We start from the raw sequence: 230,686 nt of genomic DNA on the forward strand, positions 1-230,686 counted from the left end.
GCAATACCTTCTTCATTAGTTGTTTTAGATACAACTTTGTTTCCTTGGTCATCAAATAAAGCTATAGCTGCACCACTAATTGGCTCACGTGTCTTATCATCTAAAACCGTTGCTGTAATAAGCACATCACATAATGGTTGTAATTTTTTAAAGGTATATATATCGTCACTTCCTTTTCCGCCTTCTCTATTAGAAGATACAAATCCTTCGCCTGCTTCTTCATCAATAATAAAAGCAAAATCGTCTGCATTACTGTTAATAGGAATACCTACATTTCTAATTGGTGCTAGTTTACCATCTACTTCTTTAGTGTAAAAAACATCTAAACCACCTAATCCTAAATGACCATTAGATGAGAAGTATAGTGTGTTTGTACTGCTTATGTAAGGAAACATTTCTTGACCTTCGGTATTTACTTTCTGACCTAAGTTTACAGCTTCACCTATTGTGCCATCGGCTTTAATTTCTGCTTTATAGATATCAAAATCGCCATAACCTCCTGGCATATTAGAGGCAAAATAAATAGTTTTACCATCAGCACTTACGGTTGGGTTTTTTACAGAATAATTTTCACTGTTTACAGATAAACTCTCAACAGTATCCCAATCGTCGCCTAGTTTAGTGGCTTTAAATAAGTAAAGCTGACTAAAACGTGTACTACTTAAAGAATCTTTTTGATAGTCTTTTTCAAAATAACTTTCTCTAGAGAAATACATTGTTTTACCATCTGGTGAAAATGATACAAGACCTTCGTGAAATCTAGTATTTACTTTATTGTTGGCTAATACAGCTTCTTGGTAGGTACCATCAGAGTTTTTATTAATTGTATAGATATCTAAAAACGGCTGATCATTCCAACCATAAGTTTTACGACTATCGTTACGTCCAGAGGTGATGTATAATTGATCGCCTTGCAATGTTCCTCCAAAATCTGATTGTGTGGAGTTAAAATCTGCATTCTGCACATTAAACTTTTTACCTTGTTCTAAAATTTTAGGAAGGTAATTAGGGTTTTTTAAATATGCCGTAGCTCTATCGTCTGCTGGTCTCATTGACGCAAACTTGTCCATTTGCACGTTAGAGGCTTCATATTTTCCATTTGCTTTAAGCATTTGAGCATACTTATAAACCATTTCTGGTTGGTCTGAAGTTTCTAGTGCTTTAGCATAATAGCGCTCTGCAGATTCAGTATCAAAAATATTGTAATAACTCTCTGCAAGTTGTCCATAAACATAAGCATCTGCTTTACCATTTTCTACAAGTTTATTATAGCTTTCTGCAGCTTTTACAAATTCGAATCTCGCAAAATATTTATCTGCTTTTTTTGTATCGCTATTTTGAGCAGTTAAGCATAAGCTACTCATCAACGTAATTAGTAATAATGTTTTAAAGTTTTTCATAATTGTTTAGCTTAACTGATTAAAAGTATCTTGGTGAACGAGAAACACGTTTTGGAAAATTAAGGTCAAATAATAAAAAGACCTCATGTGATGCTGGTGCATATTCTTTAATATCCGAAGAAATAAAGTCGTAAGCATAACCCACTCTTAAAGATGGTGTTAAAGCAAAATTAACTAAACCTGAGAATGAATCATCTAATCTATAAGAAGCTCCAATTTCAAACTTTTTATAGAATCTAGCATTAAGGTTAACATCAAAAGAGGTTGGCGCATCAAATGCTGATTTTACCATAAAAGAAGGCTTTAATTCTGTGTTCTCTGACAAATCAAATACATAACCACCCGTAAAGAAATAGTGTTGTGTTTCTGAACCTATCTTAAGACCACTATCATCTAAGTGAACTGAAGATAATAAGTTAGGTACAGATAATGACACGTAATACTTGTCTGTATAATAGAAGAAACCTGCTCCAATATTTGGGGTTACCTCATTTATATCTTGACTTAAAAAAGGGTCTGTAGGATCTACTACATCAATACCTGCTAAACCAATATCGTGAAACGTAGCACCTGCTTTAACACCGAACGCTAATCTATGCTCTCCACCTAATTGTAAGGTATACGATACATCTACATAGGTATTGGTTTCTTTAACGGGCCCTATTTGATCCGCAATAACAGATAAACCTAAACCTAGGTTATTACCTATTGGTGCATGACCAAAGAAAGTTCCTGTTTCTGGCCCACCATCTATTTTTGACCATTGGTTTCTGTATAATAATCCAAAAGAAAGATTTTCTTTTGATCCAGCGTAAGCAGGATTTATCACGTTCATATTATACATATACTGCGTGTACTGAGGGTCTTGTTGCCCATGCATTTGAAATGCTAAAAGCAAAAACGCTATAATTGAGAGTTTTTTCATTATAATTTAAGTTGATTCTGTTAGTTGATTATCTGTTAATATATACCCAAGCACTTTTTGATTTAGCACCACCTTCATAAATAACGGTATAGAAATAAGTACCTACTGGTAATTCTTTACCATCATTAGTCTGACCATGCCATTCGTCTACATAATTGTTTTTAGAGTACACAAGTGTTCCGTTTCTGTTGAATATCTCAAGTTTTGTAACATTGAAACTTGATAAGTCAAACGTGTCATTCTGACCTGGTGATACTCCTGGTGAAATACCTTGTGGGAATTCACATGATTCTAGCTGAATAACTTCAATTTCACTATAACCAATACAACCCGTGTCATTAAACATTACTTCTATTTCATAAAAACCTTGATCGAACACAGAAAGAGTTAATGAATTTTCTCCAGCAATTATACCTCCATCTCTATACCATGTTATTGAAACCTCAGATAAACTATAGTTTTCAGGAATAGCTTCTAAATCTAATGATGCATTTGGACAGAATTCATAATCTACATCATCAGAAAAACTAGTAACTGGCTCACTTCCTATAATTAAATTAAAACTATTTGTTACAAAGCAACCTTCATAGTCAACAGACTCAACTCTAACATAAACAGTACCTGCAGCCCCATCGTAAATATCTGATAAAGCATTTGTTGCCGCTATAGCATCTGCTTCTGATAAATAATATGTTACAATAAATTGAGAAGAATCTTGTCCGTTTAAAATTTCTAAACTATGACTTGAAAAATCAAAATTAGCAATACCGTCACCATCATCATCACAGCCAATTAAATCGACACTTTCTGCTATATGACTTGGCTCTGAAATTGTTATAAAAAACGAAGTAGTGTCATAACAACCAGTATTGTTACTTTCTATTCTAGCATAAATAATTTGAGGGCTAGATACATTTGCATAAGGAGAAGTTAAAGGATTTAAACCATCTATTGCATCTTGCTCATTTAAATGATAAGTGACTGTATAATCCGTTGCACTTTGACTTCCTAAAATATCATCATCATTTTCTGTAAGGTCAAAGAATGCTTGGTTTGTAGCAGAACATTCCATTAAATCACTAGGCGTATTTGCAACAGGAGTATCTAAAAACTCAACAGTAATTTCATCACTAATAATACATTGGCTAGAAAAAATAACTTGTGCAGTATATACAGCTGGTTCAGTCACTGTAATAATAGAGCTTGTTTCACCTGAAATCAATAGACCATCCTTATACCATACATGTTCTAAATTTGGAGCTTGAGTATCTAAAACAACAGGTTCATTTAAACAAACTGCTGTACCTGCATTAATGGTAACATCATCACCCAATGTTAGTTGTCCTAAATCGAAACTTCCTGCCTTTAAAAATACTCCTGAGTCATATGCAGTATCAGATGCATCAGCAATAACAAGCTTTATGTGATAAGATTCCCCTATGTTTACTGCAGACTGAGCTGTAAAAACAGCAGTTCTTCCATCAAATGAGATTGGAGGCATATCATCACCTGTATACCCACCAAAATACTGATTATTAATAGCTGCACAACTCGTATTCTCTTCATGAATATTTGTTACTAATATAGGCGTTGTTGTACCAGGCAAAACAGCTAAATTCGTTGTTACTCCATTAGAATCGGTTAGTAAAAATGCAAAAGCATCAGAATATGTACATTCAAATGAACCTCCATTATATTCTTCTGACGCCATTAAAAAGTCAAAACTTATATTTTGTGCTAGAGGAACAAAATCGAATTCTATTATTGATGCATTATTTGATTGCACTCCTACTTCTGCATCTAATTCAGCATCACCTGGCCATGCACTACCTCCATCACTTAAAAGCACAGTGTTTGGTCCACCAGCAATACTTGCATCTCCAGATGTAAGCAATAAACCTTCATCAAAAGGGAATCCAGGGCCGTCAATTGAAAAATATCCAATTCCATTATCACTACCGTAATTTGTACCAGTTGAATAAGTAATATTAGATATTTGTGCACATTCACCTCCAATTAATACATCTGTAACAAGTTCTTCTATTGTATAAGTTGTTTGATCCACAACAACATTGTGACCACCAGCTCTTATACATAAATCAAAAGTAGTATCTTGTGCATTATTAAATTGAGAAAATATTCTTAAATAATAGGTTTCTCCAATAGTTAAGTTACTTGCAACACTTTCTTCTTCTGTTGTACAATACAATTCCGTTAAAGCTCCACAAGTACCTGAATATACAGCATGATTTAAAACTTCTGTACTACCTTCAATATTTAATAAAGAAATAATTTGATTTTCACTAATGGCTGTGAATTGATACCAAACATCGTCCGTTGGCGAACCAGTGCAAGATCCCGTAGGCACTCCTGATGGTGTGGCTGACAATATAGTACCTGATACAGAGGTTAATATATTACATGTACCATCTTCATTTACATCTACTACAACAGCGCCTTCACAATCATCATTATCTGGAGGGCAGGTAACTAAATCAAATATTGAACTATTAATTATACAATCATTATCCTGTTCGTTCATTACATAAACCACTGTAGAAGTTCCAAAAGGGAAAGGTCCCATTTGGTACACACCAGTTTGAGTTACTTGAATAGTATTAGTATCATAATCTGTAGAAACCTCTAATGAAGTAGCGTCTCCTAAACTAGTAATATCTACATCAATAAAAAATTGATTATTATCACAGTCAGTAACAGCATAATAATTTGCTTCAGCAAGCGTACAATTTAATTGTAGAATATTCACTGTAAAATCTAAAGTAACTCCAGCGGTACCATTATAACATGGGTCTGGAATTGCCTGACCCGTATTTGCCGTACCCATACGCATTCTATGTTGACCTGGTGTAGCAGTATTTGGCAGAGTAAAGGATGCATCTAAAAAATGAGGGTTAGAACCTCCTGGAGACTCTCCTTGATAAACTAATTCCGTATCATCAAACGCTAAATCATCATTATAATCAATCCAAATATTAGTGTCATAAGTACTAGTATGTCCAAATTCTATTTGAACATTTGTATTTAAATTCTGGTAAACATTAACAACGGTAGCTGTATGGTTTTCATACGTTACGTCACCGAAACTAGGAAAGTCAAATACACCAATAGTAACATTATTTACCCCATCAAAATTATTTGTAGTTGGTTCTGAAACACAATATCCTGTATAAAATGTGTATGGTCCTAAAAAAATACTTTCATCACCTACACCACAAATAGATTGAATATAAAAATCGTAATATGTATCTGGAGTTAAATTATCTATTTGGTAAGGGTTAGTAGTTATTGCAGGAACATATGTCCCTGTACCTTGTGTAAATCCAGAAACATCATATTCAATATTCCAAGATGTTACGGAAACATCGTCTGTCCAGCTCACAACTGTAGATGTTGTGCTTAAATTAACAGAAGTTACATCTGAAGGCACAAAACAAGAAGGTGCTTCATCAAAAGTAACATCATCAATAGCAATATCATCATAAAAATCACCTGTAACTACTTCCGAAAAAATAAATCTGGCCTGAACATCACCTGTTATGGTTAGTCCACTCATATCAATCACCTTTAATTCCCAACCATTCGTGTTTGAATCATATGTTTCCATAGGAATCCAAGATGCACCATCCCAAATTTCCACATTTAAAACGCTATTAGCATTACCTTCATTATCACTGATTTCATAAAACGACAAAGCTGGTTCTAAAAGAGTAGACACATCTACTAAAGGCGATGTTAAAGTCCTAACACCTTCATCACCAGAAGCGTCACAATATGCAAAATAGTTATTTGATGCAGTTGTTCCCGTAATTACACCTACATCTCCAATATGACTACCTGAAGCATCATTATCAAAAAACCAATCTTCATTACCATCCATGGTCCAACATAATGGAATAACGCCATTATTTTCAAACGGTTCTGTATATGGCGCTGTAAATGTTGTACACTCTGTGGTAAACGCAAACGGCCCAGCCCATCCACTCAACTCTGTTCCGCAATTTGCCTGTACATAGTATTCGTAATCTGTTGCAGGAGAGAGACCAGAAGCTATAAATGGGTTAGAGACATCAGTATCCGTCGGCACACCTGTCGGTGTAGTGCCTGCAATAACAATTTCAACATTCCAAAGCGAAACGCTTCCAACTTGTGACCAACTTAATTCTGCACCAGTTGCTGTGGTATTAACAGCACTTAATTGAGTTGGAATAAAACAAGAAGGTGCTTCATCAAACGTAACATCATCAATAGCAATATCATCGTAAAAATCAGTTGTTGTTGTTTCTGAAAAAAGAAAACGTGCCTGTACATCACCAGTAATTGTTAAAGAACTTAAATCTATGACCTTTAATTCCCAACCAACAGTGTTAGAATTATATGTCCCTAAGAGATTCCATGCTGCACCATCCCAAACTTCTACTTCCAAAGTACTATTAGAATTACCTTCATTATGACTAATCTCATAAAACGAAAGTGCTGGCGCAATTAAACCAGATACATCCACTAGAGGACTTGTTAAAGTTCTCACCCCTTCATCTCCACTAGAATCACACCATGCAAAATAATTATTTGTTACCGTATTTCCATCCATTATTCCATCGTTACCAATATGATTAAACCCAGGATCGTCATCAAAATACCATTCTTCATTTCCTGCCATAGACCAACATAGCGGTATAACGCCTCCATTTTCAAAGCCTTCAGTGTATGGTGCTACAAATGTTGTACATTCTGTTGAGAAAGATATTGGCCCAACAAATACACTTTGATCACTACCACAATCTGCTTGAATATATACATCGTAAGTAGTTGACGAGGTTAAGCCCGTTATTGAATATGGACTACTAACGCCAACATGATTAGGAGTACCAGTTGGAGTAACACCTGTTTCAACGACTTCTAGATTTGCAATTGTAGCAGTACCATTGTCTGTCCAAGTAATTGTAGCTCCGGTAGCCGTGGTTACAGAAACTGTTAAATCAGATGGTTCTGGACACAATACTTCGTATACGTTTATATTATCAAAACCGAATCCTTCATCGACTATTGAACCGTCCGAACCAAATGCAACTCTAAGAATAACATTAGCTTGGCCTGCTAAACTAGCTAAACTATTTGATGCCATAACCCAAGCATTTGTACCTGCTGTACCTGTGCCAGACCAACCTTCTTGTTGACCTCCAGGGCTTCCATTAATTGAGTTATCTGTATACCAGTTATTTGGGTCTCCCATGGCTCCTACATTAACCCAAGTAGTTCCATTATCTATTGAAGACTGAAGAACGGCTCCATCCCAACTAAATTCGGCATCGTACCAAATACTCATTTGAATAGCAGGTGCACTTAATGCTGAAAAATCGAACACCGGACTTGTTACCCATGAGTTTTCATTAGTATTGTAAGTACCAGTAAGGTTAGTTACCCAGGCATTTGCTCCAGAGGCTGCACTATTAATAATAGCTCCAGCAGGCGTACCTAGTGCCCATGTGCCATTAGTTGTATTATCTGCTACCCAACCACCATCACCAGACTCAAAGTCTTCCGTGTATGGAAATGTACTAATTTGTGCTTCGAGATTTGTTAAGCTAACAAATGAAAGCATGATTAAAAATAGTGTAATCTTTTTCATTATTAATCGGTTTGTTAAGAATTATATATACCCTTATAACCAATTGATTATGAGGGACTGTGCTATTATTTGGTAAAATTGTGATGTAATTTGCACTGTTTCTCGTTGGTTAGACGTATAAAACAATGCGAAGCCTAATATATAAAAAATGGTAATTAACACTACCTTAACAATATTATAATAGACTAAATGCTGTTATAATCGTTAAATGGTTTTGTAAGATTTTTAAGATATCTTATATATCCAATTTAAACCGGGAATTAATCATAAAACCCTCCTTGAATTTTTAAATCTGCATAGAAGATGATTTTTATTCTCTAGTTTGTATTATTATGCGAAATTTTCTGCCCGAAACATTTTCTTTACGACAATAGAGAATCCAAGAAACTTGTTTAAAAAAATCAGATGAATCAAATGCCACTAAAATCTGAAATGTACATAGACCATACGATTTAAAAAAGTTAAAACGTTTACTTTCGTTTTCGATTAGAAGTAAATTATAGTTGTTGGCATTACCTGTACCATAATATTAATTATAATAGTAGAAGTTATATTAAAATTCATTTTATTTAAAACTAAACTACAATTGAATCAAAGGTTTTCAAAAAATAAAAAAAATAACTTTAATATGCACCTTTACTTTTAAAGGCAAGACCAATGTTTTAAAGGATATCTACAATTAAAACTTAGTTAAAAGACAACTGACTTCAAAATGATATTTCATATTTTTGCAATTAAAAAGATGCCACATACTAGAATATCAATTATTCCTACCTCAAATGAAACTATATTAAAATTTGAAGCAGATAGATTTTTAACTAACCATAATAGTTTTGAATTCAACAATATAGACGATGCTAAGCACTCTCCTTTAGCTCAGCAATTATTTTATTTACCCTTTGTAAAAAAGGTATATATAGCTTCTAACTTTGTGGCTATTGAACGCTACAACATTGTTAAATGGAAAGATGTACAAAACGAAGTAGCAGCTCAAATAGAAGATTATTTATCTAATGATGGTGTTGTAATTACTGAAGAAGCCATTAAACCTAAAGCCGCTGTAACAGTTTATGCAGAAAGCACACCAAATCCTGGTGTATTAAAATTTGTTTGTAATAAAGTATTAGTCCCTAACATATTTGAATTTAAATCTATTGAAGAAGCTAAGCCCTCTCCCTTAGCAACTGCCCTTTTTAAATTTCCATTTATTAAAAATGTATATATGGAAAAGAATTTTATCTCTATTACAAAATTTGACGTTGTAGAATGGGAAGATATTACTATTCAGTTAAGAGAATTTTTAAAATCTTATATTGAAGATAGAAAAACAATTTTGAACGACAATGCACCTCAACAACTTAATAAAACAGAGGAAGCCGTAGAGCAAAAATTTGAAGCTTTAGATGATGTTTCAAAAAATATTGTCAACATACTTGAGGAATATATAAAACCAGCTGTAGAAAGTGATGGCGGAAACATTGAATTTAAATCTTATGATGCTAATACAAAAAAAGTAGAAGTTTTACTACAAGGTGCTTGCAGTGGTTGTCCTTCATCTACATTTACATTAAAAAATGGTATTGAAAGTATGTTGAAAGAAATGTTGAATGATAATTCTATTACGGTGAATGCAATAAACGGTTAATAATTCCTTATTTTTAAGGGATTAATTTTTAAAAAATTTACTATGAATTACAATAAAGAATCTGAATTAAAAAGCCATATAAAATCAAACAAATTAAGTTTAAAAAAAGAAGAAGACTTAATAAATATATTCGAATATCTTTCAACTCTAATGGAATAAAAAAGAAAATTAGTTAGCTATACGTTCATTAAATAATAGTTCATAAGTTTATGATACTATTTCTTAACAATAAAGTGACATCCTATAAATTTTAGTGTCTTAATTTTAGTAATCTTTAAAATTTATTAAAATGGCAGTATTAAAAGTAATTGAAGTATTATCTAACTCAGATAAAAGTTGGGAAGACGCAACTAAAAAAGCAGTAAAAGAAGCAGCAAAAACGGTTAAAAACATTAAATCTGTTTATGTACAAGATCAAAGCGCAATTGTAAACGGAAATGATGTTACGGAATTTAGAGTTGCTCTAAAACTAACTTTCGAAGTAAAATAACAAACAAACTATAACTCGGACTAATTTTTTAGCCGAGTTTTTTTAATCACAAAAACTAACAAAAACCAAAATGGAAACACAAAAATGGATTGACAAAGGCATTGACTTTATTGTTGAGTTTGGCCCAAAAGTTATAGGAGCGATTCTTATATGGATTATTGGAAACTGGATTATAAAAATCCTTCTTAAAGGTGCTAAAAAAGCACTAAATGCTGGCAATTATGACGAAAGTTTAAAGAAATTTTTATTAAATCTTGTTAACTGGATTTTAAAAGTTGTTTTAATTATTGTTGTTTTAGGAACTGTTGGCGTAGAAACAACATCTTTTGCTGCAATTATTGCTGCAGCAGGTTTGGCTATTGGTTTAGCATTACAAGGATCATTAGGTAATTTTGCTGGTGGTGTTCTAATTATGATTTTTAAGCCATTTAAAATTGGAGATTTAATTGAAGCTCAAGGGGAATTAGGTGTTGTAAAAGAAATTGAAATCTTTACAACAAAACTTAACACGCCTACTAATAAAGAAGTTATTATACCAAACGGAGCATTGTCTAATGGCAATATTGTTAACTATTCTACAGAAGGAAAATTAAGAGTAGACCTTACATTTGGAGTTAGCTATGATGCAGACATTAAACAAACAAAAGAAGTTTTAATGAACGTATTAACCTCTAACCCTAAAGTTTTACAAGACCCTGCACCTTCAGTAAATGTTTCTGAATTAGCGGATAGCTCTGTAAATTTTGCTGTAAGACCATGGTCTTCTGTCGCAAATTACTGGGACGTATATTTTGAAACTCATGAACAAGTAAAAATAGCTTTAGATGCAGCTGGTATAGAAATACCTTACCCACACTCTGTTGAAATCCATAAAGATTAATAGACTATTTTTTCTTTTTTAAAGCAACAAAATCTTTTAAATAATAAGGTTCAAAATAAGCGACATCTTCGGTGTCGCTTTTTTTGTACTTCAATTCTGCTAATAAAGACATCTCATTTGCAGATGGTAATTTACCCTCAATAAAAACGGCGTTATGGTGATTAATTAAGGTTTCTGTTTTACTCACACCATTGCCAATAAAGTAAACTTTATTTGTTTCAAGCAAATCAGCATAACTATCTTCAGATAAAATTTCAGCTTTAATGTCTCTATGTAATTCTAAATTTGAATTATAAATAGCAGAATACACTTCTAGCCGTCTAGCATCTAACATAGGGATAATTAGTCCGTCTGTATGCTTTACTTGATGCGCTAAACTCTCTAAGGTAGAAATACTAATTAAAGGTTTATTTAACGCAAAACACAAGCCTTTTGCAGAAGACACACCTATTCTTAAACCAGTATAAGAACCTGGCCCTTTGCTTACAGCAATAGCATCTATTTCTGATGGTTTAATATTTGAAATTTTAAAAACCTCATCAATAAAAAGATGCAACGTTTCAGCATGAGAGTACTCTAAACTATTATCTTCTTTTAAAACTAAAGTCTCTCCATCTTTAGACAGAGAGACCGAACAATTTGTTGTTGCTGTTTCTATATTTAGCACTAATGCCATTTGCTAGTTATTTGTAAGTAGTTCTTATTTTTTAATAGAACTTTTTAATGCTTTATTAATCTTCTTCACCTGAAGTATCTTCAGATTTTTTATTTGTAATTTCTAAAAGGTCACCAGGCTTTAATTTTTTCGAAACCATATTATATGGTCCTGTTATGATTTTATCATCTTTATCTAAGCCCGAAATTATTTCAATGTTAGTATCATCTTGTATTCCTGTCTCAACAACTTTTAATTTTGCTTTCCCATTTTCGTTTACAAATACACATTCAAATTTTTCTTCCTCTTTATTAGCATCTTCTTCATCAATTTCTACAGTTTTACCATAAGTTTTTTTAACCGATGTTGTATCAGACTTAATAACAATTGCACTAATAGGCACAGATATTGCATCCTTTTGTTTTTTAGTTATAATATCTACTGTTGCAGTCATTCCTGGTCTAAAAGGCGAATAGTGCTCTGGTTTTCCCTCTGTTAAGTCTTTATAAGATTCTTCAATAATTCTAACCTTCACTTTAAAGTTTGTAACTTGGTCTGCTGTTAGATTACCTTCTGCTGAGTTGGCAATTTCGGTTACAATTCCTTTAAATTCTTTTTTTAAATAAGCATCTACCTCAACAATTGTAGAGTCTCCAATATTTACTTTTACAATATCGTTTTCATTAACATCAACTTCAACTTCCATGTTATTTAAGTTTGCTACTCTCAAAATTTCAGTACCGGCCATTTGTTGCGTTCCTACAACACGTTCTCCTAACTCCACACTTAAAAGAGAAATAGTACCACTCATTGGTGCATAAATAGTTGTTCTATTTAAATTATCCTTGGCCTCATTTACAGTAGCTGCAGCACTTTGTACATTATAATACGCTGAGTTTTTACCTGCAACTGCAGTTTCATAAGTAGCTACAGAGCGGTCCCAATCTGCTTTAGATATCACGCCTTTATCAAAAAGCGTCTTATTTCTATCATAGTCTGCTTTAGACTGTTTTAAAGTGGCTTCAGCTTGCTCTAATCCTGCTCTTACATTCTGATAAGACGCTTGAGAACGGTTCACTGCTGATTGAATTAAATCTGGATTAACACGCACCAATAAATCACCTTTTTTAACTTCTTGACCTTCTTTAAAAGGTAACTCTAGAATTTCACCAGAAACTTCTGATGAAATTTTAACCTCAACTTCTGGCTGAATCTTTCCTGTTGCAGAAACGGTTTGTACAATATCTCTAATTGAAACTTCCTTTTCTGTTACGGCTTTAAAATCGCCCTTTTTACCAAACCATTCTAGTTTTGATCCTACGACTAATAGAATTAATCCTAATACAACAATGGCTATTATAATTTTTATTGTTTTGCTCATAACTCAATTATTTTTATTCAGAAACTGGCATGCCAAAATAGAATTCTAAAACTTTAAGTTTAAATATATAGTCGTATTTTGTTCTTACAACTTCACTTTGCGAAGCCTCTAAACTATTTTTAGATTGATTAAAATCAAATGAATTTAACAAGCCTACATTATAACGTTCTTGTGAATAATTAAAAGCTTCTTCTCTTGCTATTAAAGTTTTTTGAGCAGCTTCATAAGCTTTTAAAGCACCTTTGGCGTCATTGAATGCTTGATATACATTAGTTTCCAAATCTAATTCCGTTTGCTCTAATTGAAATTTAGTCCGTTCTAAATTTACTTTATTTCTTTTTACATTATTACTTACAGAGAAACCATTAAAAATAGGAATACTTAAACTTAAAAAGAAATTATGACTCTTGTTATCCGATATTTGAGTTTCAAAATTAGGCGTATCAAATAATTGAGACGTAAAATAATTAGTACTAAAACTATAAGACCCTGTCAATGTTGGTTGCAAACTTGCTTTTGCAATTTTTAAATCGTACTCTGCTATTTCTGTATTGTTTTGAGCTATTTTTATATCATAACGTGCTTCCTTTGCTTTTTCAAAAACAGTTTGAGGTGTTTCGTTTAATATGTTAGTAGGAGGAACATCGTAATCAAAATCCGCTATATCAAAATTTTCATAATCTTTCAGTAATAACAATTGGGCCAAACTAATTTTAGATAATAATATGGCATTTTCTGCATTAACCACCAGTTGTTCTTGTGACGCTAATGTAGCTTGTATTTCATATAAGTCGCCTCTTGGCAACGAGCCAGCTTCAACAAGTTCGGCTGTTCGTTCAATATCTTGTTTTGTAACTTCTTTTTGTGCTAATGTTACCTTTAGTTGTTCTTTATTAAATAATATTTGTACAAAAGCATTGGCGACATTTAACGAAATATTATCTTTCATATTATCTAATTGATACTGACTTGATAATATTTGAAGATTTGAACGTCTTAACTCATTTACATTACTTAAGCCTCCATATATATCTATTGATGAGCTCACACCTCCATTAATATTTCTTGTTGTAGAATTAATAGCATTAAAAGTTACAGGGTCTTGGTTTAGACCTATACTCCAAGAAAGACCTGAAGACGCATTTAATGTTGGTAAAAAATTACCTATTGCATCTTTTTTAGTTAATTCTGAAGTTTGTATATCTAACTCGCTCTGTTTAACTGAAATGTTATTTTCTAGAGCATATTCTACACATTCTTTTAATGTCCATTTTTTATTTTGAGCTTGTGCTAATACTCCACAAAGTAGTAAAACGATGATGATTGATTTTTTCATGATGCTTATTTGTCTATGCAAAACTTAAAGTGTTACAGAAATTATAAATTTTATTCTTGTGCATATTTTGGCACGCCTTGTACTTGGTTCCAAATTTTTATTTTATCCTCTTTAGAAATGCCACTTTTTACTTCTACAAAAATACCATCACTAATCCCTAATTCTACATCTTTTCTTTCGAATTTTTGATCGCCTACTTCAATTTCTACATAAGGTTTTTGGGTATCTTTATCATATTGAACAAGGGCTTCCTTTATAGCTAAAACCTTCTCTGCTTTTTCTAAAATAATTGAAGCGTTAGCACTTAAACCTGCTCTTATAAAAGTTGAATCTATATTTTTTAAAGATCCCTTAATTTCAAATTGAATAGCTCCATTTTCGGCCACACCTTTTGGTGCAATATAATCTAAAACAGCATCAAACTTCTTGTCTTCTATAGCACCTACAGTAATTTCTAATGGAAGGCCTTCTTTTATTTTACCTACTTCGCTTTCATCTACTTTTCCTTCAAAAATCATTTGTTTAACATCTGCTAAAGATGCTATGGATGTCCCTTCATTAAAATTGTTGGCTTCAATAACTTGGTTACCAGCTTTAACTGGTACATCTAAAACCATACCTGAGACGGTTGCTCTTACCTGTGTTTGTGCAATATTACCTAATCCAGAGGTTGTTCCTGTTTTAATAATATCGTAATTCTGATTGGCAGAGTTTACATTTATTTTGGCTTGCTCTACACTTTGCTTTGTTTGTAAGTATGTGTTTTTTACTCCTTCAAAATCGTTTGCAGAAATCACACCTTTATCAAACAACGCTTTTTGTCTATCATAGTTTGCTTGTTGTGTTTGCAAATTAATCTTTGCGGTTTGCAAAGCCGTTTGATTGGTTGCTATACTGTTTTTAGCACTTGTTAAAGAAGATACATTTGGAATAACTCTAATCTGTGCAATTAAATCACCAGATTTTACATATTCACCAGCTTCAATGAAGATCTCTTCTATTACACCTGAAATATTTGGCTTAATTAAAACTTCTTCTTTAGGCACAATACTTCCTGTTGCAACGGTTTTAACTACGATAGTTTCCTCTGTTGGATTTTCAGATAGATACTTTATTGGATCCTCTTGTCCTTTAGTCCAAAAGAAATATAAAGAGCCTAAAAATCCTACGACTATTATGGCTAAAATGATGATGGTTTTTAATCTTTTCATTATTTAAAGACTGTTTTGGTTGATAAATTATATAATTGTTATTCTATTCTTAGCGCATCTACTGGTTTCATTTTTGTGGCACTATTTGCAGGAATTAATCCGGCTAGTAAACCTGAAACTACTAATATTATTAATGCTGTAAACACCACTTGTATGCTTACGCTTGGATTTGCAAAATTTTGTACAGGACCAACACTATCTAAAATGGTATTCATAATCCAAATAACTAGTGCGGCAAATGAAATACCAACCATACCAGATAGAATGGTTAACACAAGACTTTCTTGTAAAATCTGAGATTTAATAGACCAAGGACTTGCACCTAAAGCTCGCCTCACACCAATTTCTTTAGTACGCTCCTTCACTACAATTAACATAATATTACTAATACCAATAATTCCAGACATTAACACTAATGCTCCTACAAAATAACCTACAAAGGTTAAAATTGAAAATAATCCACTCACACGTTCAAACTGTTCTGATAAATCAAAATGACCAATAGCACGATCATCTTCAGGATGTACTTTATGTCTCGATTTCATTAATTCGAAAATCTGTGGTTTTAGTGATGTTATAGAGACATCATCTACAGCTGTTATTGCCATCCACCCAACATTTTCGCCTCTATTAAAAGCTTGGCTAAACGTTGTAAATGGCATGTAAATAGTATTAGCATCTTGCTCACCATCACCTTGGCTATTGCTCATTTTAAAAGTGCCAACTACTAAAACATTTACACCATTAATTTTAATGTACGTACCTAAGATATCTTCGTCTTTATCATAAAGGCTTTTTACAACACCTGTACCAACTACACAAACTTTTCGTTTAGCATCTATATCAGAGTAACTTATAAAACGTCCTTGAAGTATATCTAATGGCTGTTGTTTTATATATTCTGGGTAATCTCCATAAATCTCAAAAGCACCAGTTTTTGTTCCTCTTACCACATTATTAGCACCATTATAACCGCCTAATTGATTTCTTGGTGATATGTATTTTAAATTTGGAATTTGAGATTTTATAGCAGCAACGTCATCTACCTTATAATTAAAATAACGTCCCTTTGGTAAGCCTTTGTATGGTTTAGATGTACCTTGAGTCCACATAAACATAGAGTTGGTAGCAAAATCACCAAAATCTGCAGTTACACCATTTTTAAGTCCATTTGTTAATGCTAGTAATAAAACTAAAATGGCAATTCCCCAAAACACACCAAATGCTGTTAACAAAGTTCTAAACTTGTTAGCGTTTAATGCTTCAAGTATTTCATCCCAACGGTCTCTACTAAACATACTATTCGTCTCTTAATGCGTCAATTGGTTTAATCATTGCAGCTCTATATGCTGGCACAAAACCGGCTAAAGCACCTGCAAAGACTAATAAAAACACTGTGGTTAATGCAATATTAAAATCTACTTGCGGATATTTTATAAAATCATTTTGAATGTAAGGACCTGCCAATTCTAAAAGCCCTAAGCCAAAAATTAAACCAAATAAACCTGCAAACATGGTTACAAAAACAGATTCTTGTAAAATCATTCCAACAATAGACATTGGTAGTGCACCTAAGGCTTTTCTTATACCAATTTCTTTAGTTCGCTCCTTTACTATGATAAGCATAATATTACCAACACCTACAATTCCTGCTATTATGGTTCCTATACCTACAAACCAAAATACAGCTCTAATGGTAGCAATTAATGAGTATATTTGTTCTGCTTCTTCTAATGTATTATATACTCTTACTGCACTAACATCATCTGGCGCAACCACATGCATTTCTTTTAGATGCTGCTCAATACCTTCTGAAATGGCATTAGATTGAATTACGGCTTCATCAAAATTATCAGCCATTTTTACAGTAAAAGCCATATTTCTAATATTCTCTCCCGCATTAAATATTTTTTGAGCGGTTGAAACAGGAATATAAACTTGTCCTTCTTCACGATCACCACCTGGATCAAAAAATACACCTATGACTTTAAAATTCATACCATAAACCTGAAGATTTTTATTTATTGGGTCTTCATCTTTAAAAAGGTCTGTTTTTAACTTGTTACCAATTACCGCAACTTTCTTACTTCTCTCAACATCTGAATGGTTTATAAAACGCCCTGAACCAATGTCTGCATTTTCAATAAATTGGTTATCTGGTAGTGTACCGCGAACTCTGTAATTGCCTGTTTCATTTTTGTAAGTGACATTTGCGCCCCAAATAGGATAATCTTTGGTTCGATACTCTAAAAAGTCATCATACTTATTTACAACACCATCAAAACTTGAATTTTTAAGTTGAATATAACGTCCTGGATTTAGGCCTTTATACTCTTTGGTTGTTACACCAGTCCATATAGCAATTCTGTTAGTAGCATCGCTTTCAAATTGAGATTTTACGCCGTTTTCAATCCCTTTGCTGAATCCGAGTAGAATAACTAATATGAAAATACCTGAAGCTACAGAGAGTCCTGTTAAAAACGTTCGTAATTTATTTTTACTTAACGTTTCAAATATCTCTTGCCAACGTTCTAAATCAAACATGTAGTGATGCTCTTACTTGTTGAACAGGACTATCATCTATAATTAATCCGTCCTTAAGATTAACTATGCGTTTGGTCATGTGAGCAATATCATCCTCGTGCGTAACCACTAAGATTGTTTTGCCCTCATCATTAATGCCTTGTATTAGTTCCATTACTTCGTACGAAGTTTTTGTATCTAAAGCACCTGTAGGCTCATCTGCTAACAATACTTTTGGATCACTAGCTAATGCTCTTGCTATGGCAACACGTTGTTTTTGACCACCAGAAAGTTCACTTGGTAAATGATGAGACCATTGTGCCAACCCAACTTTTTCTAGGTAATGCATTGCTTTTTCTGTGCGCTCTTTTCGTTTAACACCTTTATAGTATAAAGGCATAGATACATTATCTAATGCGCTTTTATAATTAATAAGATTAAAGGATTGAAATATGAAACCTAAAAAATCGTTTCTATATTTAGCTGCTATTTTTTCATTAAGATTTTTAATTGGTACATTATCTAGAATGTATTTGCCAGAATCGGCTTCATCCAACATACCTAAAATATTTAATAAAGTAGATTTACCAGAGCCAGAAGAACCCATTATAGATACTAACTCTCCTTCTTTTACATTAAAATTAATTCCTTTTAGTACATGGAGCGAATTGGTGCCCATGTGATAAGACTTGTGCAAATCTTTTATCTGAATCATAGAAGTTTAGTTGATTGATTGATGCCAAATTTTCATCTGGTCTATTGCAAGTTTAAGGAAAACCGATTGTTTTTTTGCCAACAATTTGTTAATACCTATAATAATTGCTTACAACTAAGACTATTAAAAAGAGAAATTGTTACAGTTTTTGATTTATTTCTTCAGACTTATTTGGCTTATTAAATTTTACATAGATAATATAACCCAGTGCAGCAACCAAAATATACGGAATAGCCATTAAAAACATAATGCCATCATTAATCCCTTCTGCTGCCGATTGGTTTTCGCCACTTTCTAAAACAGCTCTACACATAGCACATTGCGCATTGACGTGCATAGACACAACTAAAACAAATAGTAAAAAAAGTAGCTTTCGTTTCATAATTATATATAATATGGAGATATCATTAAATAAACAATAACACCTGTTACAGCCACATATAACCACATTGGAAAGGTTATTTTTGCTATTTTTTTATGACGCTCTATATTATTAGTAATTGCTTTTACATACGTTATTAAAACGAATGGAATAATAACAACTGATAATACAATGTGCGTAAACAAAATAAAATAGTAGATATATTTAATGGCACCTTCACCTCCAAATTTTGTAGTGTCACTCGTCATATGATAAGCAACATATAATACTAAAAAAAGAACAGAAAGTCCAATTGCTAATTTCATTAAGCCTTCATGCAACTTTATATTTCTATTTTTAATTGCCAATAAGGCTAAGATTAAAATTACAGCTGTTAAACCATTAGTGGTAGCATAGATTGGTGGTAAAGATGTTAATGGTTCTACGTCAAAACCTAAACTTCGAAGATTGACACCAAATAAAGCAGCCACCGCAATAGGAATTACAACAGATAAGACTACAATCCACTTATTATATTTCTTTTCTTTTTCTATATTAACTGAACTCATAATTACTCCTTTAATAATTTAGCAATGTCTTCTTTTAAAATTGATATTTCTTGAGGAATTCCATCTTCATCTACACCAGTAGCTTCGGGAATTAAACCGTTATAAAATATCATTGGATTTCCAAAATTATCTTGTCTAGATCTAATGTAACCTTCTTTATCAATTAAGGCAAAGTTACCAGAATGTTCAAAACCGCCTTCTACTGTATCATCTTTAGCCGTATAAAGATTGAAACCTTGATTGGCTAATTTATAAATGGCGGCTTCATCTCCTGTCATAAAATGCCAATTAGGATTTGTGATCTCATATTTTTGGGCATATGCTTTTAATACTTCTGGTGTATCAATTTCTGGCGTAATAGTAAAGGAAGCAACCCCGAAATCTTTAAAGTCTTTGAATTCTTCCTGAACTTCCACCAGGTTTCTATTCATAATAGGACAAATTGTTGGACAGGTTGTAAAAAAGAATTCAACCACGTAAACTTTGCCCAAATAGTCTTCATTGGTAATTAGTTTTCCATCTTGGTTAGTAAAACTAAATGCTGGCACTTTTTTAGGTACTCCATTAATTTCTAAATAGGATAAATCACTTTTTTTGCCTTTATCTGCTTTATCTTCTACAGGAGAATTAGAAACAGTTTTACTTCTACTCTCTTCTCTAGTTATATCGTCTTTACTTACTCTATCAATTATTTTAGGAACAAACAAGATTCCAAAAATAAGTATGATAAACGCAATACCGACATAATAATAATTAGATTTTTTACTCATTGTTTTGTTTTATTTCTTTCTCTCTTCTTGAGTTTGAGTTATCAAATTTACCTTTTCTTTTCTGACGGTATTCCGTAAATAATATTCTTACATCATCGCTCATCATATTCTTAATTTCAGCAACTTCAATGGTATTATAAGAATATACACTAAATGTAGGTTTATTTAATTCTATTTCTCGTTCTGAACGTCCGTCTATTCTACCACGTTGATTTAAATCTTTATCAATAATGAATACATTTGTAGATGATAAATCTGTAGTTAAATCTTTTTTTGATTTTAAAGAATTATAAAGCATTTTAATTTCGCCTTCTGTACCGAATGCATAATGCCAAAATTTTAAATCTTCGTAAGTATTAATTTCTTTTTTAAGTTCTTTTACTTCTTGTTCTGTACCTTCTGGCACCACAATAACAATTTGAAAATTTTTAAATCCTTTAAACTTATCGTAAACTAACTCTTTAAGGTTTGATGCAGCAACGGATTGCTTTAATGGCGAATGGCCCAAAAAACCAAGCACCGTAATTTGGTTTTTTAACTGAATACTATCTAAGTTTTCTGAGGTAAAGTTTTCAATGTCAAGGACGTTCTTGTTTACGATATTTAAAGGCTCGTAATTATGTGTTGCAGGATATAGCATTAACAAAAAGGCCACAGGTAAAAAGAACAAAATCCCAAGAATTATATTACGTTTAACTTTGTTTGTTTTCATGTTATATATGCTAAAAATCTAATTATTACGGTCAATTTTTTCCGAATAATATAGCATTGCAAAAATAAAAAAGGTGGTTTAGAAAAACCACCTTTAAATTGTATTTAACACTACTAAAAAGTGTGATAAATATATTATATACTTTTAAAAATCTCTTTTGATTAACGCATCTTCAGCATTATAAACACCAAACACATAACCTCCTTCTTGTAATAAGATAAAAATTATGTAACAGATTAAGAAAACACCTGTCCAAACTATCATTTTTCTAAAACTACCAGTTTCATCTCTTAGGTGCATAAAATCCCAAGCAATGTAGTAAGCCTTTACAATAGTTAATACAATGAAGATTAAATTTAAAGGTTTCATGTAAACAAAAGGTGACAAAATAATATTGCCTATTGTTGCAAAGAAACCACCTTCAAAAGGGGAAATCCAAGTATGCATAAATATTTCTGGCTTATAGATACCTAAAACTACTTCTATCGCAGTTACAATAGAAAGGAATATTAATACACCCCAAATTTTACTTTTATTAGATTTAAACTTAACTAAACCTCTAAATATTTCTAATTTATGCTCGTGTGCCATAATTTTATATAAATTTCATTTGTACCTAGTACTAATTAACTAGTACATATGTTATTCGCTATTAAATTGTTTTATTAAGCGATTAAAAAATTATACTTATTCTATTAAACTAAATAGAAGAATGTGAATACAAATACCCAAACTAAATCTACAAAGTGCCAGTATAATCCAACTTTTTCAACCATTTCATAACTCCCTCTTCTTTCGTAAGTTCCTAAAATCACATTAAAAAATATGATAATATTAAGAACAACCCCTGAAAATACGTGGAATCCATGAAAACCTGTTATAAAGAAAAAGAAATCCGCAAACAATGTAGTACCATATTCATTTACATGAAGATTTGCACCTTTAACTACCAGCTTCCCGTTCTCTTTAATTTGTTTTAAAGACTCTTCTCTAGACAAAACGGTTTTGTGTCCCTCATCATCTAACATTTGGTTACGCACCAAAATATCTTCATTAGCAGCTAAACCCGCATATATTTCACTTACCGTATATGGAGGCAAAGTACCTTCATCTACAAACCACAGTCCATTTTTACGTTCGTGATCTACACGCTCTCCTGCCTGAACTATTGCTATATCATCAATTGAAACACGTTTAAACTTAGTAACACCATCTTCGGTTACATTTTTACCAAACTGTAAAATGTTTCCACCATTAGTTTGCACTGCTCCATAATCTCCTTGAATAAAAGTTGCCCATTCCCATGCTTGTGAGCCCACAAATATTGCACCTCCTATAATAGTTAAAAACATATAGATGGTTACTTTAGCTTTATTCATGTTGTGACCTGCATCAACAGCTAATACCATTGTTACAGAAGACATAATAAGAATAAAGGTCATAAAGGCCACGTATATCATTGGCAATTCTTGCCCGTGTAAAAACGGAACGTGTGTAAACACTTCGTCTGCAATTGGCCATTCATTGATAAACTTAAACCTCGAAAAACCATATGCCGCCAAGAAACCTGAAAACGTTAATGCATCAGATACAATGAAGAACCACATCATCATTTTTCCGTAACTTGCATTTAGTGGCTTATTACCACCTCCCCAAGTTTTTTCTTCTGTATCAGTAGCTACTGTAGAATTCATAGAATTTATTTAAATTTTAAAGATTGGACAAAAATAATCAAATTATATATTTAAAAAAATATAAAAACAAAAAGAGCACAAGCCAAAGCATATCTACGAAATGCCAGAAATTTGCTGCTAGTTCAAAACCCAACATATTGTTGGCATTATACTTTTGTTTAAAATGATTATAAATTACGACAATTAAACATATTAGGCCAGCAATAACGTGCGCTATATGCAATACAGCGATAACATATATGTAAGACATTGTAATATTACTAGTAGGGCCAGCAAAGTGATAACCTGAAGCTATAATTTCTCCAAAACCAACAAATTGATTATAAACAAACCCAACTCCCAAAATCAAGGTTGCTAACAACCAGATAGTTACCATCTTTCTGTTATTTTGTTTTAGGGCATTCTTTCCTAGTATAAAAGTAAAACTACTTAACAAAATAAGCACTAAACTTATTAAAAATGCTGGTGGTAATTGGTAATCTACCAACCAATCTTCATTTAGTCGTTGTTTACTACTGACTATAAATGCACTTATTAAACCAGCAAAGGACATAATTAAAGAGCCAATGCCAAACCATAGCATCATCTTTTTAGACCTTGCTGTTTTCTCTTGATCTGTTCCTTGTGTTAAATCCATCTATTTAATCTCTTATAATTCTTATTGAACTTTTTTAAAAAATTTAATCCTTGATTTATGGTTACGTAATCTACCATTAAACTTTATCACAACACTAGTTTCAAATATTTATCTGCTACATATATAATTTGCAACAATGTAATGTAAAACACGCTAGACAACATAAGTTGTTTTGCAGCTTTTATTGATCTTAACTTAAATAATCTTAACGCATAATTCAGCATAACTAAACCTAATAGAAATACTAGTACAGCACCTACAATAGATAATTTTAAATCACCTGTAAAACCAAATACTGGTAATATAGATACAATAATAGTCCAAACACTATACATTATAATTTGTACTGCGGTCCCTTTATCTGGTTCTCCTGTAGGTAACATATAGAAACCTCCTTTTTTATAATCTTCATGCAAAAACCAACCGATAGACCAAAAATGAGGGAATTGCCAAAAAAATTGAATTGCAAACAACATACCTGGTTCAATACCAAAACTGTCTCTTGCAGCAACCCAACCTAACATAAATGGAATTGCGCCAGGCAACGCACCAACAAATACAGATAAGGAAGTTTTAGTTTTTAAAGGGGTATAGACACTGGTATATAAAAATATTGAAATTGCGCCATACATAGCTGTTTTAGGGTTAATAACGTATAAAGTAATTAATCCTAAAATTGTAAATGACGTGGCAATAATAAATGCAGTATTCACGCTCATTCTACCTGCAGGAATTGGCCTATTCTTAGTTCTTTCCATTAACGCATCTAAATCGCGCTCAATGATTTGATTGTATGCATTAGATGCACCAACCATAAAATAACCACCAATTGCCAATAAAAATAAAGCTGTAAAACTAATTGTTTCTGCTCCAAGAAAATAACCAGCTAAAGACGAAAACACAACACTTAAAGACAATCCCATTTTGGTGATTTCCTTAAAATCTGTTACAACAGAAGCTGTTGATACCGATGATTTTGTGCTACTCAAACTGTATAAATTTTATTCCTTTTAAAACGCGTGCAAAGATAGTTTGAAAATTGATTCTAACCAACGTAATGCCTTAGTTTTAATTAATGAGTAGGTTTTACTGTAAGTTTTAGTATTTTTATAGGACCAAAGAAGCCTAAATCATCACCATGACAATTAGAAATTACATTACAATTCTTTTAATATTTATTTCATCTACAATTATCTCCCAAAATAGATTTGATTCTGTTGAAATTAAATCTATAAAATTAACTGAACACACGTATATGCTTGAAGGCGCCGGAGGAAATATTGGAATTTCCATTGGAGAAGACGGCGTTTTTGTAATAGATGATCAGTTTGCTCCACTATCTGATAAAATATTGGCAAGCATAAAAAAACTAAGTGATAAACCCATCAAATTTTTAGTAAATACGCATTTTCATGGTGATCATACTGGCGGAAATGAGAACCTTGCAAAAGCAGGAGCTACATTAATTGCACATGATAATGTAAGAAAACGTTTAACAGAAGTGCAAAAAGATGGTAGCAATAAACCAAAAGAAGCACTACCAGTAATAACCTTTAATGATAAATTAAACATTTATATCAATGGAGAAAGTGTAGCTATTTTTCACACTGAAAATGCACATACAGATGGTGATGCTATATTGTATTTTACCGAAAGCAATGTTTTACACACAGGAGATACGTATTTCAATAATCGCTATCCTTATATTGATTTAAATTCTGGAGGAAGTGTAGATGGTTATATTTCTGCAGTAAAACGTAGCTTAATGGTAATTAATGATGAAACAAAAATTATTCCTGGTCACGGTAAATTATCTAACAAACAAGAGTACAAAACATTTTTAACAATGCTAGAAAGTTTAAAATCTTCTATTCTAAAGGCAATTGATGAAGGTAAAACAGAAGACGATGTAAAAAACGACACTAGCATAACTAAAACTTATGATGATTTAGATTATGGAACAGGATTTATAAATAGTGAAAAAATAAGATTAACGTTTTACAGAAGTTTAAAAACAAAACAAAACGACTCTGAAGATTAAATATCGTTATACCAATTAAACAAATCGGTTCTTACCCCAAAACTAAACCAAACTGAACCATTACGAACCGTAGTTTCGTTAACCGTATCTGGGTTATAATCTCTGTAAATAATATTTGTAAATATTTTAAGGTTTGTGGTTGGATTTAACAGATAACCGGCTTGCAATTCTGCCATAAAACTATTGGTCTTATTTCCTTGTGCTATTTCAATGCCAGTATCGGCATTTCTATCATTATAATCTCTATAAATATCGCCACCATAAGAAAAATTATCTTCATCTGTATTATAATCTAAACCACGTTGACCAATTATCATCTTTGCATCACCAAACCATCTCTGGTAGTTATAACGACCAATTAATACAAACTCTCTAAAATTGGCTCCCCAAAGGTGTGCCATTGGCTGGTTAAAATGTCCGTAATTTAAAATTTGAGTGTTATGTGAATACGTATAAGGTCTCACCTGATTATATTCTGCTTGAAGTAATAAATTATTCACTTTAAATGCATTAAAATATTTTAGACCTAATTGATACCCAAATTTGTTTTTCCAACTTTTTTCTTGAGCTTTAATATCACTTAATGAAAATTCATCTAAAACAAATTGACCGTAAAGATTCACTTTATTATTCCATTTATATTTAGAGGTTAAACCCAATATGGCATTGCCAGCACCTTGACCGGTTTGAAACTCAATAGCTCTAAAAAAAATAATTGGATTTAAATAATTAACATCAAACCCTCTCCCATTGGTATCTGCCCACATAACAGATTCAAACAAACCAATGTTTAAACGTTTATTAACGTTCCAACTTAAATAATGATTTGCCATATATTTAGTTAAAAAAGCATCATCAACCACTACTTCTGGCCTAACGTCTTTTAGCCACATCCAAGTACTTGTATATTTAATTTTCCAAAACGTAGCATTAAGTTTTAAAAATGGATAAGGGCTCGCCACGTCACTTTGCAATAAAGAACGGTAACCATCGCCTATAAAGTTTTTACCATGACCAAACTGAATATTTAAAAAATCAGCCGGTGTGTAAGACATATACGCTTCGGCAACAGGGTAATCATAAGCATCATCCTTAAAACGTTTTGCTATACCACGACCAGGAATAATTGCAGGATCTGGCCCAAAGGCTTTTAAACTTTCTGCATATTGATTAAAATATTGTGCAAAACGTCCTTGACTTTCGTAAACAGAAGCTGTTAAATTAAATCGTTTACCTAAACCTGCTTGTATATTAATACCTCTTGTATTATTCCATGTTGAATTAAACTCAGCATCAGTATCTGTGTCTTTCCCTATTTGAAGGTCTAAAATTGGATCCACCGTAAACCAATAATCTTTACCTTGCACTTCTACCAAATGCTCGTTATATAATTTTTTACCAAACCAAGAATTGGTATTTTTTGCTAAACTTTCTTTTTCTGCTTTAATATTATAATAGCGAGCAACATCACTATACACAAAAGGTTTAGCACCTGTATGGCTATTAGTACCAATAGCATTCATTTCTTGATCGAAACGCGCGTAATACGAATGTGTAAAAGGAATATTTAATTGGCTAGAATATTCTAGTTTTTCATAAGGCTTTAACTCTTTTTCAATTTGATCAAACTCATTAGACAAGGTTGCATTTAAAGTTTCATTTTCAGTTAACGCAACGTTGTTTACAGATTTAACTTCCATTTTTTTAGGCGCTACTAATGGAATCGTTAAAGTGATACTATATTGAGTAAAGGTAGGATTACCGTTATAGGTTGCAGGTGTAATTTTAGGCAGTAAATTAAATACACGTTCGCTTTCAGTTTTTAATTCGTCATAAATAGCATCAACGTAGATAACTTTAAAATTACCTTCCTTATTAACTTCAAACAATAATTGTACATCACCTTTATAAGAATCGTCTTCTACTATTTGAGGTACTTTAAAATTCTCATATATAAATGTATTTAACGTAAAATTGAAACAAGATTTTAATTGATCTACAGCTACAGAATCACAGGCTTTAAACACTGGAGGTTTTTCATAAGATGAAAATGATTGTGTATAACCTAAAGTGGTTGTTAATAGAATAACCAGCAACAAAATGCGCTTCATAAAAAAGAAAATTTTAAAGTGCGAAAGATACTCAATTTTTTTAGTATACTTAACTCGGAAACGGTCATAAAAAAACCGCTATTATAAGAATAACGGTTATAAACTATTAAGAATTTAAAGTAATTTAGTTTCTAATTTCAAACACAATTGGGAGTGTATAAATTACACCTACAGGAATATTGCGCTGTAAACCTGGTGCCATTTTAGGAATTTTATTAATTACTCTATTTGCCTCTTTTTCTAGAGCTGAATGTGGTCCTTTAATTTTAATATCTGTAATGGTTCCATTTTTATCAATTGTAAATTGCGTATGGATTCTTTGTCTTCCCGAAAGACCATATTTATAACCTATATCAGTATTAAATTTATTATTTATTAGTTTAGTAATTCTTTCAGACATACATTTTTTTCGTTTATTATTGGTTTTATACTTCTCGCAACCAGGATATACAGGTACTTTCTCAATTGCTACAAAAGGTATATCATCCAATTCTGTTGGCTCATCTATAACATTTATTTCTCCAACTTTCACAGGATCTGAAGAAACAACTGGGTCTGTTTCTGTTTTAATAATGGTTTTTATCACAGGTTGATCATCTTCTACAACTTTAACGACATCTGTAATTTTAACACTTGGCGTAGACTCAGAAGCTTTTGGTTTAATAACCTCCTCTACAAAAGGCGGCACATAATCTATGATGACGGGATCTACCTTAGCGGTATCATCTTCAATTAAAACAAATTTTTTCTCTTGAAATTGCATTTCAAAAAGAGCATAAGTACCCAATAAACAAAGTATCAACCCTATTTGAAAATAAAGGGTTGAGTTTTTTTGTAAATTTGCATCGTGCTTTTGTGATTTCTTTACTTCAGTAGTGCTCTGACCAGCAAAACCGAAGTCTTTTTTAGAATTTTTCATAATACTATTATTTAAATGTTAATATTATGTCAAAGTCACAATAAGCATACCAAAACGAAAATCCCGTCCAATTAATTTTGAACGGGATTTTTATATGGTATATAAAAAGTCTATGCTTAGTCTTGTACTTGAAATACAATTGGAATAGAGAATGGCATTACTACCGCTTTACCTCTTTGCTTTCCTGGTTTCATTTTAGGTAACTGACTAATAACTCGTTTAGCCTCTTTTTCTAATCCAGGGTGAGGACCACGAGCAACGATACTTGAAATGTTTCCTGATTTGTCTACTTTAAACTGTACAAAGATTCTCTTTTTTCCTGGAGGTAATCCTAAGTCACTAGCTAAATCTGTATTAAACTTTTTTCCGATGAATTTGTTCACCTTTTCATTCATACAAGCTTTTTTTGCAGCGTTACCTTTCTTTTTTTCACAACCCGGAAAAACAGCCACATTTTCAATTACGTTAAATGGTACTTCTACCTCTTCTTCAACCTCAACTACTTCTACTTCTTCAATTTCAACAATTTCTGTTTCCATTTCAGTTTCTGTAGATTCAATCACAGTTTCTTCAACCTCTACTTCATCTTCAACAACTTCTATAACTTCTGGAGCTGCAGGTGGTGGCGGTGGTGGCGGTGGTGGTGTTGCAATTTGCTCTGTGACTGGTGCTTCTTCTATTAATTCATCATCTAAATTAAGCGAATCAACCACGATATCACTCTTATCATATGTTTTATAATTTATCGCCATATAAGTAATGCCTAACATTAAAAGTAGACCAACAGCAAAATACAATGAACTGTTACGACTGACGTCCGATTTCGGATTTTTTTTAAGTTCCATAGAGTTTTAGTTTATTATAACAGTGCTAATTTAAATAAATAATAGTAAAAAAAGCAATGCTTTATGTTATTTTAATTTATACACATTTATTTGTACAGCAATTAACGTACCAAACATTGCCCCTAAACCATTTGCTATTAAATCGTAAGTATCATATGTTCTATTAGGATTAACAAGATATTGAAGTAACTCTAAAATAAATCCTAGAAATGCTGACAAAAAAAATACAACAAATGGTATATATCTAGTTTTAAACGGCTTATATGTACTAGTCCATAAAAATGCTAAACCTGTATATGCGACTATGTGATAAATTTTATCATCAAATGAAGACCCTAAACTAGGCACAGCTTTAAGGGTTATTAAACTCGCAATAATTAATGTCAACGTGTATAGTATTGACGCAGGTAATAGTATTTTTTTAACCACTAATTAGTGCTTTATAATCTTCTGAAGATAATAAACCATCTATTTGAGAAGCATCAGAGAATTTTAACTTAATCATCCAACCATCACCATAAGGGTCTGTATTTACTTTTTCTGGTTCATCTTCTAACCCTTCGTTAAATTCTGTTATTTCACCAGATAATGGTAAAAATAAATCTGAAACTGTTTTTACTGCTTCAACAGTACCAAATACTTCTTCAATATCTAAAGTTTCATCTAAGGTATCTACTTCTACATATACTATATCGCCTAATTCACTTTGTGCAAAATCTGTAATACCTATGGTAGCAACATCGCCTTCAATTTTAACCCACTCATGGTCTTTGGTGTACTTTAATTCTGATGGTATATTCATTTTTATTCTATTATATTAGTAATACAACAAATGTAATTTTTTAAAACTTTCAATTCAAGTTTAATTACCAAAATTATAGCGTAATGTAATTCCGGTTCTTAAAGATGTTTGAGGGTAAGATGTTGATATAGCAAAATCTGAGAATGTGTAATCAAAATAGAAAATACCAGTAAGGTTTTTACTAAAGGCATAATCTGCTGTATATTTTAATCCCCAAATTGTTTGACCTGCTGTTATTTGATTATTCTCTATATCTAAATATCTAATAATTGTTTTATTGTCTCTAACTGAAATATCTGCCTGCATATTTAAATCGCTTACAATTATCTGCTTTGGTCCTGCAAGTTGTGATCGTATTCTTAAGTCTTTAAATCTATAACCTAATCCTAGTGTATATTCTTTACCTTGAATTTCTGTCATTAAATTATTATCAAAACTTAAAGATAAAGTTCTATCGGTTTTAATTTCTGCTAATACTTTTATAGAATTTTTCATTTCAAAATCTAAACGCATTAACGGACTAAATTGCTCTTCTAAGTTTATGTTACTATATAGTGTTTCGCTTTTATAATTACCAGAAGCATCTAAAGCATCATCTGGCTGATCAACGTAAGCTTCATTGCCATCTCCCGCTGTATAATCTAAATTAGTAATAAATTGATTTACTGTATAACTAGACCTGTAACCATGCTGAATAGAGAAACGTCTAAAGGTTTTTTTAAACCAAGGAATATTCATTAAACCAGTATATTTTAACGTCCAGTTAGGAATTGGTATATCTCTAAATGCACCTGTACTTACCTTATCTGGATCGGTGCCTTGGTAGGCGGATAAAAATGCAGGCAATAATACACGTTGGCTTGTTTTACCAAAACCTTCTGGGTAACCTTCTGCATCTACGTTATATGGCGTATCTCCATAAAATTCTCTCGCCAAACGATTTGCTATAACTAGCCTGTTAGCTCTAAAATCATCAAAGGTTTTTGATTGATTTTCGTCACTAGCATTAAATGCTGTTTTTAATAAAACTGTTGAAATATTAAAGTTTCCGTATGAATTGGTAATTAACTCTTCGTACGTATCACTTAAGCCGTCTAAATCTTCATCAATGGCTTGGAAACTTTCAGATAAATTTTCAGCAAATGTTCTGTTACCTGTAAGATCAATTTTTAAATTCCTCATCGGTTCTAAATTCGCAGAAAACACTAATGATGTATTTTTTACTTCTGTATATTGCTCATTTAGACTAGGAAAAATAGATAACCAACCATTTCTAGCTGCCAAATCTCTAATATCTTGCTGACTACCAAACGTATAACCAATAGTTGGTTTTAAAGTCCCAACAAAACCTGGCGATTCTAAATATCCAGGTAAATATGTTCCGTTATTTTCGGTATAGCCAAGTTGAATACGTTTTACCATAGTCACAATATCTACAAAAGTATTATATGCTTTTTTACCTGCGCTAAGTTTGTTAGCATCTTTATCTTCGCCTTCTTTTTTTGTAGCAACAGTTCTGCTTCTAGAACTAACTTCTCTTGTACGTCCTCTACTATTTCGTTTTTTACCTTTTCTTACCAAACCAATGGTTTTATATAAGGTTTCCATATTAAATGTAGAGTTAATATTATGGGTGTTAGAGTTCTGAATGGAGTGCCCAAGATTATATGTTACACCATCAACTTCTAAATCTTCATATAAATCTGAACCTTTTTGCCATTGAAAAGAACCATTATAAGAATATGTTGTTCTTAAAAAACTTAAAGCAGGAATTTTATATAATGGTAGTTCATAATTAACCTGCAATGATTGAGTTTGGTAATTTGGGTCTCCAAAATCAAAAAAACCATCCCATACATCTAACTCCGGATCTTGGCTACCAGAAAGATTATTATCTATAAAATAATTACGTACAATATTTGTATTAGATGCCGAAAAGTTAATACTTAATGCATCTGTAAGATTATAATTTAGTGCATATTGAAAATCGAAAGTGTAATTTCTGCTAAATAATTCCTCTAAACCAATATCATCACTAGATAATTCTACTTCCCTAAATTTTCGTTTACTAAATTGTCTATTAATGTCTGTGTTAATACTAAAACTAGATGGTAATAGATTTAAATTAAAATCTTTTAAAATCTTCCAATTCTTACCGGTGAATAAAGAATCATTCTTTTTAAAAGGTTCAATTTTTAAAGGCTCAAAAGTATAGTTATAATTTGCACCTGCCCTTACCGTTTGATCTAAAGACCTTTCTATTTCAAAATCGCGTTGTTCTACTTTATTATAAGAATAATTAAGCGTAAGATTTTCTATATCGTAAAAATGCTTTTTAGCTTCACCTGTCTTTAGTTTTCTTACACCAATAAAATTTATACTTTTCCGTTTTGTATATTCTTCGGATTGGCTTGCAATTAAATCTTCTTCTTCTTCGGTTTCTGCTGCATCAATACGAGATTCTAAGGTAAGATCATCGTAATATGCATCGTATTTTGGTGTTACTAACTCTTCACTTTGGGAATAATTAAAAGGTAACTGAACACCCCATTTTTTTGGTAGTAATTGACCTAATTGAATGTTTGTTGTTACATCATAAGACTGAACGTCTTCTAAACTACGTTCGCTTGGACCTTCTTCAATACCGCCAAAACCAATAGTACTTTTAGAACCTGTGGCGCTAATATCTGCAAAATCTGCAATATTAGTGTCCATGCTTAAAACCGCAGCCCAACCACCTTCATTTTCTAATCCAGACATCCTAAGTTCATTAAACCAAACCTCTCCACAAGCCGTGTCGTTATTTATTGAGGTACCAGAGTTTTTAACACCTACCATTAAAACTCTTATATCTCCATAACTAGGATTTCCTTTTATTGAAATACGTTGTTGTTTAATACCGCCAGATATAACATCTAAAAAGTCAACATTACCATTTGCTAAGGGTTCTTCATTTAATTCACCATCAACAATATTATAATATGTAGGTTCTTCATCTCCCAAAGTACCTGCAGCAATACCGAGGGATTTAATGGTTTGTAAATACTCTAAAGGCAATGTAATTTCATTTTCCTCAGGCCACATTTGTTCTTCGGCAGAACCTGTTGCGTCGTCTGTTGTTAAAAGCGGAATTTCTATTTGGTAATAATTGTCTGTAAAATCATTACCCATTCTTATGAAACCAACTAATTCGCCAGAATCTAAACTAGAGCCTTCTTGAGCCTCAGCATGTAAAAACATACGCAAATTGTTGTATTGGCGCATATCTAAATTAATATTTTTATAAACCCCTTTTAAGTCCGTTGGCTCTAAATCACAAACATTAACTACTAATGATTGTTCATTTTCTCTAACAATGGTATTATTATTATTTAACTCTTCTCGCTCAATACCTGGAGGCGATTCATAATCTCCATCATTTTCTTCAATACCAACCGTACTTACATTAAACTCTGCATTTGGACTATCATTGGTAGTGTCGTTATCTAAGTCAGCGGTATAACGAATCCAATCACTTCTTACTAAGTCTAAGCTTGCAAAACGAAGTACTGTGTTTTCATTAAATTCTTTAAGATATAACCTTGCAAAACGCATTGATCTAATATCTGAAATACCACCTATTGCATCTGTAGGTTCATCTATTGGAATTCTAAATTGGTACCAAGTAATATCATCTCTTACTTCTCCATTAGGAAGGGTTACCTCAACATTTTCTTTTCTGTCGTAAATTAATGGATTGGTGGGATCGTTAAGTTGAGCTGGTGTAATTTCAATTTCATACTCATAGTAACTATCAATAGTATTCATTGTATTATCTCTATTGATATCTTCTACATCTGGCTGTGTTGTAGAACCTCTATTTGTATCTGTAAATACATCTGGCGAATTGCCTTCTGTACCATTATACTTTTTATAACGTTCTAAAATATTTCCGTCTGTATTTAAATAATACTCATAATTATCGTTTGCAGGATCTTCTCCAAACTGAACTCCAAATTCTGCAATTTCTTCTGCATCATCATAACCATCATATCCAACATCTTGGTTGTCTCTTTGATCACCTGTTGTATCAAACGTATATATTAATGATTGATTTTCTGGCACTACACCACCAAATACAGTTGGTGTTAATAATGAAATATCACCATCTTCTGGTAGGCCATTTTCATATTGTTTTTTACCATCGCGCAATACATCTTCAGAAATATTACCAAGGTTAATTAATAATTTTCCACCTTGGTTGGTTGGACTATCTAAAAATGGATCTTGAATCCAAAATTCTATATACTCTACGTTGGCTTGCTCAAAATCAGTAGATGTTAATTGCCTAGTAATCCCAGCCCAACGCTGGTCTGGTGAAACAGTCCCTTGTAATTCTTCTGGATCAAAATTATAAGGACCACGTTCTCCAGGATAGTATGCTAAATCTAACGTATTAATTACAGTAGTTTGTCCTTGTACAATATCCGTTTCTGGGAAAATTTCTTCAATAAAAATACGTCTTGTATTTAAATCAGAAATATCATCATCATCAATTTCACTTGGTGCTAGGCTACCATAAAAAATAGGATCAATAGTATACCAGTTTAATAAACCTCTACCATAACCGTTATCTATACCCTTATTATCACTACCATTTATTGTTGAAGGTAAATCTACAGGTCTACTAGATAAATACCAAGACAAAGGACTTAATAAATCTATAGAACCTTGGGTTCCTTCAAAATCATCTATATAAGCTGTAGCTTCATCATTAAAATCTGTTCCGTTTGGAGCACCTGGTAACAAATATGCAAATTCTCCTCTAACAGATAAGTTAGAAGGTACATCTGTATCTATATTTGGAAGTTTGTTTGCAAGTCTTGTTAAGAATGGTACTTCTGTAGAATAATTACCGTTAAATCCAAAAATGGTGTTATTTATTGACTCTGATCCGTAATTAGCCTTTTGCGTAACTGGGCGTTCACTTAAATTTAATAACGTAGCACCTAAAACAAAATTCTCATTGAATTGATGCTCTACATTTATACCTGCAAATCGCTTAGTTTGCTGACCAAAAACAGAATTATTTTCTACAGAAACCTCAATTGGTGTATCTGATGCTTTTAAAGCTTCATCTAAAATTTCTACTTGGCCTAATTGGTAGTTTACTGTATAATCTATACCCTCTACTAAAACACGACCACCTGCACTAACCGTAACGGAACCTCTTGGCACATTAAACGCACCTAAGGAAATGGCACCATCACTTCCACTACTGGTATACGTACCTTTTATTTCAAACTTATTTTTATCGGATTCGTCTAAGGCATCGGTTTTTGTAGATTTATATAATCTATCGTAAACGTATTTTTTTTGGTTTTCATTATAGCCTACTTCGGTGTCAGTGATATCCTCATAATCTGCCTCATTATCATTATCATTACCATCATCATCTAAAACATCAAATAGATAACGACCAAACGGTTCTACTTTGGTAAAAATAATTTTTCCATTCTGGGCTAAAATGGTTGTCCCTTCTTCAAAATCAAAAAAGCCATCACCTCCTTCTTGGGGATCGCCATTTGAGTTTAATTTATCTAAATGAAACAAGCGTATTAATGGTGTTTCATTAATTACCGTATCATCGCCAGGAACATTTGGCGTATTACTATCAAAAAGTGGGAATTCTGTACCTTCAACCGGTGTAATATAATTAAGGGAAGAAGACTCTGTGTAGAAAATATTTAGTTTAAAATCATCCTCACTAATACTATAAGCACCAGTATCGTAAATATTTTTCATCATTAAATCCCAAATCGGTTCTTCAACAGATGTTACAGCGCTTTTTAACATTTTAAGAATTAAACTCTGGCTATTAACCACCTCTGTTCCTGTAGAGGAATCTACTGATGTTGCATCTACACCGTCATTAGCAAATTCACCAACTTGATAAACTACGCCTCCAACTGTATATTGAAAAGCAACACCTAAAACTTCGTCATTTAATAAGCGTTGACTTAAGGAAATGTAACCTAAATCTGAATTTAAAACGTAATCTTGATTTTCTGTTAATTTTCTCGCAGATTCTAACTTACCATAATCAAAACCTTCATCCATACTAACAGATATTCCTTCTTCAACAGTACTAACATCTCTTACTAAACTGGTTAAAATGGAACCTGCTCCACCAATATTTGTAGGATCTAAATCATTGTTTTCATTATCTGGACGTGCGTTAGGATTATTTATAAAACCAGCAGGAAGAGGATCGTCTAACCCAATATTATCAGCTTCGGACTCACCTAAATCTTGAAACGCAACGACATTTCTAACATTTTCAGTTTGATTAATTCTATTGGTTACCCAAACCTCTATTCTTGTTATTTCTAGACCATCATTGTTTATAAAAGGATAATTTAATAATGCATCGTTATAATTATCTCTAAAATAATGCGCTAAGAAAAAGTGTCTGTTCTCATCATAATCTCTCGCAAAAAACTCAAACTCTTCTACAGTTCCTCCTCCTTGTGCGGTTACTGATTTAGACTCGGATTGTTGCTCAGAAAAAACGGCTGTTACTCTAGTTTTACCAAATTGTAGTTCCGTCTTTACACCAAATAAACTTTGTGCACCAGTTATAAGTGAACTATTGAGAGGCATACTTACATTACCAACTTCAATTTTTCTAATAATATCATCTTCTGTTGGTGTGTATTCTAATTTTACAACTTGTTGAAAATCGAAAGTCGCTTCGGTATCATAATTAGCTGTGACTTGAAGTCTTGTACCTACTTTTCCTAGTAAACTTAAACTTATTCTTTGGTCAAAATCAAAAGTAAAATTTGTTCTGTTTTGTGGTGAAAGTGTTGGGTTATCTTGTTTTGAAAACAAAACACCTAAATCTACTTCTACCGAACCTTGAGGAATAATATTTATGGTATTACCACCAAAAATACTTTCAAACAAACCAGAATTAACATAAAACTCTGGTAATAAATTTTTCTGATCTTCTTCTGAGCCCTCTTTTTGTCCGGCCTTGGCATCAGCCATTTTCTTATAATAAGCTTTAAGCTTTTCTTCTAATACTAATTTTTGAAATTCTTCTGCTGTTAATATTAATGGATAATTAATATTAAAATTTCCTATTTTTTCAGTGTAAATGTAACGGTCTAAAATCGGATCATACGTATATTTTGAAACTATACTATTTGGATTTGGCATGTTTAACTTACCAAATGAAAATGTTGTAATTGTGCTATCTTGTTCGGTTTCTTGCTCTGTTTGTTGAGCCATTATTGAATTACTTATTAGCATAAGAAATGCTAATACAAAATAAAACCTATAGGATAAAGCGCGATTATAGTTAGTTGTATTCAATTGCATTATAAGTTTTTTAGAGCTTCTTTTATAATTTGCTCCACTTGGGCGTCTGGTTGGGCTTGTAAAATTTTATCGACTACTTTTTCGGATTGTTTTTTATTAAATCCTAAAACATCTAAAGCTGATAACGCTTCATCTTTGTTAGTATTGTTTGGTGTAAGAGAAAGTTCGTCTAATCCATAAACTTTTAACACTTTATCCTTTAAATCAATAATAACGCGCTGTGCTGTTTTTAGACCAATTCCTTTAACGCTTTGTATTAAAGAAACATCTCCTCCTGCAATTCCTTCCTTTACTTGATCTGGTGTTAACGAAGACAACATAGTACGCGCTGTATTTGCACCAATACCACTAACAGATACTAATAAAACAAATATTTCCCGTTCCATTTTAGATGAAAATCCATAGAGACTTTGAGAATCTTCTCTAACCTGAAGGTAGGTATAAAGTTTTACATGTTCTTTATCCGGAATTTGAGAAAATGTATGAAAAGAAATATTAATAAAATACCCAACACCATTGCAATCTATAACAACGTCTGTTGGATTTTTTTCTACTAGTTTACCTTCAATATGTGTAATCATCTATAACGGAAGTTAAAAACCCAAAAGTAATAAAATTATTTTCATTAAAACATCACCCAAATCCTAATAAAATCAGTGATTAATGTTGCTTTCTATCGCGCTCTTGAGCATCAATTACAGAAATCGCTGCCATGTTTACAATTTCATCTACACTTGCACCTAACTGTAAAATGTGTACAGGTTTTCGCATTCCCATCATAATAGGACCTATAGATTCTGTATTGTTTAATTCTTTTAATAATTTATAGGTAATATTTGCGGCATCTAAATTTGGAAACACTAAAGTATTTACCTTTTTACCAGCTAATTTTGAAAACGGGAAAATATCTTGAAGTAATTTTGAATTTAAAGCGAAATCGGTTTGTAATTCGCCATCCACAATCATTTCTGGATAAGCCTTGTGTAAATAAGATACGGCCTCTTTTACTTTTTCTGCTCTAGGATTGTCTGAAGACCCAAAATTAGAATACGAAATCATTGCTGTAACAGGTTCAATTCCAAACATTTTTGTAACTCTAGCTGTCATCCTAGCAATCTTAGCCAAATCTTTAGCGTTGGGATCAATATTTATGGAAGTATCACTTAAAAACATTGGACCACGTTGTGTCATCATTACGTTTGTTGTTGCCACCCTTGCAACACCATCTGCCATACCAATTAATTCTAACATTGGCTTAACTACTGAAGGATAATTACGAGAATACCCTGTAATTAATGCATCTGCATCGCCTTCGTTAACCATCATAGCAGCGTAATAATTACGCTCTCTCATTTTCTTTTGTGCAGAATAAACAGTTACGCCTTGTCTTTTACGTTTTTCCCAATAAGCTTTTGCATAGTCATTTTTACGATCAGTTTCTTCATCTGACTTAGGGTCTATAATTTGAACATCAGCATCAAACTCAATTTCTTCCATTAACTTAACAATCGCATCTTTTCTACCTAACAAAATTGGTATAGCTACACCTTCATCATGTGTAATTTGTGCTGCTTTTAACACATCTAATTGATCTGCTTCTGCAAACACCACTCTTTTAGGGTTTGTTTTTGCTCTACTGATAAGCATTCTTACCAATTTATTATCAGAACCTAAACGCTCTAACAACGAATTTTTATAACGGTCCCAATCTTCAATAGACTCTTGTGCTACTCCACTTTCCATAGCGGCTTTTGCAACTGCTGGTGGAACTTCGGCTATTAATCTAGGATCAAAAGGTTTAGGAATAATATAATCTTTACCAAATGTTAAACGTGTTTCTGCATAAGCAATATTTACTTGTTCTGGCACAGGTTCTTTTGCTAAATTAGACAACGCTTTAACAGCTGCCATCTTCATTTCTTCATTTATTTTTGTGGCTCTTACATCGAGTGCTCCTCTAAAAATAAATGGAAATCCAAGAACATTATTAACTTGGTTAGGATGATCACTACGGCCAGTTGCCATTATAATATCTTCTCTTGTATCTATGGCTAACTGATAATTTATCTCAGGCACCGGATTTGCCATTGCAAATACAACCGGATTAGCAGACATTGATTTTAGCATCTCTGGTGTAACAATATCTGGTTGAGACAAACCTATAAACACGTCAGCATTTTCCATGGCTTCGCTTAACGTATCTATTTTACGATGTGTAGCAAATTCTGCTTTTTGAGAGGTAAGGTTATCTCTATCTTTTCTTATAACTCCTTTACTATCGAGCATTACAATATTCTCACGGCTAGCTCCACATGCTTGGTATAATCTTGTACAAGAAATGGCTGCTGCACCAGCACCACTCACTACTATTTTTACATCTTCAATCTTCTTTTCTGCAATCTCTAAAGCATTTATTAATGCTGCTGCTGATATTATTGCAGTACCATGTTGATCATCGTGCATTACAGGAATGTCTAATTCCTCCTTTAATCTGCGTTCTATTTCAAATGCTTCAGGTGCTTTTATATCCTCAAGGTTAATTCCACCGAATGTTGGTGCAATATTTTTTACAGTTTCTATAAAAGTATCTACATCTTCTGTGTCTACTTCAATATCAAAAACATCAATATCTGCAAAGATTTTAAAAAGTAAACCTTTACCTTCCATTACTGGTTTTGAGGCTTCAGGTCCAATATTTCCTAATCCTAAAACAGCTGTTCCGTTAGAGATTACAGCAACTAAATTTCCCTTAGCTGTGTATTTATAAACATTGTTAACGTCTTTTTCAATTTCTAAACAAGGCTCTGCTACACCAGGTGAATAGGCTAAGGATAAATCGCGCTGCGATGCATACTTTTTTGTAGGTACAACTTTTATCTTTCCTGGTGTTGGTTTGGCGTGATATACTAAGGCTTCTAGGCGTTTGCTTTGTTTGCTCATAATCAAATTTAAATAAGCAATAAAGGTACAAAATTAAGCTTTTAAATTAATCTTTCAGATAGTTAATATTACGTTTCAAGCCAGAAAATTTAGTTCGTTTCACCGCAGATTTCTGAAACACTTTTTTAAACGTATCTTCTGTTATTTCCTCCCATTCCTTTTTGGTCATATCTAATATCTCAGGATGTGGATTAAATAAGGGTTCGTTATGAGGTTTAGAAAATTTATTCCAAGGGCAAACGTCTTGGCAAATATCGCAGCCAAACATCCAATCATTAAATTTGCCTTTAAATTCTGTTGGAATATTTTCTTTTAGTTCTATGGTAAAGTACGAAATGCATTTGCTACCATCTACCACGTATGGTTCTGTAATGGCTTCTGTTGGGCAAGCATCTAAACAAGCCGTACATGTTCCGCAATGATCCGTAACTGGTGTGTCATAGTCTAGTTCTAAATCAATAATTAATTCGGCAATAAAATAGAATGAGCCTACTTGTTGTGTTAATAGGTTAGAGTGTTTACCTATCCAACCCAAACCAGATTTTGCAGCCCAAGCTTTATCTAAAACAGGTGCAGAATCTACAAATGCGCGTCCTCCAACTTCTCCTATTTCATCTTGAATGAAATATAACAACGATTTTAGCTTATGTTTTATAACATGATGATAATCGTTGCCGTATGCGTATTTAGACAACTTGTAAGAGTCCTTTGTTTGAAATTCTGAAGGATAATAATTTAATAATAATGACACCACAGATTTTGAACCTTCTACTAATAAAGTTGGATCTAAACGTTTATCAAAATGATTTTCCATGTAGCGCATTTCGCCATTCATGTTATTATTTAACCAGCGTTCTAGTCTTGGTGCTTCTTCCTCTAAAAAACCAGCTTTACTGATGCCACAAGATAAAAATCCGAGACGCTTGGCTTCGGATTTAATTAATTCAGTGTATTTAGCTGTATTATTATGCATTATATGCGCTCTTCAAACTTTAAAAAAGCGTTTTTTGGTTTTAGTGTAATTAAAGGTGTTATTTCTATAGCTTCAAAATCTGGGATAATTTTATAGTTATGCACTAATTCAGAAATAGCAATTATCATCTCAAACATGGCAAAATTGTTTCCGATGCATTTTCTTGGTCCTGCTCCAAATGGAAAATATTGTGATGAAAACTTTCGACTACCTTCGCTAAATCGTTCTGGTAAAAATGTGTTTGGTTGTTCCCATAGTTTTGGATTACGATGCATTTCGTAAACTGAAAATAATAAATTTGATCCAGCTTCAAATTCCATATCATTAAATGAATCTCGTTCTTTATTTACGCGATCTATAAAGTAAGCTGGTGGATACAATCGCATAGCTTCTTCTATAACTTGCTGGCAAATTTTTGACTTTGTCACCAAATCCATTAGGTCATTAGACTCTTCTTCCAATTTTTTACGCTCGTTATAAATTTTGTCTTGCCATTTTGGATGCAATGCTAATAATTGTGTTGTAAACGTTAATGCATTAGAGGTAGTTTCGTGACCTGCAGCAAATAGAATTAAGATTTCGTCTACGAGTTGTTCTTCTGCCATAGAAGAACCATCGTCGTACTTTGCATCTAAAAGCATATCTAACAAATCGTGCTCTTTTGTTTTAGAAATACGCCTGTTGTTTACAATGTGTTTTAAAATTTGTCTGGCTTGATCAGTTAAATCGGTATGTTTTTTAATTTCTCCACTAAAATTAAACCACCAACCTAAATATGGTTGACGCAATTCCTTAACCAACATTTTTTGTGTTTCCTCTGTTATGTTTTGAAGATCTGAAATATCTTGCTTATCAACAGCGATACTAAATAAAGATTTTACAACCGTTTGAAATGCTAAATCATTTAGGATTGGAAAAATGTCTATTACAACATTAGGTGTAATTCTTTTATATTCCGTTTTAATAGCATTTTCTATATTATTTAATAGATTTACTACTTGTTTTTTATGGAATGCCGGTTGAATTAGTTTTCGTTGTTTTTTCCAATGTTCACCTTCAGAGGTTAATAATCCTTTACCAACATACTTGACTAAATCTTCAGTTTGAATTTTAGATTTTGTATAGTTCTTCTGGTTTTTTTGAAGTACATATTCTGCCAAAGATGCATCACGAACAAAAATCACACTGTTTTTTAATCCAATTTTTAATCTGAACACATCACCTTTTTCTTCAAAGTTTTGATTATGAAACGGCAAAGGATTCTTCAATATATCTAAAGAATGCTTTAAGAATTTACGTAATGAAACCGATGGTATATTTTGTTCTTTATTCAAATTGAGGCTTTATTTTAAAACAAACCTCCTTGCGTTGGTCCTTTTATTTTACCTAAATGTTTGTAGGCTTGTTCTGTTACTTCACGCCCACGAGGTGTTCGCATTATAAAACCTTGTTGTATGAGAAATGGCTCGTAAACTTCTTCTACCGTTTCTGTACTTTCACTTACGGCTGTAGCAATTGTGCTAATACCAACAGGTCCTCCTTTAAATTTTTCAATGATTGTGGTTAAAATTTTGTTATCCATTTCATCTAAACCGTAGGCATCTACATTAAGCGCTTTTAATGCAAATTTGGCAATTTTAATATCTATTTTGCCATTACCTTTTATTTGCGCAAAATCTCTAACACGTCTTAATAAAGCATTCGCTATACGAGGTGTTCCTCTACTTCTACCAGCGATTTCTATGGCAGCCTCCATAGTAATTGGCATGTTTAAAATTGAAGCACTACGCTGTACAATAGTAGTTAATAATTCTGTTTTATAATACTGTAAACGACTACTAATACCAAAACGCGCACGCATTGGTGCTGTAAGTAAGCCAGACCTTGTGGTAGCACCAACTAAGGTAAATGGATTTAAATTAATTTGAACAGTTCTAGCATTTGGGCCAGACTCTATCATTATATCAATTTTATAATCTTCCATTGCAGAATACAAATACTCTTCTACGATTGGACTTAACCGATGAATTTCATCAATAAATAAAACATCACGCTCTTCTAAGTTTGTAAGTAATCCTGCTAAGTCACCTGGTTTGTCTAAAACAGGTCCTGAAGTTACTTTAATACCAACGTCCAATTCATTAGCTAAAATATGTGCTAACGTAGTTTTACCTAAACCAGGAGGTCCATGAAATAACGTATGATCTAACGCTTCATCCCTAAGATTTGCAGCTTTTACAAAAACCAGTAAGTTTTCTAATACTTGATCCTGACCTGTAAAGTCTTCAAACGATAAAGGTCTTAATTTCTTTTCAACATCCCATTCTTCTGGAGTTAAATTGTCGCTATTTGGGTTAAGGTTTTCGTTCATATTGAGTTCCGTTGAAAATAGGAATCTAATTAAGTTATATAAAAAAGTTCTGAATAAAGTTCAGCATTACTAAGCAGTCAAAACAAATATAATGAAAAAGCCTTTCTGAAAACAGAAAGGCTTTGATATTGTTTATCTCTATTTAAGAGTCTTATAATAAGAATTTAATGTTGTAATTCTTCTTCACCTTCTTTTAAAGGAACATTTTGAGGAACAAAATCAACATCATGACCTGGTTTGCTGTAATCATAAGACCAACGATATACTTGAGGTATAGCTCCTGGCCAGTTTCCATGAATAGCTTCAACAGGTGTAGTCCATTCTAAGGTTGTTGATTTCCAAGGATTCTGTTCTGCTTTCTTACCATAGAACATACTTGCAAAGAAATTATACAAGTATATAATTTGTGCAATACCACCAATGATAGCAAAAATTGTAATTACAACGTTAGCATTTGTTAAATCATCAAATAAAGGGAAATTTGAATTTGTATAATAACGTCTAGGTAAACCTGCCATTCCAATAAAATGCATTGGGAAGAAAACACCATAAGCACAAACAGCGGTTATCCAGAAATGTAAATAACCTAAATTCTTATTCATCATACGTCCATACATCTTTGGGTACCAATGATAAATACCAGCAAACATTCCGTATAGTGCAGAAATACCCATTACTAAGTGAAAGTGCGCAATTACAAAATATGTATCGTGAACATTAATATCTAATGCAGAATCTCCTAAAATTATACCTGTTAAACCACCAGTAATAAATGTTGATACAAAACCAATAGAAAATAACATGGCAGGATTCATCTGAAGATTACCTTTCCAAATGGTAGTAATCCAGTTGAAAGCTTTTACAGCAGAAGGTATAGCAATAAGTAATGTTGTAAATGTAAATACAGAACCTAAGAAAGGATTCATACCAGAAATAAACATATGGTGACCCCAAACAATAGTTGATAAGAAAGCAATTGCTAAAATAGAAGCAATCATGGCTCTATAACCAAAAATTGGTTTACGTGAGTTAGATGCCATAATTTCTGACACTAATCCCATTGCTGGTAAAATTACAATGTAAACTTCTGGGTGACCTAAGAACCAAAATAAATGCTCAAACAAAACAGGAGAACCACCTTGGTAATGTAATACTTCACCTTGTATAAATATATCTGATAAGAAGAATGAAGTTCCAAAACTTCTATCCATTATTAACAAAAGTGCCGCAGATAATAACACAGGGAAAGAAACTACACCAATAATGGCTGTTACAAATAATGCCCAAATTGTCAACGGCAATCTTGTCATAGACATACCTTTTGTACGTAAGTTAATTACAGTTACAATATAGTTTAAAGACCCTATTAAAGACTGCGCAATAAATATCGCCATTGATACCAACCATAAAGTCATACCTAAACCAGATCCACCAGATGCTGTTGGTAGTGCACTTAGAGGAGGATATATTGTCCAACCTGCTGCTGCTGGACCTGCTTCAACAAATAATGAGAATAACATAATCATACAAGACGCAAAAAATATCCAGAATGATAACATGTTTAAGAAACCTGATGCCATATCTCTTGCACCAATTTGTAATGGAATTAATAAATTACTAAAAGTACCACTCAATCCAGCGGTAAGAACAAAAAATACCATAATGGTACCATGTATTGTTACTAATGCTAAATATATATCTGCATCCATAACACCATCTGGTGCCCATTTTCCTAATAAGGCTTCAAATAATACATTAGGTTCTTCTGGCCAAGCAATTTGCATACGGAACATTATAGACATTAAAATCCCTATAATTCCCATAAATGTACCTGTGATTAAGTATTGTTTAGCAATCATTTTATGATCTAAACTAAATATATACTTAGTGATAAATGTTTCTTTATGGTGATGTACGTCGTGATCTTCTTCGTGACCGTGTGTATCTATAGTTGCTGACATAATCTAAATTATCTTTTTCTTAAAAAAAATTATTAATTTAATGAATTTGGAAAAGTTTTCTGCTCTTTCATCCAAGCATCAAATTCCTCTTGAGTTTCTACAATAATCTTCATCTGCATATTGTAGTGCGATTTACCACATATTTTATTACATAGTAACAAATAATCAAATTCGTATACTAACTCTTGTCCTGCCTCTTCAATTTCATCTTTTCTCTCTAATCTCAATTCATTAATATTCTTCACCTTTTCAACCATATCTTCGTTCTGACGCATATCTTCAGTGGTTACAGTCGGTGTAAAACTAAATTGTGTTACCATACCAGGAACACAATTCATTTGAGCTCTAAAATGAGGCATGTATGCAGAATGTAAAACATCTTGAGAACGCATTTTAAATACAACCGGTTTATCTACTGGTAAGTGTAATTCTGTTACAATAACATCGTCTACCGCATTAGGATCAGATTCATCAACACCTAAAATATTAGCACGATCAATATCAATTAATCTAACATTAGCTTTACCTAATACATTATCTGCACCACTGTAACGTGCTTTCCAACTAAATTGCTGAGCATATAATTCAATTACCATAGGATCTTCATCCTCATCAATTGTCATTATATCATTCCATGTAAATAAACCATATATAATTAAACCTGCTAAAACTATTACAGGTATTACAGTCCAAATAAATTCTAAAGTTGTGTTGTCTGCATAAAATAAAGCTTTCTTACCTTTTTCTCCACGGTACTTATAAGCAAAGAAATGCAAAACAAATTGGGTTGAAATTTGTACTATAAAAATTATTACCATTGAGATAACCATAAGATTATCTACTTCTACACCATGTTCTGATGCAGCATTAGACATTAATGGTAGATCTCCTAAATACCAAAAACTAAGTATTGTTATTAAATAAATAAAGATTAAAAATCCTATCATTAAATAACCATTGATTTTATTATCCTCATCATCAGCAATCTGAGAATTAGATGTGCCAACTTGAGCTAAGTCAAAAATCTTTACCATTTGCCATAAGGCAACAGCAACAAAGAGTACAATTATAATTGTTAATAAAGCAGTCATTATCGTTTCTGTTCTTTTTTTATATTAGTAATGGAAATGTTTACTTTCTTCAATAAACGGACTTCTTTTTGCCAATAATGGATATTTCCCTAAAGCCGTAAAGACTACGTATAAAAATATACCAGCAAAAAATAATATGGCTCCTATTTCAGGAATACCTATAAACCATCTATCTCCAACAGTTGCAGGCATAATCATATTAAAAATATCTAAATAATGACCACATAGTATCACAACTCCTGCCATTATAACAAACCAATTTACACGTTTAAAATCACTATTCATTAATAGTAAGAGCGGGAATATAAAATTCATACCAATCATACCAAAGAAAGGCAATTTATAATCTTCAATACGTGTTACAAAATAAGTTACTTCTTCTGGAATATCAGAATACCAAATTAACATAAATTGAGAGAACCATAAATAGGTCCAGAATACACTAAAACCAAACATAAATTTAGCTAAATCATGAATATGACTATCATTTACATGCTCTAACAATCCTTTAGATTTTAAATATATAGCAATCATAGCAATTACTGTAACTCCACAAACTAACATACCTGCTAATAAGTACCATCCAAATAAGGTACTAAACCAGTGTGGGTCTACACTCATTATCCAGTCCCAAGACATCATTGATTCAGTGTATATAAAGAATACTAAAAATGCAGCTGCAATTCTAAAGTTCTTTTTAAAATAACGGTTATCATCTGCATTATCTTGAGCGACTGAAAATTTCCTAGAAAAATGACGATATAATGACCAACCAGCTACGAAAATAATACCTCTAATAAAAAAACCAGTCTTATTTAACCAGCCAGATTTACCAGCAACTAAAGTATCATATTTATCACTATCTACATCTGTAATACCATCAGTTAACCAAACGAATAAATGACTATCTGCCGCGAAAGCAATTGCTAAAACTATTAAACCACCTGGTAAAACATAAGATGTTATACCTTCCATTACTCTAAATAATACAGGAGACCAACCAGCTTGCGCTGCGTACTGTACAGCGTAAAACGCTAATACACCTAAAGAAATCATAAAGAAAAAGAAAGCAGCAATATATAATGCCGAATATGGTCTATTATGTATTTGGTGTAATACATGCTCTTCATGACTCATGCCATGATCTTGTTCAGCATGTGAAGCACCATGAGCATCTCCACCATGATGATCTTCTACATGTAAAGCATCAGAGTTGTGAGAATCACTAGCATATGCATCACCATGGTGATCTTCGTTTGCTAAAAATTCAGTAATATTATCTTCAGTGACACTACTAGCATCAATAAAGCCGTAACTAATACCTAATAGTCCTAAAACTATTAAAACAATAGCACCAATTTTTAAACGATTTGAAATTTTATATTCCATTTATATAATCTTTATCTAAATCTTATTTTTCTAAATCTGCCTTAAGCTTCTCTACATACGCCACCACTTGCCAACGTTCGGTCTCATTCAATTGGTTAGCATAAGAACCCATTGTATTTTTACCATAGTAAAGCGTGTGGTAAATACTACCAGTTGTAATTGCACGTCCTACATCAGCATAACTTGGTACACCTAATATTTTTTCGCGTTGTACTAATTTACCCTTTCCATCACCTTTATTTCCATGACAAATACCACAATAAATATTATATAATGGTCCACCTACTTCATAATCTACCTGAGTAGAGTCTAAAGGATTCTTTAAATTAGCTTTTGCAAAAGCATAACCTTCATTTGTGTTTTCAATTTCGAAAGGCATAAAATCACCTCTTGGTATTGATCCTTCTGCAGGCAATTGCGCCTCTACACCATTACCAAATGCATCAGATTCTTGGTAAGTTTCATAACCTATCGACTCATACATATTAGGCATGTATTGATAGTTTCTACTAGACGTCTTTTGGCAAGAGACTAAACTAACTAATACAATTATAACTGTGCTAAACTTTGCTACTGTCTTCATATTAATGTGCATCTTCATTATTATCAACAATATTTATCTCAACTGCGCCTGTTTCTTTTAACAAGTTCGTTAATGATTCTTCATTATTATGAACCGCGATTTCCATTAAAAAATGATCATCAGTAGTTCTTGGATCTGGATTTTCGGCTTTTTTAAATGGCCACATTCTACTTCTCATGTAAAATGTTATAACCATTAAGTGCGCAGCAAAAAATACTGTAAGCTCAAACATAATAGGTACGAATGAAGGTAAATTTTCTAAATAACTAAAACTTGGCTTGCCTCCAATATCTTGTGGCCAATCTTTAATCATTATAAAATTCATCATTACAGTTGCAACAGTAATACCAATACAACCATAAATAAAAGCTGTAATTGCTAAACGTGTTGGCGCTAATCCCATTGCCTTATCTAGTCCGTGAACCGGAAAAGGTGTATATATCTCTTCAATGTGAAATCTCTCTGCCTTTACCTTTTTAACGGCTGACATTAGTATATCATCATCTGTATAAATAGCATGAATTACTTTCGAAGCTTCCATAGACTATATTAGTTGTTTAATAAGTTTTTAGCTTGTCCAGACCAATCATCACGTTCTGCTCTTCCTGGGAAAGAACCGGTAATTGAATCTAACAAATCATATTCTTTTTTCGTCATTTTACTAACCTGAAGGAATGTATAAATCCCTATGCTGTTAAGAACTTCTTCCATTTTAGGACCAATTCCATTAACAATTTTTAAATCATCAGCTGTTTGTGTTGCCGGATCAAATTTGCCAATACCTTCAAATAAGCTATTTAACTTTTCTTCATCATTGCTTGGAAGAGCTTTCGGTTTATCGGCAATAATTGCCGTTGATTTAAATTCTACTGGTTTAGATGTTCTAACATCAGCACCTGTGCCAGCTAAACTATCACCTCGTTCTCTTATGTTTTTGTAACGTTCTCCTGAAGATTTTAAAATTGTTTTAACTTCCGCTTGTGCTATTACTGGGAAAGTACGAGAGTACAATAAAAATAATACAAAGAAGAAACCAATAGTTCCAATAAAAATCCCAATATCTACAAATGTAGGCGAGAACATAGACCAAGATGATGGTAAATAATCTCTATGTAATGAAGTTACAATAATTACGAAACGCTCAAACCACATACCAATGTTTACCACAATTGATATAAAAAACGAAAACATAATACTTGTTCTTAATTTCTTAAACCACATAAACTGCGGAGAGAATACATTACAAGACATCATTGCCCAATATGCCCACCAGTAAGGACCAGTTGCTCTATTTAAGAATGCATACTGCTCGAATTCTACACCAGAATACCATGCAATAAACAACTCTGTTATATATGCTACACCAACAATAGAACCCGTAATCATAATTACAATATTCATTAATTCTATGTGTTGTACTGTAATATAATCTTCAAGGTTACATACTTTTCTCATAATAATAAGAAGCGTATTTACCATTGCAAACCCTGAGAATACTGCACCTGCCACGAAGTAAGGTGGAAAAATCGTTGTGTGCCAACCAGGAATAACTGATGTAGCAAAATCAAAAGATACAATAGTGTGTACAGAAAGTACTAAAGGTGTTGCTAAACCAGCAAGTACTAAAGATACTTCTTCAAAACGTTGCCAATCTTTTGCTCTACCAGACCAACCAAAACTTACTAAAGCGTAAATTTTCTTTTGAAATGGCCTAACTGCTCTATCTCTTAACATTGCAAAATCAGGTAATAAACCAGTCCACCAGAATACTAATGATACCGATAAATAGGTTGAAATTGCAAATACATCCCAAAGTAAAGGTGAATTAAAATTTACCCATAATGAACCAAATTGGTTTGGAATTGGTAAAACCCAATACGCCAACCAAGGACGACCCATGTGAATAATAGGAAACAATCCAGCTTGTACTACTGAGAAAATTGTCATTGCTTCTGCAGAACGGTTAATTGCCATTCTCCATTTTTGACGGAAAAGTAATAGTACCGCAGATATTAATGTTCCGGCATGACCAATACCAACCCACCAAACGAAGTTAGTAATATCCCAAGCCCAATTTACAGTCTTATTAAGACCCCAAACTCCAATACCAGTAGATACTGTATAAATAATACAACCTATTCCCCAAAGGAATGCTACTAAAGCAATACTGAAAACAATCCACCATGCTTTGTTGGCTTTGCCTTCTACTGGTCTTGCTACATCAATTGTAACATCGTGATACGATTTTTCTCCAGTTACTAAAGGTCTTCTAATAGGTGCTTCGTAATGAGACGCCATAATTATATACTTGTTTCTTAGATTTATTTTATGCTTTTGATGTTGTGTTTCTCACTTTTGTTTGATAAATCACATTAGGTTTTGTCCCTATGTGTTCTAACAAGTGATACATACGATCATCTTCTTTTAATGCTGTAATCTTACTGTTTTTATCATTGACATCTCCAAAAATCATTGCGCCATTTCCACATGCTGCAGAACAAGCTGTTTGGAATTCACCATCTTTAACAGGGCGTCCTTCACGTTTAGCATCAAGAATAGTTTTTTGTGTTTTTTGAATACACATAGAACACTTCTCCATTACACCTCGAGAACGAACAGTAACATCTGGGTTTAATACCATACGCCCTAAATCGTCATTCATATAATAGTCAAACTCGTCATTCTTATTATATAAGAACCAGTTAAAACGACGTACTTTATAAGGACAGTTGTTTGCACAATATCTAGTACCTACACAACGGTTATAAGCCATATGGTTCTGACCTTGACGACCATGCGCTGTTGCAGCAACAGGACAAACAGTTTCACAAGGTGCGTGATTACAGTGCTGACACATTACAGGTTGAAACGCTACTTGTGGATTATCAGCAGGACTTTCCATCTCACCAAAACCTCCTAAAGAACCATTTTCTCCAAATAAACCGTTTAAACCATCTTTCTTAGCATCATCTGCTTCAAAAGTATCTTGATGAGAATAGTAACGGTCAATACGCAACCAGTGCATATCTCTACTACGTCTCATTTCTGATTTACCTACAACTGGTACATTGTTTTCTGCGTGACATGCAATTACACATGCTCCACAACCTGTACACGCATTTAAGTCAATTGATAAGTTAAAATGGTGACCAACTGATCGGTCAAACTCATCCCACAAATCAACATCTGGATCCGTAACTTTTGTTTCAATATGATTTAAAGAAACTACAGGAACTTTGTTCCAACCATGTCTCTTATCTTCTCTATCGTACGTATTAAAAATTTCTAAAGTTGTTTCTTTAATGATATCACCACGACCCATTAAAGTATTATGCAGTTGTACACAAGCAAACTCATGCTCGCCTGTAGCTTTTTCTATTGAAACGCTTTGTACCGCATTAAAATTCTGATATAATGGGTAAGCATTAACACCAGTTTTCATTTCATCTTTTAAAGCCTTAGAAGTTCTTCCATAACCAAAAGACATTCCTACAGAACCTTTAGCTTGTCCTGGCTGAATAATAACTGGAACTGTAATCGCTTCTGCTCCATTTACTGAAACTTTAGCATAGCTACCATTTAAACCACCATTGGCAACATTCCAATTTTTTAATTCTAATTTATCAGCATCAGCTTGAGAAATCGTTAAATAGTTATCCCAAGTAGTTCTTGTAATTGGATCAGGAAATTCTTGTAACCAAGGATTATTAGCTTGTTGACCATCACCCATTCCTGTTTTAGTATAAAGTGACAACTCCATACCTTGAGAAGGTTTAGTTTTAGCTAAAGCTCTTGCCGCAGCTCCTCCTGATAAAACCGAACCTATAGTTGAATTAGCGCTTGTATTATTTAGTGTTGTAGACGTAGATGTTGTAACATATTCATCTTTGTCTTCATCTTTAATTCCAACACCTACTGCAACATCATGAATAACACCTCCTAAAAATGTTCTATCTTTTTTATCTTTTAATTTAGTTTCAGTGGTTACTACTGTTGAAGTAGAATGAGAAGAGCCATTTCGGCTAGACACAGAAGGTGTTACAAACACACCATCTTGAACCGCCTTATTAAATGAAGCACCATTTAATATATCATTATTCCAAACTGTTTTTAAATAATCTCTGTAAGAACCAGAAATACCAGCCCATGTCATTAAAACTTCTTGAAACTGTTTTGTGTCAAACAAAGGACGAATTGTAGGCTGCATCATTGAATAATGACCAGTTTTTAATTCAAAATCTCCCCAAGACTCAAGATAATGAGGTGCAGCAGCAATATACTGACAATCTGTAGACGTTTCATCTTGCTTCATTGAAAAAGCAATAGATAATTCCGTTTTAGCTAATCCTTCTTTAAAATCTGAAGCATTCGGAAGTGTGTAAACAGGGTTAACACCATTCATTATTATTGCTCCTACTTTACCGGCTTTCATGTCAGCTACTAATTTAGAAACAGCCTTGTCATTTCCTTGTCTAGTATTTATAGTTGTACTAGGGTCAAAAGCAGAACTTTTAAGGTAACTATTTATATCTAATACTACTGTTTGAGCGTTAACATCTTGTACACCCGTAACTACTACAGCATTTCTTCCAGCTAAACTTATTTCTTTAGCTGCAGATTTTACAGCAACATTTAATCTTTCTGAAAGCTTTACACCTCCTGCAGAATTGCCTGTTATTTCACTATATAATTTAGCTAATACTAATTTCTGTTCACTTGGTGTTAAAGGAATACGCTTATCAGCATTAGCGCCCGTTAATGACATATTAGATTCAAACTGAATATGTCTAGACATTTTTCCATGGTCTGGAATTCGCTTTGTAGCATAACCAGACTCAAATCCTCCACCTTGCCAATCTCCTAAGAAATCCGCACCAATAGAAACTATTGTTTTAGCTTTAGAGAAATCATAATTAGCCATTCCTCGCTTACCATATTTAGCTTGGTAAGCATCTAAAGTTGCCGATTCAGAAACTGCATCATAAGAAATATGTGTTACATTTCCGTATTTAGCCTTGAATTCTGAAATTAATTTATTCGTCGAAGGACTAGGCATTGATTGCGTCAATAACACAATTGATTTACCATTTAACCCTTTTAGTGCTGACGTTGTTTCAGACATAAAAGCTTTCCAAGAAATTTTTGAGTCACCTTTCATTGGTGCCTTAATCCTTAAGCTGTCATACAACCCTAAAACTGAAGCATTAACCCTTGCATTAGCCATGCCATTGGTGGCTGCATCAGTATTATTTTCAATTTTAATAGGCCTACCTTCTCTTGTCTTTACTAAAACACTTGCAAAATCAAAACCGTTAGCAATTGTTGTTGCATAATAATTAGCAACACCTGGAATAATTTCGGTTGGCTGAACAACATAAGGTATAGACTTAATCACGGGTCCTTCACAAGCCGCTAATGAAGCTGCTGCTGTACTAAAACCAACGTATTTTAAGAAATCACGACGCGAAGTAGATGAGGATTCTAAAGATTCCTTATCACCCAAAAACTCATCTGTTGGAATTTCTTCCACAAACTCATTTTGTTGTAGCGCCTCAACAATAGAACTATTTTCGTTTAGCTCTTCAACACTTTTCCAGTATTTCTTGTTTGATGACATAGTGTTTATTTATGATTTTTACGACTAACGATAACGTTCTTAAATCTAGTTAAAAACTCAAATTATTTGACTTATCGCAATTCTTTAAATTTACTCTAATTTATTAATAATGACACTTTCCACATTCTAAACCACCCATCTGCGCAGCTGTTAACTGCTCAACACCATATTTTTTAGATAGTTCTTCATGAATTTTAGTGTAATACTCGTTATCCTTAACCTTAACATTAGTTTCTCTGTGACAGTTAATACACCATCCCATTGTTAAAGGCGCATGTTGGTACATAATTTCCATTTCTTCAACTGGACCATGACATGTCTGACACTCTATACCTCCAACAGTAACGTGTTGTGAGTGGTTAAAATAAGCAAAGTCTGGCAAGTTGTGAATACGAATCCATTTTACAGGCTGAGAATCTCCAGTATATGCCGTACCATCCCAACCAACAGCATCGTATAATTTCTGAATTTCATTGTTATAATTAACTCCAAACTCTTCACCTTCAGCTAAAGTTTCTGGTGCCACTTCTGAAATTGATTTATGACAATTCATACACACATTTAAAGAAGGAATACCTGAAGTTTTACTAACTCTTGCAGAAGAGTGACAATATTTACAATCTATTCCGTTGTCACCTGCATGAATTCTGTGTGAATAATGTATAGGCTGCACTGGCTCGTAACCTTGATCTACACCTACTTGCATTAAATATCCATAAACAAAATAACCACTAGATAGTAAAAATAAGATTGCAGTAACCAATACCAAAAATTGGTTTTGAACGAAAGCTTTCCATAATGGTGTTCTTTTGTTTTCCGAAACAACCTCTATCCCTTTAGCTTCCGCAAAACGATTTAATGTACGATTCACTAAGACTAATGCCATAGCTAACAAAGCAAACAATAATGCTAAAGCCCCAAGAATTAAGTTGTTCGAGATACCACTTTGCTCGCCAGCAACTTCACCTCCAGTTTTTTCAACCACAACTGGAGCTGGTGCAGGAGCAGCAGTATATGCTAAAATATCTGAAATATCAGTATCACTTAACTGCGGAAAAGCCGTCATAGCAACTCCGTTATATTCGTTATATACTTTATTTGCATACGCATCACCAGATTTAATAAGCGCAGAACTATTTCTAATCCAAGCCGCCAACCACTCTCTATCTAAGCCTTGTTCATCTGCCAATCTTGACTCTACATTTCGTAGAGCAGGACCTGTCATTGGCTTATCTAACTTGTGACATGCAGCACAATTAGAATTAAAAAGAGATTTCCCATTAACTGGATCACCTTCTTGAGCTATAAGAGAAGTTGAAAACGTAAGTAAAAGCACAATGCAAAGACTATATATCTTTGAGGTTAAACCACAGTAAATCACCTGTTTCATATTATAAGTTGGATTATCTTCTAAACTTTGGTACGATTTTTTCATTAAAAATGTAAAAAAAGATCTTTGTAAAAACTCAGGCAAAAGTAACATTTAAAGTGGATTTTCGAAATCTTAGAGAACTGTTAATATATAATTTATACCAATTCTAAATAAAGAATATTTAAAATTTTAAGCATGCAATATCGTTAAAAAACCACCGACATATTGAAGGGCAATAGATTACTTTAATATTTTACTTAAATTTTTATACTCTTTTAAATGAATACCATAAATTTGTAACTAAATAATATCATATGAATATTAAGAAAAAAATTGTATGGAGTGCTTTATTAAGCTTCACTTTAACACTAGTTTTAAACGCTCAACAAGGCAAAGTTGTTGTAACACAAAATAGTGATATAGATACGTTATTAAAATATAAAAAGGACTTAAAAACGTCTAAAACTTACACTATACAAGTTTACAATAGTACCGATCCTGATAAAGCTAAACGTGAAAAGGAAAACTTTCTCAATATTTATAATGATTGGGACGTTGAAATCGTATGGAACACCCCAAATTACAAAGTATGGGTTGGCAACTTTGCAACGAGATTAGAAGCTGATCGCGCTTGGGCTAAAATCAGAAAAAAATATATGAATGCCAATGTTATACAGCCAAGATTGGACGATTAATACAGCATACATCTAACCCCATTAGATTAGATTCTAAAGATAAAAAACCGACAATTAATAATTGTCGGTTTTTTTATTGCTAATTGAAATAATTACTATTTATTACTTCAACTTTTTCTTCACTTCTACTTCTTGGAATGCTTCAATTACATCACCAATTGCAATATCATTGTAACCTTTAATTTTCATACCACAATCGTATCCTTTAGCTACTTCTTTTACATCATCCTTAAATCGTTTTAACGCTTCAAGTGAACCTGTATGAATAACTACACCATCTCTAATAATGCGAATTCCTGAACTTCTAAAGATTTTTCCATTAGTAACCATACAACCTGCAATATTACCTATTTTAGAAACTTTAAAAATTTCTCTAATTTCAGCAGTACCAGTAACCTCTTCTTTAACCTCTGGAGATAACATACCTTCCATAGCATCCTTAAGATCATTAATTGCTGCATAGATAATTGAATATGTTCTAATATCAATTTCTTCCTTGTCTGCAATCATTCTTGCATTTCCTACAGGGCGAACATTAAATCCAACTATAATAGCATCAGATGCACTTGCTAGCAACACATCACTTTCGGTAATTGCTCCTACACCTTTGTGTATAATGTTAACTTGAATTTCTTCTGTAGATAATTTTTGGAATGAATCTGTTAATGCTTCTACAGAACCATCTACGTCACCTTTAAGGATTATATTCAACTCTTGGAAGTCTCCAAGTGCTATACGTCGTCCTATTTCATCTAAAGTAATATGACGTTGTGTTCTTACAGACTGCTCACGTTGTAACTGTGTACGTTTTGTTGCAATTTGTTTAGCTTCACGTTCATCTTCAAATACATTAAACTTATCTCCTGCTTGAGGCGCACCATCTAAACCTAGAATAGACACTGGTGTTGCAGGACCTGCTTCAGCGACATCATGTCCACGCTCATCTTGCATAGCTTTGACTTTACCGCTATTTTTTCCTGCTAAGACATAATCACCAACTCTTAAAGTACCTGCTTGTACTAAAATAGTTGAGACATAACCTCTTCCTTTATCTAAATACGCTTCTACAACAGTACCGTTTGCCGCTTTATTAGGATTAGCCTGTAACTCTAATAACTCTGCTTCAAGTAATACTTTTTCGAGTAATTCTTTGACACCTGTACCCATTTTAGCCGAAATATCATGAGATTGAATTTTTCCACCCCAATCTTCTACTAAAAGGTTCATTTGTGCCAATTGCTCTTTTACTTTTTCAGGATTAGCATCTGGTTTATCAATTTTATTTATAGCAAAAACGATAGGAACACCTGCCGCTTGTGCATGAGAAATTGCTTCTTTTGTTTGCGGCATTATAGCATCATCTGCTGCCACAACTATAATTGCTATATCTGTTACCTGAGCACCACGAGCACGCATAGCTGTAAAGGCTTCGTGACCAGGTGTATCTAGAAATGCTATTTTTTGTCCATTCTCTAATTCTACACCATAAGCTCCAATGTGCTGTGTAATTCCACCTGACTCACCTGCAATTACATTTTCTTTACGAATATAATCTAATAATGAAGTTTTACCGTGATCAACATGTCCCATTACAGTTACAATAGGTGCTCTTGGTTTTAAATCTTCTGGATTATCCTCTATTTCTTCTATTGATTCTTCAATACCAGCTGTAACAAACTCAACATCATACCCAAATTCTTCTGCTACGATTGATAGTGTCTCGGCATCTAATCGTTGGTTCATGGTTACCATCATACCAAGTGACATACAAGCAGAAATAACCTGTGTTACTCCAACTTCCATCATAGTAGCAATTTCACTTACTGTTACAAACTCTGTAACTTTTATGATTTTACTTTCTGCAGCAGCGATTTCTTGATTAATCTCAGTTTGTTCTCTATGCTGATCTCTTTTATCTCTTCTATATTTGGCGCCTTTACCTTTATTAGATTTACCCTGCAATTTTTCGAGAGTTTCTCTAATTTGTTTTTTTACATCTTCTTCTGTTGGCTCTTCCTTTACAACTTTTGGTTTGGTATTGCCACCTCTTCCTTTTCCACCTCTTCTATTGTCAAAATTAGGTTTTCCGCCAGAATCGTTTCCTCCTTTACTAATTCTGCGTCTCTTACGTTTATTAGCATCACCAGAACCTGATGGTTTTACCTCTTTCTTCTTTTTTGGTTTATTAAATTGAGATAAATCAATTTTCTTACCTGTAATGTTAGGTCCAGAAAGTTTTTTGTATTGTGTTTTTAAAGTTTCCTCTACAGGCTCTGCAGGTTTAGCTGGCTCTTCCTGCTTTTTAGATGTTAATTTAGCTTTTGACTTTTCTCCTTTTTCATTTTTATCAAAGTTACCAACTTGAGCAGCTTTTGCAGCTTTTTCTATTGGCTTAACTTCCTCTACCTTTTTAGGCTCTTCCTTAGGTTTTGCAACCTCTTTTACGGGCTTTTCTACTTTAGGCTCTTCCTTTACCTCTGGTTCTTTTGGAGTTTCCTGTTTTTCTACTGTAGGCTTTTTATCTAAATCTATTTTACCAACTTGTTTTGGTCCACTTAATTCAGCTTTAGCCTTAACAATAGCTTCTCTTTCGGCTTTTAGTTTTTGCTTTTCCTCAATTTCGCGCTCTCTTCGTTCACGAAGCTCTTCCTTTTCCTTAAGTTTTGCTTCACTTACCTCCTGAGCTTTTTCACGTTTAGATGCATCCGTCTGAAATTCATCAGAAAGTGTATTATAAACCTCTTGCGAAATTTTTGTATTAGGGCTCTTCTCTATCTCAATGCCTTTGGATTCTAAAAAATCCACAGCACGATCTATAGAGATATTTAATTCCCTTAATACTTTATTTAATCTTGTCATTTGAGCCATAAACTGCCTGTAAAATACTTAAATATATGTTATACCAATTCAACTTCAAAATGAATTATAAAATTCATTTAAAACTTAACTGATATTTAATCTTCAAATTCTTCTTTTAGAATTCTGATAACGTCTAATATCGTCTCTTCTTCTAAATCTGTACGCTTAACTAAATCGTTAACGTCTTGTTCTAAAATACTCTTAGCTGTATCTAAACCTGCTTTACTAAATTCTGAAATCACCCAGTCTTCTATTTCGTCTGAGAATTCCTTTAATTCTACATCTTCTTCTGCACCTTCTCTAAATACATCAATTTCGTATCCTGTTAATTGCCCTGCTAAACGGATATTGTGACCTCCTCTACCAATAGCTTTAGAAACTTCTTCTGGTTTTAATAATACCTCCGCACGCATATTTTCTTCATCTAGTTTCAACGAAGTTACTCTTGCTGGACTTAATGCTCTTGTTACAAAAAGTTGAACATTGTTAGTGTAGTTAATTACATCAATATTTTCATTTCCTAACTCACGCACAATACCGTGAATTCTAGAACCTTTCATACCAACACAGGCTCCTACTGGATCAATTCTATCATCATAAGAATCTACCGCAACTTTTGCTTTTTCACCAGGAATTCGCACTACTTTTTTAACGGTAATTAAACCATCGAAAACTTCTGGTATCTCTTGTTCAAATAATTTCTCAAGAAATATAGGTGAAGTTCTAGACATAATAATTGCGGGCTTACTTCCTTTTAACTCAACACTTTCAATAATTCCTCTTACGTTTTCTCCTTTTCTAAAGAAATCTGAAGGGATTTGTTTGTCCTTTGGCAATATAATTTCGTTACCATCATCATCTAACAAAATAATTGCTCGGTGACGAATATGGTGTACTTCTGCGGTATAAATTTCACCTTCAAGATCTTTAAAATGCTTGTAGATATTTGTGTTATCATGCTCATGAATCTTAGAGATTAAGTTTTGTCTTAGTGCTAAGATAGAACGTCTTCCTAAGTCTATTAATTTCACCTCTTCTGCAACATCCTCTCCAACTTCAAAATCTGGTTCAATTTTCTGAGCTTCAGATAATGCTATTTCTTGGTTCGGTTCTTCAACTTCTCCATCAGCCACAACAATACGGTTTCTCCATATTTCTAAATCTCCTTTATCTGGATTTATAATAATATCAAAATTATCGTCATCACCATACTTCTTCTTTAACGCATTACGTAATACGTCTTCAAGAATTGCCATTAGCGTAACTCTATCTATTGATTTGTCGTCTTTAAATTCTGAAAATGAATCAATTAACGCTATATTCTCCATGATTGATATGAATTAAAATTTTATTTTAACTTTTGCTTCCTTAATATTTTCAAATGCAACAGTTACTGTTTTAGTGACTGTTATCTTTCCTTTACCTATAGGTTTTGGTTCTCTCGCTTTCCAGCTTAAAACAACATCGGCTTCATTTACCTCTTTAAGCTCGCCTTCTAAATTTTGACTATCTAAAGTCTTTATTTCTAAATTTCTACCTATATGCTTAGCATACTGTCTTGGCAAAACTAAGGGTGATCCTGCACCAGATGACAAAACCTCTAAAGAAAAATCGTGCTCTTCTCTATCAATATTATTTTCAATAGCTCTACTTATAAAGATACAATCCTCTACCAAAACGCCATTATCTCCATCAATAACCACCTTAACAGCATTGTCTGCAGAAACACTAAAGTCTATTAGAAATAAATCTTGACGCTCCTCTAAGGCTACTTGTAATAAGTCTTCTACTATTTTCTTAAACATTTCTTGATATAAAAAGAGAGGACTTTTCGTCCTCTCGCTTATTTATTTTTAGTAAATAACGCTGCAAATATACGATATTTATATTAAAAAACCCAAGTTTCATGATATGGAATTATTTTCTTAAATTTAAAGAGACTAATGTAAATATTTAATATATGAACAAAATTCTAGTTCCAACAGATTTTTCTGAACAAGCAGGCAATGCTCTTAAGGTAGCTGCAATGCTAGCTAAAACTTATAATGCCGAAATCTATTTATTACATATGATGGAAATACCCTTGCAACAAATGGATCAAGGAAGTACAGAAAGCGACATACCTGAAACCTTATTTTTTATGAAATTGGCCAAAAAAAGATTTCAAAATCTATTAGCTGAAGATTATTTAGAGGGTATTACGGTTCATGAAACATTAAAAGCCGATATTACATTTAATGAAATTAAAGATGCTTGTAAAGAATTTGATATTGATTTAATTGTAATGGGTTCTCACGGTTCTTCTGGACTTATGGAAATGTTTGTAGGGTCTAATGCAGAAAAAGTAGTTAGAACTTCTGATGTCCCAGTTTTAGTAATTAAAAACGAACACACTAGTTTTAACGTTTCTAATTTTGTGTTTGCTTCGGATTTTAAAAATGACAATAAAGAAACTTATAAACAAGCGGTAAATTTCGCAAAAGCTTTTAATGCTAAAATTCACCTACTTTTAGTAATTACATCTAGTAATTTTATGTCTACATATGAAGCTAATAATAGAGTTAAAGATTTCATCTCTGGTGAAGATTTTAACAACTACACCATTACTATTCACAATGATTACTCTGTAGAACTTGGCATTTTAAACTTTTCTAAAGATATAAATGCCGATTTAATAGGCATAAGTACACATGGCAGACAAGGTATTGCTCATTTTTTTAATGGCAGTATTAGTGAAGACCTAGTAAACCATGCTAAACGACCAGTAATTACATTTAAAATTTAAGTCAACAACTATTAAGCAGCTAAAACAATACCGCGTTTTAGAGATCTGTAAAAATCATTTAAATGATAAATCCCAATCCATTTAATTGGGATTTTTATTTAGTGTTAATGTTAAAAACAGCTTCTAAAGCAGCATTAACAAAATTAAAATTCAATTCTTATATACACTAAAAATAAAAAATCCTAACCATGTAAATGATTAGGATTTCAATTTTAGTTGGCCCACTAGGTTTCGAACCTAGACTCTTCGGTACCAAAAACCGATGTGTTAGCCAGTTACACCATAGGCCAATCTTTCAATTGAGGCTGCAAATTTAATACAAAGTTTGATTTAGACAAAAAAAATCAAAAAAAAAATTTAAAATACTTAACGTTAACTTAAAAACGTAGGCATTTATGTAATAATTAGTAAATTCGCCTGCATTAATAAGTAAGGTTTTCATGACAGATTTTAACTTTAAAAAGTGGAACAACATTTTAGGATGGTTTGTTTTTGCAGTAGCAGTAGTTGTTTACGGACTAACTATTGAACCAACAGTAAGTTTTTGGGATGCCGGAGAGTATATTTTAACTTCATCAAAACTGCAAGTTGGACATCCACCAGGAGCACCATTGTTTCAAATGTTTGGTGCATTTTTCTCCATTTTTGCATTAGAACCTTCGCAAATTGGAATGATTTTAAACATGATGAGCGGTGTTGCAAGTGCATTTACTATTCTTTTTATGTTTTGGACCATCAGTCTGTTATTAGTGAAGTTGGTAAAATATAACAAAGAGGATAACCCAAGTAAAGCCTATGCTATTTTAGGTAGTGCTTTGGTTGGTAGTTTAGCTTTTACATTTACGGATTCATTTTGGTTTAACGCTGTTGAAACCGAGGTTTACGCTATGGCTACTTTAATAATGGCTGTGTTATTCTACTTAGGTTTACGTTGGGAACAAGAAATGAATGAACCAAGAGGTAATAGATGGTTAATACTTATTGCTTTTGTAATTGGGCTATCTTTTGGCGTGCACTTTATGGGCTTACTTACAATACCTGCCATTGGCCTCCTTTATTACTTTAAAAACTATAAAACCATAACTATAAAGAATTTTATAATTGCCAATATTGTATCTGCTGCCATTTTATTATTCATTTTTAAATTATTATTGCCTTCAACTCTTAAGCTATTTGGATACTTAGAAGTGTTTTTTGTAAACTCTATAGGCTTACCATTTAATTCTGGCACCATTATTACAGGTGTAATGGTTATAGGTTTATTTTATTTTGGTTTAAATTACACACGTAAAAAAGACTACAAACACGTTAACACCTTAGTGTTATGCTTAATGTTTATATTTATTGGTTTCTCTTCTTGGATGATGTTACCTATTAGAGCAAACGCGCAAGTTGTGATTAATGAAAACAATCCTTCTGATGCTAGAGAACTATTAGCGTACTATAATTTAGAGCAGTACCCAGAAACCCACTTATTCTATGGCCCACAATTTACAGAAGCTTATTCTGGAGCCGATGAAGACAATCCTTTTGTAGATGACAAAAAGAACTTTGAAAAAGACGAAGAAAAAGGAGAGTACGTTATTATTAACGATTGGGAAAAAAGTAAGCAAAATTACAACCATGCACATGCTTCTATTTTACCAAGAATGTGGAGTGCAGAACATGCTGAAAATTACATGATGTTTACGGGTTTAATTGAATTTAAAGCAGATCCTTCTTTACAAACCAGAGCATATAATGAAGCTATGAATGCTGGTTTAACAGAAGAACAAGCTGGCCAATACGCATTACAGGAGAAACAGCAAATTGACATGCTTGTAAATGATTTTAAAATGCGTGTTGCTAATCACGAAGTAGATTATGAAGATTACAGTCAGTTTTTAAGTCGCTACGGTCAACAGTATTTAGAAATAGAGAAACCTTCGTTTTTAGACAATACCATGTACATGTTTCAATATCAATTTGGCTATATGTATTGGCGCTATTTTATGTGGAATTTTACAGGAAGACAAGATGATATACAAGGAAAATACACGCACGAACACGGTAATTGGATTTCTGGAATTAAACCTATTGATGAAATTCATTTGGGCATATCACAAGATAATTTACCAACAGATGTATTAGAAAACAAAGCCAGAAACACTTATTATTTCTTACCATTAATTCTAGGACTAGCAGGTTTGTTTTTCTTGATGTATTTAGATTTAAAACGTTTTTGGGTTTTATTAGTATTCTTTTTATTAACTGGTTTAGCTATTCAATTTTATACTAACGTAAGACCTTTTGAACCTCGTGAACGTGATTATTCAGTAGTTGGTTCATTTTACGTATTTGCTATTTGGATTGGTTTTGGCGTTTATGCTATATATGATTTATTGCAATCTCATTTTAAATCTAAATTTCTTGCACCAATTATCACCATAATATGTATTGCATTAGTGCCAGGAATTTTAGCCGCCAATAACTGGGATGATCATGACCGTTCTGGCAAGTACACTACAAACGCCATGGCGAGAAAATATTTAGAATCTTGTGCACCTAATGCTATTCTTTTTACCATTGGAGATAATGATACGTTTCCTTTATGGTATTTACAAGAAATTGAAGGTGTACGTAGAGATGTACGTGTGGTTAATACCAGCTTGTTTCAAACAGATTGGTACATAGACCAAATGAAACGTAAAGCGTACGATAGTGATCCTATTCCGTCACAGCTTACACACAAACAATATAGAGGAGGCACAAGAGATGTTGTTGCGTACAAGGAAATAAATGAGAGTATTGCTAGAGATACCTTAGACATAAAACAATTTATGGACTTTATATCTAGTGAAAAACCAAATACTAAAGTAAAATTTGTTGTTGATAAACAAGGTGACGACCCAAATCGTTACCCAAAACATTTATTAAATTCTAATTATTATCCTACACGCAATATTAGCATCCCTGTTAACAAGGAAATGGTATTGAAAAATGGAATTGTAAAACCTAAAGATGCTGATATAATAGAAGATTATTTATTTACAAGAATCAGTGGTGGTTATCTATACAAAAATCGCCTTTTAATGTTAGATATTCTAGCAAATAATAATTGGGAACGACCAATTTACTTTACTGGTGGAGCCTTTGGAGCAGAAGATTATGTGTGGTTAAAAGATTATTTACAATTAGATGGTATGTGCTACAAGTTAGTACCAATAAAAACTGCTGTAGATAAGGCAAACCCATACGATATGGGAAGAGTAGATCCAGACCTAATGTATGAAATGGTTAAAAACTGGAATTGGGGAGGAAGTGGTGAAGATATGTACTACGATATTGAAACTAGGCGAAATGGTATTACCTATAGAGGAAATTTAGCACGATTAATTGAACAACTGATTAATGAAGACCAATTAGATAAAGCTGAAGAAATAGCAGATATAGCTATGGAAAAAATGCCTGTAGATAAATTTGGTTTCTACTCGTTACTAGAACCTTATGTTAGTGCATACTACGAAGTAGGAAATAAAGAAAAAGGCCGTGCTTTATATAAAGATGTTGCTAAAAAATATCAAGAAAACTTAACGTACTACAGTAGTTTACCTCTAAAAGACCAAGACCAAGTGGTTGGTGAGGATATCTATTTAGACATACAACGCTACCGATCTTTAGTAGATATTTTAGTAATCTATAATGATGAGGAGTTTGCCATGCAAGAAACTAAAACGTTTAATAGCTATATCAGTCTTTTTGATGAGTTAATGAAACTTTATGGTAATGATGTAGATGACACACCTGAAATGCCTGAAGACATCGATATTCCAGAAACAGTAAAAGATACCATTGATAAAATTGCGCCAGCAAATTAATAGTTTATGAATCTTATTCCAGCTAAAACCCCAGGCTTTGTGAAAACAATGTTCCCTAATTTTATCTGGAATATAGATACTAACAACAAAGAGATTTTTTTAACATTTGATGATGGCCCAACACCAGAAATTACTAACTGGGTTTTAAATACATTAAAACAATACAATGCAAAAGCTACGTTTTTTTGTATTGGAAATAACATTGAAAAGCATCCGGAAATTTTCAATAACATCATTACAGACGGTCATTCTATTGGTAACCACACTTACAATCATTTAAAAGGCTGGAAACATAAAAACAAAGCTTATTTAAAAGATATTATTAAAACTAAAACACTTATAGACGCTTTAACAAAAGACAAACAACAACATGGTTTACATATATTTCGTCCACCTTATGGAAAACTTAAACCTAAGCAAAGTAAACTAACACAAGCTTTAGGCTATAAAATAATAATGTGGGACGTTTTGTCTTTTGATTGGGATAGCTCTGTAACCGAAGAACTATGCTTAGAAAATGTTATTTCTTCAACAAAAGAAGGCAGCATTATTGTGTTTCATGATAGTATAAAAGCATCACGAAACCTAAAATATACACTACCAAAGGTTTTAGAATATTATACTGAAAAAGGATTTTGTTTTAAGAATATTACCAACTAGGTGCAATTACATTATACGTATTCTTGCACTATTTCAATTAACGTATTAGCATCTTTTTCTCCGCTATGACGCCATTTCATTTCACCATTTTTGTAGATTATTAAGGTAGGCAAACCTTTTATACGCAATGCTTCTGCGAGTTCTCTATTTTTATCAACATCAATTTTAATCACCTTAACTTTGTCTCCTAAACCAGCTGCAACATCTCTTAAGATATCGTGCATCGCAATAGAAGCATCGTTTAGTTCCGTATAAAAATCTAAAAGCACCGGAATTTCAACATCTATTAATTCACCAAATTTTGACATATATTTTTTAGTTTTGGTCTCAAATTGAAGTACTCTAATTTTTAATTTTAGTACATTTAGTCGTTACTGCATAAAGAGCACTTATAATATAAAAATAAGCATTTCTTAGCAATTATACCAATTTGAAGCTGTATTGTTCTATTCTAAAATTAAACTAAAAGTACTTTAAACTGATTTAGACCCTTTTTTAAGCTCTATTACCGTAACCTCTGGCCAAATACCAACACGACCAGGATAACCCAAGTAGCCAAACCCTCTGTTGACATTAATATACTGACCAAGTTCTGTATAAATACCTGCCCAATGTTTATAGCGCCATTTAGACGGACTCCATTTTATCCAACCTGGTATTTCTATACCAAATTGCATACCATGTGTATGTCCACTTAAAGTTAAATGGTAATGATATGGGTCATTTATCACTTTTTCTTCCCAATGACTTGGATCATGAGACATTAAAATTTTAAAATCATCTGCATTAATATTTTCGGAAGCTTTCGTTAAATCTCCAACCTTTATAAATCCACCTTTTCCCCAATTTTCAACACCAATTAAAGCTATGCGTTGCTTATCTTTTTCAAGAAATCGACTTTCATTAAGTAGTAAATCGAAACCCATATCTTTCTGTATTTGCTTTAAATCTTCAAGATTTTGATGTTTTTCTTCAGGGGAATTCCAATCTACATAATCACCATAATCATGATTACCTAAGACTGAAAATTTTCCGTCTTTTGCCTTCAACCTTCCAAAAGTGTCTTTCCATGGTAACATTTCTGAAGCTTTGTTATTTACCATATCTCCTGTAAATAAAAGTACATCAGATTGTTGTTTATTTATTAAATCTATAGCATATTCTATCTTTTCCTTATTATCAAAACTACCAGAATGGATATCACTAATTTGTGTAATTCTATACCCATCAAAAGCCTCTGGTAAGTCTTCAAAATGTAACGTATAATTGAGTACTCTAAAATTATATTTACCTCGATACATGCCATATAACAAAGAAGAAAAAGGGATTGCAGCAAGGCCTAAAGCTATTTGACTCACAAATTTTCTTCGAGATGGTATATAAAACCCATCACTTTTTGTGGTTACTTTTTCGTATAAGCCAATTAAACCTCTAATAATATCTTCACCAAACAAAAAAGGTATTAACACTAAGTTAAATGCCATAAATGACAGCAATAAACCAAAGGCGTAACTTTTATGAACAGTTAACACACGTCCTTCATTCCCTAAAGCAAATTGTATAATAAAATTACCAACAACAATTAATGCAATTGCAATAAATAAATAGTAAATCCATGTTTGTTTAGTTACGGTTCTTATAGCTTGAAAACCATAAAGAGTGAGTATTATAAAACTTATTACAAATAGTATCCAACGAATCATCTAAATAATTTAAGATGACAAATTTAGTGATATGTAAAACTAGTTTTCTTATGAAATTGTTAAAGGTTACAACCAATAAATATTTCTACCAAACTTCTAAAACCACTTAACAGTTAACCTAGCCAATTTCTCTTTAAAACTAGAATATGGCGGAAACAGCAATTCGGTAACACCAAACGTGTGCTGTTTCATTACAGCGCGAGCATTACTAAAAGCTTTAAAACCATCAAAACCATGGCTTTTACCTATTCCGCTATTATTTACACCACCAAAAGGCAAGTTGTGGTTAGCATAATGCAACACACTGTTATTAATACAAGTACCTCCTGCTCTAGTATTATTTATAATTTTAGTAGTATTCCGTTTGCTTTTACTATAAATATAAAGCGCTAATGGTCTTGGTTTAGAATTTACATAAGTAATAGCCATATCTAAACTATTATAGGTTACTATGGGCAAAATAGGCCCAAATATTTCTTCCTCTAATAATTGCGCTTCAGGTTTTAAATTTGAAATTAAAGTAGGTTCCATATATTTTGAAGCGCTATCCGTTTGTCCACCTACGTCAAATGTAGCATCTAAAGTTTTTGCGTTTGCTATATAAGACTCTAAACGTTCAAAATGTTTATCGGTTACAATTCTTCCATAAGAAGCTGATGTTTTAGCATTATCATTATAATACGTATGAAGCCATTTTTTGCAAGATTCAATAAATTCAGCTTTTATACTTTTATCAATTAAAACATAATCAGGCGAGACACAAATTTGTCCACAATTTAAAAATTTTGCCCACATAATTTTTTTCGCAGCTTTATCAATGTTAGCTGTTTTATCTATTATTGTTGGCGACTTTCCGCCCAACTCTAAGGTAACGGACGCTAAATTTTTAGCAGCAGCAGTCATTACAATTTTACCAACTTGTGTCGAACCGGTAAAAAAGATATGATTAAATGGTAATTTTAATAATGCGGTAGAGGCCTCAACCTCACCTTCAACCAATGCTACCTCATCCTCATCAAATACATCTGCTACTATTTTAGCCATTAAGGCTGAAGAATTTGGTGTCATCTCAGAAGGCTTTATAATAGCCGTGTTACCTGCCGCAATTGCAGAAACCAATGGCCCAAAGGTTAAATTAAAGGGAAAATTCCATGGCGAAATAATTAAACATACACCTTTAGGTTGAAACAAAACATGAGAACTAGACCCTAACATAGACAGTGGAGTAGGTACTCTTTGTGTTTTCATCCATTGCTTCAAATGTTTTTTAGCATGTTTAATATCTCCAATTATAGCATAGATTTCAGTAAGTTCTGCTTCTACTACTGGTTTACCTAAATCTTTACTTAACGCTTCTACAATGGCGTTTCTATAGGTAATTTCAATGGCGGTTTTTAACTTATTTAGTGTCTTAATTCGTTGTTTGCAATTCGTCTTTCCAATTTTAAACTGATTTTGGTATTGTTTACTAAACAACTCATAATATGGATTACCAATAAATTCATTCATAATGTGTAGTATTTATAGGTGCTAACAGCCCGTTTTGTGCATTTCATCGATCACAAATTTTAAGTTATGCATTTCAACTGATAAAATAAATCGTTAAACCGCAAAACGCCCTATTTTAAAGGGCTAACAAGCCATTTAAAGTTGTATAACGATTATATCTGTAGATAATTACCACTTATCTACAGATACCGTCATTTCATCTAAAATTTCTAACCTGTGCTAGTATCTTCTGTTTCTTTGACCCGAAGTTAAAACAAATATAGCTTCAACAAATTATGAAAAAAGGTTTAATCATCATATTATTTTTAACAATGTCTCTTGTAGGTTTTGCACAACAAGATAACATTGCTAATAATGAAACAGAACTTGTTGAAACTAAGAAAACAGAAACAGTAAAAACTAAAACAATTAGTATTTCTACTGAAGTAAAAGCTAAGGTTTTAAAATTAAATCGTAAAAAGAGTAACGAAATCATTAGCATTAAAGCTTACAGAAAAAGTCTTCAAATAAAAGTTAAGACAGTAAAGCTTTGTTAAAACATTGAATTAAAACGCTATTAACCATATATTGTTTAAAAAGTCGAAACGAAAGTTTCGGCTTTTTATTTGTTCATTAATTCATAAATCATTCTTTCATTTCAAGGCTTAAGTTTTGTAGTTTTATAAACTTCAAAATTTATATTCATGTCAGACCAAAAACGTCTCTTTCTCGTTGATGCCTACGCACTTATTTTCCGTGGCTACTATGCTTTTATAAAAAATCCAAGAATAAACTCTAAAGGCGAAGACACCTCAGCCATTATGGGTTTTATGAACTCGCTTTTAGATGTTATAAAACGTGAGCGACCAGACCATTTAGCCGTTTGTTTTGATAAAGGCGGTAGCGCAGACCGCGTAGAACTATTTGAAGCCTACAAAGCCAATAGAGATGAAACGCCAGAAGGTATTAAAACTGCTGTACCTTACATTTATGAGATTCTTAAAGCCATGCACATCCCAATCATGGTAAAAGAGGGTTTTGAAGCCGATGATGTAATAGGAACTTTGGCAAAAAAAGCCGAAAAAGAAGGTTACCAAACCTTTATGGTTACACCAGATAAGGATTTTGCACAGCTGGTATCTGAAAACATTTTTATGTACAGACCTGTTTTTGGTGGTGGTTACGAGACTTGGGGAATACCAGAAGTTCAGAAAAAATTTGAAGTTACAGACCCTTTACAAGTCATAGACTATTTAGGCATGATGGGAGACGCTTCAGATAATATTCCTGGCTTACCAGGTGTTGGCGATAAAACAGCCAAGAAATTTTTAGCGGCTTATGGTAGTATGGAAAATCTTTTTGCCAATACGCATGAGCTAAAAGGTAAAATGAAAGAGAAAATAGAAGCCAACCAAGAACTCGGTTTACTCTCTAAAAAACTAGCCACTATTATGCTAGATGTTCCTGTAGAATTTAATGAAAAAGATTTTGAAATGTCTGAACCAGATATTCCTAAGGTTACTGCCATTTTTCAAGAGTTAGAATTTAGACGCTTAATCGATAACTTTAATAAGACCTTTTCTGCTGAAGCTCGAGAAACAGCAACAGCAATGCAAACATCAAACAAAGCAGAAGCACCAAAAACCACACCTAAAGACATAAAATCCGCAGGCGAAGGTCAATTCTCATTGTTTGGTGGCTCAGAACCTTCTGCTACTGAAACAGCCTCAGAACATACACGCCAAACAGCAGCAACCTATTCACACTTCTACCAAAGTGTAGCACCTGGTATGGCAACCAAATTATTTGTAAAAAACTTAATGAATCAAACCTCTGTTTGTTTTGATACTGAAACTACAGGATTAAATCCGTTAACTGCAGAATTGGTTGGTATCGCTTTTTCTTGGGAAGTTGGCAAAGGGTTTTATATACCTTTTCCTGAAGATAAAGCCGAAGCACAAGCGCTTATTGAAGTCTTAAGACCATTCTTTGAAGATGAAAACATTCAAAAAATTGGTCAGAATTTAAAATACGATATTAAAGTCTTAGCCAAATACAATATTAGCGTTAAAGGCAAATTATTCGATACCATGTTAGCGCATTATTTGATAAATCCAGATATGCGACATAATATGGATATTCTAGCTGAAACGTATCTCAACTACACGCCAATTTCTATCACAGAACTCATTGGTAAAAAGGGCAAGAATCAATTGTCTATGCGAGAGATTCCCTTAGAAAAGCAAACCGAATATGCGGTTGAAGATGCAGACATCACTCTTCAGCTTAAGGAACATTTTGAAAAAGAATTAGGCGAAGCCAACACTCAAAAATTATTTGATGAAATTGAAATTCCTCTAGTACGTGTACTTGCTGCAATGGAATTAGAAGGTATTAATCTCGATGTGCCTTTCTTAAACGCATTGGCCGACGATTTAAATAAAGATATTGAAACCTTAGTCACTAAAATTTATGATGTGGCTGGCGAAGAATTTAATATTGCGTCGCCAAAACAATTAGGTATCATTTTATTTGAAAAACTAAAACTGGTAGATAAGCCTAAAAAGACTAAAACCGGACAATATAAAACTGGCGAAGATATCTTATCGGCTTTAGCCAAAGAGCATGAGATTGTTAGAGACATTTTAGAATATCGTGGACTTGCCAAACTAAAAAGTACGTATGTAGATGCCTTACCATTACAAGTGGAAGAAGCTACTGGCAGAGTGCATACCGATTATATGCAAACGGTTGCAGCAACAGGTCGTTTAAGTAGTAATAATCCTAACTTACAGAATATTCCAATACGTACAGAACGTGGTCGCCAAGTGAGAAAAGCCTTTATACCAAGAAACGAAGATTATACCTTGCTCGCTGCCGATTACTCACAAATAGAATTACGAATTATTGCAGCACTTAGTGAAGAAGAAACCATGATTGAAGCTTTTAAGAATGGCGAAGATATTCACGCCTCAACCGCTTCAAAAGTATTTAATGTTCCAATTGAAGCCGTGACTAGAGAACAGCGTAGCAATGCCAAAACCGTAAACTTTGGGATTATTTATGGTGTATCTGCCTTTGGCCTAAGCAACCAAACCGATTTATCTCGAGGCGAAGCTAAAGAACTCATTGACACGTATTACGAAACCTATCCAAAACTAAAAGCTTATATCAGTAAGCAAGTCGATTTTGCAAGAGATAATGGTTACGTCTCTACCATTTTGGGTCGTCGTCGTTATTTAAAAGATATTAATTCTCGTAATGCTTTAGTGCGAGGCGCAGCAGAACGCAATGCCGTAAATGCACCAATACAAGGAAGTGCAGCTGATATTATTAAAATTGCCATGATTAATATTTTTAATAAGCTAGACGCTGGCAATTATAAATCTAAAATGCTCTTACAAGTGCATGATGAATTGGTATTTGACATTTATAAACCAGAACTAGAAGAATTAACCACATTGATTAAAACCGAAATGGAAAACGCCTTTAAAATGGAAGTTCCGTTAGATGTGGAGGTTGATACTGGTTTGAATTGGTTGGAGGCGCATTAGATTTATAACTTAAATCTTAAGCATTACATTTAAATCACTTAAATATAATTGATTATTATTGTGATATTTTTTAAATTGTATGTTTTATTCTTTTTGTTATAAATTTCACTCATTGAAACAATATTTATACTAAGATTTTAACTATATATTTTAGTAAATAAGGATAAAATAATAAAGCTTGAATATTAATATATGGGAAGTCTAAAAGCTGTAGATTTTTTTTGCGGAGGTGGTGGTATGAGCTATGGAATGCAAAAATCTGGAATTAAAGTTTTAGCTGGCATTGATTATGAAGAAAACTGTAGAGAGACTTACAATGCAAACATTGGTAAGGACAAATTTATAAAAGCTGATGTTTTTGAATTAGAAGAAAAAGAACTAGAGAAAACTCTTAATTTACAACGTAATGATGATAATCTTTTACTTATAGGCTGTAGTCCCTGTCAATTTTGGAGTATTATAAATACTGACAAAAACAAATCTCAAAAATCTAAAAACTTATTAGTTGAATTTGAAAGGTTTGTAAAATATTTTAACCCTGGTTATGTTGTAGTTGAAAACGTTCCTGGTGTACTTCGTAAAAAAGGCGAAAGTGGTTTAGAAGCATTTATAAATTGGCTCGAATCAAATAAATATACTGTTCATTTTAAAGTTCATAATACTGCTGAATACGGAGTTCCTCAAAGTAGAAAAAGATTTACATTGATTGCAAATAGAATTTCTGAAGTAGAGTTATCTCCTATTAAGTCAAAGAAAAAAATTGTAGTAAAGGATGTACTTGGTGTTAAAAATGGCTTTAAAGAAATAAAAGCTGGCCACAAAGATAAAAGTAAACTTATGCATTCTTCACCTGGAATAAGTGACTTAACTTTACGTAGATTAAAAAAAGTAAAAAAAGATGGAGGTACAAGGGAAGGTTTTGCAAACGACCCTGAATTACAATTAGACTGTTTTAAAGGTAGAGACAACTCTTTTAAAGATACTTTCGGACGTCTTTGGTGGGACAGACCAGCACCAACAATAACAACTAAATTTTTTAGTGTCTCAAATGGACGTTTTGTTCATCCAGAAGAAAACAGAGCTTTATCTATACGTGAAGGAGCAGTTCTTCAATCTTTTCCCAAATCTTACAAGTTTTTTGGAACAAGCCACGCTGCTATAGCTAGATTAATTGGAAACGCTGTTCCACCAGAATATGCCAAAAGAATAGGAAAAGCAATAATTAAAAATCACAAAAATGCAGTTTAGAACCAAAGCAAGAGCAGTAGATTTATTGGGGAAAGGACAAATTGCAGATTTACCAACAGCTATTACGGAATTATGGAAAAATGGTTATGATGCTTATGCCGATAATCTAACTGCTGAAATATATTTAGACACATACAAGGATGTTAATTCTCCGTTGTTTATTATGACAGATGATGGAAAAGGAATGTCTAGAAATGATATTTTGGAAAAATGGTTAGTACTTGGTACTGATTCTAAAAGTAGAGCTACACTTGAAGAAAAAGAAAGTGAAGAAACACTCTGGAAAAAACCAAGAATCAAAGCTGGCGAAAAAGGTATAGGTAGATTGTCTGTAGCATTTCTTGGCAACCCAATGTTGATGCTTACCAAAAAGCAGGGTCATCCTTTACAAGCCTTATTTTTTGATTGGAGATTACTAGAAAACTATAATTTATTTTTAGATGATGTAAATATACCAGTTGAAGATATTGACAGTTTTGATGATTTTCATTTTAAACTTGAAAAACTAAAAAATGATTTTCTTTTAAATTTTGATAAAGAAAATGATATTGATGGCAATTATATTTGGGAAGAAAAACAATTAGGATTAAGAAGAGATATTGAAGATTCAGTTATTAAGTCAAAAATTCCAGATTTTTTATCAAAAAAACTTCTTAATGATTTATTGGATATTGAAAATGGTCATGGAACAAAATTTATCATTTTTGAACCTTTAGATCAAATAATAGAGATAACAAAAAATGATGATGATGGATTAGATGACAGACAGTTTGTTGCATCTAGTCTTGCAGGATTTACCAACGATTTTGTAGAAAACAATAAAATTGTTAATACAGAAATACCTGTATTTAAAGATGTTAATATTGAATATGATTTTTTAAACGTATTCGGACAATTTTTTAACTCTGAAGATTTTAATTATGCTGATGTTGTGATTGATGGAGTTTTTAATGGACAAGGTTCTTTCAACGGGACACTAAAACTATATGATGAAGTTATAAATTATTCTTATACAAATCCCAGGAAAAAAGATAAAAGAAGTTTTTATGGTAGTTTCCCCATCAAGGTAGGAGTTTCTCAAGGTAAAGAAAGTGAGTCTAAACTTGAATCTAATGCTTGGAAAAGAATTAGTGATAAAGTTAAAGCAAACGGGGGATTATATATTTACAGAGATAATTTCAGAGTTTTACCTTATGGTAGGACAGATTTTGATTTTTTAGGTTTTGAAAAAAGGAGAGCATTAAGAGCAAGTTCTTATTTTTCACATAGAAGAATGTTTGGATATATTGAACTTTCAAGAAAAAGAAATGATAAATTAATTGATAAATCAAGTAGGGAAGGTTTAATAAATAATTCAGCTTATAGGACTTTTAAAAATGATTTAGAATCATTTTTCAAGGAATTGGCACAAGAATATTTAGGTACAGATGCTAGAGAATCTATTTTCTTAGATAAAAAAGAAAAGATAAAAGAAGAAAGTGAAGCTATAAAAAAAGACAATAAACGAGCTACTGAAGAGAAAAAAGCATTTACAAAATCTTTAAGAGAATATCCAGAGAAATTTGAAAAATATAAAACGGAATATCAATCTATTTTAGAACAATTAGAGGAAAAGACCAATGCCTCGGATGTGTTGTATGCTGATATTGAAAATTTATTGGACAGATTACACACATTAGATATTGAGTTTAAAACCTTAATACCTAAAGTTCCTAAAAGATACAAACCAACAGATACTCAGTTAGACCGATTAGATAAATACGAAGATAAGTTGTTAGGTTTTAACGAAACTATAAAAAAAGATAGTGAGCAATTAATGATTAGAGTTCAAGAAAAGCTCGAAGTCAAAGAATTGAAAGTAGAGTTTACCAAGAATTATCAAAAATACAATGGTACGCTTGAAAAAATTATTACAGAAAATAGAATTCAATTAAAAACCCAATATGACAGTTTGTTGAAGGATTTTTCTTTTCGCTCAAGAAGAATTATTGATGAATTAAATTTTGAAAAAGATAAGATAGTGAACTCAATAGATTCTAAAGAAAGTGTGCTAATTGAATCAGAAAAATTAGCGTCAAAATTTGAATTTTTAAGAGATCAGATAAATAAAGAATTATCACCGTTAGTTGAGCACTTAAGTAAATTAAGTTTTGATATTGATGAAGAATTAGTTCAAGGAGCCTATAAAGCCGAATACGAAACTATCAAGTACAAGTGGGAACAGACTAGAGAAACAGCTCAATTAGGTGTTGCTGTTGAAATTATAGACCACGAGTTCAACCAATTATATGCTAAAATAAATAGTTCTATTGACAAGTTAAGTGAGGTTAACCTTTTTACAGATGTAGAACAATTCAACTTTTTGAAGCAAAATTTCAAGCAATTAGAAGATAAATATGATTTACTATCACCATTATATAGAATATCTGGAGTTGTGCCTAAGAATGTTTCTGGCTTAGATATCTCTAAATATTTATTAAAATTCTTTGATAGAAGAATTGAAGACTATAATATAAACTTCCATTCTACCGAAGAATTCAACAACTACTCTTTAACTATAAAAGAGCCAATTATTCATACGGTATTTATCAATATAATCAACAACGCAATTTATTGGATGCGAAATAAAGAGCATCGTGAAGTTTTATTAGATTATAAAAGTGACACAAATGAAATAATTATTTGTAATTCTGGGTTAAAAATTGAAAATCATCGAATTGAAAAAATATTTGAAATGTTTTATTCTAACAGACCAAACGGCAGAGGAATAGGTTTATATCTTTCTAAACAAAGTCTAAATGAAAGTAATTTAGATATATATGCTACTAACGATAAAGAATACAATGTGCTAAATGGTGCTTGTTTTGTTATAAAACCTTTAAATTAATTATGAGTTATCAACGACAAGCCATAGGCATAATTAAAGAATCGATAAAATCAGCAGTATTTATTGATGAAAATGCTAGAGGTTTTTTTCAAAATCAAGATGAATTAAAAGGAGAACGGGAAGAAGAAATTTCTATAGAATTATTTAATAACTTCAAAGAAAATGGGATTTCGTTAGCTATTCATCAATACAAAATTGACGACGAGAAAAATGAGAATTTAAAAAACTATTTATTTGAAGATAGAGATTTAGTATTATTAGATTGGAATTTAGATGGAAATGATTCTGGTCAAGATATTTCGTTACAATTATTGTCCGATATTATTAAGAGACCACATATTCATTTTTGTACTATTTATACTTCTGAATCAGGTAGTAAGATTGATAATGTTTTTATGAATATTCTGTCATATTTTTCTGGTGAAAATAAGCAGTTCTATGATGAGTTATATGAAGACTTAGAAGATGAAGAAGAAATTATTGCGCTTAAAGATGCATTAAATTATATAAATGTTAATCGAGATAGTGTTGATTGTGGTAAAAAAATAGGAGCTTTATTTCAATCAAATAGAACTGAAATTAAAAAAATTCAGGAAATAACTAAATTGTCAAATAAAAAATGTGCCATAATAAAAGCTTCTAATGCTTTAAATCGGACTCTAGCACCAATCGAATCTCATAGTTGTCCTTCTGTAGTGAATTTTGTAAATAAAACACTGGTGATTGATAATACAATTATTTCAATTTTAAACAAAGATGAAAATTCTCCAGCAGATTTAATTAATAATATATCAAATCAGATTATACAAGGAAAAACTAGTTTTACTCAATTACTAGGTTTAGAAATGCAATCGATATTTTCTAAGAGCGGAGCTTTTATTGATGAAAATATACTTGATTTTGGTAAAGATGCTATAATTTTTCATAGAGAAAAATATAGAATGGATGGTCATTTACATTATTTTCCTGAATTTATTAAGGAAATAATGCTTGAAAAAGCAAAACTAAATATAAGGAATAAATCTATATCTCTTTTAGACAACATCTTTCTTGATAATCAAAATGAAGGAAAAACACCTAGTGATAAGGAACTGATAGCTATGAATGTTTTTTATAACTCCACTAAATTAAAAAATGATAACAAATTAAACTTTGGAGATGTTTTCAGAAAAAAAGACTCGAAAGACTATTTTATTTGTGTAACAGCTTTATGTGATTGTTTAAGACCAGAAAAAATAGAAAATAAATTCTTTTTTGCAAAAGGAGAGCCTATCAAAAAAGAAAATGCGCTCCAACTAGGAGATACAGCTTTTGTAAGCTATTTATCAGATAAGCAAATAGTAAAATGGACAGATGTAATTCCATCAGCCGATAACTTACATAAGTATAGTCCTGTGTACATTAAACCTTTACAATACACGATTCTTAACACGGAGTTTGAAGATAATTATATTACATTCAAAAGCATAAATTCAGTTGGAGAGATAGACACCTTTAGAGGAGAATACGTTACAACTATAAAATCTAATTACACACAGCGAATTGCTAATCATGCTTTTAACCATCCTATTCGAGTTGGTGTCGATTTCGTCAAAAAATAGTTCTATTACCACTCAATTCTATATAAACATTAATTTAAGATTAAAACAACTCAAATCAAGCCAAGTTTATTAACAGAATTACGCTATGTTATATTAGAATTCGATGGTAAAAATAAACTAATTCGGACTTTTAATAGCATCAAATGACACTATCAGACAATCTACAAATCCAACCCCTTCAAACTCTCTACTCTATTTCTAGCTAAGAAATCATCGATAGTTTCAAAATGTTCGATAACGCGTTTTTCTTTAAACTCAAATACTTTTTTAGAAAGACCTTGTAGAAAATCTCTATCGTGAGAGACTAATATTAATGTGCCATCAAAATTTTGTAACGCTTCTTTCAATACATCTTTAGATTTTAAATCTAAGTGATTGGTTGGCTCATCGAGAATAAGCAGATTCACAGGTTCTAGTAAAAGTTTTACCATGGCCAATCTGGTTTTTTCTCCTCCAGAAAGCACACTTACTTTTTTATCGATATCATCGCCTCTAAACATAAAACCACCCAAGATGTTCTTAATCTGAGTACGTACATCGCCTTTTGCCACCTCATCTACGGTTTGAAAAACCGTTAAACTTTCGTCTAACAAAGCGGCTTGATTTTGTGCAAAATAACCAACCTGTACATTATGACCCAAAGTACAAGTCCCTTCTACATCAATTTCACCTAAAATGGCTTTTATCATTGTAGATTTTCCTTCGCCATTTCTACCCACAAAACAGACCTTCTCGCCTCTTGCAATAGACATACTTGCGTCTTTAAAAACCACGTAGTCATCATAAGATTTAGAAACGTCTTTAACCGTTACAGGATAATCGCCAGAACGCTGTGTTGCTGGAAAACGCAATCGTAATGCAGACGTATCTACCTCATCTATTTCTATACGTTCTAGTTTTTCTAACATACGCTCACGAGATGACACTTGGTTGGTTTTAGAATACGTGCCTTTAAAACGCTCTATAAAAGCCATATTATCTGCAATAAATTTTTGCTGCTCGTGGTACGCTTTTATTTGGTGTGTGCGTCTATCTTCTCGCAATTGTAAGTAATGCGAGTAATTGGCTTTATAATCGTAAATACGTCCCATAGTAACCTCAATAGTTCTGTTGGTTATATTATCTATAAAAGCTCTATCGTGAGAAATAACTAAAACCGCATTGGCTTTGTTCACTAAAAAGTCTTCTAACCAAATGACAGATTCAATATCAATATGGTTAGTTGGCTCATCTAATAGAATTAAATCTGGCTTTTGAAGTAAAATTTTAGCCAATTCTATTCGCATGCGCCATCCACCAGAAAATTCACTTGTAGGTCTTGCAAAATCGGCTTGCTTAAATCCTAGACCTTTCAATGCTTTTTCTACTTCAGCATCATAGTTAACGTCTTCTAAAGCATAATATTTTTCGCCTAAATCCGATACACGTTCTATGATTTTCATGTATTCATCAGATTCATAATCCGTTCTGGTTTCTAGCTGTTTGTTGAGCGCTTCCATTTCATCACGCATTTCAAATACATGTGCAAACGCTTTAGATGCTTCTTCAAAAACTGTTGTATGATCTTCGGTTAATAAGTGCTGAGGTAAATAAGCAATAACGGTATCTTTTGGAGAGCGCACATGACCACGTGTAGCATTTTGTACACCAGCAATAATTTTCATCATGGTAGATTTTCCGGCACCATTTTTACCCATTAAAGCAATTTTATCATTTTCATTAATAGTGAAAGACACATCACTAAAAAGTGTTTGTCCACTAAATTCTACGGCTAAATTATCCACTGAAATCATGTTATCAATTTTAAAGATGCAAAACTACTAAAAAGGAAAGGTTTTATTTTTTTGAATGTATAGAAAATATCACCTCTAATTATTTCAGTTTAATCTATTAGTAATAACGTTAAACCAAACCAATGCTATTCTATACTTTTAAGTAAATAAGATTTAACCATTAAATAAAACATTATGATTATTACAAAAGTATTAGGTTTAACAAGTGCATTCACAAAGAGTAAAAAGGCAAAAATTGCTATTTTAGGTTTAGAAATGGCAGTACTCGGTTACGCGCTTTATCAAAAGAAACGACAAAACAAAAATAAACGCATTAAATCTTAGTAATATTAGATTTTGAAGTAATTTTGCAAGGTTTTATTTAGACTATGAGCATCATTTCAAAAGACATATCAAAAGCTATACAACTCTTAACAGAAGAACATGTTGTGGCAATCCCAACTGAAACGGTTTATGGATTAGCAGGAAATATTTATAGCGAAAAAGCCATAAAAGCTATTTTTGAAACTAAAAAACGTCCGTTTTTTAATCCACTTATTGTTCATATTCCGTCTATTGATACGCTCTCAACTATTGTAGAATACATTCCTGAAAAAGCAAAATTGTTGGCCAAAGCCTTTTGGCCAGGACCAATAACTTTGGTGTTAAAAAAGAAAGCTATAATCCCAGATTTAATTACTGGAGGAAAAGACACCGTTGCTGTACGCGTGCCAAATCATTCTACTACGTTAGAATTGTTACGTAAATTAGATTTTCCGTTAGCAGCACCAAGTGCCAATCCGTTTAGTAGTATTAGTCCAACCACAGCCCAACACGTAGAATCTTATTTTAAAGACACAATTAAAATGGTTTTAGATGGTGGTGCTTGTACTAGTGGAATAGAATCTACAATTATAGGTTTTGAAAACGATGAGCCCATAATTTACAGATTAGGCTCAACTGCCATAGAAGCTATTGAAGCAGTTGTTGGTAAAATTGAAATTAAAAATTCTATCACCGAATCTCAAAAGGTAGAAACACAAGAAACACCTGATGCTCCTGGTATGTTAGCACGCCATTATGCACCCAAAACTAAAACGGTTTTAACCGAAAACATTACAGAAACTATAAACTTATATACTAATCAACGTATTGGTATTTTAGTTTTTAATTCTGATTTTGAAAACCCTCTGATTGAAACTCAAATTATTCTATCTAAAAACGGAAATTTAGAAGAAGCCGCTTCAAAATTATACGATGCGCTACATCAATTAGACACCTTTGATTTAGATATTATTATTGCCGAAAAATTTCCGGATTATGGACTTGGAAAATCTATAAATGATAGACTATTAAGAGCGACTAAATAAAAATATTCAGCTGTATGCAATTATTAAATCATGTATTCAGTTTTTTTCAATCTTAACGAAAAGAAGAACTCGTATTTCAACTTCTAAAACATATTTTTTTCCGCTATTCTAAATTTAAGCCTTATTTTTATAAAAAAAGCTGCTTAAAAGATGAATGCCTTAAAAGTAATAATCTACTTTTCTATCTTTAAATACCCTTTAACTAAAGAGGAGATTTATAGGTTTTCGTCTGCAGATAATCTTCAAGAAATAGAAAATGAGCTATTAGAATTAATTCAAAAAAAAATCATCTTTAAAATAGGTGAATTTTACGCAGATACTAATAATTTAGCTATAGTACAGAGACGAATTAAAGGAAATAAAATGGCAGAAGAAATTATGCCAAAAGCTTTAAAACGCGCAAAACTAATTATGTCATTTCCTTACGTAGAATCGGTTTCAATCTCTGGAAGTTTAGCCAAAAACTACTACGATGACAATGGTGATATTGATTTTTTTATTATCACTAAACCTCAAAAATTATGGTTAGCAAGAACATTTTTAATTCTATTTAAAAAAATATTTTTACTTAACTCTAGAAAATATTTTTGCGTGAATTATTTTATAAGTTCTAGTTATCTTAAAATTGATGAACAGAACAGATTCACAGCTACAGAATTGATAACATTAAAGCCTGTTTATGGTAAAACCGTTTTTAACAATTTTCTCGCCGAGAACCAATGGGCTTTTAATTTATACCCTAATAAATCCATAGACAAAACTTCTCTTGCAGAGAATTTTAAAAAACCTATTTGGAGTAGCGTTTTAGAAGTTATATTTAATAATAAAATTGGAGAAAAATTAGATGTAATTTTCAAAAGAATCACACTTAATAAGTGGAAATCTAAGTTTAAAAACCTTAGAAAAAAAGAATTTGAAGTGGCTATGAAATCTACAAATGATGTGTCTAAGCATCATCCTAAAAATTATCAAACACATGTTATAGTATCATTAAACGAACGTTATAAAGATAAAAATAAGGCGTTTAACCTTAACCTAACTATGGAACATGCTTAATGTTGTTTTTTCACATTCATATTACTATAAGTTTGACGTTAAACAATGGAACAATAAAACGCCGTATCCACCTTTAGGCACTTTATACGCAGCTTCTTATTTAAGAGAAAACGGTTATGAGGTTGGGCTTTTTGATGCCAACCTATTAGACGACCCAAAAACGATAGAGCCATATTTAAAAAAACAATCGCCAAACTATTTTGTGTTGTACGATGATGGTTTTAACTATCTTACCAAAATGTGCTTAACCACCATGCGTGAAGCTGCTTTTGAAATGATTAAAATTGCTAAAAAGCAAGATTGTACGGTTGTTGTCTGTAGTTCTGATTCTACGGATCATTATGAAAAATATCTCAATGCTGGAGCAGATTTTGTAATACAAGGTGAAGGTGAAATCACTTTAAAAGAACTCTTAGATGCTTTAGAAAATGACAATGACGCATCTCAAATTAAAGGGCTAATTTTTAGAACTAAAGATGATATAATTAAAAACCCTAAACGACCTGTTCTACGTGATTTAGACATATTGCCATTACCTGCTTGGGATTTAATAGACATAAATGCTTACAAAGATATCTGGAAAAGTGGTGGCAATGAATTCACTTTAAACATTGCTACAACGCGAGGTTGCCCATTTAAATGTAATTGGTGCGCCAAACCTATTTATGGAAATCGATACAATTCGCATTCACCAGAATACATTACTAAACACATTAAGTTTCTATCCAATACTTTTGGTGTGCATCGGTTTTGGATGTGTGATGATATTTTTGGTCTTAAGCCAAATTGGGTTCAAAATTTTAATAAAGAACTTAAAAAAGAAGAGCTCTCCATCTCGTATTACATTCAAAGTCGCGTAGATTTATTATTAAAAGAAGACACCATTGATGCTTTAGCAGAAAGCGGATTAGAAGAAGTTTGGGTTGGTGCAGAAAGTGGTTCTCAGGCTATTTTAGATGCTATGGATAAGGATACAACCATTGCTCAAATCTATGAGGCTACCCAATTATTAAAAGCCAAAAACATACGTGTGGCATTTTTTATTCAGTTTGGTTATTTGGGTGAAACTAAAGAAGATATTGCCAAAACTATTAGCATGATTAAAGAATTGGTACCAGACAATATTGGTGTTTCTGTCTCTTATCCTTTACCAGGAACCAAATTTTATGATAAAGTAAAAGACGATCTGCAACTAAAAGCCAACTGGACAGACTCTGACGATTTAGCCATGATGTTTAACGGTACATTTAATACTGAGTATTATAGAAAATTGCAACGTTATGTCCATAAAGAATTTAGAAAAAGTCAGGCATTTCAAAATATAAGAAAAGGAATTAAAAACCCGCTTAAATTATCTAAACATCAACTGCGATCTATTGTATTACTAGGTTATTATTTGCCTTCTGCTTTTATAGACAGCATAATGCTAAGAACTATGAATCATGAATAAAGAAATGCAATACCAATCCATAAGTAAAGGGTTTTCTAAAATTTACGAGCATTATGAAGTTTTAAGTCAAAATAGCCTGATTGATAAAGCCATGCGTCAGCAAGTATATAATCATATTAATCGTTTTATAAAACCTAATAGCAGAATATTAGAACTAAATTCTGGTAGCGGTATTGATGCTGTTTATTTTGCTTCGAGAAATCATAAAATTACCGCAACTGATATTTCTGAAGGCTCTAAAACTTATATAAATAAAAAAATAAAAGACTTAGGGCTGAATAATCTAAATTTTAAACACTATTCCTTTCTAGAATTAGAAAAATTAAAACCTCAAAAATATAATTACGCTTTTTCTAACTTTGGTGGCTTAAATTGCACAAACGAAATTGAAGTAATGGCGAAATCATTAAATGCAGTTTTAGAGGATAATGCTGTAGTTACAATGGTTGTAATGGGAAAATATTATCCGTGGGATTGGATTTATGCATTAAAGGGAAAGTTTAAACGCGCCTTTATTAGATTTAATAAAAACGGAACCACTGCAAATATAGAGGGCGAAGCCGTTACTACTTATTACCACACACCAAAACAATTTAAAAATAAAATGAGCTCCTATTTTAATTACATAAGTTCGGAAAACTTAGGTGTATGTTACCCTTCCGTTAACCATACTTCAATCACTAAATTTAAAAAATTTATTAAGTTTTTAATCGTAGTAGACTCCAAATTAAGGCAACTAATTCCGGTTGGTATAGGTGATTATTATATTATGTCATTTAGGAAAAAATAAAGGGATTATTTCTTAAGTATTTATCCCATTTTTCTGTAGAGATAGAAGCAAATACTTTCGTGTAATAGTATAGAGAGAATTATTCCATATACGTCCAAAAAACTTCCAAAGCATAAAAGGGAAACAACCAATACTACTAATTGAGTCTTTGATATTGAGAAAATAGATGCATATTTTTTTAGCCTAAAACTCATAATTTGATAGGGTGTACTCATTATTATTGGTATAATAGAAAATGATGCGAGCGCTAAATAATAAGAAATATTTTGATTGATAAATTTCTCAGATAACAACTCTCTAAATAAAAATAGACAGACTATTGTACTTGCAAATATAATAATAGTAAGTATTTTAAACTTTGAAACTGTAACACCAATAACTGATCTTATTTGCTTTGTTTCAAATGTTTCTGGTAAGACACTAAAAAACAGATTTCCTGTAGCATTTCTAATAACCATTATCATCTTATCAATAATAGATATAACTCCTGCAATGTGCGCTCCAAAAAACAAATGTGTAAGCGGAATTGTTATCATAACTATTACAGCATTTGTAAATTGAATTAAAAATAAATTGACGTCCTGTTTAAAAAATTTTATTAGCAATGAGAACTTTGAAAGTTTAAAATTTAGATCCCAACCTAAATACCGTAATACTAAAATTGATACCACTAACTCTGAAGTACCTATAATAAAGTTAGTCCAAAAATAATTAGACGTGCTTATCATAAAAAACACAACCACCACAGCTATCAATCGAGACAAAAAATTGTTAAACAGTAATAACTTATTTTTAGATAATAAAGGCAAAAAAAGCGACGGACTTATTAATTTACCAACCAAAACCATAAAAGAAAAAAGGGCAATTTTTGGTAAAACAAAAGCTAACAACAAAGTCAACATGCCAATGCATATAAAAAAGACAAAACGCACTTGTACAAGTTTATTCCAGTAAGCCTCTACCACATATTTTTTGTGTAATTTTTCTACATATGGAATTAATCTAATTGGAAAACTGTAATTACTCAAACTTGCCAATATAGCAAATACCATTTGCCAAGACATAATCTCTCCAATTTTTGAAATTTCAATTCTTTGCAAAAGCAAAAAATAAAGAACAATTGGAAAAGATAAATTTAGTAGCTGCACTAAACTCAATGTTACAAATCGCCAACCTACTTTTTTTAACATGCTCATACTATAAATTTTTTATAGTACGAATACTATTTAATCTTTTCCTTTTTAATATTTTAAAAAAAGAATTAGATAAGTTCCACCCAATATAATTTGGCATACTTAAAGCAGAAATTAAGAGTTTGTCTTTCAATTTCATTTTTTGATTCTCTTGTTTAATTTTCTTTTTATAAGAATCTAAAAGCGATTGATATCGATTACATATTTCACTATAATTTTTAATCTCGTCTTTATCTATAATCTGAATTAAATAATTATCTATAAGATAACCCAATGCTGTTTTAAAAGCACCATAATTAAATAATTGACTTTTTTTGTACTTTTTTAAAATGCTTAATTCTTCAAGAAAAATCAAATGACAATCTGTAATTCGTTTTTCACCCAGAACTCTTCTTGTGATGGATGATTTTCTGCAATAAATTTTCAATAATTTTTTAGGTATAAAAGTAATGGTTTTAGCTTTTAATATAAATTCCACAAAGTAAGGTCTATCTTCAAACCAAAGTCCTTTTTTAAAAACAATTGATTTTGCAATATCAGCCTTAAATAGTTTTCCCCAAACAGTTTCAATAGTCCGTTTTTGGTAAAATACCTTAATAAACTCTTCGGTAGTTTCAATTTGCGAATATTCAGTATACCACTTTGTTGGCAATTCAGTTTTACCATCACCAGACAGTAAACTATAATCACAAATAATTAAATCAGGCTTATGCTGTTTTGCTTCATCTGTAAAGGAGTTTAAAGCGTTTAATTGAAAAGCATCATCAGCATCTAAAAATGTAATATACTCGCCTGTAGCGTGTTGTAATCCTATATTTCGGGCTTCTGCTAAGCCAACATTTTTAATAGATAATACTTTAAAGTTATTAAAGCCTTCAATCTGTTTATTTACAATATCTAAAGAATTATCTGTAGAACCATCATTGATTAAAACAACTTCAAAATCAGAACAGCACTGCCTGCATATAGAATCTACACACCTCGGCAATAATTCTTCTTCATTAAAAAAACTTACTATAACAGATATAAAGGGCTTTTTTTGCATTATCACGAAAGTAATTTTAAGAGTAATTTAAAATTAGATTTAAACGTCTTATTTATTAATTTTAAATTGTTAGGTGGTGTCCATTGAGCATTTAATAACCTATCTGCTCCTACAGTTAAGCAAATAGCATTAAGATTATAAAAGCTTGAAAAAGCGTATATAGCAGCACATTCCATATCTATAACTTTAGCTCCTTTGTTTACAAATTCTTCTAAAAAACTAGCTGTTTCTCTAAAAGGTGCGTCTGTACTTACACCTGCAACTTCCTTAAAATTTAATTTAGACAAAAATTCATTTACAAATTTATTATTCTGTAATTCTAAACAATCTTGGCCGTTATAAAATTTAGAACACCCTGTCATAGAAAACGACTTATTAACCACAAACAAATCTCCTGCTTTTAAATTGGTTGTTAAAATTCCGGCAAAACCTAAGTAAATGAAGGTTTTTACACCTAAAGCCCTTAATTCTTCCATAAGATTTATAACTGCAGGTGCACCATTTCCAAAATCAAAACAAATAACTAATGCATTATTGAGTACATAGTTTTTTCCATTAATCCCCTTTAATTTCTTAGAGCGTAATTTAATTTTCTTTGAAACAACACCTCTATTAATAGTGAGTATAGCAATACTAGGTAAGGCCTTAAAATTATATTGTTTATGTTCTTTTTTCCATAAAACTAATCTGTTGACGTCTAAAACAGGTTTTTCTTTATAGAATTCTTCTTTAATTATTTGGTACAAAACATCTTCATTTTAGTATTAATAGATGCTTAAAGATAACTGTATTTACTTAGAACATTAGCGCATCAAAATAAATTCAATAATAGAATATTGAATACCATTGATTCTCAGCACAAAAAAAACACTTCACTAGGTTTGGTAATCTCATAGTTTATCGTACATTTGCAAACTCTTTTTTAAGAAGAAGAATGTTTAATCTATTGTGCTTTACGGCACAATTACAAATCAAATTAGTGTGGATACATTAAGCTACAAAACAGTTTCAGCAAACAAAGCTACCGTTAACAAGGAGTGGGTTTTAGTTGATGCTGAAGGACAAACTTTAGGTCGCTTAGCTTCAAGAGTAGCAATACTTTTAAGAGGTAAGCACAAACCTAATTTTACGCCACACGTTGATTGCGGTGATAACGTAATTGTTATTAATGCTGAAAAAATCAACTTAACTGGTAACAAATGGACGGAAAAAAGTTACATCCGTCACACAGGTTATCCAGGTGGACAAAGAAGTTTGACGGCTACTGAATTATTTGGGAAAGACCCAAGTAGATTAGTAGAGAAGTCAGTAAAAGGAATGTTACCTAAAAACAAATTAGGTGCAACTCTTTTTAGAAATTTAACAGTTGTTACTGGTACAGAGCACGCTCATGCAGCTCAAAAACCAAAAACAATGACATTAAACGAAATTAACTAATGGAAGTAATTCACAAAATTGGCCGTAGAAAGACGGCTGTTGCTCGTGTGTACGTTGCTCAAGGAAGTGGCAAAATCACAGTGAACAAAAAAGACATGGCGGATTATTTTAGTACTGCAACATTGCAATACAAAGTAAACCAACCTTTAGCCTTGACTAACAATGATGGCAACTTTGATATTACTGTTAACGTATATGGAGGTGGTATCACCGGCCAGGCAGAAGCAATACGTTTAGGATTAAGTCGTGCTATGTGCGAACTAGATCCTGAAAACAGACTAGTATTAAAGCCAGAAGGTCTATTAACGAGAGACCCAAGAATGGTAGAGCGTAAGAAATTCGGTCAGAAGAAAGCGCGTAAGAAATTCCAATTCTCAAAGCGTTAATATCCAAACAACACTTAATTCAGAATCTGTATATACAGGTTCTGAATTATTTTATTTTATTGAAATCGCCGAGTATTTCGGCAAAAAATTAAACCAGTTTTTGTTATCCATGATGGAAACATCAGGATTTAGTTTAGCATCTAAATGAGCTAACAGCGGCTAGCGTAAGCTAAAAGCTATAATAGCACATTGCTATTCAACAGAACGTAAACTATTACAAAATGGCAAAAGTAGAAGTAAAAGAATTACTTGAAGCAGGTGTACACTTTGGTCACCTAACACGTAAGTGGAACCCAAACATGGCGCCTTACATCTATATGGAGCGTAACGGTATCCATATTATCAACCTTTACAAAACAGCAGCAAAAATTGAAGAAACTTCTGAAGCATTAGCTAAAATAGCAGCATCAGGAAAGAAAATTTTATTTGTTGCAACTAAAAAACAAGCTAAAGACATCGTTGCTGAAAAAGCAGGTGCTGTAAACCAACCATACATTACTGAGCGTTGGCCAGGTGGAATGTTAACTAACTTTGTTACTATTAGAAAAGCCGTAAAGAAAATGGCAGCTATTGATAGAATGAAGAAAGACGGAACATTTAACTCTTTATCTAAAAAAGAACGTCTACAAGTAGACCGTTTACGCGCAAAATTAGAAAAGAATTTAGGTTCTATTTCTGACATGACACGTTTACCAGGTGCTATATTCGTTGTTGATATTTTACGTGAGCATATTGCAATAAAAGAAGCTCAGAAATTAAATATCCCAATTTTTGCGATGGTAGATACTAACTCTGATCCTCGTGAAGTAGATTATTTAATTCCTGCAAATGATGATGCTTCTAAATCTGTAGATAAAATTTTATCTATCGTAACATCTGCAATCGCTGATGGCTTAAACGAAAGAAAAGCTGAACGTGCAGAAAAAGAGGCAAAATCTCAAAAAAGTGAAGCTAAAGCAGCTCCTGCTAAAAAAGCTCCAGAAGCTACGCAAGAAGAAGAATAAATAACATTTAGAAAATATTCAAAAGTCGTTTAATTCTTTTCTTTGTTGAAAATTAATTATTCGACTTTTTTAAATTAAAAAATATGGAAAATACAGTAAAAGTTACAGCCGCAGAAGTAAACAAGCTTAGAAAAGCAACTGGTGCTGGTATGATGGATTGTAAAAAAGCTTTAGTTGAAGCAGGTGGTGATTTTGATAAAGCCATTGAAGTATTACGTAAAAAAGGACAAAAAGTTGCAGAAAAAAGAGCTGACAGAGATTCTTCTGAAGGTGCTGCAATCGCTAAAATAAATGCAGATAACACATCTGGTGTTGCCATCGTATTAGGTTGTGAAACAGACTTTGTTGGTAAAAATGAATCATTCGTAGCATTAGCTAACGACTTAGCAGATATTGCTTTAAATTATAATTCTAAAGAAGAATTTTTAGCTGCTGATTTTGGCGGAATGACTGTTGCAGAAAAATTAGTTGAACAAACTGGAGTAATTGGTGAAAAATTAGATATTACTGCTTTTGAAAAATTAGAAGCACCTTTTGTAGGGCAATATGTTCACATTAACAAAATTGCTGCTTTAGTAGGTTTGTCTGAAAAAGTAGATAATGCAGAAACATTAGTTAAAGATGTAGCAATGCAAGTAGCATCAATGGGAGCAACTACTTTATCTTATAAAGATTTTGATCCAGCATATATAGCATCTGAAACTGAAGCACGTATTGCTGTAATTGAAAAAGATAATATTGAATTAGCACGTTTAGGTAAAACACTAAAAAACGTACCAAGCTATATTTCAATGGCTCAATTAACACCAGAAGTACTTGCAGCTGCTGAAGAAAATGCAAAAGCAGAATTAAAAGCTGAAGGAAAGCCAGAACAAATTTGGGATAGAATTTTACCAGGTAAAATGGAGCGTTATATCTCTGATAACACAACATTAGATCAAGAAAAATGTCTATTAGACCAAAAGTTTATTAAAGACGAAAAGCAAACCGTTGCTGAATACGTAAAAACTTATGGTGATGTTGTCGTTACAGGCTTTAAAAGAGCTACAGTAGGATAATTATTATCTAAATATTATAAAAAAAGCTTCTCAAAATTGAGAGGCTTTTTTTTTTGCATTTTTTTCATTTTTACAGATGCTAATAATTACGTAGCTTTGCCCTACCTTTAAATCATATAATGAAATATAAAAGAATACTACTCAAATTATCTGGCGAAGCTTTAATGGGCAACCGCCAATATGGTATTGATCCAGAGCGTTTATCAGAATATGCTAAAGATATTAAAGAAATTACAGACTTAGGTATAGAAGTTGCCATAGTAATTGGAGGCGGAAATATATTTAGAGGTGTTGCCGGAGCAATGAATGGTATGGATCGTGTACAAGGCGATCATATGGGCATGTTAGCAACTGTAATTAATGGTTTAGCTTTACAAAATGCGTTAGAAGATGCCGATGTAAAAACACGCTTACAAACTGCCATTAAAATTAATGAAGTTGCAGAACCATTTATTAGAAGAAAAGCAATGAGCCATCTAAGAAAAGGGAGAGTTGTGATTTTTGGAGGTGGTACAGGAAACCCATATTTCACTACAGATTCTGCAGCTGTTTTGCGCGCAATTGAAATTGAAGCTGACGTCATTTTAAAAGGTACACGTGTAGATGGGATTTATACAGCAGACCCAGAAAAAGATACTTCAGCCGTTAAATTTGACCATATTTCATTTGAAGAAGTATTAAAAAAAGGGCTTAAAGTAATGGATACTACAGCCTTTACATTAAGCCAAGAAAATAACCTCCCAATCATTGTTTTTGACATGAATAAAAAAGGGAACTTATTAAAAGTAGTTTCTGGAGAAAATATTGGCACAACAGTTAACGCTTAATTTTTGGCTTAAATTTTGATAACTTAGTTAAAATTTTAAACTATGAACGAAGACATAAAATTTATAATAGACTCGGCAAAAGAAGCAATGGATAATGCGGTAACGCATTTAGAAAAACAACTTACAAACATTAGAGCCGGTAAAGCTAGCCCAGCAATGTTAGGTAGCGTAACAGTAGATTATTACGGATCTCAAACACCTTTAAGCCAAGTTGCAAATGTTAATACACCAGATGGTAGAACCATAACTGTTCAACCATGGGAAAAATCAATGCTTCAAGAAATTGAAAAAGGTATTATGATTGCAAATTTAGGATTCAACCCAATGAATAATGGTGATACTATTATAATTAATGTTCCTCCATTAACAGAAGAACGACGTAGAGATTTGGCAAAACAAGCAAAATCTGAGGCCGAAGATGCTAAAATTGGAATAAGAAATGCACGTAAAGAAGCAAACCAAGAAGTTAAAGCCTCTGATGTCTCAGAAGACCTTCAAAAAAATGCAGAAATAGACATTCAAAACTTAACAGATTCTTTTGTTAAAAAAATTGATGAAACCTTTAGTAAAAAAGAAAAAGAAATAATGACTGTTTAATACTCCAGTCTTTATAAAATATCAAAAATATCCCAATTATATTGGGATATTTTTTTAAATTATACTAAAAAAATGCCTAAACAATTATACGTTGTTTTTATAATATTTCTTTCAACGTATGGATATGCGCAACAACCACCTACCCAATCTCAAGATTCAATACAACGCGTTAGAGATTCTATAAAAAAAACTCAATTTGTAAAGAATATAGGTAATGGCTTTTTTCCTTTTCGCCATTTCAATTTAGACCTAAGATATCTTATTAAATTTAATCAATACGAAGGCTTTAGAACAGGTTTAGGTGGTATAACAAATGATAACTTCTCTGAAACTTATCGTTTAAATGGCTATATCGTATACGGATTTAGAGACGACGCTTTTAAATACAAAATTGGTGGTGGTTTTAGAGTTAATAAAGAATCTAACACATGGATTAACCTAGAATATATAGATGATTTACAAGAAACAGGTAGTTCTAAATTCTTAACAGATAAACGCTTTTTCTCTTTTTTTGAACCACGTTTATTAAACATCAATTTGTTTCATAGACATATTACTAAATCTATCTCATTACAACATAAAGTTTCTAATCATTTACTTTCAGAAACTAAATTAGCAGTTTCTAAAATTACACCAACTTATAATTATCATTACGTTACAGGTGGAACAACATATCATAATTTTGATGTAAGCTCCTTAAAATTAAGCCTTCAATGGAGTCCTTTTAGTCATTACGAAATTATAAATGATAAGGTTAAAGAAACTAAAGACGGCTATCCAAAATTTACCTTTCAACTAACGCAAGCTTATAAATCCGTTTTTGGTAGCGATTTTAACTTTTCAAAATTAGATTTTAGAACCATTCATCAATTTACACACAACAACGAAGATATTACAAAACTAACTTTAGTTGCAGGTATTGCCGGTGGAGATGCTCCACTTACCCATTTGTATCATGCCTATCCAAATAATATTAATAAAGAAACTATACTCAACCGTTTTTCTGTTGCAGGCCTAAACAGTTTTGAGACTATGTACTTTAATGAATTTTTTAGTGATAAATTTTCTACACTACAGATAAAGCACAGCTTTAAACCGTTTAACATAACAGAGCGTTTTCAACCTCAATTAGTATTAATTTCTCGCCACGCCTTAGGTGAAATGAGAAGTATAAATAACCATAGAGAGATGGAATTTAACACTTTAGAACAACTCTATTCTGAAGCTGGTTTAGAAATCAATAAACTAATTTTTGGATTCGGATTAAGCTTTGCCTATCGTTATGGTGCATATCACTTACAAAAGTTTGAAGATAATGTTGCTTTTAAATTTACATTTAATATTTCATTATAAACTAAATAATTATCAAACAAATCCTTAGGTTTTTTCTACCTTTGCCGCTTATTTTAATTGGCATATGTTTAAATTATTAACCACCGGATTTTGGGAAGCCATTGCAAGGCTCATTCTTCGTAATAAGATTTTTATACTTATTGCTATTATACTCACTACAGTATTTTTTAGTTTGCAATGGAAACATATGCGCTTTACCTTCACAGAGGCTAATCTTTTACCAGACGACCACGAGGTAAACCTTATATACAATGACTTTTTAGAAGTTTTTGGTGAAGAAGGCAACTTAATTGTTTTAGGTGTCAAAGATTCTAGCTTATTTTCTGTTAAAGAATTAAATGCTTGGAATAAACTTGGCGATTCATTTAAAAATTATGAAGAAGTAGAGTCGGTTCTATCCATAAAAGACCTTCAAAAACTTGTAAAAAACAACGAAAAGAAGCAATTTGATTTAGAACCTTTCATCAAAGATTCTATACACAGTGCTACAGAAATTGATGTTCTAGAAGACGAACTATTTAAAAAATATCCATTTTACGATAACTTTTTGTTTAATGCAGAATCAAAAACCATCAGAACAGCAATTTATTTAAAAAAGGATATTGTAAATACATCAGCCAGAAAAGATTTTATCTTAGATGATTTTCTACCAATAATTGAAGCTTTTGAAGAAGAAACAGGCCTCGATGTTAGAGTTTCTGGTATGCCATACATTAGAACTCTAAATGCACAAAACATTGTAGATGAAATTCCTATTTTTATAGGCGCTGCTCTTTTTGTAACCTCCTTTATATTCTTTTTATTTTTTAGGTCTTTTAGAGCCACATTTATCTCTCTTATTGTAGTTTGTTTTGGTGTAATGTGGACCTTTGGAATCTTGGGATTATTAGGCTATGAAATAACCGTACTTACGGCTTTAATTCCGCCATTAATAATTGTAATTGGTATACCTAACTGTATTTTCTTAATTAATAAATACCAGCACGAAGTAAAACTACATGGTAACAAAATAAAATCTCTGCAACGTGTTATTACTAAAGTTGGTAACGCAACCTTAATGACTAATGTTACTACAGCATCTGGTTTTGCTACATTTATTTTTACTCAAAGTAAATTACTAAAGGAATTTGGAATTGTAGCCTCCTTAAGTATCGTTGCTATCTTTATACTATGTTTACTTATCATTCCTATTCTATATACATTTTTACCTTATCCTAAAGCACGCCATTTAGAACACCTTAATAAACGTTGGATCAGTGCCTTTGTAAACTGGATGGTAAGAATGGTGAAAGACCGAAAAATCACCATTTATGCTACAGGATTAATTTTAATTATTGGAAGTATAATAGGTATTTACCAAATTAAAATATCAGGAAGTCTTATTGAAGACATGCCACAAGACACTGAATTTTTTAGAGATATTCGTTTTTTTGAATCTGAATTTGATGGTATTATGCCTTTAGAAATAATGATTGATACCAAGCGAAAAAAAGGGGTTATGAAATTATCTACCTTAAAGCGCATGGAACAATTAGAGGAAGTTATAGATGAAATACCAGAATTATCACGTCCTATTTCTGTAGTAAGTTTAGTAAAATACAGTAAGCAAGCCTATTATAACGGTAATCCAAAATATTATCAATTGCCAACGAGTCAAGAGAATAGTTTCATCTTATCTTATGCTAAAAACTCAACTTCAGATGTAGATTTACTAACCAGTTTTGTAGATAGTACAGGTCAGTATGCACGTATTACCACGTTTATGAAAGACATTGGTACTGCAAAAATGGAACGTATACAAGAAGACCTTCAAACTAAAATAGACAAGGTATTCCCAAGTGAACGTTACGAGGTTATAATGACTGGTAAAGCTTTGGTTTTTCAGAAAGGAACAAAATATCTGGTTAAAAACTTAATCATTTCTTTAACCTTAGCCATTGTATTAATTGCGTTATTTATGGCTTACCTGTTCCGTTCGTTTAGAATGATAATTGTTTCACTAATCCCTAATCTATTACCACTTTTAGTTACAGCAGGATTAATGGGTTACGTTGGTGTACCAATAAAACCTTCAACCATATTAGTATTTAGTATTGCATTTGGTATTTCTGTAGATGATACCATTCATTTTTTGGCAAAATACAGACAAGAATTACAAGCCAATAACTGGAAAATTAGAAAGTCCGTTTACGCAGCACTAAGAGAAACTGGTGTAAGTATGATTTATACCTCTATTGTATTATTCTTTGGGTTTTCAGTATTTACCATTTCAAGCTTTGGTGGTACAGTTGCATTAGGTGCTTTAGTATCTATAACCTTACTTTTTGCCATGCTTTCTAACTTACTATTACTACCTTCGCTGTTGTTATCTTTAGAACGTAATATTGCAAATAAAGAAGTCTTAAGAGAACCTTCAATAAATATTATACCATCAGAAGATGAAACAGAAGACAACGCTGAACAAAACAATTAACACTACTAAATAGATTTTAAAATTTATTTGGTATCATATATATTAGCATTCAAAATAATTAAAAAATGACTTCAAAAACTGTAGCAGAATTATTGTCACAAGATGTAACCTTACAAGACGTTTCTATAAAAGGTTGGGTAAGAACTTTTAGAGCAAAGCGATTTATTGCTTTAAATGATGGTTCAACGATAAATAATATTCAATGTGTTGTTGATTTTGAAAATTTTGACGAAGCAATTTTAAAACGAATCACAACAGGAGCTGCTATTCATGTTAAAGGAGAATTGGTAGAAAGCCAAGGTAAAGGACAATCAGTAGAAATTGTTGTAAAAACATTAGACATTTTAGGAGATTCTGACCCTGAAACCTACCCAATTCAACCTAAAAAACACTCCTTTGAGTTCTTAAGAGAAAACGCCCATTTAAGAACTAGAACAAATACATTTAGTGCAGTAATGCGTTTACGTTCTTCATTATCTTTTGCAATACACAAGTATTTTAATGAAAATGGCTTTAACTATATGCACACACCTATTGTTACTGGTAGTGATGCTGAAGGTGCTGGCGAAATGTTTAAAGTCACCACTTTAGAGGCTAAAAACCCTCCACTAAATGAAGATGGAACCGTAAATTATAAAGAAGATTTTTTCGGAAAAGAAACAAATTTAACCGTTTCTGGCCAGCTTGAAGCTGAAACTTATGCAATGTCTTTAGGTAAAGTTTACACCTTTGGACCAACATTTAGAGCAGAAAATTCTAATACAACGCGCCATCTAGCAGAATTCTGGATGATTGAACCAGAAGTTGCTTTTATGGATTTGGCAGGTAACATGGATTTGGCTGAAGATTTTATGAAATCTGTTTTAAGTTATATTCTAGAAAATAACAAGGAAGATTTAGAGTTTTTAGATAATCGTTTGCAGAAAGAAGAAGAAAAATTACCTCAAGCACAACGCAGTGACATGAGTTTAATTGAAAAGATTAAGTTTGTAGTAGACAACAATTTTAAGCGCGTTAGTTATACAGAAGCTATTGATATTCTTAGAAACTGTAAGCCAAACAAAAAGAAGAAATTCAACTATTTAATAAATGAATGGGGAGCAGATTTACAATCTGAGCACGAGCGTTTTTTAGTAGAAAAACACTTTAAATGTCCTGTAATATTATTTGATTATCCAGCAAACATTAAAGCATTTTATATGCGCTTAAACGAGCCAGATGCAGAAGGAAGAGAAACCGTAAGAGCTATGGATATATTGTTTCCAGGAATTGGTGAAATGGTTGGAGGTTCTCAACGTGAAGAACGTTTGGAGGTTCTTAAAGAGAAAATGAAAGCCTTAAATATAGATGAAGAAGAATTATGGTGGTATTTAGATTTACGTAAATACGGAACAGCAGTACACTCTGGTTTTGGTTTAGGTTTTGAACGATTAGTGATGTTCGCAACTGGTATGAGTAATATTAGAGATGTTATTCCTTACCCAAGAACACCTCAAAATGCAGAATTTTAATTGTAAAAATTTACCTGATGAGTTATAGAAACCCATCAGGTTTTTTTTATTACATTTATAATCAACAGAAATTTTATGTCTCTAAAGCAGTTTTTATCATTTAAGCTTTCTCAGAAGCTCTCACCACAACAGATTCAACTTATGAAGTTGATTCAGTTACCTACACAAGCTTTTGAGCAACGTTTAAAGCAAGAATTAGAGGAAAATCCAGCATTAGATACTGGCAAAGAATCAGAAGCGTCACAAGATAATTTAGAGGAATTTGATAATTCTAATGAAACCTATGATGACAATGAAACTATTGAAGCCGAAGATATCAATATTGATGAATATCTAAGCGATGATGAAATACCAGAGTACAGAACTCAAGCCAATAATTACAGTGCAGATGATGATGAGAAATCAGTGCCATATGCTGCCGGAACCTCTTTTACACAACATTTAATAAATCAATTAAACACCTTTCGCCTCTCTGAACAAGAAGAGGAAATTGCCTATTTTTTGGTTGGTAGTGTTGATGAGAGCGGCTATATACGTCGTTCTTTATCTGATATTACTGATGATTTGGCATTTACACAAAATGTATATACTACTGAAGAAGAGGTTGAAAACGTTTTGAATATTGTACATCAATTGGATCCTGCAGGTGTTGGTGCGCGGAATCTTCAAGAATGTTTGAGTATACAATTACATAGAAAAGAACAGCATCCAGACGTTGAATTAGCAACTACAATTATAGATAAGGCTTTTGAACAGTTTACTAAAAAGCATTATAAAAAATTACTACAAAAATTCAATATTAACGAAGAGCAACTAAAAGATGCTATAGAACAAATAGAACATCTTAACCCAAAACCTGGCGGATCTTATGCTGGTAATAACAAAATTGTACAACACATAGTACCAGATTTTGCCATTAAGATTGTTAATGGTGAATTAGAGTTAACACTTAATGGTAGAAACGCTCCAGAATTACATGTCTCTAGGGAATATAACAATATGCTTAAGGGCTACAAAGCAACCAAGGAGAAGTCTAAAGCGCAAAAAGATGCTGTTTTATTTATTAAACAGAAATTAGATGCTGCAAAATGGTTTATAGAAGCAGTTAGACAACGGCAACAGACTTTGTTTGTTACAATGAGCGCAATTATGCATTATCAAAAAGAATACTTTTTAACAGGAGATGAGCGTAATTTGCGGCCTATGATTTTAAAGGATATTGCAGACGAAATTGAAATGGATGTTTCAACCATATCTCGTGTGGCCAATAGTAAATATGTAGATACACCTTATGGTACTAAATTAATTAAAGAATTTTTCTCAGAGTCCATGACAAACGATCAAGGTGAAGAGGTATCAACAAGAGAAATTAAAAAAATTCTTGAAACAGTCATTGAAGAGGAGAGTAAAAAGAAACCTTTAACAGACGAAGCACTTTCTAAAATATTAAAAGAAAAAGGGTATCCAATAGCAAGACGTACAGTAGCAAAATACAGAGAACAATTAGATATACCTGTAGCACGTTTGAGAAAGGAACTTTAAATTTAGTAATGAAAAATTTTATTTTAAAGAGTATCTCATTTGTATTTCACCCTTTAATAATGCCTTTATTAGGGGTTATATTTTATTTTTCAAAAACCCCAAGATATATACCAGAGCCTGTTATGAAGGCTAAAATATTTTCTATTGTTATCCTTACAATTATATTACCTATACTACTTTTCTTTTTATTGAAAACGGTAAATAAGGTAAATACTATCTACCTAAAAAGCACCAAAGAACGATTAATTCCATTATTTATTAATTGCATTATAATCCTTTTAATTCTATTTAGGGTATTACCACCAGGCGAAATATTAGGTTTATTTTATTTCTTTTTGGGCATTTTAATTTCAACATTTATATGCTTTATACTCGCAGTATTTAAAATAAAGGCGAGCATACATATGATTGCGGCTGCTGGTTTCTTTATGTTTGCGATAAATACAGCAGTTAATTACCATATTAATATAAATGGTACTATAGCACTTATGACAGTAATTTTGGGAGCAATAGCCACCTCTAGATTGCATTTAAAGGCTCATACCAACCAAGAATTAATTTTAGGTCTATTCACAGGGTTGACACCCCAATTAGTACTATTAAATTATTGGTTATAAAATGTAAAACATTAGGCCAATATTAATAGGTTTCATTTCAATACCACTTTCTTCTAATTTTAAACTAGAATCAAAAATAGGATTAAGTCCATAGTACAAATAAAAGTTCCATGTACTATAACCAGCACTGAGAGTTAAACCGTATTGCAATTTTTCAAAACTACCACTATTATAAAGATTAGAATTTAGTGTTTCACTTTCAAATTTTACAGAATTATAAAGTAAATAACCAACTTTAAAACCTGTATAGATCCTCCAAAAATTATAATCCTCAGCATTAGAAGTACGCCATCTAAACTCAAAAGGAACCTCTATTAAATACGTCGTAAATTTATTTTTAGAAACATCATAATCATCTTCATCAATAATAGTAAAAGTTACTCCATTGGCTACTTCTTCTATTAATAAATTTTTTTGATTGTATGAATTAGAAGACAAACCTAAACCAATACCGAATGCAATATTTCTATTTTTATTAATAGGCATATCTCTAATAAACCCAATGTTAAAACCAGATGAAAAACCACTTTGGCTAACTCCTGAAGGTTTATGATTAATTATATTGTAAGTAACCGAAGCGTAAAATTGATCTTCTCTGTACTGATAATCTGTATCAAAATTATCAAGTTTATCACTTTGCGAATTTCCAATATAACTTATTAGAATTAATATAAGAAAAACTACATTTTTCATGTCGATAAAGCTACAAAATCTTTAATAGGTATTAAACAAAAAAACGTCCTGATTAATCAGGACGTTTTTATATTAAAAATTGATACTTAATTTTTAATTCTGTGCTTTTGTATTTGCAATATACATTACTTTTAATGCATTAGCTTTACGTAATTCTTGCTTAATGTCTGATACTAAACCAGCATTGGTATTTTTATCTACCTTTAGACCTACAACCACTTTACTTTGTAAATCCTCATTAAGTTCTGATATAGCTTGTAATACTGAAGATTGCACATCTTCAACACCAATAAAAGCATCATTAAATTGAATTCTAGGTTCTGTACCAAACTGCTTAAATTGAGCACTTGGTTTACCACCATATATAAAAACGGTTCTATCCTTTTTTAATTTTTCAACTTGATCTGCACTTGGCAAACTATTTTCAATCATCAAGGAACTATCACGCATTACTGTTGCTACCATAAAAAAGAAAAGTAACATAAATACAATATCTGGAAGTGATGCTGTTGAAATAGCAGGCAAATCACCTTTATCCTTTTTTCTAAATTTAGACATATTTATTTCTTTTAATTTTTATCAGGTTCTGCTTCAGACAACTTCATAGGGAATAATTTCTTAACCGTTTCTATACGTTCGTTAAGAACCTCATCCTTACTATATTGGTTCTTCTCCTTCTCTTCTAACATTGCAGTAAATACTTTATCTGCATTTGGATAATACTTTCTATATAATCTAGCTGCCTCGCGCTCTCTTAAGAAGTTATAAGCTGCTACTAATTCATTTTGTACATCCATGTACTGCTCATAAGAAGTTTCTCTGTCATGCTTCATAGAGATAATTGCTTTATCAGGATGATCTGATGAATCAGCTAATCCTTTACCTTGACAATATGTACAAGATTCTCCTGCTGCATTTGTACTTCCACCATTATCTAAGAAATCAATTGCTGCTTGTCTTAAATCTGAAATATCCATTTGTTCTTCTTCTACTAACAACTGGTTATTTCTATTTATTAAAACAGTAAATAAATTCTTTTGTTTAATAATAGGTGGCTCAACTTGCGAGTCATCAATAGGTGGCAAACTTCTTAATAAACCTTTATCCTTTTCAATCGTTGTTGTTACCAAGAAAAAGATAAGTAATAAGAAGGCAATGTCAGCCATTGATCCTGCATTTACTTCGGGTGCTGCTCTTTTTGCCATACTACTTTTATTTACTAATTAATTTCTTTGCTGCTGCAAAAATCATTGCGATTGCAGCTACGCCTAACAATAGGTAAAAAGCAGTTAAACCTGCTCCTACTAATTGTGAAGTACTATCTGTTGCGAAACCACCTTCTTGAAGTGCATATTTCATAACGTCTCCACCAGAAACAACATAAGATATAAGTAATACAGCGGCAAATGCTCCAACACCAATTAAAGTGTTTTTAAGCCCAGCAGTATTTGTAAATAAGTTTTTTATCACAAAAAACACTACAAATGCTAATACTAAAGCCAAAATGACATATGCTATATAAGCCATTGGATCTACTAGCCCATCTTCTCCTCCAGTTTTTATAGCTTCATCTCCAGCTGCAACAATTCGCACTAAGAAAATGATACCTAAAAACCCAAGTATGGCTACTAGTATTTTTGATATAGTTTTAAAATTCATAATTTAAAATCTTATTTTTTGTGTTTTACTAATAAATCCATCAAAGTAATTGATGCATCTTCCATATCATTTACGATGCTATCGATTTTAGCAATGATATAATTATAAAAAATTTGTAGAATAATAGCTACTATAAGACCAAATACTGTTGTTAAAAGTGCTACTTTAATACCACCTGCAACTAAAGAAGGGTTCATATCACCTGCAGCCTCAATTTTATCAAAGGCAGAAATCATACCAATTACCGTACCCATGAAACCAAGCATTGGTGCCAAAGCGATAAATAATGAAATCCAAGAAACATTCTTCTCTAATTGTCCCATTTGTACACCACCATAAGCTACAACAGCTTTTTCAGCAGCATCAATATCTTCCTCAGCTCTATCTAAACCTTGATAGAAAATAGATGCTACAGGTCCTTTTGTATTTCTACAAACTTCTTTTGCAGCTTCAATACCACCAGAGTTTAATGCATCTTCTACATTTTGAGTTAATTTTTTAGTGTTTGTTGTAGAAAGGTTTAAAAAGATAATTCTCTCAATAGCAATTGCTAATCCAAGAATTAAACATAGTAGTACAATACCCATAAAGCCTGGACCACCTTCTATAAAACGTTTTTTTAATTCTTGGTGAAACGTCAAATCTTCAGCCGGAGCCTCTTCTTGAGTTACACTTGTTACAGTTGCTGTTGCACTTGCAAACGTCGTTGTTGCATTGGCATTAACAGTTCCGATGGCCATTAAAAATGTTATGGCAAGGATAGAAAATAATCTTTTCATTGTTCTGAATCTTAATTTTATTAGTTAAAGCGTTAAAGATAAAAAAAATATTGCAATTATTGCATAAAAATATCAGCAGAGAGGAAGGGATTCGAACCCTCGATACCCTTTTGGAGTATACACACTTTCCAGGCGTGCGCCTTCGACCACTCGGCCACCTCTCTATAAGTTTATTACAAAATTACAGACCGCCAAATAACGAAAAAATCTTCAAACCCTGAAATTTATAACATTAATTTTAAGACATTTCTCCGCGTAATGGAGTTTCAAAATAATATTGAAATTTTTTAGGCTCTAAATTCTCACCTAATAGATACATCAATTTAGCTATAGCCGCTTCTGTAGTCATATCTTTTCCAGATATTATACCTATAGATTTTAATTGAGAACTTGTTTCATATTGTCCCATATTTACACTGCCTCTTACGCATTGTGTAACATTTACAATGTGCAAACCACTATTAACTGCATTTTTTAATAGGTCTATAAACCAAGTTTCGGTAGTAGCATTACCAGACCCATAGGTTTCTATAATTAATCCTTTTATTAATTTACTGGTTAAAACGGCTTCACAGATTGCTCTAGAAATACCAGGAAATAGTTTTAAAACGCCAATATCAGAATTCATAGTTGTGCGCACAATAAGCTCTGAATTACATTTTGGTTTTAATAAAAATTCTGAATTCACTTTTAAATGCACTCCTGATTCGGCAAGGTTAGGATAGTTTAACGATTCAAAAGCTTCAAAATGTTCTGCACTTAGCTTCGTAGTTCTATTTCCTCTATATAATTTATACTCAAAATAAAGACCAACTTCTCTAATTACAGGCAATCCATTTTCTTGTAACGAAGCCATTTCTATTGAGGTTATTAAGTTCTCTTTTGCATCAGTTCTTAAATCGCCAATTGGTAATTGAGAACCCGTTAAAATAACAGGTTTTGCCAAATTCTCTAGCATAAAACTTAAAGCCGATGCGGTATAGCTCATAGTATCACTGCCATGTAACACAACAAAGCCGTCAAATTTTGAATAATTTTCTTGTATAATATTTACAATTTCTACCCAATATTTAGGGTTCATATTTGAAGAGTCAATTGGGTCATCAAAAGAAATTGTTTCAATGGTACAATCTAACAAACGTAACTCAGGAATTTTAACTAATAAACTAGTAAAATCGAAGGCTTTTAAAGCACCTGTGTCAGCATTTTTTATCATACCAATGGTACCACCAGTATATATTAAAAGTATATGTGGTTGTTCTTTCATTTAAATACCGAATATTGCTTTAGAATTCTTAGTAGTAATGCGGGCAATTTCTTCTTCGTTTATGCCATAAAGTTCAGATAATTTTTCTAAAACTTTAATGATATAGCCACTCTCATTGCGCTTTCCTCTATATGGTTTAGGTGCTAAATAAGGGGAATCTGTTTCTAAAACAATATGTTTTACATCTATTTGATTAATAAACTGATCTATTTTACCGTTTTTAAAAGTAACTACACCTCCTATTCCTAATTTCATATTATAAGAAATAGCCTTTTTGGCTTGTTCTAAATTGCCAGTAAAACAATGAAAAATACCATATAAATCATCGGCTTTCTCTTGCTCTAAAACTTCAAAAATTTCATCAAAAGCTTCTCTGCAATGAATAACTATTGGTAGTTTATATTTTTTTGCGAGATTAATTTGATGTTTAAAAGCTTCTTTTTGAATTTCTAATGTGGTTTTATCCCAATATAAATCGATTCCAATTTCTCCAATAGCACAAAATGTTCTGCGTCTTAAATGCTCTTCAACATGAGCCAGTTCTTCTTTATAATTAGCTTTAACAGAAGTTGGATGCAAACCCATCATTAAGAATACATGTTCTGGAAAATCCTTTTCGAGCTGAAACATAGATGCTGTATAACTAGAATCTATTGCCGGAATAAAAAAGCGCTCTACACCAACTTCTATTGCTCGCGCTATCATGGCTGCTCTATCTTCATCAAATGCATCGCTGTACAAATGGGTATGTGTATCGGTTATTATCATTTTGTAAAAGTAAGTTATATTTACAAAAATTGAAAAATGGAAACACTTAAAGACTTCCTTAAGGATAAAGGTTATTCTAAAATAAAATTAAAATTTACCAAAACAAATCATTTTGAAATAAAGGCATCAATAAATGGTGTAAAAGGGCGTTTTATTTTAGATACAGGAGCCTCAAATAGTTGTGTAGGTTTTGAAGCCATTGAGCGATTTAATTTAAAAGTAAAAGATTCTGAAATTAAAGCCGTTGGTGCAGGTGCATCAGATATGTTAACACAAATTTCGAAATCTAATGATATTAAATTAGGAAAATGGAAGAGACATAAAGTTGCCTTAATTCTATTTAATCTCTCTCATGTAAACACTGGCTTAATAAACCATAATGCAGAACCTGTAGACGGAATTATAGGAGCAGATATATTAAAAAAAGGAAAAGCGATTATTGACTATGAAAAAAAATACCTGTATTTAAAGCTTTAATAAATTCAGAAAAATGATTCTTTCTTAGTACTTTTAAAAATAATAGCACATTGAATTAATAGCAAAGATGAAACCTAATATAATTATTGCAGATGACCACCCTCTGATCTTAAAAGGGTTATATGATTATTTAATTGAAAAAAATTATAATGTTATTGCTAGTGCAAAAAATGGTAAAGAAGCTTTAGCATTAATAAAAGCACACCAGCCAGATATTGCTATTTTAGACATTAAAATGCCTTTTTTTTCAGGTCTTGAAATTGCAGAAAAATGTAAAACAGAAAATCTGTCAACAAAAATTGTTCTCATCACTTTTGAAAAAGATGAGAAAACCTATAACGAAGCTAAAGCATTAGATATTTATGGCTATGTTTTAAAAGAGTTTGCTTTAGAAGAAATTGAAAATTGTATTAAATCTGTAATAAATGATAAACCCTATTTTAGCCCAGAATTGATTTCTTATATAGAAATAAATCAAGGTCCAATAAAATTAAAATCCTTAACTGATGCAGAATTAAAAGTTCTTAAACTTGTTGGAGACAATAAAACGGCATCAGAAATAGCAAAAGAGCTATTTATTTCATCTAGAACAGTAGAAAAACATAAAAGCCACATAAGAAAAAAACTTGCACTTAACTCTAAATCAACAAGTTTGTATCTGTTCGCTAAAGAAAATTCTAAATTTTTATAAATATACGTAGATCTACGTATAGTATTGTATCTAATTATTTATGACCTTTACACTGATGATTGAATTTTATCGGTTTAATCGTTGTTATTAATTAAGGGTTAATAACGAACTAATAGTTAGTTCTTAGGGGATTATTAAAGCCTTGAACATCCGTTCGAGGCTTTTTTCATTAAAAAAGTTTAAAAAATACGTAGATCTACGTATGGTATTGCTTCATATTTATTTGCAATTTTACATCAGCTATTATTAAATACTTTAAGGTAAAATATTAACAATCTGAGTTTTACAAACAAATCAGAGCTTTAAAAACAACTAAAATTATGGAATCTGTTAAAAATAAATCATCAAAACGAGACCGACTATTTATAGCACTGTTAATTATAAGTTCGGTTATTGTAATATCTGCCAATATTGCTGTTAATTTTCTTAGTTAAAACAGTTAATTGTTCTATTATTAGTTAGTAAATTAAGAACAAAAAAAGCGCAATTCTTACAGAATTGCGCTTTTAATATATTTATAAACTATAAAGCTTACATTTCTAAAGCTTTCATTACATTATTATCCATTAATAATTCCTCTGGGTTTTCTAATGCTTCTTTTACCGCCACTAAGAATCCTACAGACTCTTTTCCATCAATAATTCTATGATCATAAGATAAAGCAACATACATCATAGGATGAATTTCTACTTTACCATCTACAGCAATTGGACGCTCAATAATATTATGCATTCCTAATATTCCACTTTGTGGAGGATTAATAATTGGTGTAGACAACATACTTCCAAATACACCACCATTTGTAATGGTAAACGTTCCACCTGTCATTTCATCTACAGTAATTTGTCCGTCTCTTGCTCTTAAAGCTAATCGTTTTACTTCGGACTCAACTCCTCTAAACGTTAAGTTTTCAGCATTTCTAATCACTGGCACCATTAATCCTTTAGGACCAGATACTGCAATGCTAATATCAACAAAGTCATAAGTTAACATTTCTTTACCGTCTATCATAGAGTTAACAGCTGGATACATCTTTAATGCTCTTACTACTGCTAAAGAAAAGAAACTCATAAACCCAAGACTCACGCCATGTTTAGCCTTAAAGTCTTCTTTATATTGCTTACGTAACTCAAAAATAGGTGTCATATTAACCTCATTAAATGTGGTTAACATTGCTGTTGTGTTTTTAGCCTCAACTAAACGTTCTGCTACTTTACGGCGCAACATTGACATTTTACTGCGTGTTGTTCCTCTGTTTCCTCCAGTAGGCGTTCCCATTGATGGTACAGCTTTAACAGCATCGTCTTTAGTTATTCTTCCATCTTTTCCAGTACCCGAAATTGAACTTGCATCAATTCCTTTTTCAGCTAAAACCTTTTTAGCCGCAGGACTAGCCGTACCTGTTGCATAGGTTTTAGATTCAGTAGAAACTGGCTTAGGCGCTTCTTTTTTAGGAGCCTCTTCCGTTTTAGTTTCTTTGGCTGGTGCTTCACCACCTTCTGGTTTGGCTGCACTAGTATCTATTAAACATACTACTGCACCAACCGCCACAGCATCACCTTCTTCTGCTTTTAATGTTATTGTACCACTAACTTCAGCTGGCAACTCTAATGTTGCTTTATCACTATCTACCTCAGCTATGGCTTGGTCTTTTTCTACATAATCTCCATCTTCTACTAACCATTCTGCTATTTCTACCTCAGTAATTGATTCGCCTGGCGAAGGCACTTTCATTTCTAAAATCATGGGCTTTATTTTTGTTTAAGCTCTAATTTGAGTTGTTTTATTTTTATCTCTGGTTGTTTTTGGTTTTATCAAAAACGTAATCTATAACTTCTTTATGTCTAATTTTAGATCGTGTAGAACTACCTGCTGCTGGAACACCATATGGTCTTCTACTTGCCGCTCTAAAATGTTTTGCTTCATCTAAATGCATTAAAATATGACTGTAAGCTCCCATATTTCTTGGTTCTTCTTGTGCCCAAACTACATCATCTGCATTTTTATATTTTTCTAAAATTGTTTTTATTTGTTTTACAGGTAAAGGGAATAATTGCTCTATTCTTACCAACGCGATATCTGTTCTTCCTAACTTTTCTTGCTCTTCTAACAAATCGTAATAGAATTTACCTGTAACAAAAACTAATGTCTTTACTTTATCTACTTTTGCAGAGGTATCATCTATTAACATTTGAAAACTTCCTGTTGCAAATTCATCTACAGTTGACACAACTTTTGGATGACGCAATAAACTCTTAGGCGTAAATACTACTAAAGGTTTTCTAAAATTGGCTTTCATTTGCTTACGCAATAGATGAAACATATTAGCAGGTGTAGTACAATCTGCAACAAACATATTGTCTTTGGCACATAATTGCAGATAACGTTCCATGCGGCCAGAAGAGTGTTCTGCTCCTTGACCTTCATAACCATGCGGCAATAACATTACCAATCCATTTTGAGTTTTCCACTTATCTTCTCCTGATGATATATATTGATCTAACATAATTTGAGCTCCATTACTAAAATCCCCAAATTGTGCCTCCCAAATAGTTAATGTATTTGGGCTTGCCATTGCGTAACCATAGTCAAAACCTACAACACCATACTCTGATAATAATGAATTAAATATGTTGAATTGCCCTTGGTTTTCAGAAACATTTTTAAGTAAAATAATTTCTTCTTCACTATCTTCTACCTTTACTACAGCATGACGATGTGAAAATGTACCACGCTCAACATCCTGACCAGAAATTCTAACATCAAAACCTTCAGACAATAATGAGCCATATGCTAAGTGTTCTGCCATTGCCCAATCTAAACGATTTTCATTAAACATAGTTTGACGCGATTCTATTAATCTCTGAATCTTTCTTATAAACTTCTTATCTGATGGTAAAGTAGAAATAACTTTTGTTATATCTTTTAGAATTTTTTTAGACACCGTTGTATCTACTTGCTCCATCATTCTATTTTCTGTAACTCTAGTAAAACCTTTCCACTCTTCTTGCATAAAAGCCGTAATCTCGGTTTTATCTTCTTTACGAGAATCTACTAATTTTTCTTCTAAAGACTCTTTATATCTTTTTTCTATATGCTTAACGTAACCTTCTGTAATTACACCTTCTTCTAACAAACGCTGAGCATAAATATCTCTTGGGTTCTTATGTTTTGCAATAGCCTTATATAGTAATGGTTGCGTAAACTTTGGTTCATCACCTTCGTTATGACCATATTTTCTATAACCTAATAAGTCAATAAAAACATCGCGTTTAAACTTCATTCTAAAATGCAGTGCAAATAGTGCTGCATGTACAACAGCTTCTGCATCATCAGAATTAACATGTAAAACTGGTGATAATGTAACTTTACCAACATCTGTACAATAGGTACTAGAACGTGCATCTAAATAATTAGTGGTAAAACCAATTTGATTATTCACCACAATATGAATAGTACCATTTGTTTTATAGCCATCTAATTTAGCCATTTGTACTACTTCATAAACAAGACCTTGACCTGCAATAGCTGCATCACCATGCACTACAATTGGTAATACTTCAGAGGCATCTGTAATACTATCTTTATCTTGTTTTGCCCTTGCAATACCTTGCACCACTGCACCAACCGTTTCTAAATGCGAAGGATTAGGTGCAATATTAAGATTAATCTTCTTATTGTTGTACGTTTCACGATTACTCGTCCAACCTAAATGATATTTTACATCACCATCAAATACTTTTTCTTCGTAATCTTTTCCATCAAATTCACTAAAGATATCTTTAGCAGATTTACCAAAAATATTTGTTAATGTACTTAAACGACCTCTGTGAGCCATTCCCATAACAAATTCTTTTACACCATGATCCGCAGCTTTCTCTATAATAGCATCTACAGCTGGTATTAAAGATTCGTTTCCTTCTAATGAAAAACGTTTTTGACCTACGTATTTTGTATGTAAAAATGATTCAAAGGAAACTGCTTCATTTAATTTATTTAAAATATACTTCTTTTCATCAGCTGTAAATTTTGAATGATTATCATTTACATTCAACTTATTCTGAATCCATTCAATTTCTTCAGGCTGTCTTATGTACATATATTCTATACCTATAGAATCACAGTAAATATTTTCTAAATGATCTATAATAGTTTGTAATGTAGCATTAGAACCTAAACCTAAAACTTCCCCTGCCGAAAAAACAGATTGTAAATCGCTTTGAGCAAGGCCAAAGTTTTCAATCTCTAGAGTTGGCGCATATTTACGTCTTGCTCTAACCGGATTTGTTTTAGTAAACAAATGACCTCTACTTCTGTAGCCATCAATAAGTTTTAAAATTTGAAATTCTTTTTGAATTTGTTCTGGTATCTGTGCAGTAACACCTTCTACAATCTCACCATCCATTCCATAATTTTCTGAGCCAAAATCGTAACCTTGAAAAAAGGCACGCCAACTCGGTTCTACAGAATCTGGGTTTTTTAAATATTGATCGTATAAATCAGCAAAGTATGCTGTATGTGCTGCGTTGAGAAAGGAATATTTATCCATTATACTTTTTGAGACGTTGTCGTTTCAACATAATTTAGCCAAAAATACAACTTTTAGCAAAAATAGATAAGGTTTTATTATATTTATAACAAAATGAAAAAACAATTATGACTATCACATCTTTAAAGCAATTTTGTAATAAAAAAAATAAATTAAGTATCATTTTAATATGCTTTTTTACTTTATTTTCATTTGGTCAAGGCTCTGATACAAAAAGTAAATTTTGGAATAACGTAGAATTTGGAGGCGGTTTAGGTTTAAATTTTGGCGATGGCTTTTTTAGTACTGCTGTTTCACCAAATGCTTTGTATAGGTTTAGTCCTTATATTGCTACTGGAGTTGGACTCAATTTTTCTTACAGTTCACAAAAAGATGTATTTAAATCTACGGTTTTAGGAGGAAGTGTTATTGGTTTATTTAATCCTTATGAATTATTGCAAGTTTCTACAGAGTTTGAGCAATTACATGTGAGTAGAGATTTTAATCAAAATTTTGTTTCAAATCTCGATGATGACTATTGGTATCCCGCTTTATTTTTAGGGCTAGGTTATGTTTCTAATAATGTAACTATTGGCATAAGGTACGACGTTCTTTATGATGAAGATAAAAGTATCTACTCTGAAGCTTGGATGCCGTTTGTACGTTTTTATTTTTAAGAATACTTAGCTTTAAACCAAACTTTTTGCCATTCGCGCTGAAGTATTAAAAACGTTACCTCTTCTGAGAGTTTTAAAGGATCACTTCCATCTAATCCTTTAATTTTTAATTCGGAGACATCTACAATATAAAGTAAATTAAGGTAGTCTGAAAATTTATAATTTACGAGGTTAAAAACGGTTTCTTGTAACACCAATTTTAGGCTCGTTGGCAACGTTTCTTCATTAAATTCTAAATCTATATTTGCGTAAAGTAAATCTTTATTAAGCTGAAGAATTAATTTTTGATACAACTTTAACCCTTTTGCTTCAATAATTAAATCTTCAAAATTAGATGGCAAAGTCATTAAACACGTCTCGTCATTAATTGTTCGCCAAAAAGTCTTAATACTTGTTTTTTATCTTCAGAAATATTCAAAGTTTCTAATACTTTAAAAGCTTTATTGGTGTAATCTTTTACAGCATCTTGCGTTGCTTTGGCTGCACCAGTATCTTCAAAAAATTGCTTAGCAGATTTAACTTTGTCTTCATTAGATAACACATTGTTCTGCATCAAAAACAAAAATTCTTTTTCATCTTCATTGGTTCCTAATTCCATCGTTTTAAGATATAAATAGGTCTTTTTGTTTTCAATAATATCACCTCCTACTTGTTTACCAAAAGTTTCAGGATTACCAAAAGCATCTAAATAATCGTCTTGTAACTGAAACGCTATACCAAGTAGCCGACCAAATTGGTATATAGAATTTTGGTCTTCAAGAGAAGCCTTAGCAACAATAGCTCCCATTTTCATGGCTGCACCAACCAAAACAGCTGTTTTGTACTCAATCATTTTTAGATACTGAGTAATGGTTACATCGTCTCTTGTTTCAAAATCAATATCATACTGTTGACCTTCACAAACTTCTAAAGCAGTTTTACTAAATAGTTGAGCTAATGCCTGAAACGTTTCTGGCTCATAATTCTCAAACAACTGATAAGCCAAAATTAACATAGCATCACCAGAGAGGATACCTGTATTAAGATTCCATTTTTCATGAACGGTTTCTTTACCTCTTCGTAAAGGTGCATCGTCCATAATATCATCATGTACTAAAGAAAAATTATGAAAAACCTCTATAGAAAGTGCTGCATCTAAAGCATTATCTAACGTTTCACCAAAAACCTCTGCCGTCATTAAAGTTAATACTGGTCTTAATCGTTTACCTCCTAATTGTAAAATATAATTAATAGGTTGGTATAAATTATTTGGTTCTTTGTGTACTGTAAATCCTTCTAAATGTTTTAGAAACGACTTTTGATAGTTTTCAATTTGTTGCATTCTACAAAAATAATGTTTTAAACATATTTTAAACTAATGTTAACTATGTTAAAAAAAGATTAAAACTTAGGAAACTTTTTTTGTTTTTTAAGTTTCCTATTGTAAGTTTGCCCCATAATTACAGAAATTCCGTTTTAGCGGAACATAAATATGAAGGAAAAAATAATAATAAAATCTACTGAATTGTTCTTAAACTTAGGGTTTAAGAGTGTTACCATGGATGATATTGCTAATGAAATGGGCATTTCTAAAAAAACCATTTATCAGCATTTTCAGAATAAAACAAAATTAGTTGAAACAACAGCTATGCATGTTTTCGAAAATATTTCTTGTGGTATCGATGATATTTGTGCGTTAGATAAAAACCCAGTTGAAGAGATTTATGAGATTAAGCGTTTTGTAATGCTTCATTTAAAGGATGAAAAATCTTCACCTCAATATCAACTTCAAAAATACTATCCTAAAATTTACGCATCTCTAAAAACAAAACAATTCCAAAAAATGTTGGGTTGCGTCACCAGAAATTTAGAACGTGGTGTTGCACAAAACCTTTACAGAGACTCTATTGAAATTGATTTTATAGCACGACTTTATTTTAATAGTATGACCTCTTTAAAAGATCAAGATATTTTTCCACGTGAAAATTTTTCAATGGCAATGCTAATGAATAATTTTTTAGAATACCACTTAAGAGGAATCTGTTCAAATAAAGGCTTAGAAAAAATAGCAAATTTAAACACCAATCAAATATAACCAATGAAAAAGACACTAATTATAGTAGTAGGTTTTATAATTTTTAAATCAGGATTTGGGCAAGAACAACCTAAAAGTTTTTCGCTTCAAGAAGCTATTAACTACGCTTTAGAAAATAACCGAACCGCTATTAATGCCGCCCGAGATATCGACGCAGCAGAAAAACAAAAATGGGAAACTACAGCAACCGGATTGCCACAAGTAAGCGCAAGTGTAGAATATAATAATTGGCTTAAGCAACAGGTAACTCTTTTAGACCTTGACTTAGATGGCTCTAATGAAGAGTATATTTTTAGCCAAAAACAGTCTATGACAGCTACAGCAACTCTTAGTCAAAAAATATTCGATGGATCTTATATTGTAGGTTTACAATCTGCAAAAGTATTCTTAGAAATATCTAAAAATGCTAAAATAAAAACAGACTTAGATATCAGAAAAGCTGTAATAGAGGCTTATGGCAATGTTCTTTTATCTGAAGAAAGCATTGTTATTTTAAACCGTAATATAGAAGTTTTAGAAAAAAATCTTCTTGAAACTCAAAAAATATATGACAATGGTTTGGGTGAAGAAGAAAGCGTAGAACAATTACAAATTACATTATCTAGTGTAAAAAGCAATCTCAATAATGTAGAAAGATTAAAAACGTTAGCCTACCAAATGCTTAATATTAATTTAGGATTAGATGTATATGACACTATAATTTTAACAGATAATCTCGAGGTTTTAACTGCACAAAACATATCATTATCAATTTTAGACATAGATAACAATCCCGAAAGCACTATAGATTATTTAATTGCTCAAAATGATACAAAATCTAAAGAGTTACAACTAAAATTAGAAAAGAGCAAAGCGCTACCAACACTTAATGCTTTTATTAATGGTGGCTATGTTGGTTATGGCGCAAAAGAATTTAATTTCGCTAACAACAACCAAGATTGGTTTGGGTCCTCTTTATTAGGTGTTACATTAGACATCCCTATCTTTAGTTCTGGTATGAGAAGTGCTTCTACACAAAGAGCTAAAATAAATTTAGAAAAATCTAAAACAGAATTAACCGAGACAGAACAACGTATTAAACTTGAAATAGCATCTGCTAAAAGCGATTATCAATTTGCTATTGAAGATTACGAAAACAAAAAGCAAAATTTAAATTTAGCAGAACGTATTGAAACAAAAAACCAAACTAAATTTTTTGAAGGTATTGGATCTAGTTTTGAGCTTCGCCAAGCACAAACACAATTATATACGGCACAGCAAGAGTTGCTGCAAGCGATGCTAGATGTTATTAACACAAAAGCCACTTTAGAAACCGCATTAAACACTACAATTTTAAATTAACCAACCATGAAAAATATATATTCAATCGTAATTATCACTTTACTTTTAGTCTCATGTGGAGGAGAGAAAAAGAACTCTACAGAAAAGGTTTTAGAAAGTAACAGTCTAGAAACTATACGTAAAAAAAGAGGTGAATTAGTGAATGAGCAGCAAGCTATTCAAAACCAAATTAAACTATTAGACGAAAAAATAAAGACTTTAGATACTACTCAAAACGTACCATTAATTACATCATTTACGGCAAAAGCCGAAAAGTTTGAGCACGTATTAGAATTACAAGGTAATGTAACAACAAAAAACCTTTTAACAATTACACCAGAGTACAATGGCATTCTAACTAATGTGTATGTAAAAGAAGGGCAAAAAGTAAGAAAAGGACAATTATTAGCAAAGATTGACGATGGAGGATTAAGCCAACAAGTAGCACAATTAAAAATTCAATCGGAATTAGCAAAAACTACCTACGAACGTCAAAAGCGTCTTTGGGACCAAAATATTGGTAGTGAAATTCAATATTTACAAGCCAAATCTAGCTATGAATCTCAACAAGAAGCTGTTAACCAATTACAACAACAAATAGCAAAAACAGTAGTAAGAGCACCTTTTTCTGGCACTATTGATGATGTCATTACAGAACAAGGAAGTGTTGTCGCTGCAGGTGTATCTGAGCTAATGCGTATTGTAAATCTTAACGATATGTATATTGAAGTTGAAGTACCAGAAAGCTATGTATCTAACGTAGTTGCTGGTAAAAAAGTTGAAGTAAACATCCCAGTGTTAGGAAAAACAATTGAAACTAAAATCCGTCAAGCAAGTGATTTTATAAACCCTGCTAACAGAACTTTTAAAGCAGAAATTGAAGTACCTAACAAAGATAAGGACATAAAACCTAATCTTACAGCGCGTTTAAAAATTAACGACTACACAAGTGAAAACGCTATTTTAATTCCACAAAGTGTAATTTCAGAAAATGCCATGGGAGAACAATATGTTTATGTTGTAGCAAATAAAAATGAAAAAGGAATTGGTACTGCAAAACGAATTATTATTGAAACAGGTAAAACACAAGGTGATGTTATAGAGGTTTTAAATAACCTAAAAGAAGGAGCAGAAATTATAAAAGAAGGAGCTCGTAGTGTAAAAGACGGTCAATCAGTTGAAGTAATCAGCTATAAAGAAATGGGAAATGAACAATAAAAAGAAAAAAAATACTGAGAAGGAATTCGGAATGTCATCGTGGGCAATAAACAATAAAACCACAATGTATGTTCTTATTGCACTCTTTTTCTATTTAGGTATCTCTGCTTTTTTTAGCATGCCTAGAGAAAATTTTCCTGAGGTTAACGAAACAAAAATCTATGTCAGCACCGTATATCCTGGTAATACAGCTGAGGATATTGAGAAATTGATTATAGACCCTCTAGAAGACAAATTAAAAACGGTTAGTAATGTTGTAGAGACCACCTCAACATCTCAAGAAGACTACGGAATGCTAATTGTAGAATTCGATGAAGGCATTACTGTACAAGCCGCTTTGCAAAAAGTAAAAGACGAAATTGATACAGAAACATCAAGTGAAGATTGGCCAACTTTTAATGGCGCCAAAGTAGAACCAGATGTTTTTGAATTAAGCCTTTCTGAAGAAATGCCTATACTTAACATTAATATTTCTGGAGATTATCCTATTGAAAAGCTTAAGGATTTTGCTGAATATCTTCAAGATGAAATTGAAAATCTTCAAGAAATTAAAAAAGCAGATATAAGAGGTGCTCAAGAAAAAGAAGTAGAAGTTGCCGTAGACATTTATAAAATGATGGCTGCTAAAGTTACCTTTAACGATATTCTTGGAGCAATTAATAATGGTAACGTAACCCAATCTGCTGGGAACCTAAAATCTAGTGGTCAGCGTAGAACAATTAGAATTATTGGTGAAATTGAAAAACCATCTGAGTTAGAAAATTTTGTTGTAAAATCTGAAAACGGTAACGCCATATATTTAAAAGATGTTGCCACTGTTTCTTTTAAAGAAGAAGATAAAACCACTTTTGCTAGAAAATCTGGAGACCCTGTAGTTATGCTCGATGTTAAAAAACGAGCAGGTAAAAACATGGTGGCTGCTGCAGAACAAATACAAGTTATTGTAGAAGATGCAAAAGCAAATGTTTTTCCTCAAGACTTAGTAGTTTCTATTACTAACGATCAGTCTGAGAAAACCATTGGGCAAGTAGATGATTTGGTAAACAACATCATCTTTGGAGTTATCTTAGTTGTAACTGTTTTAATGTTCTTCTTAGGATTTAAAAATGCACTTTTTGTTGGGTTTGCAATCCCAATGTCTATGTTTATGTCACTTATGTTTTTAAACCTTATTGGTTATAGTTTAAATACCATGGTACTTTTTGGTTTAATTATGGGACTAGGTATGCTGGTAGACAACGGAATTGTAGTTGTTGAAAATGTTTACAGGCTAATGGAAGAAGAAGGCATGAGCAGAATTGAAGCAGCTAAAAAAGGTATTGGCGAAATTGCTTTTCCTATCATTATATCTACTGCAACCACAGTGGCAGCCTTTGTTCCATTAGGGCTTTGGCCAGGAATTATGGGAGAGTTCATGAAAATTTTACCAATAACATTATCCATTGTTTTAGGCTCATCTTTGTTTGTTGCTATATTTTTTAACTCAGTATTAGTATCTAGATACATGACTATTGAGGATAAGGATATGCCGTTAAAACAGATTATTAGAACCACAGCAATCGTTGGTAGTATAGGTTTATTAATTCTAATTTTTGGTGGCTCTTTTAGAGGCCTAGGAACCATAATGGTGTTTACAGCAATAATGCTTTGGGCATATCGCTTCTTCATTAGAAAATGGGCTAACAGTTTTCAAAATAAGTCTTTAGTAAAATTAGAAAATTGGTACGAAGGTCAATTGCGCTGGGCTTTAACAGGTTGGAAACCTCAAATTTTAACAGGTACTACAGTTCTCTTATTAATTGCTTCTTTTATTGCCTTTGGAATATCAGTATCAACACAACGTACTAAAATTGAGTTTTTTCCAGACAATAAACCAAATCAAATTATTGTCTATATAGAATATCCTGAAGGAACAGCTATTGAAAAAACAAATGCCATTACTAAGCAAATTGAGAATCGTGTGTACGAGGTTATCAATGATGATTTTTACATGGATGGCGATAAAAATTTCTTAGTAGAAAGTACCGTTTCACAAGTTGGTGAAGGTGCCGGAAACCCAAATACAGATTCTGGTTCTTCTGCAGAAATGCCACATAAAGCTAAGATTACGGCTTCTATGAGAGAATACAAATACCGACGTGGAGAAGACAGTGAAATTTTACGTCAAAAGGTACAAGAGGCTTTGGTAGGCATTTATCCAGGTGTTATAATTTCAGTAGAAAAAGACGTTAACGGACCACCTGCAGGATCACCAATAAATATTGAAATTGAAGGTGATGATTACGTTGAACTTATTGCTACGGCAGAAAAAATGCGCGAGTTTATTAACTCTAAAAACGTACCTGGTATAGATGAGCTTAAGATTGATGTTAACAAAGACAAGCCAACCATGCTAGTTGAAATTGACAGAGAAAAAGCTGGTGAATTAGGTGTTACGGCAAACCAAATAGGCACGCAATTACGAAATTCTATTTTTGGATCTAAAGCAGGTATATTTAAAGAAGATGGTGAAGACTATGATATTTATGTACGTTTTAATAAAGAAAACAGATACAATACAAGTGCCTTATTTAATCAAAATATAACCTTTAGAGATAATACTGGTCAATTAAAAGAAGTACCACTTTCTGCTGTTGCTAAACAAAAAAACAACTCAGGGTTTAATGCCATAAAGCATAAAGATGCGCAGCGAGTTGTTACCGTATATTCTGCTTTAGCACCAGGTTTTACAGATGCAGGAGCTATTGTTACTCAGATTCAAAACGAAATGAAGAGTTTTGAAGGTTTGTCTGAAGATATTCACATTGATTACACAGGTCAAATTGAAGAACAGAACAAACAAATGGCATTCTTAATGGGCGCATTTTTTACTGGTCTTGGTTTAATTTTCTTCATATTAATATTTCAATTTAATTCAATCTCTAGACCAACCATTATTATGATTGCAATATTCTTGAGTTTTATTGGTGTGTTTGGAGGTATCGTGTTATCAGGAAGTGCATTCGTTATTATGATGACCATGGTTGGTATCATCTCGCTTGCAGGTATTGTGGTTAATAATGGTGTGGTTCTTTTAGATTATGCACAATTATTAATAGACCGAAAGAAAAACGAACTAGATCTTGAAGAAACAGATTACCTAAAAACAGAAGATTTATATGAAAGTATTGTTAAAGCAGGTAAAGCCCGTTTAAGACCCGTTTTATTAACAGCAATTACAACTATTTTGGGTTTAATTCCGTTAGCAATTGGACTAAACATTAACTTCTTTACGTTATTTGCAGACTTTAATCCTAATATTTATATGGGAGGAGATAACGTTGTATTTTGGGGACCATTAGCATGGACTGTTATTTATGGTTTATTAGTAGCTACATTCTTAACCTTAATTGTTGTACCAATTTTATTCTACTTAAGTGTAAGACTAAAAATGTGGTTGCGTATTAAATTCACATCACAACCCTTAAGAGCATCTGAAGCTGAAACCATTACAAAAATTGAAGACAGTTCTTCAATTGCTATTGAGAATTAATTATAATTCATATTTTAAATAGAAAAATCCGAAGTCTTTACTTCGGATTTTTTACTTTTGCATTTCTAATAAAAATCTATGTATAGAAGTCACAATTGTGGTGAATTAAGAGCATCACACAGCAATATAGAAGTTACACTATCTGGTTGGGTACAAAGTGTCCGCGATAAAGGTTTTATGATTTATTTAGACCTTAGAGATCGTTATGGCATAACACAATTATATTTTGATGAAGAGCGCACACCAAAGGCCATTATGGAAAAGGCTTCAAAATTGGGACGCGAATTTGTAATTCAAGTTAAAGGAAACGTTATAGAACGTGCTTCAAAAAATCCTAATATTCCAACTGGAGATATTGAAGTTTTAGTATCTGAACTTAATATATTAAACACCTCTATAGTACCACCTTTTACCATTGAAGATAAAACTGATGGTGGTGATGATTTACGCATGAAATATCGTTATCTAGATATTCGTCGTAATCCTGTAAAAAACAGCTTAATTTTTAGACATAAAGTTGCACAAGCGGTAAGAAACTATTTATCTAACGAAGATTTTATTGAAGTTGAAACACCGTATTTAATAAAATCTACACCAGAAGGTGCAAGAGATTTTGTGGTACCTTCTCGTATGAACGAAGGGCAATTTTACGCCTTACCACAATCACCACAAACATTCAAACAGTTATTGATGGTTGGTGGCATGGATAAATACTTTCAGATTGTAAAGTGTTTTAGAGATGAAGATTTAAGAGCAGACAGACAGCCAGAATTTACACAAATAGACTGTGAAATGGCTTTTGTAGAGCAAGAAGATATACTAAATACATTTGAAGGTTTAACACGTCATTTACTTAAAGAAATAAATGGTGTTGAAGTAGAAAAATTCCCAAGAATCTTATACGATGATGCTATGCGTTTGTACGGAAACGACAAACCAGACATTAGATTTGGAATGGAATTTGGCGAATTAAATGAGGTTACACAGCATAAAGATTTTGGCGTTTTTAATTCTGCTGAATTGGTGATTGGTATTGCTGTACCAGGTGGAAATAAATTTACAAGAAAAGAAATAGATAACTTAATAAAATGGGTTAAGCGTCCGCAAGTTGGTGCTTTAGGCATGATTTATTCGCGTTGTAACGATGATGGTACATTTAAATCTTCAGTAGATAAATTTTACGATCAAGAGGATTTAGCAAAATGGGCAGAAGTTACAGGTGCAAAAGCAGGTGATTTAGTTTGTGTACTTTCTGGAGAAACAAACAAAGTAAGAGCGCAATTAAGTGCCTTACGTATGGAATTAGCAGAGCAATTAGGTTTAAGAAAACCAAATGAATTTGCGCCACTTTGGGTAATGGATTTTCCGCTGTTAGAATGGGATGAAGAGACTGAGCGTTACCACGCTATGCATCATCCATTTACATCACCAAAGCCTGGCCAGTTAGAATTATTAGACACCAATCCTGGCGAGGTAAAAGCTAATGCTTACGATTTAGTTTTAAATGGAAACGAGATTGGAGGTGGTTCAATTAGAATTCATGATAAAGCAACCCAAGCCATTATGTTGAAACATTTAGGTTTTACTGAAGAAGAAGCTAGAGCACAATTTGGTTTCTTAATGGATGCTTTTGAATATGGCGCACCACCACATGGTGGCATTGCTTTTGGTTTAGATAGATTGGTTGCCATTTTAGGTGGCCAAGAAACCATAAGAGATTACATCGCATTCCCTAAAAATAATTCTGGTAGAGATGTAATGATAGATGCTCCTGCTCCAATTGACGATGAGCAACTAACAGAATTAAGTTTAAAACTTAATCTAAAATCTTAAAATTTTAAATCCTGCTTCTTGCAGGATTTTTTATTAATTTTATAATATGGCGCTGACATCAAAAAAGCTATTTCGAAAATTTTTAATTTGGAGATATAAGCATATTTCCGAGCGTCAGTTTGTTTTTATACTAAGTATATTAGTTGGCTTTTTAGCCGGAATTGGTACGGTACTTCTCAAAAACTTCACACACTATATACGACTATTATTAGAACTCGAATTTTTCAAAAATTATCAAAACTCATTATATTTTATATTTCCTATTATTGGGTTAATACTTGTTTACATAATTAAGCAAACGTGGCTAAAAAAACATATTGGTCATGGTATTTCTTCTACGCTTTATGCCATTTCAAAACTTGGTGGTATAATACCTAAATACAATATTTACGCAGGTTTAATTACAGCGCCTTTAACAGCTGGTTTTGGTGGTTCTGTAGGATTACAAGGTCCTGCTGTAAGTATTGGTTCTGCTCTAGGTTCTAATGCTGCTCAGTTTTTTAGAATGTCGCAAAAAACACGTATGTTGTTAATTGGTTGTGCGGCTGCAGGCGCAATGGCATCCATGTTTAAAGCGCCTATTGCGGCAATTATTTTTGCAGTAGAAATATTCAGTTTAGACATTGCATTTACTTCATTAATACCATTATTACTGGCATCTGTTTCTGCGGTAGTAACTTCTTACTTTTTTTTAGGAACCGATAATTTATTACGGTTTGAGTTAACTGACAAATTTCAAATTAATGATATTGGGTTTTACGTAATTTTAGCTATAATTACAGGTTTCGCTTCTGTTTATTTCTCTAAGGTCTTTTTTGCCATCACCAATTTCTTTAAACAATTTGAAAGTAGAGCAAAACGTTTGTTTATTGGTGGTTTGGCCATAGGTACGTTACTGTATATTATTCCTGCACTTTATGGTGAAGGTTATGGTATAATGAATAATTTACTAAAAGGCGACCATGTTGCTGCTATAGGTAGAACCCCATTTAATTTCGACCTATCTAATATTTGGATGGTTATTGGTTTACTTTTAGGCATTGCCGTATTTAAAGCTATAGCAATGACTACTACTTTTGGCGCAGGAGGTGTTGGAGGTGTTTTTATTCCTACTCTTATTATGGGAAGTGCATTAGGAAATGCTTTTGCAAAAATTATTAATAATATAGGCCTAGAATTTACAGTTTCAGAATCTAATTTTACATTAATAGGAATGACAGGTTTAATGGCCGGAGTTCTACATGCACCATTAACGGCAATTTTCTTAATTGCAGAAATCACTGGTGGATACGAGCTTTTTGTACCATTAATGATTGTTTCTGCGCTTTCATTTTCAATTACTAAATATTATATCTCTAATTCCATTTACACCTTAAAATTGGCACAACGTGGTGAATTAATGACGCATGATAAGGATAAAAACATACTTATGGTATTGGACATAGATAAAATTATAGAAACCAATTTTATCATTTTAAAACCACATATGACCTTAGGCGAAATATTGAATGATGCTGTTGCTAAATCCTCAAGAAATCACTTTCCTGTAGTTAATAAAAATAAAGAATTTATAGGTGTTATTCGTTTGGATGATATTAGGCATATGATGTTTAATACTGACTTATATGATAAAGTAGATGCCTCTAGTTTAATGCATGGAAGTAAGGATGTTATTATTTACGAGCAAAATTCAATGAATGAGATTATGGAGAAATTTAAAGTCAGTGGTGTGTGGAATTTACCTGTTATAAAGAATGGGAAATATCATGGTTATATTTCAAAATCTAAACTTTTAACGGCTTATAGACAACAATTGATTAATTTTACTTAATCAAAGACTCAATATTTATTTTCACCTATTAGAAAAACCTTATCACTAATTAAAATTTTTATGAAACCCATAAAAACCATTACATTAATCGCCCTTTTAGCTTCATTTACAAGTATAGCTTGTGGATTAATTTTAAATGTTGACTACAAAGAGAAGCTAATTGGTTTTGGTGTTGTAGGTTTATTTTTTATTGTTTTTCCGCTATTCTCTTACTACAGATGGAAAGATAAAGATGTTAAAGACTATATGCTTTCAAAAGAAAATCTTGATAAAATGCGCAAAAGTCAAGAAGAATCTAAGTATTAAAAATAAAAAAAAATCTCACCAAAATTAGCAAAAACCCTAAGCCAATTGGGAGAAAACAAAGGAAATTTCAACTCTAAGTTAACTTATTGATTATCAATTATAAAGTTAAAATTTAAAATAAAACGTTTTATTAACATTAGCGTTCTTTTTTATCTTATCTTTGTCTTTTAATTTTTATATTATATTATAATGACTGGAACAGTTAAATTTTTTAATGATTCAAAAGGATTTGGATTTATTACCAACGAAGAAACAGGAAAAGACATCTTTGTACACGTATCAAACCTTAATGGCGTAGAGTTACGCGAAGGAGATAACGTAGAATACACTGAAGAAGAAGGAAGAAAAGGAATGGTAGCCGCTAATGTAGAGGTACTATAAGTATATATCTTACAAGTTTCAACGCTCAACCTATGGTTGGGCGTTTTTTTTGTGCTTATCTAAAAAATTAGAATATGACATTACAGAATAAAGAACGCACATGCTGTTTATTATAAACATAATGCGCATTTTATATTTTATTGAAACATAATAGGTAAATTAGACTTAACTAATTTGGCAATATAATAAGGTTGCGTCATTACACTAGTTGCATTCCCTTTTGGTCCCTTATGTTTTACAGTCACTATTTTTTGCTCTGATGTTGTGGAAACGTCCAAGTCAATTGAATGTCCTCCGCTTCCTTTAACATTCAAAAATACCGCTATAACAGTATATTTTGAAAAATCTATTTTAGTTTCAGTAAAACTTTGAGATACTTTATTGATTGTATCCATTTGATTTATTAATGCATTCCAATCCTTTTCATTGGTAATTACTAAATTTTGTTTTTCTATACCTTCTGCACCAGAGCCATAAAGATTACCTTTAGCTATTAATACAGTTTCAACAGATTTACTTGCCATATCAGTACTAGTCTTATTGCATTTACATCCAAAAACAAATATTAAAGACAATAGGATTAAGGTTTTAATTTTCATGTGTTTCAATTTAGTTTAAATTACGTTTTTCAATAAAAAACCGTTTCATAAGCGCCGAAGCTTCTTCCGCTAAAACACCACTAACAACTTCGGTTTTAGGATGCAACGTTGTTCCCATTGTTTTAAACCCTCTCTGTGTATCTGAAGCACCAAAAACAATTTTAGAAATCTGGCTCCAATACAAAGCACCAGCACACATTTGGCATGGTTCTAAGGTGACGTAAAGTGTACATTTATTTAAATATTTTCCACCTAAAAAATTAGCAGCAGAAGTTATTGCTTGCATTTCTGCATGTGCCGTAACATCATTTAACAATTCAGTTAAATTATGTGTTCTTGCAATTATTCTATCTTCTATTACAATAACTGCACCAACCGGAATCTCCCCTTTCTCAAAAGCCATTTCCGCTTCTTGAAGGGCTTTTTTCATAAAATAAGTATCGTCAAAAGGATTTATCATAATTGTAAAAATACAATTTCAAAAATTATAATAATTAATCACGGCAAGAAATTTGATGCTATCAAACAAAGCCAACAATTATGAAATCTAGCTATTCTATTTCAATTCCAAAACCATGCCACAAAAATTGGGCTAAAATGACACCAAATGAAAAAGGTCGGTTTTGCCAATCGTGCTCAAAAACAGTAATTGATTTTACTTCGATGCCTAAAGAACAAGTGGAAGACTATTTAGCTCTTAAGAATAAGAAAATATGTGGCCGATTTGAAGTTTCTCAACTCGAAGAAATTAGAATTAAAATTCCACAGCAATTAATGAAACAACAAACTAGTTTTTATAAATTATTCCGATTGGCATTACTCATTACCATGGGAACAACACTCTTAAATTGCTCTGACCAAAATGGAAATATAAAAAAAATTAATACTATTGAAATTGTAGACTCCTTAAAAACAGAAACCAAAGCTAGTATAGAAATTGAAACCACAACGATTATTAAAAATGATTCCATAAAATGTAAGACTATTTCTAAAAATAATGATTCTATAGCTATAACTGTTCCCAAAATAAATAATGAAATTATAGAAATTATGGGAGACATAGTTATTGAACCACCAGAAATAGAAGACTTACCAGAGGAAGAAATTATTATAGGCTATATCACTATTAATAAACCACCAGAATTACAAAACACGCCTCAAAATCTATCGAATTCTGAAAAGAAGACATACCTAACTCATAAAATTAATGAGATTATAACAGCAAATTTTAATACTGATTTTGGCAAAAAATTAAACCTTACAGGAAAACAACGAATATTAACACAATTTACAATAGACACAAAAGGCAATGTCTCGCATATTAAAACAAAAGGCACTCATCAACAATTAGAAGATGAAGCTAGACGGGTTTTAAAATTATTACCTCAATTTATACCTGGTGAACAAGCCGGAAGAAAAGTAAGTGTTGCCTACTCTTTACCAATTGTCTTTATGGTAGAAGACTAATTAAATTGTACTTTTACAACGTGAATAAAACACTTTTAGATCATATTAATCTACCAAAAGATTTACGTCAACTTAAACAAGCAGACTTACCTCAGCTCGCCCAAGAGTTACGTAATTATATAATAAATATAGTTGCCACAAAGGAAGGACACTTAGGAGCTAGCTTAGGCGTAATTGAGTTAACAATTGCACTGCATTACGTTTTTAACACACCAAACGATAAATTAATTTGGGATGTTGGTCACCAAGCGTATGGTCACAAATTACTTACGGGTAGAAAAGAAGTTTTTGAAACTAATAGACAACTTAATGGTATCAGTGGTTTCCCTAAACGTAGTGAAAGTGAATACGATACTTTTGGAGTTGGGCATTCTTCTACTTCAATTTCTGCAACTTTAGGTATGGCAATTGCATCACAATTGAATGGTGAAGACAAACATCATATTGCAGTGATTGGTGATGCTTCTATTGCAAGTGGAATGGCTTTTGAAGGGTTAAATCATGCAGGTGTTACTGATGCAAATTTACTTGTTATACTAAATGATAATGCTATTGGTATTGACCCAAGTGTTGGTGCCTTAAAACAATATTTAACCAACGTAAAAAAAGGCACAGAAAAACAAGACAATATTTTTGAAGCTTTAAATTTTAATTATTCTGGGCCTATAGATGGCCATGATATACCGTTACTAATTTCTGAATTAAGACGTCTAAAAACCATAAAAGGCGCAAAATTTTTGCACATTATTACCACTAAGGGCAAAGGTCTAAAACAAGCAGAATTAGACCAAGTAAAATATCACGCTCCAGGAAAATTTGATGCAAATACAGGAGAATTAATTGTAAAATCCAATGCTAATCAACCTCCAAAATTTCAAGATGTATTTGGAGAAACCATAGTAGAGTTAGCATTAAAAAATGATAAAATAGTTGGTATTACACCAGCTATGCCAACAGGCAGCTCTTTAAAGTATATGATGGACACTATTCCTAATCGTGCTTTTGATGTTGGGATTGCAGAACAACATGCTGTTACTTTAGCTGCTGGTATGGCAACGCAAGGGCTTATACCGTTTTGTAATATCTATTCTACATTTTTACAACGTGCTTATGACCAAGTAATCCACGATGTAGCTTTGCAAAATTTACCAGTTATTTTTTGTCTAGATAGAGCCGGTTTGGTTGGTGAAGATGGTGCAACACATCATGGTGTTTTTGACTTAGCCTATTTAAACTGCATACCAAATATGGTGATATTTGCACCAAGTAATGCAATTGCGCTACGGAATATAATGTACACTGTACAATTAGGTATAGATTTCCCTATTGCCATACGCTATCCAAGAGGACGAGGTCGTTTATTAAATTGGAAAAAACCGTTTGAGACCATAGAAATTGGTAAAGGTAATTGTATAAAAAGTGGAAATGATATTGCTATACTCTCTATAGGTACAATTTTAAAAAATGTTGAAGATGCCATAGCATTAACAGAGACTAATGAATCTATTGGTTGCTACGATATGCAATTTGTAAAACCTTTAGATGAAAATTTATTACATCGCATTTTTACAAAGTATAAAGCAATAATTACCATTGAAGATGGTGCTATAATTGGAGGATTTGCTAGTTCTATTTTAGCTTTTGCAAATACACATCAATACAAACAACGTATTGTAACTTTAGGGATAAAGGACCAATTTATTGAGCACGGTTCGGTTAGTCAGTTACAAAAATTACAACAATTAGATACGTTATCAGTAAAAAAAGCGATTGAAGAATTACTACTCTTCATTAACAACAACTAGGTCTTTAGTTTGCTCAACCTTTTGCTCTACATCGTTTGATTTATAAGAAAAACTTTCATCGTTTTTGCTCGAAATATCGTCTAACATTAATAGGCAAGTCACAACAACAAAGAATATGACTAAGCCTCCAAGTATATTATTTCTCATAAGCAGGTGTTTTAACAGCTTGAATATCAATCAAATTAAAACAATTAACTGTTAAAAAGCAAATTTATTCGATGAAATGCATGGTTTTTAAATCAGGCCTTTTAATTTTTTATGTAACAACATTGCATTGGTATCAGATAATTTTGAAATATACAGACAAACAGCTAGTAGATTATTATACAATGAATCATTACTTAACTGTACAGTTTTTGGTAGTGTATTCAATAAAAGTTTATCGTAATTAGTAAGATTACCTTCAAAATAATTAAATGCCATTTTACCAAAAGATTTTAATAACTGATTTAAAATTTCGTAACCAGCAATCTCTTTATTAATCACATCTTTAGATTGATAAACATTTTTGATACTAATATTAATAATATCTTTTATTTGCGCTTTATACTGGCTAACATCTAATAGTGCCGTTTCAAATTTACCCGCTAAAATATCTTCTTCATGTGTCATAAATAAAGAAGCTGCTTCATTGATTAACCTACCAATGGCCAATGCTCTTAAATAACTTATTCTGTCCTCTGTTGTTCTTAAAGCATTGTAATTTTCAGTTTTAATACTGTCTCTTACCAAATTTATTAAATACTCTAAAGCATATTCTTCTTGTATTAACCCAAGATTAATTCCATCTTCAAAATCAATTATAGTATAACAAATATCATCCGCAGCCTCTACCAAATAAGCCAAAGGGTGTCTATTAAAACTTAGGTTTTCACTACTTCGTTTTGTTAAACCTAGCTCAAAAGCAACCTCATTAAACATCTGTTTTTCGCTTTGAAAAAAACCATATTTTTTATCTACTACATGATTAGATGGTCTTTTTGGTAATGATTCTTTTGGGTATTTCATAAATGCACCTAAGGTAGCATAGCTTAATCTTAAACCTCCTTCTCTTCCTTCTCTGCTTTCAGTTAAAATTTTAAAACCGTTGGCATTACCTTCAAAATCACATAAATCTTGATACTCTTTATCGGTTAAGAGATTTTTAAATTCTGCCCCATTACCTGACTTAAAATAAGCACCTATGGCTTTTTCTCCAGAATGGCCAAAAGGTGGATTCCCAATATCATGTGCTAATGCAGCTGCCGCAACAATAGCTCCAAAATCATTCATTGTGTAACCATGTACGTTCTCTAGTTGAGGATGCTTTTTTAACAACAACTGTCCTACTTTTCTACCTAATGATCTTCCTACCACACTTACTTCTAAACTATGTGTTAAGCGTGTGTGTACAAAATCTGTTTTAGATAATGGAACCACTTGAGTTTTATCTTGAAGCCCTCTAAACTCTGATGAAAATATAATTCTATCATAATCTACTTCAAAACCTAAACGGGTTTCATCTTGTTCTTTTCTTAATCTTTTATTGGTGTCGCCAAAGCGTTTTAAGGAGAGTAATTGTTCCCAGTTCATAGAATTCATTTATAACAAAACTAAGAAAGTTCTTTTTAAAAAATTAAAAACATATAGTTAATGTAAAATTTACATTTAAAATATAGTTGACGTTCCTATAACTAAGGGGTAACAATTTATTAATTTATAAATAGCTATGCGATAACCATTTGATAACTAGATAAGAAGCCACATTACATAATTTTGATACTAATTAATCTAAATAACTAATTATTAAAAATCATGAAAAAAATTTTACTTTTATTAACAGTGTTCACTTGCGGAATTGTGATGGGTCAAGATCCTGTAACAATACTTACAACAAACACTACATGGTCTGGAGATGTTTCTTTGAATGGTAAAGTAGTCGTTGATGCAGGTGTTACCTTAACGATTGAACCTGGAACAGTTGTTAAATCGGCCTTTAAGTCAGACCCTGTTGATGCCGTAGCATTAATTGTGGCAAAAGATGGTACTCTTATCGCTAATGGTACTGCAGCATTACCAATTATATTTACAGCTGAATCTGATCCATTAACTGCTGCTGATGTTGCTGCAGGCACCTACGTAAGCGCTTTTAATTTAGATTTAGGTGGTCTTTGGGGAGGTATTATTCTACTTGGTAACAATGTTACTGGTTCTGGTACTACAGGTACGGATAATATTGAAGGTATTGCTTCAGGTCAAACTTGGACAGAATATGGAGGTACTGCAACAGATGATAGTTCAGGGTCATTAAAATATATTTCTATCCGTCATGGTGGTGCTACTATAGCTAACGGTGATGAAATCAACGGACTAACATTAGGTGGTGTAGGTAACGGTACTATTATTGAAAATATTGAAATTATCTCTAATACCGATGATGGTATAGAGTTTTTTGGTGGTAATGTAAACGTAAACAATCTTCTTGTTTATAACCAAACAGATGATGCTATTGATATCGATCAAGCATACTCAGGTACAATTACTAATGCTTATGTAGCAATGGGTGCTGTTTCTGATAATGTATTTGAAATTGACGGCACTGAGTCTACTGCTACACCTACTGTTACTGGTTCATATACAATCAATGGTGTAACTGCTGTTGGTATTGGGTCTTCTCAAACACAAACCGATCAATATGGTCACTGGAAGTCTGACGCTACAGGAAATAATATGAATATAGTATATAAAGACTTTCAATCAGGAACAACAATTGAAGGGCTTGACCTTGATACATTTGGTTCTTCTCTTACATTTTCTAATGTAGACTTTATTACAACTGATAATTTTGCCACTATCAATATGGCTAGTGATTCACCAAGTGGCGCTTTTACTAGTGCTGAAGCTGAAATACTTTCTGAACAAGTTGTTGGTACTGGTGCTAACACCTGTTCTTTTAGTGAATGGACAGCTTATGCAACTATAGATAGTAACCTTTGTTCTTCTACAGTTGTAGGAGATGGTACTGTTACTATATTAACTTCGGATACTACTTGGTCTGGTGATATAGCATTGGATGGTAAGGTAGTTGTTGAAGCTAACACTACGTTAACAATTCAGCCTGGTACTGTGATTAAAGCTGCTTTTAAATCTGACCCTGTAGATGCTTCCGCTTTAATTATAGCTAAAGATGGTAACATTATAGCTAACGGAACTGAACCATTACCAATTGTATTTACTACTGAATTTGATGCCCTTACTGCTGCAGATGTTGCTGGTGGTGTTTATGTAGCTGATGGTCAAAACTTAGAACTTGGTGGTCTTTGGGGTGGAGTTATTATACTTGGTAACAATGTTACAGGTTCTGGTACAACAGGTACGGATAACATTGAAGGTATTGCTTCTGGGCAAACCTGGACAGAATATGGAGGTACTGCAACTAATGATAGTTCAGGATCATTAGATTATATTTCTATCCGTCACGGTGGAGCTACTATCGCTAATGGTGATGAAATCAATGGTCTTACTTTAGGTGGTGTTGGTAATGGTACTTCTATATCTAACATAGAAATCGTTTCTAATACCGATGATGGAATTGAGTTTTTTGGCGGTAACGTAGATGTTGATAGAATACTCATTTATAACCAAACTGATGATGCAATAGATATTGATCAAGCATACTCAGGTACAATTACCAATGCTTATGTGGCAATGGGTGCCGTTTCTGATAATGTATTTGAAATTGACGGTACTGAGTCTACTGCTACACCAGTTGTTACTGGTTCATACACTATTAATGGAGTAACTGCTATTGGTATTGGATCTTCTCAAACTCAAATCGATCAATATGGTCACTGGAAGTCTGATGCTACAGGAAACAACATGAATATTGTATATAAAGACTTTCAACCAGGAACAACAATTGAAGGTCTTGACCTGGATACATTCGGTTCTTCACTTACATTTTCTAACTTAGATTTTGTTACTACTGATGATTTAGCAACTATTAATATGGCAAGTGACACACCTAGCGCTGCATTCACTAGTGCTCAAGCCGAAATAATTTCTGAACAACTTAGTGGATCAGGATCTACTGAAACACATTTTTACTCTTGGACTGCTTATTTCTATAGTGAAACTGGTACATTAGGCCTTGAAGATGAGTTAGAGCTAGATAGGATTGCAATTTATCCAAACCCTGCTTTAAATAATATAAATGTACGAAGTCAATCTCCAATAGAATCTTTAAAGTTATATAATATATCTGGTCAATTGATTCTGGAAAATAGAAACTCAAATACTATAAATGTTTCTGAATTAACAAATGGAATATATTTATTAGAAGTAGTTTCTGGATCAACAAAAATGATTGAGAGAATTATCAAAAAATAACTACCTCCCTTAAATATTAGAAGAGCTTTAGACACCTAAAGCTCTTCTTTATTTAAAAGGATTTATCCTCCAAACCCCTGAATAACTTTAAATGTAATTACCTACATAATTTTGTAAAATATATAATAACATGAAGTACATTTATGCCTTGTTTTTTTTGGTAGGCCTTAATGCTTTTTCTCAGTCAGTAACAGGAATTGTAATGGATGGAGAATATAATGAACCCTTAGTTTTCGCTAATGTACTTATTAAAGGTACAACTACTGGTACAACAACAGATTTTGATGGGAAATTTGTTTTAGAAGTAGATCCTGGCACATACACATTAGTGTTCTCATTTGTAGGTTATGATACCGTAGAGATTACGGACATTAACGTTGATAACACAACAAAAGAAAATTTTATTGAAGTTACATTATTGCCGTCAGCCAATCAGCTTGATTCTGTAGTAATAACCACAACCTCAAAACGAAATTCTGAAGCCTCTGTTCTAAATCTCCAAAAAAGATCTGTTACTTTAGTTGATGGCCTTTCTATTCAATCCATAAAAAAAAGTGGAGATAGCGACGTTGCAGGTGCTATTAAAAGAGTTCCAGGTATTTCTGTTCAAGGTGGTAAATATGTTTATGTCCGTGGATTAGGAGATCGTTATTCAAAAACCCTGCTAAATGGTATGGAGTTACCTGGTTTAGATCCCGATAGAAACACCATACCAATGGATATATTTCCTACTAATATAATTGAAAATATTTTAGTTAAAAAGTCAGCTTCTGCAGAAATTGGTGCTGACTTCACCGGAGGAACTGTAGATATTACTTTAAAAGATTTTTCTTTTAATCCCACGTATAATGTCAGTTTTAGTGCTGGTTATAACCCTGATATGCATTTCAATTCTAATTTTTTAGAAGACGAAACAAGTAGCACTGATTGGTTAGCAAGAGACGATGGACTTAGAGATTTGCCAATAGACCCTAACTTAGATTTACCTCCTGCACTGCCAAATCCATTAATTAGTGCAGAAGAAGCTGCAGTTCTTACAGATAATACGCGCAAGCTAAATAAAACTTTAGCACCTATTAAAACCAGTAGCAACTTAAATTATAGTTTTGCAGCTTCAGCATCAAATGGCTATAAATTTAAAGAAGATGGAGAAGCTTCAATAGGCTATCTTGCAGCAATAGGCTATAAATCTCAAACCGTATTATATGAGGATTTTTTTCGTGGAAATGCCTTTTTAGTTCCCAATACAGATGGATATATAACAAATGAATACGACTTAAATCAAACTAGTGTACTTGGTAGAACAAATAATTATGTAAGTGCTCTGCTTGGCGTTAGTTTTAAAAATCAAAAAAATAAGATTGGTATAAACTATATTAGCCTATTAAATGGTGAATCTAATGCCCAAAATTTAGAGCGACAATCATTTATTGAAAACCCTTATTTTGGTGTTGGTAGCACAATAACATATACGCAAAGAAAGCTTGTAACTATACCTTTATATGGTAAACATAGTATTGGTAATGGTAATTTTAGAATCAACTGGAAAGTAGCCAAATCTAATTCCACACTTAACGATAAGGATTTTAGACGTACTATTTTTGAAACCGATTCAGATCAAACTTACTTCCAGTTAACTCCTAATACCATAGCAGCACCTTCAAGAACATGGCGTGATCTAGATGAAGAAGGTGTTGTAGGGAAGCTAGATTTTGAACTCGATATCGATGCTAACAGTTTTACAGGGAAACTTGGCCTAGGCGCCTCTTATATTGACAAAGAACGAAACTTTGATTCTAAAAATTTTGATATCTTCTACAGCGGAAATAGTCAAGTTTTAGAAGGCAATCCAAATAATATACTTGCCGATGAGAATATTTGGGTACAATCTGAGACTCCTTTTGAAATATCTGATGGCTCTTATATTCAAGGCGGATTCGAAAGAACAAATATATACTTTTCAGAGTTAGATAATACTGCCTATTACTTTTCTGCTGAATTGAAATTTTCAGATGTTATAAAAGTGGTAATGGGCACAAGATTTGAAACTTTTAGTCTTAGATATACTGGTGAAGATTTGTTCGGCACAGAATTTAATCGCGAAAAATTTATAGATGACAAAGATGCTTTTAGTAACATCAACCTTATAATTTCTCCTAATGAAAAGAGTAATATTAGAATATCTTACTATAAAACAACTGCAAGACCATCATTTAAAGAAGCATCAACTGCCTTTTTAGTAGATCCTGTTCAAGAACAAATTTTTGTTGGAAATCCTGATATACAATCTGCATATATAGACAACTACGACTTACGCTACGAATATTTTGGAAAAAAGAATCAGATGTTCGCTATTAGTCTGTTTGCAAAGCAATTTGAGGACCCTATTGAAGTCGCCGTAGTGAGTGAAAACACACCAAACGATTTTACAGTGGTAAATAACGAAGAAGCCACGGTTTTAGGGATAGAATTAGAAGTAAGAAAAAATATATTAACCACTGATAAATTAACGCTTAATTTCAGTGCAAATGGATCTTACATAGATGCTAAACAAACCATGAGTGATGCTGAATATGAAAGCCGATTGGTAATAGCCGAAAATAATGGAGAAACAATCGATAGAGAACGAGAACTTCAAGGGCAATCTCCTTATATGATAAATGCAGGATTGGTAGGTAAGCTTGCCGAAAGTGAGCTAGAAGCTGGTCTTTTTTATAATGTTCAAGGCCAAACATTACAAATCGTAGGATTTGGAACATTAACTGACGTTTACACAGAACCTTTTAATAACTTGGATCTATCGATTTCAAAAGTTTTTAGTAGTAAAAAAGTTAAGAAAAAAGTTTCATTTAAAATGAAAAATTTATTGCAAGACAAACGCCAAAGCTTTTATGTTTTCAACGACAAAAGAGAGGAGCTTTTTAGTAGTTATTCTCCAGGTATATTGTTGTCTTTAGGCGTGAGTTTGGAATTTTAAATAAAACAGCTATCCTAAAATAAAAAAAGAAGCACCTTAATATTAAGGTGCTTCTTTTTTTAATCTAATAATATAATTCTCCAATAATTAAGAATTATAGAATTTATTTAGTACTTCTTTTAATTTAAGATTTGTTTATTATCTAAACTTTAATTTTTATTCCAATTTATTAAAACAATCTAACCTTTAAATTACAATTAGATAATCTCGAGATAACATTGAAAAGCAAAAATCGTAGTTTCTTTGCACCTCAAATACAAAAACTAAACACTGTATAATAAAACTAAACTCATGAAAAAATTACTTTTAATCACATTAGTCGCTTCATCTCTAGTATTCACTAGCTGTTTTAAAGATGATGATACACCTATTATTATAGAAGAAACTACTATCTATATTAACGATAGTGGAGATGACACCACTGAATGTCCTACGGTTGCTGTTACAGGAGCAATTACTGAAGATACAACTTGGACTGCTGATAATATTTACCAATTAAACCAAAAGGTAGTAGTAAGCGAAGGTGTTATTTTAACAATTGAGCCTGGTACTATTGTAAAAGGTTCTGCTGGTACAGGTTCTTTAGCTTCTGCTTTAATTGTTGCTAGAGGTGCAACTTTAAACGCTCAAGGTACTGCAGACCAACCAATTATTTTTACATCTACAAGTGATGATATTTCTTGTGGTGAAACTGCAGGTACTAACTTAGATCAAGACGATAGAGGTCTTTGGGGTGGATTAATTGTTTTAGGTTATGCACCATGTTCTTTTTCTGGTGATATTACTGAAGCTCAAATTGAAGGAATTCCTGCTGCCGATACTTTTGGTCTTTACGGCGGAACTGATGCAGATGATAGCTCTGGAGTTTTACAATACATCTCTATACGTCATGGTGGTGCTTTAATTGGAGAAGGTAACGAAATTAACGGATTAACACTTGGTGGTGTTGGTACAGGTACTATTATCAATAACATAGAGGTTGTTGCTAACGTTGATGATGGTATTGAATTTTTTGGTGGAACTGTAGATGCTACTAACTTATTAGTTTGGGCTCAAGGTGATGATGCTTTAGATATTGACCAAGCTTATTCTGGTACTATTGATAACGCTGTAGTTGTATTAGGAGATTTTTCTGATCACGCTTTTGAAATTGATGGTCCTGAAGGAACTGCAACTGGTTCATTTACTTTACAAAATGCAACTATTATAGGTAACACAGTTACAGAAAATGGTGAGTACGCTGATTACAGAAGTAACGCTATGGGAACAACAAGTAATATATACGCTTACGGTTTTAAAGATTCTTCTGATGTAGAATTAGATAACGACGGTGTTGCTACAAACTATAATGATGGATTAATAGTATTTGGAGCATGGGAAATTGTTTTACCAACTGGTGTAACAAGTGCTGCTGATATATTTGTAAACAAAGCAGAAACTGTAACCGTAACTGGTTTAGGTTCTACAGCAACAGCTGTAACGGCAGGTTCTCAAACCGTAGGAGCTACAACAGCTAACTTAAGCTGGACTTACGCTAATGCAACTGCAGGCTTAGGATTCTAAAAATCACTAATAACTTTATGCCCATCGATTATTTATTAATCGATGGGCTATTTAAATATTAATATGAAAAACATACAAAAAGTTTTAATTTTTGTTTTCTTTCTAACTTCGTTTTTTTCCTTTGCACAAGGTATTGTTACTGGTACTATTATAGATGATGAATTTAGTGAACCAATGGCCTTTTCTAATGTTTTAGTAAAAGGAACTTCTATTGGCGTTAGTTCTGACTTTGATGGAAAATATCAATTAGAGTTAGAAGAAGGGACTTACACCTTAGTGTTTTCATTTGTTGGCTACACCACTAAAGAAATCACAGATGTAGTAATTAAAAATGGAGAAACTGTAATTTTAGATGTTCTTTTAGAAACAAATTCTTTAGACACCGTTGTTATAACGACATCTACAAAAAGAAATACAGAAAGTGCTGTTCTTAATCTTCAGAAAAAATCTGTCGTAGTTATGGATGGTATTTCTGCACAAGCAATTAAAAACTCAGGTGCAAGTAATGTTGCAAGCGCAGTAAAAAGTGTACCAGGTGTCTCAATACAAGGAGGAAAATATGTTTATGTACGTGGTTTAGGAGATAGGTATACTAAATCTATTTTAAACGGCATCGACATTCCTGGTCTAGATCCAGATAGAAATACAATTCAGATGGATTTATTCCCAACTAATATTCTTGAAAATGTTATTGTCTTAAAATCAGCAGCTGCAATTTATCCTGCAGATTTTACAGGTGGATTGGTAAATATTGTAACAAAAGATTTTCCTACTCAAGCGGAATATTCAGTTTCATTAGGTTTGGGTTATAATCCTGATATGCATTTTAATGACAATTATTTAACGTCTTCAGGAAGTGATACTGATATTTTTGGATATGATGATGGTACACGAGACCTACCAATAAATAGATACCAACAAATACCTGGTACTTTTGATGATAGATTATTACTAACTACATTAACTGATAGATTTTCAAAAGAATTAAGAGCTAAACAAGAAAAAAGCGGAATGAACTATAGTTTTGGGTTCTCTTTAGGAAATCAATTCGATGTAGGTGATAACAAAATAGGTTATTTAGCTTCGTTTTCTTACAAAAACGAAACTACATTTTATAAAAACCGTGAAGACGGGGCCTTTGTAAAAAACTTCTCTGATTCTTCCATCAATGAGTTGAGCTCTGTTTTTGACTCTAAAGGTTCAGAAGGTATAAATAATGTTATACTTAACGGAATGTTAGGCCTAACATACAAAACAGATTTATCTAAATATAAGATTAATTTTCTGCACATTCAGAATGGAGAATCTGGCGCAGGTTTTTATAACCAAATTATATCACAAGATGCCGTAGGTGGTGGTTTAGAACCATTAACTAAAAATGCCATTGTTTACACTGAACGCTCTGTAACAAATTTAATATTCTCTGGTCAACACCGATTAAGTACTGAAGAAAATCCATTTAATTTAGAATGGAAAATAGCACCAACTTTCTCTAAAGTAATGGATAAAAATCATAGAATTACGCCATTACAACAAGCAGATAATGGTGATTCATTTATTAGTCCATCGGCTTCAACTTTTCCAATTCAATTGTGGAGAAACTTAGTTGAAGAAAGCTGGTCTGGCAAAGTAGATTTAGATAAAAATGTTGAGATGTTTGGACGCAGTGCAAAACTTAATTTTGGAGGAGCGTATACCTATAAATTTAGAGATTTTAGCATCGATGATTATACGTTTAACATTGCAGGCGATGATGCATTTATTGCTAGTGGTGATGTTGATCAGTTATTAAATTCTGATAATATCTGGACACCTTCAACAGATAATGGAACACATTTAGTATTTGGTGATCAATTTAATGCTAATGATGCTTATGAGGGTGAACAAAATATTGCTGCAACTTATTTTTCAGCAGAGTTTAGTTTAGCCGAAAAATTAAAAACAGTTTTAGGTGTAAGAACAGAATATTTTGGTTCTTATTATACAGGTCAAAACAATACTGTTGTTTATGATAGAGAACCTATCTTAGATGAGTTTGATGTATTTCCTTCTGCCAATTTAATTTACGCTGTAAATGATGATATAAACATAAGAGCATCTTATGGTAGAACAACAGCAAGGCCATCTTTTAAAGAAGCTTCTGTTGCACAAATATTTGACCCAATTACAAGTCGTTTATTTATTGGTAATATTGATTTAGTACCTACTTACATAAACAACTATGATTTAAGATTTGAACGCTTTGGAGAAAACGGACAAATGTTTGCTGTTAGTGGTTTCTATAAAGACCTTACTGATCCAATTGAGCAATCATTCTTTTTACAAGCACCTACGCAGATAACAGTTGACAATTTAGGTAATGCTACTGTTTACGGTATTGAATTTGAACTTAGACAACGTCTAGGATTTATTTCAGAAGGTTTAAATGACTTAAAAGTCAATGCTAACATCTCTTTTATGAAATCTGAATTAACAATGTCTGATGGTGAATTTGAAAGCCGTACACTAGCCGCTAGAGATGGCGAAACCGTAGAACGCGAAAGAGATTTGCAAGGCCAAGCACCATATTTGGTAAATGTTGGTTTAGATTATAATAATTCAGACTTAGGTCTACAAACTGGATTATACTACAACGTACAAGGTGCAACTTTAGAAGTTGTTGGTATTGGATTAGTGCCAGATGTATATACACAGTCTTTTGATAGTCTAAACTTTACACTTAACAAAACATTAGGTGAGAGCAAAAAATCTACGATAGACTTAAAAGTAACTAATATTTTAGGTAGTGAAAGATTAAGTGAATACGAATCTTACAAAGCTGCTAATCAAACCTTCTCTTTAAGAGAACCAGGTACTGAGATATCTTTAGGTTATTCTTTTAAATTCTAAGGGCAAAAGAACACATAATTCCTAAAATCAAAAAAGGCTTTCTGATTACTCAGAAAGCCTTTTTTACTTTAATAATAAATATTATTTATTAATGGCAACCTTAGTTTTATTGTTCCATTTGTTAACAGTAATAATTTTAGAATCAATATAATCTACTTCTTTTAAAGAATCACCTTCCCAGAAAAACCATTTACCAACTTTTTTACCATCTTCATAAGTACCAACTGCTATTTTGTTTCCATCAGCATCAAAACTTGTCCACTCACCTTGTAACTTTCCGTCTGCATTAAAAGCACCTTTCTGTTGTACTTCTCCATTATCATGGTAATAAGTTGCGATTGTTAAATCACCTTTCTTCTCTAATTTTGGTTCTGTAATATCTTGAGCATATGTAAAACCAACACTCAACATTATTAATAATATAATTAACTTTTTCATATCTATTTGGGATTTTATTAATGTTTACATTACAAACATAACATTTTTTTTACACTAAAACAACATTTACGTAACATTTAGTTAACATTAGATTGCTTTTAGTTTGATTATCAGTCGTTTAGTAAATTAACATTCCGCCATCAGCTCAATTGTAAGTTTTAGACTGCACAATAAAACCTTTGTTTTACCCACTAAGTAAAAAATAATTAAATTTGAATTATAAATAATAGCCCCCTATTTTAGTTATTATGTGGTACTCTCAATTCTTCCTAAAGTTTTGCTTTATTTGCTTATTAATGCAATTATCTTTTCAATTTGCAATTGCACAGACAAAAAACGAAAAAGAAGAACGTACACAATTATCAGAATTTCCAAAACTCGCCAAAAACACTATTAGTAAGCTTCCTAAAAATTGTAAACGTTTTAAGTATTACTTTGAAACAGATGGTGACCAATTGAGTTTTGAAGTGAAATTTACATTCAACAAAAGACGTTACAGTCTAGAGTTTTTAGATGACGGCCACATAGCAGATATAGAATCTATTGTTAAACTAAGGCATATACCTACATCCATCAGACAGAATATAAATTCTTATTTTAAACTCACATTTAAAACTTATAAACTTATAAAACTTCAAAATCAATATGTCTATAACTCAGAGCGTAACCCATCACAATTTGTATATGATGTTTTACTAAAAAAACATAATACGCCTCCTAATTATGAAATTATTGCAGAAGTTAAAATAGACAAGCAAAGAGAACTCAGAGAATTTACCTTTAATAACAAAGGAGAATTTATTAATTACAGAATTGTAAACCAAGATTCTTATGAGCATGTCCTATACTAAAAACAGCTTAACTGTTTTTTTTACTTTACTAGCCTCAAATCTGTATACTCAAAATAATTTTGAAGGCTTAGGTGAAACTGGTATCTCCATAAATCATAAAGTAAACAGTAGTTATAAATTTAATTTTTCGGCCCGTTCACGTTATTATTTATACCAAGATGATAATTTCGGTTTTAGTAATCGGCAATTAGATTTTGTTCATTTTTCTACATTAAACGTAGATTATAATCACAGTTTAAGTTTGGGCGTGCAGTATAGATTAAGAGAAACTATAGATGGTGCAAATGATGAATTAAGACTAACGCAGCAATTTAATTATACTAAACATCGAAATACGGTTCGTTTTGGCCATCGTGTTAGATTTGAGCAACGAATTTTAGAAAATTTCACTATTTTTAGAACACGTTATCGTTTTGCTTTAGATTTTCCTCTTATTGGAGAAAAACTAAATATTGGCGAGTATTATTTAATAACTTCTACGGAATTATTATTAAGTTTAAGTAATGTAATGAAACCAGAAATAGACCATAGAACAACAGCACAAATCGGTTGGCTATTATCGAAAAAAACTAAAATTCAGTTTGGTTTAGAATACCGATTTGAAGCTTTTAACATAAATACAGCTAACAAACTTTATGTTTTAACGTCATATATCCTTAAGGTGTAAGACATATTTAACTGTTAATAAATCAATTATAGAAACAAAACAACAACTTTCAATAATAACAATAAGATAACATTATGTTTAGAATAAATAAGGTACTTTGCGTTCAATTTTTAGTGACCTTTTAAATGGAAAACTTATATCTATATATGCTTGCTGCACTGGCGTTTTTGGCCGTAGCAGACTTAGTAGTTGGTGTTAGTAATGATGCTGTTAATTTTTTAAATTCTGCTATAGGATCTAAAGCAGTTTCCTTTAAAACTATAATGATTGTCGCTAGTCTTGGTGTTGCCGTAGGTGCGTTAACATCTAGTGGAATGATGGAAGTAGCTAGAAAAGGAATATTTAATCCTGGTGAGTTTATGTTTAATGAAATTATGGTCATTTTTATGGCTGTAATGCTCACAGATATTTTGCTTTTAGATTTTTTCAATACTTTAGGTATGCCTACCTCAACAACAGTATCTATCGTTTTTGAATTACTAGGTGCATCTGTAGCCGTTGCTTTAATCAAAATATATGGTGATAGCACTCAATCTATAACAGACTTATCAGTTTATATAAACAACTCTAAAGCCATAGAAATTATATTAGGAATTCTGCTTTCTGTAGTGGTAGCCTTTTCTGTTGGTGCCATAATTCAATATACATCGAGATTACTTTTATCATTTAAATTTCAAGAAAAACCAGCATGGTATGGTGCTATTTTTAGCGGAATAGCAACGTCTTCAATTTTATATTTTATTCTCATAAAAGGTATTAAGAATGCTAGTTTTATGAATGCCGATATTAAATTTATTATATCTACAAACCCAGTTGCTTTAATAGGCATTAGCTGTTTAGTACTCACAATAATTTCTTACCTACTTATAAGCTTCTTTAAAACTAACATTTACACGCTAATTATAGTAGTCGGTACGTTTGCATTAGCTGTTGCGTTTGCAGGTAATGATTTAGTAAATTTTATAGGCGTACCAATTGCCGCCTTAAACTCTTACGAAGCCTGGTCTGCAAGTGGCGCGTTGCCAAACAAATATGTAATGACCGCTTTAGGTGAACCCGTACAAACACAGCCTTTTTTATTACTTATTGCTGGTCTTATTATGGTGTTAACCTTATGGTTTTCTAGTAAAGCTAAAGCCGTAGTAAAAACCTCAGTAGATTTATCTAGACAAGATGATATTAAAGAGCGTTTTGAACCTAATTTTTTATCTCGAAGCATCGTTAGATTTTCTATATCAGCATCAGACAGTCTAAATGCTATACTTCCCAATTCTTATAAAGAATGGACAGAAAAGCAGTTTGTAAAACCTAAAGTAATTGTAAAAGAACAAGACCTACCTGCCTTTGATTTAGTGAGAGCAGCTGTTAATTTAATGGTAGCTAGTGTTTTAATTTCTATTGCAACATCACTTAAATTACCACTATCAACAACTTATGTTACCTTTATGGTGGCTATGGGTACATCTTTAGCAGACAGAGCTTGGGGAAGCGAAAGTGCTGTTTACCGAGTTGCAGGTGTACTAAATGTTATTGGTGGCTGGTTCTTTACAGCATTTAGCGCTTTTGTTGCTGCTGCAATTATGGCTTACATTTTATATCATGGCGAAGGCTATGCGTTAGTTGGCTTACTTGTGTTAGCTGTACTTTTATTAATACGCAGTTACATGTCTCATATTAAAAAGTCTAAAGTATTAAAAGAAGTAGATCAGTTAGAAAAAGCTGAAAGCAGTTCTACACAAGGTGTAATCCAAGAGAGCGCAGGTAACATTGCTAGTGTAGTAAGACGAGGAAATAAAATTTATACATCTGCTATAAACGGCCTTGCTATTCAAGATTTGAAACTTTTAAAGAAAAATAGAAAACAAATAGATAAGCTTTCTAATGAAATAGATGATTTAAGAGATCATATTTTCTACTTTATTAAAAATCTTGAAGAACCAAGTTTAGTAGCAAGTAATTTCTATATTAATATATTAGGGTATTTACAAGATATGACGCAATCTTTAGATTATATTTCTAAAGTAAGTCATAAGCATATTAATAATAACCATAAGAAATTAAAGTTTAGCCAAATTAAAGAGTTAAAAGAACTAGATGCTCGTATGGAAGCGTTATTTTCTAAAACACAAATCGCTTTTGAATCTCGCTCTTTTGAACAAATTGGCGCTGTATTAGCTGAAAAAACTGATGTTTATAAATTAGTTAAAGAAAAAATTCAAAAACAAGTAGAACGCACCAGAAGCGAAGAATCTAGTCCTAAAAACACTACACTATATTTTAGTCTTTTATTAGAAACTAAAGACCTATTAACAGCTACAATGAATCTTCTTGAAGAATATTTTGGTGCACACGACAGTTCAGTGGAACCTGCAAAATTAACACAACAGGAAGAAGAGTAAAAAAACTTATACTTTGTAAAAAGCCCAATATGAATGTATTGGGCTTTTTTTATGTGAAATTGTTAATTAATTAAACTTTTCAACGTCCAAAACGTTCGTTTCATCGTATATAACACCATAAAACGATAATAACCAAAAACAATAAAATGAAGAAAATTTCAATCTTATTAGTAACAGCAATTTTATTAAGTTCATGTGTGTCTAAGAAAAAATATGTAGCGCTAGAGCAGCAACATGGTGAAACTGTTAGTGAACTGACTAAAACACGAGTAGAGAAAGAAGAGTTAGAAAATAAATTTGCTAAAATTGAAGCACGTGTAAACGAATACAACGCTAAAATTCAATCTTTAAATAGTGATGTTGAAGGGTTAACTTTAGAAAACAAATCTAAATTTCAAGTATCGGAAGATGGTACAGTTGCTTCTGTTGCCAGCAAAGAAAAAATGCGTGCAACATTACAAAATGTAAGTGCCGAAAAATTAGCAGGTGCTAAAACCTTAAAGGATTCTATGAACTTAGCAGTTCAGTATAACTTAAGTAAAGCTATAAATACTAGTGACCTTAATGAAGAAGGCGATATGGTTGTAGATATTAACGAGACTGTAGTTATGATCTCTATTGATGATGATATGCTATTTAACACAGCAAGTTACAGAGTAAGCAATAAAGCAGATAATATTTTACAGAGATTGGCAGACGTTATTAACTCTGAGCCAAGCTTAGACGTTATGGTAGAAGGCCATACAGACTCTAGATCTATTAATACAGAAAAAGTATCGGATAACTGGGAATTAAGTGTGTTAAGAGCAACATCTGTTGTTAAAAGATTACAAAATAAATTTAAAGTGGCTCCAGAACAATTAATTGCATCTGGCCGTAGTAGCTACCAACCTTTAGTAGATAACAACACTAGTGCTAATAGAGCTAAAAACAGAAGAACACGCATTATTTTAATGCCAAACATTGATAAGTTTTTTGCCTTAATGGAAGAGAAATAAGAAGCAAATCTTTAAAGATATTATTAAAGCATCCTACCGTTAAAAGCGGTATTGGATGCTTTTTTTATGCCCAAATTTGTACATTGTAGAAAATAATTATTAATGAAGTCATTTTTTACAATCATTTTATTCTGTTTTAGTTTCACGTGCTTAGCTCAAAACATCACCTCAAAAGAAATTCTACAAAACACCATTAAGTATCAAGATCCAAATGGTAATTGGCAAAACTTTAATGAAACCTTTACGGTGGTAATGACCACACCTAAATCTTCTAATCGAAAAAGTGTTATTACAATTAATTTACCCAAAGAGAAATTTAAAGTTACCGCGACTAAAGACAGCATTACTACAACTTATAGTTTAGATAAGAGCCAATGCCAACTACAGTATAATGGTAAAGTATTAGATAGTGTTTCTGCCAAAACAAAAAAGATGAGTTGTGGTAGAGCTTTTCTTTATAAAAACTACTACACCTATCTTTATGGTTTGCCAATGAAACTAAAAGATTCTGGTACTAACCTCAGCGATAAGGTAGAAAAGAAAACCTTTAAAGGCAAAGAGTATTTGGTTTTAAAAGTTACCTATGATGAAGCCGTAGGAAGCGATGTATGGTACTTTTATATTAATCCTGAAACATATGCTTTAGAAGTCTACCAATTCTTTAAAACCGACGATAATGGAGAAATAAAACCAGAGTCTGGAGAATACATTTTACTTTCTGAAGAAGTCATTATAAATGACATTAAAATACCTAAAGTACGCGCTTGGTATTATAATAAAGATGATAAATATTTGGGGACTGATACATTGATAGAGGATTAATAAATCTATTCTTTATTGAATAAATAAAGCATCTCAGAAATGAGATGCTCTTCTATATATTAAAGAATTTTTCTTAATGGAGATGCGCTGTTATATGGGACTTGTCCTGATGGAATCCATCTACAAGTATCCTTTAAATGTCTAACCTGATCATCAAAGAATATCTGAGCACCAAAAGATTGAAGAATTTTTCGCTTAGGCCAACCACCTAAAAAATAAACTTCGTCAACATAAACTCCCCATTTTCTGAGAGTTTTTATAACTCTTAAATGTGATGGAGCATTTCTAGCAGTAACAATTGCAATTCTAAGTGGAGACAATTCAATTCGTTCAGGTAATTCTGATTGAATATTAGATAGTTTTTTTAATAAAGATGCGAATGGTCCCTCTTTTAGAGGTTCATTTTCATGTTTCTGTTCAAATTGATGAAAAGAAGCCATACCTTCTGTTTTATATCTCAATTCAGATTCTTCGGAAAACAATACCGCATCTGCATCAAAAGCTATTTTAACTCTATCATCAGTATTTTGATAGTCTAAAGGACTATCCATAATAGTCGCTGCTGCACATAAACCACTATCTATTACAATTTGAACATCAGTTTCATTCTTAGATAAAAATAAATCTATATAGTAACCATCAATCAAGTTTTGATTTAATGGTTCACCGCCTGTAAAAGCCATTCTCGTTATATCTAAGTCATAATTATTTAAAGAGTTCAACATCCTCATTCCTGTTTCAGGGCTATTTTTAGACATAATTACTACTTCTATAATTTTATTCTTAGTCAATTGGTTTAAGTTAAGAATATTCTTAATTAAATGAAATGCTGAGCCAGGTTTTAATGGTTTCTCTTCATTTTGTAACTGATATTTACGATACGCTTCGATTCCTTTGTTTTCAAAAATTAAGTTTTCTTCTTCTAAATCAAAGAGCGCTCTAGATGAGACTCCTATTACTAATACATTATTTAAATCTAATGCCATATTATTGTTTGTTTTTAAGTGTATTTGGACACTTGTTAATAAAAAAATAATTAGCAGAACTATTTGTCTTGTCAAAAAGATTTCAATTCAGTACTTTTGAAGCATGAAAAGGAGGTGAGGTATTCCTCAATCTTTTTTAATTATTTGGCCTCGAAACCAATTAATACATAATGACAAAAATTGGGAGGTTCTGCAAAACCGTCCCTTTTTTTTTTACCTCTACTTTATATTTTGAGGTTATTATTTGTTTTAAACTCTATATTTTTCTAATACAATTAAGCTTAAGTTTTATCCTTTGATAATATACTATAGCTTTATATAACTTTTTTATATATAAATCACTAACTTTCAGTATTTTAAGTTGGTATTAGTGATTTAAAATTTTGCGTTAAAAAACCACCTATATTTCAAGGCGGTTTTTTTACAACATTTAATCCATTTAATTAATTACCCCTCACAACTTGTACATTCCTTCTTTTGCTTAAACTTCTGTGCAGCATTCATACTATGTTGGTAGTACAACGATTTTACGCCAAGTTGCCATGCAGTTACGTATAATTTATTAATATCTTTTACTGGCATATCTGGATGCACCATAATATTTAAAGACTGCGCTTGATCAATGTGGTTTTGTCTGTTTGCAGCTTGGTAAATAATAGACATCTGATCAATTTCAGAATAGGTTTTAAATACATCTTTTTCGTGATCTGTAAGACCTTCTAAGTGCTGTACAGAACCATCGTAATCTCTAATACTCTTCCAGATTTCAGAAGTATTCATTCCTTTTTCTTCTAACAATGCTGTTAAAAAAGGGTTTTTAATAGTCGTCTTAATCTTTGCAATATCCTTAACATAGCTATTAGACCATATTGGCTCAATACCTTGCGATACTTGTCCTAAAATAAATGCTGATGATGTTGTTGGTGCCACTGCATTTAAGGTAGTATTACGTCTTCCGTATCCTTTTAATATTTTTGGCTCACCAAATAATTTAGCTAATTCTTCTGATGCCTTAACAGATTTATCTTTTATAGTTTTAAATATTTCACTATTTAAATCAAAAGCTTCCTTACTGTCAAAACCTACCATTTTAGATTGTAATAAAGAGTGCCATCCTAATGCGCCTAATCCTAAAGCTCTATTATCTTTAGCGAAGTTATAAGCTTTCTCCATAAACATAAAAGTCTGTCTATCATCTCTATTTGGAGAATCTCTATATACTTCTAGTTTTGTAATAAATTCTTCTAATACAGCATCTAAGAAATAAACCATGGTTTCAACAGCATCTGTATCCTTCCACTTATCGTAATGCAATAAATTTATAGAAGATAATACACATACAAAAGACCACTTATCATTAGTTGGCAACATAATTTCAGAACACAAGTTACTTGCATAGATTTCATGTTTATTATCTCTGTATACGTCTGGCGCATTATTGTTAGCATTATCTCTAAAGAATATATAAGGGTATCCTATTTCTCCTCTACGTTGTAATACTTTTGCCCAGATAGAACGTTTTTCTACATCACCATCTATCATTTCTTGCATCCACTCGTTACCTACAGTAACACCATGCGTTAATTCTTGAATTGGGTTTCCTTCTGTTCCTATTTCTAAAAACTCATTAATATCATTATGTTCTATTGGTAAATATGGTGAGAAACGACCTCTTCTTACAGAACCTTGACTTACAACATCTACCATTTTTTCAAATAGTTGCATTATATGTACAGCTCCTGAAGACTCTCCATTATTTTTAACTGGTGCGCCTCTATGACGTAATTTTCCAAAATAACCAGATGTACCTCCTCCCAGTTTAGACATCATACCAACCTCTGACTGTGTGTATAAAATATCACCCATATCATCAGAAATATGCGACCCAAAACAACTAATAGGTAAACCTCGTTTTTTTCCAAAGTTAGACCATACTGGAGAAGCTAAAGAATAATAGCCTTCTGCCATATAGCCATAAAATTTATCTGCAAAACCATCTATACCCAATATTTTTTCGGCATTAATTGCAATTTCTTTAATGCGTTCCTCAGGTGTTGTATCACCTGTAAGGTAACCAGATGCTAAAAACTTACGACTATGATCGGTTAACCATTTAATTTCTGGCTCTGCTTTGGCTTCTTTTATAGCTTCTTTTCTGGCTCTAATTAACTCATCATGGCTAGATGTTTTAGCAGTTTCTATATTTTCTTTTTGCTTGAGGTCTGGATTAATGTGGTCGTTCATAATTTAAAATAGGTCGTCGCTTGTTATACTTTTTGTTCTTTTACTATAGTTGATAGAGCGTTTCACAAAGAAATCTCCATGTTTTGTTCCAATAATTTCATCATCAAACCATTCGGTTTGTTCTATTAATTTTTCATCAACATCGAATACTTTTTCAATACCAATGCTTTCTAATGAGTTATTAAATCTATTTTTAATAAATTCATTTATTACGTCTTTTGGTAAGAAGTCTAATTCACCTGCTTCAAAAATCCAATCTACAAGTGTACTTTCAGATTTAAAGGCTTCTTTACATAATTCTCTTACAACATTACTATGCTCTTCATCAAACCATGTTGGGTTTTCCTTTTTAATAATTTTAATAATATCTATACCAAAATCACCATGTATTTGCTCTTCTTTAGAGGTTGCTTCTACAACATTAGAAACACCTTTAAGCATATTTTTATGCTTATTAAAAGCCATTATTATTAAAAACTGAGAGAATAAAGATACGTGCTCTATAAATAGAGAAAATAATAAAATTGACTCTGCATATTCTTTATTGTCTTCGCTCTTAGCATTCTTTAAAGCTGTTTCTAAATAATGAACTCTTCTCATTATTACTGGCTTCTTCTTTAAGTGCTTAAACTCATTATTTAGACCTAAAATTTCTAATAAATGTGAATAAGCATCGTGGTGACGTACTTCACTTTCTGCAAATGTTGCTCCTACAGACCCAATTTCTGGCTTAGGCATTTTGTGATAAATATCTCCCCAAAATGACTTTACCGCCACTTCAATTTGTGAGATTGCCAACATTGTATTTTTTATGGCGTTTTGCTCTACAATGGTTAATCTTGTTTTAAAATCTTGAATATCACTTGTAAAGTTAAATTCTGAGTGAATCCAATATGAGTGTCTTATGGCATCTACATACTCATATAACTCTGGATACTCGTAAGGCTTTAGGTTAATTCGTTTTTCAAAAATATTTGTCTTTCTTAATCTTGCTTGCTCGTCTCTGTATAGTATATAAGCCTTAGCCACACCAGGAAAAGAGCTTGCCATTAATTTCTCTTCAACTAAATCTTGTACTTCCTCTACTGTTGGCAGATACTTATGATCTTTAGCCTTTCTTTCTAATAAGGTTTGCAAAACATTTACAGAAATTTGATTTGCATCTTCTTTGGTACCATTTCCTACAGACATCATAGCCTTTTCAATGGCATTAGAAATTTTATTTAAAACAAACGGACTTGTCTCATAATCCCTCTTAATAATCTGTGTAATTTCCATGTAATTTTAATTTTAAAGTCTAAAAAGCCATTAGAATAAGTTAACTCATTCATTATCTTAATAGTAATTCCGTAAATCGTTTTTTAATTTTTCCCTAACAAGGAATAAAAGAGGCGAATTTTAACACTTTTCTAAATCTATGTTTAGATAAACAATCCTATTTTCCCTTCAACAAAGATTGACATTTGTCATTAAAAAAGAAAGGGTATTTTGTAAACGTTGTCAACAAGTTTTTAACAAACTCTTGTAAGCCCTATAAAATGGACATTTTTAGATAAAATTGGATAACCACCTGTTTTACAGTATTTTATAAATTTTTTGTGTCGTAAAAATTTGTAGGTTTTATACTATTAAAACTAAGACTAGCAACGACGTTTATTGACTTTAATAAATTGAGAAAAGACTATTTTTAAAAACAAAAAAGAGCGTTACACCAACGCTCTTTTCCCCTAATAACTAACTTTTACTAATGATTTAATTTTAACAGATGATCATTAATAGTTAACACTGAATTGAAAAATTAAAATTGCAAAATATTAATTTTCCCAACTAATAATAGCTTAAAATGTCTTAAGCAAAACCCTCATAATGCTGAATAAAAAAGACAATTTTTGCTACTCAAATATCAATATAAAATACTAATTATCAACCCCCTATTGTATAAGTGGTTAAAAATAGTGTATAAATGGTGACACATTTTTTTTTAATTATGCTTTATAGCACATTATACACAAAACCATGCATTGCATACATATTTATATCCATTCTATTAATTATATATATATCTTTATGTTAAATCCTTATAAGCATGTTAAAAGCAGTAATTGTAGATGATGAGCCAAAAGCCATACAAAGTTTAATTTGGGAACTTAGCAACTTTAAGCAAGATATTGAGGTGGTTGAATCATTCTCTAATCCTGAGGAAGCTATAAAATACCTTAACACTAACACGCCAGACTGCTTGTTTTTAGATGTGCAAATGCCAACTATTGGTGGATTTCAATTTTTAGAAAAAGTCAATCATTCAGACTTCGCAGTTATTATCACAACCGCTTATGATGAGTATGCTATAAAAGCCTTAAAACATGAGGCTATAGACTACCTCTTAAAACCAATAGACTCCGACGACCTAAAGGATTGTATTGCAAAAATCAAGAAACATAGTGAGCGCGTTATAAATTCCGTTAACCTAGAGCGCATGCTCTCAAATTTTAATTCTAAACACAACAAAAAACGAATTACCATTAACACAGACGGCAAATTACTCTTTTTAGATGTTGATGATATTATTTACATAGAATCTGATGGTAATTACAGCACACTATTTTTACAAAATCAGAAAAAAATTGTAGTGACCAAAAAATTAAAGGAAGTAGATGCCCTTTTACCAGTGCACTATTTCTTTAGAATACACAATTCTTACATCATTAACTTAAACAAAATAAAAGCTTTCATAAAAAATGAAGGCTACGTTATTATGGATAGCGATCATAAAATCCCTGTAGCTAGACAGCGCAAGTCAGATTTCTTAGAAAAATTATAAAGTCATGATGTGTTATTCCCCAAATAAACTAATCAGCTTTTATTGTTTCATACTTTGTTTTACTTTAAACAGCTTTGCACAAGAATCGACGTTTCAAAACACCTTAGATTATATACAAAAGGTTAAACCCACAAAATACGCAACCATTGATTCTATTTTAAAACCTTTTGAAAGTGATAGTTTAAAAATGAGACAACTACTCTCAAATTCTAAAGCACAAAGTTATCACGAAGTTTCTTGCTATGCTTTAAATGCTTTAGGTACTATTAATAGAAACATCTCTAATTATAATTCATCTATAAGATACCATACAGAAGCTAAGAAGTATGCAGACTTGGCAAATAATATTGAGTTAGAAATCATTAGTCTTAATATGATTGGGGTTGCATACAGACGTATGGACGTCATTAAACCCGCATTAGACTACCATACTGAAGCTTTAAAACTCGCCTATACTATTCCTAATCCTACGCCTACTATAAGACGAAGCATTGCTGTTTCTCAAAATAGTATTGGCAACATATACATGGCTTTAAAGCAATACGATATAGCTATTACCCAATTTAAAAAATCTTTAAAACTAGAAAAGGAAGACAACAATCTTTTAGGTCTTGCAATTAACCACCATAATATAGGATATGCAGAAGAAGCAAAAGGAAACTTAAAAGACGCCTTATTTAATTATAAAAAATCATTAGAACACAATAACACCATAAACTCAGACATTGGTAGAGTTATCTGCTACAACAGTATTGGAGCTGTTTATCTTAAACAAAAAAAATTTAAAGAAGCCGAACCCATTATTAGAGAAGCGCTTAACAAAGCATTAAATTTAGATGACCAATTTTACATTACCTCATCTTATCTTAATTTAGGAAGTTTAGAATATGAATTAAATGAAATTGAACTTGCTGAAAAACACCTAAAAAAAGCGCTCAACATTGCAAGTTCTTACAACCTAAAATCTTCAGTTGCAGATGCTAGTAAATTGCTTTCTAAAATAAACGAAAAAAATGAAAATTTTGATATTGCTCTAGACTTCTATCAAAAAGCAGTAGAGATTGAAAACACCATTTTAACAGAACAAAATCTACAGTACGTAAACGATATAGTTATTGAGTATGAGAGTGAAAACAAAAACAACCAAATTAAAGCCTTAGCCTTAGAAAACGAAGCGGTAAGATTACGATTAGAGCGCAATAAAAACATCTTACTATTTACATCATTATTACTTGTTATTATAGGAACAATACTATTTATAATGAATAGAACCAAAGCCTTAAAACGCGATAAACACATCTTAACATTAGAACAAGATATGCTTAGAAGCCAAATGAACCCACATTTTATCTTTAACTCTTTAAATTCAATTAAGCTTTATATAATTAATAATGAAAAAGAGAATGCAGTATATTATCTTAATAAGTTTTCTAAATTAATCCGAAAGATTTTAATGGCTTCAAAAGAAAAAGAAACCTCTTTAGAAGACGAACTAGAAACGATGAAACTTTACATGAATATTGAAAATATTAGATTTTCTAATGAAATAGATTTTCAAATTAACGTAGACCCTTCTATTAATACAGAAGTTACTAAAATACCATCATTGGTGCTGCAACCTTTTTTAGAGAATTCGCTATGGCATGGTTTATCCTCTAAAGCAGACAATAAAAAAATTGAATTAAATGTCATTAAAAAATCTGAAAAATATATCATTGTAGAAATCATTGATAATGGTATAGGAAGAGTAGCTTCTCAAAAAATTAAGGAACAAAAAAAATTACAAAGAAATTCCGTTGGTATAGACATTACCAAAGCCAGGCTTGCTAACTTCTCTCTCTCTTTTAAAGACAGCTACAGTTTAAGAATTGAAGATTTATATACCGACGATAAACCTAGCGGCACTAAAATATCATTACTAATACCTACCCAAAAGTTAAAAAGTAAAGTAGAAAATTTAACCACCAAAAGCTCCTAACATAGAGCCATATTTGGTTGTGTCTATAGAAAAATCCGTTTTTTCTAAACCAATACATTCCATAGTCATATTGTTTTTAGATTTCTTTTTATCTACATAAATCATCTCCATCATTAACCCATTTTCTGCATACTTTTCCATTATAGAGGTATCAAAACCTTTAGGCATGTTTTTTACGTTAGCCCCAAAAGCTTTATTAAAACTTACCGTAACATCATCTGTGATATAAAATGTTATCTTCATATTATCATTTTCTGTAACATAGCCTTCGCACTCGTATCCATTAATTGTTTTAGAATCTATTTCCGTGAATGAATAATTAGACATATCCTCATCAGAAGTTAAATCTGAAGCTTTCAGTTTTGTTTTTTGTACTACATTTTTACCCATCATTTCCATAAACATAGCAGAAATTTCTAAATCAGAATCTAATACCATAAATATATTAGAGTCTTCGCTTCCTTTGTTCATTTCAGCACTATTAAAACCAAAATAACTTTCGTTTTCGCTTAAATAATAATCAAAGGTTATAGCACCCTTTTTGTGAGTCATCTTTAGTTTATAGATATAATCAAAATCGTAAGTATCTGGCAGCTCTACTTTATTGGCTTTACCAAATTGAGCAAAAGCAGTTTGTATTGATAAGGCGCAAATAAGAAAAAGAAAATGTTTTAATGAATTTGAAATTTTCATACAAGAGGAATTTATAGATTAATTTCCATAAAATTAAAACCCTAACACTGAATAATCAATATTTTATGTATAACCTGAAACTTATAATGTATACTCGGAAATACCTGTAAGTGAATAGATTACATTTTCTTACAATACAATCTAAAGCAGATATTTAATAATGTTAAAAAAGACAACTATATTGTTCTATCGCTTATATGTTTCTGCAACCTTTTCTAATTCAGCATACCAATCTTCTCCAAATTTTCTAATTAAAGCCTCTTTAACAAATTTGTAAATTGGCACTTGCAACTCTTTACCCAATGCACAAGCATCATCACAAATTTCCCAACGCTCATAATTTACACCAGAAAATTCAGAATAGTCTTTAACTCTAATAGGATATAAGTGACAAGAAACTGGTTTTTTCCAAGAAATTTCACCTTGATTATAGGCTTCTTCAATGGCGCAAAGTGCCGTTTTTTTCTCATCAAAAATAACATAAGCACAATCAGCACCATTAATAAGAGGAGTTTCTAAGTCACCAAACTCTGTAGTTATAGATGTGCCTTGTTGCTCAATAGCATCAATACCTTCTTGTCTAAGAAATGGTTTTACTTTAGGATAAATATCTTCTAGTATTTTTACCTCATCTACCGATAATGGTGCACCTGCATCGCCATCAATACAGCAAGCACCTTTGCAAGCCGAAAGATTACAAACAAAATCTTTCTCAATAATATCTTCTGAAACGATGGTTTTTCCTAGTTGAAACATGCCACAAAAATACTCAATCTTACACTATATCAAAGTTGAATTATTATTAATCGTAATTTAATATTGGAAATCTTTAATATTATCGCACCTTTGCAAAAAATTTCAAAATAGTTTATTACACTATATTTGTAATAATCTGAAATAAAAATAGTTACAATAAATTTTAAAAATTACCTAAATTTAGAATAAGTAAGAAATGGAATTAAGTTTAAAAGAAATATTTACAGCCTTTATGGTGCTCTTTGCGGTTATTGATATTATAGGAAATATTCCTATTATTATAGACCTACGTAAAAAAGTTGGACACATACAAAGTGAAAAGGCATCAATTATTGCAGGTATAATAATGATTATTTTCCTTTTTGTTGGAAAAAGTCTTTTAAACCTTATTGGTATAGACGTTAACTCTTTTGCTGTGGCAGGTGCGTTTGTAATCTTTTTTATTGCCCTAGAAATGGTTTTAGGCATCACCTTATATAAGGATGATGAACACAGTGCTGTAACTGCCTCTGTGTTTCCGTTGGCGTTTCCGCTAATGGCAGGACCAGGAAGTTTAACAACATTACTATCTTTACGTGCAGAATTTGCTATAGAAAATATTATCGTTGCTGTAATTTGTAACGTTATTGTAATTTACATAGTACTTAAAACATCGTCAAAAATTGAAAATATAATTGGTACAAACGGTATTAATATTATTAGAAAAATATTTGGTGTAATTTTGTTAGCCATTGCAGTAAAACTATTTGCTCATAATATTAAGGAGTTATTAGCCTAATACCATTTTAAACATGAAGATATTTACAATTATTATTTCAATTTTGGCAACTGTACTTATCATTTTTAATGCCACCAAATTAAACTTTGACGCACTGTTCACAGGCGAAAGTCAAACCGCATTAATCACTATTATTACAGCATTGTGTGCTATTCTATTATTACAAATTCTAAGAATATCTAAAAAGATTGAAAAATTAAGTAAAAAACAATAATGAATTTTGATGCGTTAATTATTGGTGGAGGAGCCGCTGGTTTGTCTTGTGCTTTAATTTTAGGGTCTGCAAAAAACAAACCTTTTACAGAAGGGAAACAAATAGGCATTATTACACATCAAAAAACTTCTCATCTTCAAAACGCATTATTTAATAATGTTTTAGGGTTACCTGCTGGCACTTTAGGAGCTGACATTTTAAATGATGGTATAAAACAACTTCATGATTTATATCCTCATATCAATCAAATTGATGGTGAGAAAGTCCTTTCTGTATTAAAAAATAACGATGGTTTTACTGTTGAAACCAATAAAAACACTTATAATTCTAAAATTGTAGTAATTGCAGTAGGCTATACCAATTTAATGACCATTGATGGCTTAGATAATTATATTGAACCTCACCCAAGAGCTGTAAAAGAAAAAGATAGAATTTGGTTAAAAAACTCAGACCATCTTATTGAGAAAAACTTATATGTTGCTGGTACCTTAGCAGGTTGGCGTAGTCAATTTGCTATTGCTAGCGGAAGTGGTGCACATGTGGCTACTGATATTTTAACGCTTTGGAATAACGGAAAGCATACCAAAGTACACGATAAAGCTTAACCTTCTTAATCTTGAATAAAATTTGGAGTTTCAGTGCTTAAGAGAATTACTTCTTGTACCATAATATCCTCTTTATTTATAATCTCTTCAAAAGCATTATCATCAAATAATTGACGCGCTAATGTAGCTTTAATAAGTCGTCTTACCTCTTCATTATAGGCTACAAAGGTGATATTAGTTCGCTCTCGCTGATTGACGTAGGTTTCAAATTTCACAACAATATCATCGCTAACTTCAAAATTATTTATAAAATCGTATTTAGAAATATTAGCATAAATACTTCGGTCTTTATCTAATTCTTCAAACACAAAATAACCAAAGTGTCCTCGACGTCTTAAATAATTAATGGTTTCGTTATCAAACAATCGATCTACAGGTACAAACACATCTGGTATAATGCCTCCTCCTCCATACACAACTTTGCCTTTTGGAGTTGTAAATTTTAAAGAATCATCTACCACTATATTTTCTTCATCTACTAATTCTCCTGTTCTTAATCGCTTTAGATAATCGTTATAGTAATCTTTATTAGCACCATTTACATAAGGCTTTTGAATAGAGCGACCCGTTGGCGTATAATATCTAGATACTGTTAACCGTACAGCGCTTCCATCACCTAAGGCCATTTCGCGTTGTACCAAGCCTTTACCGTAAGAGCGTCTTCCTACAATAATTCCTCTATCGTTATCTTGTAAAGCACCTGCTATGACCTCACTAGCAGACGCTGAATTCTCATTTATTAAGATATATATTTCACCCGCTTCAAAATCACCACGGCGTGTAGCATACGTGCGTTCCTCTGTTCCTTTTTTATCTCTTGTAAATAAAATTAATTTGTCATCCTCTAAAAACTCGTCAGCAATCTGCTCTGCAATACCGAGAAAACCACCAGGATTATCTCTTAAATCTAAAGCTAATTTTTCTGCACCTAACTCTTGAAGTTCATCTAAAGCCTCCTTAAACTCATCAAAGGTAGATTCGGCAAAACGATTCATTTTAATATATCCCAAATCGTCTGTAAGCATGTAAGAAGCCTCAACACTTTTAATGGGAATTTCTTTGCGTTTTACATCAAACTCTAATAATTCATCCTCTCCTTTTCTAAAAACCGTTAACTTTACTTTTGTGTTTTTTTCGCCTCTTAATTTCTCTCCTAATAAATCATTATCAATTTTTCGACCATAGAGTGTATCTCCATTTGCATACAATATACGATCACCACTCATTATACCTGCACGTTCACTTGGGCCACCTTCTGTAGGCTTAATAACCGCAATGGTATCTTTATATGGATAAAAATTAATACCTATACCCACAAAATTACCTTTCATGTTTTCGGTAATACGTTCTAAATCTTCTTTTGGTATATAGGATGAATGCGGATCTAGATTATTTAAAATACCATTTACAGTAACATCAACAATACTATCTGTATTTACATCTTCCACGTATTCGTAATCTATGTAATCTATTAATCTGTTGAGTTTATCTTTTTTACTATTTGTAGAAAATAGATTATCTGAAGTATCTGAAAAATTCAACTTTCCACCAATAACCACTCCTGCCGCTATTGCAACACCTATTATAAGTGGTATATATTTATTTTTAGTAACCATAAGCTGCACTATAAGGCAGTTTCTTCATTTAAATTTTCAATATGTTCTAATTCAATTCCAGCTTTTTCTAGAAATTTTAGACCTGAATCGTCTTTATAGCCTTGGTGATAAACAACTCTTACAATACCTGCTTGGTGAATTAATTTACTGCATTCTTTACAAGGAGATAATGTAATATATAACGTTGCTCCCTCACAAGATTGTGTAGATGATGCTACTTTTAAAATTGCGTTTGCCTCCGCATGTAACACATACCATTTTGTGTAACCTTCATCATCTTCGCAATAGTTTTCAAAGCCTGTTGGTGTTCCATTATAACCATCAGAAATAATCATTCTATCTTTTACAATAAGTGCGCCAACCTGCTTGCGTTTACAATGTGATAATTTTCCCCATTCTTTAGCAATGCGCAAATAAGCTTTATCGTAACGTAATTGTTTAGTGTCTGGCATTAAAATTTTCTTAAAAATGTACGCTTGTACGGAACGAATATAAATGGTTAGTATTTTATAACCAATTTACTTTCTGTAAAATTTAACCAAACTTTAAGTATTACTTAATAATTCGCTACCCAATATCATAGGAATTACTAAACCTGCAACTATTGAAGAAAGTACCATAACCCAATCTCGTTTAGAAACTCTAAAGATGGTTTGGCATAAAAAACCAACAAATAAAACAATGAATACAATAATAACTTGGGCAAATTCAATTCCGAGTGCAAACTCAATAAGAAGTTCTAACTTATTTTCACTCTGACCAGAAAACATTTTAAATTCTCTAGCAAAGCCTAAACCATGTATAATACCAAAAAATAAGGTTGTAAAAAATAACAAACCAACTTTATTAGATTTTGAATTTTTTCCAGATGTAAATATGTTGTATATCGCAGCAGCTAATATGGTTACAGGTATTAAAAACTCAACTAATTTTCCGTTAACACTTACAATGCCATAAGCTGCTAAAACCAAAGATAATGTATGTCCTAAAGTAAACATAGAAACGAGCAAAAGTACGCGCTTCCAATCTTTAAAAAGATAAGGCACAGATAATACCATTAAAAAAAGAACATGGTCATAACCATTAATATCTAAAACGTGGTTCATGCCATACTCAACATTAAACCAAAAATTTTCTAACATAGCTAACTCTTTTGGGAAATTCAAAGTTACAATTAAAAGATTATATCCTTCTGTTAAATAAAATGAATAATATTTGTTTTTTGTGATATTCTTTCGGAATATTGTAATTCGTAAAGTTCAAATAACGTATTGAAATGTTATCAAGAAAGGCAGAGGGATTAGACCCAGTGAAGCCTTAGCAACCCTTAAACTTATTAAGAAGGTGCTAAATTCTACTTAATTACCGATTCATTTATCGTGTAATTGGATAGATAACTAACAAATTATTACCTATTCAAGGTAATTATTACATCTTATAACATTTTATTAATTACACGTCAATTTTTGATGTATTTGAGTTTTTGTTAACTCTTAATTAAAGTGATATACAATGAGTACAAAACATATAGAAACAGAGGCTATTCGTACCCAAATAGAGCGTTCTCAATTTTTAGAACATTCTAGTCCACTGTATTTAACCTCGAGCTACGTATTTGAAGACGCTGAAGATATGCGCGCCTCATTTGCTGAAGAAAAAGAACGCAATATTTACAGTCGTTATTCTAACCCAAACTCTTCAGAATTTGTAGAAAAAGTGTGTAAAATGGAAGGCGCAGAAGGTGGTTATGCCTTTGCTTCTGGTATGTCTGCCGTGTTTTCTACGTTTGCTGCGTTATTAGATGCCGATGACCATATCATTTCATCACGAAGCATTTTTGGTTCCACACAAACCTTATTCAATAACATTTTACCAAAGTGGAACATCTCAACAAGCTATTTTAAAATTGATGAATTAGACCAGATTGAAAGCCTAATTCAACCGAATACTAAAATAATTTATGCTGAAAGTCCAACCAATCCTGCAGTAGATATTTTAGACTTACAACGCTTAGGCGATATTGCAAAAAAACACAATATTTTATTTATAATAGATAATTGTTTCGCAACGCCTTATTTGCAACAACCCATAAAATTTGGTGCCGATTTGGTGATTCATTCTGCCACCAAATTAATGGATGGACAAGGTAGAGTGCTTGGAGGTGTAACCGTTGGAAGTGCCGACTTAATTCAGAAAATATATTTATTCTCAAGAATTAGTGGTCCAGCCTTATCACCTTTTAACGCTTGGGTACTCTCTAAAAGTTTAGAAACCTTACCCGTTAGAGTAGATAGACATTGTGATAATGCCTTAAAAGTGGCCACGTTTTTAGAGAGCCATGATAATGTGAAATTGGTAAAATACCCGTTTTTAAAATCGCATCCACAATACCAATTAGCTAAAAAACAAATGAAACTAGGTGGAAATATCGTGGCTTTTGAAATAAAAGGCGGTATTGAAGCCGGAAGACAATTCCTCAATTCAATTAAGCTACTATCACTCTCTGCAAATTTAGGAGACACAAGAACTATTGTAACGCATCCTGCATCAACAACGCATGCTAAAATCCCTGAAGCTATACGTTTAGAAACAGGAATCACAGCTGGTTTAATTAGGATTTCGGTTGGTCTAGAACATCCTGAAGATATTATTAACGATTTAAAACAGGCCCTAGAAAACTAACGTCAGTTCGAGTGATTTTATGACATCGGAATAAAATTGTATCGAGAACACATACATATTATGAGCAAAATAAAAGAAGAATTACAAAAACGAATCTTAGTTCTCGATGGAGCCATGGGAACCATGTTGCAGCAATATAATTTCTCAGAAGAAGATTTTAGAGGCGAACGCTTTAAAGATTATCCATCACCATTAAAAGGAAATAATGATTTATTGTCCATAACGCAACCCAAAGCCATAGCAGAAATTCATGCAAAATATTTTGAAGCTGGTGCAGATATTGTAGAAACTAATACCTTTTCTGGAACTACCATTGCCATGGCAGATTACGATATGGAAGATTTAGTATATGAGTTGAATTTTGAATCTGCAAAAATCGCTAGAGAAGTTGCAGATAAATTCACTAAAGAAAATCCTGAAAAACCGCGTTTTGTAGCCGGAAGTATTGGACCAACAAACCGAACAGCAAGTTTATCACCAGACGTTAACCGACCAGAATATAGAGCCATTACTTTTAACGAATTACGTGTAGCCTACAAACAACAAGTAGAAGCCTTAATTGATGGTGGTGTAGATATGCTTTTGGTGGAGACTATTTTTGATACCTTAAATGCAAAAGCGGCTTTATTTGCTATTGAAGAAGTAAAAGAAGAACGCCATATTGATATTCCTATTATGGTTTCGGGTACCATAACTGATGCCTCAGGCAGAACATTATCTGGCCAAACGGTTGAAGCATTTTTAACCTCAATCTCACACATTCCGTTATTAAGTGTTGGCTTTAATTGTGCGCTTGGTGCGCAACAACTACAACCTTATTTACAACGCTTATCGGACGAAACAGAGTTTTTTACCTCAGCACATCCAAACGCTGGTTTACCAAATGCTTTTGGAGAATACGATGAAACCCCAGAACAAATGCAAGGTTATATTGAAGCTTATCTTAAAGATAACCTCATCAACATTATTGGTGGTTGCTGTGGCACTAGTCCTGAGCACATTAAAGCCATCGCTGAAGTTGCTCAGAAATATGAACCAAGGAAATTGGTTGTTGGTGTATAGTTGATAGTGGTCAGTTAAAAAAGAAAAGAATGGATTATACAGAATTAGATGTTTGGAAATTTTCAAGGGAGCTTGTGAAAAAAGTTTACTTACTAAGTAATTCCTTTCCTCAGGAAGAACTGTACGCCTTAACAAATCAAGTTAGGAGGTGTTCCATTTCTATTCCTTCAAATATTGCAGAGGGATTAGGAAGACAATCCAACAAAGAAACGATTCATTACTTATTTATTTCAAAAGGTTCATTATATGAACTTGAAACACAACTTTTTTTAGCTTTCGATTTAGATTACATCTCTGAAGAACAATTAAAACGAATTTTAGAACACGTTACCTCTTGTAAAAAGCTGCTTAACGGATTCATTAATTATTTCAAATCAAAAAAGTAAGATGAGTGCATCCAGCAACTATCAACAAACAACTAAAAACCAAAAGTATCTAACATTATCTGGATTAGAACCACTCGTGGTAACACCAGACAGTAACTTTATAAACGTAGGCGAACGTACCAATGTTACTGGCTCACGTAAATTCCTTCGACTTATAAAAGAAGAAAAATACGACGAAGCCTTAGAAGTGGCAAGAGACCAGGTTGAAGGAGGCGCACAAATCCTTGATGTTAACATGGACGAAGGTATGCTAGATGGTGTACATGCCATGACCACCTTCTTAAATCTTATTGCCTCAGAACCTGATATCGCTAGAATTCCCATAATGATTGACAGTTCTAAATGGGAAATTATTGAAGCCGGTTTGCAAGTTGCGCAAGGGAAATGTGTGGTAAATTCTATAAGTTTAAAAGAAGGTGAAGCCCAATTTAAGCACCATGCTAAACTTATTAAACGTTATGGTGCTGCTGTGGTGGTGATGGCTTTTGATGAAGATGGCCAAGCCGACAATTACGATAGACGCATTGAAATTTGTAAACGTTCGTATCATATTTTAGTAAACGAACTTCAATTTCCGGCACAAGACATCATCTTTGACCCCAATATTTTTCCGGTGGCTACAGGTATGGACGAGCATCGTAGAAATGCACTCGACTTTTTTGAAGCGACCAAATGGATTAGAGAAAACTTACCTCATGCCAATGTTTCTGGTGGAGTGAGTAATGTGTCTTTTTCATTTAGAGGAAATAATGTTGTACGCGAAGCCATGCATTCGGCCTTTTTATATCACGCCATTAAAAACGGCATGAATTTAGGAATTGTTAATCCTACAATGCTTGAAGTTTATGATGAAATTGATAAAGTTTTATTAGAACGTGTAGAAGATGTTTTGTTTGATAGACGCGATGACGCTACGGAACGCTTATTAGATTTTGCCGAATCGGTAAAAGGACAGAAAAAAGAACAAGATGATAAAGTACAAGAATGGAGAAGCGACTCATTACAAGATAGAATTACCCACGCCTTAGTAAAAGGTATTGACACTTATATTTTAGAAGATGTGGAAGAGGCACGTTTAGCCACTAGCCAACCTATTGAAGTCATTGAAGGGCACCTAATGAATGGTATGAATGTGGTTGGCGATTTATTTGGCAGTGGAAAAATGTTTTTACCGCAAGTGGTGAAATCGGCACGAGTTATGAAAAAAGCGGTTGCGTACCTTCAACCTTTTATAGAGGAGGCAAAAAAAGCCCCTAAATCCCCAAAGGGGACTTCTTACTGGAAGACAGCCGACCCACTGTTATACGGATTAATGAAAGCACATGCGCAAAAAATGCGAAACCAACCCACAGAAGCAGAAGTTTTACTTTGGAATGTTTTAAGGAATAAACAATTAGATGATTATAAATTTAGAAGACAGCATATTGTTGGAAGTTATATTGCCGATTTTATTTGCTTAAAAAAAGGATTGATAGTAGAAATTGATGGACTTATACATCAATTACCAGAAAACAAAGCTTCAGATGAAGAACGAACAAAATGGTTAAATGAACAAGGTTATCGTGTCATACGATTTACAAATGATGACGTTTTATCAAATCTTGATAATGTTATTGAAAGATTAAAAGAAGCCCTAAAAGTTTCCCCTTTGGGGACGGAAGGGGCCAAATCTGCTGGTAAAATATTAATGGCCACCGTTAAAGGAGATGTGCATGATATCGGAAAGAATATTGTAAGTGTCGTTCTAGGTTGTAATAATTATGAAATCATTGACCTTGGTGTAATGGTGCCACCAGAGAAAATTATTGAAACCGCTATTAAGGAAAAGGTAGATATCATTGGGTTGAGTGGGTTAATTACACCGTCGTTAGATGAAATGGTTTACGTGTCTAAATCACTTGAAAAAGAAAAAGTAAACATTCCTTTAATTATTGGAGGTGCAACCACGTCTAGAGCCCATTCTGCCGTAAAAATTGCACCTCATTATAACCATACTGTGGTTCATATTAATGATGCTTCAAGAGCAGTAACTGTTGTCGGAGATTTACTAAAAGAAGACAGTATAGTTTATAAAAACCAAATTAGAGAAGAGTATGATGCGTTCCGAGAGCAATTCTTAAAACGTACCAAGAAAAAGGATTATTTAACGATTGCTGATGCTCGAAAAAACAAATTTAAAATCAATTGGAATACTTCTGAAATTGTAAAACCAAAACAATTAGGCATTCAAATTATTGAAGATTTTGATATCACTAAACTTGAAGAATTCATTGATTGGTCGCCATTTTTTAGAAGTTGGGATTTGCATGGCAAATATCCAGCCATATTAACGGATGATGTTGTTGGTACACAAGCCACAGAATTATTTGCTGATGCGCAGGTGTTACTGAAACGTATTTTTGATGAAAAACTGCTTAAAGCAAAAGCCGTATTTGGACTATTTGAAGCGAATACTGTAAACGATGATGATATTACAATCTCTGATTGTAATGCTGAACTTGATTCAGCATCTAATGAAGGCACCTATACTTTTCTAACCCTTCGTCAGCAATCCAAAAAATCTGAAGGCAAACCAAACATTGCCTTAGCCGATTTTATTGCACCAAAAGCAACCAACAAACAAGATTATATGGGTTGTTTTTGTGTAACAACGGGATTTGGAACCGCAGAATTAGCAGCACAGTTTGAAGCCGAACACGACGATTACAATTCAATTATGATTAAAGCTTTAGCAGATAGATTAGCAGAAGCTTTTGCTGAATATTTGCACAAGGAAGTAAGAACAAAACATTGGGGTTATGCTAATAATGAAAACTTGTCTAACGACGAGTTAATTAAAGAAAATTATAAAGGTATTAGACCAGCACCAGGTTATCCTGCTTGTCCAGACCATCTAGAAAAGAAAACCATTTGGGATATACTTAAAGTAGAAGAAAACATTGGAGTAAAACTTACAGAGAGTTTAGCCATGTGGCCAGCAGCGAGTGTCAGTGGTTACTATTTTGGTAATGCAGAAGCTAAATATTTTGGTTTAGGAAAAATAAAAGAAGACCAAATTGAAGACTATAGTAAACGAAGGGACATTTCAAAAGAAGAAGCAACGAAATGGTTGAGTCCTAATATTGCAGATTAACTGTCATTCCTGTGAAAACAGGAATCTATTGATAAATAAATTATTAATTAAAAAAATTCCCACTTTCTTGGGAAGTAAACATGAAAGTAACAGACCACATAAAAAACGCCAACGGAAAAACCTTATTTTCCTTTGAAATTATTCCACCAAAAAAAGGAAATAGCATACAACAACTCTATAATAATATTGACCCATTAATGGAATTCAATCCACCATTTATAGATGTTACAACCTCTAGAGAAGAATACCTATACATTGAAAAAGATGGACTGCTAGACCGTAAAATTACTCGTATGCGACCAGGAACTGTAGGTATATGTGCTGCCATATCGCATAAATATAATGTAGATACAGTTCCGCATGTCTTATGTGGAGGTTTTACTAAAGAAGAAACCGAATATTTATTGGTAGATTGTCATTATTTAGGCATTCATAATGTAATGGCTTTACGAGGCGATGCCATGAAGCATGAGCAATATTTTAAAGCTTGTGAAGGAGGTCATCAATTTGCCAAAGAATTGGTTGGGCAAATTCAGAATTTAAATAAAGGTCAGTATTTACACGATGTTGTAGAAGTAGACGACAAATCGGATTTTTGTATTGGTGTGGCAGGTTATCCTGAAAAACACTTAGAAGCACCGTCTTTAAAAACAGACTTAAAACGTTTAAAAGAAAAAATAGATGCTGGTGCAGATTACGTGGTAACCCAAATGTTTTTTGACAACCAAAAGTATTTTGAATTTGTAGAAGCTGCCAAAGCCGAAGGGATTAATGTGCCAATTATTCCAGGTATAAAACCTCTTGCTGTAAAACGCCACCTACAACTATTACCACAAGTATTTAAAATTGATTTACCAGAAGATTTAATTGATGCTGTTGAAACTTGTAAAAACAATCAACAAGTAAGACAAGTTGGAGTTGAATGGGCTATTCAACAATCTAAAGAATTACAAGATGCTGGTGTACCTGTATTGCACTATTATTCTATGGGTAAAAGTGATAATGTAAAAGCTATAGCATCTGAATTGTTTTAAATATTAGGCTTTTTTCTTGGTTACAACATTTAAAGTTAACCCTGTAACTATTAATAAAACGCCTACAATACTCCAAACGGTGTACACTTCTTTAAACCATATTAGTCCAATAATTATTGTGAAGATGACTTCAAGGTATTTTAGTGGTGCTACTTGGTTTGTTTCTCCAACTTGTAAAGCTTTAGTCATATACAATTGAGCAAAATATCCAAAAACACCTAAACTCATAAGGATAAACCATTCGAGACCTATAGGAGTTATCCAATTTTTTATTGATAAAATTCCGCCAATTATTGTAGATATAATCATAAAATAATTCACAATGACAACAGGGTGATCGGCATCACCTATTTTTCGGATAAATATATAAACGAATCCTGCAAATAAAGCCGACGTTAGTGCTAATAATACACCAACAATTTCTATTTCTGAATCATCAAAACCTTTTATAATTAAAACACCTGCAAAAGCGATAGCAAAAAAGAGCCATTGAATAGGTTTTATTTTTTCTTTTAAAATAAATAACGCGAAAACAGTTGCAAAAATTGGCGCTATATACCTCAATGATACTGCTGTACCCATTGCTATATATTTAATAGCTGAAAAGAACAAAATCATTGAAATAAGACCAACAACGCTTCGCATAATCATTAAACCTCTTTTATTTCCGAGCAATGAAATTTTATTTTTCAATAAAAAAGGTATTGTAAAAAATAAGGAGCCTAACGCTCTAAAAAATACTATTTGATATACGCTAAAATCTTTAAGTGATTTAACAAAAACATTTAATAATGTAAATGCAAGTGCACTAATTATCATGTATTGTATGGCTTTTTTCACAAGTTGGTCTATTTAAAATTTTATAAAAAATAAAGGGTAACTTAAAACGTTAAGTTACCCAATTCACAGTAAATATTGACACCTATTTACTCAATAACAATCCTTTTTGTTGCCGATTGTACACCGGCATTAATTTTTAACAAGTAAATCCCAGAAGCTAAATCAGAAACATTTAATGTATCATTTATTAGACTTGTAGTAGATATTACTTTTGAACCAAGAATATTAAACATTTCTACAGAATCAAATTGTGTTTGATCCTTAGACTTTATTGTAATATTATCTGATGCAGGATTAGGAAATACATTAATATTAGATGCAAACACATCATTTACAGATGCGGTAGAATCTGCAACTAATGAGAAGTTATCATAAAACACTTCAGTATTGCTATCAATTGAACCAAGAGATCTAACATAAACAACAGCAAAAGTATTTGTTGCTGTAAAAGATACTGTAGTATAAGTAGCCCATGTATCAGAAGCTGGAATATCCATATAAGCATCTACACTAGAATCAGCTGCACCATTGGCATCTATACCGTCTTCACTAGTAATTTCGGTATTTAAAATATATACTTCTGAATCAGTTCCTGCTGCTTCAGAACGTGAGTCTACTGAAAAAATATAGTTAGCACCAATTGTTAGTCCTACTACTTTCTGATATAAACGACGAGAACTTCCCGTTATAACTGGATTTCCGTCATCATATAACTTAACTCCTCTTGTTCCATTATTTCCACTACTAGTAGATCCTGGTTGCTCATCTAAAGAACCTGGCATTCCAAGATATTTAAGTTCTAAAGCATCTTCTAAAGCGTCATTATCCCATATAGCCTGATAAGGACTATCTATTGTAGCACCTGTTTCATCAAGTATTGTATTATTAGGAGTCATATCATAAGCATCTGCGTTGTCTCCTGTACTACTTGTATGATCATCACATGTAGGGTTTAACATAAGGTTTTGGCTCCAGCCGTAATTAAAACACATACAGAACACCAATAAGATGTAAAATGGTTTTGTTGGCTTTGTAAAAAGTAGTTTTGTTTTCATACTTGTTGTTGTTTTAGTTATTATTTAGAGATTTTACCGAGCTCAATAACAGACAATTATCATAAAGAAGACTAACTCTTTAATTGGTTTACCAAACTGGTCAACCAAATATAGCAAAAAAACAAACACAATTACATCACAACTAAAGAATTAATAAAAAAACAGCCTTTTTTAACAAATAAAACCAATTATTGAAGTTAAAATTAGACACAAGTATTTTTTTTTGCTAAAAAATTGAGAGATTAACAATTAGATATTAACTACTATTAGTTTTTAGCTTCTAATTATTATACTCTAATGAAAAAGTTGAAAACTCAACTTAATTTTTTAAAACGTTTGTTAAGCTTTTATAAGATTGTTGCTTAATTTCATCTAGTGAGAAATCAGCAGTTAGATGAAGAAATTCAACAGGAAAAGAATTTTCCTTATATAAAGATTTTGATTTATTGTCTGAAGAAACAACAATAATTCCATCTATAGATCCATCACTAAGACTTTTAATATAGCTCAACGCTTTATCATTACAGTTAAATGATTGATAAAATAGAATTCTATAACCTAATGATTCTGCAGATTTTTGCAAATGGCAAAGAGAATGCCCAAAATGAGATTGAGTAACTTCTGGCAAAATAACAGCTATAGAACCTGTTTTTTGCATTCTAAGTGAAACAGCATAATTATTAGGTACATAATTATGCTGTTTTGCTATACTCTTAATTGCGTCACGTGTAGCCTTACTTATTTCTAACTTATTATTCAAAGCCTTAGATACCGTAGATATAGAATATCCTGATAAATTTGAAATTTCTTTAATAGTAACAGCTGATGACATCAATAATTAGGCTTTTAAATCACTTATTATACTTAAAGCATTTCTAGTATCAGATTCGATTTTTGCTAAATCGTAAGTACCATCTGCACCTTTAGCTATTAACTTTGAGCCCATGCCAACACAGGTAACACCAGCATTAAACCAACCTTCTAAATTTTCTTTAGTTGGCGCAACTCCTCCAGTTGGCATTACACTTGTCCATGGTTGAGGTCCTTTAATAGCCTTTACAAATCCAGGTCCATAAATTCCTCCTGGGAATAACTTTACAACCTCACAACCCAACTCTTCTGCTCTACAAATTTCTGCTAACGAACCACATCCAGGAGACCACGCTACTTTACGTCTGTTACAAACGATAGCTATATCTTCTCTAAGCACAGGAGTTACTATAAAGTTAGCACCCAATGCCATAAAACGAGACGCAGATGCTGCATCCGTTACAGACCCAACTCCCATAATCATTCCTGGTAATTCTTTTACTACCCATTTATTTAATTCTCCAAAAACTTCGTGAGCAAAATCGCCTCTTGCTGTAAATTCAAGTAAACGCGCTCCACCATTGTATGTTGCTTGTATTACTTTTTTACTTGTTTCTAGATCTGAGTTATAAAACAATGGAACTAAGCCAGTTTGTTTCATAACATTTGCAACTTCTATTCTTGTATAATTTGCCATATGTATTGTGATAAAAACAGCACATAAAATATGTGCTGTTTAATTAGTTTATAGTTTTAGTCTTATTAACGTGCAACTCTACCAGACGCATCTCCACCCATAAGTTTTTCAACCTCAGAAACGGTTACTAAGTTAGCATCACCTTTAATTGTATGTTTTAAACAAGAAGCTGCAACTGCAAAGTCTAAAGCATTTTGATCGTCTTCTGGGTATTTTAATAATCCGTAGATTAATCCTCCCATAAACGAATCTCCTCCACCTACTCTATCTACGATATCTGTAATTTGATATTGACGTGTTTCATACATTTTAGAACCATCATATAAAACTCCAGCCCAAGTATTATGAGATGCAGAAATTGAACCTCTTAAAGTTGTAATCACTTTTTTAGCTCTTGGAAATTTCTCCATCATTTGCTTACATACAGATAAGAAAGCTTCAGCCTTTACATCATGACCATCTTTATGTACATCTAAACCTTCTGGATGAATACCAAAGTGTTTTTCTGCATCTTCTTCATTACCTAAAACAATATCACAGTAAGATGTTAATTCTGTCATTATTTTTTCTCTATGTGCATCATCACAGAATGTCCAAAGTTTAGCTCTATAGTTTAAATCTGTAGATATTGTTACTCCCATTTCACTAGCTACTTTTACAGCTTCTAAACAAGCATCAGCAGCACCTTGAGAAATTGCAGGTGTAATCCCTGTCCAGTGAAACCACGCTACATCTTTAAACACAGATTTCCAATCTACCATTCCTGGTTCTATTTCAGAAATTGCAGAATGTGCTCTATCATATACTACCTTACTTCCTCTACTTACAGCACCTGTTTCTAAAAAATAAATCCCTAAACGATCTCCTCCATAAATAATTTTATCTACACCTACACCTCTTTTACGCATTTCCATCATGGCGCACTCACCAATATCATTTTTAGGTAAACGGGTTACGAAATCTACAGGCACTCCGTAGTTTGCTAAAGATACTGCCACGTTAGATTCTCCTCCACCATACACTACGTCAAAATTGTTTGCTTGAGAAAATCTTAAAAAACCTTGAGGTGCTAATCTTAGCATAATCTCACCAAAAGTGACTACTTTTTTCATTATAAATTTTTGTTTAATTAGTTATATAATTGTTATTGGTTAATCGATTAATCAATTCTATTAAAATAAATCAAAACTGTGTAGTTTTGATTGTTTTACATTTAACTATTATATTTGCTTAATCGATTAAGCAAATATATAAAAACTTGGCGAATAAAAAAAGAACAACATTAAAAGACATTGCTAACGAATTAAATATTTCTCCTGCGGCAGTTTCTAAGGCCATGCATAATGATTCTAGAATAAGTGAGAAAACAAAAAAGGAAGTAGCACGTGTTGCTAAGGCATTAAATTATCAGCCCAATCATATTGCAAGTGCTTTAAGAAAAGGTAAAAGTAATTTGGTTGGTGTTATTGTACCTAGAACAAATAGTAATTTCTTTTCTTCTGTAGTAGAGCAGATAGAAGCTGTACTTGATAAAGCTGGTTATAATATTATTATTACGCAATCTAACGAATCTTTTAAAAAGGAATGTAAAAACATAGACACATTACTCTATACTCAGGTAGATGGTATTATTGCTTCAATGGCAAACGAAACTGTAGATTTATCTCATTATGAAAAAATTAAATTAAAAGGAATTCCACTAATTGTTTTTGACAGAGGTGAAAACGACTTAAATGTAGATTACATAGGAATTGATGATTACGACAGCAGTCATATGATTGTTGAACATCTAGTGGAGCAAGGCTGCAAACGAATTGCTCATATAGGTGGTTATAGACGTACTCGAATCTTTAAAAACAGAATTCTTGGCTTCATAGATGCCATTGAAAAAAATAATTTACCACAAGACGATGAGCTTATTATAGAATCTGATTTAACCTTAAATGATGGCAGGCTAGGTATGGAACAACTGTTAAAACTTAAAAACAGACCTGATGCTGTCTATGTCTCTAACGATTATGCCGCTTTAGGTGCTTTACAAGTTTTACAAGAACATAATATTAAGGTTCCTTATGACATTGCATTAGTTGGATTTAGTAATGAACCTTTTTCATCTTTAGTAACACCTACTATAACAACAGTAAATCAGCATAGTGGCGAAATTGGAAAACGAGCTGCAGAAACCTTCTTAAAACGCATTAACCAAGACGATTGGAAACCTAAGTTAACTAAAACCATTTTAAAATCTGAATTGATTGTAAGAGCATCGTCAAACAGAATATTAAAAGATTTAACGCTTTAGTAAAAGTTAAAAAACAGAGAAGCGAACCTCTCTGTTTTAATAAATTTTAGCTATACCTACAACTTAATTTAGGTCAATCACTTTATAAACCTAGTTTAATGTAAAAGCAGTAGACGATGAAGAACTTACTACTTCAGTAAATGCTGTTAAAGGTGTTGTTCCATTAAAAACAGTATAAGCCGAACCTCCATCACCATAACTATCGTATACTGCTATACCGTAATTACCTGATGCCAAACAAAAATTATAGGACTTAATTGTAAAATCATCGTCTGGATTAACATATGGACCACCAGAAATAATTACGGTTGGATCGCCTGACAAATCAAAAATTTGCCATGTAGTTTCATCTGGCCAATCATCTAATTGAATTTCAATTGTTATTTCATGTATATCAGCAGTTTCAACTCCTGTTGTAAATAACGTACTTTCAGAATCAGTAAATACGCCACCACAAGCATAAATTTCGCCATTAACTCCTTCTAATCTATAATTTCCGTTAATGCCCATTCCATTGTTGCTGGTGTCGTAAAACAACAAGTCATAGTCTCCATCCTCTAAACAAATAGGGATACCAATTGAACTCATCCCAGAATAACTTCCATTTATTCCTCCAGAGAATAATGGAGTTAAAGTGTCGCTTGTACTATAAAGTTCCCAATAAGTTTCTTCTGGAGCGTCATTAAAATTAATGGTTAATATAGTTTGGTATGCGGAACAGTTTCCTACAAGCACAACCTCAAATGAGATATTACAGTCTTTTCCGTCAATAGAAACAGCAAATTCTGCTGTTCCATATGATGAGGGTATTCCTGTTATAGTAAATTCTAAAACTCCCTGTAATTCATCAAAAACACCACTCTCTATTGAAGCCGTTAAGCCCTCAACTCCATCCGACTGTATACTCATTGCTTCGTAATTACCGCCTGCTTGAGTAGTATAGGGTATTTGAAAAGTAAAATTAGTGACAGCTTCCCCATATATTAACTCATTTCCATTATCTACCACACCCTCACAATTTAAAAACTCTAATTGTGGCGGACTATATGTAGAAATATTCTCAAAATTAATATCAAATGTTAGTTCATCCATGTCATGAGCAAAGGTTTCTCCTGCACGAAATACATGATTTGTTCCTCTAGTAACTGTAGCATCATTACGTTTCATTGCGAGATAAGACTTACCCTCTCCCCAAAGTTCAATTCTTGTTTGCAAGTAAATAAAATCAATAAGAGTTTGACCAGATAAAGAATTTACTATCTGATTCGCACCAGAAATACGATCATTTAAAAGATTAACCATTATTGTTCTTGCGCTAGAATCGTCACCTAATCTCGCTGCACACTCTGCACTTAACAAATAAAATTCATCAGATCTCATAAATATTAAATCATTTGTAATTTCCTGTACTATTCCACCAGCCGTTCTACTAAGATCAAAGAATTTATTTATTGGTTGCAAAGCTGTCCCTCCTGTACCAAACTGATTTTTTCTTATATCATCATCTGATATTTGAGAATACAATAAATCATCAATAGATTTTCTATCCCCTGCCCAGGCATAGCCATAAGTAAAATAATCTATATGTCCCCACCATTGGATTAATTGAATACCATCATCTATACTTAAGTCTTTACCCCATAACCACGAGCTAGTATTAACATCGTTGAACCCGGATCCTGCCCCTGGATAAGTCAACTCTGCAGCATTAGTTAATGGAGTGCCGTTACCAATTACAGTGTCTGCTAATATTTTAGCGTTAAGATAGTCTCCCATAGAAGCATATACATATGCCAGTAATCCTTGTGCTACAGTTTTATCTATATGCAATTTATTTGGTCTCGTATAATTATCTAGCAAATTAATGGCAGTACTGAAATCACTTAACATTTGATTGTAAATATCACCTATTGGCACAGGATTAACATCATATTGACTACCTACATGCAATGGTAAGATAATTTCTGAAGGGTTATATTGCTCTTGATACAGTTGCGTTAAGTAAAAATACGCGTAACCTCTTAGTGCCAAAACTTGCCCTAGTACCCATTGGTCTTCCTGGTTAGTGGGTAAAGAACCAGACGGAGCTAATGATTGTATGATAGTATTTGCATTATTAATTACTCTAAAATAATAGTCATAAATCAATGCTGGAGGATTGTCCGATGAAGATACTTCTCCTATGGTGTCATCATAATTAGACGTACGGTTATACCATCCATATGCAGTTTGTGATAATGCCATATCACCACACAATATGTCTGTAAAAATATCTACTCCCTTTTGCCCAAAATCATAGTGCCTTGTTCCTGATTCATATAATAAATAATATATATCATCTAAACTTAAACTGCCATCAAGCGATGCTGTAATTAATGGCCCATAAGATGTGCCAATACCATTGGTAGCATAGACTCTAAATGAATAAACTTCATTTGAATTTAAATTGGTTATGGTTTTATTAAAAACTCCCTCACCTGTTCCCAAAGCTAACATATCAGATTCTATCGTTGGGACACCTTCTGTACTCCAGCAAACACCGCGTTCGGTAATATCCGAACCACCATTATATAAAACACCCATATCTAGGCCTACTGTACCATTTTCTAAATAATTATATAATGTTGTTTCAAATTGACTCGGTAAATCATGTGTTCTAAATAAGACTTCTTCTCCATAGGCAATTCCAGCATCACTAGAAGCAAATGCTCTAACTCTATACAATGTATCTGGCTGAAGGTCATATAATGAACTACTAAAAACGCCTGTTCCAGAACCTTCTAAAGAGTGAATAGAGTTAATAGTTGGAGTAGCACCTATTGCCCAGCAAAGACCTCTAGAAGTTATCGTTCCAGAATTAATTGATACAGAACCAGAGCCCAAAGCAGTTAAACCATCATTATATATTAACTCACCTGTTATTACTTCTGGTAAATCTGCAGACTGGTCTGGGTTACTAGTTGTAAATGAAATTTGATTTCCATAATTAGTACCATTATCATTGGTAGCATAAGCTCTAATGTAATACACCGTAGATGGATTTAATGGATATAAATCTGAAATAAAACTCCCTGTGCCTGTACCATCAATTGTAAAGTTATTTGCAATCGTAGGATTTGGCATAGTATTCCAGCAGACACCTCGTTGGGTTATCGGCGAACCTCCTTCGCTGGTTATAATACCTCCTGAGAGTAACGATGTTGGGGAATCGTTAGTAACAGGAACTGTACTAAGCGAAGGTAAATTATTTACGTTAGGCATTAAAAACGTAATACTGTCTATATCCTCAACTGCAATACTAAGGATGTCTCCGTTGTTTTGATAAACTCTTTTAAGAGTAGCACTATTATAATTCACAACATTTACACTATCTATCGATTCCACAGGCAATTGTAAGTCAGTACCATTAGAGAGATGTGTAACCTCCACAATTTGTGAAAATCCAAATTGTAAAAACAATAATAAAACGATATTAATAAAATATTTTTTCATAATGGCTCTATAATTTTATTAATTTCTTTGAAGATTTTAAACTACCGCTTTTTAACTCCACGAAGTACACTCCAGATGGAAATTCCTTTACTGAGATAGTTTCTGTGTGAAGACCATTTAGAGATCCAAGTTCTTTTTGCAAAACGGCTCTACCGGTAATATCATAAATTTTGTACGTGTAGGGGAAAGCAGACTTAGATTCGAAACTAATCTTAAAAACATCTTGAGTCGGATTAGGAAAAACCTTAAAAGACTCAGAGTCCATAATAAAGTCTTCACTACCTAATGTTTCTTGACTATAGTGGTAATTTTTGAATTCATCTAAAGGTATACTTATAACCTGGTCATTATTGAGATAAATAGAAACATCACTTAATCCAAAAATAATCTTTTGTACATCAGATAAATTGTAGTCAGTTACCGAGTCATCTATACCGACAAAACTTATCGATTGGGACATTATAAGGTTCAGAGAAGTAGAAAGAAGTAAAGTAATAATAATTTTTTTCATATCAATTGGTTTTTATTTATAGATGTAAAAAGTGTAAAACGGTTGCGTCAATAAAATAAAATCCTATTACAACCAACTAAACAACACTTCCTTAAAGCGCTAAATATCAATAATTTAAGTTTATGTAAAATAAAAAAGCGCTAATGTATTTCTACATTAACGCTTTTTACGCTTCTATGAAAAAAGTTTTAGATACCTAAAGCTTGTCCACCACCAATCTGAATTGTTTCAGCTGTAACAAACGCGGCATTCTCACTTGCTAAGAATGATACTACACCAGCAACATCTTCTGGTTGTCCTAATCTACCTAGCATAATGTTGTTTGCCCAAGAAGCAAAAACTTCTGGTTTAGTTGCTTTGATTTGCGCATGGAATGGCGTGTCTATTGTACCAGGAGATACTGCATTAACTCTAATTCCGTACTCCGCTAAATCTTTTGCTAATGCTCTAGTGATAGCATGTACACCAGCTTTTGATGTTCCGTAGATACCAGCTCCTGGTCCACCTGCCGTCCATCCTGCATTAGATGTATAATTAATTATTGAAGGGTGCTCTCCTTTTTTTAAGAACGGTATAGCTGCTCTAGATGCAAAGAATACAGAATCTAAGTTAAGCGCCATTACAAATCTATAAAAGTCTGTTGTCATCTCTTCAAAACGAGAACGACCTCCTAAACCACCTGCATTATTTACAAGTACATCAATTTTACCATACTTTTCACCAATTTTAGTGATGTTTGTTGTTACAGCTTCTTCTTTAGTAACATCAAATCCATAGTATTCTGCAGTAATACCTTCTGCTGTTAGCTCTGCAACTCTTTTTGCTCCTTCTTCATCTTCAATACCGTTTAAAACAACAGTATAACCATCTTGTCCTAATCTTTTTGCTACTGCAAAACCTATTCCACCTGTAGCACCTGTTACAACTGCTACTTTTTTGTTTGAATCACTCATTTTTTTGACTACGTTTTATTATTATTTTTATTTTCTTATTTCTCTAATTTTATTTCTCTACAGATTCAATATTTCTAGCGAAGTAATAAATTGCCCCTACTCCTAATGGCACAGCTACTGCTATTGCAACAAAAATTGGAGTGTAAGAGAATTTCTCTTGAATAATTGGAACTAAGAAATTCATAAGTATTACTGAAAATACACCAACCATTCCTGCTAAACCAGCTAATGAACCAACTGATTTTCCACTAAATAAATCACTTGGTAATGTTTGTACATTTCCAATTGCAAATTGAAATCCAAATAGTACAAAGAATACAATTGCAACAAAACGTTCTGGAGTATTTCCTATCATAACTGTAGCAACTAATCCTAAGAACATAATAACTCCACCAATTAAAATAGTAAGTTTTCTACCTTTATCAATTGAACCTGTTTTTGAAATAATTCTACCAGAAAATAATCCTCCAACAACACTACCTAAAGCTGCACCAACATAAGGTACCCAAGCAAACATACCAACTTCTTTTACGTTAAAACCGTAAACATCTGCTAAATAAAGAGGCATCCAACCTACAAATAACCACCATATTGGTTCTAAGAAAAATCTACCAACTACAATAGCCCAAGATTCTTTATAAGACAGAATTTCAATTAAACTTTTACCTTTAGTTTCTTCAGTTGCATTTTGATCTGCTTCACTTTGTCCTTCAAGAATATATTTTTGCTCTTCTGTACTAATCCAAGGATGTTTTTTTGGTCCTGCTTTGTTAATTAATAACCAAGGAATAATCCATAAAATACCAAAAGACCCAATTACCATAAAGGTAGTTCTCCAACCATAAGCAACAAATAATGTTGCTATAAATGGAGGTGCAATTACAGATCCTATTGAAGCGCCCGCATTAAACAATCCTTGCGCAAAAGCTCGTTCTTTTATAGGAAACCATTCTGCATTACTTTTTACTGCTCCTGGCCAGTTACCTGCTTCAGAAATACCTAATGTACTTCTAAAAATGGTAAGTCCAACCAATCCACGTACTGTTGAATGTAAGAAAGAAGATAATCCCCAAACACCAATACTAATAACATACCCAATTCTTGTTCCTACCTTATCAAATAATTTTCCCGAAAATAATTGACCTAGTGCATAAAACACCATGAAAATATTTAAGATTAAACCATAATCAGTTTTATCTAATCCTAAAGAGTTAGAAATTGATCCTACTTCACCTTCACTTCCCCACATAATAGCTAGAGCACTTCTATCTATATAATTTATTACGGTAGCTATGAAAATTAGCCCAATAATAACCCATCTTAATCCTTTTACTTTCATATTTAATGTTTATAGTTAATCGTTAACATTATAGCAATATTGATATAATGCGCTAAAGTGATCTTTCATTTTTTGTTTCGCAACTTGAGGTTTTTGTTCCTTAATAGCCTCAAAAATTGCTCTATGTTCATCTATTCCTTTTTGGGCAAGACTTTTATCGCATACGTGATATTTTTCAAAATTTGTTATAATTTCTGGAGTTATACTTAACATAAATGTATTGATTGAACTATTTCCACAAGCTCTTGCAATGGCTAAATGAAATAACAAATCCTCTTGAACAGCATCTTCTCCCTTTAAAACCTTGGCTTCATAAGCTAACAAAGCGTTCTTAATTTTTTCTAAATCTAGCTTTGATCTTCTGATTGAAGCTAAACGTACTGTTTTTAACTCTAGTAAAATTCTAGTTTCTACTAATGATTTAAAATCTGGTGTTTCTATTCTAAGAATTTCTTCTATCATTCCATTCATGGCTATAACACCAATATTGGCTACAAAAGTTCCACTTTGTGGAATAGAATCGAGTAAACCGTAAAATTCTAATTTTTGAATTGCATCTCTAACATTACTTCTTGTAACTCCAAATTTCTCTGACAACGTTCTTTCTGAAGGTAATTTATCGCCTGGTTCTAAATTTTTTACATTAATCAATTCTCCTATCTTAGAAATAATCAATTTTTGAGTTTCTAAACTTTCATTTTTTGACAATATTTCTAAATTCATATGTTGTTTATTTGCAATATTTTTTACCTAATTTAAAATTCAAAATTAACAAAATTAAGAACTACGGTATTTAAATATTAGTTAATATTAGTGCTTAAAGAATTCTACCTGCACAACTAATCAACGGAAGAATTCAATAAGCGACTAACTCAAATATACTTTTAATGGCTAACTTCTAACTCATAATATCTTACCTTAGCGTAAGAACCTTCATCTCTAGATTGAAAATAGTTTCCCGCTTTAAAATAATTTTCAAAAACACCCCATTTTTTCATATGAATGTTTTCGTATACTTTGTATTCATTACCATTTAATATGATTACCATTTTTCCATCTGAGACTTTCACCTCTAAAGTAAATTTTGAAAAGCCTACTTCTTGTTCAAAATTAAAACCTTCATCATCGTCCCAGGCATCTTCATGCAAAATTTCTGGTACTTGGGCATTTAAATTTTTTAATAGTTTAGTCTTTACCCTAATTTTACCTTTATCCCAATAGATTTTTAATATTGGCGGTGCATTATTGTCATCTTCACCAATTAAATCTCTTTGTTCGTTAGTTAATCTTCCATGAATTTGCATAATAATTACCCTGTGATATTTACCGTTATCATCTCTAGATACTTCATCCATCGCCAATTTACCCTTCATGTAAGCGCCATCTTTAAATGTCCAATTAACATTGTTTTCACCTGGCACCATTTGTTCCCTCAATTCAGATCTAGTATATTTTGTATTTCTAGTTTTAGACGCAGTAGGCATTGCATGAAAAACAATAGCGCCTTTTGTTGAGTCTATATACATATACGGCTTTGCTATTTCATTGGAAGCAAAATCTTCAATTTCAGGTGGTTCTATTTCGTATGGTTTCCCCTTATCGTTAGTTACAGGAAGTGTTACTTTCCAGTGACTTAAATCTATATCTGGTAATTTTACTTTCTTCTTCTTTTTCTTCTTTTTCTTCTTCTTTTGTTTTTCAACTTTCACATCCGAATTAGATACGTTGTCTTTTTGAGTTTGACAGTTCGCATTTACTGATAAGAACATTAAAAGAATTGCAGAAAGTATGATATTCCGGAAGCTACTCATTTTATTATTATTTATTTTATACGTCTATTATGTTTTATAAACAATCTTAGAAACCTGGAGTTATAACCGAAACTTCATCTATAAAAACCTCATTACTACCATCGATTACTGCTCCTGTAGGTTTTCCATAGAACAATGCTGTAGTTGTTGTTGCTTCAAAGGTAAATTCATATTCTTCAAAGGCATTGTTATTATTTGTTCCACCAGTTACAACAAGTTTTGCTAGGTTATCTGTCTCTAAAGTTGTTTCATCAACTATTTCGTTATCCATAATATAAACAGATAACTCTCCTGTTCCTTCTGCTTTTACCCAAAGTTTTATGGTGTAAACCACACCTGGTTCTACTGCAAATGGTTGATATGCTCTTCTTTGTACTTCGTGAAGTTTTATAGATCTGTCTGGTGTGTAGTGTGTAGAACTAACTCCTGGAGCCTCATTACTAGTATTGAAATTAGCTTCTATCCAATCATTTAAAGTAGTATTATACCATAAAGCTCTATAAGGGCTATCAATAGTTCCAAGAACATCATCGTTTACAGTGCTATTAGGCGTCATATCCCATGCATCTGCATTATCACTAGATGTACCAACATACTCATCTATGGAACCATTCAAAATTTCCGCTGCAAAAGTTGCCTCAATACCTCCAACCGGTACCGCTTGTGTTGTACTGTTAGATGTACCTGAAGCATTTGTGGTTGTTAAAGTTACGTTATAAGTTCCATCTGCAGCATAAGTGTGTACTGGATTTAACTCAGTAGATGTATTACCATCTCCAAATTCCCAAAAATGTGAAACTGCTAATATAGATGCATCTGTAAATTCAACTGTTAACGATGATACTGTAAATGTAAAATTAGGTATAGTAGATAAGACAAGACCTTCAATACTTTGTGTAACAGAAACTTCAACATCTAAAAAGTTAGTAGCTGTTAACGTTGCTTGAAAAGTATCATCTGTTAAATATACATGTACAGGATTGAAACTAAAATCTTCTTCTGTATCTACTTCCGAATCCCACTCTAGAGTGTCGCCATCTCCAAAATCCCAAACTAAGGATTTTGCACCTGATGTAAGGTTTTCAAATGTTACCTCTGTGTCTATACTTGAATGATTAAAATCTACAAAAATAGGTGACACCTCTTCTGAAGCTTCTGCTGTTAAACCATCAGAACTTGTTGTTGTTAACGTTACGGTATATAAACCACCTGTGGTATAGGTGTAATCTGGATTTGCTTCTGTGGATGTGTTACCATCACCAAAATCCCATAAATAAGATACAGCATCTGTTGAAAAACTTCTAAAGATTATTGCCAAACTATTGTCTGGATCCGTAGAGGTTGTAAACAATGTATTAGGCTGTATATTATTAACATTTCCTGTTGGTGCGACAAACTCGTCATAACCTTCATCATAACAAGATGTTATTGAAAATGTAATAATTAAGAAAAGAACACTTAAGGAATATTTTTTTATAAATGTATGACTCATAATATTATGTTTTTTTATCTAACTACTATATTAAAGGCGTCTAATCTTGATTCTACACCAGAGTTAGTAGCGAAAATAATTACCGATTCGTTGTCTCCTGCTTCAAAACTTAAAGAGTGCTGTTTAAATACATTATCTACTCTATCAACATTTGTATCTGTTCTAGTAGCGATAATATTTTCTTCAAGTTGTGCTTCGGCATAATTTGAAGTATTTGGGGATAAAATTGATACTTTCATTTGACCAAATGTATCTTCCTCAAATGCCGTAAAATAAGTTATAACGTACTCAGCACCTGGAGTTACTTCAATTTCTTGGTATGCTACTCTATCTCCACCTGCTGGGAATTTTGCAGCTTGCACACCATCAGGTAAATCAGCACCTTCTCCTGGGCTTGAATCTGTATTAATTTGTATAACCGTTGTACCTCCTCCTAGTGGGCTCCATGCGTCATTACTTGGTACTCTCCACGAATCTCTACCATCGCCAGACCCATCAAATAAACTATTATCTTCAAAACTAGCCTCGGCTATTTCTGGCACAGGAATAGTTGGCACAGCTTGATTAACCGTAATTAATTTCTCTGTGTAATTAGATTTATTTAAATTGTCTGTTACCGTAAGCCCTACTGTATAGGTACCTGGACTTGGGAATTCAATAATTAACTCTTGATCTTGTAAAGTTGCTTCATCTAAGGCTAAAATTTGTGCTTCTAAATCTGCCACATTTTGCAAAACGTCGTCGGTAAGTGCATTCTCTGCTGCTACAAGCGCCAATTCTAATTCTGCTAACTGAGATTCCATAACAACAACTCTTGCCGGATCGTCTTCGCAAGGAATTTTAAATTCTAATTCTGCAATATCCTCTTCTATAGCCACTATTTCTGCCAGTTCTGCATCAATTAAGAGTTCTAGTACAGGTAAATCTTTATTAATCAATGTTACATCTAAATTGTTACCATCACTGTCGGCTACACTCCACAAATATTGGGTTCCGTTAACGGCCAAATTAGATCCTGCTTGAAAATTAAATTGATAATTTGAAGACAACTCAACATCTTCGCAATCGAACTCAGCAAAAGTAACATCACTGTAGTTATAAAAGGGTGTAGGACCTGTTATATCCTCTAAATCTCCAACATCAGCTAAGTCGTCACTTACACAACTAGAAAGTATTAACACAGTTGCTAATGCTAAAAGTTTTAAACTTGAAATCTTCGTTTTCATAAACATTATATTTTTAGTAACCATTGTTCTGTGTATAAAAATTAGGTAAATTATCTATTTCTCTTTGTGGAAAAGGTAAAAACTTTCGGTCTGCGGTATAACTTAAACTATTTTCATTAGAGAAGTCTTGCAAAACGTTATCTGCTTCACCAAATCTAATTAAGTCATATAAACGCTGATTTTCATACACAAATTCTACCCTTCTTTCATCTAAAAGCTCCTGCTTAGTTAAATTCCCTAATACTTCTTCAAGGCCAGCTCTAACTCTAACTTGGTTATACGCATCTATAGCTCTTTGATCTGTAGTACTATTAGCACCTCCTAAAATTGCTTCAGCATATAATAATAGAACGTCAGCGTATCTTAAAATTATCCAATCATTATCACCTATTTCTCCATCTGTCGGATACTTTGTATTAAAAACATCTACAGTGTTGTCAGAAAGAAAAGAACTATAATTTAAAGGATTAACTGAAGCGTAAAAACGCACAGGTTCTGATTCTGGATTCATTACTTCTAAAAAGTCTAGTGTAGCAATATTTACACCATTTGAAGGTCCTTGCAAGGTCATTGCAAAGCTATGAGATTCTGAATCTGTCTCTACTTGGTCATCTAAACCACTATCACTAGTTACATAATTATCACTACTTACTAAATCGTAAGCGATTGAAAATATTATTTCGTCATTAATTTCTAACCCTGAGTTATTTGTCCAATCACCTTCTAATACTTCATCTGAATCAGAATAATCACCAGAAAATTCATTTCCAAATACATGACCAAAATCTAAAGTTAAATTTGCGTTATACTCTGAATCTGAAACAACACCATCACCATTAAAATCATTTGCAGCACCAATATCAGTTTTAAGTAGGCTATAACCGAAAGAAGCACTATTCTCTACAACTGATGCCAGTAACAATTCTGCCTCCATATAATTTGGATTTGGTTGGCTCAGGTATGCTTTAGCTGCTAAACATATTGCAGCCCCTTCGGTAGGTCTATATTTATTTTGCTCAGCACCATTTAAAAACGCTATGGAAGTTCTAAAGTCATCTATAATTTTCTCATAAACTTCCTCCTCTGGTAATTGAGGGTAATCACGTGCCTCATCAGAATCAACATCTAAAACTTTATCTATAAAAGGAACATTTTGATACGCTCTAACTAAGTTAAAATGACATAGTGCTCGCATAAAATATGCTTCACCAACAGTGTATTGTTGGTCTTCTGGAGCTAAAAATCGATTATCAATAATTGTATTGGCATGCTTAATAGCCGCCATATTATTAGAATAATATGTTGCTACATCACCATTATTAGGGTCTACAGTATATGCGTTAATTTCTGGGTAATTTCCGTTTTCTGTATTGGCTCTAACATTATCCGATCTTAATTCAATTAATAAGAACTCATTAGCTGGCACTTTTTGATAAGCATCTAAGACACCATTAGCCAATAACTCAAACCCATTATCTGTTTGTAACAATTCTTCCAAAGAAAGCGCTGTTGGGTTAGATAAGTCTAATTCTTCTTCACAACTTGTAAACAAAGTAGAAATAGAAAAACAAACTATTATAAATTTTATATATATCTTTTTCATAATTAATTAAAATTGTAAGTTAAGTCCTAATGAAACTGTTCGCACGATTGGCCCATCACCTCTTTGATAACCTGCCGTTAATGCGGTATTAGCATTGTTCGATGTTTGACCAGCAGCCTCAGGATTAAAACCTTCATAACCAGCAGCTGTAAAGTATAATAGATTTTCTCCTGTCATATACACTCTTAATTTACTAATGTTTAAATTAGACAAAAGTGTTTCTGGGAATGAATAACCTAAAATAATATTTCTAACAGCTACGAAAGACGCATCCTGTATGTGATCATTTGTAAATCTTCTATGAACAGTTAAATCATAATCTGGAAAATCAGAAACTGGATTGGCTGCAGACTCACTTGCATAATACAATTGATCCAAATCAGCAACTCTTACTTCAGCACCATGGGATCCTTGAAGTTGAACTGAAAAATCAAAATTATGGTAGTTAAAATCAGAATTAAAACCCCATGTAAAGTCTGGATACGGACTACCCAACTCTGTTCTATCTTCATCATCAATGATACCATCTCCATTTAAATCTTTTACATATACCCTTGCAAAATCATTATTAAATCTGTTGAATGGATTATCTACCCATTCTAATGGAACTTCGCTTTCGTACACCCAACCGTAAAATGATGTAATTGGCTGACCAACTCTAGCAATAAATTCCGTAGGTCTAGTATCTTGATCTATTCTAGAAATAATTTGTTCATTACTACCTAAACTTACAACTTCATTTCTATTTAATGCAAATTGACCAGATACTGACCATCTTACTTTTTCGCTAGAATAAAGCCTAGAGCCTAACTCAATCTCAATACCTTCATTTTTAACCTCTCCAAGGTTTTGTAACCAATTATCTGCTCCATAAACTCCTGCGACAGGGGCAAATAAAATTAAGTCCTCACTGGTTCTAGTATAGTAATCAAATGATAAATTTACAAGCCCTCTACCAAATGTCACATCAATTCCAGGGTTAAATTCAATCAATTTTTCCCATCCTAAGTTGGCATTGGCTAAGGTAACTCCTTTAACCCCAACATCACCATCGTAACCTATTGAACTAAAGGTTTCTTCAAATCTATAAAGAGATTCGTATATATTGTTAGATATTTCATTTGAACCAGAAACTCCATAACTAGCTCTTAATTTTAAGAATGTAACTAAATCACTAGATGACAAGAATTCCTCACTAGATACTACCCAACCTAAAGATGCTGCTGGAAAAAAACCAAATCGGTTATTAGACCCAAACCTTGTGCTACCATCTGTACGAGCAGACAGTTGTACTAAATACTTGCCATCATAATCGTAATCTAATCTTCCGAAATAAGACACTAATTTTTCACTGGCATTATCTGTGTACGTTGTTCCACCGTCCGCTATTGATATGTTATTATTAAAATCATCTGTATATCCAATAGCTTCAGATTGTTGTCTATAAAAATCTCTTTGAGTAAATTCAAAACCTAATAATGAATTAAAATTATGACTACCAACACTCTTCTTATATCTTAAAAGAGATTCTACAGAGTATTGATTTCTTTCATCACGTCTTTCCTCTCTAAAAGCTTCTTGCTCTCTATTTTCTTGACCATATAAATAATCTGCCGCGTTATTCTTAGTATGTCTAAAAATACCCGATAAGCTTTGCTTAAATGTTAGACCTTTTGCTAATTTAACATCAAAATATGTAGAAGCATTTAAGGTAAACTGTTTTTTAGTTCTAGACCTTTCTAAATAATGTACCAATGGGTGAACATTTTTTGTTGTAGACAATGTTAACCCTCCCGATGTAAGATTACTTACTGTAGGTAAGCCTGTATTTGGATCTATATTAATAGACCTTGGATTATCTGGATCTATTGTAAATACGTGATCGAAAGCTCTAGAAAAACCATAGCTACCCACACCAATATTTTCAAATAGCGCACCTGCATCACCTGGATCAGACTGTGTTATATAATTAAGATGATCTTCGTTTAAATAAAGCGGAATATGACCGTATTGCCTTAAAGGATCCGTAAATCTTGTTGGCAGTCTAACCTGATCGTTATAATTAACACGTAAATTACCACCAAACTTGATTTTCTTATTTTTAGACTTACTATCTACTTTTATTCTAGCATTAAATTTTGTTAACTTATCTTCTAATGCCACACCTTCATCCTCTAAATACCCAAGAGAAGCAGCATAGTTAGTTAATTCTGTACCTCCTCTTGCTGAGAAAGAATGACTTTGTATAATACCGCCTTCAAAAATTTCGTCTTGCCAATTCTTTTCACCATCACCTAAAGAAGCTATAAACTCCATAGCCTCCAACTCTGCATAAGCAACATTATAATCGTTAATAACACGATCATAATTTGAACTACTTGGAGAAATCTGATCTACGACACTTTGTAATCCATTTAACCTAGACCTTTCATCTGAAATAGACGTATTGAAATTATCATTATTAGTAGTATATCTATAACCTGTGAATGTATCATAAGAGAAACGTGTTTTACCTGAAACACCTTCTTTTAATGTAATTAAAATAACTCCATTTGCACCACGAGAACCATAAATAGCAACCGAAGAAGCATCTTTTAACACACTAATTGATTCTACATTATTATTATCTATGGAACCCAAGATATCGGCATCCGTGCCCATTACAACACCATCAATTACAATTAATGGAGATGAAGACCCTGTAATTGAACCAGGACCTCTCAAAGTAATCTTAGGATCACCACCAGCCTCAGATGCTACTGTTTGAATACGTAAACCTGCAACCTTTCCTCTAAGTGCATCCTCTACTCTGGAAACAGACAAATCCTCTATATCCTTACTAGATACCTTAGTTAAAGAACTGGTAATATTTTTTGCTTTTTGGTCTCCATAACCGATTAATACAACCTCATCGAGTGTATTACTGTCAGTTTTTAGAATGACATCAATGGTTGACTCTCCTTTTACGGTTACAAGTTGTGTTACAAAACCAACATAAGAAAACTGTAAAACATCACCCTTAGAAACTTCTAGCTGATAATTACCATCAAAATCAGTTGAAGTACCTCGCGTTGTTTCCACTATTATAATGTTTACTCCAGGTATAGGCATACTATCTTCTCCAGATATTACGGTACCATTTAACATATATTTTTCTTGTGCAAAAACTGCAAAACAACAAAATAAAGCGAAAATTGCTGTAAACTTTATTTTTAAATTCATGTTTAAATATTAGAATTAGTTAATTTATTTAGCCTTTTATCGGCTGCGAAACCATTTTAAACTGGTTTACCAGATTGGTTTACCAAATATATGTTATTTTTTTGTTAATACAAAATAATTAGAAACGTAAAGGGTAGATCCTTCAAAAAAGTGATTAATATCATCTTTTTGATACATTACAACTGCTAAAATCAAGATTGTGAATAAAAAAATTACTTTACAATGGCTTTACCATCATAAAGTAATTTTTTAAAATTGGCTTCATAAATAATTACAAAACTATCTTACAAACTTTGTATTAAAAATGAAGTTTTATGATGTTTTAATATCCAGCATTTTGCGTTATTACACCTCGTGTAGCCAAAATTTCCGACACAGGGATAGGGAATAAGTAATAATTAGAATTAATTGTTTCTCCCATCTCTGTAGAAGCCGTATCTGTTCTTACTAAATCAAACCATCTATGACCTTCAAAAGCTAATTCTAGACGTCTTTCATCTAAGATAACTTGTCTAACTTCTGCTTGTGTAGTTGCTGTACCAGTTAAACTGTTTAAACCAGCTCTAGTTCTAATATCATCTAATAATGGTAACACTGTAGAAGCCGCTGCTCCATTTTCATTTAAAGTTTCTGCATATAATAAAATTACATCTGCTAAACGGATTTCAATCCAATCATGCTCTGTTCCTAAATCACCTTCTTTAGGAAATTTAATTGCCGTTAATCCGTCATCTGCAAGGGTCACAGCTCTTCTTAAGTCTGTACCACCTCCTGTAGCATCGCTTACATCAAATGCAGCTACTAAATCTTGATCTACTGGAAAATCTGCTTTAGAATCATCCCCAACAAACCAGTTCCAAAAATCTGAACCAAATGAGTATTCATCCACAATTGAGCCTGTAATCTGAGTTGAAAAAATAATTTCGGAATTTTCTATCTCATTAGCTGCACCAAATATCTCATTATAATTTTCTTTAAGTTCAATACCAGCTGCGGCTGCACCATTAACTACAGCAGCTAAATGTGGCTCAGCATTAACAAAATCTCCCATGGTCATATACACCTTACCCAACAATGCTTGCGCGGCATATTTTGAAGCCCTACCATCTGTAATAGTAGTACTTAGAACAGCCATTGCATCAGTTAAATCTGGTATGATTACATCATTATAAACATCAGTTGCCGATTGTCTTACTAACGCCTCTGTATCTGTTAAACTTGGTTCTGCTGATAAATTCACAGTTACATCACCAAATACCTGGACTAATTTAAAATATGTTAACGCTCTTAAAAATTTAGCCTCACCTATTTCAGTAGCATCTAAAGAATTAGTTATTACATTATTTGCACTTAAAATAGATTTATACGCTGCTGTATAGAATGGGCCAAAAAATTGATCTTCCATTGCTGTTAAACCATTATCATATTCGTCAAATTCCGTATAAGGAGACTCATCCATTAAAGCATTATCCGATCTAAACTCCCCCATTATCGCCATTGGTGTCACCATACCTAGTTGATAATAATAAGCCGCATTAAGCACACCATCAAACTCCGTTAAAGAATCTGCACTTGCAATATTAGATGGCGCTTGATCTAAATCTGTAGAACAGGCTGTCATTAAAAACAACGACCCTAATAATATATATATTTTTTTCATTTTAATTTTATTTAAAAGTTAACATTTAAACCTAACGTAAAGCTTCTAGTAACTGGACTTGCACCCACTTGCGCACCATAAGTTGTAGGCCCTAAATAATCACTTCCAGAAGTTTTAACCCCCTCTGGGTTATATGATGTATAATTATCAGCCATTATGTAGATTAAATTAGAAGCTGCTAAATAAGCTCTTACAGAACTTAATCCAACTTTTTCTACCAAATCAGAATTTAAGGTATAACCAAGTGTTATATTTCTTAATGCTACAAAAGAAGCATCTTGAATCATAGCATCTGTTTGATATCTATTACCAATATAGTACTCTCCATTATGATCAGCAATTCCATCATCATTAGCATCAAAGCTATCTACTAATCTTCCACTCCACTGCGACTCATAATATAATGGGTCTACATTATAAACCTCAGCGCCATGTGAACCCTGAATCTGCAATGACATATCAAAATTTTTGTAACTTAGATTATGAGACATTCCCCAGTAAAAATCTGGTGTATTTTGACCAATTTTAACTAAATCACCACCATCTTCTACACTTCTAGTAGCATCAATTACACCGTCACCGTTTTGATCAACTACATAAGATTCTCCAGTTGTATTATTAGGGTGTCTAGTTCCATCTTGTAAGTATTCCATTTCAACTTCACCAATAGTTTCTAATCCCCACATTTCACCAATTCCACCACCTACGTAATTTCTAAAAACAGGTCCTCTACCGCTTTGTCCGTAGATTGCTTGTGGTAATTCATCTATATCACCTAAATCCGTGATTTCAGTCTCCACAGTTGATAAGTTACCGCTCATACTCCAAGAAAAATCGTCGTTACTAATTAATCTTGCATTTAATTCAAATTCCCAACCAGAACTTCTAACGTCTCCAGAGTTAAGTACGATTGAAGGTGTACCAAACACTTCAGAAATACTCTGATTTATTAAGATATCCTCTATATCAGATGTATAGTAATCAACACCTAGTGTAAATCTATTATTTAAGAAACCAAAATCAATACCATAATTTGTTTCTGTATTTGTTTGCCAAGTTAAATCTGGGTTAGCAACATTTTCTGGAATTAAATAACCCGTACCATAATATGTTGCAGACGGGTCCAATAAGCTTAATGCATCATAAGATCCTAAAAAAGAGGCAGTACCTAAAGAACCTGTACTAAATCTTAATTTTAATTTACTTAACGTATTATTATCTGATAAAAATTCTTCATTATGCACATTCCAACCTAAAGAAAGTGCTGGGAAGTTTGCATATTTTTTATTTGCACCAAAACGAGAATCACCATCTCTTCTTAAAGAGAATGAAGCTAAGTACTTATTATCGTAAGCGTAATTTACTCTACCAAAAACACTATTTCTAACTCTCTTTTCTTTTCGTTCTGTTACTGTTAAATCTGCAGGATCAAATAAGTTATAATTAAGAATATCTTCATCTGGTACATTTACTCCATCAATACCAGTTCCAACAAATTGAGTCGTTTGGAATTCAACACCCGCTACTGCAGATATATCATGCTTACCAATAACCTTTGCATAACTTACAGTAGATTCACTCAATATAGACCAAACTTTTAAGTCCGTTTGATCCATATAAGTCTGAGACGTTCTTGCTCTAGAATCATAACCAAGTAATCTATGTTCATAATATTGAGTATCCTTTAAATCACCACCTAAAACAGTTTTAACATTTAAACCATCTAAAATATTGTATTGAAGATAAGAACTTACATTACCAAAAAATGTCTTTTCCCAACGCTCTGTATTATCTAGTTTAGCCGCGGGACCCGCATCACCAGAACCACCAATACCATTGTTGGCTCTACCATAATGCCAATCTTGCGCTGCCATACCAGGTTCTAATTCGTATATACTAGATGCCTCGTAAGTAGACCCTCTATAACCATCATCAAACGCTGCCAAACCTAAAGCTTGTGCTTGTGCATCTAAAGCCTGTACAAATGCAATAGACTCTTCAGTATGATATATTGAATGCACACCATATGCTCTTAATAAATCCCTCATGTCATGCCCTAAGATATCTCTCTCAGAAGTAAAACCATTAAAACTAACTCCTGTTTTAAACTTGTCACCTAATTTAGCATCAACATTTAAACGCGCATTAAGTCTTTCAAAACCTTCAGTAATAATTATACCTTCTGTATTTTGATAACCAACAGACGCAAAATAATTAACATCATCTGTTCCACCACTCATACTAAAATCGTGGCTTGTAGTATTACCTGTTCTAAATAACCAATCTTCTGGACTAATTGCTCCAGGTGAGTTCTCATAAGCACTTAGTCTATACTCAAGAAACGCTGCATCTTGTGTATCTACTGTACCTGCCCAGTTCCCTGCTGCAATTTGCTGTCTTGAATGTGCTGCCCATTCTGGACCAGACATTAAGATATTGTCACGATACTTATTAGTAAAACTTGTATACGCATTGTAGTTAAAACTTGCTTTACCAGATTTACCTTTCTTAGTAGTTACTAAAACCACACCATTGGCACCTCTAGAACCATAGATTGCAGCAGATGCCGCATCTTTTAATATTTCTAAACTTTCTATATCATTAGGATTCACTGTCTCTAACCCGCCTGAAATAGGATAGCCATCTACTACAATTAATGGATTAGATGCACTTGAAATAGATGAAGCTGCTCTAATTTGAATTTTTGGAGCCGCACCAGGAGAACCATCTTGGTTTTGAATTAATACACCAGATAATTTACCCGCTAAGGCGTCATCTACACGAGTAACTTGTACTGCTGCTACATCATCTCCGCCAACCTTAGATATTGAACCTGTAAGGTGAGATTTTTTACGTACACCATAACCAACTACCACAACTTCGGATAGTGAGTTATCATCCTCTGCGAGTGATACATTTAATGTAGTTTGACCATCAATAATAATTGTTTGAGTAACATAACCAATATAAGAGATTTGAACTTCCTCACCGTTACTTACTTCTAATTGGTATTTCCCATCAAAATCTGTGGAAGTACCCCTTGTTGTATTGACAACAATAATATTTGCCCCTGGAATAGGCATGTTGTCAACTGCAGAAGTGACAGTACCAGAAATGGTAAATGCCTCTTGCGCAAAAGTTACCACACTAAAGAGCAGCGCAGCAACCGTAATGAGTTTAATTTTTAAATTCATAATTTGTTGTTTAGATTGTTTTATTATTAGTTTATTTATTCAGTAATTTATCTAAAATACAGACTTAGAGCTATCTGCATTTCGGTGTCAACTACTGGTCAACCAAATTGGTTTACCAAATTGGTTGACCAAATATATATAAAATTTTGTTAAAAACAACGTTTTCGCAAATAAACTATGTTAAAATAGAGAATGACAAGGTTAATATAGCGAATAATTGTGTTTTTGTAAGAATTAAACTACCTAATTCTTAAGTTACTGACTATCAAAGAAAACTCTTAAATTAAGACTCTTTATCCCCAAAATAAGATGGCCCATCTCCTGTTAAGAAATCTTCTCTTACAGGACTAAAGGTATCTATTAGTTCTCCTTCTTCTAAACAAACCGCACTGTGTAGTAAATTTGGCTCAATATAAACACCATCTCCTGCTTCAACTATTTGCTTAACACCATCTATTTCAAATTCAAATTTACCTGATACACAAAATGTTGCCTGTGTATGAAAATGTTGATGAGGCGCTCCTAATGCACCTTTATCAAATTTTACTCTTACCATCATAATTTGGTTATCATAACCTAAGAATTTTCTAGAAACTCCTCCTCCAAGAACTTCCCAGTCCATATCTTTCGTAATAATGTACTTGTCGCTTACTCTTTTCATAATTTTTAATGTATTTGGTATTATTTAAAATAATAAGAACCTGACCACTCATAATTCTTATCGTTAATTTTTATGTTATGTTCTGAATCTTTAGTATTATTTGTATTTGCAGTAATAAACAACTTTGTTTTACCATTAATAGTTGTAATAGTAATTGCCGTATACGCATTAGAATCTAAAACTGTTTTTATTTCTTTAATATTACTTTTTGAATTTAAAGCAGACTCTGAAACTGCGCTATAACTTCCGTGTGATTCTATTACAGAAACAAAGGTTCGAGCTTTTGAATTTTTAGTTCTAAGAATTAAGGCAGGATCACGACGTAAATTAAATTCTGGATCGTTTGCGCCAAGTCTAGCAAATAACAATTCGTCTTTAGTATTGGTCACTGTTGTTAATGAATAAAACTTATTATTACTAAACCATGAAAACTTAGTATTCTTACCTGAAGCTTTCCCTAATCCTTCTAAATATAAATGCTGATATCCATTTTTAGAACCTAATGGTTTCAAGGTTTCAGGCGAACTGTATTTAAAATTAGTTTGTAATACTTGTCCGAAATAATAAAAAGGAAAGTCATATTGATTTGCGGTGGCTGAAGTCACCTTCATTATATCTAACATAAATGGCTTTTCAAAATCTTCATCTTTTATGATTGCCATTGTACGAAGCATTGTAGTCCCTGGATAGGCATTTTTTTCAATTGCACTTACAACTTGAACGCTATCATACTCTGAAGAAAAGTAATTTAAATCAGAATGATGTAAACTTCCTATATCATATTTACCTGTAAAATGAGAGGTTTCATTTTGCGTTATTGTATTATGTGCAATAGTTTGTTTTGCCCATGTTTTATTTTCTTTAAGGTAATTACCTCCACCTTTTTGTTCAATATTTACAAAACGAGATAATCCGTAATCTTGAATAACTTCCTCGCCTTTTTCGTATAAAGAATAAGATAGTTTATCATAATGTCCGTGGCTAGAGCCTTGTGATGCATATTTAAAAACTAATTCTATGCCTTGGTTTCTTAGAATACCAACACCTCCTTGTTTTCCTTCTGGACCATCAGATAAATTAATAGATTTTTTAGTGAACGGTTTTTCATTTCCTTCTTTAATACCAAGTGCAACAGCCAAACCAGAATCGTCTAATAAAACTTTATCTTGTTCTTTTGCTATTGATAATAATCCTGGATCTTGGTCTCCAAAATGATAAGATATATCTACAGCTGTTACTAAAGCATTGTTGTAATAAGACATTCCTTTTTGGCCGTCATTCAGTGGGAAGAATTCGCCATCTGCATCAGACAAATTCAATAATGCATTTATAGACTTTAAGAGCACACCTCCTTTATATTCAAAAATTTTTAATTCAGGTTTTACATTATGCAAACCTTCAGCAAAAACTAAAAAGGGATACATAGCGTAACGTTGGTAATATGGCCCTTCATTATAATAACCATCTGGCGAAAACGGTTCTTCTATGTTTGCTAAAAATCCTGCTTTTCCGTCTTTATTCAGAAAACCACCATCATCGTCTTTTTCTTTGGTGTCTAATTTTAAGTCTTTAATTCCGTATAATGCTCTATTAATTAATTCTTCATCATCCATAACCAAACCAATCATTCCAACTGCCGCATTTCCCCATGTACTATGGTTATGAACACGCTGATAAAATTGCGGACTATCTACAGATATATGATCTGCAAATGGTCTGAATAAATTAGTCTCTAGTTTATTTCGTTCTTCTTCCGTTAAGTAATTATAGATACAATCATAGGCCTGACTAACATAAACCAACCAATTAGAATCGTTTAAACATTGCCAGAACAATTTACCTCTAGCATACGATCTTGTTTTTGGATGTAATGGTAAAGTTTTATAAAGTGCCTCATATTCCATTAGCATGTCTTTTACATACTTGGCATATTTTTCGTCATCTAAAATTTGATATAATAAACCTGCTTTTTGAAGTGTAAACCAATTTTGTTTGTGTCTAGAATGTGTATAACCACCAGAATAGTCTTTAGGTATTGGTACATCAATTCCTGCCTCAATTTCAGCATTAACTTCTTCCTTCACCGCTTGCAAAGATTTATCGAAAATTGGAATAGTTCCTAATTGTGCTCTGATATCCTTTACACCTTGAGCAGTTAAAATAAGTTTAGGGTGTTCTTGAGATACTTTGGTTTCTGAAACACTATCAACATCCATTTCATTATCATTTTTACATGCAAACAATACAAGTAAAACTAATATATAAACGAACTTTGAAGTTATTTTATTTTTCATTATTAAATTGGTTTACCAATTTGGTTCACCAATATAGTTATAATATTTTGGTTACCAAAAAGAGATGCTTTTCTAATTAAACGTTATTAATTATATATATTCTTAAAGCTTACATATTATATACACCACCATTAATATCTAGTGTTGCTCCTGTAATAAATCCATCATACTCTGATGCTAAATAGAGTACTGCCCTTGCAACGTCATCTGCATTACCAGCACGCTCAATTGGAATTCCCGCTATGGTTGCTGCAGCAGATTCTTTAGTAGTATGAGTGTTATGAAAAGAAGTTCCTAAAATTAATCCTGGTGCTACCGCATTTACTCTTGTGCCTTGTGAACCAAACTCCGTTGCTAATGCTCTTGTAAAAGTTAAAATTGCACCTTTACTTGTTGCATAAGCCAATGATCCTGGATGACCACCTTTTCGTCCTGCAAGTGAAGCTAAATTAACAATACTACTGTTATCGTTTTTTGCCAAATATGGGCCTGCTGCTCTGGTTACTAACATCATAGATGTCATATTAATATCCATTACTTTATGCCAAAAATCGGTTTTTAAATCTTCTAGTAAATTACGAGCTACTAAAGACCCTGCATTGTTAACCAAAATATCTATACCTCCTAATGCTTCTACCGTTTTATAAACTAAATTATTAGCGTCTTCTTCTTTAGTTAAGTCACCACTTATAGCAACGGCTTTTAAACCTTTAGCTTTAGCATGATCTACCAAAGTATTCGCAGTTTCTGAACTCGAAAAATAATGAATAGCAACATTAGAACCACTATCTATAAAATGCTTTGTAATCGCCTCTCCAATCCCTTGAGCACCTGCTGTAATTAAGACATTTTTCCCTTTTAATTTATTATTTTCCATTGTATTGTTTTTTAATTGTAATGATTGATTAGTTTCTATTTTCTAATAAATTTAAAAATATTCAGTTAAAGCTATGATTCCGTTATAAGAAATAATGCAAGCAAAAAGTAATGATGCAAACAAGCCTATATTAACAAATAAACCGGTCTTATAGTTTTTCATAATTTTTTTATTATTTACCATAATGATGATTCCTAAAATAACAAGCGGTAGTACAAAGACATTAAATACTTGTGATAATATTTGAATTTCTATTGGGTTAGCACCAAAAGCAGGACCAATTAAAGCGACTAAACAAGCTATAAAAGTTATAATTCTAAACTGTTTTGAGTTGGTATCTAAATCTCCAGATTGATAATCTGCAATTAATAATGGTGCAATTAACAAACAGGGAAATATTGAGGATAGCCCAGCACTTAACGCGCCAAAAAAGAAAATGGTAACAGCCCATTTACCAGCAACTGGCTCTAAGGTATTTGCCATATCTAACACATGTGTTACTTCTTTACCTTCATAATACAAAGCACCTGCCGATACAGCCATAATAACACCACTAATTGTAAATATTAAAATTGCAGCTGTAATAGAATCTTTCTTTTGTTGATCTAAGTTCTTAATAGTCCAACCTTTTCCTTTTACAAATAATGGTCTAGATAAAAACGTAGCCGAAGCCATAGTGGTACCAACAAAAGCTGCTACTAACATTTTTCCACCAGGAACATCTGGAATTTTTGGGATAAGTCCTTTAATAACATCCAATGGTAATGGTTGCACAAAATATAATGATAACACAAAAGATAAACCCATTAAGGTTACAAAAATGACTAGAATTTTTTCAAAAAACGTATACTTACCAACTAACATTAACAAGTAAAACGTAACGATAATAACAATTGCAGTTATTAAAACCGTTTGATATTTAAATCCACTTAATCCATCAAAATTAATGGCTAAAATTTCGTAGATAATATTAGAAGAAATACCTAAAATGCCCATTAAGGAGTTCCATTGACCAAAGGTTATACCAACTATAATTAATATTGCAAGTGCTTTACCAAATTTTAAATGTTTTTTAAATCCGTATAGCGCTGTTTCACCTGTTATTAACCCATAATTACCATAAGCAAACATTAATACACCAGAAAACAAACAACTTAAAAACAATACCCAAAGTAAATCCATATTAAACTTACTACCCGCAACAATCATAGAAGTTACACTACCCGTACCGATGGTGTAACCAATAGCAAAAATACCAGGTCCGAAACCTAAAATAATAGCAATAATTTTTTTGAGTAGAGATTTGTTTGTTGTTGCTTCCATTTAATTTAGTTATTATTTAGTCGTTATGCTTTTATACCCAGTTGGTATGATGTGGCTTTCCAGAAGGATCATCCAATCTTAAATAGGTATGTGCTCCAAAATAATCGCGTTGGGCTTGTATAACATTTGCCGAAGCATATTTGGTGGTTATCCCATTTAAAAACTGAATAGCTTCACTTAAAGCTGGTGTAGTTAAATCATTTAATAAACATTGTGAAACTACCTTTTTTGCAGAAGGTTTTAATTGCTTCACTTGTTCAATTAATTCCGTATTAGTTAAAATGTTAGTGGTTTCTTTAAAAATGCTAACTAATTCTTCCATTAGTGTAGACCTTATAATGCAACCATTTGTCCAAATTCTTGCAATTTCACTAAGATTAAGATTCCATTCAAATTTAATTGAAGCTTCTGATATGAGTTTAAAACCTTGATAATGGTTTATTATTCTTGCAAATTGATAGGCTTCTAAAACCGCGTTAGTTGTAATGTTTAATTCTGAAGTATTTTCAGTTTCAATAAGCTCACTTAGTTGTAATCGTTCTTCTTTATAAAACGAAATATATCTCGAAAACAACGCTGAACTGATAAGTGTACTTGGCACACCTAATTCTGCTGAGGCAATGGTGGTCCAGTTTCCTGTTCCTTTATTTCCTGCTTTGTCTAATATTTTATTAACTAACCAATCATTACCTTCTTTCTTTTTAAAAATTGAAGTTGTAATTTCTAGTAAATAACTATTTGCTGAATTTTTCCACGACTCTAAAGTTTGAGAAATTCCATCAGGATTTTGACCTAAAGCTTCTAAAATAGTTGATACTTCTGCCAAAAGTTGCATTTCTACATATTCAACTCCATTGTGTACCATTTTTATAAATTGACCACTTCCTTCTGGACCAACATACGTGCAACATGGTAAACCGTTTTTGTCTTTAGCCGAAATGGTTTCTAAAAAAGGGGCAACTTTATCATAAGCGTCTTTATCTCCACTTGGCATAATTGATGGTCCTTTTAAAGCACCTTCTTCTCCACCAGAAACTCCTGTTCCTATGAAACGAATGCCTTTAGCTTTTAAATAATCGTAACGCTCTTTGGTTTTTTTATAGTTAGAATTTCCACCATCAATAATAATATCATTTTCAGATAAATGAGGTAACAAATCTTCTATAACGTAATCTATTGTCTTGCCTGCATTAACCATGAGCATTATACGTCTTGGTTGTTGTAAAGAATTTACAAATTCTGAGATATCATCAAAAGCTTGTGCTTGCGATAATTCTGAATATTGCGCTTTAAAATTTTTAGCTACGTCCACTTCAATACCATCAACATGCCTATTAAACATTGAAATTTTAAAACCATTATTGGCTAAATTTCTACACAGGCTTTTTCCCATGACGCCTAATCCAAATAATCCAAATTCTGAAGTATTCATTAATTCGTGTTTTATCTTTTTAATTATTTCTTCTGGTGTTAAACTAATGTCTATTGTAATAGCTGTCTCAGGATTTTCTAAAGTATCAAACTGCGATTTCAGTAATGCTGAAGGCATAAAATGGTCCGCTCTACTATTGACTCTTTCAAAAATTTGATTGAATGTTCCTGTTAAATGTATCCATTCGGTTTTATCTTCAATAGTATCACTTAATATTGTACGATACTTTTGCTTTAATGCTGAACATACAATAACACAACTACTTTCTTTAATCTGCTTTACGGCTAATAAATTTAAAGCCTCTAACCAACCTTGTCTATCATTATCATTTAAAGCTTGTCCGCTAGACATCTTTTTAATATTGGCTTCTGGATGATAATCATCGCCATCAAAAAAAGGAATATCTAATTCTTTTGCAAGCAAATTCCCTATGGTGCTTTTGCCACAACCAGAAACTCCCATAACAAAAATTGCTTTTTTCAACGTGATATAGTTTTATAAGTTGGGGTCAGTACTTTCACCTACAGTTGCAGTTTTAAACCAAACCTCAGCATAACTTCCGTTAGCATATTGTTTTGTAATATCACCTTCGTAAGTTTGAGAACCTGTTTTAATATTAGCTTGATTATAGGCTCCTTGTTTAAAATAATTGATTTCGCCTGCATATGCAATTTCACGCTCTACTCCTACTGTTCTTTTCGCCGAATATACATCTATAATTTGCTGCGGAATATCTTCCTTTTTTGCAAAATCCGATGCTATTAAACTCTTTGTAAATTTAACGGTTTCATGACCTTCGCTTGTAAACGTTAAATACATAATACCTTTATAAACATTAATTTCGTAACTAAATTCTTCATTTAAAGCAATGCCATCTTTTGGCTCTTCTGGGAAGGTTGCTGCACCTGTACCAACCTTTGAGAAATCGTAACCCCAAACTGCAGAAGAATAATCCCAGCGACCAGAATTATCGCCTTCGGTGTTAATTTCGTAATTCCAAAACACTGAACCTTTGGTATGACCAGGAAATTTCTTGTAATAAATTTTTATAGGTTCGTTTTCATGACCTTCACCACTATGAATTTGCCCAACAACTACTGAAAAAGCAGAAGGCGAAGTAGCGTCTCCTGTTGTAGATACATTCTTTACTTTTAAAGTTCCTGTTAATTTACCGCCTTCTTCAGGTATCCAATGTTTTTTCTCGCCTAGCTCAGTCCTAGTATTGCTTGAAGTTTTAGATGTTATCCCAGAATTTGGGGTTTTATAAACAACCCAATCCGTTTCGTTTTCTGTTTCAACATAAAAGAAATTGTCCTTAGAAAAATTTACTAAATCCTCTTCATAAACGCCATCTCCTGTTAAAATTTTCCATTTGTCCATAAATGGAATAACATCATTTGGTACTTTTTTAGTTTTTTTAACTTCTGAAACCGTTTCTTCTGTTGTTTCATCTATTGTTTTAGCATTGTTTTTACAGGCAAGAATTGCTAATAATGTGAATATTGTGAATAGTTGTTTTTTCATTTTGAAGTTTTATAAAATTATAGCTTGTTAAATTCTTGGCATTCGGAAGAACTTATTAATACATCAACTTTTGCTTTAAGTTTTCTTCAGTTTTAATTTTTCCTGAATTGACTAATGTGTTATTAGATTCTACATTATTTTTTGCGCCCCAAAGAATTGATACAAACTGAACCTTATTATTTTTAAAGGTATTATTGTTAATGTTTACATTTACAATACCTCTATGATTTAATAAAATTCCGTTTTTCTCTTTGGCTCCGCAATTAGTGAATGTGCTGTTATTAACTAATAAATTTCCTCCAATTGTAGATTCATCATAACCGCCTCTGTAATAATCAATCACATTTTGTTTTACGTTGGTAAACTGACAGTTCTCTATTGTTAAATACTCTGTGTTATAATCGCCTCTGTCGTTAGTTTCTTCAGAAAGTTCTATACCATTTTCACAATTAGAAATTGATGTGTTTTTAAATGTAATTTCTTCTGAAAACGATTGCTTGTAAACCTTTAATGCATAATTAAAATTACTGATTTCAGAATCTATAACATCTAACCCAAAGTGGTTAGACATATTTTCTTTTAAACTAGCAAAAGCATATTGAGAACCTGCTCCTTTTAGTTTGATGCCTTTTAAGGTTAACTTTCCATAAGGATGTAATTCTATTGCAGGTGTATTTGCTGCACCTGAATAAACGATTTCAGCATTTCCTTTAGATTGAATGGTAACGGATTTATTAATAATTAATGAGTTCGAAATTTCATAAACACCTTCATTTAATTCAATTATATCACCACTTTCAGCTTCTTTTAGCTTAGCGATTAATTCTGAAACATTAGCTACTGTATGTGTTTTAGCTTCTTTAGCTTCAACATCATTTGAATACCAATCTGCACCATATTTAGATTTATCTAATAGATTTAGATTAATGTTTTCGGCATTTAAAATAGCACCTATTTGATTTGATTTCTCTCTTGAATTTCCTAATAAATCGGCAGTTATTGTTTCAAAATCATAGCCTTTGTAAACTTCTACATCATCAAAACCAGACGTTGGTACAGAAAGCCCTGTTCCTATATCTGTTAATGCTAATTCTTTGGCAATTAAACCATGACTGTTTTTAATTTCAACCCCATTGTTATCAATAACATTGCTTGCAAAGGTTACTCCATCTGCTTTGTCGTGCTCAACAATTGGGTTAGCATCGCCTTTAGAATTATATATGACGTTATTTACAACTTCTGTTCTAAGAGGTCTTGCAGAACGAATTTCAGATTTTGGTAATACATCTGCTTGTGCAATGTTTGTACCTACACCAAATTGCCATGGCGAATCTGAATCTACAAACGTATTGTAAGCCACAACAACATCAGTAACTTGGTTATATCTGTTTAATGGCGATTTAGGTATACCATTCATTATAGCAATAGGACTTCTAAAGTTCTTTCCTTTTATTTTGTAGAATAAATTATTAATTACCCAGTGCCCAGTATTGATAATTCTAATGCCTCCATATTGGTCATTAACACCATCACCAATAAAATAATTTCCGTCTACAGTGACGTAGTTACCATGACGTGTTACAACAGAACCTTCACTTTTATAAAAGACATTATTTTTAATGATGTTGAAGTTGGTTTTACTCGAAATAATTTCAACTTCACCATTACACTCTTCAAATAAGTTATTAGCGATTAATGTATTACTTGGCGACATGGACGTAAAGCTACTTCCTAACTGAATAGTTTCTCCTCTTGCTCCGCCTTTTCTTGGTCTTGGACCAAAGTGATTATTAACTATTTTGTGATAATTTCTAATGCTTTGATTTCCTTTTAAATCTACTCTTACTGTCGGCCCACCATTTGTTTTACCAGCAATGTAACAATTGCTTAATTCGTTATGTTTTCCGTAGAATTGTACCCAAAGATTATCTTGATCGCGTTCTAGGTTATTAAAATCTAAAATAACACAGTTGGTAACTTTTGAATGGTTAGCAACTTCTTTTTCACTAGTTCTAAAGGCGATTACATTAGTTTTTGGCGAATGTCCATTTCTAAAAAACAAACCAGAAACCTCCAGATAATTTCCGCTAATTTCTAGGCTAGATTCACCTTCTATAAATACCTTTCCTGGTGTTTCGGCCTTAAGAGTTATTGGCTTATCTTCTGTACCTTCTCCTACCAATTTAATTTCAAAATCTGTGTAGGTGCCATTTTTTAATACAATATCATCGCCTGGTTGCGCATTTTTAATAGCGTCTTGTAATTCTTCACTAGTTGAAACTAATAAATTAGATTCTGAATTTGAGTTCGTTTTTTCACCACAAGATAAAAATGTGATTAATAAACTTAGAATAATTAAATAATTTTTCATTTGCTATTATATTGTATGATATTAATATCTATTTTGAGAGGATTAATATTAATTTTAGAGAATGCGGCTACTCAATAAGAACCTATAAATTTACTGTTTTATTACAGTTTTCAGGAGGTTGCATTACTTCATAAAATTAAGATTATCCACTATTGAATTGGCACTATTTTAAATAACAATATCCGTACAATTACTAACGGTAAATACAAGATATTGAACTAAACCAATACCCTAAATAAGCATCAATTCTTCTTTAATGCAACACCTATTCAAAATTGGTTAACCAGTTTGGTCAACCAAAAATAAAATAATTTTTCAATCTAAGCGCATTTATTAAGTTAATTCTGCATACAATTAAGTTAATAACACAAATAAATGGACAATTTTATAAACTATCTTAATCTAATAATTTAATATGTTGTTGAGATTCTTTTATTATTTCCAAAAAGACTCTATTTCCTCAAGTGATTTTCCTTTAGTTTCAGGTATAAACTTATAAGTAACAAATACTATTACTAGTATAAAGGCTATAAAAATATAATATGGCAGTGAACCACTCCACATCTCACTGTTATTAGTTTCACTTTCCATAATAACAGGAAACGATTGAGAAACTACATAGTTTGCTGCCCATTGCGCAGCTACCGCTACAGACATAGCTACACTCCTTATTGTATTAGGAAACATTTCTGATAATAAAACCCAAACTACTGGTCCCATGGATAACGCAAAAGACGCAATAAAAACAAGTACACCTATTAACGAAACTATACCAACGGCCTGTAATTGAAGTGAAACCGCTAATAATAAAAAGCCAAGAATCATACCAACAGAACCAATATACAGAAGTGGTTTTCTTCCAAATTTATCTACAGTATACATTGCAATAAACGTAAATACAAGATTTACAAACGCTAATAGAATTTGTTGCTTTAAGACATCATCTTTACCAAAACCTAGAGCTTTTTCAAATATATCTGCTCCATAATATAACACAGCATTTATACCTGTAAATTGTTGCAAAACTGATAATAAAGTACCAATAGTAATTATGACTAAAATTGCCTTAGAAAAATAATTTATATTAACCTTACGCTTTGTATTTTCATCTTTTAATGAGGTTTTTATTTCATCAATTTCTAACAGTGCTTCTTCATTGTTGTGTATTTTATTAAGGACTTCTAAGGCTTGTGTCTCTTTATTTTTTAAAGCTAACCACCTTGGGCTTTTAGGTATAAAAAACATAAGGATTAAAAATAATCCACTAGGAATAAGTTCTGACCAAAACATTTGTTTCCACCCAAAAGCAATATTTTCTGCTTCTGTTAAACCATTACCGATATAATATGTTGCTAAAAAGACCACAAAAAAACCAACAACAATTGCCAATTGATAGTAGGTTACCATACGACCTCTGATATTGCTTGGTGCAATTTCTGCAATGTACATAGGCGCATTCATTGAAGCTATACCAATACCTAAACCTCCTATTATTCTAAATACAACAAGCATACTTACAGTTTCTGGTAACATTGTCGGTAAACCAGAACCCCAAGCAGATAAAGAGAATAAAATTGCAGAGATGATTAAAGACCACTTACGACCAATTTTAATGCTTAACGGCCCAGCAACTATTGCACCTATAAAACAACCTAAAAGCGCACTACCAACAACCCAACCTTTAGTCGCTGCATCTAACTCAAAATACTTACTTAAATAAAATTGAGCACCATTAATAACACCTGTATCATATCCAAAAAGCAGTCCTCCTAAAGCAGACACTGCCGCTATAAGGATTAAGTATATTTTTTTATTCATTTAAATTGTTTATTAGTTTATTTAGAGGCTTAAAAATAATACAATTAAACTAATAATTTTGCCTTGTGATACATTCAAATTATTAAATTTTTAATTTTTAAAACTTATTATTATTTCCATTATAAATTTATCACTGATCTACTAATAAATTCTTAAAATTATACAACGGTATAAATAAAGCTTTTAAAATAGTTTTACATGAAATGTCTTCACAATTTTACTGAAACAATTTCTTTTATTTTGAAACACATGTTTCCTTTATATAAAATTATCTTACTAACTATTCTTTTTAATTGTAAATCTGAAAAATTAACAATTTAAAAGTTAATTAACGCAACTAACTCTAGCACTATTACAGAAGAACCAAATAATTAGAAATGCATGAAAAAAGCGCCTCCTAAAAAACCCAAAAACCTCAACATTACATTCTAAAACCAAGTGGCATAATTTTTATAGGCTTTTAATTCACTTTTTAGATTCACAAACAAGAATCATAATACAAATATGTTTAAAAAATAAGCTGCTATTAAAAAATATTTTTATATTAGCCTACCTACTTATTATAAAAACCCAAATTGACATGAGAAACACCTACATTTTTCTACTAACTCTATGTGTGCCGTTTTTAAATCTAACGGCTCAATCTAATTGTTCTGAAGCTAGCTCTTATATTGTTTATGCATTATCACATTCCGAATCAGCTTTAAATGCCAATAATGTAACACACGCTAAACATTTTGCTGAACGATCTCGAGAAGCCTTTTTATCAGTTCAAAAATCTCTTAACAATTGCCAATGCGAAGAAGTTGATGATTTAGTATATGATGCCATAGATTATTTAGCCAAAGCAAAAAAAGTAGATAAGTTAGATGATGCTTATTATTATGCTAACAAAGGAAAACAATTTGCAGAAGCTACAATTGAGAAATTAAACATTTGTACCGATATAAGAAATGAAGATGTCGAATTAGCAAACCCAGAAACACTAGAATTAACTGAAAACACTAATGATACATACAACTCTGTTTCTATAGAAGAACAACAAAACCTATTAGAACAGCAACAACGCGAACTAGAGCGCAAACAACAAGAATTACAAGAGCAACTAGCTCTAAAAAAAGCACAAGAGTTACATCTAAAAAAAGAAGCTTTAATTAAAAAATTAGAATTAACTGTTTCTACTAATATTGAAACATTTAATAATGCCTTAAAAGCGTGTAATTGTGAAAAAGAAACGTTAAAAGCAAATCTTCAAAAAAAAGAATTACAATCTAAGTCAATAGATGATATTAAGGATTCTGCAATTAATGTTCTAAAAGAACTTACATCTAACTATATGCAACAATTAGCTGATTGTGATGCAGAAATAGAAGATTAACAAAATAAAGATTATAAACAGACTACTTTAAGACAAAACCCCTTTAAAATAATAGTTATTTTAAAGGGGTTTTTCTGTACTCAAGGTGGGAATCGAACCCACACGACCGAAGTCACTGGATTTTGAATCCAGCGCGTCTACCAATTCCGCCACTTGAGCTAATAACATCTACTCGCGTATTTTCGGATTGCAAAAATAGACAATTATTTCTGCTAAGCAATCAAAATTAGTATGATTTATACTTTTTGTAGTAAAATATTTTTCTAAATTTGAACTAAATATACAACACACAAACCCCTCAACTAAACAACTGATAACAAATGATGTACGAAACTAAAGAAGCCAAAATTTTTACATGCGAACAAAGCAGATACCTCGCAGAACAAATAGCTTCAGCATACGGGGTGAAATTAGGCAACGTAATTACATCAACTTATAGTGATGGAGAATTTCAGCCATCTTATGAAGAATCCATTAGAGGAACGCGCATATTCATTATTGGATCTACGCATCCTGGCCCAGAAAATTTAATGGAAATGTTGCTAATGATTGATGCGGCAAAACGTGCCTCAGCAAGACACATAACAGCTGTTATGCCATATTTTGGCTGGGCAAGACAAGATAGAAAAGATAAACCTAGAGTTCCTATTGCTGCAAAATTAGTTGCAAAAATGTTAGAAGCAGCTGGTGCAACTCGTATTATTACAATGGACTTACATGCTGATCAAATACAAGGTTTTTTTGAAAAACCTGTAGATCACTTATTTGCTTCAACGATATTTTTACCATACTTAGAAGGTCTAAATTTAGATAACCTAACTATAGCTTCTCCAGATATGGGAGGATCTAAGCGTGCATATGCTTATTCCAAAGCCTTAAAAAGTGACGTTGTAATTTGTTATAAACAACGTGCTAAGGCCAACGTTATTTCTCACATGGAACTCATTGGTGATGTTACGGGTAAAAACGTTGTGTTAGTAGATGATATGGTAGATACTGCAGGTACGCTAACAAAAGCAGCAGATCTTATGATGGAAAGAGGTGCTCTAAGTGTTAGAGCTATTTGTACACATCCAATTTTATCAGGTAATGCTTATGAAAAACTAGAAAACTCTAAACTAGAAGAATTAATTGTAACAAATTCCATTCCTTTAAAAGGTGAAAGTAAAAAATTAAGGGTACTAAGCTGTGCTACCTTATTTGCAGAAGTTATGCACCATGTTCACCATAACGAATCAATTAGCAATAAATTTGTAATGTAAAGCCATGTTAACCAATACAATAAAACAATTCTATTTGTTCTATTTCTGTAATTGATTAATTAAAACTGCACTTAAAAACATCTATATCACGCGGTTTATTAAAAAATGTACTAAGAATACTAGTATATTCATATAATATGTCTAAATTTGCAGCCCTTTATAGCAAAAATTGTAAAAAAGGGAAACCCTCAAAATGAGGTAATTAATATTTAATAATAAACATTTTATAAAATGAAATCAATTACAATCAACGGATCTCAAAGAGAAAGCGTAGGCAAAAAAGCAACTAAAGCCTTACGTAATGCTGGTCAGGTTCCTTGCGTTTTATACGGAGGAGACAAGCCATTTCATTTCTCAGCACCAGAATTGGCATTCTCTAAACTTGTATATACTGCTAACGCGCATACAGTTGTGATTGCCTTAGATAATGGTGAAGAATTTAATGCAGTAATGCAAGATATTCAATTTCACCCAGTAACAGATAGAATTATACATATCGATTTTTACCAAATTTTTGAGAATAAAGCCATTACAATGGAAATTCCTGTGCGTACAGTAGGTTCTTCTCGAGGTGTAATGAATGGTGGTAACTTAAGAGTACCTTACCGTAAACTTAAAGTTAAAGCTATCCCTTCTAAATTACCAGATTTTATTGAAGTAGATATTACTCCGTTAAAAATAGGAAACAAACTTTACATCACTGAATTACAAAATGAAGATTATTCATTCTTACACCCAGACAATACAGTTGTTTGCCAAGTAAGACGTAGTAGATTAGCAGTTATGGATGCTGATGACGATGATGATGATGATGAAGATGTTCCTGCAACTGAACAAGACAGTAGTGCTGCGGAACAATAATAGATTATTCCTATTTCAAATTTTTAAAAAGCATTCTATTTATAGGATGCTTTTTTTATTTTTACACAAACTAGAAATACACCATGTGTAAGTTTTTTAAAGAATGGTTAGGTCTGGGCAATAAAACAGAATTAACTGAAGAAGAAAAGATGAAAAAATTCTTAATTGTAGGCTTAGGAAATATAGGAGATAAATACACCAATACAAGACATAATATTGGGTTTAAAATTCTAGATTTTTTAGCTGATGAAAATTCTATAACTTTTGAAACCGCAAAACTAGGTGATATTGCTACTCTAAAAATAAAAGGACGCACCTTAATACTACTAAAACCAAGTACTTTTATGAACCTCAGTGGTAAAGCCATTAAATACTGGTTAGAAAAAGAAAAAATACCTCAAGAAAATTTACTCGTGGTTACAGACGATTTAAACTTACCTTTTGGAGCATTACGTCTTAAAACAAAAGGTAGTGATGGTGGACACAATGGTTTAAAGGACACTCAAAACAAATTACAAACCACTAAATACAATAGATTTAGGTTTGGTATTAGTAATGAGTTTAGTAAAGGCAGACAAGTAGATTACGTTTTAGGAGAATGGAATGCTGAAGAAAACGCTAAACTAAAGGAACGTTTACTAAAATCTGCAGAACTTGTTAAATCTTTCGCATTAGCAGGTATTAATAATACAATGAATCAATTTAATGGAAAATAAAACCCTCCAATAATTAAAATTATTAGAGGGTTAAAAACAAAATCGATTATAAAATAATTATTCTATAACAATTTTTTTGATCATCTGACGCAAGCCATCCCTGACTTGAACCAAATAAACTCCTGTTTCAACTCTATTTAATTTTATTTCTTCATTAAATATTTGAGTTGAATTGAATTGTTTTTCAAAAATTCTTCTTCCCCTTAAGTCAAAAACATCAACCTCAATTATTTTAGATTGAACGTTATTCATAATTATATTAAAGTTACCATGGCTAGGATTAGGGTAAATATTTAAATCAATATTAGATGAAATCTCATTTACATTTAATGTTGGAACCATACAAACATATAATTCAAACTTCTCAATAGAACCTCCATCTTGGGCAGCATCATCTGTAACAGCTAATGTCCAATCTCCACCAGCAGGCTCTCCATTCAATACAGTTAAATCCCCTTCAGGAAGGTAGTTGCCAGTAAATGGCGTAGAACCATCAGTAATTGAGGTAGTAGCGTCTGCATCAAATATTGTATTTGTATAGTTATCACCATTACCTCCATTATCGGTAGATAGCTCCACAATAGTTCCTATTGGACTAATTAAATAAATATCTAAATCATTGGCCCAAGTATGCGTTATATCTATTAAAACATTAATATCATTAACAACTCCAGATTCCGCAATAGTTATAATTGATGTATACGTAACATTACCAGCGTTACTAATAGTTATTGGCGTATCTGCTGCTGTAATTGTACTACACTCTACATCGCAAACGTCTCCAATTCCATTTCCATTTGCATCAGCCTGATCTGTATTTGAAACATATGGACAGTTGTCATTTTCATTTAAAATTGTATCATTATCAATATCATCATCACATACATCTCCTATACCATCATTATCTGTATCTTCTTGATCAGCATTTGCTGTTAATGGGCAATTATCAGAATCATTAGGAACTCCATCACTATCGTCATCAGCCTGAGCAACACCACAAATTTCTATCACCCAACTATCTAAAGTACCACTATCTAAAAAGAAATTATCAGATGCGTTTAAGGTCCAATCTCCGTTAGATAAACTTCCATTTAATTGTGTTAAATCTCCTTCGGGAATAAAAGACCCAGTAAATGGAGCAGAACCTGAGGTAATTGATATACTAGCATCATTATCAAATACAGTACTTGTGTAATTATCTCCATTACCACCATTATTTTCAGTTAAAATAATCTCTGTTCCAGTTGGAGATATAAGCACTAAAGTTACGTCTTCTAAATATGAATGGCTTACATTAACTGTAACGTTAACATCTGTAATTAATAAAGGAGTAGCTATGTTTATTACCGAATTTATTCCATTATTACCTATAGGAATAGACATTGGTGTATCTGTTGAATTAAAAATTGTACAACTAATATTGGCTGTAGTAAAAGTACCTTGCGAGTAATTACCAGACCCACAATCATTGATACCTTTTACTCTCCAATAATAGGTAGTAAGAACAAGTAAATTTGTAGCTGTATACGTTGTATCATTTAATAGTGAACCGTCAACTATATCAGTAAAACCAACATCAGTAGCAATTTCAATTTCGTAAGATGTTGCATTTATGTCTGCATCCCAAGAAAATATTGCTGCATCAGCGTATACATCAGTGGCACCTTCGGTTGGAGTAATTAAATTTAATGTTGAAAAATTAGTATCAAACACATTAAATTCTACATCAACAGAGTTGGTTACTGAACCAGAAGTACCAACTATAGTAAACGGGTAACTTCCAGAGGTTAAATTATCTATACCATCTATTGTAGCAGTCACTGAAGTACCATCAGCAGTTACCGTAGCAGGTGAAAATATTGCCGTAGCGCCTGTTGGCAAACCTGTAGCACTAAATGTGGTTGTGTCTGAAAATCCTAAAAATGTATTATAAGTATAATTAAATACAGCATCATCTGGAGCGCATACATCTATAAATTGGTCTACTACATTTAGAACAAATTCAGATTCTTGAATAGTAAAATTAGTAAGATTAATTGCATAAAATATATTGTCATTACCTTCAACTTTAACCCTAACTGAAGACGAATCACCTCCAATATTTGGCACTGTAACATCTTGCGAACCATCATTTGAAACACCACTTTCCAATACAAATGGAAATGTATAACCACCATCAATAGATAATAAAATATTTACAGTAGGTGTATTTACAGAACCACTATCCGTATTTGCAACATCCCAAGTTACAGTTTGAACAGAACCAACATCCCAAGTTTCGTTAGTAGATTGAGACGTTACTAAAAATGGCCCTGTAGTATCATCAACAGTAACTACCATAGTATCAAAATCACTTTGCGGTGTTTGACCCACACCATTCTCTTCTGATCTATCTCTTACAATTAACGCAAAATTTAAGACTCTGCCCACGTTAGAAACTGTTTCCCAAGACGAGTTATCTGCTGTAACAGTTGGGTTAGTTTCTGTTAATTCATTAGAGACTACACGATCTATAATAGGCATGTAACGATTTGTTGAAACACTAGGAGGACGAGACCTCCATACTGCTCCCGTAGTTTTTGTAGGTCCAAAATTTCCTGTAGTTGTAACGCCATCATCAATTTGTTCCCATGTATAAGTTAAAACATCATTTGTATCTCCATCTGTTGCAGCGCCTTTTAAGACAAATGCTGTGCCAACAGGTATAGTATAATCTAAACCTGCATCTGCAACTGGAGGGCTATTTGTAATAGGAGTGCTTGTCCAACATGTATTTCCATCTAAATTATCTAATATTTGTGTAATACTATAATAGTGAAAATAAGGGTCTGAATGATTTTGAACATCACTACTCGTAATTCCGGCATATCCCATTATTGTTGTGCCACTTCCAGGTTCTGCGTTTACACCTGTACCTTCTGAAGCATATGAAAACGTATGATTTGCTCCCATTTGGTGTCCTATTTCATGTGGCACGTAATCAATATCAAAGAAATCAGACATATATGGACCTCCATCATTATCTAAAAAGGAATGTGAAGAAAAACCACTTCCTTTAGAGCCATTTTCACAAACACAACCTATACAACCTGCATTTCCATTATTTGTTCCATAATCAAATAAGTGACCAATATCGTAATTGGCCTCTCCAATATTACTTGTAAGTGTTGATTGTAATTCTGAATTTAAAGAATTAGTATAAGGGTCTGTACTAGCGTCTGGATAAATAATTTCAGTACCTGTAACCAAGGTAAAAGTTACTGCCATATCTACCTCAAAAACCTCATTAACTCTATTTAAAGTTGAAACCACCTGAGCTAAGGCATCGTCTTGAGCACTACCATTAGTAGCGTTGCCATCATCCCAAAAATTGGTATATTCACCAGTTGAAGAAATAGCAATTCTAAACGTTCTTAATATTTGGTCGTTAGCATCTCTGCTTAAAAATTCAGAAGGATTACTTTTAGTAATAAAATCTTGCGTTAAACATTCAAAATCATTTAGCTCTTGCTCTTTAGCGTCTTGACTGTAAACAACATAATCACTTGAATTAGATTTTTGTAATGGCACTAAAAAACACAACTCTGAATTAGGGTAGGTTACCATACTCTGCAATCCGGCTGGAGAAATTGTGAAACGAGCTCTAGCGCCAGGTGTTTTGGTACTAAACCCTAAATAAGTTTTAATATTTGGATATAGTAAAGATAATTCACTAGATAGAACAGGTGTTTCAACAACTTTAAACTCCTCTAAATCACCTTCTAAATTTGGTAAATAAATCTTAGTACTAGATACAATTGTAGTAGTTGAACGTATTGGGGCATTTTCTAGTTGTGCTTTAAAAGCTTCAAAATCTAATTGATAAGTTAGGTAATACTTTTCATTCAATTTAGTTTTGTTTAAAACTCCATTTTTTTTATTTTCTACTGTTTTTTTCCAATAACTCTGCTGCGCTGTTACTGAAAATGAAAATAAAAATAGGAATAATGCCAAAACATAATGTAGTTTTGTTTTCATATATTTTTTTGTAAAAGTTAGGATGCCTCGAAAATATGATATTTTTTCAGAACCTTTCTTAAAATAAAACTATAAAACATAGAACTTGACTTACATTTCTAACAAAGTAACAACCATAGGCACCTTTGATGGTGTACATATTGGACATCAAAAAATACTAAAACAAGTAGTGCAACTTGCCAATGCTAACGGCTACACACCTGTGGTATTAACTTTGTTTCCTCACCCAAGGATGGTACTACAAAAAGATGATTCTATTAAATTGCTAAATACCATTGAAGAGCGCATAAGATTATTAAAATCCTTTGGTATAAAGGAAGTTATTGTAAAAAAATTCACTAAAGATTTTGCCAACCTTTCAGCCATAGACTATGTAAAACAAATTTTGGTCGATGAATTAAATACCAAAGAAATAGTTATAGGTTACGATCATCATTTTGGCAAAAACAGAAGTGCTAATATTACCGATTTAAAGGCGTTTGCCAAACGCTACAATTTTAATGTACAAGAAATATCAGCTCAAGACATAGAAGATGTCACGGTAAGTTCTACTAAAATTAGAACTGCGCTTAACCAAGGGCAAGTTGCTTTAGCTAATTCTTATTTAGGTTATAATTTTTTTATTACCGGAACTGTTGTAAAAGGAAAAGAACTAGGTAGAACCATTGATTTTCCTACTGCAAATATTAATATTTCTGCCACATATAAATTAATCCCTAATGATGGTGTGTATGTTGTAACTTCTAAAATTGAAGGAAAAACTGTTTTTGGTATGATGAATATTGGCACTAACCCAACCGTAGATGGTAAAAACAAATCTATTGAAGTTCATTTTTTTAACTTTAAAACGGATATTTACAACGTAGAACTTAAAATAGAATTTTTAAAACGTCTCAGAAGTGAAGAAAAATTCCCTAATCTTGAAGCTTTAAAAATTCAACTTAAAAAAGATATGACTAATGCACTAGATTATATTAAATCTATAAATGACTAAATTTTTATTTAAACATATTGATAATTCCGGACTAATAGTTTTTAGAATCATTTTTGGACTTCTATGTGCATTAGAAGCTTTTGGAGCCATTTTTACAGGATGGGTAAAACGAACTTTAATAGATCCTGAATTTACATTTTCTTTTATTGGTTTTGAATGGCTACAACCCTTACCTGATTATTGGATGTATGTGTATTACATTATTATGGGACTGTTTGGGCTGTTTATAATGTTAGGCTTTAAATACAGATTTAGTATGCTCACCTTTGCGTTGTTATGGACAGGCACTTATCTTATGCAAAAGTCATCCTATAATAACCATTACTACTTATTAGTGTTATTAAGTTTTATTATGGTAATTATGCCAGCTAACCGCTATGCCTCAATTGATGTTAAATTAAAACCTTCACTAAAAAGTATATCCATGCCCAATTGGTGTAAATGGGTGTTTGTATTCCAACTATTTATCCTTTATACGTATGCTTCAATTGCAAAAATATATCCGGATTGGTTAGATACCACTGTAATTGCAATATTAATGAAGAGTAAAGCCAGTTATCCCATTATTGGCGAATTACTTCAACAAACTTCTGTACATTATATATTAGCTTATGGAGGTATTTTATTTGACGGCTTAATCATTCCGCTACTACTTTTTAAACCTACTCGTAAGTACGCATTTTTCGCCTCTATTTTCTTTCATCTTTTTAATTCTATTGTATTTCAAATTGGTATTTTTCCGTATATGTCTTTGGCATTTAGTTTATTCTTTTTTGAACCTAAAGTCATTAGAAATATATTTTTAAAAAGGAAATCTTTATATAAAGCTAATGAAATCAGTATTCCTAAGCATAAAACCATAATGCTTTCATTATTTTCAATTTATTTTCTAATTCAAATTGCATTACCAATTAGACATCATTTTATACAAGATAATGTATTATGGACCGAAGAAGGCCATCGATTATCTTGGCGCATGATGTTACGATCAAAAAGCGGAAGAACTAAATACACTATAATAAATGCAGAAACTAATGCAGTTATACCTTTTAGAATAGACGACTATTTAACTAAAAAGCAACAGCGAGGCGCTAAGTCTAAACCAGATGTTATTTGGCAATTTGCTCAACATCTTAAAAAAGAATTTGCAGAAAAAGGTATTACAATTAAAGTCTTTGTTAAATCTTATGTAAGCATTAACGGAAAGCCTAAAAAACAACTTATAGACCCAAATGTTGATATTGCTAATGAAGAATGGCATCATTTTAAGCATCACAGCTGGATTTTACCATCGGAAGACAATTAGGTTTTTACTTCAAAATAGCCATTATTTAATTTTTATCTGCTTATTTTATTTTTACTTTTGTGTCTTGCTTTTACTAAGCTAAATTGGTAAAACTTAAATTAAAAGATATGTTACAAGTTGCTTTTATTAAAGAAAATAAAGAAGACATCATAAAGCGTTTAGCAAAACGAAATATTGATGCTACAGAAATGATAAATAATGCTATTACTTTAGATGAAGAACGTAAAGCATTGCAAACATCATTAGATAATACTAAAGCAGAATCTAACGCCTTATCCAAAGAAATTGGTAACTTATTTAAATCTGGTGAAGTACAAAAAGCCAATCTTTTAAAAGAAAAGACAATACTATTAAAAGAAACAACTAAAAATTTTGAGCAAGAGCTTAATAATAAAGTAGAAGCACTTTCTGAGTTGTTATATAAAATTCCTAACGTACCAAACCCTATAGTACCAGCAGGAAACACAGACGAGGATAACGAAGAAACCTTTAGAGAAGGTGATATTCCTAAATTACATGATGGCGCTTTACCTCACTGGGAATTAGCAAAAAAATACAATATCATAGATTTTGAATTAGGTAATAAAATAACTGGAGCAGGTTTCCCTGTTTATATTGGTAAAGGAGCCAGATTACAACGTGCACTTATCGCCTATTTCTTAGACAAAAACACAGAAGCTGGCTATACAGAATACCAAGTGCCACATTTGGTAAATGAAGCTTCTGGCTTTGGTACTGGTCAATTACCAGACAAAGAAGGGCAAATGTACCACGTTACTTTAGACAACTTATACTTAATACCAACAGCAGAAGTACCTGCCACAAACATTTTTAGAGACACACTTTTAAATGAATCTGATTTACCAATTGGTATTACAGGTTATACGCCTTGTTTTAGAAGAGAAGCTGGTAGTTATGGCGCACACGTTAGAGGTTTAAATCGTTTACACCAATTTGATAAGGTTGAAATTTTACGTGTAGAACATCCTGATAATTCTTATAAAGCTTTAGACAGTATGGTTAATCATGTAAAAGGCCTTTTAAAAGATTTAAAACTACCATACAGAATTTTAAGATTGTGTGGTGGTGATTTAGGCTTTACGTCTGCTTTAACTTACGATTTTGAAGTATTCTCTACAGCTCAAGACCGCTGGCTAGAAGTCTCTTCTGTATCTAATTTTGAAACTTTTCAGGCTAATCGTTTAAAATTACGATTTAAAAATAACGAAGGTAAAAATGAATTGTGTCACACCCTTAACGGAAGTGCTTTAGCATTACCGAGAATTTTAGCTGGTATTTTAGAAAATTACCAAACAGAAGATGGTATAAAAATACCAGAAGTATTAGTCCCTTATACTGGTTTTGATATGATTTCTTAATTTCAAGAATACAGCAATAACATCTAAAAATGTTAAAATAAAATGTATTTCATCGATTTAATATGTATTTTCTCGTTTTAGCAGAAATTTTTTTAGAAATTAGTAACTCCAAATCAGAATAACCTATTTATGAAAAATTTAAAACGAATTTTAATACTTGTATCGCTAATTGCGATGGCATTTAAAATTCTGTTTTAACTGTTCATATTACAATATAGACAGAACCGAGACAGAATAATTGAATCATATTTACAATAATAATGGTTAATAGCACATTTATTTTGCTGGTAAAAAGCCTAAACCAATAGTTTAGGCTTTTTTTTATAAAAAATTTTACAATATCTCGTCACTGCATTTGTTATATTTGAAGACTACTTTACCTAAAACAAACATGCAAAAACAAATTTTAGTTTTACTTTTTATATTAGGCTGCTACACTGGTTTTGCACAAAATAACGAAGCCCAAGGAGAAAGTTATTACAAAAAAGGTGAGTTTAAAAAAGCCTTAATCATTTATCAAAATCTTTTAAAACAAAAGCCAAACAGCTACAATTACAGAAACAAACTAATAGATATACATCAACAATTAGAGCAATATAAAGACGCGGAAAACATTATTCAAAATCAACTTGAAAAACGACGCGATCCAGACATGTTAGTAACATTAGGATACAATTACCAATTAATGGATAGTTTAGATCAAGCCAATAAACTTTATCAAGAAGCCATAAGTTGGGCAGATAAAAAACCTTATTATATCTATACAATTGCCAAAAAATTTGAAGATTATTCTCTCACTGACCAAGCCATTACACTTTACGAAAAAGGCAAAATATTAACACCAGAAAGAAATTATAATTCTCAATTAGCACGTATTTATGGAGACAGAGGCGATATTGAAAAAATGTTTGAAAATTATATAGAATTTATACAATACAAACCCGAATATATTAGCAATATAAAGCGTGCCGTTTCAGATTTTATTTCCGAAAATAAAAATAATCAAAACAACATTTACTTAAGACGCTTGTTACTAAAACAGATACAACAAGAACCACAAACTTATTGGTATGAGATGCTGAGTTGGCTTTACGTACAAGAGAAAGCTTACAATAAATCTTTTATACAAGAAAAAGCGCTTTATAAACGAAATCCAGAAAGCTTAGATCGTATTATTGACCTTGCTAATATGGCTATTAAAGATAATGACGATGACACAGCAAAATCTATATTCAATTATATCTTAGAAACCACACAAGACCAAACTACAGCATTAACAGTACATCAATCTATTTTAGAAATAGATTCTAAAAACGCAGATAATGATAAATTAAATGAAATAGATAAAACCTATCAAAGTCTTTTTACAGAATACGGAAAAACGGCGCACACCATTCCTTTACAATTAGCTTATGGTAAGTTTTTAGCATTCCATAAAAAAGATACAAAAACAGCCACTAACTTTTTAAAAGAAAGTTTAAAACTAAATATTAGATATTACAGAAAGGCAAAAATAAAATTACTCCTTGCTGATATTTTAGTGCTTCAAGAAAAGTTTAACGAAGCTTTAATTTTCTATTCTCAGATTCAGGCAGAAATGAAAAATAGTACCATTGCGCAAGAAGCAAGATTTAAAGTTGCAAAAACAAGTTACTACAAAGGCGATTTTGATTGGGCAGAATCTCAACTTAAAATTTTAAAATCATCAACATCTCAACTTATTGCTAATGATGCTTTAGACTTAAAACTATTAATAACAGATAATAAATTTGAAGACAGCCTTCAAACATCGCTAAAACTATACGCAAAAGCAGATTTATATGCGTTTCAAAATAAAACAGATGATGCTATTTCTCTTTTAGACAAAATTTTAGAAGAACATAAAACCGAAAACATTATAGGACAAGCGCTTTTTAAGCAAGCAAAACTATACGAAACAAAGCAACAATATTTAAAAGCTGAAGCAAATTACCAAAACATTCTAACCAATTACAGTGAAGGTATTTTAACTGACGATGCTAATTTTTATTTAGCGGAACTTTACAATACACATTTAGCAAAACCTGAGGAAGCTAAAGAACTCTATGAAAAAATAATCTTTGAACATCAAGACAGTATCTATTTTATTGAAGCAAGGAAGAAATTTAGAATGTTGCGTGGTGATAGTATCAATTAAAAAGGCAAACTAACTTTCTGAACTTCTAACTATTAAACATTTTAATTATCCTTAATTCAAATTTTACAAGAATCCCTCAAACTTTGAAACTTTGAAACTTTGAAACTAAATAACCTATAAATCCATATTTTTGCATCAAAATTCTAAAGCATGATTATTTATAACGTTACCCTAAACATTGATAAAAGCGTTCACAAAGAATGGTTAGAATGGATAAAGGACCATATTCCACAAGTATTAGCAACAAGAAAATTTAAAGAGGCTAAACTTACTAAAGTATTAGTGGATGATGATGAAACAGAAACCTACTCAGTACAATATAGAGCACATTCTAGAGAAGCCTTAGATGAATACTATTCAGAATATGCCGAAAAATTAAAACAAGAAGGATTAAAACGTTTTGCAGATAAAGTATTATCGTTTACAACAGAACTTCAGGTGGTAGATGAATATGTTGTAAATTACAATTAGTTTCAATTTAGCCTGCAGCGCAGCTAAAATCAACAATCATCAACGTATCTTTACAAAACATCAGCTTTACGCATTTGCGTTTTCGCTAAAAAAATAAAATTATAATGACGGTTAAAGCAAAAAAACATCTGGGACAACATTTCTTAGAAGACGAGTCTATTGCTAAAGATATTGCAGATAGTTTATCTTTACAAGGCTATAATGATGTATTAGAAATTGGTCCTGGTATGGGTGTTTTAACCAAATACTTGCTAAAAAAAGACACCACAACACATGTTATAGAAATAGATACAGAATCTGTAGATTACTTAAAAAATAATTACCTCCATCTTGCCGACAGAATCATAGAAAAAGACTTTTTAAAATACGATTTAAACCTCGTATTTAAAAACAAACCTTTTGCTATAATTGGTAATTTCCCCTATAATATTTCTTCTCAAATTGTATTTAAAACCTTAGAATTAAGACATCAAATTCCTGAGTTTTCTGGCATGTTTCAAAAAGAAGTTGCTATGCGTATTTGCTCTAAAGAAGGTTCTAAAGTTTATGGTATATTATCTGTTTTAACGCAAGCGTTTTACAATGCCAAATATTTATTTACAGTTCCTCCTACGGTTTTTAATCCACCACCAAAGGTAGATTCTGGCGTGCTTTTACTTACAAGAAAAGAAAATTTTACATTACCATGTGATGAAAAACTTTTCTTTAGAGTTGTAAAAACCGCTTTTCAACAGCGTAGAAAAACATTACGTAACAGTTTAAAAACATTCAATCTATCGGATAATTTAAAAGCAAATACTATATTTGGGCAGCGACCAGAGCAATTAAGTGTTTCGCAATTTATTGAGCTCACTTCGCTAATTGAAAACGATACAAATTAAACTCTAAACTAAGAGTGGAAGACATCCAAGAAAACATACAATTTCAGCTCACCGATGAGCTCATTGAAAAGGTAGAAATTCTTATCGAAGATCAAAACGATAAAGAGTTAAAAACTTTATTAAATGAGTATCACTATGCTGATATTGCCGAAATTCTAGATGACTTAGATAATGAAGATGCCGTTTACGTCATAAAACTTCTTGACTCAGAAACGACCTCAGATATCCTTATGGAACTCGATGAGGACATAAGAGAAAAAATACTCGAAAATTTATCTACTAAAGAAATTGCAGAAGAGGTTGAAGAATTAGATACCGATGATGCTGCAGATATGATTGCTGAGCTTCCCGAAGCAAGACAAGCCGAAGTTATCTCTTACATAGAAGACCATGGACATAGAGATGAGATTCAAGAACTTTTAACCTATGATGAAGATACAGCTGGTGGACTAATGGCTAAAGAACTAGTAAAGGTTTATGAAACATGGACTGTTGCAGGTTGTCTTCGCAGAATTAGAGGACAAGCCAAAGACGTTACAAGAGTACATTCTGTTTACGTTGTAGACAAACAAGACAAACTTATTGGTAGACTGTCTCTAAAAGATTTGATCATCTCTAAAAGTGATATGAAAATTGCAGACATTGCCAAAGACAATGTAGATTGGGTAAATGTTAATGATGATGTTGAAGATGTTGCTAAAGTAATGTCTAAATACGATTTGGAAGCGATTCCAGTGGTAGACAACAACCAAATTTTATTAGGTAGAATTACAATTGACGATATTGTAGATGTATTAAAAGAAGAAGCCGATAAAGATTACCAATTAGCAGCTGGTATTACACAAGATGTTGAAGCAGATGATAGTGTTTGGGAATTAACCAAGGCACGTTTACCTTGGTTAGTTTTAGGCCTTTTTGGAGGTTTAGGTAGTGTATTTATAATGAAAGGTTTTGAGGAAGTAATGGAAACCGTTCCTTCTCTGTTTTTTTACACACCATTAATAGCTGCAATGGCTGGTAATGTTGGTGTACAATCTAGCGCCATTATTGTGCAAGGTATTGCCAATGATAATGTAAAAGGAAGTTTGGCAAGTAGACTTATTAAAGAAATAGGCTTAAGTCTTATTAATGGTTTTGCACTGGCCATTTTGGTTATTCTTTTTGGACTTTTAATTAATCAAGATACTACAGAAAGTTTTGCAATAGCCATTTCAATGATGTCTGTAATCGTTGTTGCCGCATTAGTGGGTACATTTGTTCCAATAATTTTAGACAAAAGAGGTATTGATCCTGCTATTGCAACAGGTCCTTTTATCACTACTAGTAATGACATTTTAGGGATTTATTTATTCTTTGTACTATCTGGTTTAATAATTGGTTTTTAAAATCAAAAAGAGGTATATCATTTAAAAAGTCTTCCTTATTTTTAAGGAATAAATAAAAGGACTATTTAAAGTTACAATTAGTTGATGAAAATATTACACCTAGACTCTAACCATCCTCTACTTTTAAATCAGCTTAACGATTTAGGATTCACAAATCATATAGATTACACATCTTCAAAAGCTGAAATTGAAGCCAAAATTGCGGATTACGATGGTTTTATAATTCGAAGTCGTTTCTCCATAGATAAACAATTTTTAGATGCAGCAACAAACCTAAAATTTATAGGACGCGTTGGTGCAGGTTTAGAAAATATAGACTGTGATTATGCCGCAGCAAAAGGCATTCAACTCATTTCTGCGCCAGAAGGTAACCGAAATGCCGTTGGCGAGCATGCCTTAGGAATGCTACTTTCACTTTTCAACAAACTGAATAAAGCTGATAACGAAGTAAGGCAAGGCAAATGGTTACGAGAAGAAAACAGAGGTTTAGAATTAGATGGTAAAACCGTTGGACTCATTGGCTATGGAAACATGGGGAAAGCATTTGCTAAAAAACTAAGAGGTTTTGATGTAGACGTATTATGCTACGATTTAAAAGACAATGTTGAAGATGCTAATGCCAAACAAGTATCTCTAGAAGTATTACAAGAAAAAGCAGATGTGCTAAGTTTACATACACCACAAACTGAGTTAACTATTAACATGGTAGATTTAGCATTTATAAACGGATTTCAAAAACCATTTTGGTTAATTAATACAGCACGTGGTAAAAGTGTTGTCACCAAAGATTTAGTGTCAGCATTAAAATCTGGTAAAATTTTAGGTGCAGGTTTAGATGTTTTAGAATACGAGAAATCCTCTTTTGAAAATTTATTCTCATCCGATAATATGCCTGAGGCCTTTCAATATTTAATAAAAGCAAAAAATGTTTTACTAACACCACATGTTGCAGGTTGGACTATTGAAAGCAACATAAAACTCTCACAAACCATTGTAGATAAAGTTAAAGCTAAATTTTGCTAACTTGTAGTATTAAAATCATATAAATTATGACCTATAAAGCCGAAACACCAGAAGAATACATCAATCAACTTCCGGAAGACAGAAAACAACCAATTACAAAACTAAATGAGCTTATAAAAAAGAATATGCCTAAAGGCTTAGAAGCTGGTATGAGTTATGGTATGCTGGGCTATTATGTTCCAAAATCAATTTATCCAGATGGTTATCATTGTAAACCTTTTCCGCCTTTACCTTTTATAAGCTTAGCGTCTCAAAAAAATTTTATTGCACTATATCATTCTGGTATGTATGCCAAAAAAGAATTATACAATTGGTTTGTAGAAGAATATCCCAAACATTGTAAATACAAATTAGATATGGGAAAAAGCTGTGTTAGGTTTAAAAAAATGGAGGACATTCCTTATGATTTAATTGAAGAACTTTTAGGAAAAATGTCTGTTGAAGAATGGATAGAAATTTACGAAAAGTCCATAAAAAAATAATGTTTCTTGCAAGGTTTGAAAAATCTTGTATGTATTGAGTTTAACTAAATTGCCTTTTTTAAGGGAACAAGAACAAATTTTTGATGAAAAAAAGAGTCACAGGCATTGGTGGATTATTCTTTAAAACTAAAGACCCAAAAGCAGCAAAAGATTGGTACAAAAAACATCTAGGTTTTAATACAGACGATTATGGTTGCACCTTTTGGTGGAAAAACAAAGAAGGTAAAGACTGCTCTACGCAATGGAGTCCATTTGCAGAAGACACCAAATACATAGAGCCTTCTAAAAAAGACTTTATGTTTAACTATAGAGTTGAAAATTTAGAAGAACTTTTAAAAACTTTAAAAGAAGAAGGTGTTACTATAGTTGGTAAAATGGAAGAATACGACTATGGTAAATTTGGCTGGATTTTAGACAATGATGGCAATAAAATTGAACTTTGGGAACCTATAGACAAAGCTTTTCTATAATTTATTTTTAAACAATTATCATTGACGTATTTAGAAATTCTTCAATCCTATAATTTAACTACACTACAATGGGTTGCCATTAGTTTCGCAGTTTTTTTATTGGGTTTATCTAAATCTGGTATTAAAGGTATTGGTATTATTCTTATTGTAATCTTAGCCTTTGTATTTGGAGAAAAAGCTTCTACAGGCATTTTGTTACCAATGCTAATTTCCGCAGACATTTTAGCAGTTATATATTACAATAGACATGCCGATTGGAGAATTATTAAGAAATTAATTCCTTGGATGATTGTTGGTGTTGTAGTTGGTGTTTGGGTTGGTAATGACATCTCTGAATATGTTTTTAAAAAGCTTATGGCTGTAATAATTATAGTCTCTGTTGTTATAATGCTATTTCTTGAGAGAATAAAATCCGCAGAACCACCCAAGAACAAAATATTTTCTTCAAGCATGGGCTTTTTAGCGGGTTTCACTACTATGATAGGAAATTTAGCTGGTCCTGTTGCCAATATTTACTTTTTAACCATGCGCTTTCCTAAAAACGAATTTATTGGTACAGCTGCTTGGTTATTTTTTATTATAAATATTATTAAACTGCCCTTTCATATTTTTATTTGGAAAACCGTTTCAACGGATTCTTTGGTGTTAAATTCAGTTCTAATTCCTGCTGTAATAATTGGGTTCTTTATTGGAGTAAAAATTGTAAAATTAATATCCAATGTAAATTATAGGCGCTTCATTTTATTGGTAACTGCAATTGGTGGTATTATTATGCTGTTAAATTAAAACTATAATTCTATACAAAACCTTCAATCAATTAGTAATATATTTTTTAAATAATATTTTTTTTAACTTTACTACCTAACTAATATAATTTTAAGAAAATGTCAGCAGAAAACACAGATTTAAATAAAGAAGTTTTAGGTGATGCCCAAGACAGCATAACGGATAATATGAGTGCAAAAGCTAGCGAATTGGCTGATGATGCAAAAGAAGCAATAGGTAGCGCAAAAGAAAAAGCTGCTGATTTAGCTGCCGAAGCAGGTGAAAAAATCAGTGAATTTTCTGATGTGGCTAAAGAAAAAGCTGCCGATTTAGCAGAAGATGCTAAAGAAACCTATAACGAGGCGAAAGAAAAAGCTAAGGAATTTGCCGATGAAGCAGGCGAAAAAATTAATGAATTTACAGATACTGCTAAAGCTAAAGCTGCTGACCTTGCTGAAGACGCTAAAGAATCACTCTCTGAAGCTAAAGAAAAAGCATCAAAATTTGCAGATGCCGCTGAGGATAAACTTGAAGATTTAGCAGAAGATGCTAAAGAGACCTTTATAGAAACAAAGAAAAAAACTAAAGGTTTCTTTTCTAAATTATTTGGTAAAAAATAACTTAACTAACCGTTTAGAGTTGAAATTCAAAAATCTAACTAAAACTAAAAAACATGTCTGACGATAATAAAAATTTAAGCGATGACCTTGAAGATATGATAGGTGAAGCTAAAGAAAGTGCAAAAAAGGCTGGTGATAAAATTAGCCAAAAAGCTAGTGAAATTTCTGAGGATGCAAAAGAGTTTGCGGATGACGCAAAAAAAGCAGCTAGCGAATTTGCAGATGATGCAAAAGAAGTATTAAGTGATGGGAAAAATATTGGTATCATTGCTCATATTACTTTTATCGGGTGGATTATTGCACTTGTAATGAACAGTAGTAATAAAACAGAGTTTGGTTCTTTTTACATTAGGCAAATGCTAGGCTTTTGGTTATTAATGTTTTTAGTTTGGATTCCGTTTTTAGGATGGATTTTAGGTCTTGTAGTTATGGTTGCATGGATAATGAGCTTAATCAGTGCTTTAAATGGACAAATGAAACCATCGTTTTTATTGGGTAAACAATTTCAAGAATGGTTTAAAAGCCTTTAATTAAATAATAAAATGTAGTAGAAACCCAGAATTAGCGTTCAGGGTTTTTTTATGTTTTGAGAATACCATAATCTAAAGGTACTGTATCACCCACACGCTGACTTCCCATAGCACCACCAAAGAATAAACCAATTATTGGTGTATAATTCCCATAAATATCAACGTAAAATTCGTCTATTTCTAGAAGTAATTCTGATTGAAAATCTTTATTGTATAAGATTGAAACTTTATCCTTTAATGTTACCTTTTTAAAATCAGAATTAACCAATGATTCAACATTAAAATAAGACCATTCATCAACTACAAATCCATCAGAGAAAATAAAATAGCCTTCTTCTCTTAAATTTTTATTATATAATGATCGCATAAAATGCTGAACTGAGCCCTTGTAGACTTCACTTCTGTTCTTTTCTATTTTAGATTTTTTAGAATCTTCTAATTCTTTAAAAAACGAAGTGCCAAAAAATGTAACTGAACTCACAGTAAACGTTAAGCTATTTAGATCGGCATAACGAAAATTAACTTCAAAATCCATTAAATCATAAGTAATTAAATAACCTAGAGCTTTGTTTTTAATTTTGAGTACCACTTTAGAACTAGCATATAACGCCTTATTTCCTTTATCGTATTTTAAAAGTAAATCGTCTTCATTTAAAATTTTACAAGATTTTCCAAACTTAGAAGTTCCTAAAAATTCTTTTCTAAAAAGTCTTAATTTTTGTCGCCTTGTTAAACCATCATCATACGCAACGTAAACCTCATCTAAAGCATTTTCTGCTTCAATCAATTCTATAGTAATGTTCTTTTTTAATCTAAAATCATCAACATATACTTTCTCAAACCCTAAAAACGATATTACCAAAGTAGACTGAACCGCATCAGTATAGCTTATAGAAAATTCACCTTTATGATCTGTAGTAGTTCCTATGGTGGTATTATTAAAATAAACAGCAACAGTTTCTAAAGGTTGTTGAGTGGCCTTATCTATAACAGTACCTGTTAGTGTTTGAGATACACAAAACCATGGCAAAAAAAAGAATATTAGACCTAATTTATTTATCATTTTGTTCATGGTTTTCCATGAATTTTCGCTCTAATTCTGCCTGAAATTCTTCCATTACAGGTCTTACTGTACTCTCTGGCAAGTCTGCAATTTTAATATACATTAAGCCATCTACCGCATTATTAAATAAAGGATCCACATTAAATGCTACCAGTCTGGCATTTTGTTTAATATATTTTTTTAGCAAAACAGGAAGACGTAAAGCACCTGGTTCTACTTCATCTATAATTTTATCAAACTTATTTAAATCGGCTTCAGTCTCATCAAACACAAAATCTTTATCTGCATCTTGTAGTTTAACTTTAAATTCCTTTTTAGGATGCACATATTGTGCTACATAGGGATCATAGTAATGCGATTTCATAAACTCAATCATTAAACTCTTAGAGAAATTTGAAAATTGATTACTAATACTAACTCCACCTATTAAATATTTGTGCTCCGGAAAACGCAAAGTAGTATGTACAATACCTTTCCAAAGTAAAAATAATGGCATTGGTTTTTGTTGATATTCTTTAATAATAAAGGCTCTACCCATTTCTATAGATTGGCTCATCATTTTATGCAATTCGGGTTCAAAACGGAAGAGGTCTTGTAAATAAAAACCATCTATACCGTAACGCTCATATATTTTAGAACCTAAGCCCATTCTGTAAGCACCTGCCATTACATTTTTATCGTTGTCCCACAAAAACATATGATGATAGTAGGTATCAAAAGAATCTAAATCTATAGCTTCGTTTGTACCTTCGCCTACTTCTCTAAATGTAATTTCTCTTAGCCTTCCTATTTCTCTTAAAATATTCGGAATATGTTTTGCAGAGGCTAAAAACACTTCGTAATTTTTACTCTCTAACAGTCTACAATTTTCGTCTCTCAATTTATCTACCTCAGCAATCATAATTTCTGGAGCAATAGGAGTAACAATACGCTTAGGCGGTTTTGGTGTTTTTAATTGCGACTGAATATTATCTAAAATCTTTGGTTTATCTTCAAAAGTTTTAGATAACATATAGGTTTTACGTCTAATAAAATCTGTAAATTCAGATAATTTAGGATGATCTTTTTGATCTTTAACGGCAATAGGTTTTCCTACTCTTACTTTTATAACACGACGCTTTTGCGTTAGTAATTCTGATGGTAATTTTGCTGTTCTAAGCGTGTCGCTAATTTTAGAAAGTCTATAAAACAAACGACTGTTTTTAGCATGAAAATAAATTGGTACAACTGGCACTTCTGCTTTTTGTATTAGTTTCATTGCAGCAACTTCCCACGCTTTATCTACTACTAATTTTCCGTCGCGATAGGTAGAAACTTCACCTGCCGGAAACAAACCTAACGGATGACCTTCTCTTATATGTAAGATTGCATTTTTAAATCCGGCAATACTACTAGCTGCATCTTTACGTCCTTCAAACGGATTAACAGGCATAACATAGGGTTTTAATGGCTCTATTCTATGTAATAAAAAATTAGCCATTATTTTAAAATCGCTACGTTGCTCTATCATTAATTTTAACAATAGAATACCGTCTATACCTCCAAGCGGATGGTTAGAGACCGTAATGTATGGTCCTTCTTTTGGCAGACGTTTCAAATCTGCTTCTGGAATTTTGAATTTAATTTGAAATTCTTCTAAAATACTATCTAAAAATTCAACATTACTAAGGTGTTTGTTTCTTTTATATATTCTATTTAGCGTAGAAATTTTTAGAACTTTCATTAATATCCATCCAAAAAATGTACCTAAGAATCCATACTTATCAACGTGGATTGCTTTTGCAACTTCTTTTGCGGTTACCAAACCAATATCGGACGATTTACCCATAAAACAAATGTAGTAAAGTTTATTTAGTTACAATTTGAACTGTGCCTTGTGTTAATTGCTTTAATAATATAGTTTTGTCTTTTTCTAACTCTTTTATTGCAAGGTCGTTATAATTTCTAATTGTATAAAGACTTACATTTCTGTTACATGTTACATTAAATTTAGCTTTTAAATGTTGTAATAATTTTTCTAGATTATCATATAAATTGTCAATACAAACTGAAAAACTAATGGCAGAATTCTGAATAACATCTACCTTCATTTTATATAAATGTAACAAACTAAAAATATCACTTATATTTTCTTCCATTATGTATGAAAAATCTAATGACGACAGTGAAATTAACGTCTGATTTTTCTTTACAATAAAACAAGGAATTTCAGGTTCTAAATCTTTGCCTTTACTTACGCATGTTCCATTACCCTTAGGGTTTAAAAATGATTTTACATACAATGGAATTTCCTTTTGTTGCAACGGCTGTAAAGTTTTAGGATGTATAACAGATGCGCCATAAAACGCCAACTCAATAGCTTCTCTGTATGATATTTGATGTAATAATTGGGTGTTTTTAAAAAAACGTGGATCTGCATTTAAAACTCCTGGTACATCTTTCCAAATTGTAACACTATTAGCATTTAAGCAATAGGCAAAAATAGCTGCCGTATAATCACTACCTTCTCTACCTAGCGTAGTTGTAAAATTATTAGCATCACTACCCAAAAAACCTTGAGTAATATTTAAAATATTAATATTTATATGTGATGAAATATTAGTTTGTGTGGCTTCCCAATTTATGTTAGAATGTCTGTAATAATTATCCGTTTTTATCAACTCTCTAACATCTACCCAATTATTTTTCAGGTCAATTTCATTGAGATAATGGCTTATAATTGTCGTAGATATTAATTCGCCATAACCTATAACTTGATCATAAACGTAATTATAATCTGGTGATTT

Annotated in this window: 179 protein-coding genes, 3 tRNA genes and 1 riboswitch (1 of these 183 cut by a window edge); of the genes, 79 read left to right on the forward strand and 103 right to left on the reverse strand. The window is 32.2% G+C overall.

Annotated elements, in window-relative coordinates:
* The 3 genes from GN138_RS12265 to GN138_RS12275 all read right to left on the reverse strand — a co-directional run.
* Positions 1–1,400, reverse strand: a 1,400-nt coding sequence (locus tag GN138_RS12265) for a PD40 domain-containing protein (RefSeq protein ID WP_157364296.1), incomplete at its 3' end; no start/stop codon positions are given.
* Positions 1,401–1,419: 19 nt separating this feature from the next.
* Entirely contained in the window at positions 1,420–2,325 is a 906-nt protein-coding gene (locus GN138_RS12270; RefSeq protein WP_157364297.1) for a PorP/SprF family type IX secretion system membrane protein, read from the reverse strand.
* Between the two features lie 28 nt (positions 2,326–2,353).
* Entirely contained in the window at positions 2,354–7,972 is a 5,619-nt protein-coding gene (locus GN138_RS12275; RefSeq protein ID WP_157364298.1) for a choice-of-anchor L domain-containing protein, read from the reverse strand.
* A 742-nt stretch (positions 7,973–8,714) separates the two neighbouring features.
* On the opposite strand from GN138_RS12275, the gene GN138_RS12280 reads away from it, so the two are divergent.
* The 3 genes from GN138_RS12280 to GN138_RS12290 all read left to right on the forward strand — a co-directional run bounded on the left by GN138_RS12280 (position 8,715) and on the right by GN138_RS12290 (position 10,987).
* The gene (locus GN138_RS12280; protein WP_157364299.1) at positions 8,715–9,617 is read left to right on the forward strand and encodes a NifU family protein; all 903 of its coding nucleotides are present in this window, start codon (positions 8,715–8,717) and stop codon (positions 9,615–9,617) included.
* A 289-nt stretch (positions 9,618–9,906) separates the two neighbouring features.
* Positions 9,907–10,107 (forward strand): dodecin family protein, encoded by a 201-nt coding sequence (locus tag GN138_RS12285; protein WP_157364300.1) that lies wholly within the window; start codon positions 9,907–9,909, stop codon positions 10,105–10,107.
* Positions 10,108–10,177: 70 nt separating this feature from the next.
* Positions 10,178–10,987 carry a mechanosensitive ion channel family protein gene (locus GN138_RS12290; protein ID WP_157364301.1) on the forward strand — a complete coding sequence of 270 codons (810 nt, stop codon included), beginning with the start codon at positions 10,178–10,180 and terminating at the stop codon, positions 10,985–10,987.
* A gap of 4 nt (positions 10,988–10,991) precedes the next feature.
* On the opposite strand, the gene tsaB is transcribed toward GN138_RS12290, so the two are convergent.
* The 15 genes from tsaB to cyoE all read right to left on the reverse strand — a co-directional run bounded on the left by tsaB (position 10,992) and on the right by cyoE (position 24,540).
* Positions 10,992–11,663, reverse strand: a complete 672-nt coding sequence (gene tsaB / locus GN138_RS12295) for a tRNA (adenosine(37)-N6)-threonylcarbamoyltransferase complex dimerization subunit type 1 TsaB (protein ID WP_157364302.1) — start codon at positions 11,661–11,663, stop codon at positions 10,992–10,994.
* Positions 11,664–11,718: 55 nt separating this feature from the next.
* Positions 11,719–13,023 carry an efflux RND transporter periplasmic adaptor subunit gene (locus GN138_RS12300; protein ID WP_157364303.1) on the reverse strand — a complete coding sequence of 435 codons (1,305 nt, stop codon included), beginning with the start codon at positions 13,021–13,023 and terminating at the stop codon, positions 11,719–11,721.
* 13 nt (positions 13,024–13,036) lie between these two features.
* Complete coding sequence (locus GN138_RS12305; protein ID WP_157364304.1) at positions 13,037–14,359, reverse strand: TolC family protein; 1,323 nt, start codon at positions 14,357–14,359, stop codon at positions 13,037–13,039.
* A gap of 50 nt (positions 14,360–14,409) precedes the next feature.
* Positions 14,410–15,570, reverse strand: coding sequence for an efflux RND transporter periplasmic adaptor subunit (locus GN138_RS12310; RefSeq protein WP_157364305.1), 1,161 nt, complete (start codon positions 15,568–15,570; stop codon positions 14,410–14,412).
* Positions 15,571–15,608: 38 nt separating this feature from the next.
* Positions 15,609–16,868 (reverse strand): ABC transporter permease, encoded by a 1,260-nt coding sequence (locus tag GN138_RS12315; protein ID WP_157364306.1) that lies wholly within the window; start codon positions 16,866–16,868, stop codon positions 15,609–15,611.
* A gap of 1 nt (position 16,869) precedes the next feature.
* Complete coding sequence (locus tag GN138_RS12320; protein WP_157364307.1) at positions 16,870–18,114, reverse strand: ABC transporter permease; 1,245 nt, start codon at positions 18,112–18,114, stop codon at positions 16,870–16,872.
* On the reverse strand, positions 18,107–18,808 hold the full coding sequence (locus tag GN138_RS12325) for an ABC transporter ATP-binding protein (RefSeq protein ID WP_157364308.1): 702 nt from the start codon (positions 18,806–18,808) through the stop codon (positions 18,107–18,109). The genes GN138_RS12320 and GN138_RS12325 overlap by 8 nt, the downstream gene beginning before the upstream one ends.
* Before the next feature lie 139 nt (positions 18,809–18,947).
* The gene (locus tag GN138_RS12330; protein WP_157364309.1) at positions 18,948–19,190 is read right to left on the reverse strand and encodes a hypothetical protein; all 243 of its coding nucleotides are present in this window, start codon (positions 19,188–19,190) and stop codon (positions 18,948–18,950) included.
* A gap of 2 nt (positions 19,191–19,192) precedes the next feature.
* Entirely contained in the window at positions 19,193–19,738 is a 546-nt protein-coding gene (locus tag GN138_RS12335; protein WP_157364310.1) for a DUF420 domain-containing protein, read from the reverse strand.
* Between the two features lie 2 nt (positions 19,739–19,740).
* Positions 19,741–20,508, reverse strand: coding sequence for an SCO family protein (locus tag GN138_RS12340; RefSeq protein WP_157364311.1), 768 nt, complete (start codon positions 20,506–20,508; stop codon positions 19,741–19,743).
* A complete protein-coding gene (locus GN138_RS12345; protein WP_157364312.1) occupies positions 20,501–21,220 on the reverse strand; it encodes a hypothetical protein in 720 nt (239 codons plus the stop codon). The genes GN138_RS12340 and GN138_RS12345 overlap by 8 nt, the downstream gene beginning before the upstream one ends.
* A gap of 144 nt (positions 21,221–21,364) precedes the next feature.
* Positions 21,365–21,811, reverse strand: coding sequence for a cytochrome C oxidase subunit IV family protein (locus GN138_RS12350; RefSeq protein ID WP_157364313.1), 447 nt, complete (start codon positions 21,809–21,811; stop codon positions 21,365–21,367).
* Between the two features lie 104 nt (positions 21,812–21,915).
* Entirely contained in the window at positions 21,916–22,914 is a 999-nt protein-coding gene (locus GN138_RS12355; RefSeq protein ID WP_157364314.1) for a cytochrome c oxidase subunit 3, read from the reverse strand.
* Between the two features lie 37 nt (positions 22,915–22,951).
* On the reverse strand, positions 22,952–23,551 hold the full coding sequence (locus GN138_RS12360; RefSeq protein ID WP_157364315.1) for a cytochrome c oxidase subunit 3: 600 nt from the start codon (positions 23,549–23,551) through the stop codon (positions 22,952–22,954).
* Positions 23,552–23,637: 86 nt separating this feature from the next.
* On the reverse strand, positions 23,638–24,540 hold the full coding sequence (cyoE, locus tag GN138_RS12365) for a heme o synthase (protein ID WP_157364316.1): 903 nt from the start codon (positions 24,538–24,540) through the stop codon (positions 23,638–23,640).
* A 149-nt stretch (positions 24,541–24,689) separates the two neighbouring features.
* On the opposite strand from cyoE, the gene GN138_RS12370 reads away from it, so the two are divergent.
* A complete protein-coding gene (locus GN138_RS12370; protein WP_157364317.1) occupies positions 24,690–25,592 on the forward strand; it encodes an MBL fold metallo-hydrolase in 903 nt (300 codons plus the stop codon).
* Here the strand turns inward: GN138_RS12370 and GN138_RS12375 are convergent.
* From GN138_RS12375 to GN138_RS12465, 19 genes are all read right to left on the reverse strand, one after another.
* Complete coding sequence (locus GN138_RS12375) at positions 25,589–27,703, reverse strand: gliding motility protein RemB (RefSeq protein ID WP_157364318.1); 2,115 nt, start codon at positions 27,701–27,703, stop codon at positions 25,589–25,591. The genes GN138_RS12370 and GN138_RS12375 overlap by 4 nt on opposite strands.
* Positions 27,704–27,827: 124 nt before the next feature.
* Entirely contained in the window at positions 27,828–28,622 is a 795-nt protein-coding gene (locus GN138_RS12380) for an energy transducer TonB (RefSeq protein ID WP_157364319.1), read from the reverse strand.
* A 116-nt stretch (positions 28,623–28,738) separates the two neighbouring features.
* Positions 28,739–29,467: an energy transducer TonB gene (locus GN138_RS12385; RefSeq protein ID WP_157364320.1), complete on the reverse strand. Its 729-nt coding sequence runs from the start codon at positions 29,465–29,467 to the stop codon at positions 28,739–28,741.
* A 66-nt stretch (positions 29,468–29,533) separates the two neighbouring features.
* A complete protein-coding gene (locus GN138_RS12390; protein ID WP_197429348.1) occupies positions 29,534–29,854 on the reverse strand; it encodes a VanZ family protein in 321 nt (106 codons plus the stop codon).
* Between the two features lie 34 nt (positions 29,855–29,888).
* Complete coding sequence (gene gcvH / locus GN138_RS12395) at positions 29,889–30,269, reverse strand: glycine cleavage system protein GcvH (protein WP_157364322.1); 381 nt, start codon at positions 30,267–30,269, stop codon at positions 29,889–29,891.
* Positions 30,270–30,329: 60 nt separating this feature from the next.
* On the reverse strand, positions 30,330–37,628 hold the full coding sequence (gene sov / locus GN138_RS12400) for a T9SS outer membrane translocon Sov/SprA (RefSeq protein ID WP_449658206.1): 7,299 nt from the start codon (positions 37,626–37,628) through the stop codon (positions 30,330–30,332).
* 5 nt (positions 37,629–37,633) lie between these two features.
* On the reverse strand, positions 37,634–38,215 hold the full coding sequence (gene ruvA / locus GN138_RS12405; RefSeq protein WP_157364324.1) for a Holliday junction branch migration protein RuvA: 582 nt from the start codon (positions 38,213–38,215) through the stop codon (positions 37,634–37,636).
* 79 nt (positions 38,216–38,294) lie between these two features.
* Complete coding sequence (locus tag GN138_RS12410; RefSeq protein WP_157364325.1) at positions 38,295–40,574, reverse strand: NADP-dependent malic enzyme; 2,280 nt, start codon at positions 40,572–40,574, stop codon at positions 38,295–38,297.
* Between the two features lie 46 nt (positions 40,575–40,620).
* Positions 40,621–41,547 (reverse strand): tRNA epoxyqueuosine(34) reductase QueG, encoded by a 927-nt coding sequence (gene queG, locus GN138_RS12415; protein ID WP_157364326.1) that lies wholly within the window; start codon positions 41,545–41,547, stop codon positions 40,621–40,623.
* The gene (locus GN138_RS12420) at positions 41,547–42,881 is read right to left on the reverse strand and encodes a cytochrome P450 (protein ID WP_157364327.1); all 1,335 of its coding nucleotides are present in this window, start codon (positions 42,879–42,881) and stop codon (positions 41,547–41,549) included. Before GN138_RS12420 ends, queG begins: the two co-directional genes overlap by 1 nt.
* 14 nt (positions 42,882–42,895) lie before the next feature.
* Positions 42,896–43,918 carry a Holliday junction branch migration DNA helicase RuvB gene (gene ruvB / locus GN138_RS12425; protein ID WP_157364328.1) on the reverse strand — a complete coding sequence of 341 codons (1,023 nt, stop codon included), beginning with the start codon at positions 43,916–43,918 and terminating at the stop codon, positions 42,896–42,898.
* A gap of 164 nt (positions 43,919–44,082) precedes the next feature.
* Positions 44,083–45,879, reverse strand: a complete 1,797-nt coding sequence (locus GN138_RS12430) for a cytochrome c oxidase subunit I (protein WP_157364329.1) — start codon at positions 45,877–45,879, stop codon at positions 44,083–44,085.
* A gap of 32 nt (positions 45,880–45,911) precedes the next feature.
* Positions 45,912–46,970, reverse strand: coding sequence for a cytochrome c oxidase subunit II (locus GN138_RS12435; RefSeq protein WP_157364330.1), 1,059 nt, complete (start codon positions 46,968–46,970; stop codon positions 45,912–45,914).
* A 24-nt stretch (positions 46,971–46,994) separates the two neighbouring features.
* On the reverse strand, positions 46,995–48,359 hold the full coding sequence (locus GN138_RS12440; protein WP_157364331.1) for a quinol:cytochrome C oxidoreductase: 1,365 nt from the start codon (positions 48,357–48,359) through the stop codon (positions 46,995–46,997).
* 22 nt (positions 48,360–48,381) lie between these two features.
* Positions 48,382–48,942, reverse strand: a complete 561-nt coding sequence (locus GN138_RS12445; RefSeq protein ID WP_157364332.1) for a c-type cytochrome — start codon at positions 48,940–48,942, stop codon at positions 48,382–48,384.
* A 1-nt stretch (position 48,943) separates the two neighbouring features.
* Positions 48,944–49,483: a DUF3341 domain-containing protein gene (locus tag GN138_RS12450; RefSeq protein WP_157364333.1), complete on the reverse strand. Its 540-nt coding sequence runs from the start codon at positions 49,481–49,483 to the stop codon at positions 48,944–48,946.
* A gap of 8 nt (positions 49,484–49,491) precedes the next feature.
* Complete coding sequence (gene nrfD / locus GN138_RS12455; protein WP_157364334.1) at positions 49,492–51,240, reverse strand: NrfD/PsrC family molybdoenzyme membrane anchor subunit; 1,749 nt, start codon at positions 51,238–51,240, stop codon at positions 49,492–49,494.
* A gap of 28 nt (positions 51,241–51,268) precedes the next feature.
* Positions 51,269–54,559 carry a TAT-variant-translocated molybdopterin oxidoreductase gene (locus GN138_RS12460; RefSeq protein WP_157364335.1) on the reverse strand — a complete coding sequence of 1,097 codons (3,291 nt, stop codon included), beginning with the start codon at positions 54,557–54,559 and terminating at the stop codon, positions 51,269–51,271.
* A 103-nt stretch (positions 54,560–54,662) separates the two neighbouring features.
* Entirely contained in the window at positions 54,663–55,949 is a 1,287-nt protein-coding gene (locus GN138_RS12465; RefSeq protein ID WP_157364521.1) for a c-type cytochrome, read from the reverse strand.
* A gap of 296 nt (positions 55,950–56,245) precedes the next feature.
* On the opposite strand from GN138_RS12465, the gene GN138_RS12470 reads away from it, so the two are divergent.
* Positions 56,246–56,626 (forward strand): SPOR domain-containing protein, encoded by a 381-nt coding sequence (locus tag GN138_RS12470; protein WP_157364336.1) that lies wholly within the window; start codon positions 56,246–56,248, stop codon positions 56,624–56,626.
* Positions 56,627–56,728: 102 nt separating this feature from the next.
* On the opposite strand, the gene infB is transcribed toward GN138_RS12470, so the two are convergent.
* The 3 genes from infB to rimP all read right to left on the reverse strand — a co-directional run bounded on the left by infB (position 56,729) and on the right by rimP (position 61,290).
* Positions 56,729–59,494 carry a translation initiation factor IF-2 gene (gene infB / locus GN138_RS12475; protein ID WP_157364337.1) on the reverse strand — a complete coding sequence of 922 codons (2,766 nt, stop codon included), beginning with the start codon at positions 59,492–59,494 and terminating at the stop codon, positions 56,729–56,731.
* Positions 59,495–59,580: 86 nt separating this feature from the next.
* Positions 59,581–60,813 carry a transcription termination factor NusA gene (gene nusA / locus GN138_RS12480; RefSeq protein WP_157364338.1) on the reverse strand — a complete coding sequence of 411 codons (1,233 nt, stop codon included), beginning with the start codon at positions 60,811–60,813 and terminating at the stop codon, positions 59,581–59,583.
* Positions 60,814–60,825: 12 nt separating this feature from the next.
* Positions 60,826–61,290, reverse strand: a complete 465-nt coding sequence (gene rimP / locus GN138_RS12485; protein WP_157364339.1) for a ribosome assembly cofactor RimP — start codon at positions 61,288–61,290, stop codon at positions 60,826–60,828.
* A 155-nt stretch (positions 61,291–61,445) separates the two neighbouring features.
* Here rimP and GN138_RS12490 point away from each other — a divergent pair, with 155 nt between their 5' ends.
* Complete coding sequence (locus GN138_RS12490; RefSeq protein WP_157364340.1) at positions 61,446–62,270, forward strand: universal stress protein; 825 nt, start codon at positions 61,446–61,448, stop codon at positions 62,268–62,270.
* 216 nt (positions 62,271–62,486) lie between these two features.
* Here GN138_RS12490 and GN138_RS12495 read toward each other — a convergent pair.
* A tRNA-Gln gene (locus GN138_RS12495) sits at positions 62,487–62,560 on the reverse strand.
* A gap of 150 nt (positions 62,561–62,710) precedes the next feature.
* Between GN138_RS12495 and GN138_RS12500 the strand changes: the two genes are divergently transcribed.
* Both GN138_RS12500 and GN138_RS12505 read left to right on the forward strand, forming a co-directional pair.
* A complete protein-coding gene (locus GN138_RS12500) occupies positions 62,711–66,127 on the forward strand; it encodes a protein O-mannosyl-transferase family (RefSeq protein ID WP_157364341.1) in 3,417 nt (1,138 codons plus the stop codon).
* Between the two features lie 6 nt (positions 66,128–66,133).
* Entirely contained in the window at positions 66,134–66,787 is a 654-nt protein-coding gene (locus GN138_RS12505) for a polysaccharide deacetylase family protein (RefSeq protein ID WP_157364342.1), read from the forward strand.
* Positions 66,788–66,798: 11 nt separating this feature from the next.
* Here the strand turns inward: GN138_RS12505 and GN138_RS12510 are convergent, their stop codons facing one another.
* The 3 genes from GN138_RS12510 to GN138_RS12520 all read right to left on the reverse strand — a co-directional run bounded on the left by GN138_RS12510 (position 66,799) and on the right by GN138_RS12520 (position 69,999).
* Entirely contained in the window at positions 66,799–67,095 is a 297-nt protein-coding gene (locus tag GN138_RS12510; protein ID WP_157364343.1) for a thioredoxin family protein, read from the reverse strand.
* A 165-nt stretch (positions 67,096–67,260) separates the two neighbouring features.
* Complete coding sequence (locus tag GN138_RS12515; RefSeq protein ID WP_157364344.1) at positions 67,261–68,490, reverse strand: metallophosphoesterase; 1,230 nt, start codon at positions 68,488–68,490, stop codon at positions 67,261–67,263.
* A gap of 96 nt (positions 68,491–68,586) precedes the next feature.
* On the reverse strand, positions 68,587–69,999 hold the full coding sequence (locus tag GN138_RS12520) for an aldehyde dehydrogenase family protein (protein WP_157364345.1): 1,413 nt from the start codon (positions 69,997–69,999) through the stop codon (positions 68,587–68,589).
* Positions 70,000–70,274: 275 nt separating this feature from the next.
* On the opposite strand from GN138_RS12520, the gene GN138_RS12525 reads away from it, so the two are divergent.
* The 5 genes from GN138_RS12525 to GN138_RS12545 all read left to right on the forward strand — a co-directional run bounded on the left by GN138_RS12525 (position 70,275) and on the right by GN138_RS12545 (position 79,268).
* Positions 70,275–70,535 carry a hypothetical protein gene (locus GN138_RS12525; protein ID WP_157364346.1) on the forward strand — a complete coding sequence of 87 codons (261 nt, stop codon included), beginning with the start codon at positions 70,275–70,277 and terminating at the stop codon, positions 70,533–70,535.
* Between the two features lie 147 nt (positions 70,536–70,682).
* Positions 70,683–73,532: a DNA polymerase I gene (gene polA / locus GN138_RS12530; protein ID WP_157364347.1), complete on the forward strand. Its 2,850-nt coding sequence runs from the start codon at positions 70,683–70,685 to the stop codon at positions 73,530–73,532.
* Between the two features lie 192 nt (positions 73,533–73,724).
* Positions 73,725–74,780, forward strand: a complete 1,056-nt coding sequence (locus tag GN138_RS12535) for a DNA cytosine methyltransferase (protein WP_157364348.1) — start codon at positions 73,725–73,727, stop codon at positions 74,778–74,780.
* Positions 74,770–77,667 (forward strand): ATP-binding protein, encoded by a 2,898-nt coding sequence (locus GN138_RS12540; protein WP_157364349.1) that lies wholly within the window; start codon positions 74,770–74,772, stop codon positions 77,665–77,667. Before GN138_RS12535 ends, GN138_RS12540 begins: the two co-directional genes overlap by 11 nt.
* A 2-nt stretch (positions 77,668–77,669) precedes the next feature.
* Positions 77,670–79,268, forward strand: coding sequence for a response regulator receiver domain (locus tag GN138_RS12545; RefSeq protein ID WP_157364350.1), 1,599 nt, complete (start codon positions 77,670–77,672; stop codon positions 79,266–79,268).
* Between the two features lie 161 nt (positions 79,269–79,429).
* On the opposite strand, the gene GN138_RS12550 is transcribed toward GN138_RS12545, so the two are convergent.
* Positions 79,430–81,061 (reverse strand): ABC-F family ATP-binding cassette domain-containing protein, encoded by a 1,632-nt coding sequence (locus tag GN138_RS12550; RefSeq protein WP_157364351.1) that lies wholly within the window; start codon positions 81,059–81,061, stop codon positions 79,430–79,432.
* 174 nt (positions 81,062–81,235) lie between these two features.
* Between GN138_RS12550 and GN138_RS12555 the strand changes: the two genes are divergently transcribed.
* From GN138_RS12555 to GN138_RS12575, 5 genes are all read left to right on the forward strand, one after another.
* Positions 81,236–81,385, forward strand: coding sequence for a hypothetical protein (locus tag GN138_RS12555; RefSeq protein WP_157364352.1), 150 nt, complete (start codon positions 81,236–81,238; stop codon positions 81,383–81,385).
* Positions 81,386–81,429: 44 nt separating this feature from the next.
* Positions 81,430–82,410: an L-threonylcarbamoyladenylate synthase gene (locus tag GN138_RS12560; protein ID WP_157364353.1), complete on the forward strand. Its 981-nt coding sequence runs from the start codon at positions 81,430–81,432 to the stop codon at positions 82,408–82,410.
* Positions 82,411–82,560: 150 nt separating this feature from the next.
* The gene (locus tag GN138_RS12565; protein WP_157364354.1) at positions 82,561–83,466 is read left to right on the forward strand and encodes a nucleotidyltransferase domain-containing protein; all 906 of its coding nucleotides are present in this window, start codon (positions 82,561–82,563) and stop codon (positions 83,464–83,466) included.
* Positions 83,459–84,916, forward strand: a complete 1,458-nt coding sequence (locus GN138_RS12570) for a B12-binding domain-containing radical SAM protein (protein ID WP_157364355.1) — start codon at positions 83,459–83,461, stop codon at positions 84,914–84,916. Before GN138_RS12565 ends, GN138_RS12570 begins: the two co-directional genes overlap by 8 nt.
* On the forward strand, positions 84,909–85,706 hold the full coding sequence (locus GN138_RS12575) for a class I SAM-dependent methyltransferase (protein ID WP_157364356.1): 798 nt from the start codon (positions 84,909–84,911) through the stop codon (positions 85,704–85,706). The genes GN138_RS12570 and GN138_RS12575 overlap by 8 nt, the downstream gene beginning before the upstream one ends.
* 20 nt (positions 85,707–85,726) lie before the next feature.
* On the opposite strand, the gene GN138_RS12580 is transcribed toward GN138_RS12575, so the two are convergent.
* From GN138_RS12580 to GN138_RS12590, 3 genes are read right to left on the reverse strand one after another with little or no spacing between them, the layout of a single operon-like run.
* Positions 85,727–86,902, reverse strand: coding sequence for a hypothetical protein (locus tag GN138_RS12580; protein ID WP_157364357.1), 1,176 nt, complete (start codon positions 86,900–86,902; stop codon positions 85,727–85,729).
* Between the two features lies 1 nt (position 86,903).
* A complete protein-coding gene (locus tag GN138_RS12585; protein WP_157364358.1) occupies positions 86,904–87,944 on the reverse strand; it encodes a glycosyltransferase family 2 protein in 1,041 nt (346 codons plus the stop codon).
* Positions 87,945–87,946: 2 nt separating this feature from the next.
* Positions 87,947–88,690: a phosphorylase family protein gene (locus GN138_RS12590; protein WP_157364359.1), complete on the reverse strand. Its 744-nt coding sequence runs from the start codon at positions 88,688–88,690 to the stop codon at positions 87,947–87,949.
* Between the two features lie 235 nt (positions 88,691–88,925).
* Here GN138_RS12590 and rplM point away from each other — a divergent pair, with 235 nt between their 5' ends.
* The 11 genes from rplM (at position 88,926) to GN138_RS12645 (ending at position 100,749) form a co-directional block, all read left to right on the forward strand.
* Positions 88,926–89,381, forward strand: a complete 456-nt coding sequence (gene rplM / locus GN138_RS12595) for a 50S ribosomal protein L13 (protein ID WP_173301981.1) — start codon at positions 88,926–88,928, stop codon at positions 89,379–89,381.
* Entirely contained in the window at positions 89,381–89,767 is a 387-nt protein-coding gene (gene rpsI, locus GN138_RS12600) for a 30S ribosomal protein S9 (protein ID WP_157364360.1), read from the forward strand. The genes rplM and rpsI overlap by 1 nt, the downstream gene beginning before the upstream one ends.
* Before the next feature lie 221 nt (positions 89,768–89,988).
* Entirely contained in the window at positions 89,989–90,771 is a 783-nt protein-coding gene (rpsB, locus tag GN138_RS12605) for a 30S ribosomal protein S2 (RefSeq protein ID WP_157364361.1), read from the forward strand.
* An 83-nt stretch (positions 90,772–90,854) separates the two neighbouring features.
* The gene (tsf, locus tag GN138_RS12610; protein WP_157364362.1) at positions 90,855–91,829 is read left to right on the forward strand and encodes a translation elongation factor Ts; all 975 of its coding nucleotides are present in this window, start codon (positions 90,855–90,857) and stop codon (positions 91,827–91,829) included.
* A gap of 119 nt (positions 91,830–91,948) precedes the next feature.
* A complete protein-coding gene (gene pyrH, locus GN138_RS12615; RefSeq protein WP_157364363.1) occupies positions 91,949–92,656 on the forward strand; it encodes a UMP kinase in 708 nt (235 codons plus the stop codon).
* 42 nt (positions 92,657–92,698) lie between these two features.
* A complete protein-coding gene (gene frr / locus GN138_RS12620) occupies positions 92,699–93,253 on the forward strand; it encodes a ribosome recycling factor (protein ID WP_157364364.1) in 555 nt (184 codons plus the stop codon).
* A 72-nt stretch (positions 93,254–93,325) separates the two neighbouring features.
* On the forward strand, positions 93,326–94,606 hold the full coding sequence (locus GN138_RS12625) for a DUF5686 family protein (protein ID WP_157364365.1): 1,281 nt from the start codon (positions 93,326–93,328) through the stop codon (positions 94,604–94,606).
* Positions 94,607–94,670: 64 nt separating this feature from the next.
* Positions 94,671–97,079: an efflux RND transporter permease subunit gene (locus GN138_RS12630; protein ID WP_157364366.1), complete on the forward strand. Its 2,409-nt coding sequence runs from the start codon at positions 94,671–94,673 to the stop codon at positions 97,077–97,079.
* A gap of 65 nt (positions 97,080–97,144) precedes the next feature.
* Complete coding sequence (gene asnS / locus GN138_RS12635) at positions 97,145–98,590, forward strand: asparagine--tRNA ligase (RefSeq protein WP_157364367.1); 1,446 nt, start codon at positions 97,145–97,147, stop codon at positions 98,588–98,590.
* Positions 98,591–98,665: 75 nt separating this feature from the next.
* Complete coding sequence (rpoN, locus tag GN138_RS12640; protein ID WP_157364368.1) at positions 98,666–100,132, forward strand: RNA polymerase factor sigma-54; 1,467 nt, start codon at positions 98,666–98,668, stop codon at positions 100,130–100,132.
* Positions 100,133–100,140: 8 nt separating this feature from the next.
* Positions 100,141–100,749 (forward strand): hypothetical protein, encoded by a 609-nt coding sequence (locus GN138_RS12645; RefSeq protein WP_157364369.1) that lies wholly within the window; start codon positions 100,141–100,143, stop codon positions 100,747–100,749.
* On the opposite strand, the gene GN138_RS12650 is transcribed toward GN138_RS12645, so the two are convergent.
* From GN138_RS12650 to GN138_RS12685, 8 genes are all read right to left on the reverse strand, one after another.
* Positions 100,744–101,442, reverse strand: coding sequence for a porin family protein (locus GN138_RS12650; protein ID WP_157364370.1), 699 nt, complete (start codon positions 101,440–101,442; stop codon positions 100,744–100,746). The genes GN138_RS12645 and GN138_RS12650 overlap by 6 nt on opposite strands.
* Before the next feature lie 93 nt (positions 101,443–101,535).
* A complete protein-coding gene (locus GN138_RS12655; protein ID WP_157364371.1) occupies positions 101,536–102,000 on the reverse strand; it encodes an ExbD/TolR family protein in 465 nt (154 codons plus the stop codon).
* Between the two features lie 11 nt (positions 102,001–102,011).
* A complete protein-coding gene (locus GN138_RS12660; RefSeq protein WP_157364372.1) occupies positions 102,012–102,647 on the reverse strand; it encodes an ExbD/TolR family protein in 636 nt (211 codons plus the stop codon).
* Positions 102,648–102,654: 7 nt separating this feature from the next.
* Positions 102,655–103,101, reverse strand: a complete 447-nt coding sequence (locus GN138_RS12665; RefSeq protein ID WP_157364373.1) for a hypothetical protein — start codon at positions 103,099–103,101, stop codon at positions 102,655–102,657.
* An 11-nt stretch (positions 103,102–103,112) separates the two neighbouring features.
* Complete coding sequence (locus GN138_RS12670) at positions 103,113–103,880, reverse strand: MotA/TolQ/ExbB proton channel family protein (protein WP_157364374.1); 768 nt, start codon at positions 103,878–103,880, stop codon at positions 103,113–103,115.
* A 76-nt stretch (positions 103,881–103,956) separates the two neighbouring features.
* Positions 103,957–104,044 (reverse strand) — tRNA-Ser (locus GN138_RS12675).
* Between the two features lie 74 nt (positions 104,045–104,118).
* On the reverse strand, positions 104,119–105,147 hold the full coding sequence (locus tag GN138_RS12680) for an asparaginase (protein WP_157364375.1): 1,029 nt from the start codon (positions 105,145–105,147) through the stop codon (positions 104,119–104,121).
* Entirely contained in the window at positions 105,148–105,915 is a 768-nt protein-coding gene (locus tag GN138_RS12685) for a TatD family hydrolase (protein WP_157364376.1), read from the reverse strand. It lies immediately after the preceding gene.
* Between the two features lie 36 nt (positions 105,916–105,951).
* Here GN138_RS12685 and GN138_RS12690 point away from each other — a divergent pair, with 36 nt between their 5' ends.
* Positions 105,952–106,392, forward strand: a complete 441-nt coding sequence (locus GN138_RS12690; RefSeq protein WP_157364377.1) for a retropepsin-like aspartic protease — start codon at positions 105,952–105,954, stop codon at positions 106,390–106,392.
* Between the two features lie 67 nt (positions 106,393–106,459).
* Positions 106,460–107,083: a response regulator transcription factor gene (locus tag GN138_RS12695; protein ID WP_157364378.1), complete on the forward strand. Its 624-nt coding sequence runs from the start codon at positions 106,460–106,462 to the stop codon at positions 107,081–107,083.
* Between the two features lie 531 nt (positions 107,084–107,614).
* Here GN138_RS12695 and odhB read toward each other — a convergent pair.
* Together odhB and GN138_RS12705 are read right to left on the reverse strand one after the other, a co-directional pair.
* Positions 107,615–108,829: a 2-oxoglutarate dehydrogenase complex dihydrolipoyllysine-residue succinyltransferase gene (gene odhB, locus GN138_RS12700; protein ID WP_157364379.1), complete on the reverse strand. Its 1,215-nt coding sequence runs from the start codon at positions 108,827–108,829 to the stop codon at positions 107,615–107,617.
* Between the two features lie 43 nt (positions 108,830–108,872).
* Positions 108,873–111,632: a 2-oxoglutarate dehydrogenase E1 component gene (locus GN138_RS12705; protein WP_157364380.1), complete on the reverse strand. Its 2,760-nt coding sequence runs from the start codon at positions 111,630–111,632 to the stop codon at positions 108,873–108,875.
* Positions 111,633–111,739: 107 nt separating this feature from the next.
* Between GN138_RS12705 and GN138_RS12710 the strand changes: the two genes are divergently transcribed.
* Entirely contained in the window at positions 111,740–112,288 is a 549-nt protein-coding gene (locus tag GN138_RS12710; RefSeq protein WP_157364381.1) for an alpha-ketoglutarate decarboxylase, read from the forward strand.
* Here GN138_RS12710 and GN138_RS12715 read toward each other — a convergent pair.
* Together GN138_RS12715 and GN138_RS12720 are read right to left on the reverse strand one after the other, a co-directional pair.
* Positions 112,285–112,635 carry a hypothetical protein gene (locus tag GN138_RS12715; protein ID WP_157364382.1) on the reverse strand — a complete coding sequence of 117 codons (351 nt, stop codon included), beginning with the start codon at positions 112,633–112,635 and terminating at the stop codon, positions 112,285–112,287. The genes GN138_RS12710 and GN138_RS12715 overlap by 4 nt on opposite strands.
* On the reverse strand, positions 112,635–113,609 hold the full coding sequence (locus tag GN138_RS12720) for a polyprenyl synthetase family protein (RefSeq protein WP_157364383.1): 975 nt from the start codon (positions 113,607–113,609) through the stop codon (positions 112,635–112,637). The genes GN138_RS12715 and GN138_RS12720 overlap by 1 nt, the downstream gene beginning before the upstream one ends.
* A gap of 150 nt (positions 113,610–113,759) precedes the next feature.
* On the opposite strand from GN138_RS12720, the gene GN138_RS12725 reads away from it, so the two are divergent.
* From GN138_RS12725 to GN138_RS12760, 8 genes are all read left to right on the forward strand, one after another.
* Positions 113,760–114,362: a TetR/AcrR family transcriptional regulator gene (locus GN138_RS12725; RefSeq protein WP_157364384.1), complete on the forward strand. Its 603-nt coding sequence runs from the start codon at positions 113,760–113,762 to the stop codon at positions 114,360–114,362.
* Between the two features lie 3 nt (positions 114,363–114,365).
* On the forward strand, positions 114,366–115,703 hold the full coding sequence (locus GN138_RS12730; RefSeq protein WP_157364385.1) for a TolC family protein: 1,338 nt from the start codon (positions 114,366–114,368) through the stop codon (positions 115,701–115,703).
* 6 nt (positions 115,704–115,709) lie between these two features.
* Complete coding sequence (locus GN138_RS12735) at positions 115,710–116,900, forward strand: efflux RND transporter periplasmic adaptor subunit (protein ID WP_157364386.1); 1,191 nt, start codon at positions 115,710–115,712, stop codon at positions 116,898–116,900.
* Positions 116,890–120,432, forward strand: coding sequence for an efflux RND transporter permease subunit (locus GN138_RS12740; protein WP_157364387.1), 3,543 nt, complete (start codon positions 116,890–116,892; stop codon positions 120,430–120,432). The genes GN138_RS12735 and GN138_RS12740 overlap by 11 nt, the downstream gene beginning before the upstream one ends.
* A 78-nt stretch (positions 120,433–120,510) precedes the next feature.
* Positions 120,511–122,265, forward strand: coding sequence for an aspartate--tRNA ligase (gene aspS, locus GN138_RS12745; protein WP_157364388.1), 1,755 nt, complete (start codon positions 120,511–120,513; stop codon positions 122,263–122,265).
* Between the two features lie 46 nt (positions 122,266–122,311).
* On the forward strand, positions 122,312–124,096 hold the full coding sequence (locus GN138_RS12750) for a chloride channel protein (protein ID WP_157364389.1): 1,785 nt from the start codon (positions 122,312–122,314) through the stop codon (positions 124,094–124,096).
* A gap of 60 nt (positions 124,097–124,156) precedes the next feature.
* The gene (locus tag GN138_RS12755; protein ID WP_157364390.1) at positions 124,157–124,402 is read left to right on the forward strand and encodes a hypothetical protein; all 246 of its coding nucleotides are present in this window, start codon (positions 124,157–124,159) and stop codon (positions 124,400–124,402) included.
* A 189-nt stretch (positions 124,403–124,591) separates the two neighbouring features.
* Complete coding sequence (locus tag GN138_RS12760; RefSeq protein ID WP_157364391.1) at positions 124,592–124,783, forward strand: cold-shock protein; 192 nt, start codon at positions 124,592–124,594, stop codon at positions 124,781–124,783.
* A gap of 137 nt (positions 124,784–124,920) precedes the next feature.
* On the opposite strand, the gene GN138_RS12765 is transcribed toward GN138_RS12760, so the two are convergent.
* Both GN138_RS12765 and GN138_RS12770 read right to left on the reverse strand, forming a co-directional pair.
* Positions 124,921–125,382, reverse strand: a complete 462-nt coding sequence (locus GN138_RS12765; RefSeq protein WP_157364392.1) for a protease complex subunit PrcB family protein — start codon at positions 125,380–125,382, stop codon at positions 124,921–124,923.
* Positions 125,383–125,392: 10 nt separating this feature from the next.
* Positions 125,393–125,842 carry a nucleoside deaminase gene (locus GN138_RS12770; RefSeq protein ID WP_157364393.1) on the reverse strand — a complete coding sequence of 150 codons (450 nt, stop codon included), beginning with the start codon at positions 125,840–125,842 and terminating at the stop codon, positions 125,393–125,395.
* An 80-nt stretch (positions 125,843–125,922) separates the two neighbouring features.
* Here GN138_RS12770 and GN138_RS12775 point away from each other — a divergent pair, with 80 nt between their 5' ends.
* Both GN138_RS12775 and GN138_RS12780 read left to right on the forward strand, forming a co-directional pair.
* A complete protein-coding gene (locus GN138_RS12775) occupies positions 125,923–126,849 on the forward strand; it encodes an energy transducer TonB (protein ID WP_157364394.1) in 927 nt (308 codons plus the stop codon).
* Positions 126,850–126,869: 20 nt separating this feature from the next.
* The gene (locus GN138_RS12780) at positions 126,870–128,654 is read left to right on the forward strand and encodes a 1-deoxy-D-xylulose-5-phosphate synthase (RefSeq protein WP_317162755.1); all 1,785 of its coding nucleotides are present in this window, start codon (positions 126,870–126,872) and stop codon (positions 128,652–128,654) included.
* Here the strand turns inward: GN138_RS12780 and GN138_RS12785 are convergent.
* Positions 128,631–128,801, reverse strand: coding sequence for a hypothetical protein (locus tag GN138_RS12785; RefSeq protein WP_157364396.1), 171 nt, complete (start codon positions 128,799–128,801; stop codon positions 128,631–128,633). The two genes, GN138_RS12780 and GN138_RS12785, sit on opposite strands and share 24 nt — an antisense overlap.
* Before the next feature lie 87 nt (positions 128,802–128,888).
* Positions 128,889–130,226 carry a deoxyguanosinetriphosphate triphosphohydrolase gene (locus GN138_RS12790; protein ID WP_157364397.1) on the reverse strand — a complete coding sequence of 446 codons (1,338 nt, stop codon included), beginning with the start codon at positions 130,224–130,226 and terminating at the stop codon, positions 128,889–128,891.
* Positions 130,227–130,448: 222 nt separating this feature from the next.
* Between GN138_RS12790 and GN138_RS12795 the strand changes: the two genes are divergently transcribed.
* The 4 genes from GN138_RS12795 to GN138_RS12810 all read left to right on the forward strand — a co-directional run bounded on the left by GN138_RS12795 (position 130,449) and on the right by GN138_RS12810 (position 140,451).
* The gene (locus tag GN138_RS12795; RefSeq protein WP_157364398.1) at positions 130,449–133,022 is read left to right on the forward strand and encodes a T9SS type A sorting domain-containing protein; all 2,574 of its coding nucleotides are present in this window, start codon (positions 130,449–130,451) and stop codon (positions 133,020–133,022) included.
* 130 nt (positions 133,023–133,152) lie between these two features.
* Positions 133,153–135,999: a TonB-dependent receptor gene (locus GN138_RS12800; RefSeq protein ID WP_157364399.1), complete on the forward strand. Its 2,847-nt coding sequence runs from the start codon at positions 133,153–133,155 to the stop codon at positions 135,997–135,999.
* Between the two features lie 291 nt (positions 136,000–136,290).
* Positions 136,291–137,562 (forward strand): hypothetical protein, encoded by a 1,272-nt coding sequence (locus tag GN138_RS12805; protein WP_157364400.1) that lies wholly within the window; start codon positions 136,291–136,293, stop codon positions 137,560–137,562.
* 63 nt (positions 137,563–137,625) lie between these two features.
* Positions 137,626–140,451 (forward strand): TonB-dependent receptor, encoded by a 2,826-nt coding sequence (locus GN138_RS12810; protein WP_157364401.1) that lies wholly within the window; start codon positions 137,626–137,628, stop codon positions 140,449–140,451.
* Positions 140,452–140,532: 81 nt separating this feature from the next.
* Here GN138_RS12810 and GN138_RS12815 read toward each other — a convergent pair whose 3' ends face one another.
* The gene (locus tag GN138_RS12815) at positions 140,533–140,889 is read right to left on the reverse strand and encodes a toxin-antitoxin system YwqK family antitoxin (protein ID WP_157364402.1); all 357 of its coding nucleotides are present in this window, start codon (positions 140,887–140,889) and stop codon (positions 140,533–140,535) included.
* A gap of 296 nt (positions 140,890–141,185) precedes the next feature.
* On the opposite strand from GN138_RS12815, the gene GN138_RS12820 reads away from it, so the two are divergent.
* The 5 genes from GN138_RS12820 to GN138_RS12840 all read left to right on the forward strand — a co-directional run bounded on the left by GN138_RS12820 (position 141,186) and on the right by GN138_RS12840 (position 146,626).
* Positions 141,186–141,740, forward strand: a complete 555-nt coding sequence (locus tag GN138_RS12820) for a hypothetical protein (protein WP_157364403.1) — start codon at positions 141,186–141,188, stop codon at positions 141,738–141,740.
* Positions 141,721–142,407 (forward strand): DUF2490 domain-containing protein, encoded by a 687-nt coding sequence (locus GN138_RS12825; RefSeq protein WP_157364404.1) that lies wholly within the window; start codon positions 141,721–141,723, stop codon positions 142,405–142,407. The genes GN138_RS12820 and GN138_RS12825 overlap by 20 nt, the downstream gene beginning before the upstream one ends.
* Positions 142,408–142,532: 125 nt before the next feature.
* A complete protein-coding gene (locus GN138_RS12830; protein WP_157364405.1) occupies positions 142,533–144,806 on the forward strand; it encodes an inorganic phosphate transporter in 2,274 nt (757 codons plus the stop codon).
* Positions 144,807–144,952: 146 nt separating this feature from the next.
* A complete protein-coding gene (locus GN138_RS12835) occupies positions 144,953–145,804 on the forward strand; it encodes an OmpA/MotB family protein (protein WP_157364406.1) in 852 nt (283 codons plus the stop codon).
* Positions 145,805–145,906: 102 nt separating this feature from the next.
* Positions 145,907–146,626: a DUF6503 family protein gene (locus GN138_RS12840; RefSeq protein ID WP_157364407.1), complete on the forward strand. Its 720-nt coding sequence runs from the start codon at positions 145,907–145,909 to the stop codon at positions 146,624–146,626.
* 59 nt (positions 146,627–146,685) lie between these two features.
* Here the strand turns inward: GN138_RS12840 and GN138_RS12845 are convergent, their stop codons facing one another.
* From GN138_RS12845 to GN138_RS12855, 3 genes are all read right to left on the reverse strand, one after another.
* Entirely contained in the window at positions 146,686–147,612 is a 927-nt protein-coding gene (locus GN138_RS12845; protein WP_157364408.1) for a 5'-nucleotidase, read from the reverse strand.
* A gap of 447 nt (positions 147,613–148,059) precedes the next feature.
* Positions 148,060–149,856 (reverse strand): ribonucleoside-diphosphate reductase subunit alpha, encoded by a 1,797-nt coding sequence (locus GN138_RS12850; protein ID WP_157364409.1) that lies wholly within the window; start codon positions 149,854–149,856, stop codon positions 148,060–148,062.
* A 3-nt stretch (positions 149,857–149,859) separates the two neighbouring features.
* Complete coding sequence (locus GN138_RS12855; protein ID WP_157364410.1) at positions 149,860–151,134, reverse strand: ribonucleotide-diphosphate reductase subunit beta; 1,275 nt, start codon at positions 151,132–151,134, stop codon at positions 149,860–149,862.
* Between the two features lie 808 nt (positions 151,135–151,942).
* On the opposite strand from GN138_RS12855, the gene GN138_RS12860 reads away from it, so the two are divergent.
* Together GN138_RS12860 and GN138_RS12865 are read left to right on the forward strand one after the other, a co-directional pair.
* Positions 151,943–152,677 carry a LytR/AlgR family response regulator transcription factor gene (locus GN138_RS12860; RefSeq protein WP_157364411.1) on the forward strand — a complete coding sequence of 245 codons (735 nt, stop codon included), beginning with the start codon at positions 151,943–151,945 and terminating at the stop codon, positions 152,675–152,677.
* Between the two features lie 187 nt (positions 152,678–152,864).
* Complete coding sequence (locus tag GN138_RS12865; RefSeq protein ID WP_231743078.1) at positions 152,865–154,655, forward strand: tetratricopeptide repeat protein; 1,791 nt, start codon at positions 152,865–152,867, stop codon at positions 154,653–154,655.
* Here the strand turns inward: GN138_RS12865 and GN138_RS12870 are convergent.
* Both GN138_RS12870 and GN138_RS12875 read right to left on the reverse strand, forming a co-directional pair.
* Positions 154,635–155,348, reverse strand: coding sequence for a DUF4412 domain-containing protein (locus GN138_RS12870; RefSeq protein ID WP_157364413.1), 714 nt, complete (start codon positions 155,346–155,348; stop codon positions 154,635–154,637). The two genes, GN138_RS12865 and GN138_RS12870, sit on opposite strands and share 21 nt — an antisense overlap.
* 186 nt (positions 155,349–155,534) lie before the next feature.
* Positions 155,535–156,104 (reverse strand): DUF3109 family protein, encoded by a 570-nt coding sequence (locus GN138_RS12875; RefSeq protein ID WP_157364414.1) that lies wholly within the window; start codon positions 156,102–156,104, stop codon positions 155,535–155,537.
* 196 nt (positions 156,105–156,300) lie between these two features.
* Here GN138_RS12875 and GN138_RS12880 point away from each other — a divergent pair, with 196 nt between their 5' ends.
* The 3 genes from GN138_RS12880 to GN138_RS12890 are packed head-to-tail and all read left to right on the forward strand — an operon-like array spanning position 156,301 to position 157,701.
* A complete protein-coding gene (locus GN138_RS12880; RefSeq protein WP_157364415.1) occupies positions 156,301–156,882 on the forward strand; it encodes a MarC family protein in 582 nt (193 codons plus the stop codon).
* 13 nt (positions 156,883–156,895) lie between these two features.
* Positions 156,896–157,096 (forward strand): hypothetical protein, encoded by a 201-nt coding sequence (locus GN138_RS12885; RefSeq protein ID WP_157364416.1) that lies wholly within the window; start codon positions 156,896–156,898, stop codon positions 157,094–157,096.
* On the forward strand, positions 157,096–157,701 hold the full coding sequence (locus GN138_RS12890; protein WP_157364417.1) for an NAD(P)-binding domain-containing protein: 606 nt from the start codon (positions 157,096–157,098) through the stop codon (positions 157,699–157,701). The genes GN138_RS12885 and GN138_RS12890 overlap by 1 nt, the downstream gene beginning before the upstream one ends.
* 5 nt (positions 157,702–157,706) lie before the next feature.
* On the opposite strand, the gene GN138_RS12895 is transcribed toward GN138_RS12890, so the two are convergent.
* The 3 genes from GN138_RS12895 to GN138_RS12905 all read right to left on the reverse strand — a co-directional run bounded on the left by GN138_RS12895 (position 157,707) and on the right by GN138_RS12905 (position 160,459).
* On the reverse strand, positions 157,707–159,317 hold the full coding sequence (locus tag GN138_RS12895) for a S41 family peptidase (RefSeq protein ID WP_157364418.1): 1,611 nt from the start codon (positions 159,315–159,317) through the stop codon (positions 157,707–157,709).
* A gap of 8 nt (positions 159,318–159,325) precedes the next feature.
* A complete protein-coding gene (locus tag GN138_RS12900; RefSeq protein ID WP_157364419.1) occupies positions 159,326–159,769 on the reverse strand; it encodes a deoxycytidylate deaminase in 444 nt (147 codons plus the stop codon).
* Between the two features lie 93 nt (positions 159,770–159,862).
* Complete coding sequence (locus GN138_RS12905; RefSeq protein WP_157364420.1) at positions 159,863–160,459, reverse strand: HupE/UreJ family protein; 597 nt, start codon at positions 160,457–160,459, stop codon at positions 159,863–159,865.
* Positions 160,460–160,593: 134 nt separating this feature from the next.
* A riboswitch (SAM riboswitch) is annotated at positions 160,594–160,717 on the forward strand.
* A 112-nt stretch (positions 160,718–160,829) separates the two neighbouring features.
* Here GN138_RS12905 and GN138_RS12910 point away from each other — a divergent pair.
* From GN138_RS12910 to metF, 5 genes are all read left to right on the forward strand, one after another.
* A complete protein-coding gene (locus tag GN138_RS12910) occupies positions 160,830–161,999 on the forward strand; it encodes a trans-sulfuration enzyme family protein (RefSeq protein WP_157364421.1) in 1,170 nt (389 codons plus the stop codon).
* Positions 162,000–162,059: 60 nt separating this feature from the next.
* Positions 162,060–163,061: a homocysteine S-methyltransferase family protein gene (locus GN138_RS12915; protein ID WP_157364422.1), complete on the forward strand. Its 1,002-nt coding sequence runs from the start codon at positions 162,060–162,062 to the stop codon at positions 163,059–163,061.
* 29 nt (positions 163,062–163,090) lie between these two features.
* Positions 163,091–163,447 (forward strand): four helix bundle protein, encoded by a 357-nt coding sequence (locus GN138_RS12920; RefSeq protein WP_157364423.1) that lies wholly within the window; start codon positions 163,091–163,093, stop codon positions 163,445–163,447.
* A gap of 1 nt (position 163,448) precedes the next feature.
* Positions 163,449–166,580: a vitamin B12 dependent-methionine synthase activation domain-containing protein gene (locus GN138_RS12925; protein ID WP_157364424.1), complete on the forward strand. Its 3,132-nt coding sequence runs from the start codon at positions 163,449–163,451 to the stop codon at positions 166,578–166,580.
* An 80-nt stretch (positions 166,581–166,660) separates the two neighbouring features.
* Positions 166,661–167,614, forward strand: a complete 954-nt coding sequence (metF, locus tag GN138_RS12930) for a methylenetetrahydrofolate reductase [NAD(P)H] (protein ID WP_157364425.1) — start codon at positions 166,661–166,663, stop codon at positions 167,612–167,614.
* A 3-nt stretch (positions 167,615–167,617) separates the two neighbouring features.
* On the opposite strand, the gene GN138_RS12935 is transcribed toward metF, so the two are convergent.
* The 5 genes from GN138_RS12935 to GN138_RS12955 form a co-directional block, all read right to left on the reverse strand.
* A complete protein-coding gene (locus GN138_RS12935) occupies positions 167,618–168,454 on the reverse strand; it encodes a DMT family transporter (RefSeq protein ID WP_317162756.1) in 837 nt (278 codons plus the stop codon).
* Positions 168,455–168,540: 86 nt separating this feature from the next.
* Positions 168,541–169,509, reverse strand: coding sequence for a T9SS type A sorting domain-containing protein (locus tag GN138_RS12940; RefSeq protein ID WP_157364426.1), 969 nt, complete (start codon positions 169,507–169,509; stop codon positions 168,541–168,543).
* Between the two features lie 319 nt (positions 169,510–169,828).
* Entirely contained in the window at positions 169,829–170,341 is a 513-nt protein-coding gene (locus GN138_RS12945; RefSeq protein ID WP_157364427.1) for a LacI family DNA-binding transcriptional regulator, read from the reverse strand.
* 6 nt (positions 170,342–170,347) lie between these two features.
* Complete coding sequence (locus GN138_RS12950; RefSeq protein ID WP_157364428.1) at positions 170,348–171,016, reverse strand: bifunctional 4-hydroxy-2-oxoglutarate aldolase/2-dehydro-3-deoxy-phosphogluconate aldolase; 669 nt, start codon at positions 171,014–171,016, stop codon at positions 170,348–170,350.
* Between the two features lie 65 nt (positions 171,017–171,081).
* Complete coding sequence (locus tag GN138_RS12955; protein ID WP_157364429.1) at positions 171,082–172,128, reverse strand: sugar kinase; 1,047 nt, start codon at positions 172,126–172,128, stop codon at positions 171,082–171,084.
* Positions 172,129–172,274: 146 nt separating this feature from the next.
* On the opposite strand from GN138_RS12955, the gene GN138_RS12960 reads away from it, so the two are divergent.
* Complete coding sequence (locus GN138_RS12960) at positions 172,275–173,318, forward strand: LacI family DNA-binding transcriptional regulator (protein ID WP_157364430.1); 1,044 nt, start codon at positions 172,275–172,277, stop codon at positions 173,316–173,318.
* Positions 173,319–173,408: 90 nt separating this feature from the next.
* Here the strand turns inward: GN138_RS12960 and GN138_RS12965 are convergent, their stop codons facing one another.
* The 20 genes from GN138_RS12965 to GN138_RS13060 form a co-directional block, all read right to left on the reverse strand.
* Positions 173,409–176,810, reverse strand: a complete 3,402-nt coding sequence (locus GN138_RS12965; protein ID WP_157364431.1) for a RagB/SusD family nutrient uptake outer membrane protein — start codon at positions 176,808–176,810, stop codon at positions 173,409–173,411.
* A gap of 7 nt (positions 176,811–176,817) precedes the next feature.
* Positions 176,818–177,270, reverse strand: coding sequence for a T9SS type A sorting domain-containing protein (locus GN138_RS12970; RefSeq protein ID WP_197429349.1), 453 nt, complete (start codon positions 177,268–177,270; stop codon positions 176,818–176,820).
* 239 nt (positions 177,271–177,509) lie between these two features.
* On the reverse strand, positions 177,510–178,274 hold the full coding sequence (locus GN138_RS12975; RefSeq protein WP_157364433.1) for an SDR family NAD(P)-dependent oxidoreductase: 765 nt from the start codon (positions 178,272–178,274) through the stop codon (positions 177,510–177,512).
* A 49-nt stretch (positions 178,275–178,323) separates the two neighbouring features.
* The gene (locus tag GN138_RS12980) at positions 178,324–179,613 is read right to left on the reverse strand and encodes an MFS transporter (RefSeq protein WP_157364434.1); all 1,290 of its coding nucleotides are present in this window, start codon (positions 179,611–179,613) and stop codon (positions 178,324–178,326) included.
* A 15-nt stretch (positions 179,614–179,628) separates the two neighbouring features.
* Positions 179,629–180,336, reverse strand: a complete 708-nt coding sequence (locus GN138_RS12985; RefSeq protein WP_157364435.1) for a FadR/GntR family transcriptional regulator — start codon at positions 180,334–180,336, stop codon at positions 179,629–179,631.
* A 161-nt stretch (positions 180,337–180,497) separates the two neighbouring features.
* Positions 180,498–181,424 carry a polysaccharide lyase family 7 protein gene (locus tag GN138_RS12990; protein ID WP_157364436.1) on the reverse strand — a complete coding sequence of 309 codons (927 nt, stop codon included), beginning with the start codon at positions 181,422–181,424 and terminating at the stop codon, positions 180,498–180,500.
* Between the two features lie 46 nt (positions 181,425–181,470).
* Entirely contained in the window at positions 181,471–182,916 is a 1,446-nt protein-coding gene (locus GN138_RS16320; RefSeq protein ID WP_157364437.1) for a PKD domain-containing protein, read from the reverse strand.
* A 14-nt stretch (positions 182,917–182,930) separates the two neighbouring features.
* Positions 182,931–184,142: a PKD domain-containing protein gene (locus GN138_RS13000; RefSeq protein WP_231743079.1), complete on the reverse strand. Its 1,212-nt coding sequence runs from the start codon at positions 184,140–184,142 to the stop codon at positions 182,931–182,933.
* A 13-nt stretch (positions 184,143–184,155) separates the two neighbouring features.
* Positions 184,156–185,745 (reverse strand): RagB/SusD family nutrient uptake outer membrane protein, encoded by a 1,590-nt coding sequence (locus tag GN138_RS13005; protein WP_157364439.1) that lies wholly within the window; start codon positions 185,743–185,745, stop codon positions 184,156–184,158.
* A 6-nt stretch (positions 185,746–185,751) separates the two neighbouring features.
* Positions 185,752–188,967, reverse strand: coding sequence for a SusC/RagA family TonB-linked outer membrane protein (locus GN138_RS13010; protein WP_157364440.1), 3,216 nt, complete (start codon positions 188,965–188,967; stop codon positions 185,752–185,754).
* A gap of 322 nt (positions 188,968–189,289) precedes the next feature.
* Positions 189,290–190,627 carry a RagB/SusD family nutrient uptake outer membrane protein gene (locus GN138_RS13015; protein WP_157364441.1) on the reverse strand — a complete coding sequence of 446 codons (1,338 nt, stop codon included), beginning with the start codon at positions 190,625–190,627 and terminating at the stop codon, positions 189,290–189,292.
* 11 nt (positions 190,628–190,638) lie between these two features.
* Positions 190,639–193,821: a SusC/RagA family TonB-linked outer membrane protein gene (locus GN138_RS13020; protein ID WP_157364442.1), complete on the reverse strand. Its 3,183-nt coding sequence runs from the start codon at positions 193,819–193,821 to the stop codon at positions 190,639–190,641.
* Between the two features lie 283 nt (positions 193,822–194,104).
* Positions 194,105–194,482, reverse strand: a complete 378-nt coding sequence (locus GN138_RS13025) for a cupin domain-containing protein (protein WP_157364443.1) — start codon at positions 194,480–194,482, stop codon at positions 194,105–194,107.
* A gap of 20 nt (positions 194,483–194,502) precedes the next feature.
* Positions 194,503–196,776, reverse strand: coding sequence for an alginate lyase family protein (locus GN138_RS13030; RefSeq protein ID WP_157364444.1), 2,274 nt, complete (start codon positions 196,774–196,776; stop codon positions 194,503–194,505).
* Between the two features lie 109 nt (positions 196,777–196,885).
* Positions 196,886–197,653 (reverse strand): SDR family NAD(P)-dependent oxidoreductase, encoded by a 768-nt coding sequence (locus GN138_RS13035; protein WP_157364445.1) that lies wholly within the window; start codon positions 197,651–197,653, stop codon positions 196,886–196,888.
* A gap of 51 nt (positions 197,654–197,704) precedes the next feature.
* On the reverse strand, positions 197,705–198,976 hold the full coding sequence (locus GN138_RS13040) for an Nramp family divalent metal transporter (protein ID WP_157364446.1): 1,272 nt from the start codon (positions 198,974–198,976) through the stop codon (positions 197,705–197,707).
* A 31-nt stretch (positions 198,977–199,007) separates the two neighbouring features.
* Positions 199,008–200,891, reverse strand: coding sequence for an NADP-dependent phosphogluconate dehydrogenase (gene gndA / locus GN138_RS13045; RefSeq protein WP_157364447.1), 1,884 nt, complete (start codon positions 200,889–200,891; stop codon positions 199,008–199,010).
* A gap of 12 nt (positions 200,892–200,903) precedes the next feature.
* Entirely contained in the window at positions 200,904–201,932 is a 1,029-nt protein-coding gene (locus GN138_RS13050; RefSeq protein WP_157364448.1) for a polysaccharide lyase family 7 protein, read from the reverse strand.
* A 55-nt stretch (positions 201,933–201,987) separates the two neighbouring features.
* Complete coding sequence (locus GN138_RS13055; RefSeq protein ID WP_157364449.1) at positions 201,988–204,303, reverse strand: chondroitinase-B domain-containing protein; 2,316 nt, start codon at positions 204,301–204,303, stop codon at positions 201,988–201,990.
* A gap of 435 nt (positions 204,304–204,738) precedes the next feature.
* Positions 204,739–206,121: a sugar porter family MFS transporter gene (locus GN138_RS13060; RefSeq protein ID WP_157364450.1), complete on the reverse strand. Its 1,383-nt coding sequence runs from the start codon at positions 206,119–206,121 to the stop codon at positions 204,739–204,741.
* Positions 206,122–206,701: 580 nt separating this feature from the next.
* On the opposite strand from GN138_RS13060, the gene GN138_RS13065 reads away from it, so the two are divergent.
* Positions 206,702–207,499: a hypothetical protein gene (locus GN138_RS13065; protein ID WP_157364451.1), complete on the forward strand. Its 798-nt coding sequence runs from the start codon at positions 206,702–206,704 to the stop codon at positions 207,497–207,499.
* A 77-nt stretch (positions 207,500–207,576) separates the two neighbouring features.
* Here GN138_RS13065 and GN138_RS13070 read toward each other — a convergent pair.
* A tRNA-Leu gene (locus tag GN138_RS13070) sits at positions 207,577–207,658 on the reverse strand.
* Positions 207,659–207,819: 161 nt separating this feature from the next.
* Between GN138_RS13070 and GN138_RS13075 the strand changes: the two genes are divergently transcribed.
* The 3 genes from GN138_RS13075 to pth all read left to right on the forward strand — a co-directional run bounded on the left by GN138_RS13075 (position 207,820) and on the right by pth (position 210,338).
* Positions 207,820–208,761, forward strand: coding sequence for a ribose-phosphate pyrophosphokinase (locus GN138_RS13075; RefSeq protein ID WP_157364452.1), 942 nt, complete (start codon positions 207,820–207,822; stop codon positions 208,759–208,761).
* Between the two features lie 231 nt (positions 208,762–208,992).
* Positions 208,993–209,622, forward strand: a complete 630-nt coding sequence (locus GN138_RS13080; RefSeq protein WP_157364453.1) for a 50S ribosomal protein L25/general stress protein Ctc — start codon at positions 208,993–208,995, stop codon at positions 209,620–209,622.
* An 83-nt stretch (positions 209,623–209,705) separates the two neighbouring features.
* Complete coding sequence (gene pth / locus GN138_RS13085; protein ID WP_157364454.1) at positions 209,706–210,338, forward strand: aminoacyl-tRNA hydrolase; 633 nt, start codon at positions 209,706–209,708, stop codon at positions 210,336–210,338.
* A 57-nt stretch (positions 210,339–210,395) separates the two neighbouring features.
* On the opposite strand, the gene GN138_RS13090 is transcribed toward pth, so the two are convergent.
* Positions 210,396–214,355 (reverse strand): reprolysin-like metallopeptidase, encoded by a 3,960-nt coding sequence (locus GN138_RS13090; protein ID WP_157364455.1) that lies wholly within the window; start codon positions 214,353–214,355, stop codon positions 210,396–210,398.
* An 85-nt stretch (positions 214,356–214,440) separates the two neighbouring features.
* Between GN138_RS13090 and GN138_RS13095 the strand changes: the two genes are divergently transcribed.
* The 13 genes from GN138_RS13095 to GN138_RS13155 all read left to right on the forward strand — a co-directional run bounded on the left by GN138_RS13095 (position 214,441) and on the right by GN138_RS13155 (position 226,837).
* On the forward strand, positions 214,441–215,349 hold the full coding sequence (locus tag GN138_RS13095) for a bifunctional riboflavin kinase/FAD synthetase (RefSeq protein WP_157364456.1): 909 nt from the start codon (positions 214,441–214,443) through the stop codon (positions 215,347–215,349).
* Positions 215,342–216,655, forward strand: coding sequence for an HTTM domain-containing protein (locus GN138_RS13100; protein ID WP_157364457.1), 1,314 nt, complete (start codon positions 215,342–215,344; stop codon positions 216,653–216,655). Before GN138_RS13095 ends, GN138_RS13100 begins: the two co-directional genes overlap by 8 nt.
* A gap of 107 nt (positions 216,656–216,762) precedes the next feature.
* Complete coding sequence (gene serS / locus GN138_RS13105) at positions 216,763–218,034, forward strand: serine--tRNA ligase (protein ID WP_157364458.1); 1,272 nt, start codon at positions 216,763–216,765, stop codon at positions 218,032–218,034.
* A 391-nt stretch (positions 218,035–218,425) separates the two neighbouring features.
* Complete coding sequence (locus GN138_RS13110; RefSeq protein WP_157364459.1) at positions 218,426–220,210, forward strand: tetratricopeptide repeat protein; 1,785 nt, start codon at positions 218,426–218,428, stop codon at positions 220,208–220,210.
* Positions 220,211–220,360: 150 nt separating this feature from the next.
* Positions 220,361–220,681: a DUF4286 family protein gene (locus tag GN138_RS13115; RefSeq protein WP_157364460.1), complete on the forward strand. Its 321-nt coding sequence runs from the start codon at positions 220,361–220,363 to the stop codon at positions 220,679–220,681.
* 104 nt (positions 220,682–220,785) lie between these two features.
* Positions 220,786–221,562 (forward strand): 16S rRNA (adenine(1518)-N(6)/adenine(1519)-N(6))-dimethyltransferase RsmA, encoded by a 777-nt coding sequence (gene rsmA, locus GN138_RS13120; protein WP_157364461.1) that lies wholly within the window; start codon positions 220,786–220,788, stop codon positions 221,560–221,562.
* Positions 221,563–221,597: 35 nt separating this feature from the next.
* On the forward strand, positions 221,598–222,947 hold the full coding sequence (gene mgtE / locus GN138_RS13125; RefSeq protein WP_317162758.1) for a magnesium transporter: 1,350 nt from the start codon (positions 221,598–221,600) through the stop codon (positions 222,945–222,947).
* Positions 222,948–223,031: 84 nt separating this feature from the next.
* Complete coding sequence (locus tag GN138_RS13130) at positions 223,032–223,970, forward strand: 2-hydroxyacid dehydrogenase (RefSeq protein WP_157364462.1); 939 nt, start codon at positions 223,032–223,034, stop codon at positions 223,968–223,970.
* Positions 223,971–223,996: 26 nt separating this feature from the next.
* Complete coding sequence (locus GN138_RS13135; protein WP_157364463.1) at positions 223,997–224,452, forward strand: DUF1801 domain-containing protein; 456 nt, start codon at positions 223,997–223,999, stop codon at positions 224,450–224,452.
* An 83-nt stretch (positions 224,453–224,535) separates the two neighbouring features.
* Positions 224,536–224,922 carry a VOC family protein gene (locus GN138_RS13140; RefSeq protein ID WP_157364464.1) on the forward strand — a complete coding sequence of 129 codons (387 nt, stop codon included), beginning with the start codon at positions 224,536–224,538 and terminating at the stop codon, positions 224,920–224,922.
* 21 nt (positions 224,923–224,943) lie between these two features.
* Positions 224,944–225,708, forward strand: coding sequence for a sulfite exporter TauE/SafE family protein (locus tag GN138_RS13145; protein WP_157364465.1), 765 nt, complete (start codon positions 224,944–224,946; stop codon positions 225,706–225,708).
* Between the two features lie 98 nt (positions 225,709–225,806).
* Positions 225,807–226,307 carry a hypothetical protein gene (locus GN138_RS13150; protein WP_157364466.1) on the forward strand — a complete coding sequence of 167 codons (501 nt, stop codon included), beginning with the start codon at positions 225,807–225,809 and terminating at the stop codon, positions 226,305–226,307.
* Positions 226,308–226,360: 53 nt separating this feature from the next.
* Positions 226,361–226,837, forward strand: a complete 477-nt coding sequence (locus GN138_RS13155; protein ID WP_157364467.1) for a YtxH domain-containing protein — start codon at positions 226,361–226,363, stop codon at positions 226,835–226,837.
* A gap of 49 nt (positions 226,838–226,886) precedes the next feature.
* On the opposite strand, the gene GN138_RS13160 is transcribed toward GN138_RS13155, so the two are convergent.
* The 3 genes in view from GN138_RS13160 to GN138_RS13170 are tightly spaced (at most 19 nt apart) and all read right to left on the reverse strand, a layout consistent with a single transcriptional unit that may run on beyond the window.
* Positions 226,887–227,900: a carboxypeptidase-like regulatory domain-containing protein gene (locus GN138_RS13160; RefSeq protein ID WP_197429350.1), complete on the reverse strand. Its 1,014-nt coding sequence runs from the start codon at positions 227,898–227,900 to the stop codon at positions 226,887–226,889.
* Positions 227,890–229,728 (reverse strand): GNAT family N-acyltransferase, encoded by a 1,839-nt coding sequence (locus tag GN138_RS13165; protein ID WP_157364469.1) that lies wholly within the window; start codon positions 229,726–229,728, stop codon positions 227,890–227,892. Before GN138_RS13165 ends, GN138_RS13160 begins: the two co-directional genes overlap by 11 nt.
* 19 nt (positions 229,729–229,747) lie before the next feature.
* A protein-coding gene (locus GN138_RS13170; protein ID WP_157364470.1) for an aspartate kinase crosses the window boundary here: on the reverse strand, positions 229,748–230,686 show its 3' portion. 312 nt of this gene lie beyond the right edge of the window; 939 of the gene's 1,251 nt are visible here — the last part of the coding sequence; the start codon falls outside the window, past its right edge — the gene reads right to left on this strand; the stop codon is at positions 229,748–229,750.

The organism is Winogradskyella endarachnes (assembly GCF_009741275.1).
GTDB classification, from domain to species: domain Bacteria; phylum Bacteroidota; class Bacteroidia; order Flavobacteriales; family Flavobacteriaceae; genus Winogradskyella; species Winogradskyella endarachnes.

Coding starts and splice junctions, on each gene's coding strand:
- GN138_RS12270 (WP_157364297.1), bottom strand. CDS start 2,325: ATGAAAAAACTCTCAATTATAGCGTTTTTGCTTTTAGCATTTCAAATG.
- GN138_RS12275 (WP_157364298.1), bottom strand. CDS start 7,972: ATGAAAAAGATTACACTATTTTTAATCATGCTTTCATTTGTTAGCTTA.
- GN138_RS12280 (WP_157364299.1), top strand. CDS start 8,715: ATGCCACATACTAGAATATCAATTATTCCTACCTCAAATGAAACTATA.
- GN138_RS12285 (WP_157364300.1), top strand. CDS start 9,907: ATGGCAGTATTAAAAGTAATTGAAGTATTATCTAACTCAGATAAAAGT.
- GN138_RS12290 (WP_157364301.1), top strand. CDS start 10,178: ATGGAAACACAAAAATGGATTGACAAAGGCATTGACTTTATTGTTGAG.
- tsaB (WP_157364302.1), bottom strand. CDS start 11,663: ATGGCATTAGTGCTAAATATAGAAACAGCAACAACAAATTGTTCGGTC.
- GN138_RS12300 (WP_157364303.1), bottom strand. CDS start 13,023: ATGAGCAAAACAATAAAAATTATAATAGCCATTGTTGTATTAGGATTA.
- GN138_RS12305 (WP_157364304.1), bottom strand. CDS start 14,359: ATGAAAAAATCAATCATCATCGTTTTACTACTTTGTGGAGTATTAGCA.
- GN138_RS12310 (WP_157364305.1), bottom strand. CDS start 15,570: ATGAAAAGATTAAAAACCATCATCATTTTAGCCATAATAGTCGTAGGA.
- GN138_RS12315 (WP_157364306.1), bottom strand. CDS start 16,868: ATGTTTAGTAGAGACCGTTGGGATGAAATACTTGAAGCATTAAACGCT.
- GN138_RS12320 (WP_157364307.1), bottom strand. CDS start 18,114: ATGTTTGATTTAGAACGTTGGCAAGAGATATTTGAAACGTTAAGTAAA.
- GN138_RS12325 (WP_157364308.1), bottom strand. CDS start 18,808: ATGATTCAGATAAAAGATTTGCACAAGTCTTATCACATGGGCACCAAT.
- GN138_RS12330 (WP_157364309.1), bottom strand. CDS start 19,190: ATGAAACGAAAGCTACTTTTTTTACTATTTGTTTTAGTTGTGTCTATG.
- GN138_RS12335 (WP_157364310.1), bottom strand. CDS start 19,738: ATGAGTTCAGTTAATATAGAAAAAGAAAAGAAATATAATAAGTGGATT.
- GN138_RS12340 (WP_157364311.1), bottom strand. CDS start 20,508: ATGAGTAAAAAATCTAATTATTATTATGTCGGTATTGCGTTTATCATA.
- GN138_RS12345 (WP_157364312.1), bottom strand. CDS start 21,220: ATGAAAACAAACAAAGTTAAACGTAATATAATTCTTGGGATTTTGTTC.
- GN138_RS12350 (WP_157364313.1), bottom strand. CDS start 21,811: ATGGCACACGAGCATAAATTAGAAATATTTAGAGGTTTAGTTAAGTTT.
- GN138_RS12355 (WP_157364314.1), bottom strand. CDS start 22,914: ATGAATTCTACAGTAGCTACTGATACAGAAGAAAAAACTTGGGGAGGT.
- GN138_RS12360 (WP_157364315.1), bottom strand. CDS start 23,551: ATGGATTTAACACAAGGAACAGATCAAGAGAAAACAGCAAGGTCTAAA.
- GN138_RS12370 (WP_157364317.1), top strand. CDS start 24,690: ATGACAATTAGAAATTACATTACAATTCTTTTAATATTTATTTCATCT.
- GN138_RS12375 (WP_157364318.1), bottom strand. CDS start 27,703: ATGAAGCGCATTTTGTTGCTGGTTATTCTATTAACAACCACTTTAGGT.
- GN138_RS12380 (WP_157364319.1), bottom strand. CDS start 28,622: ATGAAAAATTCTAAAAAAGACTTCGGTTTTGCTGGTCAGAGCACTACT.
- GN138_RS12385 (WP_157364320.1), bottom strand. CDS start 29,467: ATGGAACTTAAAAAAAATCCGAAATCGGACGTCAGTCGTAACAGTTCA.
- gcvH (WP_157364322.1), bottom strand. CDS start 30,269: ATGAATATACCATCAGAATTAAAGTACACCAAAGACCATGAGTGGGTT.
- ruvA (WP_157364324.1), bottom strand. CDS start 38,215: ATGATTACACATATTGAAGGTAAACTAGTAGAAAAAAATCCAACAGAC.
- GN138_RS12410 (WP_157364325.1), bottom strand. CDS start 40,574: ATGAGCAAACAAAGCAAACGCCTAGAAGCCTTAGTATATCACGCCAAA.
- queG (WP_157364326.1), bottom strand. CDS start 41,547: ATGCATAATAATACAGCTAAATACACTGAATTAATTAAATCCGAAGCC.
- ruvB (WP_157364328.1), bottom strand. CDS start 43,918: ATGAACGAAAACCTTAACCCAAATAGCGACAATTTAACTCCAGAAGAA.
- GN138_RS12430 (WP_157364329.1), bottom strand. CDS start 45,879: ATGTCAGCAACTATAGATACACACGGTCACGAAGAAGATCACGACGTA.
- GN138_RS12435 (WP_157364330.1), bottom strand. CDS start 46,970: ATGACTGCTTTATTAACAATTATAATTGTACTCTTTGTTGCTGTTGCC.
- GN138_RS12440 (WP_157364331.1), bottom strand. CDS start 48,359: ATGGAATATAAAATTTCAAATCGTTTAAAAATTGGTGCTATTGTTTTA.
- GN138_RS12445 (WP_157364332.1), bottom strand. CDS start 48,942: ATGAAGACAGTAGCAAAGTTTAGCACAGTTATAATTGTATTAGTTAGT.
- GN138_RS12450 (WP_157364333.1), bottom strand. CDS start 49,483: ATGGAAGCTTCGAAAGTAATTCATGCTATTTATACAGATGATGATATA.
- nrfD (WP_157364334.1), bottom strand. CDS start 51,240: ATGGCGTCTCATTACGAAGCACCTATTAGAAGACCTTTAGTAACTGGA.
- GN138_RS12460 (WP_157364335.1), bottom strand. CDS start 54,559: ATGTCATCAAACAAGAAATACTGGAAAAGTGTTGAAGAGCTAAACGAA.
- GN138_RS12465 (WP_157364521.1), bottom strand. CDS start 55,949: ATGAAACAGGTGATTTACTGTGGTTTAACCTCAAAGATATATAGTCTT.
- GN138_RS12470 (WP_157364336.1), top strand. CDS start 56,246: ATGAATATTAAGAAAAAAATTGTATGGAGTGCTTTATTAAGCTTCACT.
- infB (WP_157364337.1), bottom strand. CDS start 59,494: ATGGCTCAAATGACAAGATTAAATAAAGTATTAAGGGAATTAAATATC.
- nusA (WP_157364338.1), bottom strand. CDS start 60,813: ATGGAGAATATAGCGTTAATTGATTCATTTTCAGAATTTAAAGACGAC.
- rimP (WP_157364339.1), bottom strand. CDS start 61,290: ATGTTTAAGAAAATAGTAGAAGACTTATTACAAGTAGCCTTAGAGGAG.
- GN138_RS12490 (WP_157364340.1), top strand. CDS start 61,446: ATGAACAAAATTCTAGTTCCAACAGATTTTTCTGAACAAGCAGGCAAT.
- GN138_RS12500 (WP_157364341.1), top strand. CDS start 62,711: ATGACAGATTTTAACTTTAAAAAGTGGAACAACATTTTAGGATGGTTT.
- GN138_RS12505 (WP_157364342.1), top strand. CDS start 66,134: ATGAATCTTATTCCAGCTAAAACCCCAGGCTTTGTGAAAACAATGTTC.
- GN138_RS12510 (WP_157364343.1), bottom strand. CDS start 67,095: ATGTCAAAATTTGGTGAATTAATAGATGTTGAAATTCCGGTGCTTTTA.
- GN138_RS12515 (WP_157364344.1), bottom strand. CDS start 68,490: ATGATTCGTTGGATACTATTTGTAATAAGTTTTATAATACTCACTCTT.
- GN138_RS12520 (WP_157364345.1), bottom strand. CDS start 69,999: ATGAATGAATTTATTGGTAATCCATATTATGAGTTGTTTAGTAAACAA.
- GN138_RS12525 (WP_157364346.1), top strand. CDS start 70,275: ATGAAAAAAGGTTTAATCATCATATTATTTTTAACAATGTCTCTTGTA.
- polA (WP_157364347.1), top strand. CDS start 70,683: ATGTCAGACCAAAAACGTCTCTTTCTCGTTGATGCCTACGCACTTATT.
- GN138_RS12535 (WP_157364348.1), top strand. CDS start 73,725: ATGGGAAGTCTAAAAGCTGTAGATTTTTTTTGCGGAGGTGGTGGTATG.
- GN138_RS12540 (WP_157364349.1), top strand. CDS start 74,770: ATGCAGTTTAGAACCAAAGCAAGAGCAGTAGATTTATTGGGGAAAGGA.
- GN138_RS12545 (WP_157364350.1), top strand. CDS start 77,670: ATGAGTTATCAACGACAAGCCATAGGCATAATTAAAGAATCGATAAAA.
- GN138_RS12550 (WP_157364351.1), bottom strand. CDS start 81,061: ATGATTTCAGTGGATAATTTAGCCGTAGAATTTAGTGGACAAACACTT.
- GN138_RS12555 (WP_157364352.1), top strand. CDS start 81,236: ATGATTATTACAAAAGTATTAGGTTTAACAAGTGCATTCACAAAGAGT.
- GN138_RS12560 (WP_157364353.1), top strand. CDS start 81,430: ATGAGCATCATTTCAAAAGACATATCAAAAGCTATACAACTCTTAACA.
- GN138_RS12565 (WP_157364354.1), top strand. CDS start 82,561: ATGAATGCCTTAAAAGTAATAATCTACTTTTCTATCTTTAAATACCCT.
- GN138_RS12570 (WP_157364355.1), top strand. CDS start 83,459: ATGCTTAATGTTGTTTTTTCACATTCATATTACTATAAGTTTGACGTT.
- GN138_RS12575 (WP_157364356.1), top strand. CDS start 84,909: ATGAATAAAGAAATGCAATACCAATCCATAAGTAAAGGGTTTTCTAAA.
- GN138_RS12580 (WP_157364357.1), bottom strand. CDS start 86,902: ATGAGCATGTTAAAAAAAGTAGGTTGGCGATTTGTAACATTGAGTTTA.
- GN138_RS12585 (WP_157364358.1), bottom strand. CDS start 87,944: ATGCAAAAAAAGCCCTTTATATCTGTTATAGTAAGTTTTTTTAATGAA.
- rpsI (WP_157364360.1), top strand. CDS start 89,381: ATGGAAGTAATTCACAAAATTGGCCGTAGAAAGACGGCTGTTGCTCGT.
- rpsB (WP_157364361.1), top strand. CDS start 89,989: ATGGCAAAAGTAGAAGTAAAAGAATTACTTGAAGCAGGTGTACACTTT.
- tsf (WP_157364362.1), top strand. CDS start 90,855: ATGGAAAATACAGTAAAAGTTACAGCCGCAGAAGTAAACAAGCTTAGA.
- pyrH (WP_157364363.1), top strand. CDS start 91,949: ATGAAATATAAAAGAATACTACTCAAATTATCTGGCGAAGCTTTAATG.
- frr (WP_157364364.1), top strand. CDS start 92,699: ATGAACGAAGACATAAAATTTATAATAGACTCGGCAAAAGAAGCAATG.
- GN138_RS12625 (WP_157364365.1), top strand. CDS start 93,326: ATGCCTAAACAATTATACGTTGTTTTTATAATATTTCTTTCAACGTAT.
- GN138_RS12630 (WP_157364366.1), top strand. CDS start 94,671: ATGTTTAAATTATTAACCACCGGATTTTGGGAAGCCATTGCAAGGCTC.
- asnS (WP_157364367.1), top strand. CDS start 97,145: ATGACTTCAAAAACTGTAGCAGAATTATTGTCACAAGATGTAACCTTA.
- rpoN (WP_157364368.1), top strand. CDS start 98,666: ATGTCTCTAAAGCAGTTTTTATCATTTAAGCTTTCTCAGAAGCTCTCA.
- GN138_RS12645 (WP_157364369.1), top strand. CDS start 100,141: ATGAAAAATTTTATTTTAAAGAGTATCTCATTTGTATTTCACCCTTTA.
- GN138_RS12650 (WP_157364370.1), bottom strand. CDS start 101,442: ATGAAAAATGTAGTTTTTCTTATATTAATTCTAATAAGTTATATTGGA.
- GN138_RS12655 (WP_157364371.1), bottom strand. CDS start 102,000: ATGTCTAAATTTAGAAAAAAGGATAAAGGTGATTTGCCTGCTATTTCA.
- GN138_RS12660 (WP_157364372.1), bottom strand. CDS start 102,647: ATGGCAAAAAGAGCAGCACCCGAAGTAAATGCAGGATCAATGGCTGAC.
- GN138_RS12665 (WP_157364373.1), bottom strand. CDS start 103,101: ATGAATTTTAAAACTATATCAAAAATACTAGTAGCCATACTTGGGTTT.
- GN138_RS12670 (WP_157364374.1), bottom strand. CDS start 103,880: ATGAAAAGATTATTTTCTATCCTTGCCATAACATTTTTAATGGCCATC.
- GN138_RS12680 (WP_157364375.1), bottom strand. CDS start 105,147: ATGAAAGAACAACCACATATACTTTTAATATATACTGGTGGTACCATT.
- GN138_RS12685 (WP_157364376.1), bottom strand. CDS start 105,915: ATGATAATAACCGATACACATACCCATTTGTACAGCGATGCATTTGAT.
- GN138_RS12690 (WP_157364377.1), top strand. CDS start 105,952: ATGGAAACACTTAAAGACTTCCTTAAGGATAAAGGTTATTCTAAAATA.
- GN138_RS12695 (WP_157364378.1), top strand. CDS start 106,460: ATGAAACCTAATATAATTATTGCAGATGACCACCCTCTGATCTTAAAA.
- odhB (WP_157364379.1), bottom strand. CDS start 108,829: ATGATTTTAGAAATGAAAGTGCCTTCGCCAGGCGAATCAATTACTGAG.
- GN138_RS12705 (WP_157364380.1), bottom strand. CDS start 111,632: ATGGATAAATATTCCTTTCTCAACGCAGCACATACAGCATACTTTGCT.
- GN138_RS12710 (WP_157364381.1), top strand. CDS start 111,740: ATGACTATCACATCTTTAAAGCAATTTTGTAATAAAAAAAATAAATTA.
- GN138_RS12715 (WP_157364382.1), bottom strand. CDS start 112,635: ATGACTTTGCCATCTAATTTTGAAGATTTAATTATTGAAGCAAAAGGG.
- GN138_RS12720 (WP_157364383.1), bottom strand. CDS start 113,609: ATGCAACAAATTGAAAACTATCAAAAGTCGTTTCTAAAACATTTAGAA.
- GN138_RS12725 (WP_157364384.1), top strand. CDS start 113,760: ATGAAGGAAAAAATAATAATAAAATCTACTGAATTGTTCTTAAACTTA.
- GN138_RS12730 (WP_157364385.1), top strand. CDS start 114,366: ATGAAAAAGACACTAATTATAGTAGTAGGTTTTATAATTTTTAAATCA.
- GN138_RS12735 (WP_157364386.1), top strand. CDS start 115,710: ATGAAAAATATATATTCAATCGTAATTATCACTTTACTTTTAGTCTCA.
- GN138_RS12740 (WP_157364387.1), top strand. CDS start 116,890: ATGAACAATAAAAAGAAAAAAAATACTGAGAAGGAATTCGGAATGTCA.
- aspS (WP_157364388.1), top strand. CDS start 120,511: ATGTATAGAAGTCACAATTGTGGTGAATTAAGAGCATCACACAGCAAT.
- GN138_RS12750 (WP_157364389.1), top strand. CDS start 122,312: ATGGCGCTGACATCAAAAAAGCTATTTCGAAAATTTTTAATTTGGAGA.
- GN138_RS12755 (WP_157364390.1), top strand. CDS start 124,157: ATGAAACCCATAAAAACCATTACATTAATCGCCCTTTTAGCTTCATTT.
- GN138_RS12760 (WP_157364391.1), top strand. CDS start 124,592: ATGACTGGAACAGTTAAATTTTTTAATGATTCAAAAGGATTTGGATTT.
- GN138_RS12765 (WP_157364392.1), bottom strand. CDS start 125,382: ATGAAAATTAAAACCTTAATCCTATTGTCTTTAATATTTGTTTTTGGA.
- GN138_RS12770 (WP_157364393.1), bottom strand. CDS start 125,842: ATGATAAATCCTTTTGACGATACTTATTTTATGAAAAAAGCCCTTCAA.
- GN138_RS12775 (WP_157364394.1), top strand. CDS start 125,923: ATGAAATCTAGCTATTCTATTTCAATTCCAAAACCATGCCACAAAAAT.
- GN138_RS12785 (WP_157364396.1), bottom strand. CDS start 128,801: ATGAGAAATAATATACTTGGAGGCTTAGTCATATTCTTTGTTGTTGTG.
- GN138_RS12790 (WP_157364397.1), bottom strand. CDS start 130,226: ATGAACTGGGAACAATTACTCTCCTTAAAACGCTTTGGCGACACCAAT.
- GN138_RS12795 (WP_157364398.1), top strand. CDS start 130,449: ATGAAAAAAATTTTACTTTTATTAACAGTGTTCACTTGCGGAATTGTG.
- GN138_RS12800 (WP_157364399.1), top strand. CDS start 133,153: ATGAAGTACATTTATGCCTTGTTTTTTTTGGTAGGCCTTAATGCTTTT.
- GN138_RS12805 (WP_157364400.1), top strand. CDS start 136,291: ATGAAAAAATTACTTTTAATCACATTAGTCGCTTCATCTCTAGTATTC.
- GN138_RS12810 (WP_157364401.1), top strand. CDS start 137,626: ATGAAAAACATACAAAAAGTTTTAATTTTTGTTTTCTTTCTAACTTCG.
- GN138_RS12815 (WP_157364402.1), bottom strand. CDS start 140,889: ATGAAAAAGTTAATTATATTATTAATAATGTTGAGTGTTGGTTTTACA.
- GN138_RS12820 (WP_157364403.1), top strand. CDS start 141,186: ATGCAATTATCTTTTCAATTTGCAATTGCACAGACAAAAAACGAAAAA.
- GN138_RS12825 (WP_157364404.1), top strand. CDS start 141,721: ATGAGCATGTCCTATACTAAAAACAGCTTAACTGTTTTTTTTACTTTA.
- GN138_RS12830 (WP_157364405.1), top strand. CDS start 142,533: ATGGAAAACTTATATCTATATATGCTTGCTGCACTGGCGTTTTTGGCC.
- GN138_RS12835 (WP_157364406.1), top strand. CDS start 144,953: ATGAAGAAAATTTCAATCTTATTAGTAACAGCAATTTTATTAAGTTCA.
- GN138_RS12840 (WP_157364407.1), top strand. CDS start 145,907: ATGAAGTCATTTTTTACAATCATTTTATTCTGTTTTAGTTTCACGTGC.
- GN138_RS12845 (WP_157364408.1), bottom strand. CDS start 147,612: ATGGCATTAGATTTAAATAATGTATTAGTAATAGGAGTCTCATCTAGA.
- GN138_RS12850 (WP_157364409.1), bottom strand. CDS start 149,856: ATGAACGACCACATTAATCCAGACCTCAAGCAAAAAGAAAATATAGAA.
- GN138_RS12855 (WP_157364410.1), bottom strand. CDS start 151,134: ATGGAAATTACACAGATTATTAAGAGGGATTATGAGACAAGTCCGTTT.
- GN138_RS12860 (WP_157364411.1), top strand. CDS start 151,943: ATGTTAAAAGCAGTAATTGTAGATGATGAGCCAAAAGCCATACAAAGT.
- GN138_RS12865 (WP_231743078.1), top strand. CDS start 152,865: ATGAGACAACTACTCTCAAATTCTAAAGCACAAAGTTATCACGAAGTT.
- GN138_RS12870 (WP_157364413.1), bottom strand. CDS start 155,348: ATGAAAATTTCAAATTCATTAAAACATTTTCTTTTTCTTATTTGCGCC.
- GN138_RS12875 (WP_157364414.1), bottom strand. CDS start 156,104: ATGTTTCAACTAGGAAAAACCATCGTTTCAGAAGATATTATTGAGAAA.
- GN138_RS12880 (WP_157364415.1), top strand. CDS start 156,301: ATGGAATTAAGTTTAAAAGAAATATTTACAGCCTTTATGGTGCTCTTT.
- GN138_RS12885 (WP_157364416.1), top strand. CDS start 156,896: ATGAAGATATTTACAATTATTATTTCAATTTTGGCAACTGTACTTATC.
- GN138_RS12890 (WP_157364417.1), top strand. CDS start 157,096: ATGAATTTTGATGCGTTAATTATTGGTGGAGGAGCCGCTGGTTTGTCT.
- GN138_RS12895 (WP_157364418.1), bottom strand. CDS start 159,317: ATGGTTACTAAAAATAAATATATACCACTTATAATAGGTGTTGCAATA.
- GN138_RS12900 (WP_157364419.1), bottom strand. CDS start 159,769: ATGCCAGACACTAAACAATTACGTTACGATAAAGCTTATTTGCGCATT.
- GN138_RS12905 (WP_157364420.1), bottom strand. CDS start 160,459: ATGTTAGAAAATTTTTGGTTTAATGTTGAGTATGGCATGAACCACGTT.
- GN138_RS12910 (WP_157364421.1), top strand. CDS start 160,830: ATGAGTACAAAACATATAGAAACAGAGGCTATTCGTACCCAAATAGAG.
- GN138_RS12915 (WP_157364422.1), top strand. CDS start 162,060: ATGAGCAAAATAAAAGAAGAATTACAAAAACGAATCTTAGTTCTCGAT.
- GN138_RS12920 (WP_157364423.1), top strand. CDS start 163,091: ATGGATTATACAGAATTAGATGTTTGGAAATTTTCAAGGGAGCTTGTG.
- GN138_RS12925 (WP_157364424.1), top strand. CDS start 163,449: ATGAGTGCATCCAGCAACTATCAACAAACAACTAAAAACCAAAAGTAT.
- metF (WP_157364425.1), top strand. CDS start 166,661: ATGAAAGTAACAGACCACATAAAAAACGCCAACGGAAAAACCTTATTT.
- GN138_RS12940 (WP_157364426.1), bottom strand. CDS start 169,509: ATGAAAACAAAACTACTTTTTACAAAGCCAACAAAACCATTTTACATC.
- GN138_RS12945 (WP_157364427.1), bottom strand. CDS start 170,341: ATGTCATCAGCTGTTACTATTAAAGAAATTTCAAATTTATCAGGATAT.
- GN138_RS12950 (WP_157364428.1), bottom strand. CDS start 171,016: ATGGCAAATTATACAAGAATAGAAGTTGCAAATGTTATGAAACAAACT.
- GN138_RS12955 (WP_157364429.1), bottom strand. CDS start 172,128: ATGAAAAAAGTAGTCACTTTTGGTGAGATTATGCTAAGATTAGCACCT.
- GN138_RS12965 (WP_157364431.1), bottom strand. CDS start 176,810: ATGAAAAAATATTTTATTAATATCGTTTTATTATTGTTTTTACAATTT.
- GN138_RS12970 (WP_197429349.1), bottom strand. CDS start 177,270: ATGTCCCAATCGATAAGTTTTGTCGGTATAGATGACTCGGTAACTGAC.
- GN138_RS12975 (WP_157364433.1), bottom strand. CDS start 178,274: ATGAGTGATTCAAACAAAAAAGTAGCAGTTGTAACAGGTGCTACAGGT.
- GN138_RS12980 (WP_157364434.1), bottom strand. CDS start 179,613: ATGAAAGTAAAAGGATTAAGATGGGTTATTATTGGGCTAATTTTCATA.
- GN138_RS12985 (WP_157364435.1), bottom strand. CDS start 180,336: ATGAATTTAGAAATATTGTCAAAAAATGAAAGTTTAGAAACTCAAAAA.
- GN138_RS12990 (WP_157364436.1), bottom strand. CDS start 181,424: ATGAGTAGCTTCCGGAATATCATACTTTCTGCAATTCTTTTAATGTTC.
- GN138_RS16320 (WP_157364437.1), bottom strand. CDS start 182,916: ATGAGTCATACATTTATAAAAAAATATTCCTTAAGTGTTCTTTTCTTA.
- GN138_RS13000 (WP_231743079.1), bottom strand. CDS start 184,142: ATGAAAACGAAGATTTCAAGTTTAAAACTTTTAGCATTAGCAACTGTG.
- GN138_RS13005 (WP_157364439.1), bottom strand. CDS start 185,745: ATGAAAAAGATATATATAAAATTTATAATAGTTTGTTTTTCTATTTCT.
- GN138_RS13010 (WP_157364440.1), bottom strand. CDS start 188,967: ATGAATTTAAAAATAAAGTTTACAGCAATTTTCGCTTTATTTTGTTGT.
- GN138_RS13015 (WP_157364441.1), bottom strand. CDS start 190,627: ATGAAAAAAATATATATATTATTAGGGTCGTTGTTTTTAATGACAGCC.
- GN138_RS13020 (WP_157364442.1), bottom strand. CDS start 193,821: ATGAATTTAAAAATTAAACTCATTACGGTTGCTGCGCTGCTCTTTAGT.
- GN138_RS13025 (WP_157364443.1), bottom strand. CDS start 194,482: ATGAAAAGAGTAAGCGACAAGTACATTATTACGAAAGATATGGACTGG.
- GN138_RS13030 (WP_157364444.1), bottom strand. CDS start 196,776: ATGAAAAATAAAATAACTTCAAAGTTCGTTTATATATTAGTTTTACTT.
- GN138_RS13035 (WP_157364445.1), bottom strand. CDS start 197,653: ATGGAAAATAATAAATTAAAAGGGAAAAATGTCTTAATTACAGCAGGT.
- GN138_RS13040 (WP_157364446.1), bottom strand. CDS start 198,976: ATGGAAGCAACAACAAACAAATCTCTACTCAAAAAAATTATTGCTATT.
- GN138_RS13050 (WP_157364448.1), bottom strand. CDS start 201,932: ATGAAAAAACAACTATTCACAATATTCACATTATTAGCAATTCTTGCC.
- GN138_RS13055 (WP_157364449.1), bottom strand. CDS start 204,303: ATGAAAAATTATTTAATTATTCTAAGTTTATTAATCACATTTTTATCT.
- GN138_RS13060 (WP_157364450.1), bottom strand. CDS start 206,121: ATGAATAAAAAAATATACTTAATCCTTATAGCGGCAGTGTCTGCTTTA.
- GN138_RS13065 (WP_157364451.1), top strand. CDS start 206,702: ATGAGAAACACCTACATTTTTCTACTAACTCTATGTGTGCCGTTTTTA.
- GN138_RS13075 (WP_157364452.1), top strand. CDS start 207,820: ATGATGTACGAAACTAAAGAAGCCAAAATTTTTACATGCGAACAAAGC.
- GN138_RS13080 (WP_157364453.1), top strand. CDS start 208,993: ATGAAATCAATTACAATCAACGGATCTCAAAGAGAAAGCGTAGGCAAA.
- pth (WP_157364454.1), top strand. CDS start 209,706: ATGTGTAAGTTTTTTAAAGAATGGTTAGGTCTGGGCAATAAAACAGAA.
- GN138_RS13090 (WP_157364455.1), bottom strand. CDS start 214,355: ATGAAAACAAAACTACATTATGTTTTGGCATTATTCCTATTTTTATTT.
- GN138_RS13100 (WP_157364457.1), top strand. CDS start 215,342: ATGACTAAATTTTTATTTAAACATATTGATAATTCCGGACTAATAGTT.
- serS (WP_157364458.1), top strand. CDS start 216,763: ATGTTACAAGTTGCTTTTATTAAAGAAAATAAAGAAGACATCATAAAG.
- GN138_RS13110 (WP_157364459.1), top strand. CDS start 218,426: ATGCAAAAACAAATTTTAGTTTTACTTTTTATATTAGGCTGCTACACT.
- GN138_RS13115 (WP_157364460.1), top strand. CDS start 220,361: ATGATTATTTATAACGTTACCCTAAACATTGATAAAAGCGTTCACAAA.
- rsmA (WP_157364461.1), top strand. CDS start 220,786: ATGACGGTTAAAGCAAAAAAACATCTGGGACAACATTTCTTAGAAGAC.
- GN138_RS13130 (WP_157364462.1), top strand. CDS start 223,032: ATGAAAATATTACACCTAGACTCTAACCATCCTCTACTTTTAAATCAG.
- GN138_RS13135 (WP_157364463.1), top strand. CDS start 223,997: ATGACCTATAAAGCCGAAACACCAGAAGAATACATCAATCAACTTCCG.
- GN138_RS13140 (WP_157364464.1), top strand. CDS start 224,536: ATGAAAAAAAGAGTCACAGGCATTGGTGGATTATTCTTTAAAACTAAA.
- GN138_RS13150 (WP_157364466.1), top strand. CDS start 225,807: ATGTCAGCAGAAAACACAGATTTAAATAAAGAAGTTTTAGGTGATGCC.
- GN138_RS13155 (WP_157364467.1), top strand. CDS start 226,361: ATGTCTGACGATAATAAAAATTTAAGCGATGACCTTGAAGATATGATA.
- GN138_RS13160 (WP_197429350.1), bottom strand. CDS start 227,900: ATGATAAATAAATTAGGTCTAATATTCTTTTTTTTGCCATGGTTTTGT.
- GN138_RS13165 (WP_157364469.1), bottom strand. CDS start 229,728: ATGGGTAAATCGTCCGATATTGGTTTGGTAACCGCAAAAGAAGTTGCA.